Origin of the sequence: Amycolatopsis sp. NPDC051102, assembly GCF_040682815.1 — a bacterium.
GTDB lineage: Bacteria > Actinomycetota > Actinomycetes > Mycobacteriales > Pseudonocardiaceae > Amycolatopsis.
This window is the reverse complement of record NZ_JBFBBT010000003.1, coordinates 223,944-450,627: the sequence shown is the minus strand read 5'-3', so window position 1 is coordinate 450,627 and position 226,684 is coordinate 223,944. Positions and strand designations below refer to the sequence as shown.

At 69.9% G+C, this 226,684-nt stretch carries 233 protein-coding genes, 1 tRNA gene and 4 pseudogenes (2 of these 238 only partly in view); 123 read left to right on the top strand and 115 right to left on the bottom strand.

The features are described 5' to 3' along the window. Both AB0M93_RS12625 and AB0M93_RS12620 read left to right on the top strand, forming a co-directional pair. A protein-coding gene (locus AB0M93_RS12625; protein WP_364271898.1) for a GNAT family protein crosses the window boundary here: on the top strand, positions 1-498 show its 3' portion. The gene continues 63 nt to the left of window position 1, outside the view; the window shows 498 of its 561 coding nt (coding positions 64-561); the start codon falls outside the window, past its left edge; the stop codon is at positions 496-498. 66 nt (positions 499-564) lie between these two features. Further along, complete coding sequence (locus AB0M93_RS12620) at positions 565-1,602, top strand: quinone-dependent dihydroorotate dehydrogenase (RefSeq protein WP_364271895.1); 1,038 nt, start codon at positions 565-567, stop codon at positions 1,600-1,602. Here AB0M93_RS12620 and AB0M93_RS12615 read toward each other — a convergent pair. From AB0M93_RS12615 to rimO, 7 genes are all read right to left on the bottom strand, one after another. After that, positions 1,574-2,980, bottom strand: a complete 1,407-nt coding sequence (locus AB0M93_RS12615) for an amidase family protein (RefSeq protein WP_364271892.1) — start codon at positions 2,978-2,980, stop codon at positions 1,574-1,576. The two genes, AB0M93_RS12620 and AB0M93_RS12615, sit on opposite strands and share 29 nt — an antisense overlap. 520 nt (positions 2,981-3,500) lie before the next feature. Next, positions 3,501-4,481, bottom strand: coding sequence for a hypothetical protein (locus AB0M93_RS12610; RefSeq protein ID WP_364271889.1), 981 nt, complete (start codon positions 4,479-4,481; stop codon positions 3,501-3,503). Between the two features lie 29 nt (positions 4,482-4,510). Beyond that, on the bottom strand, positions 4,511-5,353 hold the full coding sequence (locus AB0M93_RS12605) for a PspA/IM30 family protein (RefSeq protein WP_364271886.1): 843 nt from the start codon (positions 5,351-5,353) through the stop codon (positions 4,511-4,513). Between the two features lie 233 nt (positions 5,354-5,586). Beyond that, a complete protein-coding gene (locus AB0M93_RS12600) occupies positions 5,587-6,045 on the bottom strand; it encodes a helix-turn-helix transcriptional regulator (RefSeq protein ID WP_364271883.1) in 459 nt (152 codons plus the stop codon). A gap of 99 nt (positions 6,046-6,144) precedes the next feature. Then, positions 6,145-6,615: a CinA family protein gene (locus tag AB0M93_RS12595; protein WP_364271880.1), complete on the bottom strand. Its 471-nt coding sequence runs from the start codon at positions 6,613-6,615 to the stop codon at positions 6,145-6,147. Positions 6,616-6,617: 2 nt separating this feature from the next. Beyond that, the gene (pgsA, locus tag AB0M93_RS12590; protein WP_364271877.1) at positions 6,618-7,259 is read right to left on the bottom strand and encodes a CDP-diacylglycerol--glycerol-3-phosphate 3-phosphatidyltransferase; all 642 of its coding nucleotides are present in this window, start codon (positions 7,257-7,259) and stop codon (positions 6,618-6,620) included. Beyond that, positions 7,256-8,692 carry a 30S ribosomal protein S12 methylthiotransferase RimO gene (gene rimO / locus AB0M93_RS12585; RefSeq protein ID WP_364271874.1) on the bottom strand — a complete coding sequence of 479 codons (1,437 nt, stop codon included), beginning with the start codon at positions 8,690-8,692 and terminating at the stop codon, positions 7,256-7,258. The genes pgsA and rimO overlap by 4 nt, the downstream gene beginning before the upstream one ends. A gap of 96 nt (positions 8,693-8,788) precedes the next feature. Between rimO and AB0M93_RS12580 the strand changes: the two genes are divergently transcribed. The 3 genes from AB0M93_RS12580 to AB0M93_RS12570 all read left to right on the top strand — a co-directional run bounded on the left by AB0M93_RS12580 (position 8,789) and on the right by AB0M93_RS12570 (position 10,487). Then, positions 8,789-9,298, top strand: a complete 510-nt coding sequence (locus tag AB0M93_RS12580) for an amino-acid N-acetyltransferase (protein WP_364271871.1) — start codon at positions 8,789-8,791, stop codon at positions 9,296-9,298. A gap of 91 nt (positions 9,299-9,389) precedes the next feature. After that, positions 9,390-9,824 (top strand): phospholipase, encoded by a 435-nt coding sequence (locus AB0M93_RS12575; protein WP_364271868.1) that lies wholly within the window; start codon positions 9,390-9,392, stop codon positions 9,822-9,824. Positions 9,825-9,875: 51 nt separating this feature from the next. After that, the gene (locus tag AB0M93_RS12570; RefSeq protein WP_364271865.1) at positions 9,876-10,487 is read left to right on the top strand and encodes a nitroreductase family protein; all 612 of its coding nucleotides are present in this window, start codon (positions 9,876-9,878) and stop codon (positions 10,485-10,487) included. Here AB0M93_RS12570 and AB0M93_RS12565 read toward each other — a convergent pair. Then, on the bottom strand, positions 10,480-10,917 hold the full coding sequence (locus tag AB0M93_RS12565; protein WP_364271863.1) for a hypothetical protein: 438 nt from the start codon (positions 10,915-10,917) through the stop codon (positions 10,480-10,482). The two genes, AB0M93_RS12570 and AB0M93_RS12565, sit on opposite strands and share 8 nt — an antisense overlap. A gap of 38 nt (positions 10,918-10,955) precedes the next feature. Beyond that, on the bottom strand, positions 10,956-13,454 hold the full coding sequence (locus tag AB0M93_RS12560; protein WP_364271860.1) for a DNA translocase FtsK: 2,499 nt from the start codon (positions 13,452-13,454) through the stop codon (positions 10,956-10,958). Positions 13,455-13,610: 156 nt separating this feature from the next. Here AB0M93_RS12560 and AB0M93_RS12555 point away from each other — a divergent pair, with 156 nt between their 5' ends. The 4 genes from AB0M93_RS12555 to AB0M93_RS12540 all read left to right on the top strand — a co-directional run bounded on the left by AB0M93_RS12555 (position 13,611) and on the right by AB0M93_RS12540 (position 17,519). After that, on the top strand, positions 13,611-14,426 hold the full coding sequence (locus tag AB0M93_RS12555) for a lysophospholipid acyltransferase family protein (RefSeq protein ID WP_364271858.1): 816 nt from the start codon (positions 13,611-13,613) through the stop codon (positions 14,424-14,426). A gap of 33 nt (positions 14,427-14,459) precedes the next feature. Next, complete coding sequence (gene wrbA, locus AB0M93_RS12550) at positions 14,460-15,071, top strand: NAD(P)H:quinone oxidoreductase (RefSeq protein WP_364271855.1); 612 nt, start codon at positions 14,460-14,462, stop codon at positions 15,069-15,071. Positions 15,072-15,124: 53 nt separating this feature from the next. Beyond that, on the top strand, positions 15,125-16,072 hold the full coding sequence (locus tag AB0M93_RS12545; RefSeq protein WP_364271853.1) for an EamA family transporter: 948 nt from the start codon (positions 15,125-15,127) through the stop codon (positions 16,070-16,072). A gap of 70 nt (positions 16,073-16,142) precedes the next feature. Next, the gene (locus AB0M93_RS12540; RefSeq protein WP_364271851.1) at positions 16,143-17,519 is read left to right on the top strand and encodes an amino acid permease; all 1,377 of its coding nucleotides are present in this window, start codon (positions 16,143-16,145) and stop codon (positions 17,517-17,519) included. Positions 17,520-17,630: 111 nt separating this feature from the next. Here AB0M93_RS12540 and AB0M93_RS12535 read toward each other — a convergent pair whose 3' ends face one another. The 8 genes from AB0M93_RS12535 to thyX form a co-directional block, all read right to left on the bottom strand. Next, positions 17,631-19,274: a substrate-binding domain-containing protein gene (locus AB0M93_RS12535; RefSeq protein ID WP_364271849.1), complete on the bottom strand. Its 1,644-nt coding sequence runs from the start codon at positions 19,272-19,274 to the stop codon at positions 17,631-17,633. Positions 19,275-19,602: 328 nt separating this feature from the next. After that, on the bottom strand, positions 19,603-21,300 hold the full coding sequence (locus AB0M93_RS12530; RefSeq protein WP_364271846.1) for a ribonuclease J: 1,698 nt from the start codon (positions 21,298-21,300) through the stop codon (positions 19,603-19,605). Continuing rightward, positions 21,297-22,334 carry a 4-hydroxy-tetrahydrodipicolinate synthase gene (gene dapA / locus AB0M93_RS12525; RefSeq protein WP_364272858.1) on the bottom strand — a complete coding sequence of 346 codons (1,038 nt, stop codon included), beginning with the start codon at positions 22,332-22,334 and terminating at the stop codon, positions 21,297-21,299. The genes AB0M93_RS12530 and dapA overlap by 4 nt, the downstream gene beginning before the upstream one ends. A 129-nt stretch (positions 22,335-22,463) precedes the next feature. Continuing rightward, positions 22,464-23,942, bottom strand: a complete 1,479-nt coding sequence (locus tag AB0M93_RS12520) for a serine/threonine-protein kinase (RefSeq protein ID WP_364271843.1) — start codon at positions 23,940-23,942, stop codon at positions 22,464-22,466. A 143-nt stretch (positions 23,943-24,085) separates the two neighbouring features. Continuing rightward, positions 24,086-24,520 carry a hypothetical protein gene (locus AB0M93_RS12515; RefSeq protein WP_364271840.1) on the bottom strand — a complete coding sequence of 145 codons (435 nt, stop codon included), beginning with the start codon at positions 24,518-24,520 and terminating at the stop codon, positions 24,086-24,088. Positions 24,521-24,524: 4 nt separating this feature from the next. After that, a complete protein-coding gene (locus tag AB0M93_RS12510) occupies positions 24,525-25,766 on the bottom strand; it encodes an Nramp family divalent metal transporter (RefSeq protein WP_364271837.1) in 1,242 nt (413 codons plus the stop codon). Between the two features lie 127 nt (positions 25,767-25,893). After that, the gene (locus AB0M93_RS12505) at positions 25,894-26,289 is read right to left on the bottom strand and encodes an ACT domain-containing protein (protein WP_364271834.1); all 396 of its coding nucleotides are present in this window, start codon (positions 26,287-26,289) and stop codon (positions 25,894-25,896) included. Next, positions 26,289-27,041: an FAD-dependent thymidylate synthase gene (gene thyX / locus AB0M93_RS12500; RefSeq protein ID WP_364271832.1), complete on the bottom strand. Its 753-nt coding sequence runs from the start codon at positions 27,039-27,041 to the stop codon at positions 26,289-26,291. Before thyX ends, AB0M93_RS12505 begins: the two co-directional genes overlap by 1 nt. A 120-nt stretch (positions 27,042-27,161) precedes the next feature. Between thyX and AB0M93_RS12495 the strand changes: the two genes are divergently transcribed. Then, on the top strand, positions 27,162-27,677 hold the full coding sequence (locus AB0M93_RS12495) for a toxin-antitoxin system HicB family antitoxin (RefSeq protein WP_364271829.1): 516 nt from the start codon (positions 27,162-27,164) through the stop codon (positions 27,675-27,677). 12 nt (positions 27,678-27,689) lie between these two features. Beyond that, on the top strand, positions 27,690-28,613 hold the full coding sequence (locus AB0M93_RS12490) for a DUF4097 family beta strand repeat-containing protein (protein ID WP_364271826.1): 924 nt from the start codon (positions 27,690-27,692) through the stop codon (positions 28,611-28,613). A gap of 171 nt (positions 28,614-28,784) precedes the next feature. Here the strand turns inward: AB0M93_RS12490 and AB0M93_RS12485 are convergent, their stop codons facing one another. Beyond that, positions 28,785-28,919 (bottom strand): hypothetical protein, encoded by a 135-nt coding sequence (locus AB0M93_RS12485; protein WP_364271823.1) that lies wholly within the window; start codon positions 28,917-28,919, stop codon positions 28,785-28,787. Between the two features lie 416 nt (positions 28,920-29,335). Between AB0M93_RS12485 and AB0M93_RS12480 the strand changes: the two genes are divergently transcribed. Together AB0M93_RS12480 and AB0M93_RS12475 are read left to right on the top strand one after the other, a co-directional pair. Beyond that, the gene (locus AB0M93_RS12480) at positions 29,336-29,728 is read left to right on the top strand and encodes a YciI family protein (protein ID WP_364257077.1); all 393 of its coding nucleotides are present in this window, start codon (positions 29,336-29,338) and stop codon (positions 29,726-29,728) included. Continuing rightward, positions 29,725-30,945: an RNA polymerase sigma factor gene (locus tag AB0M93_RS12475; RefSeq protein WP_364271820.1), complete on the top strand. Its 1,221-nt coding sequence runs from the start codon at positions 29,725-29,727 to the stop codon at positions 30,943-30,945. The genes AB0M93_RS12480 and AB0M93_RS12475 overlap by 4 nt, the downstream gene beginning before the upstream one ends. Positions 30,946-31,012: 67 nt before the next feature. Here AB0M93_RS12475 and AB0M93_RS12470 read toward each other — a convergent pair whose 3' ends face one another. Next, positions 31,013-32,227, bottom strand: a complete 1,215-nt coding sequence (locus tag AB0M93_RS12470; protein ID WP_364271817.1) for a crosslink repair DNA glycosylase YcaQ family protein — start codon at positions 32,225-32,227, stop codon at positions 31,013-31,015. Positions 32,228-32,342: 115 nt separating this feature from the next. Here AB0M93_RS12470 and AB0M93_RS12465 point away from each other — a divergent pair, with 115 nt between their 5' ends. Then, positions 32,343-32,900, top strand: coding sequence for a GNAT family N-acetyltransferase (locus tag AB0M93_RS12465; RefSeq protein ID WP_364271814.1), 558 nt, complete (start codon positions 32,343-32,345; stop codon positions 32,898-32,900). A 66-nt stretch (positions 32,901-32,966) separates the two neighbouring features. Here AB0M93_RS12465 and AB0M93_RS12460 read toward each other — a convergent pair. Beyond that, a pseudogene (locus AB0M93_RS12460) lies at positions 32,967-33,269 on the bottom strand (GtrA family protein); the annotation flags it as partial. A 246-nt stretch (positions 33,270-33,515) separates the two neighbouring features. On the opposite strand from AB0M93_RS12460, the gene AB0M93_RS12455 reads away from it, so the two are divergent. Next, the gene (locus AB0M93_RS12455) at positions 33,516-34,034 is read left to right on the top strand and encodes a hypothetical protein (protein WP_360179913.1); all 519 of its coding nucleotides are present in this window, start codon (positions 33,516-33,518) and stop codon (positions 34,032-34,034) included. Here AB0M93_RS12455 and AB0M93_RS12450 read toward each other — a convergent pair. The 3 genes from AB0M93_RS12450 to AB0M93_RS12440 are packed head-to-tail and all read right to left on the bottom strand — an operon-like array spanning position 33,999 to position 35,912. Continuing rightward, positions 33,999-34,175, bottom strand: a complete 177-nt coding sequence (locus AB0M93_RS12450) for a DUF397 domain-containing protein (RefSeq protein ID WP_364272856.1) — start codon at positions 34,173-34,175, stop codon at positions 33,999-34,001. The two genes, AB0M93_RS12455 and AB0M93_RS12450, sit on opposite strands and share 36 nt — an antisense overlap. 14 nt (positions 34,176-34,189) lie before the next feature. Next, positions 34,190-35,023, bottom strand: a complete 834-nt coding sequence (locus AB0M93_RS12445; protein ID WP_364271812.1) for a Scr1 family TA system antitoxin-like transcriptional regulator — start codon at positions 35,021-35,023, stop codon at positions 34,190-34,192. A gap of 10 nt (positions 35,024-35,033) precedes the next feature. Next, entirely contained in the window at positions 35,034-35,912 is an 879-nt protein-coding gene (locus AB0M93_RS12440; protein ID WP_364271809.1) for a LysR family transcriptional regulator, read from the bottom strand. Positions 35,913-35,982: 70 nt separating this feature from the next. Between AB0M93_RS12440 and AB0M93_RS12435 the strand changes: the two genes are divergently transcribed. Beyond that, positions 35,983-36,927 (top strand): 4,5-dihydroxyphthalate decarboxylase, encoded by a 945-nt coding sequence (locus AB0M93_RS12435; RefSeq protein ID WP_364271806.1) that lies wholly within the window; start codon positions 35,983-35,985, stop codon positions 36,925-36,927. Here the strand turns inward: AB0M93_RS12435 and AB0M93_RS12430 are convergent. From AB0M93_RS12430 to AB0M93_RS12375, 12 genes are all read right to left on the bottom strand, one after another. Continuing rightward, positions 36,913-37,371: a tetratricopeptide repeat protein gene (locus AB0M93_RS12430; protein ID WP_364271803.1), complete on the bottom strand. Its 459-nt coding sequence runs from the start codon at positions 37,369-37,371 to the stop codon at positions 36,913-36,915. The genes AB0M93_RS12435 and AB0M93_RS12430 overlap by 15 nt on opposite strands. Further along, positions 37,368-38,108 (bottom strand): 4-hydroxy-tetrahydrodipicolinate reductase, encoded by a 741-nt coding sequence (dapB, locus tag AB0M93_RS12425; RefSeq protein WP_364271801.1) that lies wholly within the window; start codon positions 38,106-38,108, stop codon positions 37,368-37,370. Before dapB ends, AB0M93_RS12430 begins: the two co-directional genes overlap by 4 nt. After that, on the bottom strand, positions 38,105-39,469 hold the full coding sequence (locus AB0M93_RS12420; RefSeq protein ID WP_364271798.1) for a pitrilysin family protein: 1,365 nt from the start codon (positions 39,467-39,469) through the stop codon (positions 38,105-38,107). The genes dapB and AB0M93_RS12420 overlap by 4 nt, the downstream gene beginning before the upstream one ends. Before the next feature lie 78 nt (positions 39,470-39,547). Further along, a complete protein-coding gene (locus tag AB0M93_RS12415) occupies positions 39,548-41,809 on the bottom strand; it encodes a polyribonucleotide nucleotidyltransferase (RefSeq protein WP_364271795.1) in 2,262 nt (753 codons plus the stop codon). A gap of 223 nt (positions 41,810-42,032) precedes the next feature. Further along, positions 42,033-42,302: a 30S ribosomal protein S15 gene (rpsO, locus tag AB0M93_RS12410; protein WP_003084034.1), complete on the bottom strand. Its 270-nt coding sequence runs from the start codon at positions 42,300-42,302 to the stop codon at positions 42,033-42,035. 132 nt (positions 42,303-42,434) lie between these two features. Then, positions 42,435-42,938: an RNA 2',3'-cyclic phosphodiesterase gene (gene thpR, locus AB0M93_RS12405; protein ID WP_364271792.1), complete on the bottom strand. Its 504-nt coding sequence runs from the start codon at positions 42,936-42,938 to the stop codon at positions 42,435-42,437. Next, on the bottom strand, positions 42,938-43,411 hold the full coding sequence (locus AB0M93_RS12400; RefSeq protein ID WP_091315600.1) for a helix-turn-helix transcriptional regulator: 474 nt from the start codon (positions 43,409-43,411) through the stop codon (positions 42,938-42,940). Before AB0M93_RS12400 ends, thpR begins: the two co-directional genes overlap by 1 nt. Before the next feature lie 85 nt (positions 43,412-43,496). Further along, positions 43,497-44,480 (bottom strand): bifunctional riboflavin kinase/FAD synthetase, encoded by a 984-nt coding sequence (locus AB0M93_RS12395; protein ID WP_364271788.1) that lies wholly within the window; start codon positions 44,478-44,480, stop codon positions 43,497-43,499. 28 nt (positions 44,481-44,508) lie between these two features. Continuing rightward, a complete protein-coding gene (gene truB / locus AB0M93_RS12390; protein ID WP_364271785.1) occupies positions 44,509-45,414 on the bottom strand; it encodes a tRNA pseudouridine(55) synthase TruB in 906 nt (301 codons plus the stop codon). Positions 45,415-45,635: 221 nt separating this feature from the next. Beyond that, positions 45,636-46,958 carry an MFS transporter gene (locus AB0M93_RS12385; RefSeq protein WP_364271782.1) on the bottom strand — a complete coding sequence of 441 codons (1,323 nt, stop codon included), beginning with the start codon at positions 46,956-46,958 and terminating at the stop codon, positions 45,636-45,638. A gap of 328 nt (positions 46,959-47,286) precedes the next feature. Further along, positions 47,287-48,600 (bottom strand): MATE family efflux transporter, encoded by a 1,314-nt coding sequence (locus tag AB0M93_RS12380; RefSeq protein ID WP_364272854.1) that lies wholly within the window; start codon positions 48,598-48,600, stop codon positions 47,287-47,289. A 152-nt stretch (positions 48,601-48,752) separates the two neighbouring features. Further along, positions 48,753-49,742, bottom strand: a complete 990-nt coding sequence (locus AB0M93_RS12375) for a bifunctional oligoribonuclease/PAP phosphatase NrnA (protein WP_364271779.1) — start codon at positions 49,740-49,742, stop codon at positions 48,753-48,755. Between the two features lie 25 nt (positions 49,743-49,767). On the opposite strand from AB0M93_RS12375, the gene AB0M93_RS12370 reads away from it, so the two are divergent. Continuing rightward, a complete protein-coding gene (locus tag AB0M93_RS12370) occupies positions 49,768-50,799 on the top strand; it encodes an SAM-dependent methyltransferase (RefSeq protein ID WP_364271777.1) in 1,032 nt (343 codons plus the stop codon). Positions 50,800-50,803: 4 nt separating this feature from the next. On the opposite strand, the gene AB0M93_RS12365 is transcribed toward AB0M93_RS12370, so the two are convergent. Beyond that, positions 50,804-51,961, bottom strand: a complete 1,158-nt coding sequence (locus tag AB0M93_RS12365; protein WP_364271774.1) for an SPFH domain-containing protein — start codon at positions 51,959-51,961, stop codon at positions 50,804-50,806. Positions 51,962-51,981: 20 nt separating this feature from the next. After that, on the bottom strand, positions 51,982-52,209 hold the full coding sequence (locus AB0M93_RS12360; protein ID WP_003084005.1) for a hypothetical protein: 228 nt from the start codon (positions 52,207-52,209) through the stop codon (positions 51,982-51,984). Positions 52,210-52,362: 153 nt separating this feature from the next. Between AB0M93_RS12360 and AB0M93_RS12355 the strand changes: the two genes are divergently transcribed. Both AB0M93_RS12355 and AB0M93_RS12350 read left to right on the top strand, forming a co-directional pair. Continuing rightward, on the top strand, positions 52,363-52,905 hold the full coding sequence (locus tag AB0M93_RS12355) for a helix-turn-helix domain-containing protein (protein WP_364271771.1): 543 nt from the start codon (positions 52,363-52,365) through the stop codon (positions 52,903-52,905). Next, positions 52,902-53,522 carry a class I SAM-dependent methyltransferase gene (locus AB0M93_RS12350; protein ID WP_364271768.1) on the top strand — a complete coding sequence of 207 codons (621 nt, stop codon included), beginning with the start codon at positions 52,902-52,904 and terminating at the stop codon, positions 53,520-53,522. Before AB0M93_RS12355 ends, AB0M93_RS12350 begins: the two co-directional genes overlap by 4 nt. Here AB0M93_RS12350 and AB0M93_RS12345 read toward each other — a convergent pair. From AB0M93_RS12345 to rimP, 8 genes are all read right to left on the bottom strand, one after another. Then, a complete protein-coding gene (locus AB0M93_RS12345) occupies positions 53,519-53,995 on the bottom strand; it encodes a hypothetical protein (RefSeq protein ID WP_364271765.1) in 477 nt (158 codons plus the stop codon). The genes AB0M93_RS12350 and AB0M93_RS12345 overlap by 4 nt on opposite strands. Beyond that, the gene (locus tag AB0M93_RS12340; RefSeq protein ID WP_364271762.1) at positions 53,992-54,810 is read right to left on the bottom strand and encodes an alpha/beta hydrolase-fold protein; all 819 of its coding nucleotides are present in this window, start codon (positions 54,808-54,810) and stop codon (positions 53,992-53,994) included. The genes AB0M93_RS12345 and AB0M93_RS12340 overlap by 4 nt, the downstream gene beginning before the upstream one ends. A 3-nt stretch (positions 54,811-54,813) precedes the next feature. Further along, a complete protein-coding gene (gene rbfA, locus AB0M93_RS12335; protein WP_364271759.1) occupies positions 54,814-55,299 on the bottom strand; it encodes a 30S ribosome-binding factor RbfA in 486 nt (161 codons plus the stop codon). A gap of 19 nt (positions 55,300-55,318) precedes the next feature. After that, positions 55,319-55,612: a DUF503 domain-containing protein gene (locus tag AB0M93_RS12330; protein ID WP_364271756.1), complete on the bottom strand. Its 294-nt coding sequence runs from the start codon at positions 55,610-55,612 to the stop codon at positions 55,319-55,321. A gap of 75 nt (positions 55,613-55,687) precedes the next feature. After that, positions 55,688-58,693: a translation initiation factor IF-2 gene (gene infB, locus AB0M93_RS12325; RefSeq protein WP_364272851.1), complete on the bottom strand. Its 3,006-nt coding sequence runs from the start codon at positions 58,691-58,693 to the stop codon at positions 55,688-55,690. 78 nt (positions 58,694-58,771) lie between these two features. After that, a complete protein-coding gene (locus tag AB0M93_RS12320) occupies positions 58,772-59,089 on the bottom strand; it encodes a YlxR family protein (protein ID WP_364271753.1) in 318 nt (105 codons plus the stop codon). 77 nt (positions 59,090-59,166) lie between these two features. After that, positions 59,167-60,213, bottom strand: coding sequence for a transcription termination factor NusA (gene nusA, locus AB0M93_RS12315; protein ID WP_364271750.1), 1,047 nt, complete (start codon positions 60,211-60,213; stop codon positions 59,167-59,169). After that, positions 60,210-60,743: a ribosome maturation factor RimP gene (gene rimP / locus AB0M93_RS12310; RefSeq protein WP_364271747.1), complete on the bottom strand. Its 534-nt coding sequence runs from the start codon at positions 60,741-60,743 to the stop codon at positions 60,210-60,212. Before rimP ends, nusA begins: the two co-directional genes overlap by 4 nt. 109 nt (positions 60,744-60,852) lie before the next feature. On the opposite strand from rimP, the gene AB0M93_RS12305 reads away from it, so the two are divergent. Then, positions 60,853-61,788 (top strand): ferritin-like domain-containing protein, encoded by a 936-nt coding sequence (locus AB0M93_RS12305; protein WP_364271744.1) that lies wholly within the window; start codon positions 60,853-60,855, stop codon positions 61,786-61,788. A gap of 67 nt (positions 61,789-61,855) precedes the next feature. Here the strand turns inward: AB0M93_RS12305 and AB0M93_RS12300 are convergent, their stop codons facing one another. The 5 genes from AB0M93_RS12300 to AB0M93_RS12280 form a co-directional block, all read right to left on the bottom strand. Continuing rightward, a complete protein-coding gene (locus AB0M93_RS12300) occupies positions 61,856-62,452 on the bottom strand; it encodes a hypothetical protein (protein WP_364272848.1) in 597 nt (198 codons plus the stop codon). A 180-nt stretch (positions 62,453-62,632) separates the two neighbouring features. Further along, positions 62,633-63,646, bottom strand: a complete 1,014-nt coding sequence (locus AB0M93_RS12295) for an aminotransferase class V-fold PLP-dependent enzyme (protein WP_364271741.1) — start codon at positions 63,644-63,646, stop codon at positions 62,633-62,635. Positions 63,647-63,686: 40 nt separating this feature from the next. Next, positions 63,687-64,451 (bottom strand): isocitrate lyase/phosphoenolpyruvate mutase family protein, encoded by a 765-nt coding sequence (locus AB0M93_RS12290; protein WP_364271738.1) that lies wholly within the window; start codon positions 64,449-64,451, stop codon positions 63,687-63,689. Positions 64,452-64,460: 9 nt separating this feature from the next. Beyond that, a complete protein-coding gene (locus tag AB0M93_RS12285; RefSeq protein ID WP_364271735.1) occupies positions 64,461-65,930 on the bottom strand; it encodes a PH domain-containing protein in 1,470 nt (489 codons plus the stop codon). Further along, complete coding sequence (locus AB0M93_RS12280; RefSeq protein ID WP_364271732.1) at positions 65,927-66,424, bottom strand: PH domain-containing protein; 498 nt, start codon at positions 66,422-66,424, stop codon at positions 65,927-65,929. Before AB0M93_RS12280 ends, AB0M93_RS12285 begins: the two co-directional genes overlap by 4 nt. A gap of 93 nt (positions 66,425-66,517) precedes the next feature. Here AB0M93_RS12280 and AB0M93_RS12275 point away from each other — a divergent pair, with 93 nt between their 5' ends. Further along, a complete protein-coding gene (locus AB0M93_RS12275) occupies positions 66,518-67,129 on the top strand; it encodes a TetR/AcrR family transcriptional regulator (protein ID WP_364271729.1) in 612 nt (203 codons plus the stop codon). Between the two features lie 5 nt (positions 67,130-67,134). Here the strand turns inward: AB0M93_RS12275 and AB0M93_RS12270 are convergent, their stop codons facing one another. Continuing rightward, complete coding sequence (locus AB0M93_RS12270; RefSeq protein ID WP_364271726.1) at positions 67,135-67,788, bottom strand: GPP34 family phosphoprotein; 654 nt, start codon at positions 67,786-67,788, stop codon at positions 67,135-67,137. Positions 67,789-68,019: 231 nt separating this feature from the next. Between AB0M93_RS12270 and AB0M93_RS12265 the strand changes: the two genes are divergently transcribed. Both AB0M93_RS12265 and AB0M93_RS12260 read left to right on the top strand, forming a co-directional pair. Next, on the top strand, positions 68,020-69,255 hold the full coding sequence (locus tag AB0M93_RS12265; protein WP_364271723.1) for a histidine kinase: 1,236 nt from the start codon (positions 68,020-68,022) through the stop codon (positions 69,253-69,255). After that, positions 69,230-69,880 (top strand): response regulator transcription factor, encoded by a 651-nt coding sequence (locus AB0M93_RS12260; RefSeq protein ID WP_364271720.1) that lies wholly within the window; start codon positions 69,230-69,232, stop codon positions 69,878-69,880. Before AB0M93_RS12265 ends, AB0M93_RS12260 begins: the two co-directional genes overlap by 26 nt. Here AB0M93_RS12260 and AB0M93_RS12255 read toward each other — a convergent pair. The 3 genes from AB0M93_RS12255 to AB0M93_RS12245 all read right to left on the bottom strand — a co-directional run bounded on the left by AB0M93_RS12255 (position 69,877) and on the right by AB0M93_RS12245 (position 71,498). After that, positions 69,877-70,584, bottom strand: a complete 708-nt coding sequence (locus tag AB0M93_RS12255; protein WP_364271717.1) for a M50 family metallopeptidase — start codon at positions 70,582-70,584, stop codon at positions 69,877-69,879. The genes AB0M93_RS12260 and AB0M93_RS12255 overlap by 4 nt on opposite strands. A gap of 79 nt (positions 70,585-70,663) precedes the next feature. Further along, positions 70,664-71,035 carry a helix-turn-helix domain-containing protein gene (locus AB0M93_RS12250; RefSeq protein WP_364271714.1) on the bottom strand — a complete coding sequence of 124 codons (372 nt, stop codon included), beginning with the start codon at positions 71,033-71,035 and terminating at the stop codon, positions 70,664-70,666. Between the two features lie 40 nt (positions 71,036-71,075). Next, complete coding sequence (locus AB0M93_RS12245; RefSeq protein ID WP_364271711.1) at positions 71,076-71,498, bottom strand: SRPBCC family protein; 423 nt, start codon at positions 71,496-71,498, stop codon at positions 71,076-71,078. Between the two features lie 23 nt (positions 71,499-71,521). Between AB0M93_RS12245 and AB0M93_RS12240 the strand changes: the two genes are divergently transcribed. The 12 genes from AB0M93_RS12240 (at position 71,522) to AB0M93_RS12185 (ending at position 82,688) form a co-directional block, all read left to right on the top strand. Next, positions 71,522-72,064: a TetR/AcrR family transcriptional regulator gene (locus tag AB0M93_RS12240; protein ID WP_364271708.1), complete on the top strand. Its 543-nt coding sequence runs from the start codon at positions 71,522-71,524 to the stop codon at positions 72,062-72,064. A 12-nt stretch (positions 72,065-72,076) separates the two neighbouring features. Beyond that, complete coding sequence (locus tag AB0M93_RS12235; protein ID WP_364271705.1) at positions 72,077-73,828, top strand: CocE/NonD family hydrolase; 1,752 nt, start codon at positions 72,077-72,079, stop codon at positions 73,826-73,828. A 69-nt stretch (positions 73,829-73,897) separates the two neighbouring features. Continuing rightward, a complete protein-coding gene (locus AB0M93_RS12230) occupies positions 73,898-74,302 on the top strand; it encodes a hypothetical protein (RefSeq protein ID WP_364271702.1) in 405 nt (134 codons plus the stop codon). Then, entirely contained in the window at positions 74,299-74,499 is a 201-nt protein-coding gene (locus AB0M93_RS12225; protein ID WP_364271699.1) for a hypothetical protein, read from the top strand. Before AB0M93_RS12230 ends, AB0M93_RS12225 begins: the two co-directional genes overlap by 4 nt. Before the next feature lie 46 nt (positions 74,500-74,545). Beyond that, positions 74,546-75,232, top strand: a complete 687-nt coding sequence (locus AB0M93_RS12220; RefSeq protein WP_364271696.1) for a response regulator transcription factor — start codon at positions 74,546-74,548, stop codon at positions 75,230-75,232. Beyond that, on the top strand, positions 75,229-76,611 hold the full coding sequence (locus AB0M93_RS12215) for a HAMP domain-containing sensor histidine kinase (protein ID WP_364271693.1): 1,383 nt from the start codon (positions 75,229-75,231) through the stop codon (positions 76,609-76,611). Before AB0M93_RS12220 ends, AB0M93_RS12215 begins: the two co-directional genes overlap by 4 nt. A 303-nt stretch (positions 76,612-76,914) precedes the next feature. Beyond that, complete coding sequence (locus AB0M93_RS12210; protein ID WP_364271690.1) at positions 76,915-77,820, top strand: LysR family transcriptional regulator; 906 nt, start codon at positions 76,915-76,917, stop codon at positions 77,818-77,820. Positions 77,821-77,938: 118 nt separating this feature from the next. Then, complete coding sequence (locus AB0M93_RS12205) at positions 77,939-79,078, top strand: CoA transferase (protein ID WP_364271687.1); 1,140 nt, start codon at positions 77,939-77,941, stop codon at positions 79,076-79,078. Between the two features lie 23 nt (positions 79,079-79,101). Continuing rightward, positions 79,102-79,845, top strand: a complete 744-nt coding sequence (locus AB0M93_RS12200; protein WP_364271684.1) for a crotonase/enoyl-CoA hydratase family protein — start codon at positions 79,102-79,104, stop codon at positions 79,843-79,845. Further along, a complete protein-coding gene (locus AB0M93_RS12195) occupies positions 79,842-80,588 on the top strand; it encodes an acetoacetate decarboxylase (RefSeq protein ID WP_364271681.1) in 747 nt (248 codons plus the stop codon). The genes AB0M93_RS12200 and AB0M93_RS12195 overlap by 4 nt, the downstream gene beginning before the upstream one ends. Then, positions 80,585-81,496 carry a 3-hydroxyacyl-CoA dehydrogenase NAD-binding domain-containing protein gene (locus tag AB0M93_RS12190; protein ID WP_364271678.1) on the top strand — a complete coding sequence of 304 codons (912 nt, stop codon included), beginning with the start codon at positions 80,585-80,587 and terminating at the stop codon, positions 81,494-81,496. Before AB0M93_RS12195 ends, AB0M93_RS12190 begins: the two co-directional genes overlap by 4 nt. Before the next feature lies 1 nt (position 81,497). Continuing rightward, complete coding sequence (locus AB0M93_RS12185) at positions 81,498-82,688, top strand: acyl-CoA dehydrogenase family protein (RefSeq protein WP_364271675.1); 1,191 nt, start codon at positions 81,498-81,500, stop codon at positions 82,686-82,688. Positions 82,689-82,691: 3 nt separating this feature from the next. On the opposite strand, the gene AB0M93_RS12180 is transcribed toward AB0M93_RS12185, so the two are convergent. After that, positions 82,692-83,903 (bottom strand): LCP family protein, encoded by a 1,212-nt coding sequence (locus tag AB0M93_RS12180; protein ID WP_364271672.1) that lies wholly within the window; start codon positions 83,901-83,903, stop codon positions 82,692-82,694. Between the two features lie 187 nt (positions 83,904-84,090). Next, complete coding sequence (locus tag AB0M93_RS12175) at positions 84,091-84,834, bottom strand: SDR family NAD(P)-dependent oxidoreductase (protein ID WP_364271669.1); 744 nt, start codon at positions 84,832-84,834, stop codon at positions 84,091-84,093. A gap of 39 nt (positions 84,835-84,873) precedes the next feature. On the opposite strand from AB0M93_RS12175, the gene AB0M93_RS12170 reads away from it, so the two are divergent. Further along, entirely contained in the window at positions 84,874-85,863 is a 990-nt protein-coding gene (locus AB0M93_RS12170) for an RNA polymerase subunit sigma-70 (protein ID WP_364271666.1), read from the top strand. Positions 85,864-86,032: 169 nt separating this feature from the next. Here the strand turns inward: AB0M93_RS12170 and AB0M93_RS12165 are convergent, their stop codons facing one another. After that, positions 86,033-86,296, bottom strand: a complete 264-nt coding sequence (locus AB0M93_RS12165) for a WhiB family transcriptional regulator (RefSeq protein ID WP_003056777.1) — start codon at positions 86,294-86,296, stop codon at positions 86,033-86,035. A gap of 498 nt (positions 86,297-86,794) precedes the next feature. Between AB0M93_RS12165 and AB0M93_RS12160 the strand changes: the two genes are divergently transcribed. Beyond that, positions 86,795-87,283: a sigma-70 family RNA polymerase sigma factor gene (locus AB0M93_RS12160; protein ID WP_364271663.1), complete on the top strand. Its 489-nt coding sequence runs from the start codon at positions 86,795-86,797 to the stop codon at positions 87,281-87,283. Positions 87,284-87,429: 146 nt separating this feature from the next. Beyond that, positions 87,430-88,026, top strand: a complete 597-nt coding sequence (shbA, locus tag AB0M93_RS12155) for an RNA polymerase sigma factor ShbA (protein WP_364272845.1) — start codon at positions 87,430-87,432, stop codon at positions 88,024-88,026. On the opposite strand, the gene AB0M93_RS12150 is transcribed toward shbA, so the two are convergent. Continuing rightward, positions 88,023-88,862 (bottom strand): LysR substrate-binding domain-containing protein, encoded by an 840-nt coding sequence (locus AB0M93_RS12150; protein WP_364271660.1) that lies wholly within the window; start codon positions 88,860-88,862, stop codon positions 88,023-88,025. The two genes, shbA and AB0M93_RS12150, sit on opposite strands and share 4 nt — an antisense overlap. Before the next feature lie 96 nt (positions 88,863-88,958). Between AB0M93_RS12150 and AB0M93_RS12145 the strand changes: the two genes are divergently transcribed. Next, positions 88,959-89,933, top strand: coding sequence for a bile acid:sodium symporter family protein (locus AB0M93_RS12145; RefSeq protein WP_364271657.1), 975 nt, complete (start codon positions 88,959-88,961; stop codon positions 89,931-89,933). A gap of 98 nt (positions 89,934-90,031) precedes the next feature. Then, positions 90,032-90,508, top strand: a complete 477-nt coding sequence (locus tag AB0M93_RS12140) for a hypothetical protein (protein ID WP_364271655.1) — start codon at positions 90,032-90,034, stop codon at positions 90,506-90,508. Positions 90,509-90,549: 41 nt separating this feature from the next. On the opposite strand, the gene AB0M93_RS12135 is transcribed toward AB0M93_RS12140, so the two are convergent. After that, positions 90,550-90,828, bottom strand: a complete 279-nt coding sequence (locus AB0M93_RS12135; RefSeq protein WP_364271652.1) for a hypothetical protein — start codon at positions 90,826-90,828, stop codon at positions 90,550-90,552. A gap of 185 nt (positions 90,829-91,013) precedes the next feature. On the opposite strand from AB0M93_RS12135, the gene AB0M93_RS12130 reads away from it, so the two are divergent. Next, positions 91,014-91,087: transfer RNA gene (locus AB0M93_RS12130), tRNA-Ile, on the top strand. A 258-nt stretch (positions 91,088-91,345) separates the two neighbouring features. Here AB0M93_RS12130 and AB0M93_RS12125 read toward each other — a convergent pair. Beyond that, a complete protein-coding gene (locus AB0M93_RS12125) occupies positions 91,346-92,323 on the bottom strand; it encodes a hypothetical protein (protein ID WP_364271649.1) in 978 nt (325 codons plus the stop codon). Positions 92,324-92,497: 174 nt separating this feature from the next. On the opposite strand from AB0M93_RS12125, the gene AB0M93_RS12120 reads away from it, so the two are divergent. Next, on the top strand, positions 92,498-93,466 hold the full coding sequence (locus AB0M93_RS12120) for a hypothetical protein (protein WP_364271646.1): 969 nt from the start codon (positions 92,498-92,500) through the stop codon (positions 93,464-93,466). A gap of 197 nt (positions 93,467-93,663) precedes the next feature. Here the strand turns inward: AB0M93_RS12120 and AB0M93_RS12115 are convergent, their stop codons facing one another. Both AB0M93_RS12115 and AB0M93_RS12110 read right to left on the bottom strand, forming a co-directional pair. Further along, positions 93,664-93,864: a hypothetical protein gene (locus AB0M93_RS12115; protein WP_364271643.1), complete on the bottom strand. Its 201-nt coding sequence runs from the start codon at positions 93,862-93,864 to the stop codon at positions 93,664-93,666. Between the two features lie 53 nt (positions 93,865-93,917). Next, complete coding sequence (locus AB0M93_RS12110) at positions 93,918-94,436, bottom strand: hypothetical protein (protein ID WP_364271640.1); 519 nt, start codon at positions 94,434-94,436, stop codon at positions 93,918-93,920. Between the two features lie 204 nt (positions 94,437-94,640). On the opposite strand from AB0M93_RS12110, the gene AB0M93_RS12105 reads away from it, so the two are divergent. Further along, positions 94,641-94,922, top strand: a complete 282-nt coding sequence (locus AB0M93_RS12105; protein WP_364271637.1) for an isoamylase — start codon at positions 94,641-94,643, stop codon at positions 94,920-94,922. A 4-nt stretch (positions 94,923-94,926) separates the two neighbouring features. On the opposite strand, the gene AB0M93_RS12100 is transcribed toward AB0M93_RS12105, so the two are convergent. Further along, positions 94,927-95,619 (bottom strand): LysR substrate-binding domain-containing protein, encoded by a 693-nt coding sequence (locus tag AB0M93_RS12100; RefSeq protein ID WP_364271634.1) that lies wholly within the window; start codon positions 95,617-95,619, stop codon positions 94,927-94,929. Between the two features lie 42 nt (positions 95,620-95,661). On the opposite strand from AB0M93_RS12100, the pseudogene AB0M93_RS12095 reads away from it, so the two are divergent. The 4 genes and pseudogenes from AB0M93_RS12095 to AB0M93_RS12080 all read left to right on the top strand — a co-directional run bounded on the left by AB0M93_RS12095 (position 95,662) and on the right by AB0M93_RS12080 (position 98,695). After that, positions 95,662-96,032 (top strand): annotated as a pseudogene (locus AB0M93_RS12095) (DUF5997 family protein). A 57-nt stretch (positions 96,033-96,089) separates the two neighbouring features. Next, positions 96,090-97,289 (top strand): aminotransferase class V-fold PLP-dependent enzyme, encoded by a 1,200-nt coding sequence (locus tag AB0M93_RS12090; protein ID WP_364271631.1) that lies wholly within the window; start codon positions 96,090-96,092, stop codon positions 97,287-97,289. Between the two features lie 132 nt (positions 97,290-97,421). Continuing rightward, positions 97,422-97,859: a MarR family transcriptional regulator gene (locus AB0M93_RS12085; protein WP_364271629.1), complete on the top strand. Its 438-nt coding sequence runs from the start codon at positions 97,422-97,424 to the stop codon at positions 97,857-97,859. A gap of 5 nt (positions 97,860-97,864) precedes the next feature. Further along, a complete protein-coding gene (locus AB0M93_RS12080) occupies positions 97,865-98,695 on the top strand; it encodes a haloalkane dehalogenase (protein WP_364271628.1) in 831 nt (276 codons plus the stop codon). Positions 98,696-98,699: 4 nt separating this feature from the next. Here AB0M93_RS12080 and AB0M93_RS12075 read toward each other — a convergent pair whose 3' ends face one another. The 3 genes from AB0M93_RS12075 to AB0M93_RS12065 all read right to left on the bottom strand — a co-directional run bounded on the left by AB0M93_RS12075 (position 98,700) and on the right by AB0M93_RS12065 (position 101,193). Further along, positions 98,700-99,317, bottom strand: coding sequence for a TetR family transcriptional regulator (locus AB0M93_RS12075; RefSeq protein ID WP_364271625.1), 618 nt, complete (start codon positions 99,315-99,317; stop codon positions 98,700-98,702). 11 nt (positions 99,318-99,328) lie between these two features. Next, positions 99,329-100,747 (bottom strand): fatty acid desaturase, encoded by a 1,419-nt coding sequence (locus AB0M93_RS12070; RefSeq protein ID WP_364271622.1) that lies wholly within the window; start codon positions 100,745-100,747, stop codon positions 99,329-99,331. Between the two features lie 80 nt (positions 100,748-100,827). Then, positions 100,828-101,193, bottom strand: coding sequence for a hypothetical protein (locus tag AB0M93_RS12065; protein WP_364271619.1), 366 nt, complete (start codon positions 101,191-101,193; stop codon positions 100,828-100,830). A 404-nt stretch (positions 101,194-101,597) separates the two neighbouring features. Between AB0M93_RS12065 and AB0M93_RS12060 the strand changes: the two genes are divergently transcribed. The 7 genes from AB0M93_RS12060 to AB0M93_RS12030 all read left to right on the top strand — a co-directional run bounded on the left by AB0M93_RS12060 (position 101,598) and on the right by AB0M93_RS12030 (position 108,169). Continuing rightward, positions 101,598-103,997, top strand: a complete 2,400-nt coding sequence (locus tag AB0M93_RS12060) for a nitrate- and nitrite sensing domain-containing protein (RefSeq protein WP_364271616.1) — start codon at positions 101,598-101,600, stop codon at positions 103,995-103,997. A gap of 54 nt (positions 103,998-104,051) precedes the next feature. Further along, entirely contained in the window at positions 104,052-104,477 is a 426-nt protein-coding gene (locus AB0M93_RS12055; protein WP_086851216.1) for a roadblock/LC7 domain-containing protein, read from the top strand. Further along, positions 104,474-104,842, top strand: coding sequence for a DUF742 domain-containing protein (locus AB0M93_RS12050; RefSeq protein WP_364271613.1), 369 nt, complete (start codon positions 104,474-104,476; stop codon positions 104,840-104,842). The genes AB0M93_RS12055 and AB0M93_RS12050 overlap by 4 nt, the downstream gene beginning before the upstream one ends. Before the next feature lie 16 nt (positions 104,843-104,858). After that, entirely contained in the window at positions 104,859-105,413 is a 555-nt protein-coding gene (locus tag AB0M93_RS12045; RefSeq protein WP_103348102.1) for an ATP/GTP-binding protein, read from the top strand. Positions 105,414-105,725: 312 nt separating this feature from the next. Then, a complete protein-coding gene (locus AB0M93_RS12040) occupies positions 105,726-106,676 on the top strand; it encodes a hypothetical protein (protein WP_364271610.1) in 951 nt (316 codons plus the stop codon). 21 nt (positions 106,677-106,697) lie between these two features. Beyond that, complete coding sequence (locus AB0M93_RS12035) at positions 106,698-107,351, top strand: hypothetical protein (protein ID WP_364271607.1); 654 nt, start codon at positions 106,698-106,700, stop codon at positions 107,349-107,351. Continuing rightward, positions 107,348-108,169, top strand: a complete 822-nt coding sequence (locus tag AB0M93_RS12030) for a hypothetical protein (protein ID WP_364271604.1) — start codon at positions 107,348-107,350, stop codon at positions 108,167-108,169. Before AB0M93_RS12035 ends, AB0M93_RS12030 begins: the two co-directional genes overlap by 4 nt. A gap of 151 nt (positions 108,170-108,320) precedes the next feature. Here the strand turns inward: AB0M93_RS12030 and AB0M93_RS12025 are convergent, their stop codons facing one another. Both AB0M93_RS12025 and AB0M93_RS12020 read right to left on the bottom strand, forming a co-directional pair. Continuing rightward, the gene (locus AB0M93_RS12025; protein ID WP_364271601.1) at positions 108,321-109,193 is read right to left on the bottom strand and encodes an RNA polymerase sigma-70 factor; all 873 of its coding nucleotides are present in this window, start codon (positions 109,191-109,193) and stop codon (positions 108,321-108,323) included. Positions 109,194-109,207: 14 nt separating this feature from the next. Next, positions 109,208-109,576 carry a DoxX family protein gene (locus tag AB0M93_RS12020; protein WP_364271598.1) on the bottom strand — a complete coding sequence of 123 codons (369 nt, stop codon included), beginning with the start codon at positions 109,574-109,576 and terminating at the stop codon, positions 109,208-109,210. Positions 109,577-109,672: 96 nt separating this feature from the next. On the opposite strand from AB0M93_RS12020, the gene AB0M93_RS12015 reads away from it, so the two are divergent. The 8 genes from AB0M93_RS12015 to AB0M93_RS11980 all read left to right on the top strand — a co-directional run bounded on the left by AB0M93_RS12015 (position 109,673) and on the right by AB0M93_RS11980 (position 119,843). Beyond that, a complete protein-coding gene (locus tag AB0M93_RS12015; protein WP_364271596.1) occupies positions 109,673-110,230 on the top strand; it encodes a TetR/AcrR family transcriptional regulator in 558 nt (185 codons plus the stop codon). Between the two features lie 17 nt (positions 110,231-110,247). Continuing rightward, entirely contained in the window at positions 110,248-110,976 is a 729-nt protein-coding gene (locus tag AB0M93_RS12010; protein WP_364271593.1) for a cupin domain-containing protein, read from the top strand. A 268-nt stretch (positions 110,977-111,244) separates the two neighbouring features. Continuing rightward, positions 111,245-113,008 carry a DUF1996 domain-containing protein gene (locus AB0M93_RS12005; protein WP_364271590.1) on the top strand — a complete coding sequence of 588 codons (1,764 nt, stop codon included), beginning with the start codon at positions 111,245-111,247 and terminating at the stop codon, positions 113,006-113,008. Between the two features lie 56 nt (positions 113,009-113,064). After that, complete coding sequence (locus tag AB0M93_RS12000; protein WP_364271588.1) at positions 113,065-114,498, top strand: family 43 glycosylhydrolase; 1,434 nt, start codon at positions 113,065-113,067, stop codon at positions 114,496-114,498. A gap of 182 nt (positions 114,499-114,680) precedes the next feature. Further along, positions 114,681-117,428, top strand: a complete 2,748-nt coding sequence (locus AB0M93_RS11995; RefSeq protein WP_364271585.1) for an AAA family ATPase — start codon at positions 114,681-114,683, stop codon at positions 117,426-117,428. Between the two features lie 79 nt (positions 117,429-117,507). Beyond that, positions 117,508-118,341 carry an alpha/beta hydrolase gene (locus AB0M93_RS11990; RefSeq protein WP_364271582.1) on the top strand — a complete coding sequence of 278 codons (834 nt, stop codon included), beginning with the start codon at positions 117,508-117,510 and terminating at the stop codon, positions 118,339-118,341. 9 nt (positions 118,342-118,350) lie between these two features. Beyond that, complete coding sequence (locus AB0M93_RS11985; protein ID WP_364271579.1) at positions 118,351-119,160, top strand: alpha/beta hydrolase; 810 nt, start codon at positions 118,351-118,353, stop codon at positions 119,158-119,160. A 65-nt stretch (positions 119,161-119,225) separates the two neighbouring features. Then, positions 119,226-119,843 carry a DUF1345 domain-containing protein gene (locus AB0M93_RS11980; RefSeq protein WP_364271576.1) on the top strand — a complete coding sequence of 206 codons (618 nt, stop codon included), beginning with the start codon at positions 119,226-119,228 and terminating at the stop codon, positions 119,841-119,843. A gap of 20 nt (positions 119,844-119,863) precedes the next feature. Here the strand turns inward: AB0M93_RS11980 and AB0M93_RS11975 are convergent, their stop codons facing one another. Beyond that, entirely contained in the window at positions 119,864-121,225 is a 1,362-nt protein-coding gene (locus AB0M93_RS11975; RefSeq protein WP_364271574.1) for a M14 family zinc carboxypeptidase, read from the bottom strand. A 680-nt stretch (positions 121,226-121,905) separates the two neighbouring features. Further along, positions 121,906-123,201: a hypothetical protein gene (locus AB0M93_RS11970; RefSeq protein WP_364271571.1), complete on the bottom strand. Its 1,296-nt coding sequence runs from the start codon at positions 123,199-123,201 to the stop codon at positions 121,906-121,908. Positions 123,202-123,303: 102 nt separating this feature from the next. Here AB0M93_RS11970 and AB0M93_RS11965 point away from each other — a divergent pair, with 102 nt between their 5' ends. Beyond that, positions 123,304-124,479: an EAL domain-containing protein gene (locus AB0M93_RS11965; protein ID WP_364271568.1), complete on the top strand. Its 1,176-nt coding sequence runs from the start codon at positions 123,304-123,306 to the stop codon at positions 124,477-124,479. Between the two features lie 311 nt (positions 124,480-124,790). Here AB0M93_RS11965 and AB0M93_RS11960 read toward each other — a convergent pair whose 3' ends face one another. From AB0M93_RS11960 to AB0M93_RS11950, 3 genes are all read right to left on the bottom strand, one after another. After that, positions 124,791-125,831 carry a pentapeptide repeat-containing protein gene (locus AB0M93_RS11960; protein WP_364271565.1) on the bottom strand — a complete coding sequence of 347 codons (1,041 nt, stop codon included), beginning with the start codon at positions 125,829-125,831 and terminating at the stop codon, positions 124,791-124,793. Positions 125,832-126,578: 747 nt separating this feature from the next. Next, positions 126,579-126,806 carry a hypothetical protein gene (locus AB0M93_RS11955; protein ID WP_364271562.1) on the bottom strand — a complete coding sequence of 76 codons (228 nt, stop codon included), beginning with the start codon at positions 126,804-126,806 and terminating at the stop codon, positions 126,579-126,581. Positions 126,807-126,874: 68 nt separating this feature from the next. Beyond that, on the bottom strand, positions 126,875-127,099 hold the full coding sequence (locus AB0M93_RS11950) for a hypothetical protein (protein WP_364271559.1): 225 nt from the start codon (positions 127,097-127,099) through the stop codon (positions 126,875-126,877). 254 nt (positions 127,100-127,353) lie between these two features. On the opposite strand from AB0M93_RS11950, the gene AB0M93_RS11945 reads away from it, so the two are divergent. From AB0M93_RS11945 to AB0M93_RS11930, 4 genes are all read left to right on the top strand, one after another. After that, positions 127,354-127,524, top strand: a complete 171-nt coding sequence (locus tag AB0M93_RS11945; RefSeq protein WP_364271556.1) for a hypothetical protein — start codon at positions 127,354-127,356, stop codon at positions 127,522-127,524. Positions 127,525-128,404: 880 nt separating this feature from the next. Further along, positions 128,405-129,388 (top strand): hypothetical protein, encoded by a 984-nt coding sequence (locus AB0M93_RS11940; protein WP_364271554.1) that lies wholly within the window; start codon positions 128,405-128,407, stop codon positions 129,386-129,388. Between the two features lie 449 nt (positions 129,389-129,837). Then, positions 129,838-131,274 (top strand): hypothetical protein, encoded by a 1,437-nt coding sequence (locus AB0M93_RS11935; RefSeq protein WP_364271552.1) that lies wholly within the window; start codon positions 129,838-129,840, stop codon positions 131,272-131,274. Positions 131,275-131,618: 344 nt separating this feature from the next. After that, positions 131,619-132,677 (top strand): nucleotide kinase domain-containing protein, encoded by a 1,059-nt coding sequence (locus AB0M93_RS11930; RefSeq protein ID WP_364271549.1) that lies wholly within the window; start codon positions 131,619-131,621, stop codon positions 132,675-132,677. Here the strand turns inward: AB0M93_RS11930 and AB0M93_RS11925 are convergent. From AB0M93_RS11925 to AB0M93_RS11910, 4 genes are all read right to left on the bottom strand, one after another. Then, positions 132,674-133,615 carry a hypothetical protein gene (locus AB0M93_RS11925; RefSeq protein WP_364271546.1) on the bottom strand — a complete coding sequence of 314 codons (942 nt, stop codon included), beginning with the start codon at positions 133,613-133,615 and terminating at the stop codon, positions 132,674-132,676. The genes AB0M93_RS11930 and AB0M93_RS11925 overlap by 4 nt on opposite strands. Beyond that, positions 133,606-134,619, bottom strand: coding sequence for an ImmA/IrrE family metallo-endopeptidase (locus tag AB0M93_RS11920; protein ID WP_364271543.1), 1,014 nt, complete (start codon positions 134,617-134,619; stop codon positions 133,606-133,608). Before AB0M93_RS11920 ends, AB0M93_RS11925 begins: the two co-directional genes overlap by 10 nt. After that, on the bottom strand, positions 134,616-135,116 hold the full coding sequence (locus AB0M93_RS11915) for a helix-turn-helix transcriptional regulator (RefSeq protein ID WP_364271540.1): 501 nt from the start codon (positions 135,114-135,116) through the stop codon (positions 134,616-134,618). Before AB0M93_RS11915 ends, AB0M93_RS11920 begins: the two co-directional genes overlap by 4 nt. Before the next feature lie 109 nt (positions 135,117-135,225). After that, the gene (locus AB0M93_RS11910) at positions 135,226-135,525 is read right to left on the bottom strand and encodes an acyl carrier protein (RefSeq protein WP_364271537.1); all 300 of its coding nucleotides are present in this window, start codon (positions 135,523-135,525) and stop codon (positions 135,226-135,228) included. 183 nt (positions 135,526-135,708) lie between these two features. On the opposite strand from AB0M93_RS11910, the gene AB0M93_RS11905 reads away from it, so the two are divergent. Further along, entirely contained in the window at positions 135,709-136,557 is an 849-nt protein-coding gene (locus AB0M93_RS11905; protein ID WP_364271535.1) for a hypothetical protein, read from the top strand. A gap of 257 nt (positions 136,558-136,814) precedes the next feature. After that, complete coding sequence (locus AB0M93_RS11900) at positions 136,815-137,747, top strand: ATP-dependent Clp protease proteolytic subunit (RefSeq protein WP_364271532.1); 933 nt, start codon at positions 136,815-136,817, stop codon at positions 137,745-137,747. A gap of 259 nt (positions 137,748-138,006) precedes the next feature. Here the strand turns inward: AB0M93_RS11900 and AB0M93_RS11895 are convergent, their stop codons facing one another. The 3 genes from AB0M93_RS11895 to AB0M93_RS11885 are packed head-to-tail and all read right to left on the bottom strand — an operon-like array spanning position 138,007 to position 140,126. Then, positions 138,007-138,765: a hypothetical protein gene (locus tag AB0M93_RS11895; RefSeq protein ID WP_364271529.1), complete on the bottom strand. Its 759-nt coding sequence runs from the start codon at positions 138,763-138,765 to the stop codon at positions 138,007-138,009. Beyond that, on the bottom strand, positions 138,743-139,366 hold the full coding sequence (locus AB0M93_RS11890; protein ID WP_364271526.1) for a GNAT family N-acetyltransferase: 624 nt from the start codon (positions 139,364-139,366) through the stop codon (positions 138,743-138,745). The genes AB0M93_RS11895 and AB0M93_RS11890 overlap by 23 nt, the downstream gene beginning before the upstream one ends. A gap of 55 nt (positions 139,367-139,421) precedes the next feature. Then, the gene (locus AB0M93_RS11885) at positions 139,422-140,126 is read right to left on the bottom strand and encodes a hypothetical protein (protein WP_364271523.1); all 705 of its coding nucleotides are present in this window, start codon (positions 140,124-140,126) and stop codon (positions 139,422-139,424) included. Between the two features lie 969 nt (positions 140,127-141,095). Between AB0M93_RS11885 and AB0M93_RS11880 the strand changes: the two genes are divergently transcribed. Then, positions 141,096-141,536: an Lsr2 family protein gene (locus AB0M93_RS11880; RefSeq protein WP_364271520.1), complete on the top strand. Its 441-nt coding sequence runs from the start codon at positions 141,096-141,098 to the stop codon at positions 141,534-141,536. Between the two features lie 227 nt (positions 141,537-141,763). Here AB0M93_RS11880 and AB0M93_RS11875 read toward each other — a convergent pair whose 3' ends face one another. Then, the gene (locus AB0M93_RS11875) at positions 141,764-142,000 is read right to left on the bottom strand and encodes a hypothetical protein (RefSeq protein WP_364271517.1); all 237 of its coding nucleotides are present in this window, start codon (positions 141,998-142,000) and stop codon (positions 141,764-141,766) included. A gap of 442 nt (positions 142,001-142,442) precedes the next feature. Here AB0M93_RS11875 and AB0M93_RS11870 point away from each other — a divergent pair, with 442 nt between their 5' ends. Continuing rightward, positions 142,443-143,264: a SigB/SigF/SigG family RNA polymerase sigma factor gene (locus tag AB0M93_RS11870; protein WP_364271513.1), complete on the top strand. Its 822-nt coding sequence runs from the start codon at positions 142,443-142,445 to the stop codon at positions 143,262-143,264. A 36-nt stretch (positions 143,265-143,300) separates the two neighbouring features. Here the strand turns inward: AB0M93_RS11870 and AB0M93_RS11865 are convergent, their stop codons facing one another. The 6 genes from AB0M93_RS11865 to AB0M93_RS11840 form a co-directional block, all read right to left on the bottom strand. Beyond that, the gene (locus AB0M93_RS11865; RefSeq protein WP_364271510.1) at positions 143,301-143,738 is read right to left on the bottom strand and encodes an ATP-binding protein; all 438 of its coding nucleotides are present in this window, start codon (positions 143,736-143,738) and stop codon (positions 143,301-143,303) included. Next, the gene (locus AB0M93_RS11860) at positions 143,735-144,124 is read right to left on the bottom strand and encodes an STAS domain-containing protein (protein ID WP_364271507.1); all 390 of its coding nucleotides are present in this window, start codon (positions 144,122-144,124) and stop codon (positions 143,735-143,737) included. Before AB0M93_RS11860 ends, AB0M93_RS11865 begins: the two co-directional genes overlap by 4 nt. 310 nt (positions 144,125-144,434) lie before the next feature. Beyond that, entirely contained in the window at positions 144,435-144,848 is a 414-nt protein-coding gene (locus tag AB0M93_RS11855; RefSeq protein ID WP_364271504.1) for an STAS domain-containing protein, read from the bottom strand. Positions 144,849-145,806: 958 nt separating this feature from the next. After that, complete coding sequence (locus AB0M93_RS11850) at positions 145,807-146,244, bottom strand: anti-sigma factor antagonist (protein WP_364271501.1); 438 nt, start codon at positions 146,242-146,244, stop codon at positions 145,807-145,809. A 7-nt stretch (positions 146,245-146,251) separates the two neighbouring features. Then, positions 146,252-146,701 carry an STAS domain-containing protein gene (locus AB0M93_RS11845; RefSeq protein WP_364271498.1) on the bottom strand — a complete coding sequence of 150 codons (450 nt, stop codon included), beginning with the start codon at positions 146,699-146,701 and terminating at the stop codon, positions 146,252-146,254. A 488-nt stretch (positions 146,702-147,189) separates the two neighbouring features. Next, positions 147,190-147,468, bottom strand: a complete 279-nt coding sequence (locus AB0M93_RS11840) for an ANTAR domain-containing protein (protein ID WP_364272842.1) — start codon at positions 147,466-147,468, stop codon at positions 147,190-147,192. 1,037 nt (positions 147,469-148,505) lie between these two features. Here AB0M93_RS11840 and AB0M93_RS11835 point away from each other — a divergent pair. Next, a complete protein-coding gene (locus AB0M93_RS11835; protein WP_364271495.1) occupies positions 148,506-148,796 on the top strand; it encodes a hypothetical protein in 291 nt (96 codons plus the stop codon). A gap of 680 nt (positions 148,797-149,476) precedes the next feature. Here the strand turns inward: AB0M93_RS11835 and AB0M93_RS11830 are convergent. Next, complete coding sequence (locus tag AB0M93_RS11830) at positions 149,477-149,740, bottom strand: helix-turn-helix transcriptional regulator (RefSeq protein WP_364271492.1); 264 nt, start codon at positions 149,738-149,740, stop codon at positions 149,477-149,479. A 354-nt stretch (positions 149,741-150,094) separates the two neighbouring features. On the opposite strand from AB0M93_RS11830, the gene AB0M93_RS11825 reads away from it, so the two are divergent. Continuing rightward, positions 150,095-151,282: an MFS transporter gene (locus tag AB0M93_RS11825; protein WP_364271489.1), complete on the top strand. Its 1,188-nt coding sequence runs from the start codon at positions 150,095-150,097 to the stop codon at positions 151,280-151,282. Further along, on the top strand, positions 151,279-151,608 hold the full coding sequence (locus AB0M93_RS11820) for a hypothetical protein (protein WP_364271486.1): 330 nt from the start codon (positions 151,279-151,281) through the stop codon (positions 151,606-151,608). The genes AB0M93_RS11825 and AB0M93_RS11820 overlap by 4 nt, the downstream gene beginning before the upstream one ends. A 102-nt stretch (positions 151,609-151,710) precedes the next feature. Here AB0M93_RS11820 and AB0M93_RS11815 read toward each other — a convergent pair whose 3' ends face one another. The 5 genes from AB0M93_RS11815 to AB0M93_RS11795 form a co-directional block, all read right to left on the bottom strand. Continuing rightward, on the bottom strand, positions 151,711-152,175 hold the full coding sequence (locus AB0M93_RS11815; RefSeq protein ID WP_364271483.1) for an NUDIX domain-containing protein: 465 nt from the start codon (positions 152,173-152,175) through the stop codon (positions 151,711-151,713). A 43-nt stretch (positions 152,176-152,218) separates the two neighbouring features. Continuing rightward, positions 152,219-152,827 (bottom strand): AAA family ATPase, encoded by a 609-nt coding sequence (locus AB0M93_RS11810; RefSeq protein ID WP_364271480.1) that lies wholly within the window; start codon positions 152,825-152,827, stop codon positions 152,219-152,221. A 7-nt stretch (positions 152,828-152,834) separates the two neighbouring features. Then, on the bottom strand, positions 152,835-153,605 hold the full coding sequence (locus tag AB0M93_RS11805) for a hypothetical protein (RefSeq protein ID WP_364271477.1): 771 nt from the start codon (positions 153,603-153,605) through the stop codon (positions 152,835-152,837). 68 nt (positions 153,606-153,673) lie between these two features. Next, entirely contained in the window at positions 153,674-154,414 is a 741-nt protein-coding gene (locus tag AB0M93_RS11800; protein WP_364271474.1) for a hypothetical protein, read from the bottom strand. Continuing rightward, a complete protein-coding gene (locus AB0M93_RS11795; RefSeq protein WP_364271471.1) occupies positions 154,395-155,375 on the bottom strand; it encodes a radical SAM protein in 981 nt (326 codons plus the stop codon). Before AB0M93_RS11795 ends, AB0M93_RS11800 begins: the two co-directional genes overlap by 20 nt. A gap of 674 nt (positions 155,376-156,049) precedes the next feature. On the opposite strand from AB0M93_RS11795, the gene AB0M93_RS11790 reads away from it, so the two are divergent. The 6 genes from AB0M93_RS11790 (at position 156,050) to AB0M93_RS11765 (ending at position 160,984) form a co-directional block, all read left to right on the top strand. Next, entirely contained in the window at positions 156,050-156,544 is a 495-nt protein-coding gene (locus AB0M93_RS11790; RefSeq protein WP_364271468.1) for a hypothetical protein, read from the top strand. Positions 156,545-157,357: 813 nt separating this feature from the next. Continuing rightward, complete coding sequence (locus AB0M93_RS11785) at positions 157,358-157,567, top strand: hypothetical protein (RefSeq protein ID WP_364271465.1); 210 nt, start codon at positions 157,358-157,360, stop codon at positions 157,565-157,567. Beyond that, on the top strand, positions 157,567-157,863 hold the full coding sequence (locus tag AB0M93_RS11780) for a helix-turn-helix transcriptional regulator (protein ID WP_364271462.1): 297 nt from the start codon (positions 157,567-157,569) through the stop codon (positions 157,861-157,863). Before AB0M93_RS11785 ends, AB0M93_RS11780 begins: the two co-directional genes overlap by 1 nt. Before the next feature lie 67 nt (positions 157,864-157,930). After that, a complete protein-coding gene (locus AB0M93_RS11775) occupies positions 157,931-158,179 on the top strand; it encodes a helix-turn-helix transcriptional regulator (protein ID WP_364271459.1) in 249 nt (82 codons plus the stop codon). Between the two features lie 504 nt (positions 158,180-158,683). After that, positions 158,684-159,691 (top strand): SAM-dependent methyltransferase, encoded by a 1,008-nt coding sequence (locus tag AB0M93_RS11770; protein ID WP_364271456.1) that lies wholly within the window; start codon positions 158,684-158,686, stop codon positions 159,689-159,691. A 342-nt stretch (positions 159,692-160,033) separates the two neighbouring features. Further along, positions 160,034-160,984 (top strand): trypsin-like serine protease, encoded by a 951-nt coding sequence (locus AB0M93_RS11765; protein ID WP_364271453.1) that lies wholly within the window; start codon positions 160,034-160,036, stop codon positions 160,982-160,984. Positions 160,985-161,352: 368 nt separating this feature from the next. Here the strand turns inward: AB0M93_RS11765 and AB0M93_RS11760 are convergent, their stop codons facing one another. Next, the gene (locus tag AB0M93_RS11760; protein ID WP_364271450.1) at positions 161,353-163,914 is read right to left on the bottom strand and encodes a tetratricopeptide repeat protein; all 2,562 of its coding nucleotides are present in this window, start codon (positions 163,912-163,914) and stop codon (positions 161,353-161,355) included. A 276-nt stretch (positions 163,915-164,190) separates the two neighbouring features. Continuing rightward, positions 164,191-165,033: an inositol monophosphatase family protein gene (locus AB0M93_RS11755; RefSeq protein ID WP_364271447.1), complete on the bottom strand. Its 843-nt coding sequence runs from the start codon at positions 165,031-165,033 to the stop codon at positions 164,191-164,193. Positions 165,034-165,386: 353 nt separating this feature from the next. Between AB0M93_RS11755 and AB0M93_RS11750 the strand changes: the two genes are divergently transcribed. Then, positions 165,387-166,088, top strand: a complete 702-nt coding sequence (locus AB0M93_RS11750; RefSeq protein ID WP_364271444.1) for an HAD-IIIA family hydrolase — start codon at positions 165,387-165,389, stop codon at positions 166,086-166,088. On the opposite strand, the gene AB0M93_RS11745 is transcribed toward AB0M93_RS11750, so the two are convergent. The 4 genes and pseudogenes from AB0M93_RS11745 to AB0M93_RS11730 all read right to left on the bottom strand — a co-directional run bounded on the left by AB0M93_RS11745 (position 166,089) and on the right by AB0M93_RS11730 (position 169,738). Beyond that, entirely contained in the window at positions 166,089-167,384 is a 1,296-nt protein-coding gene (locus AB0M93_RS11745; RefSeq protein WP_364271441.1) for a hypothetical protein, read from the bottom strand. 360 nt (positions 167,385-167,744) lie between these two features. After that, positions 167,745-167,984: a DUF397 domain-containing protein gene (locus tag AB0M93_RS11740; RefSeq protein WP_103349814.1), complete on the bottom strand. Its 240-nt coding sequence runs from the start codon at positions 167,982-167,984 to the stop codon at positions 167,745-167,747. Between the two features lie 40 nt (positions 167,985-168,024). After that, a pseudogene (locus AB0M93_RS11735) lies at positions 168,025-168,842 on the bottom strand (helix-turn-helix transcriptional regulator). A gap of 686 nt (positions 168,843-169,528) precedes the next feature. Then, positions 169,529-169,738 carry a hypothetical protein gene (locus AB0M93_RS11730; RefSeq protein ID WP_364271438.1) on the bottom strand — a complete coding sequence of 70 codons (210 nt, stop codon included), beginning with the start codon at positions 169,736-169,738 and terminating at the stop codon, positions 169,529-169,531. Between the two features lie 615 nt (positions 169,739-170,353). Between AB0M93_RS11730 and AB0M93_RS11725 the strand changes: the two genes are divergently transcribed. The 3 genes from AB0M93_RS11725 (at position 170,354) to AB0M93_RS11715 (ending at position 173,000) form a co-directional block, all read left to right on the top strand. Then, entirely contained in the window at positions 170,354-170,716 is a 363-nt protein-coding gene (locus AB0M93_RS11725) for a hypothetical protein (protein ID WP_364271435.1), read from the top strand. 266 nt (positions 170,717-170,982) lie between these two features. Further along, on the top strand, positions 170,983-171,804 hold the full coding sequence (locus tag AB0M93_RS11720) for an RNA polymerase sigma factor (protein ID WP_364271432.1): 822 nt from the start codon (positions 170,983-170,985) through the stop codon (positions 171,802-171,804). 416 nt (positions 171,805-172,220) lie between these two features. Continuing rightward, complete coding sequence (locus AB0M93_RS11715) at positions 172,221-173,000, top strand: transposase family protein (protein WP_364272840.1); 780 nt, start codon at positions 172,221-172,223, stop codon at positions 172,998-173,000. Positions 173,001-173,088: 88 nt separating this feature from the next. On the opposite strand, the gene AB0M93_RS11710 is transcribed toward AB0M93_RS11715, so the two are convergent. Beyond that, positions 173,089-173,625: a hypothetical protein gene (locus AB0M93_RS11710; protein ID WP_364271430.1), complete on the bottom strand. Its 537-nt coding sequence runs from the start codon at positions 173,623-173,625 to the stop codon at positions 173,089-173,091. A gap of 306 nt (positions 173,626-173,931) precedes the next feature. Between AB0M93_RS11710 and AB0M93_RS11705 the strand changes: the two genes are divergently transcribed. Then, positions 173,932-175,200: a sigma-70 family RNA polymerase sigma factor gene (locus tag AB0M93_RS11705; protein WP_364271427.1), complete on the top strand. Its 1,269-nt coding sequence runs from the start codon at positions 173,932-173,934 to the stop codon at positions 175,198-175,200. Positions 175,201-175,478: 278 nt separating this feature from the next. Here AB0M93_RS11705 and AB0M93_RS11700 read toward each other — a convergent pair whose 3' ends face one another. Both AB0M93_RS11700 and AB0M93_RS11695 read right to left on the bottom strand, forming a co-directional pair. Continuing rightward, on the bottom strand, positions 175,479-176,072 hold the full coding sequence (locus tag AB0M93_RS11700) for an A24 family peptidase (protein WP_364271424.1): 594 nt from the start codon (positions 176,070-176,072) through the stop codon (positions 175,479-175,481). A gap of 1,650 nt (positions 176,073-177,722) precedes the next feature. After that, on the bottom strand, positions 177,723-178,337 hold the full coding sequence (locus AB0M93_RS11695) for an A24 family peptidase (RefSeq protein WP_364271421.1): 615 nt from the start codon (positions 178,335-178,337) through the stop codon (positions 177,723-177,725). A gap of 326 nt (positions 178,338-178,663) precedes the next feature. On the opposite strand from AB0M93_RS11695, the gene AB0M93_RS11690 reads away from it, so the two are divergent. From AB0M93_RS11690 to AB0M93_RS11630, 13 genes are all read left to right on the top strand, one after another. After that, complete coding sequence (locus AB0M93_RS11690) at positions 178,664-179,197, top strand: hypothetical protein (RefSeq protein ID WP_364271418.1); 534 nt, start codon at positions 178,664-178,666, stop codon at positions 179,195-179,197. A 20-nt stretch (positions 179,198-179,217) separates the two neighbouring features. Continuing rightward, positions 179,218-180,228, top strand: a complete 1,011-nt coding sequence (locus tag AB0M93_RS11685; RefSeq protein WP_364271415.1) for a hypothetical protein — start codon at positions 179,218-179,220, stop codon at positions 180,226-180,228. A gap of 114 nt (positions 180,229-180,342) precedes the next feature. Next, positions 180,343-181,056, top strand: a complete 714-nt coding sequence (locus AB0M93_RS11680; RefSeq protein WP_364271412.1) for an SAF domain-containing protein — start codon at positions 180,343-180,345, stop codon at positions 181,054-181,056. Positions 181,057-181,094: 38 nt separating this feature from the next. Then, positions 181,095-181,958 carry a chromosome partitioning protein gene (locus tag AB0M93_RS11675; RefSeq protein ID WP_364271409.1) on the top strand — a complete coding sequence of 288 codons (864 nt, stop codon included), beginning with the start codon at positions 181,095-181,097 and terminating at the stop codon, positions 181,956-181,958. After that, positions 181,955-183,466 (top strand): ATPase, T2SS/T4P/T4SS family, encoded by a 1,512-nt coding sequence (locus AB0M93_RS11670; RefSeq protein WP_364271406.1) that lies wholly within the window; start codon positions 181,955-181,957, stop codon positions 183,464-183,466. Before AB0M93_RS11675 ends, AB0M93_RS11670 begins: the two co-directional genes overlap by 4 nt. Then, on the top strand, positions 183,454-184,386 hold the full coding sequence (locus AB0M93_RS11665) for a type II secretion system F family protein (RefSeq protein ID WP_364271403.1): 933 nt from the start codon (positions 183,454-183,456) through the stop codon (positions 184,384-184,386). The genes AB0M93_RS11670 and AB0M93_RS11665 overlap by 13 nt, the downstream gene beginning before the upstream one ends. A gap of 5 nt (positions 184,387-184,391) precedes the next feature. Next, a complete protein-coding gene (locus AB0M93_RS11660) occupies positions 184,392-185,285 on the top strand; it encodes a type II secretion system F family protein (RefSeq protein ID WP_364271400.1) in 894 nt (297 codons plus the stop codon). Positions 185,286-185,321: 36 nt separating this feature from the next. Beyond that, complete coding sequence (locus AB0M93_RS11655; protein ID WP_098513947.1) at positions 185,322-185,510, top strand: hypothetical protein; 189 nt, start codon at positions 185,322-185,324, stop codon at positions 185,508-185,510. Between the two features lie 5 nt (positions 185,511-185,515). Beyond that, complete coding sequence (locus AB0M93_RS11650; protein WP_364271396.1) at positions 185,516-186,019, top strand: TadE/TadG family type IV pilus assembly protein; 504 nt, start codon at positions 185,516-185,518, stop codon at positions 186,017-186,019. Positions 186,020-186,160: 141 nt separating this feature from the next. Beyond that, the gene (locus AB0M93_RS11645) at positions 186,161-186,574 is read left to right on the top strand and encodes a pilus assembly protein TadE (RefSeq protein WP_247763059.1); all 414 of its coding nucleotides are present in this window, start codon (positions 186,161-186,163) and stop codon (positions 186,572-186,574) included. Continuing rightward, the gene (locus AB0M93_RS11640) at positions 186,571-187,062 is read left to right on the top strand and encodes a pilus assembly protein TadG-related protein (RefSeq protein ID WP_364271392.1); all 492 of its coding nucleotides are present in this window, start codon (positions 186,571-186,573) and stop codon (positions 187,060-187,062) included. The genes AB0M93_RS11645 and AB0M93_RS11640 overlap by 4 nt, the downstream gene beginning before the upstream one ends. 47 nt (positions 187,063-187,109) lie before the next feature. Continuing rightward, positions 187,110-187,559 (top strand): hypothetical protein, encoded by a 450-nt coding sequence (locus AB0M93_RS11635; RefSeq protein ID WP_364271389.1) that lies wholly within the window; start codon positions 187,110-187,112, stop codon positions 187,557-187,559. A 104-nt stretch (positions 187,560-187,663) separates the two neighbouring features. Further along, entirely contained in the window at positions 187,664-190,849 is a 3,186-nt protein-coding gene (locus AB0M93_RS11630; protein ID WP_364271386.1) for a BTAD domain-containing putative transcriptional regulator, read from the top strand. A gap of 70 nt (positions 190,850-190,919) precedes the next feature. On the opposite strand, the gene AB0M93_RS11625 is transcribed toward AB0M93_RS11630, so the two are convergent. Beyond that, positions 190,920-191,357: a winged helix-turn-helix transcriptional regulator gene (locus tag AB0M93_RS11625; RefSeq protein WP_364271383.1), complete on the bottom strand. Its 438-nt coding sequence runs from the start codon at positions 191,355-191,357 to the stop codon at positions 190,920-190,922. 872 nt (positions 191,358-192,229) lie between these two features. On the opposite strand from AB0M93_RS11625, the gene AB0M93_RS11620 reads away from it, so the two are divergent. The 10 genes from AB0M93_RS11620 (at position 192,230) to AB0M93_RS11575 (ending at position 197,777) form a co-directional block, all read left to right on the top strand. Then, on the top strand, positions 192,230-192,406 hold the full coding sequence (locus AB0M93_RS11620) for a hypothetical protein (protein ID WP_364271380.1): 177 nt from the start codon (positions 192,230-192,232) through the stop codon (positions 192,404-192,406). A 46-nt stretch (positions 192,407-192,452) separates the two neighbouring features. Further along, positions 192,453-193,649: an AAA family ATPase gene (locus AB0M93_RS11615; protein WP_364271377.1), complete on the top strand. Its 1,197-nt coding sequence runs from the start codon at positions 192,453-192,455 to the stop codon at positions 193,647-193,649. A 45-nt stretch (positions 193,650-193,694) separates the two neighbouring features. Next, entirely contained in the window at positions 193,695-195,452 is a 1,758-nt protein-coding gene (locus AB0M93_RS11610) for a VWA domain-containing protein (protein WP_364271374.1), read from the top strand. Positions 195,453-195,496: 44 nt separating this feature from the next. Then, positions 195,497-195,754 (top strand): hypothetical protein, encoded by a 258-nt coding sequence (locus tag AB0M93_RS11605; protein WP_364271371.1) that lies wholly within the window; start codon positions 195,497-195,499, stop codon positions 195,752-195,754. 155 nt (positions 195,755-195,909) lie between these two features. After that, positions 195,910-196,143, top strand: coding sequence for a hypothetical protein (locus AB0M93_RS11600; protein WP_364271369.1), 234 nt, complete (start codon positions 195,910-195,912; stop codon positions 196,141-196,143). A gap of 35 nt (positions 196,144-196,178) precedes the next feature. After that, entirely contained in the window at positions 196,179-196,346 is a 168-nt protein-coding gene (locus AB0M93_RS11595; protein WP_364271366.1) for a hypothetical protein, read from the top strand. A gap of 27 nt (positions 196,347-196,373) precedes the next feature. After that, the gene (locus AB0M93_RS11590; protein WP_364271363.1) at positions 196,374-196,718 is read left to right on the top strand and encodes a hypothetical protein; all 345 of its coding nucleotides are present in this window, start codon (positions 196,374-196,376) and stop codon (positions 196,716-196,718) included. Positions 196,719-196,721: 3 nt separating this feature from the next. Continuing rightward, positions 196,722-197,072: a hypothetical protein gene (locus tag AB0M93_RS11585; RefSeq protein ID WP_364271360.1), complete on the top strand. Its 351-nt coding sequence runs from the start codon at positions 196,722-196,724 to the stop codon at positions 197,070-197,072. A 35-nt stretch (positions 197,073-197,107) separates the two neighbouring features. After that, positions 197,108-197,416: a hypothetical protein gene (locus tag AB0M93_RS11580; RefSeq protein ID WP_364271358.1), complete on the top strand. Its 309-nt coding sequence runs from the start codon at positions 197,108-197,110 to the stop codon at positions 197,414-197,416. A gap of 22 nt (positions 197,417-197,438) precedes the next feature. Next, positions 197,439-197,777 (top strand): hypothetical protein, encoded by a 339-nt coding sequence (locus AB0M93_RS11575; RefSeq protein WP_364271355.1) that lies wholly within the window; start codon positions 197,439-197,441, stop codon positions 197,775-197,777. Positions 197,778-198,792: 1,015 nt separating this feature from the next. On the opposite strand, the gene AB0M93_RS11570 is transcribed toward AB0M93_RS11575, so the two are convergent. Then, positions 198,793-199,014, bottom strand: a complete 222-nt coding sequence (locus AB0M93_RS11570; protein WP_364271352.1) for a hypothetical protein — start codon at positions 199,012-199,014, stop codon at positions 198,793-198,795. Positions 199,015-199,428: 414 nt separating this feature from the next. Then, positions 199,429-200,199: a MarR family transcriptional regulator gene (locus AB0M93_RS11565; protein WP_364271349.1), complete on the bottom strand. Its 771-nt coding sequence runs from the start codon at positions 200,197-200,199 to the stop codon at positions 199,429-199,431. A 22-nt stretch (positions 200,200-200,221) separates the two neighbouring features. Between AB0M93_RS11565 and AB0M93_RS11560 the strand changes: the two genes are divergently transcribed. Continuing rightward, entirely contained in the window at positions 200,222-200,362 is a 141-nt protein-coding gene (locus tag AB0M93_RS11560; protein ID WP_364271346.1) for a hypothetical protein, read from the top strand. Positions 200,363-200,865: 503 nt separating this feature from the next. After that, entirely contained in the window at positions 200,866-202,128 is a 1,263-nt protein-coding gene (locus AB0M93_RS11555; protein ID WP_364271343.1) for a hypothetical protein, read from the top strand. 242 nt (positions 202,129-202,370) lie between these two features. On the opposite strand, the gene AB0M93_RS11550 is transcribed toward AB0M93_RS11555, so the two are convergent. Next, on the bottom strand, positions 202,371-202,571 hold the full coding sequence (locus tag AB0M93_RS11550; protein ID WP_364271340.1) for a HEAT repeat domain-containing protein: 201 nt from the start codon (positions 202,569-202,571) through the stop codon (positions 202,371-202,373). A 104-nt stretch (positions 202,572-202,675) separates the two neighbouring features. Between AB0M93_RS11550 and AB0M93_RS11545 the strand changes: the two genes are divergently transcribed. Next, positions 202,676-203,455, top strand: a complete 780-nt coding sequence (locus tag AB0M93_RS11545; RefSeq protein WP_364272837.1) for a transposase family protein — start codon at positions 202,676-202,678, stop codon at positions 203,453-203,455. Between the two features lie 47 nt (positions 203,456-203,502). Here the strand turns inward: AB0M93_RS11545 and AB0M93_RS11540 are convergent, their stop codons facing one another. Further along, the gene (locus AB0M93_RS11540; RefSeq protein WP_364271337.1) at positions 203,503-204,252 is read right to left on the bottom strand and encodes a TnsA-like heteromeric transposase endonuclease subunit; all 750 of its coding nucleotides are present in this window, start codon (positions 204,250-204,252) and stop codon (positions 203,503-203,505) included. Between the two features lie 358 nt (positions 204,253-204,610). On the opposite strand from AB0M93_RS11540, the gene AB0M93_RS11535 reads away from it, so the two are divergent. From AB0M93_RS11535 to AB0M93_RS11525, 3 genes are all read left to right on the top strand, one after another. Further along, positions 204,611-204,847: a hypothetical protein gene (locus tag AB0M93_RS11535; protein WP_364271334.1), complete on the top strand. Its 237-nt coding sequence runs from the start codon at positions 204,611-204,613 to the stop codon at positions 204,845-204,847. After that, positions 204,838-205,494, top strand: a complete 657-nt coding sequence (locus tag AB0M93_RS11530) for a hypothetical protein (RefSeq protein WP_364271331.1) — start codon at positions 204,838-204,840, stop codon at positions 205,492-205,494. Before AB0M93_RS11535 ends, AB0M93_RS11530 begins: the two co-directional genes overlap by 10 nt. Before the next feature lie 102 nt (positions 205,495-205,596). Then, on the top strand, positions 205,597-206,034 hold the full coding sequence (locus AB0M93_RS11525) for a hypothetical protein (RefSeq protein WP_364271328.1): 438 nt from the start codon (positions 205,597-205,599) through the stop codon (positions 206,032-206,034). Here AB0M93_RS11525 and AB0M93_RS11520 read toward each other — a convergent pair. The 8 genes from AB0M93_RS11520 to AB0M93_RS11485 form a co-directional block, all read right to left on the bottom strand. Beyond that, positions 206,003-206,974 carry a bifunctional lytic transglycosylase/C40 family peptidase gene (locus tag AB0M93_RS11520; RefSeq protein ID WP_364271325.1) on the bottom strand — a complete coding sequence of 324 codons (972 nt, stop codon included), beginning with the start codon at positions 206,972-206,974 and terminating at the stop codon, positions 206,003-206,005. The genes AB0M93_RS11525 and AB0M93_RS11520 overlap by 32 nt on opposite strands. A 7-nt stretch (positions 206,975-206,981) precedes the next feature. Next, positions 206,982-208,055 (bottom strand): replication-relaxation family protein, encoded by a 1,074-nt coding sequence (locus tag AB0M93_RS11515; protein WP_364271322.1) that lies wholly within the window; start codon positions 208,053-208,055, stop codon positions 206,982-206,984. Positions 208,056-208,125: 70 nt separating this feature from the next. Next, the gene (locus AB0M93_RS11510; RefSeq protein ID WP_364271319.1) at positions 208,126-210,774 is read right to left on the bottom strand and encodes a DUF87 domain-containing protein; all 2,649 of its coding nucleotides are present in this window, start codon (positions 210,772-210,774) and stop codon (positions 208,126-208,128) included. Between the two features lie 51 nt (positions 210,775-210,825). Then, positions 210,826-212,781, bottom strand: coding sequence for a DUF87 domain-containing protein (locus tag AB0M93_RS11505; protein ID WP_364271316.1), 1,956 nt, complete (start codon positions 212,779-212,781; stop codon positions 210,826-210,828). Further along, complete coding sequence (locus tag AB0M93_RS11500; protein ID WP_364271313.1) at positions 212,781-214,040, bottom strand: PrgI family protein; 1,260 nt, start codon at positions 214,038-214,040, stop codon at positions 212,781-212,783. Before AB0M93_RS11500 ends, AB0M93_RS11505 begins: the two co-directional genes overlap by 1 nt. Further along, complete coding sequence (locus AB0M93_RS11495; protein ID WP_364271310.1) at positions 214,037-215,935, bottom strand: hypothetical protein; 1,899 nt, start codon at positions 215,933-215,935, stop codon at positions 214,037-214,039. The genes AB0M93_RS11500 and AB0M93_RS11495 overlap by 4 nt, the downstream gene beginning before the upstream one ends. A gap of 198 nt (positions 215,936-216,133) precedes the next feature. Beyond that, the gene (locus tag AB0M93_RS11490) at positions 216,134-216,499 is read right to left on the bottom strand and encodes a pilin (protein ID WP_364271307.1); all 366 of its coding nucleotides are present in this window, start codon (positions 216,497-216,499) and stop codon (positions 216,134-216,136) included. 155 nt (positions 216,500-216,654) lie between these two features. Continuing rightward, a complete protein-coding gene (locus AB0M93_RS11485) occupies positions 216,655-217,710 on the bottom strand; it encodes a hypothetical protein (RefSeq protein WP_364271304.1) in 1,056 nt (351 codons plus the stop codon). A 540-nt stretch (positions 217,711-218,250) separates the two neighbouring features. Here AB0M93_RS11485 and AB0M93_RS11480 point away from each other — a divergent pair. The 9 genes and pseudogenes from AB0M93_RS11480 to AB0M93_RS11440 all read left to right on the top strand — a co-directional run. Continuing rightward, the gene (locus tag AB0M93_RS11480) at positions 218,251-219,327 is read left to right on the top strand and encodes a hypothetical protein (RefSeq protein WP_364271301.1); all 1,077 of its coding nucleotides are present in this window, start codon (positions 218,251-218,253) and stop codon (positions 219,325-219,327) included. Beyond that, the gene (locus tag AB0M93_RS11475) at positions 219,324-220,520 is read left to right on the top strand and encodes a DNA methyltransferase (protein WP_364271298.1); all 1,197 of its coding nucleotides are present in this window, start codon (positions 219,324-219,326) and stop codon (positions 220,518-220,520) included. The genes AB0M93_RS11480 and AB0M93_RS11475 overlap by 4 nt, the downstream gene beginning before the upstream one ends. After that, positions 220,517-221,101, top strand: a pseudogene (locus AB0M93_RS11470) (DNA cytosine methyltransferase); the annotation flags it as partial. The gene AB0M93_RS11475 and the pseudogene AB0M93_RS11470, both read left to right, overlap by 4 nt. Before the next feature lie 97 nt (positions 221,102-221,198). After that, positions 221,199-221,621 carry a hypothetical protein gene (locus tag AB0M93_RS11465; RefSeq protein ID WP_364272925.1) on the top strand — a complete coding sequence of 141 codons (423 nt, stop codon included), beginning with the start codon at positions 221,199-221,201 and terminating at the stop codon, positions 221,619-221,621. 146 nt (positions 221,622-221,767) lie between these two features. Beyond that, on the top strand, positions 221,768-221,989 hold the full coding sequence (locus tag AB0M93_RS11460; RefSeq protein ID WP_364272922.1) for a hypothetical protein: 222 nt from the start codon (positions 221,768-221,770) through the stop codon (positions 221,987-221,989). Positions 221,990-222,090: 101 nt separating this feature from the next. Next, positions 222,091-222,645: a hypothetical protein gene (locus AB0M93_RS11455; protein ID WP_364271295.1), complete on the top strand. Its 555-nt coding sequence runs from the start codon at positions 222,091-222,093 to the stop codon at positions 222,643-222,645. A gap of 3 nt (positions 222,646-222,648) precedes the next feature. Then, the gene (locus tag AB0M93_RS11450; protein ID WP_364271292.1) at positions 222,649-224,148 is read left to right on the top strand and encodes a site-specific integrase; all 1,500 of its coding nucleotides are present in this window, start codon (positions 222,649-222,651) and stop codon (positions 224,146-224,148) included. Beyond that, positions 224,145-225,905 carry a hypothetical protein gene (locus AB0M93_RS11445; RefSeq protein WP_364271289.1) on the top strand — a complete coding sequence of 587 codons (1,761 nt, stop codon included), beginning with the start codon at positions 224,145-224,147 and terminating at the stop codon, positions 225,903-225,905. Before AB0M93_RS11450 ends, AB0M93_RS11445 begins: the two co-directional genes overlap by 4 nt. Continuing rightward, on the top strand, positions 225,902-226,684 hold the 5' portion of the coding sequence (locus AB0M93_RS11440) for an integrase (RefSeq protein ID WP_364271286.1). It continues 1,302 nt past the right edge of the window; the window shows 783 of its 2,085 coding nt (coding positions 1-783); the start codon lies at positions 225,902-225,904; the stop codon falls past the right edge of the window. Before AB0M93_RS11445 ends, AB0M93_RS11440 begins: the two co-directional genes overlap by 4 nt.

The following is a 226,684-nucleotide window of genomic DNA, read 5'->3' as shown; positions in this document are numbered from 1 at the left end:
GACCTCGACGCGCTGAACTCCTTCCAGTCCCGCGCCGACGTCGCCCGCTACCTGTACTGGGGGCCGCGCAGCCGCGCCGAATCGGCCGCGGCGCTCGCCAAACGGGTGCACAGCTCGACGTTGACCAAGGAAGGGCAGCTGCTGGCCGTGGCGGTCGAACTGGCCTCGACGGGCCAGCTGATCGGCGACCTGAACCTGGAGTGGCTCAGCAGCGAGCACCGGCAGGGCGAGATCGGTTTCGTCTTCCACCCCGACCACCACGGCAAGGGCCTGGCCGCGGAGGCAGCCACCGAACTGCTGCGGCTGGGCTTCGAAGACCTGGGGCTGCACCGCATCATCGGCCGCTGCGACGGCCGGAACACCGCGTCGGCCGCGCTGATGGAACGCCTCGGCATGCGCCAGGAAGCGCACCTGAAGGAGAACGAGATCGTCAAGGGCGAGTGGACCGACGAGCTCATCTACGCGATGCTCGAAGACGAGTGGAAGGACCGCGACTGAGTGGTGCCGTTCACGCGGACGTGACGCTCCGGTCGCGGGCCCCGGGTGATTTGGCAGCATGTGGGGGTGTTCTTCGACAAGATCGTCCGCCCGGCGCTGTACCGGCTGTCCTACCACGACCCCGAGCTGGTGCACGAGCGCACGGTCGGCGTGCTGGCCCGGCTCGGCAAGGCCGCGCCCGCGCTCGGCGGCGCCCTCCGCGTCGACGACCCGGTGACGGTGCTGGGCCTGCGTTTCCCCAACCGCATCGGCCTCGCCGCCGGGATGGACAAGAACGGCCGCGCGCTGCCCGCGTGGCCCGCGCTGGGCTTCGGGTTCGTCGAGGTCGGCACGGTGACGCGGCTGGCGCAGCCGGGCAACCCGAAACCCCGGCTGTTCAGCCTCCCCGCCAGCGACGCGGTGATCAACCGCATGGGCTTCAACAACGACGGCGCGGAAGCCCTCGCGGCGAAGCTCGCCCGCGACGGCAAACCCGGTGTCCCGCTCGGGATCAGCATCGGCAAGTCGAAGGTGACGCCGCTCGAGGACGCCGTCGAGGACTACCGGTTCTCCCTGCGCGCGCTGCACCCGTACGCCGACTACTTCGCGATCAACGTCAGCTCGCCGAACACGCCGGGGCTGCGGCAGCTGCAGGACCGCACCGCGCTCGCCGAACTACTCGGCGAGCTGCGTTCGACGTCGCTCGAGCTTGCCGGTCGCGGGCCGGCGACGCCGGTGCTGGTGAAGGTCGCGCCCGACCTGACCGACGAGGCGCTCGCCGAGCTGCTGGAGGTCGCGCTCGAACACGGCGTCGCCGGGATCATCGCCACGAACACGACACTGGCCCGCGACGGCATCGCCCCCGCGGAGAGCAGCCTGGCCGGACAGGCGGGAGGACTGTCCGGCCGGCCGCTGACCACCCGCGCGGCGGAGGTCGTGCGGTTCGTGCACGACCACACCGGCGGGAGCCTGCCGATCATCGGCGTCGGCGGGATCATGGGCCCGGACGACGCGGTCCGGCTCGTCGACGCCGGCGCGTCGCTCGTGCAGCTCTACACGGGCTTCGCGCTGCACGGGCCGGGTCTGGTGCGCCGGGTCAGCCGGGGTCTCGCAGCCCGGCGGTAGACGCGAAGCGCACGTAACCGCGCCAGGACTCGTAGCGCTCCAGGCCGGGCCCGTCCGCCGTCAGGCACCGGACGGCCAGCGGGGTGCTGCCGTCGTCCAGCTCGACGTGGTCGAGCACGAAGGGCTCCTTCAGGCCGGCGGCGAACCGCTCGAACGCGGCCGGGGACAGGCGCCAGCGCTCGCCGTCGAGGGCCGTGCCGCCGTCGAGGACGCCCGGCTGCGGCGGTTCGGTGGGCAGCAGGACCATCCGGTAGCCCTCGATGGTCCGGACCGGTCCGGAGAAGCGGGCGCCGAGCCCGGTGAGTTCGGCGTTGAGCGGCTGGCCGCGCAGGTGCGCGCCGAACACGACGATGTCTTCGCCGGGTTCCGGGTAGGGCGTCATCGGCTCGTCCGTGCAGACGGTCGCGAGGTCGAGGGCGATCTGGTCTTCGAACGCGCGCGTCAGGAAGGTGACGCCGAAGGGGCGGCGGTCGCCCGGCAGCACCGGGACGGTCACCGCGGCCACGTCGAGGAGGTTCGCGAAGGCGGTGCAGGCGGCCAGGCGGTGTCCCACGCCGGCCGGGTCGCCGAGCGCTTCGGCGACCCCCGGGTGCTCCGGCACGGCCGGCACGACGAGGGCGTCGAAACCGTCGAAACCCGGCTCGGCCACGGAGATCGGGGTGAGCACGGCCCCGGCCGCGGTGAGCCGGGCGACGACGGCCTTGAGTGCGAGGCTCGCTCCTTCGCCGAGGGGAAGGTCGTCGGGGTAGGCGATCCGCGGGTGCTCGCCGGCGCCGAGGCGGACGTCGGCGGGCCAGTCGCGGTCGCCGCCGGTCATCAGGACGAGGGCGCGGCGGGCCGCGACCAGGCCGTTCGCGTACACGGAGACGTCGTCGGCGGCGGGCAGCAGGCCGCGTGTCGGCTTCACCGCAGCGACGGCGTTCAGCGCCGCCGGGACCGCACCGCCGGTGCTCAGCGCCAGGTCGACGATGCCCAGTGCGACGGCGACCGCGGCGCCGTTGCCGCCGACCTTGGTGCGGTCCCAGGCGGCGGAGACCGTGGCGGCGCCGGTCTTGCCGAGCACGACGGCGCCGGCCGACGTCAGCCGCGCGACGACGGGAGCGCTGGTTTCCGCGACGCCGTGGGCGGACGGCTGTTTCGCGACGTCGATCCGGTCCTGGACGGCGATGACCGTGCCGGCCAGCGGCAGGTCCTCCCCCGCGGTGACGCGTTCGTCGACGGCCTTGGCGTCGACGAGGACGTCTTCGACGGCGCGGAGGGTGGTCCAGAGTTCGGGGCGGCCGGCCTCGGTGAGGCGTTCGAAGGCCGCGATGACGCGCTGGGAGGCGGTGGGCGGGGTGGTGGGCACGGGATCCGGGTCCGGCGGGAGCGTGTTCACGGGGCGTCCTTTCCTCGGCGGTCAAGAAAGTCCACTGTGTACGGTCGGCGCCGGCGAACCTCAGTCCACGGCGGGCCTCCCGGCGAGTGTCACCTCGGCATGCATGACAGAAACGTTAGGGCGCGGACGTTTCCGTAGCCATCAGATTCCGATTACGCGCGGGTTTCGGCACCAAGAGGTGAACAGGGCGCGACGCCGGGGTGAAACGCACGATCACGCACGCGCGGTGACGAACGCCCGGATCGGCCGGACGGCGGCACCCGAACGGCCGAGTTTGAAGTCCCAACGGCGGAGCGAACACCCAATCCGGGTAATCCGGCATCACTTCCACCCAAACCTGCGTACCGGACAGGTCGACACACGTGCCCAGAGGGTCGACACACGTGTCTGGAGGGTCAACACACGTGATTCGGGGGTCGACACGCCGGGACACCCGGCCGGTGGGCCGTGTCGACCTCTCAATCACGCGTGTCGACTCCGCAATCACGCGTGTCGACCTTCGGGACACGCGCGTACGGCGTTACGAGAGTTCGCGGAGGGCCATGGCCAGGCCGGCCAGGCGGTCTGTTGCGTCGGTGAGGGCTTGTTTGGACGTCACCAGGCCGTCGCTCGAGGCCGCGACCGTGTGGCCGGCCGCGGCGACCAGGCCCCGGTAGCCCTCGAGGCCGTCGTCGAGCTGCTCGCGGAGCTTGCCGACCGCCGCGTCCAGGGCCGCCTTCTCTCGGGCGGGTGCCGAGTCGCGGCCGCGTTCGATCGCCTGGATGCGGGCCGCCAGGCCGCGCAGGGCGGCCGCCGCCTCGGCCGCCGTCTGGCGGGCGTCCGCGACCGACACCTCCGAGACCGGGGTCGTCCCGATCGACGACGGCACCGAGAGCTGGCGCAGCAGCTCGGTCAGCGACGCTTCGCACTCGGCGAGCCGTTCCATCGGCTCGCGGGCCGCCGAGCGGGCGGGTGGCAACGGTGGCGGGCCGGCCGGCGCCGCGGGGATCGGGGTGCGCTTCAGGTCGCGCAGCTTGAGGCCGGATCGGACGCTGAAGGTGCCGAAGATGACCGCACCCGCGAACGCGGTGATCGCCTGCGGCATCATCGCGGCGCCGATCGGGCTGATCCAGCCCACCGCGGCGGCCACCGTCACGACGAGGCACAGGATCGTCAGGATGATCCACAGCGTCAGCGCTTTCGACGTCCGGCGCTTGCGGCGTTCCAGCTTCGCGGCCGGGTGGTTCCAGCGGTCCCACTTGGCGCGGGCCTCGGCGAACACCGGGACCTGGTTGGCCATCGACGACAGCGAGGCCGTCATGTCGGGCCGCCGCACCGGCGGGCGCTGCAGCGGGTTGGGCCGGGCAGTCTTCCCGCCGGCCTGCTCGGCCGGCGGGAAGTACTTCTGCACCTTTTGGAGCTTTTCCTGGGCGCGCACGGCGTAGTCGGGCAGCTTCTCGATGTGCTTCTCCAGCTTGGCGCTCAGCTCGCCGAAGTCACGCCGTCTGCCCTGCTGCCCCATTGCTCGCCCCCTCGGAACGGTTCGCCCGGTCAGGCCGGGTTCTTGCCCTGCTCGGCCTGCACGCGCGCCTGGATCTCACGCTGGATGTCGGCCGAGCTGCTCGCCGGCGCCTGGGCCGTCTTGCCGCCGTCGGTCACCTGCGCGACCGAGTCACCGTGCATCGACGCGCGGATCTGCTGCAGCCGCGACTGGCCGGCCAGCTGCGTGGTGGAAGCCTGGACCTCCATCATGCGCCCCTGGACCGAGTTCTGGGCGAGTTCCGCCGAGCCCAGCGCCGTGGTGTAGCGCTTCTCGATCTTGTCGCGGACCTCTTCCAGCGACGGCGTGTTGCCCGGCGCGGCCAGCTGGCTCATCTGGTTGAGCGAGGCGGAGACCTGCTCCTGCATCTTCGCCTGCTCCAGCTGCGAGAGCAGCTTGGTGCGCTCGGCGAGCTTCTGCTGCAGCATCTGCGAGTTGCGCTCCACGGCCTTCTTGGCCTGGGCCGCGGCCTGCAGCGACTGGTCGTGCAGCGTCTTCAGGTCTTCGATGTTCTGCTCGGCCGTGACGAGCTGCGTCGCGAAGCTCTCCGCGGCGTTTTCGAACTCGGTGGCCTTCTGCTCGTCGCCCTTGGCGCGCGCCTCGTCGGCGAGGACCAGCGCCTGCCGGGTCGAGGCCTGCAGCTTCTCGACCTCGCCGAGCTGCCGGTTGAGCTTCATCTCCAGCTGCCGCTGGTTGCCGATCACGGAGGCGGCCTGCTGCGTCAGCGCCTGGTGGTTGCGCTGCGCCTCCTCGATGGCCTGCTGGATCTGTACCTTCGGGTCGGCGTGCTCGTCGATCTTCGACGAGAACGCCGCCATCATGTACTTCCAGAACTTCACGAACGGGTTGGCCATCTCCTCCGCCTGCCTTCTTGCGTCCCACGGGCCTTGGTACTCGGGGTGGTGGGGCGTCGCTCCCCTGCACTAGCAACGCACCGACCCCGGCGTCGGGTTCCATCGTGTCAGGTCGGCCACGTCCGTTCCAGGCGACCCCGGGGGATTTCAGGGTTCGCCCCTGATCACCCCTGGTCTTGAACGCCGACGGCCCCGGGCGGGTTGCCCGGGGCCGTGGTGCCTGTGCGCTGGACCTACGCGGCGATGGTCGAGGCCAGCTTGGGCTGCCCGATCGTCGTGCGCAGGGTGGTGTTCATCCGCGGTGCCGGGGAAACCCGCAGGTCGGCGAGGTCGTTCCCGATCAGCTCGGACATCAGGCGGCCGCCCTCGATGCCGGCCGCCGATGCCTCGGCGCCGCGCTTCTCCCGGGGCGTGCCTTCCACGATCCGCTCGTCGACCGGTGTGACCTCGACGTTGTCGAGGGCCGAAACGTCCGCCGCCACGTTGTGCAGCAGTTCGCCGAGCGGAAGGTCGAGGGCCTGGCAGATGGACGCGAGCAGTTCGCTCGACGCCTCCTTCTGGCCCCGCTCCACCTCCGAGAGGTAGCCGAGGCTGACCCTGGCGGCGCGGGAGATGTCGCGCAGCGTACGACGCTGGTTGGTGCGGGCATGACGGAGCCGATCACCGATCGCCTCACGCAACAGCACGGTCATCACGCGCCTCCCTTCCGAACAAGTACCCCCTACGTTACCCAGAGCGGTGCCCCGGGCGCAGGAGTTGGTGTGCACGTACGCCAAGGGCGAACGCCCGTTTCACGCCAGATGTTCCCCGAGCAGGGCAAACGCCGCCAGGACCGATTGGGTCCTGATCAAGTCCCGGTCGCCGGTGAGGGCCAGTGTCCGGACTGTGCGTGTTCCCGGCCCGGCCAGCCCGACGTGCACGGTACCCGGTTCGACGCCGTCCTGGGCGGCGGGCCCGGCGACGCCGGTGAGGCCGAGGCCCCAGGTGGCGCCGCACCGGTCACGAGCACCCTCGGCCAGCTGCGCGGCGACCTCCGGGTGGACGGCACCGTGTTCGGCCAGGAGGGCGGCGTCGACACCGGCCAGGCGGTGCTTGAGTTCGGTGGCGTAGACGACCAGGCCACCGCGGAGGGCGGCGCTGGCCCCGGGCACGCGGGCGAGCGTGGCGCAGACGAGCCCAGCGGTGAGCGATTCGGCGGCGGCGACCGTTTCGGCCCGGGCGGTCAGGGTGGCGATGAGGACGGCGGCCTGCTCGTCGGCCACCCTCAGCTCCCGGTGGCCCGGCGTCCGGCCGCCCGCAGGCGCACGGCGCGGACCAGGTAGTCCACCCCGGTCACCACGGTCAGGACCAGCGCCAGCCCCATCAGCGCCCACCGCACCGGGTCCGCGCCGGCCGGCAGCGGCAGCAGGTACGCCACGATCGCCGCGATCTGGGCCATCGTCTTCGCCTTGCCGCCGCGGCTCGCCGGGATCACGCCGTGGCGGATCACCCAGAACCGCAGCAGCGTCACGCCGATCTCGCGGACCGCGATGACGATCGTCACCCACCAGCCGAGCTCGCCCAGCACGCTCAGCCCGACCAGCGCCGCGCCGGTCAGCGCCTTGTCCGCGATCGGGTCGGCGATCTTGCCGAAGTCGGTGATCAGGCCGTACTTGCGGGCCACCCAGCCGTCGAGCTGGTCGGTGGCCGAGGCGATGGCGAACAGCCCGGTCGCGAGCGCGCGCCAGGTCGTGTCGTGGCCGTCGCCGACGAACAGCGCGACCACGAACAGCGGCACCAGGACCAGCCGCGAGAGCGTCAGGAGGTTCGCGACGTTGAGCGTCGGGACCGGGGTCGGCTCCGGGACCTGGGCGGCGGTGTCGCGTGCCAGGCCCTCGTCCGCGGCGTCGCTGGGGAGCGCACTCACCGGTCGGCGTCCGGTACCGCGCGGACGATCAGGTCCACGCCCGCCGAGTCCACGACCTCGCAGCGGAGGAAGTCGCCGACCTGCGTCTTCTCCGGCGCGTCGAGGATGACGCACTCGCCGTCGACCTCCGGCGCCTGGTGCGCGGCGCGGCCGGTGAGCTCGCCGTCGTCGTCCAGCTCCACCAGGACGTCGACGAACGTGCCGATCCGGTCCTCGGCGCGCTGCGCGGTCAGCTCCTCGACCAGCGCCGAGATCCGCGTGACGCGCTTCGCCACCTCCTCGGCGTCGAGCTTGCCGTCGAAGGTCTCGGCCTCGGTGCCGTCCTCGTCCGAGTAGCCGAAGACGCCCACGGCGTCGAGCCGCGCCCCGGTCAGGAACCGCTCGAGCTCGGCCAGGTCGTGCTCGGTCTCACCGGGGAAGCCGACGATCACGTTGGTCCGGATGCCCGCCTCGGGCGCGTACTCGCGGATCTGCTCGGTCAGCGCCAGGAACGAGTCCGTGGAGCCGAACCGGCGCATCCGGCGCAGCACCTGCTCGCTCGAGTGCTGGAAGGACAGGTCGAAGTACTCGGCGACACCCGGCGTGGTCGCGATGGCCTTGACCAGCTGCGGGCGCGTCTCGGCCGGCTGCAGGTAGGAGACGCGGACGCGCTCGATGCCGTCGATCTCCGCCAGCCGCGGCAGCAGCCGCTCCAGCGCGGTGGCGCCGTCGCGGCCGAAGTCCTTGCCGTAGGACGTCGAGTTCTCGCTGACCAGGAACAGCTCCTTGACGCCGTGCTCGGCCAGCCACATCGCCTCGGCGACGATCTCGTCGGGCTGCCGCGAGACGAACGAGCCGCGGAACGACGGGATCGCGCAGAACGAGCAGCGCCGGTCGCAGCCGGAGGCGATCTTCAGCGCGGCCACCGGGGAGTCGTCGAGGCGCGTGCGCAGCACCCGCGGGCCCCAGCCGTGCTGCGCGTGCCCCGGGACCTCGACCGTCTCCGCGGCCGCGGGCCGCTGGACCGGGCTGATCGGCAGCAGCTTGCGCCGGTCGCCGGGGGTGTGCGACGCGATCTTGCGGCCCGCGACGACGTCGTCGAGCCGGTCGGACAGCTCGGCGTAGTGGTCGAAGCCCAGCACCGCGTCGGCTTCGGGGAGGCTGTCGGCGAGCTCGTGGCCGTAGCGCTCGGCCATGCAGCCGACCGCGACGACCTTCTTGCCCGTGTCGGACGCGGCGAGCAGCGTGTCGACGGAGTCCTTCTTGGCCGACTCGACGAAGCCGCAGGTGTTGACCACCACGACGTCGGAGTCGTCCGGATCGGCCGCCAGCTCCCAGCCGCCGGCCGCGAGCCGGCCCGCCAGCTCCTCCGAGTCGACCTCGTTGCGGGCGCAGCCCAGGGTCAGCAGGGAGACGCGTCGGGTGGCGGCTGGGTCCGTGGCAGGGGAAGGCACGACGTTCAGGGTAGCCGCCGGTCCCGGGCGGGCCGACGACGGCGTAGCCCGGTGGTGCCGCCGCGCGCGCCACGCGATGTGGCAGGGTGGACGATCGTGCCGTCCGACTCCCCCCGCCCGAGCGTCCGCCGCGCCCGGATCGCCGACGTCCGCAAGATCAAGGCCCTGGTCGACTCGGACGCGGGCCGCGTCCTGCTGGAGAAGGATCTGGTCACGCTGTACGAGGACGTCCAGGAGTTCTGGGTCGCCGAGGTGGGTGACGAGGTCGTCGGCGCGGCCGCGCTGCACGTGCTCTGGGAGGACATCGCCGAGCTGCGCACGGTCGTGGTCGACAAGGCCGTCCGCGGCCAGGGGGTCGGGCGCGTGCTGGTCGCCCGGCTGGTCGACGAGGCACGTGAGCTCGGTCTCAAGCGGCTGTTCGTGCTGACCTTCGAGACCGGCTTCTTCGCCGGGCACGGGTTCGTGGAGATCGACGGGACGCCGGTGTCGCACGAGGTCTACGAGGAGATGCGCCGCTCGCACGACACGGGTGTCGCCGAGTTCCTGGACCTGCCCTACGTCAAGCCGAACACTTTGGGCAATTCCCGCATGCTGCTCGAACTCTGAGTGAAAACCTTCTTTCGGGCGGTGACGGGCGCCACGGCGAGGCCCGAAGCTGATCGGGCACTTGTCCACCGATCGGCGAGGAAGACAACCGATGCGCACGACACTGCGGAACCTGGGGGCCACCGTGACGGTGGCCGTTTCTGTCGGCGCGGGTGCCCTGCTGGGTACCGGCACCGCCGCGGCCGTCGACATTCCGACGGTCACCGACCAGTACCTCTTCAGCACCTCGCTCTCGAACTTCGAGACGATCCGGAACCAGGCGCCCTACAACGGCCAGCTCGACTGGTCGTCCGACGGCTGCTCGTGGGCGCCGGACAACCCGTTCGGCTGGAAGTTCCTGCCGGGCTGCCACCGGCACGACTTCGGCTACCGCAACTACAAGAAGCAGGGCCGGTTCACCGAGGCGAACCGCCTGAAGATCGACGACAACCTCTACACCGACCTGAAGAGCGTCTGCGGGTCCAACATCGCCTGCAAGGGCGCGGCTTGGACGTACTACGAGGCGGTCCGCAAGTTCGGCGGCTGAGCCCGGCAGGCCCGGGCCGCGTGCTCGGCCCGGGCCCGCCAGGATGGGCGCATGGACATCGATCATCTGCTCAGCACGACCCGGGCGGTCCGCCGGAAGCTCGACCTCGACCGGCCGGTGGAATCCGAAGTCCTCGAGGAGTGCCTGAACCTGGCGCTGCAGGCGCCGACGCCCGGCAACGTCCAGGCCTGGCGCTGGCTCGTGGTGCGCGACCAGGACGTGAAGAACCGGCTCGGCGCGATCTTCCGCGAAGTCGGCGAGGCCTACCTGGCGGAACGGGCGAGTGCCGCGCCGTCGCGGGCGCTGGCCTCCGGGCGGCACTTGATCGACGTGATCGAGCGCGTCCCGGTGTTCGTGATCCCGGTCGTGGCCGGCCGCCCGGCCGGGGACAACGCGGTCGACGCGGCCTTCTACGGCGGCATCTTCCCGGCGGTGTGGAGCTTCCAGCTGGCGCTGCGCTCGCGCGGGCTGGGCTCGACGCTCACCACGTACCACCTGGCGCGGGAGGCCGAAGCCGCGGAGATCCTCGGCATCCCGGACGGCCACACACAGGTCGGGCTGCTGCCGGTGGCTTACACGACGGTGCCGGACTTCAAGCCGGCGCCGCGCACGCCGCTGTCCGAAGTGGCCTTCCTCGACCGCTGGGGCACGCCGCTCAGCTGATCCGGACGGTCGCCTCCCCGGCGTCCTCGCTCACCGACACCAGCTCGATCCGGCTGGCGGCGAACGACGTCGCCTGCGGGCCGGTGCGGGGGCCGCTGTGGAGCTCGGCCGTGGTGCTCTCGCCGCGGCCGGGCTCCTTCAGCAGGAACGCCAGGGTGGCCTCGCCCTGCCAGATGCACGTCATCCCGGGACGGCACCGCGAGTCGGCGACGACCCGGGTGTAGCGCACGGTCAGGTCCTTCCCCTGCACCGCGGCCTCCTGCCCGAGCCGCAGGGTGACGTCCTGCCCGGCGGGGGCGCTCACGGCCGGTGACGACGGCGGAGGCGCGGCGGGCCCGGCGGCGGGGTGCCCGGCGGCGACCGAGCTCCCGGCACCCACCGTGAGGACGGCGAAGGCGAACAGTCCGGCTACGAATCGCTGTAGGTCCACGTGCTCAGGACGGAACCGGCCGAGCACGGGTTGCACCGCTACTCCTCGTCATCGCCGGCGTCGGTGTCCACCGGGCCGCCGCCGCGGATCATGAACAGGACCGACTCCAGTTCCTCCGGCTTGATCAGCACGTCCCGGGCCTTCGAGCCCTCCGACGGGCCGACCACGCCACGGCTTTCCAGCAGGTCCATCAGCCGGCCCGCCTTGGCGAACCCGACGCGCAGCTTGCGCTGCAGCATCGACGTCGAGCCGAACTGGGACGTCACGATCAGCTCCGCCGCCTGCAGGAGGACGTCGAGGTCGTCGCCGATGTCCGGGTCGATCTCCTTCTTCTCGCCGGCCTTCTGCGCCGTGACGCCGTCCTGGTAGTCCGGCTGCGCCTGCTCCTTGGCGTAGTTGACGACCGCGGCGATCTCTTCGTCGCCGACGAACGCGCCCTGGATGCGGACCGGCTTGCCGGCGCCCATCGGCAGGTAGAGCGCGTCGCCCATGCCGATGAGCTTTTCCGCGCCCGGCTGGTCGAGGATGACCCGGGAGTCGGTCAGCGACGACGTCGCGAACGCCAGCCGCGAAGGCACGTTGGTCTTGATCAGGCCGGTGACGACGTCGACCGACGGCCGCTGCGTGGCCAGGACCAGGTGGATGCCGGCGGCGCGGGCCTTCTGGGTGATCCGGACGATCGCGTCCTCGACGTCGCGCGGGGCGGTCATCATCAGGTCGGCGAGCTCGTCGACGATCGCCATGATGTACGGGTACGGCCGGTACTCGCGCTCGGACCCCGGCGGCGCGGTGATCTCGCCCGACTTGACCTTCTTGTTGTAGTCGTCGATGTGCCGGACCTTGTTGACCTGCATGTCCTGGTAGCGCTGTTCCATCTCCTCCACCAGCCAGGCCAGCGCGGCGGCGGCCTTCTTCGGCTGGGTGATGATGGGCGTGATCAGGTGCGGGATGCCTTCGTAGGGCGTCAGCTCGACCATCTTCGGGTCGATCAGGATCATCCGGCACTCGTCCGGCGTCGCCCGCGCCAGCAGCGACACCAGCATCGAGTTGACGAAGCTCGACTTGCCGGAACCGGTCGAACCCGCGACCAGGAGGTGCGGCATCTTCGTCAGGTTCGCGGTGACGAAGTGGCCCTCGATGTCCTTGCCGAGGCCGATCACCATCGGGTGGTTGTCCTTGACCGTGGACGGCGCCCGCAGGACGTCACCCAGGCGGACCATCTCGCGGTCGGAGTTCGGCACCTCGATGCCCACGGCGGACTTGCCCGGGATCGGCGCCAGCAGCCGGACGTTGTCGGTGGCCACCGCGTAGGCGATGTTCTTGGTCAGCGCGGTGATCTTCTCGACCTTCACGCCCGGGCCGAGCTCGACCTCGTAGCGGGTGACCGTCGGGCCGCGGGTGAAGCCGGTGACCTGCGCGTCGACGTTGAACTGCTCCAGCACGCCGGTGATCGCCTCGATCATGGCGTCGTTGGCCTTGCTGCGGGACTTCGGCGCGTCGCCGAGCTTCAGCAGGTCAGGCGGCGGGAGCTGGTAGTCGCCCTCGACCGTCCGGGTGACCGCGAGCGGCGGCTCCGGAGCCTTCTTGGGCTTCTTCTCGGGCACCTCGGCCGGGGGCGGCTTGGGGAGGGCCTTCGGCGGCTTGATCGGCGTCGGCGCCTCGGCCAGCATCGCGTCGAGGTCCAGCTGCTCGGGCTCGGCTTCGCTGGCCTGGCGACGCCGGGACGGCTTGCGCAGCCGCGCGGTCTTCGGGTCGGCGTCGGTGACCTTCTCTTCGTCGGTGGCGAAGCCCGAGCGCTGGGCCTCGGCTTCGGCGAGTTCCTCTTCGTCGAGGCCCCAGTTCCGCAGCCGGTGCGGGATCTCGCGGACCGGCGTGCCGGTGAAGACGAGCACGCCGAAGAACAGCGCGAGGATCAGCAGCGGCACGGCGACCCAGGTGGTGACGCCCATGGTCAGCAGGCCGCCGGAGAAGGCGCCGACGATGCCGCCGGCGTACATCCGGCCGTCGTTGGTGTCCGGCAGCGCGGTGAAGATGTGCAGCATCCCGAGCACCGACAGGACGACCATGATCGTGCCGACCACCATCCGCGGCCGCGTCTCCGGGTGCGGCTCGGACCGCATCAGCGCGACGGCGACCACGACCAGCACCAGCGGCAGCGTGACCGCTCCGGCGCCGAGCACGGTCCGGGTGGCGATCTCCACCCCGGTGCCGATCGGCCCGGCCGCCCGCCACCAGACGCCGACGGCCGCGACGATGCCCAGGCCGATGAGGCCCAGCGCGAGCCCGTCGCGACGGTGCTCCGGCTCGAGTTCGCGGGTGCGGCCGACCGTGCGGGCCAGCGTGCCCAGGCCCTTGGCCAGCAGGTTCCACGTTCCGCGGACGCCCTTGCCGAAGATCCCGGGAGTCTTGCGCCGGGACCGTGGCGGCGGCTTGCGAGTGGACGACGTACGTGGCTTCGCGGGTGTACGCGGCTTACGCGCCGCTGCCCCCTTCGCGCCGCTTCCCGTGCTTCTCTTCCTCGTCGCCGACCCAGCCATACCGTCAACGGTAACTGGCATTGCCAGTTAGTCCCGTGCGCCACTCTCGGCCCAGGGTGAACTTCTGCCTCACAGCCCTCCTCGAGCGGCCATCCGGGTGATCGGATCCGGCCAGTGCGCAAACGGGTGAAATCGGCGTCTGCCATGCTCTGCCCCATGCTCGCGCTGCGCACCGACGAACCGCCCCGCCGTGCTCCCGCCATCTGGCGGACCATGCTGAACATCGACCGGGGGCTGGTGAACTTCGTCGGGCGGCTGACCGTCTCCGGCCGGGTGCCCGCCCAGCTGCGGGGGCGGCCGCTGCTGATGGCCGCGAACCACATCGGCGTGTTCGACGCGTTCGTGCTGATGGCCGCGTGCAAGCGGATCGGGATCAACCCGCGGTTCATGCTGGCCGGCGGCATCCTCGACGCGCCCGTGATCGGGCCGGCGCTGCGGGTCAGCGGGCACCTGCGGGTCGACCGCAAGCACGCCGGGACCGCCGTCGGACAGTTCGCCGAGGCCGTCGAAGCCATGAAGACCACGCGCGAGCCGATCATCGTCTACCCGGAGGGCCGGATCAGCCACGACCCGGGCCTGTGGCCGGAGCGCGGCAAGACCGGCGCGGCGCGGCTCGCGCTGGCCGCGGGCGTGCCGGTGATCCCGATCAGCCAGTGGGGCGCGCACGAGGCCGTCTACTGGGGTACCGAGACCGTCAACGGCCCGGCCGACCTGGTCCCGCTGGCCCGCTCCGGGCTCAGCGCGCCGCTGCGCCGGCCACGGTTCCGGGTGCACTTCGGCGATCCCGTCGACCTCTCGGACGTCGAGCCGGAGCGGCCGGGCGCCGGCGTGCGCGCGCACGCGAAGATCATGCAGGCGATCACCGACGGTCTCGTCCCGCTGCGCCGCGACGAGCTCGACCGGCCCCGCTTCCACGACCCCACGCGACCCACCGACACGGTCAGCCCCTGGAAGCCGCCGTCCGTACTGTGAGACACGCGGGGCCGCGCCCCTAGAGTCGGCGACGTGAGCACACGGATACTCGTCGTCTACTACAGCTCGACCGGGAACACCGCCGCCCTCGCCGGGTCGCTCGCCGACGGCGCGCGCGAGACCGGCGCGGAGGTGCGGGTGCGGACCGTGCCGGAAACCGTGCCCGCCGAAGCGATCGCGCGGAACCCGCGCTGGCAGGCCTGGGTCGACGCCGGTCCGCACCACGAGCTCGCCACGCTCGGCGACCTCGAGTGGGCCGACGGGCTCGCGGTCGGCAGCCCGACCCGGTTCGGCGGCCCGGCCGCCCAGCTCAAGTCCTATTTGGACAGCACGGGTGGCTTGTGGGCCCAGGGAAAGCTGGCGGACAAGGTGGCGACGTCGTTCACGACGGCGTCGACCGCGCACGGCGGCCTCGAGTCGACGCTGCTGGCGATCAACAACGTCTTCTACCACTGGGGCGCGATCGTCGTCCCGCTCGGCTACACCGACCCGCACCTGATGCAGTCCGGCAATCCCTACGGCGGCTCGTTCGTCTCGCGCAAGTCGGCCGCGCCGGACGAAGTCGCCCTCGAGGCGCTGCGGCTGCAGGGGCGCCGGCTGGCCACCGTCACCACGCACGTCGCCACCGGCTTCAAGCGGGCCTGATAACCGGATAAACCGGTTCGGCGGTGACGGCGGCAGCCCCTAGAGTCGCGACGGTGACCACCGAGCTCCCCGTCCTCGCGCCGCCCCGGGCCGCCCACCGCGGCCGCGGGACCACCTACGTCCTGCTCGCCGCCCTGTTCTTCAGCACGTCGGGCACGCTCGGCAAGTCCGTGATGACGGCCGGGATCACGCCGGAACAGGTGGCCGCGGTCCGGATCGGGCTGGCCGCGTTCGTGCTGCTCGCCGGGGTGGCGCTGGTGGCGCCGCGGAAGCTGCGGGTGCGCCGGGCGGAGCTGCCCGTCCTGGCCGGCTACGGCCTGCTCGGCGTGGCCGGGGTGCAGCTGCTCTACTTCGTCGCCGCGGGCCGGCTCCCGGTCGGCATCGCGATCCTGGTGGAGTTCGTCTCGCCGGTGCTGATCGCGCTGTGGGTGCGGTTCGTGCGGCGGCACCGGCTGCCGGGCCCGGTCTGGGCCGGCATCGGGCTGGCGATGGCGGGGCTCGCGCTGGTCGCCCAGGTCTGGGACGGCGTCACGCTGGACGGGCTCGGCCTGCTGGCCGGGCTCGGCGCGGCCCTCTGTTCGGCGGGGTACTTCCTGCTCGGCGAGCGCGCGGTGGCCGGCATCGACCCGCTGGGCCTGGTCACCTGGGGCATGGTGATCGGCGCGGTCGCGATCAGCTTCGTCGCGCCGCCGTGGACGTGGCCGGCCGGGCTGCTCGGCGCGCACGTCGAGTTCGGCGCGTGGCTGCCGCCGGTGTGGCTGCTGCTCACCCTGCTGGTGCTGGTGGCGACGGTGCTGGCGTACGTCTGCGGTATTTCGGCGCTGCGGCACCTGCCGGCGTCGGTGGCGAGCGTGCTCGGGCTGGTCGAGCCGGTGATCACGACGGTCGCGGCGTGGGTGCTGCTCGGCGAGGAGCTCGCGTGGCCGCAGCTGCTCGGTTCGGCGATCCTGCTCACCGGCGCGTACGTCGTGCAGCGGAAGTGGGACGTCCTCGTCGGCTGAGGTTGCGCAAATTCTGCACCGGATCGCGCCGGGGTGCGAAAATCCAGGCTCCACCCGGGGAGGTAGCACCTTGGCGACGAAGTCCGGGCTGCGGCCCGATCTGCGGCAGCGGCACGTCCGGATGATCGCCCTCGGCGGCATCATCGGCGCGAGCCTGTTCATCGGCAGCGGCGCGGTGATCCACACCGTGGGCCCGGCGGCCGTGCTGTCCTACGCGCTCGGCGGGCTGCTCGTCGTGCTCGTGATGCGGATGCTCGGCGAGATGGCGACGGCGGCGCCCGCACTGGGCTCGTTCATGGAGTACGCGCGCGACTCCCTCGGCGGCTGGGCGGGCTTCACGATCGGCTGGCTGTACTGGTACTTCTGGGTCGGCGTGGTCGCGTTCGAGGCGGTCGCCGGCGCGAAGATCCTGCAGGGCTGGCTGCCCGGGGCGCCGCAATGGGTGTTTTCGCTCGGGCTGATGCTGCTGCTGACGGCGACGAACCTGGCGTCGGCGCGGTCGTTCGGCGAGACGGAGTTCTGGCTGGCGTCGATCAAGGTCGCCACCATCGTCGTGTTCCTGCTGCTGGGCGTGCTGTTCGTGCTCGGCCTCTGGCCGGGCGCGCACTTTTCGGTGGGCAACATGGGCCTCGACGGCTTCGTCGCGAAGGGCCCGTTTTCGGTGGTGCACGGCGTGGTCATCGTGATCTTCTCGTACTTCGGCGCGGAGATCGTGACGATCGCGGCGGCCGAGTCCGACCAGCCGGAGACGGCGGTCCGCAAGGCGACGTCGACGATCGTCTGGCGGGTGATCGTGTTCTACGTCGGTTCGGTGGCGCTGCTGGTGATGATCACGCCGTGGCGCGAAATCCCGAGCGAGACGAGCCCGTTCGCGGCGGCGTTCGGCCGGTTCGGCGTCCCGGCGGCGTCGACCATCGTCTCGGCGGTGGTGCTGACGGCGGCGCTGTCGGTGCTGAATTCGGGGCTGTACACGGCATCCCGCATGCTGTTCGCGTTGCGGCGCCACGGCTGGGCCCCGAGCTGGATCGCGGACACGAACGCCCGCGGCGTGCCGTGGAAGGCGATCCTGGCGTCGACGTCGGTCGGCTACGTGGCGGTGGTGATGAGCTACGTGAGCCCGGACAAGATCTTCTACTTCATCATCAACTCGGCGGGCGCGGTGGCCCTGTTCGTGTACGCGATCATCTGCGGCTCCCAGATCCGGATGCGACGTGCTCTGGAAGCGTCGGCGCCCGAGAAGCTGAAGCTGCGGATGTGGGGCTACCCGTGGCTGAGCTGGGTGACGCTGGTGCTGACGCTGGTCGTGGTGGCGTCGATGCTGTTCGTCGACGAGGACGCGCGGGTCCAGCTGTACCTGAGTTTGATCAGCCTGGCGGTGATCCTGGGCGTCTACGCCCTCATCCGCCGCCGCTCGAACCGTGCCGGAACGGTCGACACGCGTGATTGAAGAGCCGACACGCGTGATTGAAGGGACGACACGGCGAAGCTGGGCCGTGTCGTCCTCCCAGTCACGCGTGTTGACTCCCTGATCACGCGTGTCGACCTTCGGATCACGGGCTCAGCCGCCGGCGATGCGGGACAGGGCCGCGAAGAAGACGTCTGTGATCTTGGCCGGGTCCGGGGCCACGAATGCCTGGCCTCCGGTGGCCGCGGTCAGCTGGTCCAGTTCCGTCTTGTCCGCGTCCGGGCCGATGCCCACGCCGATCAGGGGGATCGGGCGGCGGGGGTCCTGCAGGGTGCCCAGCTCCGTCAGCAGGTCCGCGCGGGAGATGCCGTGCGGGTCCTCGTTGCGGCCGTCCGTCATCACGATCACCAGGTTCAGCCGGCCCGGCTCCCACTCGCGGCGGGCCGTGCGGTAGGTGTCCAGGACGCTGTCGTACAGGCCCGTTCCGCCGTCCGGGGTCGCCTTCACCTGGGCCAGTTTCTCCAGCGCGCCGCTCGCCAGGTGCTGGGCCACCGGGGCCATCGGCAGCAGCTCGCGGTAGTCCTTGTCGCCGTCCAGGTGCGTCGAGAACGCCAGCATCCGCAGCTGGGTCGCCGGTTTGAACAGGCGCATCGCCTTCGCCGCCGCCTGCATCGTCACCTGCATGCGGTTCAGGCCCGTTCCCGGGACCTGGGCGTTCATCGACCCCGAGACGTCGATCAGCACCTGCACCCGCGCGCTGAGGTTGACCCCGGCCCACTGGTTGAGCAGCTCGTCGACGACCGGGGCGGGCGGCAGGCTCGCCGTCCGGATGCCCTCCGGCGCCACCCTGAGGTCGTCCGCGTGGTCGCGCAGCGCCTGGCCGCCCGCCGCGCGCAGGCCGGTCTTCGCGATCGCGTCCCCGCCCGGGTCGCCGAGCACCGCGTCCCGCAGCGCGTCGACGATCGCGCGCTGCTGCGGGGTGATGCCGCCCAGCTCCGCGAACGGGTAGTCCAAAGTGGGCACCGCGGTCGAGTAGACGGCGACGAGCGGGGAGCTCGGGTCCTCGACGTTGTGGCGCAGCAGGGAGTTCTCCGACGCCGGGAACGCCGTCACCGCGGCCGTGCCGCCGCCGTCGCTCGAGCCCGGCAGCCGGGCGATCAGCTCCCGGTCGCCGCCGAGCGTGTTGGCCGAGAACCGCCGCAGCAACGCGACGTACGCGGCCGACGGCTCGGGCGCCGCCTTGACCGTGTCCCGCAGGCCGAGCAACGCCGTCGCGCCGACCGGGTCGCGGGCCGGGTCCGGCATCCCTGGGACGACGCCGGGCGCGGCCAGCACGTCCGCCCAGGTGAGGACGCGGTCGGGCCAGCCGAGGCCCTTCGCGACGTCCGCGGCGACGGCCAGTACCACCGGCGAACTGGCCACCGAAGCCCCGCTCTCGGGGACGTCGGCGGCCCCGAGCTGGTGGGCGCGGCGCAGCGCGAGGGTCGAATCCGGCACCCAGACCTGCGGCCGCGGGCTGCCGTCGGCGAGGGCGAGCCGCTCGGCGGCCTGGGTCGCCTCCCTGGTCTGGACCTCGACGCTGCCGCACGGCAGGTCGAGACCTCTGGCGACGAGCGACAAGGCGGGCGCGATGTCCGCGGACGCCGTGACGAGGACGTTCGTGTGCTGCTCGCACGCCGGCCCGGCACGCATGGCCGACACCGTCACCCACGCCGCGGCGCCGAGGACGAGCACGAGGCTGGTCGCGAGGGCGGGCAGGAGCAGCCGGCGTCGTCTGCCGTCCGAGTGACGTCCCATCGGCGCGGCCTCTCTGCGCGAGGCGGGGTGGGATCAAGGTTATCCCGCAACAAGACGGCCGCACGTGCGCCGGACGGCCTAACAGGCGAGCGACTTCCACCCCGGGAGGGACCGATCCCCTCCCGCAGCGGGATGTCCACGGCGGCGCGCGGCGAAACACTGGACCGCATGAAGCCGACCCGAGGGGACCAACGCAGGGCGCGCCGCGCGCTGCTGCGCCAGGCCGTCACCGTCGCCATCGCGCTGCTGCTGGCCAGGGTGACGCACTGAAAAACGCGGAACGCCTTCGCCGCCGCAGGGGGAGGCGAAGGCGTTCCGCGCGAGAAACTCAGACCGGGATGACCGTCGGGACGATCATCGGGCGACGGCGGTAGGTGTCGGCCACCCAGCGGCCGACCACCCGGCGGACCGCCTGCGCGATCCGGTGCGTGTCCGTGATGCCTTCGGCCTCGGTGCGCGCCAGCTCCATCTCCACCAGCGGCACGACGGCGTCGAGTGCCTTCGGGTCGTCGGAGAAGCCGCGGCCGGACACCGTCGGGGCGCTGACCGGGCGGCCGGTGGCGGATTCGATCGCGACGCTGATCGAGATGAAGCCGCCCTCGCCGAGCACCAGCCGGTCGGACAGGGTCGACTCGCCGACGTCACCGACGGACAGGCCGTCGACGTAGACGTGCCCGACCTCGACGCGGCCGGTGCGGGACGCCTTGCCGTCGACCAGGTCGACGACGACGCCGTCCTCGGCGATCACCACGTTGTCCGCCGCGACGCCGGTGCGGATCGCCAGCTCGGCGTTGGCCTTCAGGTGCTTCCACTCGCCGTGGACCGGCATGACGTTGCTCGGGCGCACCGCGTTGTACAGGTACAGCAGCTCCCCCGCCGACGCGTGGCCCGACACGTGCACCTTGGCGTTGCCCTGGTGGACGACGTTCGCGCCGAGCCGGGTCAGGCCGTTGACCACGCCGAACACCGCGGTCTCGTTGCCCGGGATCATCGAGCTGGCCAGCACGACGGTGTCGCCGGCGCGGATCGAGATCTGCCGGTGCTCGCCGCGCGCCATCCGCGACAGCGCCGAGAGCGGCTCGCCCTGCGACCCCGTCGAGACGAACAGGACCTTGCTCTCCGGCAGCGTGCTCGCCTGGTCGAGGTCGACCAGCAGGCCGTCCGGCACGTTGAGCAGGCCCAGCTCGGCCGCGATGCCCATGTTCCGGACCATCGACCGGCCGACGAACGCGATCCGGCGGCCGTGCCGCTGGGCGGCGTCGAGCACCTGCTGGACGCGGTGGACGTGGCTGGCGAAGCAGGCCACGATCACGCGCTGGTCCACGCGGCGGATGACGTCGTCGAGGACCGGGCCGATGTCGCGCTCGGGCATGACGAACCCGGGCACCTCGGCGTTGGTCGAGTCCACGCAGAACAGGTCGACGCCCTCGTCGCCGAGCCGGGAGAAGCCGGCCAGGTCGGTGAGGCGCCCGTCCAGCGGCAGCTGGTCGAGCTTGATGTCGCCGGTGTGCAGGACCACGCCCGCCGGGGTGCGGATGGCCACCGCCAGCGCGTCCGGGATGGAGTGGTTGACCGCGAAGAACTCGAGGTTGAACACGCCGACGTCGCGGCGCTCGCCCTCGCGGACCTGGATCAGGTTCGGCCGCTGCCGGTGCTCCTTGGCCTTGGCCGCGAGCAGGGCGTTGGTGAACTTCGAGCCGTAGATCGGCAGGTCCGGCCGCAGGCGCAGGAGGAACGGGACGGCACCGATGTGGTCCTCGTGCCCGTGGGTGAGCACCAGGCCGTCGATGTCGTCGAGGCGGTCCTCGATCGCGCGGAAGTCGGGCAGGATCAGGTCGACGCCGGGCTGGTCGTCCTCGGGGAAGAGCACCCCGCAGTCGACGATCAGCAGCCGGCCGCCGTACTCGAAGACGGTCATGTTGCGCCCGACCTCGCCGATGCCGCCCAGCGCGACCACGCGCAGGGCTCCGGCGGGCAGTTCGGGCGGGGCGTTCGTGGGGCCTGGACCGGGGGGAAGTGAGCTCACCGAGGCAGGGTCCCAACGCTGGTGTGCGAGGTCGGCGCGATGTAGGCCGCTCGCGAATCTGCTTGTGCCACCCGCTCACCATGCCAGTCCTGAGCCGCCGTGTCGCCCAGCGGCACGCCGCCCTGGGCAAGATCGGCGGCGATCAGGGCCGTCTGCTCGGCGGTCGGGGCGACGATCGGCAGCCGCGGCTCGCCGATGTCGAAGCCGCGCAGCCGCAGCGCCGCCTTGCTGAAGGCGACCCCGCCGACCCGCGACATCGCGCGCAGCACCGGCAGCATGCCGCGGTGGTTGGTGCGCGCGGTGGACGTGTCGCCGTTCTCGTAGGCGTCGATCATCGCGCGGATCCGGCCCGCGACGACGTGACCGATCACACTCACCACGCCGACCCCGCCGACCGAGATCCACGGCAGGTTCAGGCCGTCGTCGCCGGAGTAGTAGGCGAGGTGGGTGTTGGCGATGACCTCGGAGCCGGCGATCAGGTCGCCCTTGGCGTCCTTGACCGCGACGATCCGGGGGTGCTCGGCCAGCCGCAGCAGCGTGTCGACCTCGATCGGGACGACCGAGCGCGGCGGGATGTCGTAGAGCAGCACCGGCAGGCCGGTGCTGTCGGCGACCGTGGTGAAGTGCGCGAACAGCCCCGCCTGGCTGGGCCGCGAGTAGTACGGGGTGACGACCAGCAGGCCGTGCGCGCCGGCCTCCTCGGCCTGCTTCGCCTGCTCGATGCTGTGCGCGGTGTTGTTGGTGCCCGCGCCGGCGACGACGGTCGCGCGGTCGCCGACGGCCTCGACCACCGCGCGGATCAGCTCCTGCTTCTCCGCGTCGCTCGTGGTCGGGCTCTCGCCGGTGGTGCCGTTGACCACGAGGCCGTCGTTCCCCAGCTCCACGAGGTGCTCGGCCAGCTCCTGCGCCCGCTTGAGGTCCAGCGCGCCGTCGGCGTCGAACGGGGTGGCCATCGCGGTGAGCACGCGCCCGAACGGCCGTCCGGGCGCTGCTGTAACAACCGGAGCTTCGCTCCGGGCCGGGGGCTCCGCCACCCGAGCCCCCGAACTGCCTGTGGTAGGTGGGTTGGACATGGGAAGACGGTACCCCGAGGGTCCGACGAAAACCGCGTCGACCTGGTCACCAGGAGGATTTCCCGGGGTCGGCCGTTCGTCGCGGAACTTCTACTTGACCTTGGTCACGATCGGAGCGGAGATCGGGCCGCCGTCGGCCTTGGCGAGGATGCAGTAGAACTCCCGCGTCGGGTACTCGCCGGACTTGTCGGGCACGCTCTGCCACTCGCCCTGGGTCGGGACGAGGGCGCGGTACTTGAGGCCGTCGCGCTGGGTGGCGGGGACGATCGACGAGCGGAAGGAAGCCGCGCAGCGGGCTTCGGCCACCGCCGTGACGGCCTCCACGCCCGGGTAGGCCGCGATCCCCGCGTCGCTGTCGGACCAGTTCGTGGTGCCGATGGCGTCCCCGCTGTCGTAGATCTCGACGGTGTGGCTCTCCTTGCAGTCGCCGTCGTTCTCGTCGCTGATCACCCCGCCGTCCTGGACCGGCGCGTTGTAGCACTGGTAGCTGGAGCTGGCGTCCACGCGCATCTGGCCGCCGAGGCCGAACGTCATCGTGGGCAGCTTCTGGGCGTCCGGCGCCGGCTTTTCGAAGGCTTTGCCCGCGAAGAAGCCGCCGATCAGGGCGGCCACGACCAGCACGGCCGCGGCTGCGAGCCACAGCGCGCGGTGGTTGTTCTTCGAAGGCGGCTGTGGTGCCGCGCCGCCGAGCATCGCCGTGCCGCGCGGCGGGGTGGGCCGCATGCCCTGCGCCGTGGTCAGCAAGTTCTGGGCCTGGGGCGCCGTCAGCCGCGCGTCCGGGTTGGTGACGAGGAGGCCGAGGATGGCCGCGGCGATCGGGCCCTGGCCGCGGGTCAGGTACGGGATCTCGGTCATGATCGCGTGCAGCGTCGCGGCGGTGGTCGCGCGCTCGAACGGGATCGAGCCTTCGACGGCGAAGAACAGCGTCGCGCCGAGGGACCAGAGGTCGGACGCGGGCAGCGCTTCCCGGCCCTCGACGCGCTCCGGCGCCATGAAGGCCGGCGAGCCGACGATCATGCCGCTGGTGGTCAGCCGCGGATCGTCGACGGCGTGGGCGATGCCGAAGTCGGTGAGCTTCACGCGGCCGTCCGGCGCGACGAGGATGTTCGCCGGCTTGACGTCCCGGTGCACGATCCCCGCGGCGTGCGCGGCCTGCAGCGCGGCGAGCACCCGCTCCCCCAGCTGCGCGGCCTGCGCGGCGGGCATCGGGCCGCGCTGCCGCACGAGATCGGCGAGGCTGGGGGCCTCGACGAGCTCCATGACGATGAACGTGGTGCCGCCGTCGGTGACGACGTCGTAGACGGTGACGATGGCGGGGTCGTTGAGCCGCCCGCCGGTGCGCACCTCACGCAGGGCGCGCTCGGAGAAGACGGCGGCGGACTCGGCGTCGGGCAGCCGCAGCTCCTTGACGGCGACCTGCCGTCCGATGACCTGGTCCTGCGCCCGCCACACGACGCCCATGCCGCCCCGGCCCAGTTCGCCCAGCAGGAGGTAGCGGCCCGCGACGACCCGCTGACCAGGCGTGTTGAGTGCCTGCGGCGGGTAGGGCCGGGTCTGTTCGTCGGTCACGGTGCTCCTTTTGGCGGCGGTCGCGCAGATGCTAGTCGGACCGCCGGCGGGCGCCGCGGGTTCCGCGGAATTCGCGCGTCGACCGCGTACCCGGACGGTCGGCTCGCGTACCTGGACCGTCGGCTCGCGTACCCGGCCGGTCGTCAGGGGTGGGTCTCGCCGCGGTAGGGGATCCACCGGTAGCCCGGGGCGAAGCCGCTGAACTCGGGGCGTTCGCCGGCGGCGGCCCAGATGTCTTCGCTGACCACGAGCCCGGGGAAGATCGTCAGGTCCTCTTCGGCCATCAGCTCCACGTAGGTGCGGAACTCGTCGGTCTCGACCCCGGCGAGCGCGTAGCGGTAGACCGGCGGGGCGGTCCGCAGCAGCCAGTAGAGCTGCCGGCCGGCCGCCGTCATGGCCGCCGCGTCTTCGCGCGAGCCGATCCCGGACCGGCTGAGACCTTCCGGCGCCACCCCGCACCACCAGCCGGTGCCGTCGGAAAACACCCGCACCGGCCAGCCGTCGAAGTGGCGCGCGAGGTCGTGGGCGTGGTTCTCCCGCTCGCCGCATTCGGCGTTGAGGGCGTAGGTCCAGGCCACCGGATCAGCCGGCGAACGTGAGGTAGATGAGGACCAGGTTGAGCGCGATGATGATCGCCGCGATCACCGAGGCCGCGACCGTCGTCAGGCGGCGGTTCGTCTCCTCGCCCATCAGGTCGCGGTCGGCCGTCAGGCGGATCAGGGGCACCAGCGCGAATGGGATGCCGAACGACAGCACCACCTGGGACACCACCAGCGCCGTGCTCGGGTCCGCACCCAGGGCGAGCACCACGATCGCCGGGGTCAGCGTGACCAGGCGGCGCGTGACCAGCGGGATCCGCTTGTGCAGCAGGCCCTGCATGATCATCGCGCCGGCGTACGCGCCGACCGACGTCGAGGCCAGGCCCGACGCCAGCAGGCCGATCGCGAACAGCAGCGCGACGCCCGGGCCGAGCGCCACCGACACCGCGCCGTGCGCGCCCTCGATGCTGTCCACGCCCTGCTGGCCCTGGAGGTTCGTCGCGGCCAGGAGCAGCATGCCGAGGTTGACCGCCCCCGCCAACAGCATCGCCAGGCCGACGTCCGCGCGCGTCGCCCGCAGCAGACGGCGGCGGCGGACCCCGTCCGGGCGGCCGTGGCGGTCGCGGACCAGGCCCGAGTGCAGGTAGACCGCGTGGGGCATGACCGTCGCGCCGAGCATCGCCGCGGCGATCAGGATGCTGCCCGCGCCGTCGAACCGAGGGACCAGGCCACCCACCGTCGAGGCCGCCGACGGCGGCTCGACGAACAGGCTCGCCAGGAAGCCGATCGCGATCACCGCCAGCAGGCCGGTGACGACCCGCTCGAACGTCCGCTGGCCGCCGCGGTCCTGGACCGCCAGCAGCGTCAGCGAGACCGCCCCGGTGATCAGGCCGCCGACGACGAGCGGCAGGTCGAACAGCAGGTTGAGGGCGATCGCACCGCCGACGACCTCGGCCAGGTCGGTGGCGATGGCGACGATCTCCGCCTGCGCCCAGTAGGCCAGCCGCGCGGGCCGGGACAGGCGGGCGCGCAGGGCTTCCGGCAGCGACATCCCGCTGACCAGGCCCAGTTTCGCCGACAGGTACTGCACGAGCACGGCCATCAGGTTCGCCACGACGATCACCCAGACCAGCAGGTAGCCGTAGCGGGCGCCGGCGCTGATGTTGGAGGCGACGTTGCCGGGGTCGACGTAGGCGATGGCGGCGACGAACGCGGGCCCCAGCAGGGCCGACCCGGTGCGCAGGCGGGACACCAGTCTCGGGCGGACCGCCTCGGTCACCGCCATGAAGCCACCTCTCGAGCACCGGGTATCGGAAACCCCAAACCGGAGTTTAGGCGTGCCGAACTTTGTTTTTCAAGGGTGACGGCTCCCACCCTCGTCCCCGGATACCCAGCAAACCGCGCCCGAAAAGTCAGGCGTGCGCGACCTCGTGCCCGGACTCGCGCAGGGCGGTGACCGCGTGGCCGAGGTCGGCACCCCGGACCAGGATGTGGTCGGTGTCGAACGTCGACATCGAGAACAGCGCGACCCCGGCCGCAGCCAGCTCGGAGGCCAGCGCGGCGATGATGCCGGTCAGCGTGAACTCCAGCGGGCCCCGGACCGACAGCAGCCGCCAGCCGTCCTCGGCCGCCGTGGCGCCGGCCGGCTCGCGGCCGGCCGGGCAGATCACCGACAGTTCTTCGGGCGTCCGGGTCACCGAGACGAACCCTTCGCCCGGCTCGAGCAGCCCGGCGGGCACCGCGGCGTCCGCGGGCAGCCGCACGACGGCGTACTCACCGGGCCGGACGTCGATCGCGAGTCGCTTCATCAGCCTTCCAGCACCTTCGGGCTCGTGGCGATCTCGGTGCCGTCCGGCAGCGTCGAGATGGTGAAGTCCGCGAACACGTTCGCGGCGGCCTTCTGCAGCTGCCGCAGGCATTCCACGGCCAGTTCGCGGATCTCGACGTCGGCGTGCTCGGTGGCCCGCATCGCGACGAAGTGCCGCCAGGCCCGGTAGTTGCCCGTGACGACGATGCGCGTTTCGGTCGCGTTCGGCAGCACCGAACGGGCGGCCTGGCGGGCCTGCTTGCGGCGCAGGGTCGCGGTGGGGACGTCGGCGAACTTCTCCTCGAGCCCGGCCAGCAGCTCGGTGTAGGCGTCGACGCTCGCCCGCGTCGCGGCGAGGAACTTCTCGTGCAGGACCGGGTCGTTGGCGATGATCTCGGGCTCGACGAACTCGGCGTCGCGCTCCGGGACGTACCGCTGCGAGAGCTGGGAGTAGGAGAAGTGGCGGTGCCGGATGAGCTCGTGGGTCAGCGACCGGGAGATGCCGCTGATGTAGAAGGTCACCGAGCCGTGCTCCAGCACCGAGAGGTGGCCGACGTCGATGATGTGCTCGAGGTAGCCGGCGTTGGTCGCGGTGGCCGGGTTCGGCTTCTTCCACGACTGGTAGCAGGCGCGGCCGGCGAACTCGGCGAGCGCTTCGCCGCCGTCCGCGTCGGTGGACCACGGCACGTCTTCGGGCGGGAAGAACTCGGTCTTCGCGATCAGCTGCACTCTGGGTGACACGGTTGCGGCCACGTCAGCACTCCTTCTCCCGGCTCCCGCGCAGCCTATCCGCGTGGGGCGGGCCACTCCCGGGGGACACGGTGACATCACGTCTTCCTTGACTGACGTCACCGATGACGTCATAGTGGTGTCATGGACCTGACCCCGTACATCGCCAACCTTCGCGAGGACCTCGCGAACACGGCTGCCGCCGGGGACGAGCACACCCGGCGGGCGGCCGCACTGCTGTCCTCCGCGCTCGAGCCCGCCGTCCGGCTGACCCTGATGAACGCCCTCGCCGACCTCGCCGCCGAGGTCACGGCCGCACTGCCGGGCCAGGTGGTGGACGTCCGGCTCGACGGCCGGGACGTCCGCGTGGTCGTCACCGGCACCGCCGAGGAGACGACGTCACGCGAGACACCACGTGACACCACACCGCCGCCACCGATCGACGGCGGTGACATCAGCCGGATCACGCTGCGGCTGTTCGACCAGGTCAAGGGCCAAGCCGAACGCGCGGCCGCCGCCCAAGGCGTCTCGCTGAACACGTTCGTGTCGCAGGCGGTGCAGGGCGCGCTCGGCCACGGCGCGCTCGGCGGCGGGAGCCACAAACACCACGGCAGGGGCGGCGCGGCCGGGTCGCACCTGCACGGCTGGGTCGAAGGCTGAGGGGACGAGACGATGAGTGAAGAACGAACCACACCGGCCGGAGAGCCGAACGACGAACTGGTCCGGATCGACGAGTTCGAGACCGACGGCCCGCTGGAGCTCGACGTCAGCGTCACGATCGGCCGCGTCGAGATCGTCCTGGAAGGAGAGTCCGGCGCCCGCGTGGAGCTGCGGCACGACCAGGGCGAGCAGCAGCCGTGGGTGGCGGGGGTGAACAGCCTGCTGTCCTGGGTCGGCGAGCGCTTCGGCGACCAGCTGGGCGTCGACCCGGCGACCTCGCCCGCCGAGGCGGTGCGGCAGAGCCGGATCGAAAAGCTGGGCAACCGCCTGGTGGTCCAGGCGCCGAAGGCGTGGCAGCTGCGCAACTCCGCCCTCGCGGTGAAGGTGCACGCGCCGGCGGGCTCGCACGTCGAGGTGCGGGCGGGCGCGGCCGACGTCACGGTGACCGGCTCGGCCGGCCGCGTCGACCTGCTGACCGGCTCCGGCGAGGTGAAGCTCGAGCGAGCCGACGGCTCGGCGACGATCCGCACCGGCAGCGGCGCGGTCAAGCTCGGCCCGACACTGGGCGGGCTGCAGCTGCGCAGCGGCAGCGGCCACGTGGAGGCGGCGTCGATCGCCGGCTCGGCGACCCTGGCCACCGGCACGGGCGACGTCTGGCTGGGCGCGGTTTCGGGCGAGGTGATGGCCCGCACCGGCAGCGGCGACCTTTCGGTGGCCGACGCGGGATCGGGCTCCCTCGACCTGATCACCGGCTCCGGCGAGGTCCGGATCGGCATCCGCGGCGGCACGTCCGCCGAGGTCGACCTGACCTCCAGCGCCGGACGCGTGTCCAGCGAACTGGACGTCGCCGACACCGCCCCCGAGGGCGGCGTGAAGCTCAAGGTCCGCGCCCGCACGGGCACGGGCAACGCCGTGGTGACGCGCGCGGCGGCCTGAGCAAGGGGGAGGAACGGGCCGTTCCCGGCGGGGGTGCCGGGGACGGCCCGTTCGCGCGGAGTGCCGGAGAAAGCGCTTCGCAGAAATCCGGCGAATCCGCTCCCGAGCGAATCGTGAACCGCCTCGATCGCCTCGGCGGTCGCGCGGTGCCGACGATTCGACACCGTTCATTTACGCCTCGAGGTACCACTGGAAGCTCGTCGACACACTGATGGCGCCGCTGTGATGACCGAACGGGAATCCGCCGGCCGCCTGGGTGAATACCTCGAAATCGACGGCGGTCTCGGTGATCTTGACGTTCTGCACGTACGCGAGACCACGAAACACCGCGTACCCCTGGGTGACCGTGCCCGGGATGATGCGCGCCCTGTCCGGAGCCCCGTAGGCGAGGTGGCTCGTCTCCGAAGCTGTGTCGACCTGCGCCGGGTGCCCGGTTGAAAATCAGACCTGATTTTTCCACGGTCAGCTAAAGTATCGGCTCCCTTTTTCGTGCGAAGCATCTCCGAATCAATAGTCAGAGATTGACCGTTACCTCGCAGGCTTGCAGATCAAAAAGCAGGCACGGACGGCACAACCGGCTCCCCGTCCTCAACCCCGGGCAGCGTGACCGGCTCGGTGATCGACAGTGGTCACCGTCACTAGACTTCGTGTCCGGACCGGCGGCTCGACTCCGACGTCTCCGCTGAAAGGTTCCCAGTGGAGAGGACACGAACGTGAAGTACATGATCATGTTGTCGTTGACCCAGCAGGACCTGGACATGATGGCCGGCTGGTCCCCGCAGGACGCGGCCGCGCTGCACCAGTTCATGGCGAAGTGGAACAACGATCTGGTCGAGTCCGGTGAGTTCGTCGACGCGCACGGCCTCACCCCGCCCGTTCACGCGCGGCGGGTCTCGCTCAAGGACGGCGTCCCGGTGGTCACCGACGGCCCCTACGCGGAGACCCAGGAAGTGCTCGGCGGATACACCATCGTCGACTGCGTCAGCTACGACCGGGCCACCGAGATCGCCGCCCGACTCGTCAACACACCCCACCCGGCAGGCGCCACGTTCGTGCATGACCTGCACGTGGACATCCGGCCGATCGCCGGGTCCGCGGCCGAGTCGCTGGAGTGAACGATCGTTTCGCCGAGGGCCTGCTGCGTGAGTTGGCGCCGCAGGTCCTCGGCGCGGTCGTCCGGCGCTACGGCCATTTCGACACCGCCGAGGACGCCGTGCAGGAGGCGTTGATCGCGGCCGCCCGGCAGTGGCCGGCCGAGGGGGTTCCGGACGACCCGAAGGCCTGGCTGATCACGGTCGCGTCGCGCCGGCTCACCGACCTGCTGCGGGCCGAGCAGGCCCGGCACCGCCGTGAACTGGACCAGCGGCCGGTCCCCACCGGACCCGTTGTGGACTTCGACGACACACTGATCCTGCTGTTCCTGTGCTGTCACCCGGCGTTGTCCCCGGCGTCCCAGATCGCGCTGACGCTCCGCGCGGTCGGCGGTCTCACCACGGCCGAGATCGCCCGCGCGTTCCTGGTACCGGAGTCGACGATGACCCGGCGGATCACCCGCGCCAAGCAGGCCGTCAAGGACAGCGGCATCCCGTTCGGCATGCCGGCCGACCGCGGCGAACGGCTCGGCGCCGTCCTGCACGTGCTGTACCTGATCTTCAACGAGGGCTACGCCACCACGGCCGGCCCGGACCTGCACCGCGCCGAGTTGTCCACCGAGGCGATCCGGCTGGCCCGGATCGTGCACCGCCTGCTGCCCGAGGACCCCGAGGTCACCGGGCTGCTGGCGCTCATGCTGCTGGTCGACGCCCGCCGGCCGGCCCGCACGGGCCCGGACGGCGGCGTGATCCCGATGGACGAACAAGACCGAAGCCGGTGGAACACCGGGTTCATCACCGAGGGCGTCGCGTTGATCAGCGGCGCGCTTCCCCACGGGCCGATCGGCCCGTACCAGTTGCAGGCCGCCATCGCCGCCGTCCACGACGAGGCACCCACGTCCGCGGACACCGACTGGCCGCAGATCAAAGCCCTCTACGAGGTACTGCTGCGAATCAACGACAACGCGGTGGTACGGCTCAACCACGTCGTCGCGGTCGCGATGGCCGACAGTCCCCAGGCCGGGCTGGACCTGCTCGGCCCACTGGAGACAACGCTGGCCAAGGACCACCGGCTGCACTCGGTCCGCGCGCACCTGCTCGAAATGTCCGGCAACCGTGAGGCGGCCCGGGTGTCCTACGAACACGCGGCCCGCCTCACGATGAGCCTGCCTCAGCAGCGTTATCTCCAGGCCCGCGCTACAAGGTGTGCGCGAGACGGTACGCCTTCCGCAGGCCGGTGACCAACGGGTGCGTCGGGTCAGCTCAAGGATCCGTTTGACCGGCGCCAGCCTCACCGCAGCAGCAACCTCAGCGGACCAGTTTTCCCAGCGGTGCCGCCAAATCACCCCGGGAACCGACCGTCACGCCCGACAGGCCCAGCCACTCCGCCATGTGCCGCAGCTCTGCCGCCAGCTCCGGGAGCACCCGGGCCACGTCCACCCCTTCCTCCGCGAACGCTCCCTGGACCCGCAACACCCCCGCCGCCCGGTCGGACTTCAGGTCCACCCTTGCGACCAGCGATCCGTCCAGGAGGAACGGGAACACGTAATACCCGTACACCCGCTTCGCCTCCGGGACGTAGATCTCGATGCGGTAGTGGAATCCGAACAACCGCTCCGTGCGGGCGCGCTCCCAGATCAGCGGGTCGAACGGGCACAGCAGCGCCCGGCCCGTCACGTTCCGCGGGGTCCGGGCCGACGCGTGCCGGTACGCCGGCTGCTTCCAGCCGTGGACCGCCACCGGCTCCAGCTCTCCCGACTCCACCAGCTCCGCCACCGCCTGGCGGGCCGGGGCCGGGCCCAGGCGGTAGTAGTCGCGCAGGTCCGTCTCCGTGGCCACGCCCAGTGCCCGGGCCGACCGGGAAATCAGGCCCCGGGCGCCCTCCTCCGGGGAGACCGATCGGGCGAGGATCTCCGGCGGGACCACCCGTTCCGTCAGGTCGTACAGGCGCTCGAACGACCGCCGCGTTCCCGTGGTCAGCTGGCCGATGCCGAACAGGTACTCGCACACCCGCTTGACCTCCGAGCGCTCCCACCACGAGCCCGGCCCCCGGCGCTGGGCGTCCGCCTCCACCGCCCGCTCGATGCCGCCCGCGCCGATCGGGCCCAGCTCCTTCACCACCGACAGGATCTCCTCCACCATGCCCGGTGACTTCTCGATCAACGGGCCGTAGTGCCGCCACCAGCCGTCGCGCTTCGCGCCCGAGCGGATCAGGGGCCAGTCCTCGATCGGCAGGAGGCTCGCCTCGTGCGCCCACGTCTCCACCAGCATCCGCGGGCGACGCGCCGAGTTCGCCCACGCCGCCGCGTCGAGCAACGCCGGGTCGTACGCGCCCAGCCGCGAGAACACCGGCATGTAGTGCGCCCGGACCGCCACGTTCACCGAGTCCAGCTGCAGCAGCTGGACCCGGGACAACACCCGTTTCAGGTGCTGCCGCGAAGGCACGCCGGACGGACGCGGGTCGGTGAAGCCCTGTGCGGCCAGGAACGTCTTCCGGGCCGTCGAGACACTGATCGTTTGCATGGTGAGCTCATGGTGCCACCCACCACCGACAAAATCCGCGACCGCTAATCCATCCATGCCCCCACCACCGCCCTCAACGGAGGCGCTTCACGCCGCTGTACTAATTTCAGCCACTATGAGCGACGCCGCCGTCCGTCCCGCCGATCTGTCCGACGCCGCGGAGATCGCCCGCATCCAGCGCGAAACCTGGCACGCCGCCTACGAGGACCTCCTCGGCAAGCAGGCCCTCGCCCAGCTGGACGCCGCCGACCTGGCCGGCACCTGGGCCGAGACCATCGACTACCCCGGCAGCCAGGTCTACGTCGCCACCGAAGGCGAGTTCGCCGTCGGATTCTGCGTCGCCGGGCGGGCACCCGAAGGAGAGGTCGCCCAGGCCGACGGGAGCCTGCCCGAGGACGCCGAGACGACCGGGCTGATCGCCACCCTGCTCGTCGAGCCGCGGTGGGGACGCCGCGGGCACGCCGGGCGGCTACTCGCGACGGCCGCCGCGGGCCTGCGGGCCGACGGTGCCTCCCGCGGCATCGCCTGGGTCGCCCAGGGCGACCACGCCTCCCTCGGGTTCTACCGGCGGGCCGGCTGGAACCCCGACGGCACCGTCCGCACCCTCGACACCGGCGAACGCACTGTCCGCGAGGTCCGGCTCACCGGCACCCTCGACCTCACCCTGACCTGAGTCCCGGAAGATCACCCACCGCATCACGGCGTACATGAACACGCCCTCACACGCGCCCGCGAGCACTCGCGAGACGTGGTATTCGACGCCCAGCGCCGTCAGCCCCGCGCCCACACCCAGCAGGAACGCGGCGTAATTGACGACGATTGCGACGATGTAAAGCGCCAGCTGAAAGCCGACGGCGGCGTGGGAATGGAAGTTGAACGTCCGGTTCAGCACGAAGCTCAGCCCGAACGCCACGGCGTACGCCAGCGTGATCGCCAGCCACACCGGCCAGCCGAGCAAGCCGTGGAAGACGGTCAGCAGCGCGAGGTCGACGCCGAACGTGAACCCGTTGATGAGGCAGAAGCCGAGAAACGTCGGCGCCACGATCCGCGACAACCCCAGTGGCAGGAAGCGCACGACGGTCCGGCAGAGGGCGCCGAAACGGTCAGCGGGCGTACGGGGTTGCTCGGCGGCCACCCCGTCAGTGTTCCGGCGGGAGGTGACCGGCAGCCGTCCGGCAGGTGATCTTCTGGTGCGGACCGCCCGCCGAAGAGGGGGGTTAACCCCCGTGCGCGGAGGTTTCGAACTGATAACTTGGAAGAACGCGAGAGCTTTTCAGGAGGTGACACGATGAGCTGGATCCTGCTGACGCTGGGCGTCGCGTTCGGTTCGGCCATCGTGCCGCTGATCAACGCCGAAGTGTTCTTGCTGGGACTGTGCGCGAGCCAGCCGGGGTTGCACTGGCTGTGGCTCGGGGCAGCGGTGGCGGTCGGGCAGATCGCCGGCAAGACGCTGTACTACCTGGCCGCCCGCGGGACGATCAAGCTGCCGAAGCCGCTGCACGACCGGTTGCACCGCGAGCGTCCGATGACGCCGAGACGCGTGCGCTGGCAGCTGCGGACCAAGCGGATCCGCGGGTGGGTCGACGGTCTGCGCGAGCGCTGCCACCGGCACCCGCACTGGATGGCCGGGACGTACGGGGTGAGTTCCCTGGTGGGCCTGCCCCCGTTCATGGCGACGAGCGTGCTGGCGGGCCTGGTGCGGATGCGGCTCGCGACCTTCCTGACCACGGGGCTCGCCGGAAGGTGGATCCGCTTCAGCCTGATCGCGGCTTCACCCGCGGTGTTCGCGGGCTGGCTCCACCACTGAGATCAACGCGGTCCAGGCGGCGCGCGAGACGGTGAGCTGACCGAGGTGCCGGGCCTTGGTGTCCCGCACGCCCACGGAATTCGCCAGGGAAACCTCGACACACTCGCCTTCGGTAGCGCTGTAGCTCGACTTGCGCCACATGACCATGCTGCTCCCTAACGCGCCGCCTCCCGAAGCAGGGCTTGGGAGGCGTCTTCGGCCAATGCTTTGTCCTGTAAGAGCTTTACCAGCTTCCGGTAGGCGGCGGTAGCGTCCAACTCGTTGACGAAAGCGCTGGCGTGGTGGTGTTCCAGGAACACGATCGCCGGATCGCTCGGGAAGTCGTACAGGGTGAACATGCCGATCTTGCCCGGATGATAGCCCGTATCGGCAGGTATCAAGCGAACTGAAATGTTAGATCTGATAGCTAAGCGAAGCAGGTGGTCGATCTGGTCGGACATGACGTCCGCATCGCCGACCACCTCGCGGATCGCCAGCTCGGAAATGATCACCTTGAGCTGCGCGGGATCGTATCCGGAGAGGATTCGCTGCCGGTTCAAGCGCGCTACCAGGCGGGCGTCGGCCTGCTCCGCTTTGATACCGGAGGCAGTCAGTTGCGCGCGGGCGTAGTCGGGGGTCTGCAACAAGCCCGGGATGATCAGCGGGGACCAGTTGGTGATCCGGCTCGCCGTCCGCTCGCACTGCATCACCCCCGTGAGCGCCGCCGGGAGATCCGACGGGTGGGAATCCAGCCAGTTGAGCTCCCTCGTGTGCTGCACCAGTTCCAGGATCCGGCCGGTCGTCACCCGATCCACCCGCAAGTACCCCAGGATCCGCGCCACTTCCTCGATCGGCGGCACCCGGATCCCCAGCTCCCACTGCGACAGGAGCCGCGGGTCCACCTCCAGCGCCCGGGCGAGCTCACGCAGCCCGAATTTCCGTGCCTCACGCACTTCACGCAAGGACGCGGACAACGCCCGGGAACCCGGAGAAGACGAAGTCGGTTTCATGCGGGCGATGCTACGAAACCCCGCCATTTCCCGAATGAACGACAACTGTCAGCGAAATGCCACACCGCACGAAACTGCGCACCAGCGGGCTGCTGCCCGCCTTCGGCCACGCCACCACGAGCTCGCTCGGCGGACGATCGGCCACCGGCACGATCCGCAGTCCCGGCGGCAACGGCTGGCCGACCGGGGCGAGGGCCGCGGTGCCGTTCCACAGCACCGCCTGCAGGCACTCCTGGACCGTCCGCATGACCGGGGCGTCGTCGCCGGGCGGGCCGCCCGTCCAGTAGGCCGTCCAGTGCGGGTCGGTGCCGTCCGGGAGGCGGACCCAGCGGCGGCCGGCGAGCTCCGCCGTCGCCAGCTCGGCCCGGCCGGCCAGGGGGTCGTCGTCGCGCAGCACCACGCCCACGGGGACCCGGCGCAGCACGTGGACGCCGATGCCCGCCGTCTCGAACGGTGTGCGGGTCAGTGCCACGTCGACCAGGCCGGTGCGCAGGCCGGCCGTCGGGTCGGCGAGGTCCGTTTCGTGGACGCGCACGTCGACGTGCGGGTGCTGCTCGCGGAACAGGGCCACCAACCGGGCGCCGACGTGCTCGGCGGCGTCCGCCAGGGTGCCGACCGTCAGGGTCGTCGTGCCCGCCGCCGTCACGCGGTCGCGGATGCGGCCGGCCTGGGCCAGGAGCGCGACAGCCTCGTCGTACAGGACGGCACCCGCCTCGGTGAGCGTGACGCCTTTGGGCGTGCGCTCGAACAGCGTCGCGCCCAGCTCGTCCTCCAGCCCGCGCACCGCGCGGCTCAGCGGCGGCTGCGCCATGTGCAGCCGGTCCGCCGCGCGGCCGATGTGCCGCTCCTCGGCCACCGCGACGAAGTACCGGAGCACGCGCAAGTCCATACCCCCACGGTATCGAGTTGCCGCAACCGGTCTTGGACGCCCCGGCCCGCGCGCGCCGATGATCGGAACCATGCGTATCGGCACCTTCACCTACGACACGACCCGGGACCTGTCGGGCGTGGAGACCGCCCCCACCCTGCCCGAGATCTTCGAACGGGCGGTCCGCGGCGAGTTCGACGTCGCCGAGCTCGGCCTGACGTTCTACCTGCGGCTCCTCGAAGAAGGCACCCCGTTCGTGGCGCTGCCGATCTTCCCCAACCGCGTCTTCCGGCACTCGTGCGTCTTCGTCAACACCCGGTCGGGGATCACCGGTCCCGGTGACCTCGCGGGGCGGACCATCGGCGAGTTCGGCACCTACGGCCAGGACTCGGGCGTCTGGGCCAAGGGCATCCTGATGGACGAGCACGGGTTCCGGCCCGAGACGAACCGCTGGGTGATCGGCGGCCTCGAACACCCCGCCGAACCCTTCGGTTTCATCCCGCACCCGCACCCCGTCGCCGTCGAGGTCACCACGGCGGGGCAGAAGACGTTGAACGACCTGCTCGCCACCGGCGAGATCGACGCGCTGTTCTCCGCGAACGTCCCGCAGTGCGTGCTCGACGGGCACCCGGACGTCGCCCGGCTGTTCCCGGACTTCGCCGCCCGGGAACGCGACTACCACCGGCGTACCGGGATCTTCCCGATCATGCACGCGATCGTCGTCCGGCGGGAGCTCCTCGCCGAGGATCCCGGTCTGGCCGGCCGCGTCTATTCGATGTTCGAAACCGCGAAGGACGCCGCCGCCGCGCGCTACCGCCGCGACCGGCGGCTCTTCCAGGTGCCGACCATGCTGCCGTGGGCGAACGCGCTGGTCGACGAAACCCTCGCCGAGTTCGGCGAGAACTGGTGGCCCTACGGCATTTCGGCCAACCGCACTACGCTGGAGGCGTACCTGCGGTACCACCACGAGCAGGGGCTGTCCTCGCGGCGGTGGCGGATCGACGAGATCTTCGCGCCGGAGCTACTCGGCACGTGAGCGGTCGGCGGCTTCGAGCTCGATCGCCTTCCGCATCGTCTCGCGCGCCCGGCGGCGGTCGCCCGCGATGTCGTAGGCGTACGCGAGCTTGTACCAGGCCCGCCAGTTCTCCTGGTCGGCCTCGACCTCCGCGCGGCGCTGCCCGAACCACGCGTCGGCCGCGTCGCGGTCCACGCGGCCCGAGGGGCGGCGCGGCAGGTCCGAGACGTCCGGGAGCTCGCCCTCGGCGTCCAGCCGCCGGGACAGGCGCTGGATCTGCAGGCCGTTGCGCCAGGTCACGACGACCACCCAGAGGCCGAGGAGCGGCAGCAGGAGCACGCCGGCACCCAGCGCGATGCCGACGGCCGTCCCCGTCTTGAACAGCGCGACCGCCCGGTCCGCCAGCAGGACCAGGTAGACGACCAGCGCCGCGGTCAGCAGCAGCGCGACATTGCGGGCTTTCACAGGTCGAGGACGTTTTCCAGGCCGACCGTCAGACCGGGCCGCGTCAGCACCTCACGGACGCCGAGCAGCACGCCCGGCATGAACGACGTCCGGTCGAGGGAGTCGTGGCGGATGGTCAGGGTCTCCCCCTCGCCGCCGAACAGGATCTCCTCGTGCGCGACCAGGCCCGGCAGGCGGACCGAGTGGACGCGGACTTCTTCGACCGTCGCGCCGCGGGCGCCGTCGAGCTCCGACGTCGTCGCGTCCGGGCCCGGCGTCACGCCCGCCTCCGCGCGCGCCGCGGCGATCATCCGGGCGGTGTGCGCGGCGGTGCCCGAAGGCGCGTCGGCCTTGCGGTTGTGGTGCAGCTCGATGATCTCCGCCGAGGCGTAGAACTTCGCCGCCTGGGCCGCGAACCGCATCGCCAGAACCGCGCCGAGGGCGAAGTTCGGCGCGATCAGCACCCCGAGTTCCGGCTTCGGCTCCAGGAGGGAACGCAGCGACGCCAGCCTGTCCTCGCTGAAGCCGGTGGTGCCGACGACCGCGTGGATGTCGTGCTCGACCAGGTACTCCAGGTTGCCCATGACGGTGTCGGGGTGGGTGAAGTCGACGACGACCTGGGCGTCGGCCAGCGCGGAGAAGTCGTCGCCGGCGTCCAGCGCGGCCACTAGCTTCATGTCCGAAGCGCCTTCGACGGCGTTCACCACCGTGGCACCCATCCGGCCGCGCGCACCGAGCACACCGACGTTGATGGTCATGAAGCGATCACCTCGTGCAGGTCGTCAGGAAGGTCGTCGGCGTGAGCGTACGGCCCGACGACCGCCGCCGCCGAGACCCCGCCCGGCCGCGCGAACAAAGTGCGAGCGAGCGCACACACGTCCTCGGTGGTGACGGCGTCGATGCGGGCGATCGTGTCGTCGACGCCCAGGTAACGGCCGTAGTTGAGCTCGTTCTTGCCGATCCGCGACATCCGCGACGACGTGTCCTCCAGGCCCAGCACCAGGCCGCCGCGCAGCTGGCCCTTGGCGCGGGCGACCTCGGCGTCGGTCAGGCCGTCGACGCCGACCTTGTCGAGCACCTCGCGGATGACGCCGGCGACGTCGCCGAGCTTCTCGGGCTGGCAGCCCGCGTACACCGCCATGTGCCCGGTGTCGGAGTAGCTCGCGACCGACGAGTACACCTGGTAGGCCAGCCCGCGCTGCTCGCGGATCTCCTGGAACAGCCGCGACGACATGCCGCCGCCGAGGGCCGCGTTGAGCACCGACAGCGCGAAGCGGCGGTCGTCGTGGCGCGACAGGGACCGCAGGCCCAGCATGACGTGCGCCTGCTCGGTGTCGTCGGTGTGCAGAGCCAGCTTCGGCACGGTCTTGATCCGGGCGCGGCCCTCGCGCGGCGCGACCGGCGTCGCGGTGCCGGTCAGTCGCTCGCCGAGCGCCTTGCGCACCAGGCGGAGCACCTGGTTGTGGTCGATGTTCCCGGCCACGGACAGCACCATCCGCGGCAGCGTGTAGCGGCGCTTGTAGAAGTTCCGCAGCGCCGACGGCGACATCTCGACGATCGACTTCTCGGTGCCGAGCACCGGGCGGCCGAGCGCGTGGTCGCCGAGGATCGCGGTCACGAACGTCTCGTGCAGCAGGTCCTCGGGGTCGTCGTCGCGCATCGAAATCTCTTCGAGGACGACGCTGCGCTCCATGTCCATGTCGCGGTCGGTGCACAGCGCGTCGAACACGACGTCGGTGACCAGGTCCACGGCCAGCGGGAGGTCGGCGTCGAGCACCTGCGCGTAGTAGCAGGTGTGTTCCTTCGCCGTGAAGGCGTTGAACTCGCCGCCGACCGCGTCGATCTCCTCGGCGATCTGCGTGGCGTCGCGGTGCTTCGTGCCCTTGAACAGCAGGTGCTCGAGGTAGTGCGCGGCGCCGGCGACGGCGGCCGGCTCGTCGCGGGAGCCGATGCCGACCCACAGCCCGACCGTGGCCGAGCGCGACGCCGGGACGTGCTCGGTGATCACGCGCAGCCCGCCGGGCAGGACACTGCGCTTGACGACCGCACCGTCCGAAGTGGACTCCAGCGTGCGGGTGGTGCCGACGGGCTGCTCGTGCCCGGAAACCTGCCGTGCCATGGGTTCCTTACTCACCTTGCCGTGAAGGCCACCCCGGGGTTGCCCCCGAGATGGCCTTCACGGTCGAACAAGCGGTGCTTACTTGGCGTCGGCCTTGTCGGCGTCGGCGTCGGCGGCGGGGGCCTCACCCTCGGCGGGCTTGGCTGCCTCGTCTTCCTTGACGACGATCAGGCTGATCTTGCCGCGGTTGTCGATGTCGGCGATCTCGACGCGGAGCTTGTCGCCCACGTTGACCACGTCCTCGACCTTGGCGATCCGCTTGCCGTTGCCCAGCTTCGAGATGTGCACCAGGCCGTCCTTGCCCGGCAGCAGCGAGACGAACGCGCCGAACGCGGCCGTCTTCACCACGGTGCCGAGGAAGCGCTCGCCGACCTTGGGCAGCTGCGGGTTGGCGATGGCGTTGATCAGGTCGATCGCCGCGTCCGCCGACGGGCCGTCCGAAGCGCCCACGTAGATCGTGCCGTCGTCCTCGATGGAGATGTCGGCACCGGTCTGCTCGGTGATCGAGTTGATCATCTTGCCCTTCGGGCCGATGACCTCGCCGATCTTGTCGACCGGGATCTTCACGGAGGTGACGCGCGGCGAGTACGGGCTCATCTCGTCCGGGCTGTCGATCGCCTCGGCGATGACCTCCAGGATCGTGATGCGAGCGTCCTTCGCCTGCTTCAGCGCGGCCGCGAGGACCTCCGACGGGATGCCGTCGAGCTTCGTGTCCAGCTGCAGCGCGGTGATGATGTCCTTGGTGCCGGCGACCTTGAAGTCCATGTCGCCCAGGGCGTCCTCGGCACCGAGGATGTCGGTCAGCGCCACGTAGCGGGTCTCGCCGTCGACCTCGTCGGAGACCAGGCCCATCGCGATGCCCGCGACCGGCGCCTTCAGCGGCACGCCGGCGTTGTACAGGCTCATCGTGGACGCGCAGACCGAGCCCATCGACGTCGAGCCGTTGGAGCCCAGCGCCTCGGAGACCTGGCGGATCGCGTACGGGAACTCGTCGCGCTTCGGCAGCACCGGCACCAGGGCGCGCTCGGCGAGCATGCCGTGGCCGATTTCGCGGCGCTTCGGCGAACCGACGCGGCCGGTCTCACCGGTGGAGAAGGGCGGGAAGTTGTAGTGGTGCATGTAGCGCTTGTGCGTCTCCGGGGACAGCGAGTCGATCTGCTGCTCCAGGCGAAGCATGTTCAGCGTGGTGACGCCCAGGATCTGGGTTTCGCCGCGCTCGAACAGCGCCGAGCCGTGCGCCCGCGGGATCACCGCGACCTCGGCCGCGAGCGACCGGATGTCGGTGAGGCCACGGCCGTCCATGCGGATCTTCTCCGTCAGGACGCGCTGGCGCATGATCTTCTTCGTCAGGGCCTTGAACGCCCCGCCGATCTCCTTGTCGCGGCCCTCGAAGGCTTCGCCCTCGCCGAGGCCGACCTTCTCCAGGACGGCGGCCTTGACCTCGTCGGTCGCGGCGTCGCGGTCCTGCTTGCCGGCGATCTGCAGCGCGCGGGCCAGGTCGTCGGTCGCGATGGCGGCGACGGCCTCGTAGACGTCCTGCTGGTAGGCCGGGTAGACCGGGAACTCGCCGGTCGGCTTCGCGGCGGCGTCGGCCAGGCGCTGCTGCGCCTCGCACAGGACCTTGATGAACGGCTTCGCGGCCTCGAGGCCCTCGGCGACCGCGACCTCGTCCGGCGCCTTGCCGCCGTCGGCGATCAGTTCGAGCGTGTTCTCGGTGCCCTCGGCCTCGACCATCATGATCGCGACGTCGTCACCGACGATGCGGCCGGCGACCACCATGTTGAAGGTGGCCTTCTCCAGCTGCGACCAGGTCGGGAACGCGACCCACTGGCCCTCGATCAGCGCGACGCGGACGCCGCCGACCGGGCCGGAGAACGGCAGGCCGGCGATCTGGGTCGACGCCGAAGCGGCGTTGATGGCCAGCACGTCGTACGGGTCGTCCGGGTTGAGGCTCTGGACGGTGATGACGACCTGGATCTCGTTGCGGAGACCGTCGGCGAACGACGGGCGCAGCGGCCGGTCGATCAGGCGGCAGGTCAGGATCGCGTCGGTCGACGGGCGGCCCTCGCGGCGGAAGAACGCGCCGGGGATGCGGCCCGCGGCGTACATGCGCTCTTCGACGTCCACGGTCAGCGGGAAGAAGTCGAAGTGCTCCTTCGGGTGCTTCGACGCGGTCGTCGCCGAGAGCAGCATGGTCTCTTCGTCGAGGTACGCGACGACGGCGCCGGCGGCCTGCTTGGCCAGGCGGCCCGTCTCGAAGCGGACGGTGCGGGAGCCGAACTTGCCGTTGTCGATGACGGCTTCGGTCTCGTGCACGGTGACTCCGGTGGAGTCGGTCATAGACAATTCTCCTCTTTGGTTCCTTCTACTGGCGCGAGTCTCCCATCCTGGGACCCGTTTCGCCTGAGGACGCTCGAGGAATGAGGCCGGTCTTCGATCGAAGCCCCCGGGACGCTTCCCGGGAACCACTACCGAGGACCGGCGGACGGACCCTCGTGCGCGCTCGCGCCGTGTACTTGTGGCGAGGGGGAGCGACCGCGTGGCCACTCCCCCTCGGGTAAAGCTATCGGCGCAGGCCGAGGCGCTGGATCAGCGCACGGTAACGCTCGATGTCCACCTTCATCACGTAGTTCAGCAGCCGGCGGCGACGGCCGACCAGCAGCAGGAGCCCGCGACGCGAGTGGTGGTCGTGCTTGTGAGCCTTGAGGTGCTCGGTGAGGCCGACGATGCGCTTGGTGAGCAGCGCCACCTGGGCCTCGGGGGATCCGGTGTCCGAGTCGTGCACGCCGTACTCGGCCAGGATCGACTTCTTCTCTTCGGTGGACAGCGCCACTTGTGTTGCTCCTCGAGATAATCAGTGCCGTGCGGCCCCGGACGCCGGATGCACGCCGGGAAGACGGTCACGGCCGCCACGGACTGCAGCCGGACCCGATCGTTGAGGTTACCAGCCCGCTGAACAGGCTCTTCAGCCGCCGTCCAGCCCGAAGGCGCGGACGACCCGGTAGCAGGGACCGCCCGGCTCGCGCTCGCTGGTCATCAGCGCGACCTCCGCGGCCCGCCAGCGCCGGCTCGTGAAGTTCGCGAGGTCCTTGGTCCAACGCGCGGCGGCCCCCGGTTCTTCCCGGGGGAACCGCGCGAGCGTCAGGTGGGCCCGGTAGGGCCTCGGTTCGGCACCGGCGCCCGCGGCGTGCGCGAGCGGCGTCAGCTCCGTTCCGGCGACAGTCAACCACAGCACCCCGGGGAACGTCGCGGCCTTTTCCAGCCGGACGTCGACGGCCGGCCGCCCGGCCAGCCGCTCGCCCAGCCAGGCGGCGCGCGTCTCGACGTCGTCGTGCCCGTAGTAGGCGAGGGTGACGTGCCAGCGCTCGGGCGGTTCCCAGCGGAGGCCGTCGTCCGGGGTCCCGACGGCCTCCGTGATCGCTTCGACGACGTCGGCCGGCGGGAGCAGCGCGCTGAACAGGACCGGCATCAGGCGCCGTTGCCCGCCCGGCGCAGCAGGTCGGCGATGGCCGGGAATTCGTCGTCGAGGCGCTTGGCGGCTTCGCCCAGGTCCTCGTCCTCGGCCAGGTCGCGCAGGTAGGCGAGAACCTTCTGGTCTTCGTTGACCACCGGGATGTTGTCGCGGCCGACGGTGGGGCGGGAGTCGCGGACGTCCTCCATCGCGGCCAGCATCGCCTCGCGGTTGCCCGCGGCGACCTCGGGCACGAGGATCTTGCGCTCGAGCATGATCATCCTGGCCAGCACGACGGGGTTGCCGATCTTCGCCCGCCGCCCGCTCATCACCTGGCTGAGCATGGGGGCGCTGATCCCGAGGACTTCGGCCAGGAACGCCTGCGAAACGTCGAACGCGACGACGAGCCGGCGCACGCGGTCGCCGAGCGGCTCCCCGTACCACTCGCGCTGCAACGCGATGTTCCGCTGGACGATCTTGTGGTCCTCCACCAGTTCCCGCTCCCCTATGCCCCGTGCGCGCACACCGTCCGTGAGCATCTTGCCATCGCCGCCAGCTGCATGAACGCGGAATCCCCTATTCGTCCCCGGTCAGGGCGTCCGGGGGCACCTCCAGTGCCTTTCTCGTCTCCACCACGTCGTCGTCGATCTGCGCGACGAGCCCCGCCGAGTCGGCGAACCGCACCTGGTCACGCAGCCGCGTCACGAAGTCGATGGCGACGTGCTGGCCGTAGAAGTCCTCGTCGACGTCGAGGACGAACGCCTCGACGGTCCGCTCGCGCCCGGAGAACGTCGGGTTGGTGCCCACCGAGACCGCCGCGCGCAGCCGGCGCGCCGGGTCGGCCGAACGGGTGAACCACGCGCTGTAGACGCCGTCGGCCGGGACGGCGGCGAACCGCGGCGTCGACAGGTTCGCCGTCGGGTAGCCGAGCTCGTGGCCCCGGCCGTCGCCGCGGACGACGATGCCTTCCAGGCGGTGCGGGCGGCCGAGCGCTTCGGCCGCGGCGACCACGTCACCGGCGTCGATGCACGACCGGACGTACGTGCTCGAGAAGGTGATGGCCGACTGGTCCTCTTCGGACAGTTCCTTGCCCTGCAGCTCGGCGCCGAACGCGGCGAAACCGAACCGGCGGCCGAGGGTGCGCAGCAGCTCGACGTTGCCGGCCGCCTTGGCGCCGAAGGTGAAGTTGTCGCCGACGATCACCGCGGCCGCGTGCAGCCGGTCGACCAGCACCTCGTGCACGAACTCCTCCGGCTGCAGCCGGGACAGCTCCAGGGTGAACGGCAGCACGCAGAAGACGTCGACGCCGAGGCTCTCGACGATCTCGGCCTTGCGCCGCAACGTCGTCAGCTGCGCCGGGTGGCTGCCCGGGCGCAGCACCTCCGACGGGTGCGGGTCGAACGTCAGCATGACGCTCGGCAGGCCGCGCTCGGCGGCCGCCGACACCGTCCGGCCGATCAGCTCCTGGTGCCCGCGGTGCACACCGTCGAACACGCCGATGGTGACCACGCACCGGCCCCAGCTGCCGGGGAGGTCCCCCAGTCCACGCCACCGCAGCACGTCAGACTCCCGTCTTCTCGGACCCACCCTAGGCGGGCAGCAACACGACCACTGCTCGGGACACGCCTTGTTCGTCGGCGGCCAGTGCGAGCACCCGGCCGTCGGGGCCGAAGAGCCCGTAGGTGCCTTCGACGCCCGCCGCCGGGATGCGCTGGCCGTGGCGGACCGCCTTCGCCGTCGCGGCGTCGAGGTCGCGCCGCGGGAAGGCGGCGGCGACGGCGGCGTCGAGGTCGAGGCTCAGCTCGGGCTGCTCTTCGAGCTGGTCCAGGGTTTTCGCCTTCGCGAGGGTGAACGGCCCGACCGTGGTGCGCCGCAGCGCCTTCAGGTGGCCGCCGACGCCCAGGTCCGCGCCGAGGTCGCGGGCCAGCGCGCGGACGTAGGTGCCGGACGAGCACTCGACGACGGCGTCGACTTCGACGTGGTCGTCCTCGTGCCGGACGGCGAGGACGTCGAAGCGGTAGACGGTGACCGGGCGGGCCGGGATGACGACGTCCTCGCCGGCGCGGACGCGGGCGTAGGCGCGCTTGCCGTCGATCTTGACCGCGCTGACCGCGCTGGGCACCTGCTGGATGTCGCCGGTGAGCTTCGCGACGCCGGTGGCGATGTCGTCGTCGTTCACGTTCGCGGTCTCGGCCGTGGTGAGGATTTCGCCCTCGGCGTCGTCGGTGGTGGTGCTGCTGCCGAGGCTCAGGGTGGCCAGGTAGGTCTTGCGGTCCAGGGCCAGGTGGCCGAGCAGCTTGGTGGCGCGCTCGATGCCGAGCACCAGCACCCCGGTCGCCATCGGGTCGAGCGTGCCGGCGTGCCCGACCTTGCGGGTGCCCATGATCCGCCGCGCGCGGGCGACGACGTCGTGCGACGTCATGCCGGCGGGCTTGTCGACGATGACCAGGCCGGGGGGCGGGGCGGGGCGACGGGGCGGTTTCGGGCTCGACACGCGGCAAACCCTAGCGGCCGCCGGTTGCGGATCGATCAGGCCGCTCGGACCCGCCCCGGGTGACATACCCCGATGCGTGTTCGATGCGTCTGACGCACCGCCGCGAGCCGTGCCCGCCTGCGAGCGGCGCGGGTTCGCCGTCGCGCCGCAGCTGCAGGCGCCGGGCGGCGATCGGCGCCGAGTGGGGTTTCTCGATGGCGTCCCGGCTGCTGCGGCGCCGGTCAGGCGGCCACGATCGGCGTCTCGGGCAGGGCGGCGTCCCAGCGGCGCCGGGTGATGCGGACCGGCAGCTCCTCGCCGCGGGCCTCGGCGAGGAACAGGTGGGCGCGGGTGCGGCGCCACCACACGAGCAGCCGGACCGTGCCCAGCGCCAGGATCGCGACGATGGCCAGCAGCGAGAGCCGGAAGCTGCCGCCGGTCCACTGCAGCAGCACGCCGACGAGCAGGGCGGCGATCGTCGTCGCCACGAAGCCGCCGACGTTGACCACGCCGGTCGCCGTGCCGACGCGGCTGAGCGGGTTGTAGTCGCGGGCGAGGGCGAAGCCGATCATCGACGCCGGGCCGCCGAGGGCGAGGAAGGCGAACGCGGGCACCAGCACCGGCACGGGCACCGTGCCCGGCCAGCCCAGCAGCACCGCCCAGACCAGCGCGGCCCCGCCGATGTAGCCGCCGACCAGCGGCATCCGCAGCGACGGGCGGCGGCCGATCAGGCCACCCAGCAGCGGGCCGCCCGCCATCGACCCGAAGACGAACACGGTGAGCAGTGCGCTCGCCGTCGCCTTCGACTGGCCTTGGCCCTGCACCAGCCACGGGACGCCCCAGAGCAGCGTCAGGGCGTTCGGGGCGAACATCGTGCTGAAGTGGACCCAGAAGCCCAGGCGCGTCCCCGGCGTCCGCCAGGCTTCGGCGACCTGCCCGGCGAGCTCGCGCGGGCGGACGCTTTCGCGGACGGGCTCGGGGGTGCCGGCCGGGACGTCGCGGACCCGGAGCGTCACGACCAGGGTGTAGAGGACGGTGATGGCCCCGACGGCGAGGAAGGTCGGGGTCCAGCCGGCGCTGTCGAGCACCAGGGCCAGCGGGACGGTGGCGGCGAGGTTGCCGATGTAGCCGACGGCGGCGGTGAACGACGTCAGCAGCGCGTACTGGCGGCCCGGGAAGTGGGCCGCGACCAGGCGCAGGACGCTGACGAAGGTGAGCGCGTCGCCGAGGCCGAGGACCCCGCGGGCGAGCAGGCCGAGGCCGTAGGAGTGGGCCACGCCGAGCAGCAGCTGGCCGGCGCCGAGCACCAGCACGGCGACGGTGAGGACGCGGCGGGGACCGTAGCGGTCGACCAGGACGCCGGTCGGGATCTGCATCGCGGCGTAGACGCCGACCTGCAGGACGGTGAAGGTGCCGAGCGCGGCCGCGCCGACGCCGAAGCGCTCGGCGGCCTGCAGCCCGGCGACACCGAACGACGTCCGGTGGAAGACGGCGAGGAGGTAGACGGTGACGGCGGCGAGCCAGATCAGCCAGGACCGGGCAGTGGCACGGTCGGTGGCGGGCACAAGTTCCTCCAGGGGTCTCGACGGACTTCCCGACTACTTGTATCCCCTAAGCAACCACGAACCATAGCCACGGCCCGGGTGGTTTTCCCCACAGGTAACGGGCATCACCCGTGCTCAGAGGGTCGACACGCGTGATTGGCAAGTCGACACGCGTGACTGGCGAGTCGACACGCGTGACTGGAAGGTCGACACGCGTGACTGGCGAGTCGACACGCGTGACTGGAGGGTCGACACGCGGCGGTGTGTGCGCCTCGGCGTGTCGACCTCTCAATCACGCGAGTTGACCCGCCAATCACGCGAGTTGACCTTCCGATCACGCGGGTGCGGGTCAGGTGGGGCGGGTCGCGCCGGTCACCGTCCAGTTTCCCGAGCGCCAGCGGGCCAGGACCGCGGCGAGGCGGAGGAGCATGAACAACGAGAGGCCGGTCCAGATGCCCGTCAGGCCCCAGCCGAAGCCGAGGGACGCCCAGATCAGCGGGAGGAAGCCGAGGGCCGCGCTGCCGAGCGTCGCGTTGCGGAGGAAGGCCGCGTCGCCCGCGCCGAGGAGGACGCCGTCCAGGGCGAAGACCACGCCGGCGATCGGCTGCAAGGCCACGAAGAACCACCACGCGTGCGGGATCTCCGCCAGCACGCCCGGGTCCGAGGTGAACGCGTGCGGCAGCACCCACGACAGCGCCGCGAACAGCACGCCCAGGAAGCAGCCCATCAGCAGGCCGTACCCGGTGATCTGCGACGCGACCCCGCGCGCCCGCCGCGCCGAGTTCGCCCCCAGCGCCGCCCCGACCAGGGACTGCGCCGCGATCGCCACCGAGTCCAGCACCAGCGCGAGGAACGTCCACAGCTGCAGCACCACCTGGTGCGCGCCGACCGCCTCGGTCGACGTCCGGGCCGCCACCGCCGCCGCCGAGACGAAGCACGCCTGGAACGCCATGCTGCGCAGCACCAGGTCGCGGCCGAGGCCGAGCTGGGCGCGCATCACCGTGAAGTCCGGCCGCAGCCCCGCCTTCTCGCGCACCAGCGCCATGACGAACAGCGACGCCGAGATCACCTGCGCGACGACGTTCGCGATCGCCGAACCCTCCAGGCCCAGCCCGGCCCAGTAGACGAGGACCGGGCACAGCACGGCCGAGATCCCGTTGCCCGCCAAGACGTACCGCAACGGCCTCGCGGCGTCCTGCACCCCGCGCATCCAGCCGTTGCCGGCCATGGTGACCAGGATCAGCGGCGCCCCGAACAGCGCGATCCGCAGCCACGACACGGCGGCGGAGGCGATCTCGTCACTGCCCGAGAGCACTCGCGCGATCGGCCAGGCCAGCAACTGCCCCGCGGCCAGCACCACGAGCCCGACGAACACCGCCAGCCACGTCGCCTGCACGCCTTCGCGGACCGCGTCGGCCCGGCGGCCGGCGCCGTGCAGCCGCGCGGTGCGGGACGTCGTGCCGTAGGACAGGAACGTCAGCTGGCTCGACACCTGGGCCAGCACGACGCCGCCGAGCGCGAGCCCGGCCAGCGACAGCGCGTCGAGGTGACCGACCACGGCCGTGTCCACCAGCACGTACAGCGGCTCGGCGGCCAGCACCCCCAGCGCGGGCACGGCCAGGCCCAGCACGCGCTTCGCCGGGACCCGCTCGGTCTCCTCCATGTTCACCACGAACCGGACTCTAACCGCCGCCACCGACATTCTTCGGGGGCCGCGGGTGGCGGAGCCCCCGCCCTGGGGGCGAAGCCCCGGATGCCACCGACCGTCCTGACCGGCGGGAACCCGGGAACTTTCCGCCCCCGCCGGCCGACGCGCTACAGCAGCGGCGCCCGCTCCAACGCCGCGCGCAGCCCCGCGACGACCTCCTCGGCCGAGCCCGCGACCGTGCAGCCCGCGGCCTGCCGGTGCCCGCCGCCGCCGAACTCCGCCGCCACCGCCGAGACGTCGATGCCGATGCTGCGCAGCGAAATCTGCCACTGCCCGGGCTGCGCCGGGTCCTGTTTGAGCACCGCCGCGACGGCCGCTTCGCGCACCGAGCGGATCACGTCGATGACCGACTCGACCTCTTCGGCGCGGACCGTGCGCGCCGCGTCGAGCCCGACCACCGCGTGCACGAAACCCCGGCCCTGCGCGGCTTCCGGCTCGAGCCGGGCCTCGCGCAGCACCGACGAGAGCATCGGCAGCCAGGCGAACGGGCGCTCGTCGACGATCCGCCGCACCACCGCCTCCGGGTCCACCCCCGCCTCCAGCAGCCGGGCCGCCATCCGGTGCGTCGCCGGGCTCGCCCGGCGGAACCCGCTCGTGTCGGTGACGATCCCCGCGTAGAGCCCGCGCGCGATCGGCTCGTCCAGCTCGGCGCCCAGCTCCTCCAGCACCCGGAACACCAGGACCGCGCTGGCCTCGGCGCGCTCGTCGACGACGTGGCAGGTGCCGTAGAACGTGTTGGTCGCGTGGTGGTCGATCACCAGCACCGCGCCGGCGAGCTCGACGCGCCCGGCCAGCCGGCCGAGCCGCTTCGGCGTCGGCGTGTCGACGCAGACGAGCAGCCCGTCGGCGTCCGGCAGGGCGTCCGGGTGGGTGAGCAGGCCGTCCTCGTCCAGCCACCGCAGCGTCTCCGGGGCCTCGTCCGGCTCGCCGAAGGAGACGCGCACCTTCGCGCCGCGCTGCCGCAGGGCCCGGCCGAGGGCGAGCGCGCTGCCCAGCGCGTCCGCGTCGGGCCGGACGTGCCCGAGCACCGTCACGTCGGTCGCCGACGCGAGCAGCGCGGCCGCGTCCCGGATGTCCTGCGCCGTAGTAGGGGTCACGGTGCGTCACGCTACGCTCTGCGGGATGCCTGAGTACGTGATGCTGGTCTACCCCTCGGCCAACCGGGTCTACGCCGCCTCCGCCCCCGCGCTGCTGCGCGCCGAGCTGGCGGTGTTCGGCGCGGGCCTGGCCGCCGAGCTGTCCGCGATCGAGGAGGTCGAGCTCGGCGGCGTCGGCTATGTCCGCTTCACCAGCTCGGCGCCGCTGGCCGAGCGCGACCTCGCGCTGCTGTCGAACCTCTCGTCGCTGTACGCGCTGTTCGAGCTGGGTGACGGCGTCCTCCGCCCGGTGCAGGTGACACCGCTGGCGAAGGCCGACTCGGACCTGCTGACCATCCAGAAGTACGCGGGCAAGACGAACGAGCTGTTCACCAAGCTGCTGGTGAACGTCACGCTGATGGCGACCGCGGACCCGTTCTCGGACCGGCCGAAGTACCTGCTCGACCCGCTGTGCGGCCGCGGCACCACGCTCAACCAGGCGATGATGTACGGCCTGCACGCGACCGGCCTGGACGTCGACGCCAAGGACTTCGAGGCGTACGAGGCGTTCATCAAGACGTGGCTGCGGAACAAGCGCGTGAAGCACACCGCCGAGTCCGGGCAGCTGCGGCGCAACAAGGTCCGGCTCGGCCGCCGCCTCGACATCGAGTACGCGCTGGACAAGGAAGCGTACAAAGCGGGCGACACGCGCAAGCTCACCTACTTCAACGCCGACACCCTGACCACGGACGAGGTGCTGCGGGCGAACTCGTGCGACGTGATCGTCACCGATGCGCCGTACGGCGTCCAGCACGGCAGCCATCGCGAAGCGGGTCTGCAGCGCAGCCCGCGCGACCTGCTCGCCGCGGCGGTTCCGGTGTGGACGCGGGTACTGAAGCCCGGTGGGGCGCTCGGCATTTCGTGGAACACGACCGTGCTGCCCCGGGAAGAGCTCGTCGAGGTGCTCCGCAAGGCCGGGCTGGACGTCCGCGAGGGCGGGCCGTGGGACGAGTTCGCCCACCGCGTCGACCAGGCCATCCTGCGCGACCTGGTCGTCGCGGCGAAACCCGCGTCCTGACGTCTCAGTTGGCGGTCAGCTCGCCCGGCTTGGGGACGACCTGCCCGTTCTCCTCCGGCACGGCCGCGGGCGCGGGCGACGGCGGCGTGGTCAGGCCGCGCTTCACCGAGTCCAGAATGGACAGTCCCTGGCCGACGAGGCCGGCGGCCATCTCCCCGAGACCGTCGGCGCCGTTGAGGATGTTGACGTTCGCCCCCGACAGCCCCCGCCCGGCTTCCTTGACGATCTGCGGCAGCTGGTCGATGAGCATCCGGTCGAGCGCGACCCGGTTGTGCGACGCGGCCGCCTCCGCCTGCACGCGCATCTTCTCCGCTTCGGCGAGCGCCAGGATGCGGATCCGCTCGGCCTCGGCGTCGGCCGGCTTGATGACCTCGGCCACCAGCTGCTGCTGCCGCAGCTCGGCTTCCCGCTGAGCCAGCTCGGTGCGCGCGTCGATGACCTCCTGCTGCGCCCGCGCCTGCGCGAGCGGCCCGGCCTGGGACGCCTGGGCCTGCGCCGCTTCGACTTCGGCCCGGTACTGCGCCTGCACGATCGAGGTCTGCCGGGCGTACTCCGCCTGCGTGCGCTGCGACTCCTGCTCGGCTTCGGCCGCGGTCTTGTTCGCCACGGCCTGGGCGATCTGCGCGTCCCGCTGGATGGCGGCGTTGTGCGGCGCGGCCATCGCGGCGATGTAGCCGAGCTTCATGTCGTCGATCGACTGGATCTGCAGCGCGTCGACGGTGAGCCCGATCTTCGCCATCTCCACCGCCGAGCCGTCCAGCACCTCGGTGGCGAGCTTCTGCCGCTCGGTGATGATCTCCTCGACGGTCATCGACCCGATGATGGACCGCAGGTGCCCGGCGAAGATCCGGCCGGTCAGCACGGACATCTGGTCCTGGTCGGAGAGGAAGCGCTGGCCGGCGTTGACGATGCTTTCGGTGTCGTTGCCGACCTTGAACGCGATCACCGCCCGGACCGTGAGGGCGATGGCCTGCTTCGTCACGCACACTTCGGTCACTTCCGCCTCGCACATGGCGAGCGTGAGGAACCGGACCTTCCGGAAAACCGGCATGACGAACGCACCGTGACCGGTGACGACCCGGAACGGCGACGCACCGCTGCTGTTCTTGCCCCCGGAGATCAGCATCGCCTCGTTGGGAGCCGGCACGCGATAACCGAACATCGACTGTCCTTCTGCAAGCACTAGGAAGCAGGATCCGAGGCGTCCCACGCCACGACGTCGACCGTGCGCCGTCCCCGGGTTTCCACGACCAGGACGGTCGTGCCCTTCGGCAGCTCCGTGTCGGACCAGGCCAGGAAGGTTTCCAAGCCACCCCTGATCCTGATCAGCACCTCCCCGGGCCCCCGCTGCCCGCGGGTGCCGACCAGGAGGACTCCGGTGCGGCCCGACGGGGAAAGGTCGGAGTGCATGGTGCCGACCTCCCTCGGTGGCCGCCTCGGTGCGGGTTCACCCCCGCTGATCCCATTGTGCTCCCGCCCGCCGCCCGGGGCGGGCACTGTGAGGTTCCGATCAGGAGGCAACCGGGCGGGCCGCTCAGGCGTACGCGGCTATAATCGCCGACTGTGACCGTCGAGCAACGTCCCCTGCGCGCGGACGCCCGGCGCAACCGGGAAGCGCTGGTCACGGCGGCCCGGGAAGTGTTTCGCGCCAAGGGCGTCGACGCCCCGCTCGACGAGATCGCCCGCCGCGCCGAGGTCGCGATCGGCACCCTCTACAACCGGTTCCCGACACGGGCGGACCTCGTCGAAGCCGCGTTCCTGCCGGTGCTCGAGGAAGCCGAAGCGGTCAGCGAAGAAGCCCTCGCGTGCGCGGACCCGTGGGAGGGATTCGTCCTGTTCGTCGAGCGGTCGGTCCGGATGCAGGTCGTCGACCGCGGCTTCACCCAGGTGTGCGCGCGGTCGTTCGATCCGGCGTCGGGACTGGAGAAAGCCAAGCACGCCAACGCCTCCCGGATGAACCGGATCATCGCCCGGGCGCAGGAGGCGGGCGCGCTGCGGCCGGACTTCCGCGGCGAGGACCTGGCGGTGGTGTTCGCCGCGGCGTCCGCGGCGGCGGACTGGCGGCGCGGGCTCGCCCTGGTCCTCGACGGCCTGCGCCCGCGATGACCTGGCTCGCGGACACGGCCACCTCGTACGACACGGTGGCGTCGAGCTACGCCGAGTTCGTGGCGGACGTGCTGGCGGAACAGCCCTACATGCGGGCGGCGCTGGCGTTGTTCGCCGCGGAGGTCGACGGGCCCGCGGTGGACGTCGGCTGCGGCCCGGGGCACTTCACCGCCCACCTGGCCTCGCTGGGGGTCGACGCGGCCGGCATCGACCTGTCCCCGGGCATGGTGGACCTGGCCCGGCGGACCCACCCGCAGCTGCGGTTCGAGGTGGGGTCGATGACGGACCTCCCGCTGCCGGCCGCATCCGTGGCGGGCGTGCTGGCGTTCTGGTCGCTGATCCACGTCCCGGACGAGTCGGTGCCGGCGGCCCTGGGGCACTTCCACCGCGTGCTGCGGCCGGGTGGCCTGCTGGTGATCGGCTACCACGTCGGCGTCGGGACCCGGTTGAAGACCGAAGGCTACGGCGGCCACCCGATGCGGGTCCACGTCCACCTGCGGCAGCCGTGGTGGCTGGCGCGGCGGGTGCGGCAGGCCGGGTTCACGGTCGAGGCGGAGTGGGCGCTCGACCCGGAAAAGCCGGTGTCGCAGGCGATCCTGTTCGCCCGGCGCGGCTAGGCGAACGCCTGCTCGGCGAAGCTGAGGCCGCCGCGTTCGGTCATGGTCAGGACCTGCCGGGGGACGTGCTGCGGTGGGGTGCGGATGTACTGCCGGAAGCCGCGGGCCCGGAACTTCAGGTCGAACTCGTGGCCATCCAGGTGCCACAGCGGGTACGGGCGGTCGTCCGGTGGGGCGAGGCGGTGGAGGTCGGCGAGCTCCAGGTGTCCGTATAGCGGGCCGAGTTCGCCGGTGATGTCCCATGCCTGGTCGAACACCAGGGTCGCCGGGGCGACCCAGAACGTGTAGTGCTTCTCGCGCCGGGCCGGCTCGACCCAGCGGACGATGTAGTCCAGGTCCAGCAGCAGCCGGCTCGGTGGCAGGTCGTCGTCCTCGAGGAGGCTGAGCGCGTGGACACGGCTGTCATGCCAGCCCATCTGCGGGAAGTCGGCGTCGGTCCAGACGGCCTTGGACAGGCCGGACGGGTCGGTCACGACAGGCGCTCCCCCACGAACTTCACGATCTCCGGCAACACGCCCCGCCAGTATCGGTCATCGTGGCCGCCCGGGGAAATCCGGGACACCGCGGGCGAAACCGCCTGCACCAGCCGGCGGTCCGCGCCCAGGAACGGGTCCGACTCGCCGCACCACACGCCGAGCGCGCCGGGGCGCAGGTCGGCCGCGTGCAGCAGGGGTTCCTCCGCCCGCCAGTTCGCCTCGTCCGCGAACACCTTGCGGCTGCGGGCGTCCGGCCAGCCGGCGAACAGGGCCGCGCTCGCCGTGGCCACCGCCTTCAGGTCCGGGTGGGCGCGGGCGAGCCGCAGCGCGCCGAAGCCGCCCATCGAGATGCCGAACACCGCCGACGGCGGACGCAGGTCGCGCCCGGCCAGCCAGCCCGGGACCTCGTCGGTGAGCATGCGCTGGGGGTCGTCGCCGGCCCCCGTTTCGACCCAGTAGTGGTCGCCGTCGACCGCTGCCACCGCGAACGGGGGTGTGCCCGCGCGAACCGCGGCCGTCAGCAGCGCGGGGACGCCGAGGGAGAGGAACGTCCGCGCCCGGGCGCCACGGCCGTGCAGCGCCAGGCACACGGGCAACCCCGCGGCCGGCACCCCGGACGGCGTGATGAGCACCAGGTCGACGTCGGTGCCGCGGGCGGCCGACGACATCCGCTGGACCGTCACCGGGTCGGGCGGTGCCGACGGCCGGGACGGTGCCGGCACCGGAGGCGGCCCGGGCGGGGGTTCGGACGGCGAGCAGCCCGCTAGCAGCGCCAGTGCGCTGCCGGCGAGCAGGCCGCGGCGGGAGAGCACGGGTCAGCCCCGGCTCTCCTCCTCCGCGAACTCGTCGTCTTCGGCGTCTTCGCTGTCTTCGCGAGGTGCCTTGTACGGGTCGGCATCGCCCGCGTGCTGGGCACCGGTCGCGCGCCGCGCGACCTCCGCGTCGGCCTCACGGGCCTTCGCGAGCAGGTCCTCGATCCGCTTGGACTCCTCGGGGATCGTGTCCGCGACGAACGTCAGCGTCGGCGTGTAGCGGACCCCGGTGCCCTGGCCGACCTTCGTGCGCAGCACGCCGCGCGCCGATTCGAGCGCGGCCGCCGCACCGGCGAAGTCCGGGACGGAGTCCAGCTTCTCGCCGAGGACCGTGTAGTACACCGTCGCGTCGTGCAGGTCGCCGGTGACCTTCGTGTCCGTGATGGTCACGTAGTCCAGCCGGGGGTCCTTGACCTCGTGTTCGATCGCCGACGCGACGATCTGCGAGATCCGCTTGGCGAGCTTGCGGGCCCGAGCAGGATCGGCCATGTCGTTCTCCTAGGGAAATCTAATCGTCCGGACCGAGCAGCCGGCGGCGGACGGAGAGCAGTTCGAAATCCGGCCGGCTCGCCACGTACCGCTCACACGAGTCGAGCACGTCACGGACGTGCTCGCCACCTTCGGCGACCACGGCCACCCCGATGAGGGTCCGGCGGTGCAGGTCGGTGTGCCCGGCTTCGGCCACCGACACGGCGAAGCGCTTGCGCACCTCGGCCAGCACCGGACGGACCACGGATCGCTTCTGCTTCAGCGAATGGACGTCGCCGAGCAGGATGTCGAGCTCGAGAGCTCCGACGAACATAGGCAGTTTTGGTGGTGTAGTAGGGATGAGCCGGGTGCGTGCGGAACTTCCCGCACGCACCCGGCCCCCGAGCGATTACGCCCGCGGCTTCTCGCGCTGCTCGTACGTCTCGATCTGGTCGTCGACCTTGATGTCGCCGTACGAACCGAGCGTCAGACCGCACTCGTAGCCCTCGCGGACCTCGACCACGTCGTCCTTGAACCGCCGCAGCGAGCTGATCGGCAGGTTCTCCGCCACGACGGTGCCGTCGCGGAGCAGACGGGCCCGGGCGTTGCGCCGGATCTCGCCGGACATGACCAGGCAACCCGCGATCGTGCCGATCTTGGAGGACTTGAAGACCTCGCGAACCTCCGCGCGGCCCAGCTCGACCTCTTCGTACTCCGGCTTGAGCATGCCCTTGAGGGCCTGCTCGATCTCGTCGATCGCCTGGTAGATGACCGTGTAGTACCGGACGTCGACGCCCTCGCGGGTGGCCCGCTCGGTCGCCTTGCCCTGGGCGCGGACGTTGAACCCGAGGACGATCGCGTCGGACGCGGTCGCCAGGTCGATGTCCGACTCGGTCACGCCACCGACACCGCGGTGGACCACGTTCAGCTCGACCTCGTCGCCGACGTCCAGCTGGAGCAGCGAGGCTTCGAGGGCCTCGACCGTACCCGAGTTGTCACCCTTGATGATCAGGTTGAGGCTGTTCGTCTCCTTCAAGGCGGAGTCGAGGTCCTCGAGGCTGACCCGCTTGCGGCGCGACGCGTTGAGCGCGTTCCGCGTACGAGCCGAGCGGCGCTCGGCGATCTGCCGGGCGACGCGGTCCTCGTCGACCACCAGGAAGGTGTCGCCCGCGCCCGGCACCGAGGTGAACCCGATGACCTGGACGGGACGCGACGGCAGCGCCTCGGTCACGTCGACGTTGTGCTCGTCGACCATCCGGCGGACGCGGCCGTAGGCGTCACCCGCCACGACCGAGTCACCGACGCGCAGCGTGCCGCGCTGGACCAGGACGGTGGCCACCGGACCGCGGCCGCGGTCGAGGTGCGCCTCGATCGCGACACCCTGGGCCTCCATGTCCGGGTTGGCCCGGAGGTCCAGAGCGGCGTCGGCGGTCAGCAGGATCGCCTCGAGCAGGCCGTCGATGTTGATGTTCTGCCGCGCGGAGATCTCGACGAACATCGTGTCGCCGCCGTACTCCTCGGCGACCAGGCCGTACTCGGTCAGCTGCTGCCGGATCTTGTCCGGGTTCGCGCCTTCCTTGTCGATCTTGTTGATCGCGACCACGATCGGGGCCTTGGCGGCCTGCGCGTGGTTGATCGCCTCGACCGTCTGCGGCATCACACCGTCGTCGGCCGCCACCACGATCACCGCGATGTCGGTCGAGTTCGCACCACGGGCACGCATGGCGGTGAACGCCTCGTGACCCGGGGTGTCGATGAAGGTGATCAGGCGCGGGTTGCCGTCGAGCTCGGTCTCGATCTGGTACGCACCGATGTGCTGCGTGATGCCGCCGGCCTCGCTCTCGCGGACCTTCGTCTTCCGGATCGTGTCGAGCAGGCGGGTCTTACCGTGGTCGACGTGACCCATGATGGTCACGACCGGCGGCCGGACCTGCAGATCCTCTTCGCCACCCGCGTCGTCGCCGTAGGTGATGTCGAAGGTCTCCAGCAGCTCGCGGTCCTCCTCCTCGGGGCTGACGACCTGAACGTTGTAGTTCATTTCGCCGCCGAGCAGCTCGAGGATGTCGTCCGACACGGACTGCGTCGCGGTGACCATCTCGCCGAGGTGGAAGAGCACCTGCACCAGCGAAGCCGGGTTGGCGTCGATCTTCTCGGCGAAGTCGGTCAGCGAGGCACCACGCGGCAGCCGGATCGTCTCGCCCTGGCCCTTGGGCAGGCGGACGCCGCCGACGCTGGGCGCCTGCATGTTGTCCATGTACTCCTGGCGCTTCTGCCGCTTCGACTTGCGGCCCTTGCGCGAGGGACCACCGGGACGCCCGAAGGCACCCGCGGTACCGCCACGGCCACCGGGGCCGCCACGACCGCCGCCGCCACCGCGGAAGCCGCCGCCACCGGCCGGGGCACCGCCGCCACCACCGGGACCGCCGCCACCCGGACGGAAGCCGCCGCCACCGCCGCCGCCACCGGGGCCGCCGCGGAAGCCACCGCCGCCGCCACCGCCACCGGGACCGCCGCGGAAACCGCCGCCACCGCCACCGGGACGACCGCCGCCGCCACCGCCGGGGCCGCCACGGGCGCCGCCACCGGGACCACCACGGGCGCCGCCACCGGGACCGGCGGGACGCTGCGTGCGGCCCGGCATCATGCCGGGGTTCGGCCGCGGGGGCATGTTGCCCGGGCTCGGCCGGTTGCCACCGGCGCCACCACCCGGCCGCGGGGCCGGACGGTCACCGCCGGCGCCACCGCCGGGACGCGGGGGCCGGTTGTCGCCGCCCTGGCCGCCACCGGGGCGCGGGGCCTGCGGACGCGGCGGGGCGCCGGAACCGACGCCGAACGGGTTGTTGCCGACGCGCGGGGTGCGCGGGCCGGGCTTGGGACCGCCGGGCTTGGGGCCCTGCGGCTTCGGCGGGACGACCGAACCGGTGCCGCCCGCTGCGGGCGTGGCCGGGGTGTCCTGCTTGGGAGCGGCCGGTGCCTCCGCTTTCGCGGCCGGGACCTGCTCCTGGGGTGTGGGTGCGGCGGGCTGCTGACGCGGGCCGGGCCGGGGGCCGGGGCGCTGCCCCGGGGTGGCCGGCTTCGACGCCGCGGGTGCCTGCTGCTGGGGTGCGGCCGGAGCCGACGCAGCCGGAGCGGGCGCCGCCTGGGCCGCCGGAGCCTGCTGGGCAGGCGCGGGGGGCTTCGGGGCGGCGGGCCCGGGCTTGGCGGCCGGCGGGCCGGGGCGCGCCGACGGGCCGGGGGTGGGCTTCTTCGCGCCCTTGGGCGCATACGCGTCGCGGAGACGGCGGGCGACGGGCGCCTCGACCGTGGATGACGCGGACTTGACGAACTCGCCCTGTTCCTTCAACTTCGCGAGAACGTCCTTGCTGGTGATGCCGAGCTCCTTCGCGAGCTCGTGTACGCGGGCCTTGCCTGGCACAACTCTCCTCATCTAGGGGAGGCCAGGCGGAAAACCCGCTGACCTCGTCCTTATTGTCTGACGCTCATGGCTTCAGCTTCACGGCTGACTCATGACGGGTCGACCTGCTTCCTTGATTCCTCGCGACCCCGGGGACGTCCCGGGTTCGTGGTGCGGGGTGGTGCGCCCGACGTGCTCGCGGACCTCGCGGGCGTCGAGCGCCCCGGGAGCCCGCAGGGCTCTCGGGAATGCTCGCCGCCGTTCGGCCTTGGCCAGGCAGTCCGGGTCGGGGTGCAGCCAAGCCCCCCGGCCCGGCAGCCGCCGACGCTCGTCGACGACCACCCGCCCGGCCACCGCGACCACGCGCAGCAGCTCACCGATCAACGCCCGCCGCTTGCAGCCGACACAAGTCCGCACCGGGCAATTCCGGTGGGGCTGGTGCTCGGCTACCCGCCGCGGGCCTCGAACCACTCCTGAGTCTAGCGCTTCGACCTTCACTCAGCCGAACCGGTTGTCGCGGCGGGCCGCGGCGGACGGGCGTGGTCTTGATCACCCTCGTCGTCCACCGGTGCGGCGTCACTGCGGATGTCGATCCGCCAGCCGGTCAGGCGGGCGGCCAGGCGGGCGTTCTGGCCCTCCTTGCCGATCGCCAGCGACAGCTGGAAGTCCGGCACCACGACGCGGGCGGTCTTCGCCCGCTCGTCCACGACTCGTACCGAAACAACCTTGGCGGGCGACAGCGCATTCCCGACGAAGCGGGCCGGATCCTCGGAGTAGTCGATGATGTCGATCTTCTCACCGGCCAGCTCGCTCATCACGTTGCGCACGCGCGCGCCGACCGGGCCGATGCAGGCGCCCTTGGCGTTGACGCCCGCCACGGTGGACTTCACCGCGATCTTCGTGCGGTGTCCCGGCTCACGCGCGACGGCGGCGATCTCGACCGTCCCGTCGGCGATCTCCGGCACCTCGAGCGCGAACAGCTTGCGCACCAGGTTCGGGTGCGAGCGCGAGAGCGTGATCTGCGGGCCGCGGTTGCCGCGCGAGACCGTCACCACGTACGCCTTGATCCGGCTGCCGTGTTCGTAGGACTCCCCGGCCACCTGCTCGGCGGACGGCAGCACGCCCTCGGTGTCACCCACCTGGACCACGACCATGCCGCGCGCGTTCGCGCGGGCGTCGCGCTGGATGACGCCGGCGACGATCTCGCCCTCCTTGGTGGAGAACTCGCCGAAGGTCTTCTCGTGCTCGGCGTCGCGCAGCCGCTGCAGGATGACCTGGCGCGCGGTGGTGGCGGCGATCCGGCCGAACCCCTCGGGTGTGTCGTCCCACTCCTCGTCGACCTGGCCGTCGTGGGTCAGCGTGTGCGCGAGCACGCGCACCAGGCCCGTCTTGCGGTCGATGTCGATGCGGGCGTGCGGCTGGTGGCCCTCGGTGTGCTTGTACGCGGTCAGCAAGGCCGTCTCGATGGCCTCGATCACCGTTTCGAAGGGGATGTCCTTGTCCCGTTCGATCGCCCGCAGCGCGGCGATGTCGACGTTCACTTCGACCCCTTCTCCGTCTCGGCTGCGATCGAGCCGGACGCGTCGTCTTCGAGCAGTTTCAGGTCCTCGGCGGGCGGCTGCTTGAACTCGATCTCCACGACCGCCTTCGCCACGTCGGCGTAGCGGACGTCGCGGAGCTTGCCGTCCACGAGGACGCGGGCGGAGTCTTCGCCCGCGTGACCGACCCGGCCGACGAAGGCCGCGCCGTCGGCCGGGGTGATCTTCACCAGCCGGTACCGCGCGCGGCGCCAGTGCCGGGCCTGGGTGAGCGGGCGGTCGAGCCCCGGCGAGGTGACCTCCAGCGTGTAGGCGCTCGCGAGGACGTGGTCGTTCTCGTCGAGCGCCGCCGAGACCTTGCGGCTGACCTCGGCGACCTCGTCCAGCCCGACCCCGTCGTCGGCGTCGACGACGACCTTGACCAGCTGCCGCCGGCCGGCCTGCTGCACCTCGAACGAATCGAGGTCGAAACCCGCGGCGGTGACGGCTTCGGCCACTATCGGCTGAAGCCGGCTGGCGAGTTCTCCTGGCACGTGGGGCTCTCCTCGGTTGCGCGGGTCGGTGGTGGACCAGCTTATCCGGTCGCCCGCTCGGCCCGCGCGAGCGGCGGGGCCGCCCCGGGGCCTGGCAGGATGGGGCGGCGTGACCGGAAGACCGACCGAGCTGACCCGCCGCGGCGCCCTCCGCGCGGGGGCGCTGGCCGCACTGGCCGTGCCCCTCGCCGCCTGCGGGCCCGGCTACGACGAAAGCCCCGACCCGCTGCAGCCCCTGCTGACCGCCGCCGAGGCGGACGCCACCGCCGCGCGGGCGCTGGCCAAGGGCGCCGACGCCGGCGCCGCCGGCCAGCTCGCCGACGCGCGCGCGGCGCACGCGGCCGCCCTCAAGTCCGAAGTGGACCGGCTGAACCGGCCCAAGCCGTCGCCGTCACCGGCGCCGCCGGCCCCCGCGGCGCTGGGCGACCTGAAGGACCGGCTGGCGGCCGCGCGCAAGCAGGCCGAGGACCTCGTGCCCGCGCTGCCGCGCTACCGCGCCGGGCTGGTCGCCGCGGTGGCGGCGGGCTGCGCGGCGCTGCAGCGCACCGCCCCGGCGCTGGGCCCCGGCGACGACGCCCCGAAGCCGCCGACCGCGGTCGCCGGTGCGGTGCCACCGGAGGCGGTGGACCCGCTGCAGGGCGCGCTGGCCGCCGAGCACGCCGCCGTCTGGGTGTACGGGCTGGTCAGCGCCTTCCTGCCGGGCGACTTCGGCGACGCCGAGAAGAGCGGCGCGGCGGAGCACGCCGTACGCCGTGACCTGCTGCAGTCGATGCTTTCGGCGGCCGGGGCGACCCCGGTCGCGCCGGAGGCGGCGTACGTGCCGAAGAACCCGGTGACGGACGCGAAGTCGGCGTCACAGGTGGTCGCGACGGCCGAGGCGGACTGCGCGTCGGCGTGGCTGGCGGTCATCACCCACACCGACGACGCCGGCCTGCGCACGACGGCCCTGCACGCGCTGGTCGCGGCCGCCCGCCGGGGCACGCCGTGGCGCTCCGAAGCGGGCGAGAAGCCGGCGGCGATCGCGTTGCCCGGCCAGAACAGCTGAGAGCCCTCGTGAGTGGTGAGGCGGGTTCTAACTCGCCTTACCACTCACGACGGCCGCGGCAGGGTGCTCAGGAGTGGAGGTCGGCCGAGAGGCGGAGCGCGTCGTCGGCGATCTTCTCGATCAGGTCCTTGTCCTTGTGCTTGGCGTAGAAGTCCGCCAGCACGATCGTCGTGTTCGTGCCCTCGACCTTCGACGCGTACGCCGCGTCCTTGCCGCTCACGCTCGGCGTGCCGGTGCCCGCGAACGTCTTGTCCTTCACCATGTCGGTGACGTTGCCGGTGCCGTCCTTCTCGGTCAGGGCCTTGAGCGCCCGCGCCTTCGACGAGTCCGGCATCCGGACCACGACCACGGACACCAGTGCCTTCGCGCCGCCCGACTCCGTCGTGTAGAGCGCGCGGACCAGCGACTGGCACGGGTTGTCCTGGAAGAAGTCCTGGGTCTTGTTGTAGGACTTCGCGACGCAGTCGTCGGACTTCTCCGGCCCGGCGACCAGCGTGAACTTGAACTGCCCGGTGTTCTGCGCCGGCGGCTGCGCGACCGGCTCGTCCGGCGTCGAGTCGTGCCGGATCAGGAACCAGAGCAGCCCGGAGACGACGGCGATCGCGACCAGCCCGGCGCCCTTGAGCAGCAGGGACCGGGTGTCACGCGCCGGCGGCCCCGGCACGGGCGGGCGGGGCTGCGGGGGAACCGCGCCCAGCGGGGCCGTGTCGGACGGGCCTGGGGTGAAATGCGCACCAACCACGAGGCCATACGGTAGTGCTTTTCCTGGGGGCCCTGCCCCCAGACCCCCGCCGGGGGCTCCGCCCCCAGGCCCCCAAGGGGTGGTTCACCCGCGTCCGGCGGTTCACTCGAACGCGTGTAAAACGCGTTCGACGTCGTCAGCGGTGTTGTAGAGGTGGAAACCGACCCGCACCCGGCCGCCGCGGACACTCGACACGATCCCCGCTTCGGCCACCCGCGCCGGGTCGGCGTCGAGCGCCACGATCGGGGTGCCGCGCGGGGGCAGCCCCAGCTTCTCCAGCAGCGTGTCGGCCAGCCGGGTGTTGTGCGCCTGGACCTGGGCGAGGTCGAGGCCGCCGAAGTACTCCAGGGCGGCCGCCGAGCCGACCTGGGCCAGCCAGACGGGCGAGAGGTCGAACGCGCGGGCGTCGCCGGCCAGGCGCAGCGGGAGGCCGTAGACGGTGGCCCACGGGTCCTCACCCGCGTACCAGCCGGCCGCGACCGCGCGGGTGCGCTCCTGCGCGTCCGGCCGCACGGCCAGCCACGCGCTGCCCCGCGGCGCGCAGAGCCACTTGTAGCCCGCGCCGACCACCCAGTCCGCCCAGGCGACGTCCAGCGGCAGCCAGCCGGCCGCCTGGGTCGCGTCGAGCAGCACCGCCGCCCCGGCGGCCCCGGCCGCGGCCCGGATCGCCGTCAGGTCCGCGATCCGGCCGTCGGCGGACTGGACGACGCTCACCGCGACGACGTCGTGGCCCTCGATCCGCGACGGCAGCACGTCCAGCGGCACCTCGGTGACCGTGACGCCGGGGTTCGCCGCGAAGGGGAACGTCACGCTGGTGAAGTCGCCCTCGGCGGCGAGCACGCGGGTGCCGGCGGGCAGCGCCGCGGCGACGTTGGCGACGAGCTGGGAGACCGACGCGCCGCTGGCGACGCGCCCGGGCTCGACGCCGAGCAGCCGGGCGAACCCGGCCCGCGCCCGCGTGACGTACTCGTCGAACTCCCCCGGCCGGGTCGCCCCGACCCGCCACCGCTCCACCGATTCGGCCACCGCCGCGGCCACCGGCGCGGGCGGGATGCCCACGCTGGGCGTGTTCAGGTATCCGGGCGGGACGGCGAAATCGGTTCCGAAGGCACGCATGCCTCCAGGCAAGCAGACCGGCCGGTCCGGTTCACCCGATTTACGGCAGCAGGGCCGTGACGTCGGCGTAGGCCGGCGGGCTCAGCGGCAGGTCACGGCCGTCTCGCACGGCCAGCGCGGTCCCGGCGGCGGCCGCGAGCGCCATCCGGTACGGCAGCGAGCCGAGGCTGACCCGCGCGACGCCCAGCTCCGCCAGCCCGGCCAGGGTGACCTTGCCCGGCAAGAACAGCAGGTTGAGCGGCACGCCGGCGGCGACGATCCGCTCGACGTCGCCCGGCTCGGCGAGGCCGGGCACGAAGACGCCGTCCGCGCCCGCCGCCGCATACGCCCGCACCCGCCGCTCGGCCTCGGCGAGCGAGCGGTCGCCCGCCCAGTGCGTGTCGGTCCGGGCGTTGACGAACAGGCTCGGCACCCGGTCCTTCACCGCCTTGACCAGCGCGCACTGGACGTCGGCCGCGGCGAGCGAGCCGTCGGCGCGGCCGTCCTCGAGGTTGACGCCGGCCGCGCCGGCGTCCGCCAGTTCCGCCGCGAGGTCGGCGACGGCGGCCGGGTCCGCGCTGAAGCCGTCGGCGATGTCGACGCTGACGAGCACGTCCAGCCGCGCCAGGCGGCGGGCGAGGGCGACGGTCGCGTCGCGCGTCGACGGCGCGCCGTCGGGCTCCCCCGCCGCCGCGGACACGCCGAGGCTGGTCGTGCCCAGGGCACGGAAGCCCTGCGCGGCGAGGAAGGCGCCGACGCCGAACTCCCACGCGTTGGGCAGCAGCAGCGGAGAGCCGGGGACGTGCAGGGCACGGAAATCTTCCATGCCCCGAATCTAGGTCCGCGACGCTTCGGCGGGCACCGAAGCGAACTGCGCCAGCACCCCCGGCACGGCCTCGGCCGCGAAGGCGAGCCCCTCGGCGGCATCGGCGTCGCGGATTGCGTAGGCACCGGCACCCGCCGCGGTGGTCGCGGTGAACGTCGCCAGCCCGCGACGGCGCTGGAACACCGACTGCCGCACGGTCCAGCCGATCACCCCGTCCCGCGTGAGCACGGCCGTGCTCCGCCGGACCGAACCCGCGCGCGTCACGAGGTAGCGGCCGCGGGTGCCGTGCCCGAGGCCGCGGTAGGCGTCCCGGGCCAGCAGGACCGCCACCGGCAGCGCGACGACGGCGAGGGCGCCGCCCGCCACCAGCAGGACGTCGGTGAGCAGCGCGCCGAGCAGCAGGAGGACGAGCACCGGCACGAGCGCGGCGGTGAGCGCCCACCGCAGCCGCCGTCCGCGGGCCGCCACCGGGTGCGGCACCAGCTCGACAGCTCCGATGCGCTCGCCCAGGACTTTTTCGGCCACGTCGTGCGCCACGAGCTTCGGGGCCACGGGCAGGAGCGTCTTGGCTTCGGTCTTGTCGTCGTCCTGCGGCCTGCCGGTGGCGATGGCGTCCACCCGCGCGGCGCCGGCGAGCCGGGCTCCGAGCGGCTCGACCAGCTCGACGCCGCGCAGGCGCCGCTCTTCGACGGTGCTCGACCGGGTGGTGAGCAGGCCGCGCCGGACGAGCAGGGTGCCCCCGGGCTCGCGATCCAGCCGGTAGTTCGCCCACATCTCGGCGAACAGGCCCACGGCACCGGCCACGCCGGCGACCATCGCCAGGGCCAGCAGGAGCAGGATGCTCACGGCGAGGGGCAGGTCGCCGAACAGCTTCAGCAGCCAGTTCAGCAAGCCACCGCCGGCCCCGAACCAGTCCGCGACCTTGAACAGCCCGCCGAACGCGGTCAGCCCGAGCGCCGGGGCGACGAAGGAGACCGGCGCGTAACGGATCCAGCGTGGGTCGAGTGTCGCGAGTGGACCGCCGGTGGCCGGTTCGGGGAGCCGGTGCAGCAGCTGGGTGCGCAGGGCTTCGGCGTCCGCTCTGGACAGCGGCGAGAGGGTGATGTTGTCGTGCTGTCCGGTGCCGATCGACAGCGCGGCGACGCCGAACGCGCGGTGCAGCGGGTTGGCGGTGAGGTCGACGCTGCGGATTCGCTCACGCGGCAGGGATTTCCGCGTGTGGACGGCGAAGCGGAACTCGATTTCGAGGCGTTCGGGCGTGCAGCGGAAGCGGGTGCAGCGCCAGCGGACGTACTCGGCGAGCACGCCCGCGCCGACGAGGAGCACGGCGGCCGGGACGAGCCACGGGGATCCGGTTCCGATGGCGGTCGGAACGCCCGCCGAGACGGCGAGGCCGGCCAGGAAGACCGCGGTGACGCCGAGAGTGCGCCGGTCCAGACGACGCCAGCCGTCCGGGCCGGAGGGCCGCTCGGCGCTCACGTCGCATCCCCGGGCGTGGCGTCGGTGCGTTCGGTCAGGCGCTCGGCGACGTCGGCCGCGAGCCGGGCGTCGAGGCCGCGGAGCTTCACCGCGCCGCGCGCCGAGGCCGTCGTCACCGTGACCGTCGCCAGCCCGAAGCGCTGCTGGAGGGGGCCGCGCAGCGTGTCGACCGTCTGGACCCGCGACAGCGGGGCCACGCGCCACTCCTGCCACAGGAAGCCCGATCGCGCGTAGACCGCCGTTTCCGTGATCTCCCAGCGGTGCAGGCCGAACCACCACCGCGGCAGCACCGCGCACCACGCCACGCCGATCACGGCCACGACGGCGGCCGGGCCCAGCAGCCAGGCCGCGGCCGGCGGGATCAGCAGCCCGAGGGCCGCGAGCACCAGCGCCACCGGCACGAAGACCAGCGCCCCCTGTGCGCGCCACCAGGCGATCGCTCGACGGTCGAGTGCGTGACGCGGCGGCCTCAGCCGCACTGTTCCGGTCCCCACCGGATACCCCCCCTGGTAGTTTGGCAATGCGATCGCATCGTAACAGCGGATGCCGGGCGTTCGCAATGCGATCGCATGACAACGGGAGCGAGCTTGCCCAAACAGGTGGACCACGAGCAGCGCCGGGTGCAGATAGCCGAGGCACTGCAACGGCTGACCACGCGCGCCGGGCTGGAAGGCGTCAGCCTGCGGCAGGTCGCGGCCGAGGCGGGCATGTCCATGGGGTCGGTGCAGCACTACTTCAAGTCGAAGGACGAAATGCTGCGGTTCGCCCTCGAACACCGCCACAAGCTCCGCACCGAGCGGATCTCGGCGAAGATCCTCGCCGAAGGACGTCCGACGCCGCGGTCGATCCTGCGCGCGTGCCTGGTGGAGATCCTGCCGCGCGATCCCGACAGCGAGGCCGACTTCCTCATCGGCGTCGCCTACTTCATCCGCGCGGCGGCGGACCCGGCAATGGCGAAGGCCTTCGGCGAAGGCATGCCGGAACTCCTGCAGTTCTTCGCCGATCAGGTCCGCCAGGCGCAGGAAGCGGGCGATGTCCCGGCGTCGGCCGACCCGGCGATCGAGGCGTCCCTGCTGTGGGCGATCGCGGACTCGCAGGGCTCGGAGATCCTGATGGGCCAGCGCACCCCGGCCGAAGCTGTGTCCACAGTGGACTACTACCTCGACCGCCTCTTCTCCGCGGGCGGCTCGCGCACCTGAACCGATCAGCCTCCGCCCCCACCCGAACTGGCCGCGAGGTAGGCCGTGCGAGCGGCCTGGAGTTCGCGGATCACCTTGCGCAGGGCCGGGACCGTCGCGCCCGCCTGGTCCGCCAGCCGGGCCAGGCGCTCGCGGCGACGGCGGCGCTCGCCGCGCGGGAGGACCGCGCTCAGCTCGGCCGCCGCGGCCAGCGACGTCAAAGCCGCCACCTCCGCCGGTACCGGTGAGTCGCTGCGCAACGCCGACACCACCTCGTCGCGCAGCGCCGCCGCCGTCGCCGCGTCGCGGACCACCGGACGGCGGCGCGGGAACAGCCCCAGCACGCGAGACGTCCGCAGCGTGAGCACGCCCGCCGCGTCGAGCTGGGCCTCCAGGGACTGCAGCGTCCCGCGGGCGCCGCGGCGCACCCACGCGCGCCACTTCCGGTGCGGGTCGGCGGCGAGCTCGGCGAGCAGGTCGTCGAGCACCAGGTGCCCCGTCCCGCCCGCGCCGCGGACCTCCGGCCGGCCGGCCGCGTCCCCGACCAGGCCGCGCAGCACCAGGTCCGTCAACGCCGCCGCGCGGACCAGCAGCGCGACGCGGTCCCGGTCCGGCAGCCGGTCGCGCCGGGTGTCGCACGCCAGCAGGTAGGCCCGGGCGGGCAACGACAGTTCACTCATCCCCATTCCCCTCTCGGCAACCGGGACCCGCCGGCGTCGGGCAGGGAAGCGACGCCGGCGGGCACCGTACGCACGGCGAATGCCGGGGACATCCGCCGTCTCCCTCTCACCGCGTGGCCCCAGTCCACCGGTTCCGGGGTCCCCGGCGATACCCGACGAGGAGGGTGATCACCGGCAACTTTCGTTGCACGCCCGGGGCGGCGGCGCCGGGGGGCGGTTACCGTGAGGCGCGTGACCATCGCCCGGCGGCCGTTGTGGCCGAGCCGCTCCGACGGCGGCTGGCTGATCTTCGCCGCCCTCGCGTTCGCCGGGATGAACACCCTCTTCTTCCTCCTCGGCGACCGGACCACCGGCGCGTGGGGCCCGGCGGCCGGGCTGGTCCTGCAGATCGGCTGCGACCTCACGCTCGTGCTGCTGTTCCGGTTCCCCGGGCCGGTGTGCGCAGTCGTCACCGCGGCGGCGGTCGCCATGCTCGCGTCCGACACCTTCGCGCCCGGCCTGCTGGTGCCGGTGCAGCCACTCGCCCTCACGACGGTCCCGACGATCGCGCCGGTGATCCTGTCCCAGGCGGCGCGGGTGCTGGACCGGCGGACCGTGCTGTGGGTGGCCGGCGTCCTGGCCGTGATCGCCGCGCGGCCGTGGACGCCGAGCTGGGCGACCACGCCGTTCGGCCTGCTCAGCACCGCGCTGCCGGCGCTGGCGTCGCTGTACTTCGAGGCGCGGCGCCAGCTTCTGCAGTCGCTGCGCGACCGGGCCGAACGCGCCGAACGCGAGCAGCACCTGCTCGCCGAGCAGGCCCGCGCGGCGGAGCGGCGCCGGCTCGCCGGCGAGATGCACGACGTCGTCACCCACCGGCTCAGCCTGATGGTGCTGCACGCGGGCGCGCTCGGCGTGACCTCACCCGACCCGGCGGTGCGGACGGCGGCCGAGGACATCCGCCGCGAAGGCGCGCTGGCGCTGGACGAACTGCGCGACCTCGTCGGCGTCCTGCGCAACGAGACCGAGCCCGGGCCGCGGACGCTCAGCCCGGCGGAGCCCGGCGATCCGGCCCGGCTGGTCGAGGAGTCCCGGTCGGTCGGGGTGACGACGGAACTCGTGGTGCACGGCGATCCGGCGGAGCTCTCGCCGACCGTCGCGCGCACGGCGTACCGGCTGGTGCAGGAGGCGCTGACGAACGTGCGCAAGCACGCACCGGGCGCGTCGGCGCGGGTCTCCCTGCGCTACCACCCGGGTGGTCTGGACGTCTCGGTGGACAGCACGGCGGCGGCCCGGCCGCCCGACCCGGCGCTGGCGGGCAGCGGTTCCGGGGCCGGGCTGACGGGGCTGCGGCAGCGCGTCGAACTGGTCGGCGGCCGCTTCGACGCGGGCCCGGTACCCGGCGGCGGGTTCCGGGTCGGTGCGATACTGCCCGCCTACGTCCCGACAGCGGAAGGCACGCACAGTGATCCCGGTGCTCGTGGTCGATGACGAGCCGATGGTGTGCGCGCACCTGCGCACGATCCTGGGCTCGGCCGGCGACATCGAGGTCGTCGCGCAGGCGGGCGACGGCGCCGAAGCCGTCGAGGCCGTGGTCCGGCACCGGCCGCGCGTGGTGCTGATGGACCTGCGGATGCCGGGCGTGGACGGGCTGACGGCGATCGCGCGGATCACGGCGCTGCCCGACCCGCCGGCGGTGGTCGCGCTGACGACGTTCGACGCGGACACCTACGTGATCCGGGCGCTGCGTGCGGGTGCGGCGGGGTTCTTGGTGAAGTCGACGCCCCCGGAGGACCTGATCGGCCTGGTCCGGGTGGCGGCGGACGGCCACACGGTGCTCTCCCCGTCGGCCGCCCGCCGGCTGGTGGCGTTGTCTTCGGACGGCCGCGAACGCGGCGAAGACGCGCGCCGGCGCATCGCCGATCTCACCGAGCGCGAGCGGGACGTGCTGGCGTGCCTCGGTTCCGGACTGTCCAATGCGGACATCGCGGCGAAGCTGCACCTGGCCGAGGCGACGGTGAAGAGCTACGTCTCGCGCATGCTGGTCAAGCTGGGCTGCACCAACCGGACCCAGGCGGGGCTGCTGGCCCACGAGGCGGGGTTGGCTGCCCGCTAAGAGAACAGCAGCGGGAAGGCGTGCCAGATCGCCCAGCCGTTCAGCAGGAACCACCCGCCGATCCACAGCGGCGACGGCATTTTGGTCTGCTTGGCCAGCATGGCGGCATCGTCGGTGTGACCGCGGAACCCCTTCAGGCGGCGGTTCGCGACGAGAACCTGCACGGCGCTGAGTCCACTGGTCAGCAACAGCCAGGCTTCGGTGTAGGCGATGGCGGTGCGAAGCCAGCCCGGGGCGTAGCGCAGAGCCGAGTACACGACCGCACCCACCACGACGATCATGATGAAGGTGCGCGGGTCCCGGGCGAGCAGCAGGAGGAACACCATCGCCGCGAGGGTCAGCACGAGCACGGCCGAGACGTGCCCGCGGTGGAGGAGAGCGGCGGCCCCCAGCCCGGCCAGTGGCGGCATCGCGTAGCCGGCGGCGGAGACCAGGACGCTGCCCAGGCCCGCATGGCCGTGTGAAACCGTCAAGCCGCTTTCGGCGCTGTCGATCTCGACTCGGCGGACACCCCCGCCCACCAGCAGCGCCACCACCGCGTGGCCGCCTTCGTGGAAGAGGGTGCCCAGCACGTTGGCGTTGCGCAGGAGGCTTCGCCGGCCGTTGGGTGGCGTGACGACCGAGATCAGCGTCACCGCGAAGGCGAACAACGCGGTGATCGCAACGACTCCCCAACCCGGAGGGGGCACCGTCTCGTTGAGCACCGCGACAGTGTCGCCGCGGACGGGGCGGCAGAACCCGTACTGCGACGGTTTGTCCAGGAGCTGTCCACTGGACGCCCGGCTACGCGGACGCGGGCGTGTGCTCCGCGTCGTAGGCGTCCCGGGCTTCCCGGACCGAGGCCATGTGCTGGCGGGCCCAGCGGTCGAGCATGTCCAGGGGCTCGGACAGGTTGCGGCCCAGGGACGTCAGCTCGTACTCGACCTTCGGCGGGATCGTCGGGTACGCCGTGCGGGCGAGGATGCCGTCGCGGACCAGGCTGCGCAGCGTCTGTGTCAGGACCTTCTGCGAGATGCCGTCGACTCGGCGGCCGATCTCGGTGAACCGGAGCGGGCCGTCCTTCAGCGCGCCGACGATCAGCACCGTCCACTGGTCGCCGATGCGGTCGAGCAGCTGGCGGGTCGGGCAGTTGCGGTCGTACGGATCGGGCTCCACGGCGCGCCTCCTCACTCTCCTGGGGAGAGTAACACGCCGTTCAGGCGGTGGCGGCCAGCCCGGCGGCGACGCGCTTGACGAAGGAGCCGAGGAACCACCGGTAGAACCAGCCGGTGCCGGGGATCTTCGGCGTGAACGTCGAGTGCCAGTGGATGTCGGTGCCGCCGTCCCGCGGGGCGAGGTCGACGTAGGCGACGTAGTCCCGCAGCGGCAGGCCGTGCTCCAGCGCGTAGCCGAACCGGCGGCCGGGCTCGAGCGCGACGATCTTCTCGTACGAGCGGACGCCGTTGGTCTTGAACAGCCGGATCGCGCCCAGGCCCTCCGGTTCGCCCTCCCCTTCGCGGACGAGCTCGAACGACCCCAGCGGCGACCACGTGGGCCAGCTCGCGCCGTCCCGCAGCAGGGCGTACACGGCGTCGGCCGAGGCAGCCGTCCTGGCGTGCACCGAAATACTTTGTACCATTTGGTACGTGTACCATCTGGTACATGATCGGCACAAGCCCGCGCGCCAAACTGCTCGACGCGGCGATCGACCACATCGCCCGCCACGGCGGCGCGGACCGGAGCCTGCGGGCGCTGGCCGCGGACCTCGGGACCAGCCACCGCATGCTGATCTACCACTTCGGTTCCAAGGAGGGCCTGCTCACGGCGGTGGCGACCGAGGTCGAAGCCCGGCAACGCGCCGCGCTGGCCGGCCTCGACCCGGCGGACGCGGGCCGCGAGTTCTGGCGGCGGCTCACCGACGAAAGCCTGCGCGCCAACGAAAAGCTCTTCTTCCAGCTCTACGGCCAGGCCCTCGGCGGCACCCCGGGCACGGCGGAGTTCCTCGACGGCGTCATCGAGGACTGGCTCGGCCCGATCGAGGCCCTGCTCGCCCGGTACGGCGTCCCGGAGGCCGACCGGCCCGCCGAAGCCCGGCTCGGGCTCGCCGTGGCGCGCGGGCTGCTGCTCGACCTGGTCACCACCGGCGACCGTGAAGCCGTCGACGCCGCCATGGAGAAGTTCTTGGCGCGGTACGAAAACCCGTGATGCACTGACGCGATGCGACTGCTACTGGGGTTCTCGGCCGCACTGCTCACGACGGCGGGGCTCGCGCCCGCGGCTTCCGCGTCACCACCGGAAAGCCGGCCGGTCCATTCCTACGCGGACGCGATCCGCGAGACGGCGTGGGTGGAGACCGGCACCGACAACGACCACGACGGACGGCCCGACCGCGTCGCCGCCGACGTCATCCGGCCCGCCGCGCGGGGGCGCGTCCCGGCGATCCTCGACGTCAGCCCGTACTACGCGTGCTGCGGCCGGGGCAACGAGACGCAGAAGAAGACCTACGCACCGGACGGCACCCCGCTGCAGTTCCCGCTGTTCCTGGACAACTACTTCGTGCCCCGCGGCTACGCGGTCGTGCTCGCCGACGTCGGCGGGACGAACCGGTCGTCGGGCTGCTTCGACGACGTCGGCTCCGGCAACGCGGTCGTCGACTGGCTCAACGGCCGGGCGAAGGCGTTCGACGCCCCCGACGGCGGCCGGCCGGTGACCGCGGACTGGGCCACCGGGGCCGTCGGCGCGATCGGCAAGTCGCAGGACGGCGCGACCGCGATCGGGATGGCCGCCTCGGGCATCGCCGGGCTCGAGACGATCGTGCCGATCGAAGGCGTCGCCGACAACTACGCCCAGGTCATCGGCAACGGCGCACCCTTCGCCACGCCGGAGAACACCGGGTCGTCCTTCACCTACAACGAGCGCGCCGCCGAGCTGTGCAAGCCGTTCGAGGCGGACCTCAAGGCGCGTGCGGGCACGAACGGCGACTACAACGCGTACTGGCAGAGCGTGAACCACGTCCCGCGCGTCGGACAGGCGAGCGTGCTGATCGCGCAGGGCTTCGGGGACTGGGTCGTCGCGCCGAACCAGTTCGCCCGCTACTGGGACGCACTCGGCCGGGCCGGCGTCCCGCGCAAGGCGTGGCTGAGCCAGGCCGGCCACACCGACCCCTTCGACCTGCAGCGGGCGCAGTGGGTCGAGACGCTGCACCGCTGGTTCGACCGCTGGCTGCTCGGCCTGCGCAACGGCGTCGAGCGCGAGCCCGCCGTGCACCTCGAAACCGCGCCGGACCGCTGGACCGACGTCCGGAACTGGCCGCCCGCGACGGCCCCGGCGACGTTCCGGCCGTCGGGTGACGGCACGCTGGGCCGGCACGGGTCGGGCACGGCGAGCGTCACCGACGATCCCGCCGTCACCCGCGAGCAGTGGGCGGCCGGGGTGTCGGCTGCGCGGTTCACCGGCGCTCCCCTGACCTCGGCGGTGCGGATCGCCGGGTCGCCGTCGGTGACGGTCACCGCGTCGTCGGACAAGACCGCCGCCCGGATCGGGGTCGCGCTCGTCGACTACGGGCCGGCCGAGCTGCGCAACACCGCCGAGTACGGCAGTGGCGTGCGCACCCTGGCGACGCGGTCGTGCTGGGGCGCCAGTACCGATACCGACAGCGCGTGCTTCCTCGACACGGCCGCCGACGTCGTGTCCGCCGACCACCGGATCGTCGCCGCCGGCTGGGCCGATCTCGGGCACCACGCGTCGCTGTGGCACGGCGAGCCGCTCGTCCCGGGCCGGGCGTACACGATGACGTTCAGCCTGACCGCGCTCGACCACGTCGTGCCGGCGGGGCACCGGCTCGGGCTGCTCCTCGGCGGCACCGACGGGCTGCTGTTCGACCCGGCGCTGCCGACCTTCGGCGACACGCTGACGTTCGACCTCGCGCGGACGTCGGTCACCGCCGGCCTTACAAAGCCCGAACACTAGGCGGACGCCCTCCGAACACCGCACGGCCAGAGTTTCCCTCGTACCCCCGAACGGATACGAGGAGAAACGATGCGAGGAACCACCTGGACGCGGCTCGCGCTGGCGGGCGGCGCGAGCGCGGCCTGCCTGCTGGTGGCGGCGCCGCTGGCCTCGGCCCAGACCACGTCGCCGGCGCCGGTCGCGCCGATCACGCTCAGCCCCGAGGAGTCGCAGCAGGTCTGCGGCGACTGGGTGCCCAAGCTGCAGAAGAAGGCCGACAACCTGGAGAAGCGGATCAACGGCGGTCCCGAGGTCAAGGGCTCGGTCGCCAACCTCAAGGCGCGGGCCCAGGACCAGCGCACCGCCGGGCACGAGGACCGCGCGAAGAAGCTCGACGACCGCGCCACCAAGCGGCAAGGCCGCATCGGCGAGCTGGACGCGGCCAAGCAGAAGCTCGACGCCTTCGCGTCCGCGCACTGCAAGCCGGCCAAGTGAGGGGCGCGAGGGTCGCGGCGGCGGTCGGGGCCGCCGCGCTCATCGCGCTCGGCTGCTCGGCCTGCCGCGACAACCTGATGGGGTCGCCGTCCGGCAGCGCGCCGGCGCCGGCGTCGGTGTCGTCTTCCGAGCTGAGCGGGATCGAGTCGACGCTCAACGGCATCGAGTCCGACATGAACAGCGATGGCTCGCCCTGACCGGCTAGCGTCTCCCCTCTGAACCACGGCGGAGACGGGAGCAGGCATGGGGTCACCGGGACGCGGCCTCGTCCTCGTGGTCGAGGACGAGGCCGCGATCGCCGAGCTGACGGCGCTCTACCTCAAGCGCGACGGCTTCGGCGTGCACGTCGAGGCCGACGGCGGCCGGGCGCTGGACGCCGTCCGGCGCCTCAAGCCGGTGGCGATCGTGCTCGACATCGGACTGTCCGGAATGGACGGGATCGAGATCTGCCGGGCGCTGCGCGCGGCCGGGGACTGGACGCCGGTGCTGTTCGTCACCGCCCGCGACGACGAACTCGACCGGCTGCTCGGCCTGGAGATCGGCGCGGACGACTACCTGACCAAGCCGTTCAGCCCGCGCGAGCTGGCCGCCCGGGTGCGGACGGTGCTGCGCCGGACCGCGGGGCCGACGCCGGCCGCGGAGACGTACGCCGTGGGCGGCGCGCGCGTCGACGTCTTGCGCCGCCGGGCGTGGGCGGGCGACGTCGAGATCTCGCTGACGTCGACCGAGTTCGACCTCCTGACGCACCTGCTCCGGCACCCGGGGCAGGTGCTTTCGCGCGACCAGCTGCTCAGCGCGGTGTGGGGCTACGCCGCGGCGGCGGGGACGCGCACGGTCGACGTCCACGTGGCACAGCTGCGGGCGAAACTGGGGCCGTCGAGCCCGATCCGGACGGTGCGGGGCATCGGCTACGCGGCGGACCCGGCATGAGGTTCCGGGGCACGCTGGCCGGGCGGATCACGCTGGTCTGCCTGGCCGTCGCGGGCGTGGCGGTGATCGTGGCGGGACTGGTCGCGTCCCGGCTGATCCGGACCACGGCGGACAACGCACTGCAGTCGTCGCTGGCCGCGCAGGCCGACGTCGTCGCGTCCCAGCTGGACGAAACGGGCATCGGCAACCGGCTGGGCGTCGGCAAGGTGGCCGACGTCGTGCGCGGGCAGGGCATCTCGGTGGTGGTCCGGCGCTCCGGCGGGCAGCCGCTCGGGGAGGGCGCCGCCGTGCAGGCCGCGGTCAAGGCCGGGCTCGGCGCCAACCAGTCCCAGCGCGTCACGGTGGCGGGGTCGCAGTACCTCGTCGAGACGCGGGTGGTCGGGCCGCGCGGAGCGGCGTTCGCGCTGGTCCTGCCGACGCGGAACGCCCAGGCGACGCAGCGGGCGCTGGTGCGCAACATCGCGCTGGCGCTGGGGATCGGGCTCGTCGTGGCGGCTGCGGCGGGGTTCGTCTCGGGGCGGCTGCTGGGCCGTCCGCTGCGCCGGGCCGCGCTCGCCGCGGGCTCGCTGCGGGCGGGACGGCGGGACGTGCGGGTGCCGGTGCAGGGGCCGCGCGAGGTGGCGGAGGTGGCCGGGTCGCTGAACTCGCTGGCCGACGCGCTGGCCGTCAGCGAGGCGCGGCAGCGGGAGTTCCTGCTGTCGGTGTCCCACGAGCTGCGGACGCCCCTGACGGCGGTGACGGGCTTCGCCGAGGCGATCGCGGACGGCGTCGCGACCGGGCCGGACGCGGTCCGGGCCGGGCAGACGATCCAGCGGGAGGCCGCACGGCTGGAGCGGCTCGTCACGGACCTGCTGGAGCTGGCCCGGCTGGGGGCCGACGAGTTCCGGCTGGACGTCGCATCGCTGGACCTGGCGGCGCTGGTGCGCGACTGCGCGGAGGTGTGGCGGCTGCGGTGCGAACGGGAGGACGTCGCGCTGTCGGTCTCGGCACTCGCGTCGCCGGTCCTGGTGCTCGCGGACGCGCGGCGGTTGCGCCAGGTCGTCGACGGGCTGGCGGAGAACGCCCTGCGCGTCACCCCCGCGGGGGCACCGATGGTGTTCGCGCTCACTTCCGACGGGACGTCGGCTTCCCTGGCGGTCCGCGACGGCGGCCCGGGCCTGGCGCCGGAGGACTACCCGGTGGCGTTCGAGCGCGGCGTCCTGAACGCGCGCTACCGCGACCGCCGCCCAGTCGGCTCCGGCATCGGCCTGGCCCTGGTCCACGGCCTCGTCACCCGCATGGGTGGAACGCTGACGGCCGGCCCGGCCCCCGAAGGCGGCGCCGCCTTCACCCTGACGTTCCCCCTCACCTCCACCACCGTCCCCCTCCCCCGCCCCTGACCGTGTCGTCCCTCCAATCACGCGTGTCGTCTCGCCAATCACGCGAGTCGTCCCGCCAATCACGCGAGATACCCTTCCAATCACGGGAGATACCCCGCTGATCACGGGCGATGCCCCTCCAGGTACGCCGGCGACCGTTCAGGTACGCGAGTTCGCAGGTCCGGGACGCGGGACTCACGTGATCGGGGCCGGGACTCGCGTGATCAGACGGGCATCTCGTGTGATTGGGGAGACATCACGCGTGATTGGGAGGTCATCTCGCGTGATTGGAGGGACGACACGGCCGGGCCTTAGGGTCGGGGGATGGAGATGCTGCACCTGCGCTACTTCGTCGCGGTCGCCGAGGAACTGAACTTCTCCGCTGCCGCGCGGAAGCTGCACATGGCCGCGTCGCCGCTCAGCCAGCGGATCAAGGACCTCGAACACGAGCTCGGGCAGCAGCTGTTCGACCGCAGCACCCACCACGTCACCCTCACCGACGCCGGGGCCGCGCTGCTGCCGCTGGCCCGGGACGTCCTGGAGCAGGTCAGCGCCATTCCGTGGAAGCTCCGGGAGGCGACCACGCCGCAGCGCAGCACCGTCTTCCTCGGCATGCCCGCCGGGGTGCACCCTGACCTGCGGGAACGCGTCAACGCCCTCGCCGGGCGCGTCCGGGACAGGTACGAGCTCAAGCGCTGGCCGGGCACCACCGCCGATCTCGTGCAGGGCGTGCACGACGGGAAGCTCGCGCTCACCCTCGCCCGGCTGCCCGTCACCGATCCCGCACTGGAACAGCTGCCCGTGATGACCGAACGGCTCGGGGCCGTCGTGCCTGCCGACCTGTTCGCCGGGCGGGACTCCGTTTCCCTGGCCGAGCTGACCGAATTCCCGTACGTGGCCTCACCAGGCGAAATCGTCCCCGCCTATTTCGACCAGCTCGATCACCAGCTGAGCGAACTCGGCGTCAAGAAACGCATCCGGCTGACCAACACCGGCTACGGCGGGACGTCCGAAATCATTTCCAGCGGCGAAGCCTTCTCCATTTCCATGCTCGACGAGAAGAGCCCGATGCACGGCTACCGGCTCGACAACGTCACCGTGCTGCCGTTCACGGATTTCCGCCCCCAGCTGGACACCGGCCTGCTCTGGCGGCGCGACCGCACCGACGGCGACCTGCGTGAGCTCGTCGAAGCCGCGAAAGAGATCTTCGCCGAACCGCTCAGCAGCTAGAACAATGGTATGACCACCAGAGTCATACCATTGTTCGCATCATGATCATTCCCTTTTACGCCGGACGCGCCTACGTTCGTAAGTAGAGCGAACAAGCAAGGCACGAAAGGACGAAAAGATGACGACCGGACCGCTGGACGGCGTGCGCGTGATCGACCTCTCCACCGTGGTGATGGGCCCGTACGCGGCCCAGATCCTCGGCGACCTGGGCGCCGACGTGATCAAGATCGAGTCCCCCGCGGACACCGTGCGGGTGGGCCAGTACCGCACCACGCCGGGCATGACCGCGCTGAACCTCAACGTCAACCGCAACAAGCGCAGCGTCGCCCTCAACCTCAAGGACGAGACCGAGCGCGCGCAGGCCCTCAAACTGATCGACACCGCCGACGTGCTGATCACCAACATGCGCCCCGGCGCGCTGAGCCGGCTCGGCCTGAACTACGCCGACGTCGCCGAGCGCAACCCGCGCCTGGTCTACGCCCACGCGCAGGGCTTCCGCAGCGATTCCCCGCAGGCCGGCAACGCCGCCTACGACGAGACCGTGCAGGCCTCCTCCGGCCTGGTCGACGTGGCCAACCGGGCGCTGGGCGAGCCGGTCTACCTGCCGACGATCATCGGCGACAAGGTTTCGTCGCTGACCATCGCCTACAGCGTGCTCGCCGCGCTGGTGCACCGCGACAAGACCGGGCAGGGCCAGCAGATCGAGATCCCGATGACCGACACGCTGCTCGCGTTCAACCTGGTCGAGCACCTCGCCGGACACACCTACGAGCCGGCCGAAGGCCCGACCGGGTTCGCGCTGTCGATGACGAAGGGCCACGCCGCGGTCCGCACCAAGGACGGCCTCGCCTGCGTCATCCCGTACAACCCGAAGAACTTCCGCGACTTCTTCGCGGCGGCCGAGCGCCCCGACCTCGCCGAGGACCCGCGCGTGAACGGCGACGCCATCGACCGCGCCGACAACGAGTGGCTGAGCGTGCGGATCGCCGAGTGCGCCCCGGCGCTGACCACCGAGGAGTGGGCCGAGGTCTGCGCGAAGCACAGCATCCCGATGGCCCCGGTGCTGGAGCTGGACAAGGCCCACGAGGACCCGTACGTCCGCGACGGCCACCTGCTGGACACCGTCGAGCACCCGAGTGAAGGCGCCATCCGCACGGTCGGCATCCCGGTGAAGTTCTCCGCGACGCCCGGCTCGATCCGCCGCCTGGCCCCGCTGGCCGGCCAGGACACCGCCGAAGTCCTCGCCGAACTGAACTGAGCCGAACCGGAAGAAGCAAGATCATGACCGAAGTACGCACCGAACGGATCGGCAGCACCCTGCTGATCACGATCGACCGGCCGCAGGCCCGCAACGCGGTCAACGCCGCCGTCGCGGCCCAGCTGGCCGCCGCCCTCGACGAACTCGAGAGCGACCCCACGCTCCGGGCGGGCGTCCTGACCGGAGCCGAGAACACCTTCAGCGCCGGGATGGACCTCAAGGCCGCGCTCAAGGGCGAGTCTCCGGACATCCCGGGCCGCGGGTTCGGCGGCCTGACGGAAGCCGAGCTGACCAAGCCGCTGATCGCCGCGGTCGAAGGGTTCGCCATGGGCGGCGGGTTCGAACTCGCGCTGGGCTGTGACCTGATCGTCGCCGCGGAAGACGCCACGTTCGGGCTCCCCGAAGTCAAGCGCGGCCTGATCGCCGCGGGTGGCGGGGTGATCCGGCTGCCCCAGCGGATCCCGCACCACCTGGCGATGGAGTTCCTGCTCACCGGCGAGCCGGTCACCGGCCGCCGCGCCGGGGAGCTGGGCCTGGTCAACCGCGTGACGCCGGCCGGCGACGCCGCCGCGGTCGCGGTGGGCCTCGCCGAGAAGCTGGCGGAGAACGCGCCGCTGGCCCTCGCCGCCGTCAAGAAGATCGTGCGTGCCGCGGATCCCAAGGCCGCGCAGCGCGAAGAAATCAAGAAGCTGATGCAGTCCAAGGACGTCCGCGAGGGCATGACCGCCTTCGCCGAGCGCCGCGCTCCGAAGTGGACAGGCGAATGAAGATCGAAGAAGTCCGGCAGCACGTGACGACCCCGCTGACCGCCCCGGCGTTCGCGCCCGTGGTCCCGAGGTTCACCGACCGCGAGTACCTGAACATCGTCTACCGCACCGACGCCGACGCCCTGCGCGCCGTCGTTCCCGAGCCGCTGCAGGTCGAAGAACCGTTGGTGCGCTTCGAAGTCATGAAGATGGGCGACGTCTCCGGCTACGGCCCGTACACCGAGTCCGGCCAGGCGATCGAGGTCAGCTTCGACGGCGAACGCGGCGAGTACCTGCACGCGATGTACCTGGACAACTTCCCGGCGACCGCGTCCGGGCGCGAGGTCAGCGCCTACCCCAAGACCGCCGGCAGCCCGAAGCTCTATGTCGACAACGGCGTCCTGGTGGGCACGTTGGACTACGGGACGCTCCGGGTGGCGACCGCGACCATGGGCTACAAGCACCACGAGCTGGACGCCCGCGAGGCCGAACGCCAGATCACCGTCCCGACGTTCATGCTCAAGACGATCCCCGGCTACGACGGCGCCCCGCGCGTCCAGGAGCTGGTCCGCACCGAGATCACCGACGTCGTGGTCAAGGAGGCCTACACCGGCCCGGCGCGGCTGCAGCTGTTCCAGCACGTCCTGGCCCCGCTGGCGGATCTCCCGGTGCTGGAGGTCGTCTCCGCGAGCCACATCCGCACCGACCTGACGCTCGCCCCGGTCAAGCCGGTCTTCGACTACCTGAAGGGAGCGCAGTCATGAAGTTCGCCAACGCCGCCGTCATCGGCGCCGGCACCATCGGCCTGTCCTGGACGGCCCTGTTCGCGAGCCACGGCCTGACCGTCCGGGTGACCGACCCCCGCCCCGACCTCGCCGACGCCGTCGAAGCAGCGCTGAAGACGTACGCTCCGCACCTCGGCACGACCGCCGAAGACCTGGCGAACCGCGTGCACATCGCCGCCGACGTCACCGAGGCCGTGCGGGACGCGGATGTCGTGCAGGAGAACGGTCCCGAGAACGTCGAGTTCAAAAAGGACCTGTTCGGCCGGCTCGTCGAGCAGGCTCCGAAGCACGCGCTGTTGCTGAGCTCGTCGAGCGCCATTCCGTCCACGGCCTTCACCGGCGAGATCGACGGCAGCCGCGTCCTCATCGGACACCCGTTCAACCCGCCGCACCTGATCCCGCTGGTCGAGGTGGTCCCCGGTACGCACACCAGCGACGAATCGGTGCAGGCAGCCGTGGACTTCTACACCTTCGTCGGCCGGACGCCGGTCGTGGAGCGCAAGGAGATCCCCGGGTTCGTCGGCAACCGCCTGCAGAACGCGCTGAGCCGCGAAGCGATCTACCTCGTCGAGCAGGGCGTCGTCACGCCCGAAGACCTCGACAAGGTGATCACCAACTCGCTCGGCATCCGCTGGGCCACGGTCGGGCCGTTCCTCGGCTCGCACCTGGGCGGCGGCCCCGGTGGCTACCGGCACATGGCCGAGCACATCGGCAAGTCCATGAAGAAGATGTGGGCCGGGCTGGGCACTCCCAGCCAGAGCCCCGAAGAGCAGGAACGGCTGATCGAAGCCGTCGAAAAGGCTTACGGCTCCTCCACGTATTCGGAACTCGCCGAGACGCGCGACCGCAAGCAGCTCGCCATCCTGTCCGCATTGGAGGAGAACTGAAATGGAACCGCTGAAGGACAAGCTCACCGCCGACTTCTACGACTTCGAGGCGCTGCTGCCGGACGACGAGCGCAAGCTGCTGGTCCAGGCGCGCGAGTTCATGCGCAACGACGTCAAGCCGCTGGTCAACGAGAACTGGGAAGCCGGCACGTTCCCGAAGGAACTGATCGGGATGTTCCGCGGCGCCGGCCTTGCGGGCCTGCCCTACGAGGGCTACGGCGAGCACAAGGAAGCGGTCAGCCACCTGCTCACCGGCATGATGGCGATGGAGATGAGCCGCACCGACGCGTCCGTGGCGACGTTCTTCGGTGTCCACAACGGACTCGCGATGTACTCCATCTACTCCGGCGGCAGCCAGGAGCAGCGCGACCGCTGGCTCCCCGAGATGGCCGCGATGGACAAGATCGGCGCGTTCGCGATGACCGAGCCGCTGGGCGGCTCCGACGTCGCCGGCGGCATGCGCACCACGGCCAAGCGTGACGGCGACAGCTGGGTCCTCAACGGCGCCAAGAAGTGGATCGGCAACGCCACCTTCGCCGACTACGTCGTGGTGTGGGCCCGGGACCTCGACGACAACCACGTCAAGGGTTTCGTCGTCGAGAAGGGCACGCCGGGCTTCGTGGCGGAAAAGATCCAGGGCAAGACCGCGTTCCGGATCGTCGAAAACGCCGAAATCACCCTGACCGACGTCCGCGTGCCGGAGGAGAACCGCCTGCAGGGCATCAACTCCTTCCGCGACGTCGCCGAGATCCTGCGCGCCACCCGCGGCGGCGTGGCCTGGCAGGCACTGGGCGTGATGATCGGCGCCTACGAGCTCGCACTGGGCTACGCCAAGCAGCGGCAGCAGTTCGGCCGGCCGATCGCCCGCTTCCAGCTGGTGCAGGACCTGCTCGTGAAGAGCCTCGGCAACATCACCGCCTCCTGGGGCATGCTGGTGCAGCTGGCCCGCCTGCAGGACGCGAGGATCTTCCAGGACGAGCACTCGTCGCTGGCGAAGGCGTTCGTCACCTCGCGGATGCGGGAGGTCGTCGCCTGGAGCCGGGAGATCTTCGGCGGCAACGGGATCGTGCTCGACTACGACGTCGCCCGGTTCTTCGCCGACGCCGAGGCGATCTACTCCTTCGAGGGCACGCGCGAGATGAACACCCTGATCGTCGGCAAGGCGATCACGGGACAGTCCGCCTTCGTGTGAGGCTCAGTTGACGCAGCCGGCGGCCGTGGTGGTCGCCGGCTGCTTCGTGTCCGAAGTGCCCGGCTGCGGTGTCTTCGTTCCGGTGGCCGCGACCGGCTTGACGCCGCCGGTCGTGTCGTCGCCTGAAGCCCGGACGGCCGGGGTGCTGACGGCCGTGCGGACGAACTGCTGGACCTGGGCCGGGTCGACCTTCACCGCGTCGCCGTCGTAGGGCGTCTGCAGTGACAGGCTCTGCACCGGGATCGTGACGAACGCGATCGCGCCCGAGGTCATCCCCCGCAGCTGCTGCGCGAAGCTCAGGATGTCCCAGCCCCGGTCGAGCACGACCGCCCCCTGCACCGCGCTGACCAGGCCGGACAGCTTCGCCGGGTCGGTGAACGTGCCGGTGTTCAGCACGGTCTTCGCCATTCCCGACAGGAACGCCTGCTGCCGCGCGATCCGGTCCAGGTCGCCGTTCGGCAGGCCGTGGCGCTGCCGGACGAAGGCGAGCGCCTGCGCCCCGGACAGCGTCTGCGTCCCGGCCGGGAAGTCCGCGCCGGAGTAGCTGTCGTGCACCGGCGCCTTGAGGCAGACCTCGACGCCGCCGACGGCCTGCGACAGCGCGTCGAAGCCGGCGAGGTTGATCGCCGCGTAGTGGTTGATCGTCAGGCCGGTGAACTTCTCCACGGTCTGGATCGCCGTCTTGGCGCCCACCGCGTTCGCCGCCACCTCCAGCTGCGCGCCGGACAGCCCCTGGGCGCGCAATCCGGACATCGAGGCGTTCTTGCCGCGGCTGTACGCCGAGTTGATCTTGTGCTTGCCGTATCCGCCCGCGATGTCCACATAGGAGTCGCGCGGGATCGAGATCGCGGTCGCCGCCGCCCCGCCCGCCGGGATGTGCACCACGATCATGGTGTCGGTGGTGTCGCCGCCGTCGTCGCCGCTTCCGGCGTGCAGCGCGTCGAGCACGTTCTGTGGCAACGGGTTGCCGTACGCGTCGGTTCGGGCGTCGATCCCGACGAGCAGGAGGTTCTGGGCGACCTTCAGCGGTTCGCCGGGCGGGGTGTCATCGTTGTCGACCTGCGCGGCGGGCGGGATCACGTCGGCGGTGACGATGCCGGCGTCCAGGCCGCTCAGCTGCGTCCACAGGTAGCCGGTGGCGCCGAGCACCACCGTGGAGACGACGCCGAGCGCGACCCGGCCGCCGATGCGGCGCCCCCGCGACGACAACAGCACGACACTTCCCCTTGCTTCCCGCTGACGGTTCCCCTCTCCCGAGGATCACCGCGTTAGCTGGGAATCAGCTGAGAAAGTTGTCGGAATGCTGTGACGCTGCCCGATCGGCCGAGCGCGGCGGCCGGTTTTGCCACGCACGGTACCGAAGTGCGCACGGGAAAGTGCTGTGGCACAAGCCACAACGGCCTCAGCGCGGCATCCGGCGCCAGATCGCGCGCGGCAGCAGACGCATCGCGAAGAAGACCGGACGGAGTACCCCGGGCACCCAGACGACCCCGCGGCCACGGCGCAGCGCCGCGACCGTCGCGTCGGCGACCTGGTCCGGGGTGCTGGAGAACGGCGCCGGCGACATGCCCTCGGTCATCCGGCCGATCACGAACCCGGGCCGGACGAGCAGGAGCTGCACCCCCGAACCGTGCAGCGCGTCGGCGAGGCCGCTCGCGAAGCCGTCGAGCCCGGCCTTGGCGGAGCCGTAGACGTAATTCGCGCGGCGCACCCGTATCCCGGCCACCGACGAGAACACGACGAGCCGGCCGTGCCCCTGCGCGCGCAGCAGGTTCGCGGCGTGAGTCAGCACGCTGACCTGGGCGACGTAGTCCGTGTGCACGATCGCGGCGGCGTGGGCGCTGTCCCGTTCGGCGCGGGCCTGGTCACCGAGGACGCCGAAGGCGAGCACGACGGTTTCGAGCGGCCCGTGCTCGGCCGCGACCTTGTCGAGGAAGGTGCCGTGCGCGGCCAGGTCGTCGGCGTCGAACTCGGCCGTGTCCACCGTTTCGGCACCGGCGGCACGCAGCGCGGCCACCTCCGCGGCCAGGTCCGCACCCGGCCGCGCGGCCAGGACGAACCGCCGCACATCCCCGCTGACCAGGCGTTTCGCCACGGCCAGCCCGATTTCACTGCGTCCGCCGAGCACCAGCACCGTTCCGCTCATGGACGCAGTCTTCCAGCCCGGATGCGCTAGCGTGCCGGCGTGGGTGAGGACTTCGAGACGCTCGTCGAACGGCACCGCCGGGAGATCCAGGTGCACTGCTACCGGATGCTCGGGTCACTGGCCGATGCGGAAGACCTCACGCAGGAGACGTTCCTGCGCGCGTGGAAGGCCCGGGACAGCTTCGAAGGCCGGGCGAGCGTGCGGACCTGGCTCTACCGGATCGCGACGAACGCGTGCCTCGACGTCCTCGCCCGCCGTCCGCGGCGCGTGCTGCCCGACCAGCTCGGCCCGGCGGGCGAGCCGGCGGGCCCGGTCACCGCCGTCGACCTGCCGTGGCTCGAGCCGTACCCGGACCGGCTGCTCGACGGCGCGGGCCCGGCCGACGCCGTGGTCGAGCGGGAGACCATCGAGCTGGCCTACCTCGCCGCCGTCCAGTACCTGCCGCCCCGCCAGCGGGCCGCGCTGATCCTGCGGGACGTCCTCGGCTGGTCCGCGAAGGAAACGGCGTCGCTGCTCGAGACGAGCGTCGCGTCGGCCAACAGTGCCCTCCAGCGGGCCCGTGCGACGTTGCGTGAGCGGTTGCCCGCGCGGCGTGCCGAGTGGACGGCGGGCGACCCGACGGCCGAGGAAACCGCGCTGCTCAAGCGGTTCATCGCGGCGTACCAGGACGGCGACCCGGCCGCGGTCGCCCGGCTGCTGCGCGCGGACGCCCAGGCGATCATGCCGCCGTACCCGCTCTGGTTCGGCAACCGCGCCTCGATCATCCACGCTCTGTCGCTGTCGATGGACCCCGCGTCGCCGCACTGCATCGGGCGGTTCCGGATGCGGCCGGTCCGCGCCAACCGCCAGCCCGCGGTGGCCGGCTACCTGCGTCGCCCGGGAGAGCGCGAATACCGCTGGTTCGGCGTCACCCTCCTCACGATCGAGGACGGGCTGATCACGGCGATGGCCGCGTTCGAGTCGGCCACGGCGGCGGCGTGGGACCTGCCGGCGACGTGGCCGGGCGACCGCGATGCCAGGTCCGCGTGAAAGATGCACCGAATCGCATGTTCACCCACTGATGGGGAACGGTGAAAAAAGCCCGGGTGGGTGATCCGCGAGGAATCACCCACCCGGGCGCGCACACGACCGGAATGAAATTTCTTCCGGATTCTGTGTTTATGCTCGAGGCCGCCGGGAAGAGGTCACCGGCAGCGCGTCAGGCCGCTCGGTGCCGCTGTGGCGCGGTACGCACCAGCCGGCGGCGTTCGTCCGCGGTGGTGCCACCGAAGACGCCGTGGTCCAGGCCGTTGTCGAGCGCGTAGCCGAGACATTCGGCGCGTACCGGGCAGCGCGCGCACACGGCCTTCGCCTGTGCGGTCTGCCGGGCGCCGGGCCCCACCTCGGAGATCGGGAAGAACAGTTCCGGGTCCTCGTCCTTGCAGGCCGCGAGTTCCGCCCAGCCCGTCATCGTGGCTTCCATTTCCTTCGTTCACCTCCTTCTCTACTACTACTGCTTCCCATTGTTGGGGCGCGTCAACCGACTTAACTCCGGCGGACGCGCGAGCGTATCCGCCTGGGTCAAGGGGGTTTTGGCTTCGGTCCCCGGCTCACCCTCCGGGCAACCAAGACTGCAACACATGAGAGTACGCCCTTCTTCCCGGGATCTCGATGTCGATCACGTCACCCGATCGGCGAAGCCCGCCCATGGCGCACCGCGGCCGAACGGTTGCGGACCGTCGGCTTTTGCGTTGTCCGGACGGGGTTTCCGGCTCCGGCATGATCGAAACACGGTGATCGCATCCGGCTGGGGGCCCGCCGCCCGCCCGTCCGGAACCCGCCGTTCGCGCACCGGTTGTCACGACGCGTCACCAACGCAACGCGGTGCATTACTCCTACCGAGCAGTCTTGATCGGATCGTTACACGTGGGCGGCACCTCAGCGCACCTGTCCTTGTGAGGCGAGGGGTGGTGAGGAGTCCGTGCACGGTCACGACGAGTTCGACGCGTTCTTCCGCGCCGACTTCCCGCAGCTCGTCGCCTTCCTCTGCAAGGCCGGGTTCGAGGTCGAGACGGCGCGTGACGTGGCCGCCGAGGCGATGCTGCACGCGCTGGAGGCGTGGCCGACCCTCGAGGACCCGCGGGCCTGGGTCCGCCGGGTCGCCGGGCGGCTGCTGGACGCGCCGGGCGGCGGCCGGGCGGACTGGACCCTGGCGGGCGACCCGCGGGACGACGAGGAACTCACCGGGCTGGTCGAGCAGCACGCGGGACTCATCGACCTGCTCGCCTCCCTCCCCGGCCGGCAGCGGATGGTCCTGGCGTGGTCACTCGACGGGTTCACGCCCGCCGAAATCGCGGAGGCGCTCCGGATCGCCCCCGCGACCGTCCGTTCCACCCTCCGCCACGTGCGGGAACGACTCCGGCGCCACCGGGCCGCACGGCACGGTGACCAGCGGGACAGGGAAAGGTGAGCGTTATGCCGGCAACCGAGTACGGGGATCGCGCGATCACCGAGCTGCTGCGCGCGTCCAACGCCGCGCTGCACGACTCGCTGCGCGCCGGCCTCGACGTCGAGGGCACCCTGCTGCGGGTGCGCAGCCGGGCGCTCGTCCGGGAGATCGCCGCGGCCCCGCCTCCCGAAGCGTTCCCGCCGCACTGGCGGCGGCACGACGAGCCGGTCGCCGCCGCGATCGCCGGTGACTACGCGGCCACCGCCCGCCTGCTGGCCACCATCCGGCCGCTGGTCGTCCGCTACTGCCGGGCCCGCGTCGGCCGCCACGAGCGGTCCTTCGCCTCGGCGGACGACGTCGCCCAGGAGGTCTGCCTGGCCGTGCTCACCGCGCTGCCGTCCTACCACGACCAGGGCCGCCCGTTCCTGGCGTTCGTCTACGGGATCGCCCAGCACAAGGTCGCCGACGCCCACCGCGCGGCGGCCCGCAACCGCGCCGACCCGGTGCCCGAGGTCCCCGACGGCGTCAGCGAATCCGCCGGCCCGGAACAGCAGGCCCTGCGGTTCGAGCTGAACGAGCGGCTGGCCCGGCTGCTGGACGTGCTGCCGGCGAAGCAGCGGGAGATCGTGGTGCTGCGGGTGGTGGTCGGCCTGTCGGCGGAGGAGACGGCGGCGGCCGTGGGCTCGACCCCGGGCGCGGTCCGCGTCGCCCAGCACCGCGCGCTGGGGCGCCTGCGCCGCCTGCTCACCGGCGAAGAGGGCTAGGAATCGCGCCGGACGCGCTCGAGGACGAACTCCGCCAGCGCCGCGGCCGGCCCTTCCACCGATTCGCGGGCGAGCAGCATGAACTCGATGTCGCCGGGGTCGGGCAGGCCGTCGAGCTGGATCAGGTCGGCCGGGACCAGGCTGCGCGCGTGCAGGGTGACGCCCAGCCCGGCCGCCGCCGCGGCCCGCAGGCCGGTGAGGCTGGAGGTCTGGCACGCCGCGCGCCACTCGAGGCCCGCCCGCTCGAGGCACTCCACCGCCAGCTGCCGCGTGATCGACGGCATCGGGTACTGCACCAGCGGCACCGGCTGCCCCGGTTCCAGCACCGTGGCGGCCGAGCCGATCCAGACCAGCGGCTCCCGCCAGAGCAGCCGGCCGTGGTGCGCGCCCGGCCGGCGCTTGCCCAGCACCAGGTCGAGCCGGCCGGCCCGCAGCCGCTGGGCCAGGACGTCCGACAGCTCGACGGTCAGCTCGACGTCGACCAGCGGGTGACTGCGGCGCAGCCGGTGCAGGATCTCCGGCAGCTCGCCGAGCGCGAAGTCCTCGGACACGCCGAACCGCACGCGGCCGCGCAGCTCGGCGCCGCGGAAGTGCCGCTGCGCGCGCTCTTCGGTGTCCACGATCGTCTGCGCGAACCCGAGCATCGCCTGTCCCCGCGCGGTGAGCTCGACGGTGTGGGTGTCGCGGGCGAACAGCAGCCCGCCCGCGTCGCGCTCGAGCCGCCGGACGTGCTGGCTGACGGTCGGCTGGCCGACCCCGAGCCGCCGCGCGGCCGCGGTGAAGCTGCGCGTCTCGGCGACGGCGAGGAACGAACGGCACAGGCGGGGATCCAGCACCCGGGCAGGTTATCGCGATTCGCGATGACAGTCAGTCCGGTCATCGGGGTTCACAATGAGCGCGGGGTGGCTGAGAATTGTTTCGGAAGGAGATCCATGCCCCGTCTCGACCCGTTCGTCATCGCCATCCTCGCCACCGTCGGCGTCGCCACCCTGCTCCCCGCGTCCGGCGCGGTGGCCGGCGGCTTCGGCGCCGCCACCACCATCGCCGTCGGCCTGCTGTTCTTCCTGTACGGCGCCCGGCTGTCCACTCAGGAGGCCCTGGACGGGCTGCGGCACTGGCGGCTGCACGCGGTGGTGCTCGGCGCGACGTTCGTCCTGTTCCCGCTGCTCGGCTTGGCACTGTTCCTGCTCCCCGCCTCGGTGCTGCCGCCGCAGCTGGCCGCGGGCGTGCTGTTCCTGGCCGTGCTGCCTTCGACGGTGCAGTCGTCGATCGCGTTCACGTCGATCGCCCGCGGCAACGTCGCGGCGGCGATCTGCAGCGCGTCCCTGTCCAACCTGGCCGGCATCGTGCTGACCCCGCTGCTGGTGGCGCTGCTGCTGGCCGGCGACGGCGCGGGCGTCGACGGCTCGGCCGTGCTCGGGATCGTGCTGCAGCTGCTGGCACCGTTCGTGGCCGGCCAGCTGGCACGGCGCTGGATCGGCGGCTGGATCAAGCGCCACTCGGCACCGCTGAAGCTGGTCGACCGCGGTTCGATCCTGCTGGTGGTCTACACGGCGTTCAGCGCGGGTATGACGGAAGGCATCTGGCACCGCCTCGACGTCGGGCACCTGCTGGTGCTGGTCGTGGTGTGCGGCGTGCTGCTCGCGGCGGTCCTGGCCGCGACCGGCTGGGGTGCCCGCCTGCTGGGCTTCGCCCGCGCGGACCGGATCACCATCGTGTTCTGCGGCTCGAAGAAGAGCCTGGCCAGCGGCCTGCCGATGGCGACCGTCCTGTTCGGACACGCGCAGGTCGGGCTGATCGTGCTGCCGCTGATGCTGTTCCACCAGATCCAGCTGATCGTCTGCGCGACGCTGGCTCGCCGCTACGCCGCCGCCTCGGAGGAGGCCGGGGAGCTCGTGGCCGCCTGAGCCGAAGTGCACGGATCAGTTCAATGTGGACAGTTTGCGGCCGGCGCGGAACAGCGGGCACCGGTAACAGCAGCGGCCGGGGGAACGACTGGGGATGCGTGAACGCACTGGGGAGAAACCACAGGGGAATCGGGACACGCACCGCGCTCGCCGCACTGGCCGGCGCCGCGGTGGTCACGGCGGGCGCGGTGGCGTTCGGCGGTGCGTCGGCCGCCGTCGGGCCGGCCCCGGCGCCGATCGTCCAGGCGGCGCAAGCCTCCTGCCTGACCGACGGCGCCGGACTGTGCACGGTCACCCACGGCCTCGGCCGGGTGCCGGAGGTGATCGTGGTGTCGGCGAACACGCCGGGCCAGTTCAACGGCTTCATGCTCAACACCGTGCAGGGTTCGTTCACCGCCACCACCTTCCAGGTGCGGGCGATGTTTTCGCAGACCACGCCGAAGACGTTCGGCCAGATCTGGTTCAGCTACGCGGCTTACGCCACGGCGACGGCTCCCACGACGCCGGCGACCACCACACCGACCACCCCGAGCATGACTCCGACCCCGGCAACCACGTCGCAGGCGGCGAGCTGAACGGATTCCGCAGCAATTGCCTTGCCCACCAAGGATTTCCGTCACCGCGGCCGGGGCGAAGGCTTCTTCCGCAGTTCCTCCGCGAAGATGGCGTCGACGCGCGAAGCCGCCCGGCGCAGGGCACGGACCGCGGAAGCGATCAGCAACGCGAGAGTGAGCGTGAACAACAGCACCAAGCCGACGGTCGCGGGGTTCGCCACGAGAACCTCCCGGTACTGGTGCGCGAGGTAGCCCAAGCCCGCCCCCGCGGTGAACGCGTCCAGCAACGCCAACCGGGCCGCCCGGTGCCGGGACGAGCTGACCCGCAGAACAGAGGCCATCGCTTCCTCCCGCCGTTCCGGTCAGCGGTGACGCCCTTGCAACCTAGACGAGCCTGCGCCGCTCGGCGGGCACTTCAACCTGTTTGGCCTACCGGATCTGCCCGGATGGCCGCTGTGATAACTTGGAGCGAACTGAGTGTTTTGTGCACATGCAAATCCTCGTGCCGCCTACGCGCCGAGGCCAGGGGGCGGTAGCTCAGTTGGTTAGAGCAGGGGACTCATAATCCCTTGGCCGCGGGTTCGAGCCCCGCCCGCCCCACGAGACGGATCGTCTTGTTCGCGATGCCTTCGGCCTCGCTCCCGGTGTCCGCAGTATCTTCCCGGGGGATAACCCCCGGACCCCCAGCGGCGCAACGCGGCTCGCCTTGCGCTGCGCGCGCCACGCGGCTCACCTTGGGCGCATCGGGCCTTCGTCAGTCGATGCGGTTTTTCTGCGTTCACCAGCCATTTGCGTAGTGCGGTCGCGGGGGTCGACGTCCCCCAGCGCGGCAGCGATCCGATCCACCCGGTCCAGTATTCACACGGGAGGAATGTCTTCGCTCGGTAGCCAGCGCAGGCCGTAGGCGTAGCCCAGCTGCGGTGCGCTGAACTCCTGCGCGACCTCGCACGCGCCGTCGAGCGGCAGCGCCGGGCCCGGCTGGGGCGGGTCGGCGAGCACCGACGGCGGCACCCGGTCCAGCCGCCACACCACCCGCGGCGGCCGCCGCGGGTCGAAGCGGACCCGCAGGGTGAACGACTCGCACGTCACCAGCGGCACGAACACGTACGACGGCCGGGTCGGCCGGCCGTCCTGGAGGCGGAACACCAGGGAGTACGTGTGGCTGTCGCCGCGGGACAGCGGCCGCGGCAGGTCGAGCAGCCAGCGGAAGTGCCGCTGGCCCTCCCGGTGGCCGGCGCTGATCCGGGCGCCGTGCCGCGCGTCCGCGGCGACGTGCCGCTCGCCGTCCCGGTCGTCGTAGGTGCGGGGCACGGTGAACTGAGCGGAAATCCGGCCGAGGTCGTCGGTGGTCGCCACGATCAGGCGTTCCTCGGTCACCTCGGGTTCGGGGGTGTCGAGCCGCACGAGCACCTTGAGCCGCTTGACGAACCAGCCCTTGTCCGGGTCGGGCACGCCGTCGCCCGGCCGCGTGCCGGCCTCGATCTCCGCGGCGAGCCGGGCGAACGAGCGGTCGATCCGCCGCCGGGCCGTGCGCTCGGAGACGCTCAGGCGTTCGGCGAGGATCCCGATCCGGTCGCTGAGCAGGGCGTGCTGCGCGCCGGGGGCGATGGCCAGCGCGACGTTCACCGCCAGCCGGTCGTCGGCCGGGAAGTCCGCGATCGCGGCGGAAATCGCTTCGCGCAGAACCCGCCGCGCGTCACGGTCGCTCGTCGTCCGGTGGATTTCGCACCAGCCGGAGACGAGCGGCCCGAGCCGGCTGCGCAACCGTTCGGCTTCCACTCCCCAGCCGCGCCGCAACGTGGTGAGTTCCCGGAGCAGCCCGTCCTTGTGTGCCATGGGATTTCCATTGTGGCACGCGGACTTCGCGGCGATCGGCGGCGCCGGCTGCGCCGATCAGGTGATTCGGGGGTGGCCTGCCGTTGGCCAGTTCACCGCCGATTCGACCCGGCCGTGGCCCTTTCCCATTCTCCGGTTGCCCGACCATTTTCTGGTCGACATCGGGGAGGAACGTTGCTCGGCACTGTGCACCAGGCCGATGTCGCCGGGGTCCGGCGGCTGGCCCGCGACGGCCTGCTGGCCGGCTCGGCCGCGACCGCCCCGCCTCGCGCGCTCGCCCGGTTGCGCGGCGGGGTCTACAGCGTCGCGTGGCCGCTGGTCTTCACGCGGATCACCCGGCCGCTGGAGCACCGGCGCCGGCACGCGGACTGCGCCCGCGGGCTCGAGTGGCTGCGGCCCGACTGCCTCGACCGCTTCCACGACGATGTCGAAGCGGTGGTGGACCACGCCCTGCGGCGCGCGACGGACCCGATCGAGAACCTGGAGGGCTGGCTCTCGACCCGCCTCAACCCGGCGACGGTCGACGCGCATCGGCGCCGGCGCGGCGAACTCGGGGCGCTGCAACGACCTCGCCTGCCGGCCTGGCTGGGCGACGCCCTCGGCGGCGACCCCTGGCTGTGCGACCTGGCGGTGCAGATCCTGGTCTGGGTGGGGGTGCCGGCCACGGCGGGCGCCGAGCTGTGGCCCCTGGACGGCTGGGCGGCGCGCCGCGCGGAGCTGACGGGCGAGCCGGTGGCGGACCGCGACACCCTCGACGGCGAGGTCCGGCGAGTTCTGGCGGCCATGCGGACGCGGGAGAAGTGGCACGCGGACCACGTGGAGCGCCCGCTGGGCCACAAGCAGGCCCCGGTGGCCCCGATGCCGGCGGAGCTCCCGGCCCTGGAGCTGGTCGGCCGCGACGAGCTGGCGGACGCCCGCCTGGCAGAGCTGGCGGAGGAGGCCCTGACGGCGATCGACGCCCGCTTGCACCGAGGCGAGGACCCGGCGTCGGCGGTCCCCACGGTGCTGCGGCTGGTGTTCGGCGGGATCGGCGAGGAAGCCGTCGGAGGATCGGCCCGCGACGACTGGCTGGTGGCAGCGCTGGCGGACCCGGCGAGGGTGGACGGGATCGTGGCGACGGCACTGGCGATCCTGGGCCGCTGACGGCGACCCGGCTCCCGGCGGCGCGGTTTCGGGGCGCGGCCCGCCGCGATCGCCGGTTGGCCGCAGGCCCCCTGCCAGCCGAGCTCCACCAGCCGCCGGCACTGAATCCGGCCCACACGCACGCAGCCGCCGACGAACCGCACCTGGCGGCCAAAGGCGCTGGGCCAAGCCCGATCCCTCCCACCGCCCGGCCGCGCTCACCGGTCCGAGGCCGCGCCCCGGCCGTCCTCGGCGACCCGGCGGCACCGGGCCTCCAAGGCCGCCACCAGGGTCTCGCCCGGGCACCCGGCCGCCCGGGCTCGTTCGGCCGCGGCCGTCAGCTCGGCCAGCAGGACCTCCCGGACCGCCAGCCGCGCCGGCTCCGGGAGTCTCGAGAACCGGGCCGCTGCTTCGGTCACCCTGGCCTCCTCTCCTCCCGCCCGAGCCCAGACTTCACCTGACGGACAGCATCTCAGCGCCACCACTGCGGGGGCGGGACCGGCAGCTGCAGCGGGCAGCTGCCCGCGTGGCGGCCCGTCCAGCAGTCCGCCAGCCAGCGGGCCAGCGCCACCGGGCCCAGGAGGCTGTCCTCCCACACCGGGGTCAGCTCGCCCGCCCGGCGCAGCACCGCTTCGGCCGTGCCGCAGAACGTCACCACCGCCGCGACCGCCGCGTCGGCGCGTTCGGCGGGCCAGGCGACCGCGGCTCGCGGCAGCCGGGCCGGGATGGCCAGGCCGGTGGCCACCGTGCAGTTGCGCGCCAGCAGCACGGCGAGGTCGAACTCGACCGCTTCCGCGTGACGCTGTCTGGCTCGCCAGCGCGGCGAAGCCGCGGCCGCGTACAGCCCGGCCAACCGGGCGGCGGCCAGCCCGTCCCACACCGTCAAGATCACCGCTCGCGTGTCGGCCGGATGGACCTCGGCGAGCTCGTGGGTGACAGCGCTGAGCCAGGCACAGGGGTCCTTGACTTGACGATCAGCGGCGACAGTCACGGCAGTCAGTTTCCCACCGCGGCGCGCTCCGAACACGAAATGATCATGGTTCAGCCCAGGACCACCCGGTCAGTGGCGAACCGTTGAGCGGCGCCGTAACCCACTCGGGTACGCGGCGTGACCAAATCGTCACTGGTGTGCCATCATGTCGGCGCTCAGTGCCGAGCACGCCCTCCCGACCGTTCCCGCGAAAGGCCCCCACGAGTGATCAAGATCAGCAAAAGCCGGGCCGGCACCCAGCGCGTCACCTTCAGCCTCCCGGCCGGCGCCCCGCCCGGACGGGTGAGCGTCGTCGGCTCGTTCAACGACTGGACCCCGGGCCGCCACCACCTCACCCCGCGGTCCAACGGCCGCCGCTCGGCGTCGGTCGACGTGACGCCGGGGACCGTGCTCCAGTTCCGCTACCTCGGGGAGAACGGCCACTGGTTCGACGACCCCGACCTGCCCGACCGCGCCGACGGCAACTGCGTCTGCACGACCCCCTGACGGCTCAGCCCCGCCGGCGCCGCTTCGCCGGGCCCCCGCCGCGCCGGACCGGCTTGGCCGCGGCGGGCTTGCGCTCCGGGCGCTTGCGTTCCGCCGTCACCTGCGGGCGGCCGCGCGTGCTGTTCACCGTCCGGCCGCGGACGATCCCGATGAACTGCTCCATCAGGTCCGTCGTCTCCTCCTCCAGCCACGACAGCGCGACGCTCGACTGCGGCGCGTCCGCGACCGTCCGGTAGGTGACGTCCCGGCGGTGGTGCAGCCGGGCGAGCGACTGCGGGACCACGAGCACGCCGACGCCGGCCGCGACCAGCTCGATCGCGTCCGCCGTCGTCTCGGGCCGCGAAACCGCCGGCCGGCCCGGCAGCGACTCCCACTCCAGCGTGTCGTCGAGGGCGTGCAGCACGACGTCGTCGGCCAAGTCCACGATGGACACTTCGTCGGCCGCCGCGACCAGGTGGTCCTTGGGCACCACGACCACCGTCGTCTCGGTGTAGAGCGGGATCGCGTGCAGGCCGTCGCGGTCGATCGGGGACCGCAGCAGCGCCGCGTCGGCGTCGCGGGCGCGCAGCAGGCCGGCCGCGTCGGCGGCGGCGACCGGAACCAGGGTCAGCGGCACCTCCGGCACCCGCTCGGCCCAGGTCCGCACCCACTTGGCGGGGGTCGCTCCCGGGACGTAGGCGAGCTTGAAAGAGGTCACCGGGTCAGGTTACCGGGAGTGACGCTGGCTACCCTGGACGGCATGACGTCGCACAAGACCGCCCAGACGATGAAGCCCGCGACCGCGGCGAAGAAGCTGGGCGTGTACCTCGAAGCCACCCCGCGGAGTTCCGGGAGGGCCTCGTCACGCGCGACGAACTGAACGCGCTGCAGGCCGACCCGCCGGAGTGGCTGCGCGAGCTGCGCCGCACCGGCCCGCACCCGCGTCCGGTGGTCGCGGCGAAGCTGGGCGTCTCCATCGGCGGCCTCACCCGCGGCGGGATCACCGAGCCGCTGACCACCGAGCAGATCGACGAGCTGAAGGCGCAGAGCCCGGACTGGCTGGTGCGGGAGCGCGCCACCCAGGCCGAGGTGCGGAAGGAAACCGAGCGGGTCAAGGAAAAGAACCGCTGAGCCGAGCGGCGAGCGCCGCCGGCGCGAAACCCGCGGGTGCCCGTCATGATGGCGGACATGACGACCGACATCTCGCCCGGGGAGGCGGACCGCCTCGACGCCGCGGACGAGCTCGCCGCGTTCCGTGACCGGTTCGTGCCGATCGACGATCCCGGCGTCGTGGCCTACCTCGACGGGAACTCCCTGGGCCGCCCGCTGCGCGCCACCGCGGACCGGCTGCAGGAGCTCGTCGCCCACGAGTGGGGCGGCCGGCTGATCCGGTCCTGGGAAGAGCGCTGGCTCACCCTGCCCGGGGAGATCGGGGACGAGCTCGGCCGCGTCGCGCTCGGGGCCGCGCCCGGGCAGACGATCGTCGCCGATTCGACGTCCGTGTGCCTCTACAAGGCGCTGCGGGCGGCCGTCGCGCTGCGGCCCGGGCGCGACGAGCTCGTCACCGACACCGCGAACTTCCCCACCGACCGGTTCCTGGTCGAGAGCGTCGCCGCCGAACTCGGCCTCACCATCCGCTGGGTCGAAGGCGACGACGTCGCGGCGGTCGTCGGGCCGCGGACCGCCGTCGTCACGCTGTCCCATGTGGACTACCGGTCGGCGGCGATCACCGACCTGGCCGCCGTGACGCGGCTGGTGCACGAGCGCGGCGGCCTCGTCGTCTGGGACCTCTGCCACAGCGTGGGCTCGATCCCGGTCGAGCTGGACGCCGCCGGCGCCGACTTCGCCGTCGGCTGCACGTACAAGTTCCTCAACGCCGGACCCGGCGCGCCCGCGTTCCTCTACGTCAACGCGCGCCACCACGAGGCGTTCGGCCAGCCCATCACCGGCTGGATGGGCGCGGCCGACACCTTCGGCATGGCCGCGGAGTACGTGCCCGCGCCCGGGATCCGGCGGGCGTTGTCGGGCACGCCGCCGGTGCTCGGCATGGTGGGCGTCCAGGAGGGCGTGGCGCTGCTGGCGGAGGTCGGCATCGACCGAGTGCGTGCCAAGGCCGTGGCGCTGGGGCGGTGGGTGCTCGCCCTCGCCGACGCGTGGCTCGTCCCGCTCGGCTTCACCGTCGCTTCCCCGCGCGACGACGAGCGCCGCGGCGGCCACGTCACCCTCCGGCACCCGGACGCCGAACGGCTTTCGCGCGTGCTCATCGATCACGGCGTGCTGATCGACTTCCGCCGCCCCGACGGCATCCGGATCGGGCTGAGCCCGCTCACCACCGGCTTCGCCGAAGTCCGGCGGGCCATGGAGCGCATCCGCGAACTGGCCGGCTGACCCGCACCGCAGTCGTGAGTGGTAAGGCGAGTTAGAACTCTCCTTACCACTCACGACCAGCCGCGGCAGACCACCGACGCGACCTCTGCCACATAGTAGCCATGTAATTAGTAGCCATGTACTGTATCTGGCATGAGCACTCCTGGTCACCTCGTCTGGCGCCTCTCCACGAAGTGGCGGGTGGCGGTGGACCGCGCCCTCGCGCCGATCGGGCTGACGCACGCGCAGTACGTCTTCCTCTCCTCACTCTTCGGCCTGGAACGCGCCGGGGAGAGCCCGAGCCAGCGCGAACTGGCCGACCACACCGGGCTCGAAGCGCTCTACGTCTCCAAGCTCGCCCGCACCCTCGACGCCGACGGCCTGGTCGAACGCACCCGCGATCCCGCCGACACCCGGACCGTCCGGCTGAAACTCACCCCGCGCGGACGCGAGGTGACCGAGCCGGCGATCGCCACCGTGGCCGCGCTCCTCGACCGGCTCCTCGCGCCCCTCGGAGGCCGGGACGGCGACCGCACCGCGGCGCTGGCCCGCGAGCTCACCATCCTCCTCGACACCCCACTGGAGTCCTGAAAGCCATGCTGCACCACGAAGAAACCGGTACCGGCACCCCGATCGTCTTCCTGCACGGCAACCCCGGCTCGTCCCACGGCTGGCGGCACGTCCTGCCGCACGTCGGCGGCGGCCGCCTGCTGGCCCCCGACCTCATCGGCATGGGCCGCTCGCCCAAGCCGGACATCCCCTACTCCTTCGCCGACCACGCAAGCCACCTCGACGCCTGGTTCGACGCGCTCGGCCTGGCCGACGTCGTCCTCGTCGGGCACGACTGGGGCGGCGCGCTCGCCTTCGACCTCGCCGCCCGGCATCCCGGCCGGGTCCGCGGGCTCGCCTTCTTCGAGACCATCGTCAAGCCCATGGCCTGGACCGACCTGTCCCCGCAGGCGGCCGAGCGGTCCCGCAAGATCCGGACGCCGGGTGTCGGCGAGGACATGGTGCTGACGCAGGACCTGTTCGTCCGCCAGGCGTTCACCGGCGGGGTCCGCACCCCGGTCGGCGCCGACGACCTGGCCGCCTACCTCGCCCCGTTCCCGACGCCCGAGAGCCGTCGCCCGGTCCTCGCCTGGGCGCGGCAGCTGCCGCTCGGCGGCGAACCGGCGGAGCTGGTCACGCGCATCGAGGCCTACGACGAGTGGCTGGCCACCAGCGACGGCACGCCGAAGCTGCTCATGACGTTCGAAGGCTCGCCGACGCTGCTCATCGGCGAAGAAATGGCGCGGTGGTGCCGGGACCACATCGCCGCGCTCGACGTCGTCGCGTGCGGGGAAGCCGGGCACCACGCGCAGGAGGACCGGCCCAAGGAGATCGCCGCCGAGATTTCGGCGTGGCTGGACCGGCACGGCCTCCGCTGAGGCGTCACGTGTGCCGCAGGGGCGTCGCCGCCTCGACGCCGAGGACGCGCGCCGCGACCCACGCCAGCGCGTCGGCGGTGCGGGCCGGCGTGTCCGACGGCTGCATGACGTGGCTGAGCACCGTGCGGACGACCAGGTCGATCACCACCGCGACCTGGTCGTCGCCCAGCGGGGGCCGGTAGGCCGCCACGCGGACGGCGAGCATCGCCTTCGCCTGGGTGAGCAGCGCGCCGGCGTCGGTGGTCAGCAGCGGGAGGAGCTCGGGCGCGGAACCGTGGGTCGCCGAGGCGATCGCGCGCAGCAGCGTGTTGTCGTCGGCGAGTTCGAGGACCGCGCGGACGGCGTCGTAGATCGCCTCGACGAGGTCGTCCGGGTGGCGGTCGAAGGCGGCGCCGACGACCGAAAGGAACCGGTCGAGTTCATGCGCGACCATCGCCTCGGCCAGCGCGGCCTTGGAGCCGATCTCGTTGTAGACGGTCTGGCGGCTGACGCCCACCAGCTCCGCCAGCCGGGCCATCGTGACGGCCGGCCACCCCGACTTCGCCGTCAGCTCGATCGCCGCGGCGATGATCGGCCGCCGGTGCTGGCCGCCCTCGGGCGGCGCCGGAAGTGCCCCGCTCATGACCGCCCATTCTAGGTGGTGCCGCTCCCGGCCGGGCTGACCCTCCCCGGCGCGACGAAGTCGACCTTCTCGCGCACGCCGCAGTCCGGGCAGCACCAGAAGTCGGGGATCGCCGCCCACGGTGTGCCCGCCGGGAAGCCCTCCCGCGGGTCGCCGCGCTCTTCGTCGTAGACGTACCCGCAGCCGGGGCACATGCCGCCTTCGGTGGCGTCACCGCGGGTGTCGGCGGCGACGTCGACGGCCGCCGTGACGCGGGTGCCGTAGCGGGCCAGGACCTTGGCGCGCTTGCCCGGCTGGATGTTGGCGCGCGAGATGTCGCCGTCGTAGTGCGCGAGCACCCGCGGGTCCATCACCCGGCGCCACAGCGGCGGCACGAGCGCCAGCACGATCATCCCGGCGTACCCCGTGGGCAGCACCGGCGACTCGGCGAAGTCGCGCAGCGTCTGGTACCGCCTCGTCGGGTTGGCGTGGTGGTCGCTGTGCCGCTGCAGGTGGTAGAGCAGGACGTTGGTGGCGATGTTGTTGGAGTTCCAGCTGTGGCTCGGGTTCACGCGCTCGTAGCGCCGCCGCCCGGGCGCGCCGACCCGTTGCCGCCGCATGCCGTAGTGCTCCATGTAGTTGACGACCTCCAGCAGCGAGAACCCGACCACGGCCTGGACGACCAGGTAGGGCAGCACCCCGGCACCGAGCCAAACGGTCATCGCCGCCCACAGCACCGCGGACATCAGCCAGGCGTTGAGCACGTCGTTGCCGAGCCGGAACGGGTGGCGATCGCGCCGGGCGTAGCGCTTGCGCTCCAGCCGCCACGCCGACTTCAGCGAGCCGAACACGGTCCGCGGCCAGAAGCGGTAGAAGCTTTCGCCGACGCGGCTGCTCGCCGGGTCCTCCGGAGTCGCGACGCGGACGTGGTGGCCGCGGTTGTGCTCGATGTAGAAGTGGCCGTAGAAGCTCTGCGCCAGCGCGATCTTGGACAGCCAGCGCTCGTGGCTCTCCTTCTTGTGGCCGAGTTCGTGCGCGGTGTTGATGCCGATCCCGCCGATGCACCCGATCGACACGGCCAGCCCGATCTTGTCCGCGACGCCGAGGCCGCCGTGGGCGATCAGCCAGAACGCGGCACCGAAGCCGAGGTACTGGACGGGCAGGAAGGCGAAGGTGATCCAGCGGTAGTAGCGGTCGTTCTCCAGCCGCGCGAGGACGTCGTCGGGCGGGTTGCTGCGGTCGAGCCCGGCGAGCAGGTCGATCACCGGCACGACCACGAGGATCACGACGGGCCCGATCCAGAACCACCCGCCCCACCCGGTGGCGGCGTGCAACCCGATGGCGAGGAACGCCAGGGACGGGACCACCAGCCCGATCAGCCACAGGTACCGCTTGCGGTCGCGCCACAGTTCGGTCGAGCCGGCGGGCACGGTCCCGGTCACTTCGGTCATCGCATCCTCCTCGACGGTGAGGTTGACAGGAGGATAGGTGATGTACAGCTCAGTTGACAATCATTCGACAGATGTAAAGGTCAGTCCGCAAGGTCGTGCGGATCGCGGGCGGCCAGCGCTTCGGTGTCGGGCACCCCCGCCCGCCGGGCCACTCGCTGCCGGGCCCGCACCTGCGCCGCGGTGCGCGGCCGGGGCTTCGGTTCCCGGCCGCACCCGCACGGCTGGAAACCCTCGTACTTCAAGCCCGCTTCGAGCACGGCCGCGACCGCCGCCCAGCCCGAGCCGTCACGCCGCGGCGGCGCCGCGAAGTCGTGCCCGGCGAACACCATCGGCCGGCGGCATCCGGGGCAGCGGTGCTCCGCACCGTCCCAGGCGTGCTTGTGGCTCTTGCGGCACGCCACGCAGACGTAGTGGACCTTGCAGGTCGTCTCCCCGTACCGGCACACGCGTCGAACGGTACCGGCGCTTCCGGGCAGCGGCATTGCCCTTCTTTCCGCCGCCGCGAACCACCGCACACCCCGGACCGGCGGAATCCACTTTCACCCGTTCGGCCCAGTGCGCAAGTCGTCGAAATGTGTCCCGGGCCTGCTACCAGAGCAAATGCCGGTAATCGTCTCCGGACAGAAAGTAAACACCGTTCGCCGCACGGCGGACGAGTGTCCGCAAGCCGGGTCGCACCGGACGAGGGTCCGGGGTTCATGGTAAAAAACGGACCCTGATCGATTCCGCGGCAACACGGAGGGTGAGGCGAAGACGGGTGACGGCGGCCGCTGTGTCCCATCGTCGTGTCCGCTTCCTCGTCCGGGTCCCCATTCCTCGCCGACCGTCACTCAGGAGTTCGTGAACCGCCGTGCTGAACAAAGACCCCCGAGACGAGTCGGACAAGCCGTACGACAAGTCGATCCGCAAAAGGCTGACCAGGACCGTTCTCATTCCCAGCGTGACGCTGCTGGTGCTGTGGATCGCGGTCTCCTCCTACTTCCTCTTCAACGGCGTTTACGTCCGGCTCGTCGCGGCATCCGTGCGGGAAGTGTCGATCCCCGCCGCCACCGCGCTGGCCGAGTTCCAGAAGGAACGCCAGACCGCGCTGCAGTACCTGGACGACCCGGGTCTGGGCCCGGCCCGGCTCCAGCAGCAGCAGAAGGCCACCGACGAAAAGCTGTCCGTGCTGAAGGACGCCTTCGCCGCGACGATCTCCAACGCCCCCGACGAGATCGCGTCCAAGGTCAACGCGCTGAAGGCGCAGTTCGACCAGCTGCCCGTGCTGCGCTCGCAGATCAGCTTCCGCAGCATCGACCGCGCCCAGGTCAACTCCTACTACAACGGCGTGATGGACACCGCGTCCAACCTCTTCGACACCCAGGCCCGGATCGTGCCCGACGCCGAAGCCGCGACCGGCGGCATCACGGCGACGTCGGTGTTCCGCGCCGGTGACATGATGTCGCGGGAGACGTCGCTGGCGTCGACCGCCTTCGCGGCCGGGACGTTCGCGCCCGACGACTTCGCCCAGTTCGCGCAGCTGTCCGGCCTCTACCGGACGCAGCTGGCGCAGATCGCGCCGTTCCTCGACCCCGGCGTCCGCACGAAGTACCAGGCGCTGACCACCAGCACGGCGTGGCGGCAGCTGGCCACCGCGGAAGAGGCGATCGTCAAGCACGGCCCGTGGTCGACCGGCGAGCAGAACACCGTGCCGGTGTCCGAAACGGACTGGGAGAACGCGACGACCCAGGTCGCCCAGGGCCTCAACGACCTGGCGATCACCCAGGCGGACAAGGTTTCCGCGGCCGCGATCGACGCCGGTGACGCGCAGCTGCGCAACGTGATCATCGGCAGCATCGTCGCCCTGCTGGCGTCACTCGCCGCGATCATCGTCGCGGTGCGGGTGTCCCGCTCGCTCGTCGACCGCGCGCTGATGACGCGCCTCGCGCGGCTGCGCAACGACTCGCTCGACCTCGCCCGCAACCGGCTGCCGAACATCGTGGAACGGCTGAAGAGCGGCGAATCCGTGGACCTCAAGGAAGAGCTGCCGCAGCTCGACCACGGCCGCGACGAGATCGGCCAGGTGGCCGAGGCGTTCAACGTCGCCCAGCTGACCGCCGTCAACGCCGCGGCCAGCGAGGCGAAGGCCCGCAGCGGTGTGCACAACGTGTTCCTCGGCATCGCGCACCGCAACCAGGTCCTCGTCCACCAGCAGCTGCAGATCCTCGACGAGATGGAAGCCCGCGAGGACGACTCGACGCAGCTGGCGTCGCTGTTCCAGCTCGACCACCTCGCCGCCCGCGCCCGCCGCACCACCGAGAACCTGATCATCCTCGGCGGCAAGCAGCCCGGCCGCCGCTGGCGCAAGCCGGTCGCGCTGATGGAGGTCCTGCGCGCGGCCGTCTCGGAAACCGAGCAGTACGCGCGGGTGCAGGTCGAGCAGGTGGCCGACGTCGCGATCGTCGGCGCCGCGGTGGCCGACACGATCCACCTCGTCGCCGAGCTGGTCGACAACGCGACGTCGTTCTCGCCGCCCGGCTCGCCGGTCGAGGTGACCAGCCGGATGGTCGCGCGCGGCGTCGTCGTCGACGTCTCGGACCAGGGCCTCGGCATGAAGGACGGCGTCCGCGAGTGGGCGAACGCGATGATGGCCGAAGCGCCCGAGTTCGACGCGATGGCGCTGCGGGCCGACTCCAGCCTCGGCCTGTTCGTGGTCGCGCGCCTGGCCGCCCGGCTCGGCATCACCGTCACCTTCGACCCGTCCCGCTACGGCGGCCTCCGCGCGACCGTCCTCATCCCCACCCAGCACCTGGCCGGCCAGGACGCCGACCAGGGCGGCACCCCCGGCACCACCCCGGCGGAGGACACCGCGGTCCTCGCCCCGGTGGGCGCCCCCGCGCCGCAGGCGGCAGAAAGCGCCCTCCGCACGATGGACACGCCCAGCTCGTTCAGCGGCCAGATCCCGATGAAGCGAGACACCAAGCCGAGGCCGTACCCGGCACGCGCGCTCGCCTCGCCGGACGATCTGCCGTCCGTCCCGGCGGCGGTGCCGGAGCCGGTCGCCGTGGCCGAGCCGGAACCGCAGCTCAAGCCGACCGACGACCGGCCCCGGCTGCCCCGGCGGGAACCGCAGCAGAACCTCGTCGCCCAGCTCGAGCACGAACCCGACGACAGCGACGACGTCGTGGCGCCCGGCGAAGGCACCGCACGCACGCTGGCGGCGTTCCACAAGGGCACCCGCCGCGGGCGCGGCGGCCCGGACGACGCGTAGTCCGCGACAGCACACAGGAAAGTCCACACACCGAAAGTCAGGGTCTGACGTCGAATGAACGAGTACGGGAACCCCAAACCCGATCTCAACTGGTTGCTCGATGACATGGTGAACCGCGTGGTCGGCGCGCAGAACGCCATCGTGCTGTCCGCCGACGGGCTGCTGATCGGCAAGTCGGCCGGGATGAGCAAGGACGACTCGGACCAGCTGTCGGCCATCGCCTCGAGCCTGCAGAGCCTCGCCAAGGGGGTGAGCAAGCAGTTCAACCGCGGCCCGGTGCTGCAGAACATGATCGAGATGGAGCGCGGCTACCTGTTCGTCTCGGCGGCGGGCCAGGGTGCCTGCCTGGCCGTGCTGGCCGCGGACAACGTCGACGTGGAAATGATCGCCTACGAAATGAGCCGGCTGGTGAAGCGGGTCGGCGACTACATGGCGTCCGCGCCGCGGGAAGCGGCGTCGGTCCTGCGGGAGGCCACATGAGCGACGACGGCTGGTACGACGAGGCCGCCGGGCCGCTGGTCCGGCCGTACACGATCACGAGCGGCCGCACGTCGGCCGGCACCGCGCGGCTCGATCTGTCCACGCAGGTCATGACCCTGCGCTCCGAGCAGGAGCCGGCCGGGCTCGGCCCGGAGCACGTGGCGATCGTGCAGCTGTGCCGCCACCCGGTGTCCGTCGCCGAGATCGCCGTCTACGTCAAGATCCCGCTCGGGGTCGTGCGGGTGCTCGTCGGCGACCTGATCGAACGCGGCCTCGTCATCACGCGCTCCCCTGCCCACAACCCGGCGCAGTCGCCGGACCTCGAAACACTCCAGGCGGTTCTCGATGGCCTCATCAAGTACTGACGGCACCGGGGTGGACATGGTCCCCACCCCGGTCAAGATCATCGTCGCCGGCGGGTTCGGCGCCGGGAAGACCACGATGGTCGGCTCGGTCAGCGAGATCCCGCCGCTGACCACCGAAGAGGTGCTCACCGAGGCCAGCGCCGGGGTGGACGACCTGTCCGGCGTCGAGCGGAAGACGACCACGACGGTCGCGCTGGACTTCGGCCGGATCACCATCTCGCCGCGGCACGTGCTGTACCTGTTCGGGACGCCGGGCCAGGCGCGGTTCTGGTTCATGTGGGACGACCTGGCGCGCGGCGCGATCGGCACGGTCGTGCTGGTGGACACCCGCCGGCTGGAGACCAGCTTCGCCGCCATCGACTTCTTCGAACGCCGGAAGATCCCGTTCGTCGTCGCGGTGAACTGCTTCGACAACGCGCCGCGGTACACCGCCGACGAGATCCGCGAGGCGCTCGTCGTCCCGGACCGTGTGCCGATCGTCATGTGTGACGCACGCGACCGCGACTCCAGCAAGCTCGCGTTGATCCGGTTGGTCAAGCACGCGATGACGGTCGTGCCCGCCCGGGTCTGAGACCTGCGCGTTGTCCGCTTTTGTCTCTTCAGGACACCGCCGGCGTCCGTTGTGGCCCTCCGTGGCCGCGGCGGGCACCGGCGTACCCACATGGCGCAATTGGTTGGACCACCCGGGTGCAGCCTTTTAGTTGAGCAAGCATCAAACTGATAGCATCCGCTCGTGACGAGTCGTGTGCCGGAGTTTCCTGAATATATAAGGGAAAACTATCCGGCACAGGGGCGTCTCTTCGGCGACTTTCTGTGTGGACTGTGGTCGGCCGCGTGCGAGGCGCTCGAAGTCCCGCTCGAGCAGTCTGTCCGCACGACTCGGATGCTGCGCGCCCTGCTGCCGCCGTGGGCGCACGAGCGGATCGGGGCGGTCCCCACCCAGCCGTCCTATGTGGCGGACGACGGCTTCCCGGCCGAGATGTCGGTGAACTGGTCGGGCGACCGACCGGAGCTGCGCGTGCTGTTCGACAGCCTCGGCCACGAGATCGTCTGGCCTGGTGAGAGCGGTTTCCGGGCCCGCCGCTTCGAGCACGTCCGTGAGACGTTCACCCCGCGCGCGGGCCGTCCGTCGCCGGCGCCGCTGTGGCATTCGATCGCCTGGCGCCCGCCGTCGGGGATCGTCCACAAGACCTACTTCGGGCTGTACTCGTGGCCGCACGCGCAGCGCGAAATCGCCGTGGCCGAAGCGATGGAGCGGCTCGGCATGGCCGCCGCCTGGGCCGACGCCCGCCGTCGTGTCGAAACTGTCGAAGGCGACCGCGAGATCGAGTTCCTCGCCGTCGATCTCGCCGACGAGGCGCACGCGAGGGTGAAGATCTACTACCGCAACCACGGCGCCGACCTCGCGGAGGTCGACCGCGTCGCTTCGGTCGCGCTGCACCACGACTCCCGCCAGGCGCGGGCCGCCTACCGGGTGCTGGCCGGCGACCGCGCCGACGCCGGCGAGGCGGCCCTGAGCTGCCTGGCGTTCCGGTCCGGTGTGGACCGCGCCGCCGAGTCCACCACGTACCTGCGGCTGCCCGACCTCGCGCCGGACGACCGGGAAGCCGTGGAACGCACCGCCGCCCTGCTGCACGACCAGGGCGTCGATCCCGGCCGGTTCCGGGCCCTCGCCGCCGCGCTGGCCCCCGGCCCGCTGGCGGACAGCCGGGGCGTCCTGGAACTGGTGAGCTTCCGCGCGGCGGCCCGCCGCGGCGACGTGACCACGTACTTCCGGCTCCCCGTCTACGACCGGCCCCCGCCGGCCCCCCTCTCGCCTGTTGATCTTGCCTAGCGGCCCCGGAAAGATGATCTCGTGCAGCACCACCGTGAGGAGCAGAGCGTGACCCAGGACGTCGAGCGCGTGGCCCGCCACAACGAGCAGCGGCAACGGGAGTACGAGTCGTCGGACCTGATCCGGCTGCTGACCGACGAGAACACCCCCGCCGGGACGAAGAAGGCGGTGCTCACGTACCTGCAGCCGTGGTCGAACGCGTTCCAGCGGATGATCAGCGCCCGGGTCACCTTCGAGAGCGACCCGGAACTGCGGGCGCTCGCGTGTGAGCACCAGCAGGAGGAGGTGGGCCACGACCGGATCCTGGCCCGCAGCCGCGCCGACGACCGGGACCTGGTCTGGGATCCGGTCATCGAGATGGGCGCGTCCTGGTTCGTCGACCAGTTCGCGATCCTGCCGGGCGTGCAGCGGGCGGTGCTGGCGCACCTGGCGCTCGAAGCCGGCAGCCTGGTGTTCAGCCAGGCGGGCACACGGGCGTTCCCGGACGACGAGTACTTCGAGCTCCACGACGAAGCCGACGTCGAGCACCTCGAGATGGGGTACGACATCCTGCGCCGGCGCGAAGACTGGTCCGTGGACGCGGTGATCGACGTGCTGGACCGGGCGTGGCAGGTGATCGGCGTGGTTTCCGACCGCATTGCGGAGTGCGCGCGCCGCGACACGGTGGCGGCGTGACGACGACCGATCCGGCCACCGCGGCCCGCACCGTCGCCGCCGAAGCCGCCGGCGCCTACCAGGAAGCCTTCGGCGACCGGCTGATCGGCGCGTACCTGCTGGGCAGCCTGTCGTACGGCGGCTACTCCCCCGCGGTGAGCGACATCGACCTGGCGATCGTCCTGACCGACGTCCGCGACGGCGACCGCGAGTCCGTCGCGGCCACGACGGAAGCCCTGCAGCAGCGAAGCCCGTTGCACCGCAAGCTTTCGGTGTTCTGGGCCTCTCTGCCCGCACTGCGCGCGGGCGAGGACGACGGCCGCTTCCCGGCCCTGGACCGCCTGCAGCTGGCCGAACACGGCCGCGTCCTCCTCGGCGACGACGTCACCCGGGAGGTGGCCCGCCCATCGGCGGCACAGCTGCTGCTGGAGAGCGCGCGGTTCGCGATCGCGATCCTGGCGACCGACGAGGTGACGGCGGAGTTCCACGAGCCACGCCGTCTCCTGTCGGACGAGGTGTGGTTCACGAAGGCGGTGTTCTTCCCGGTCCGCTTCCGGTGTTCGGCAACACTTCCGTCGGGCCGCGCGGCGACGAACGACGAGTCGCTCGAGTGGTACCTGGCCCAGCCGGACGCACCGGCGAAGTCCCTGGTCCGCTTGGGCGCCCGGGTCCGCCAGGGACACCCGCTGGACGCGGCGGAGGCCGAGCCGGAGCTGACGGCGGGCCTGGTCCCGTTGTACCGGTACTACATCGAGGCCGAGGTGCGGCGGTTGCGTGCCGCCGGCGGCCCGGAGGATCTCGTCGCCGCCTTCGAGGACTGGGACAAGCGGCTGGGCTGAGCAGCGGACGCCGGTCCGGCGCACGGGTCGCCGGACCGGCCTTGCGTCGGCGGTCGACTGCAACGCGTAGGCGCCGCAGTCGTCCGTGACGGTCGTCGCGACGACCGCCTCGTTGTCGGACAGGGCGATCGTCCACCGGAACCGGGCCCCCTCAACGCAGGGTCAGCGGCGTCTCCGAGTCCACCCGGCCCAGCTTCTCCGGGTTCCGCACGTAGTACAGGCCCGCGATCCGGCCGCCTTCGACGCGGACCGCCATGATGCCGTCGAACGAGCCGTCCACGTGCAGGGCCAGTGCCGGGTTGCCGTTCACCGTCATCGGTGTGCCGGTCAGGTCGACCGCCGCCTTGCCGATGCCGCCGATGATGAACCGGCCCACCTTGCCCGCTCCGGTCACCGGGCGCAGGGCCGCCTGCTTCACTCCGCCGCCGTCGCTCATCAGCACCACGTCCGGGGCCAGCAGGTCCAGCAGTCCCTGCAGGTCCTGGCCTTCCAGCGCCCGCTGGAACGACTCCAGCACCGCCCGGGTCTCCCGCGCCGAAACCACCTCGCGCGGCCGCCGCGCGTCGACGTGCCGGCGCGCCCGGTGGGCGATCTGGCGGACCGCGGCGGGCGTCTTCCCCACCGCGGCCGCGATTTCGTCGTACCCGACGTCGAACACCTCGCGCAGCACGAACACCGCGCGTTCGGTCGGCGCCAGCGTTTCGAGGACCAGCATCAACGCCATCGACACGCTTTCGGCGAGTTCGACGTCCTCGGCGACGTCCGGGGTGGTGAGCAACGGCTCCGGCAGCCACGGCCCGACGTACGCCTCCTTGCGGCGCTTCAGCGTGCGCAGCCGGTTGAGCGCGAGGCGGGTCGTGATCCGGACCAGGTACGCACGCTCGTCGCGCACCTGGTCGGGGTCGACCTCGGCCCAGCGCAGCCACGTCTCCTGGAGCACGTCCTCCGCGTCGGCCGCCGAGCCGAGCATCTCGTAAGCGACGGTGAACAGCAGGTTCCGGTGGGCGACGAATGCCTCGATCACGACGTCTCCCTCCCTCACGCGGTGAACCGGCCCCAGGCGACGAACGCCGCCACGGCCAGGTACGCCAGGTTCAGCACGGCGAACCCGGCGCTGCCGTGCCGGACGTGGGTGATCATCGCACCCACCATCAGCAGCACCCAGCAGACGGCCGTCACCGGCACCAGCACCGGCGCGATCCCGGTCACCGCGGGCAGGACCAAGCCGAGCGCGGCGAGCAGCTCGAGCACGCCGAGGCCCTTGACGAAGCCGGCACTGGCGTCGGCCGTCCATTCCCCGCCGTGTGCGGCGGCCAGCTTCTCCTTGGGCACGAACGCCTTGCTGACGCCTCCGGTCAGCGCCACCACGGCGAGCAGACCGGCGGCGATCCACAGTGCGAGGTCCATGGGGATCTCTCCTTTCCGTTCGGCCTCAAGACACCGGCGGGCGGAAAGGTGTGACAGCGTTGATTCTGTACCTACTAGTATGTACAGTTCGGGAGCATGGGGACCAGGGACCAGCTCATCGACAGCGCCCGCGCACTGCTGTGGGAACGCGGCTACGTCGGCACCAGCCCGAAGGCCATCCAGCAGCGGGCGGGCGCCGGCCAGGGCAGCATGTACCACCACTTCGCCGGCAAGAAGGACCTCGCGCTGGCCGCCGTGCGGCGCAGCGCCGACGAACTGCTGGCCGCCGCCGACGAGCAGCTGCGCACTCCCGGCACCGCCGTCGAGCGCGTCACCGCCTACCTGCGGCGCGAACGTGAAGTGCTCAAGGGCTGCCCGATCGGCAGGCTCACGCAGGATCCCGACATCGTGGCCGACCCGGCCCTGCGCGCCCCGGTGGACGAGACGCTGACCCGCGTGCGCGCCCGGCTCGCCGAGGTGCTCGACGAGGGCCGGGCCGCGGGGGAACTGCCCGCCACGCTGGACACCGCCGCACTCGCCGCCACGATCGTCGCCGTCCTGCAGGGCGGTTACGTGCTGGCGCGCGCCGCGGACGGCCCCGAACCCTTCGACCAGGCCGTCTCCGGCGTGCTCGCGCTGCTCGCCGCGCTCTGAACCCAGGGAGAACCGCAATGCACGTCCGCCACGTTCCGTCCACCAGCACGCCCGCGCCGGCCGAGGCGATCACCGGCAGCGCGTGGGTCACGTCGCTCGCCGTCCCCGAAGGCGCGTCGCGCACCCGGGTCGACCGCGTGCAGTTCGCCCCGGGGGCCCGCACCCGCTGGCACCGGCACCCGCTCGGCCAGGTCCTGGTCGTCACCGAAGGCACCGGGTACGTCCAGCGCCGCGGCGGCCCGGCGCAGCTGATCCGGCCGGGTGACACCGTCCGCGTCGACGCCGGCGAGTGGCACTGGCACGGCGCCACCGACACCACGCCGATGACCCACCTCGCGATCGAGGAGATCCCCGACGACGGCACCCCGACCGAGCTCGGCGACCCGGTGGGCGACGCCGAGGCCGCCGCCGTCCCGGCCGTCACCCGCACGCTGGTGCTGGAACAGCAGCTGCCGGAGCCGCGCGTGATCGACCATTTCGAAGGGCGTCGCATCACCATCGCCCCGCACCACAGCCCGGGGCTGCACGTCCACAACGGACCCGTTTTCGGCAGCATCGAAACGGGCTCCGCCGTTTACCGGATCGACGGCGAACCCGAATCGGTGCTCACCCCCGGCGACGTCTTCTACGAGCCCGAGTCGACGCGCATCGCCCGGTTCGACGCCCAGGAGGACGGCGTCACCTTCCTCGCCTGGTTCCCGGCCGGGCCTGGGGAAACGCCGCGCCTGATCCCGCTCGACAGCTGATCGCACTCCACGCCTCACCCGGGTACACGGCTCCCGGTTCACTTCGGTTCACCACATTTCCGAACTCTTTCCTCACGGGACAAAGCTCTGGACAACGGGACGCCCACGAGACACGATAACGCCGTGCCCGCACCGCATTGATCTCCCGAAAGAATCGGTGAACGTCTCACAAGACGGGCATTGTTATCGCTAACAGGGAACCGCCCACCGGTGTCGGGCCGGTGGATTCCCTGGAATCTCCTGTCCCTGAACCCCACGGAGTGACCCCATGCCCGGAAACACGGGAAAGCACCGCATCTCCCGACGAACGAAGATCGCGACCGCTGCCATCGCGCTCGCCGTGGCCGCCGGCGGGATCGCGGCGGCGACGACGTTCGGCGAGCCCGGCCAGGCCAGCGCCGACGAGGCCGACCCGGCGCTCTACATCGACATCCTCAAGGTCGCGCCGAACAACACCGCGCCCGCCAACGCCCGCGGCGCGTCCACCGGCACCTTCACCGTGGACTGCGGCCGCAACGAAAACGGCCACTTCAACCCGGACAACTTCGTCGCCCAGCCGGGGGTCCGCAACGGCGCCCAGCACCTGCACGACTACGTCGGCAACCTCTCCTCCAACGCCGACTCGAACAACAAGAGCCTCGACGCGGCCGGGACCACCTGCCGCAACGGCGACAAATCCGCCTACTTCTGGCCGGTCGTGCGCATCGACACCGGCGACAACGAAAAGAATGCGCCCGCGAAGTCCCCGCAAGGCGACCGCGACCAGGCCGCGCAAGACGCCGCCGGCCAGCAGATCACCTGCCCCGACGTCGCCAGCAAGCTGCCCGACGTCCCCGACTCGGCGATGGCCGAGGTCAACCGCAACCTCGACCTGCTCGACACGCAGATCGACGAGGCCAACAAGCGGCTGGTCAGCACGCGCGGCCAGGGCGGCCCGAACTTCGTCCAGAACGCCATCCTCGGCCCGCTCGAGGACAAGCGCGTCGCCACCATCGACCGCATGGCCATCGCCATCGGCCGCACCGCCGCCCGGCCCCAGGGCCTCGACGCCCTCGCGCCCTGCAAGCTGCGGGAGCAGGCCGGCAGCGGCGGCAGCGGCGTGAGCAACGGCGGCGGCGCGCCCGGCGGCGCGGCGCAGCAGATCACCTGCCCGGACGTCGCGAGCAAGCTCCCCGCCGTCCCGGCGTCGGCGAAGGCCGAAGTGGACCGCAATCTGCAGCTGCTGAACACGCAGCTCCAGGAGGCGAACCAGCGGCTCGTCAGCACGCAGGGCCAGGGCGGCCCGAACTTCGTCCAGAACGCCATCCTCGGCCCGCTCAAGGACAAGCGCGTCGCCACCATCGACCGCATGGCCATCGCCATCGGCCGCACCGCCGCCCGCCCGCAGGGTCTCGACGCTCTCGCGCCGTGCACGCTCGGCCAGGCGGCCGGCAACAACGGTGGTGCGACGGCCACGCCGCCGCTGCCCGGCCCGGACGCCAACAACGAGCTGCCCGAAAACGACGGGCAGATCCAGCGGCCGGCGAAGGTCGGCATCACCTTCCGCGGCAGCCCCACCGGCAAGGTGACGGCGATGCCGAAGTTCCTGCGCGCGCTCAGCGGCGACGCGAAGCCGTCCATCAACGGCACCAAGAACACCCGGGCCGCGTGGACCTGCACCGGCTTCGAGAACCGGCTGACCGACAAGTACCCGATCTGCCCCGAAGGCAGCAAGGTGGAGCGGATCCACGACTTCCCGAGCTGCTGGGACGGCCAGAACACCGACAGCGCCAACCACCGCACGCACATCGTGTTCCCGGACAGGGCCGGGCGCTGCGCCGCCGGGTTCACGGCGGTGCCGCAGCTGCGGACCACCCTCGTCTACGACATCCCGCACGACATCCAGGTGAAGAAGCAGTACAAAGTGGACTCGTTCCCGTCCGAAAAGCACAACCCGCTGTCCGACCACGACGACTTCGCCAACGTGATGTCGCAGAGCATCATGAACCAGGTCGTCAACTGCATCAACCGCAACAAGACCTGCAACGCCTGACCCGCGCCGGTGCCCGCCGCGCCATCCTCGCGGCGGGCACCCGGGAAGGAGAAAGCGTGACGGAACCGGTCGTCGGGGGCTTCCACCCCGACCCGTCGATCTGCCGCGTCGGCGGCACGTACTACCTGGCCAATTCGAGCTTCGAGTACGTGCCGGGCGTCCCGATCCGCCGCAGCACGGACCTCGTTTCCTGGGAACTGCTGGGCCACGCGCTGACCCGCCCGAGCCAGCTGCCGCCGTCCGACGGCGCGGCGAACACGGGTGTCTACGCCCCGACGCTGCGCCACCACGACGGCCGGTTCCACCTGGTGACCACGAACATCCTGCACCGCGGCCAGCTGATCGTGACGGCGGAGGACCCGGCGGGCCCGTGGTCGGACCCGGTCCACGTGACCGGCGCGGAGGGCATCGACCCGGACCTCTGCTGGGATGAGGCCGGCGTCTGCCACCTGACGTGGGCGTCGTTCTCGCCTGCGCTGCCGGGCATCGCTTGCGTGCCGATCGACCCGGCGACGGGGTCGATGCTGGCGGAGCCCCGCCTGCTGTGGAACGGCACGGGCCTGGCCGCCCCGGAAGGCCCGCACCTGTACCGCGTCGACGGCTGGTGGTACCTGCTGCTGGCCGAAGGCGGCACCGAACGCGGCCACGCGATCACGATCGCCCGCGCCCGCTCGATCGAGGGCCCGTACGAGCCGGCCCCGTCGAACCCGATCCTGACCCACCGGAGCACCACGCACCGGATCCAGAACACCGGCCACGGCGACCTGGTCGAGTGCGCGGACGGCAGCTGGGCGATGGTGTACCTGGGGGTGCGGCCGCGAGGCAAGACACCCCAGTTCCACGTCAACGGCCGCGAGACGTTCCTGGCGGGCATCGACTGGGTGGACGGCTGGCCGGTCGTGGCCGAAGACCGGTTCACGGTTCCCGTGGCGGACAACGGCTTCACCGACGATTTCGCGACTCCGGAACTGCACCCGCGCTGGGTGGCGCCGGGCGCCGCGCCCCGGGTCCGCTGGACCGGGCCGGGTGAATTGGTCCTCAGTGGATTCCTGCTGACCCGTGCCTTGGACGAGTATTGGACGGCGATGGCCCACGTGGACGTTTCCTCGGGAACCGCCACATTCCTGGTGCGCATCGACGACCGCCATTGGTACGGCTTGACGGCCGACGGCGAGACGGTCACGGCGACGCTCGCCATCGGCCCGGCGGTCCAGACGGTGTCCGCCGTCGCTGCGGGTTCCCGGGTTTCCCTGCGGATCCGCGCGCTCCGGCCGCCGGCTTCGGGTCCGTTCCGTGAGGTGACGGAGCCGGATCTGGTGGAGCTGTCGGTGCTCCGGGAGGACGGCTCGGCGGAGGTTCTGGGCGCGTTCGACGGACGGTATCTGTCCACGGAGGTCGCTGCGGGTTTCACCGGCCGCATGATCGGCGTGCGTGTGGTCGGGGGAAGCGTGTCGTTGCTCGGGTTCCGCTACCTGACCGGCGCGGACTGATCCGGCGCCGGGGCCGTCGCCCGTGAAGCCCGTGGACCGTCCGAGCCGGCCCTCGAATACGCTCGCAGGCCGTGGAACCCTCCTGTCCCGGGAAGCGGCTCGCATGTCATTGTGCGGATCGCCGGGCGAGGACGCGGTGCCTGGCGGACAGCAGGAGCCGCACGGAGGAGGTGGAGCGGGGCATGCAACGACCGGTGCTGCTGGGTCGCGAGACGGAGCGCCGGACACTGGCTGCCCTGGTCGAGCGGGCCGCCTCCGGGTCGGGCGGCGCCGTGGTCGTCCTCGGCGCTCCCGGGATCGGCAAGTCGACGCTCGTCGCCGAGGCGGCGGCGCGGGCCGCGGGTCACGGCGTCCGGGTGCTCACGGCGGTGGGCGTGGAGTCCGAGGAGGACGTCGCCTGCGCCGGCCTGCACCAGCTGGTCCACCAGCTGCGAGACGGGATCGACGACCTGCCCGGGCCGCAGCGAGCTGCGCTGCGCACCGCCGTCGGGCTCGCCGACGAGGCCGTGCCCGACCTCTACCTCGTCGGCCTGGCCGCGCTGACCCTCCTGTCGGACGCGGCGGTGAAGACACCGCTGCTGGTGGTCGTCGAGGACGCCCACTGGATGGACCGGGCCAGCCTCGACGTGCTCGGGTTCGTCGCGCGGCGGATCGAGTCCGACCCCCTCGCCCTGGTCGTCGTCACCCGTGGCCTGGACGACCGGCTCGGCGGCGCCGGGCTGCCCGTGCTGGCCCTGGACCCGCTGACGGACGCGGTGTCGGGTGAGCTGCTGGACGCGGTGGCCCCCGGCCTCGGGCAGCAGGTCAGACGGCGGCTGCTGGAGGAAGCGGCCGGGAACCCGCTGGCGTTGATCGAGCTGCCGGTCGCGCTGCAGTCGGTCGGTGGGGCGTACGCGCTCACGCCGGGTCCGCTGCCGTTGACCGAGCGGCTGGAGCGGACCTTCACCGCCCGCGTCTCCCGGCTTCCGGCCGCCACCCGGGCGGTGCTGCTCCTCGCGGCCCTCAACGGCGACGGGACGCTCGACGAGTGCCTCGCCGCCGCGGCCCGGATGCTCGGGACGGCGGTCGACGTCGCCGCCCTCGGGCCGGCGGTCGATGCGGGCCTGGTGGCGGGGTGGGGGATGGACTTCCGGCACCCGCTCGTCCGCTCGGCGCTGCACCACGCCGCAACCGCCGCGGAGCGACAGGCCGCGCACGCCGCGCTCGCCGCCGAGCTCCAGGGGCAGCCCGACCGGCAGGCGTGGCACCGCGCCGCCGCCACCTCCGGCCCCGACGAGCAGGCGGCGCGCGACCTGGACTCCACCGCCGGGCGGGCCCTGCGGCGAGGCGGGGTCGCCGCGGCCCTGGCCGCGCTGCGGCGAGCGGCGGAGCTGACCGCGGACCCGTCCGCTCGCGCGGACCGGCTGCTGCGCGCGGCCGAGCTCGCCCTGGAGTCGGGCCGGCCGGCCGTCGCGGCGAACCTGCTGGCCCAGGCGCGGTCGCTGGACCTCTCGGTCCGGGACCAGGGCCGGGCGGCCTGGGTCGGCATCGCCCTGGCCGAAGGATCGGCGCAGGGCGAAGGCACCGCGACCGCCGAACTGGCCGAGCTGGCCGTCGGGCTCGCCCCCGGCGAGCCCGTGCTGGGGCTGCGCATGCTGTGGAGCGCGGTCCTGCACTGCTTCTGGGGAGAGCCGGGGCCGGATGCCCGACGGCGGGTCGCCGCCGCCGTCGACCGGATGCCCGTGGACGCGGACAACGCCGACCTGGTGGCCCTGCGGGCGTACTGCGCGCCGGTCGAGCGCGGGCGAGCCGTCCTCGAGTCACTGGCCGGTCAGCTGGACCGTTCGTCCGAGGACGCCGAAGGAGACCAGCTCCTGGGCGGCGCCGCGGTGACGGTGGGTGCCCCCGCGCTGGCGAACCGGCTGACCGCGAGGTCGCTGGACGCCCTGCGGGCCCAGGGCCGGCTGTCGATGCTGGCCCGCGCCCTCTGCGTCCAGGCGGGCAGCGCCGCGCGGCTCGGGGACGTGCGCGCCGGCCAGCTCGCCGCCGAGGAGGCCGCCGAGCTGGCCCGCGAGACCGGGCAGCGTCTCGTGCACGCGATGGTGCACGCCATCCGCGCCCAGCTCGCCGCCGTCTGCGGCGACCCGCAGGCGGAGGCGTGGGCCGCGGAGGCGGAACGCACCGCCCTCCCCGGCGGCGCACGCCCGGCGCTGGCCATCGTCCAGACGGCCCGCGGGCAGGCGGCCCTCTGCCAGGGGCGCTACGGCGACGCCTTCGGGCACCTGCGCCGCGTCTTCGACCCGGCCGACCCGGCGTTCCACCCGTGGCTGCGCTTCTACGGGGTCGCCGAGCTGGTCGAGGCGGCCGTCCGCAGCGACTCCGCCGAGGTGGCGCGGGACATCCTGGCCGAGCTGACCCCGCTCGGCGAGCTGACGCCCTCCCCCGCCCTGCTCTGCGGGCTGCGCCTCGGCCACGCCCTGCTCAGCCCGCCGGCCGACGCCGAGCAGCGCTACCGGGCGGCCCTCGACGCCGTTCCCGTCGACTGGCCGTTCGAGCGGGCACGAGTCCACCTCGCCCTGGGCGAGTGGCTGCGGCGGCACCGGCGCCCCGCCGAGTCCCGCGTCGTCCTGCAGGCCGCGCGCGAGGTCTTCGACGCGCTCGGCGCGTCAGCCTGGGCGGAGCGGGCACGCCAAGAGCTGCGCGCCGCGGGCGCGTCCTCCCCTCGCCGGGACCTGGCCGCCGTCGACCGGCTCACCTCGACCGAGCTCCACGTCGCCCAGCTCGCCGCGCAGGGGCTGACGAACCGCGAGATCGGCGAGCGGCTCTACGTCTCGCCCAGGACGGTGAGCACGCACCTCCAGCGGATGTTCCCCAAACTGGGGGTGACCTCCCGCGGCGAGCTCGCCGCGGTGCTGGGCAGCACGGTTACGTACGCCGAAGACGTCGTCTGACGGACGCGGTCGACCCCGTCCGCTCCCTAGGTTCGTGCCATGCCCGGTCCGCACACGGCGGCCGGGAGGGAAGGCGAACATGGGAACCATCACCGTCGGCACCGAGGGCTCGACCGACGTCGAGCTCTCCTACGAGGACCACGGCTCCGGCCGGCCGGTCGTCCTGATCCACGGCTACCCGCTGGACGGGCGGTCGTGGGAGAAGCAGACCGAGGCGCTGGTCGAGGCCGGCCACCGCGTCATCACCTACGACCGCCGGGGCTTCGGCCGGTCGAGCCAGACCATGACGGGTTACGACTACGACACCTTCGCCGGTGACCTGGACCGGGTCCTGACCGAGCTCGACCTGCGTGACGTCGTCCTCGTCGGCTTCTCGATGGGCTCGGGCGAGGTCGCCCGCTACCTCGGCACCCACGGCTCGGAGCGGGTCGCGAAGGCGGCCTTCCTCAGCGGCCTCCCGCCGTTCCTGCTGCAGACCGAGGACAACCCCACGGGCGTGCCGCAGTCGGTGTTCGACGGCATCGCCGAGCAGGCCAAAGCCGACCGCTACGCCTGGTACGAGAACTTCTTCGTCGACTTCTTCAACACCGACGAGACGCTCGGCTCCCGGCTCAGCGAGGCCGCGCTCCGGGCGAACTGGGTCACCGCCATCGGCTCGGCGCCGGTGGCGGCGTACGCGTGCGTTCCGACGTGGCTGACGGACTTCCGGGCCGACCTGGAGCGCATCGACGTGCCGTCGCTGATCCTGCACGGCACCGCCGACCGGATCCTCCCGATCGACGCCACCGCGCGCGAGTTCCGCCGCCGCCTGCCCGGCGCGCGCTACGTCGAGATCGACGGTGCGCCGCACGGCCTGCTGCTCACCCACGCGGCCGAAGTCAACGCCGCCCTGATCGCCTTCATCGCAGACTGAGAGCCGGAAATGCCCAAGTTCACCCGCCGCGTCACCGTACGCATCACCGCTCTGCTGGCCGTGCTCGCCACGGTCGGCGGGTTCGGCACGGCGAACGCGGTAGCCGCCCACCCCGCAGGCGGCCCGAAGCCCACGATCGTCCTCGTCCACGGCGCTTTCGCCGACGGCGCCAGCTGGACCCCGGTCATCGAGCAGCTGCAGCAGCGCGGCTTCACCGCGATCGCCGTGGCCAACCCCCTGCGCGGAGTCCGCTCCGACGCCGAAGCCCTCGACGCGCGTCTCGCCGGCATCGACGGGCCCGTGGTGCTCGTCGGCCACTCCTACGGCGGTGCCGTCATCACCAACGTGCGGGCCCGTTCCCCGAAGGTGAAGGCGCTGGTGTACGTCGCCGCCTTCGCCCCCGCCAAGGGGGAAGCCGCGGCCGAGCTCGCCGCGAAGTACCCCGGCAGCACACTGGGCGAGACGTTGGCACCGGTCCCCCTGCCCGACGGCTCGCAGGACCTCTACATCAAGCCCTCGCTGTTCCGGCAGCAGTTCGCGGCCGACGTGCCGGCGCGCCAGGCCGCCGTCATGGCCAGCACCCAGCGCCCCATCTCCGACGCCGCCCTGGCGGAGGCGTCCGGGGAACCCGCCTGGGCGAGCATCCCCTCGTGGTTCGTGCTGGCCGGTGCCGACAAGAACATCCCCGTACGGGCGCAGAAGTTCATGGCCGACCGGGCCGGCGCACGCGCCACCGTGACCGTCGAGGGTGCCTCGCACTCCGTGGCGGTCTCCCGTCCGGACACGGTCGTCAGGCTGATCCTGCGCGCCGCGAGCTGACCTCCCGGCCCCCGCGGGCCGCAACCCGCGGGGGCCGTCCCCTCCCGCTCCGATCGAGGAAAGTCATGCGCATCGGTCCGTCCATCGTGCTGTCCCGGATCATGGAGAGCACACTCGTCCTGCTGGGCGTCCCCATCTTCTTGTCGGAAGACATCAGGTGGATCGCGTTGTGGGACCTCGTCGCCGTCGTCTACCTCGCGATCCGCGTCATCCGCCTCAGCCGCGGCAAGCGGGCCGGCGACGACCGGGGCGCGTGGGTCAAGAGCGCGCTGGGCCGCCGCAGCGGCACCCTGTTCACCCTGTGCACCAGCTTCATCGGAATCATGTCCGGCCTGACCATGGTGTTCGCCGAGGAGGGCACCGACGCGGCGCTGCACGGCAAGACAGCGGGGGTGCCTGCCGTGCTGCTGGCGTGGGCGATCCTGCACTTCGGTTACGCCGACCGCTACGCGCAGGCGTACTACAGCGCCCTGCCCGAGAAACTGTTGGTGTTCCCCGCCTCCGAGCACCCGACGTTCATCGACTTCACGTACTTCTCTTTCACCGTCGGCACTTCGTTCGCGGTCTCCGATGTCGAGTCACGCACTTCCGGCATCCGGCTGCGGATCCTCGCGCACGGAGTGCTGTCGTTCCTCTACAACACCGCGATGCTCGGCATCGCCATCGGCGTGATCAGCGGTTGACCACGCCGACGGCGACCCCCTTACTTGTACGGCGAAGGAGCCTTGCTCGCGAGGTAGTTGAACGTCTTGACCATGTACGGCCAGAAGGTGCCGTTCACGCACGAGTAGCTCGGCGTGAAGCCGTCGCACGCGCCGGGGCCTTCGAGTTCGATGGTGAACGACGCGATGCCGAGTTTGCCGTAGGCGTAGTCGTCCGAGCCACCGGCAGCGTTGTAGAGGAGGTCGCCGGCCTGGCCGTACGGGTAGCCGGAGAACGCCGACATCGCCTTGCCCATCGCGCGGAACTGGGTGTCGCTGGGGGTGTGGACGGTGTTCGAGTACTCCCACGGCAGGATGATGATGCCGGCGTAGCTGTGCAGCATCAGCGCCGTGCCGCGGGCGGTCGCGTCGGGCTGGTCGGACGCGCCGTCCGCGCGGTGGTCACCGAAGAGCTGGGTCCAGAGTTGTTCCAGCGCCTTGTTTTCCGGCTCCGAGTCGGCGGACCCGTTGGACGTCGACGTCGTCTGGTCGCACTTGCTGGTGTTGCTCTGCCAGTGGTAGCCGAAGTTCCGGTTGTTGTCGACGCCCGGCTGGCTGCCCGCCGAATCGCCGCAGCGCGAGAGGTCGGCACTGGTGAAGTCGGCGTTCTTCCGGTGCAGCACCGGGTTGTTGCCACCCTGCTGGACGATGTTGACGCCGTCCGGGTTGACGATCGGGACGATCCAGATTTCGGTGGTGTTCAACAGGTTCGTCACCGTGCTGTCGGTGCCGTAGCCGCTGACGAGGTAGTTGATGTACTTGTAGGCGAGCTCGCCCGTGGCGATCTCCCGCGCGTGGATCTGCGCCTGCAGCAGGAACCGCGGCTTCGCCGAGTTCGGGTTCAGCGCGCAGTCGCCACTGGCCTTCTTCGTGACGCAGATGGCTTTCAGGTCGTAGCCGCCCCGCCCCTGCTGCTTCAGCCACGACTGACCGTAGTTGACGACGGTGGCGAGATCGGGGTGCGCGGCCGCGGCGGCGGTCATGTTCGCGTAGTGCGCGTTGACCGTGTGGTAGCCGCCGTCGTAGGTCTCGTCCTGCGGCGCCGCACCGGGCGCCAGCCGCGGCGATGCCCAGGTGGCCGCGGCGTACCGCTTGCTCACCTCGGTGACGAAGCCGAGCTGGGACAGTTCGGCCCCGGTGGTCTCGTCGCCGACGACGAACAGGTCGTCGCCCTGTCGCTTGACGATGTCGAGGCCGACGGCGTCCAGCGTCCGAGCTCTGGCCAGCGCATCATGGACGCGGTACTCGACAGGGCCATGCCCGGACGGCGAGGTGTTCGCCTGGGCGCTGGTGCCGGTGGCCAGGCCCACCGCCGCGAGCAGCAGCGCGGCAGCGACCGTGGTCACGGCGCGGGAGTTCCGCATGGTGCCTCCTTGAAGTGGCCAGCTAGGCCCGAAGGGTAGACGCCCCGGAGTCACCCGGTCACCGACTGGAGTAGGGAATCGCCGCGCTTGTCGGCATAGGTCGTTCTCCGGACTGGCTTGACCAGCGCCTTTTGCCCCCTTGCGGGCTTTGTGCCACTCCACCTCGACCGTCATCTGTCGGTGCAGCGTGACTTTCCTCGCGAGCCTGAAGGAACACAGCCGCCGACCAGCTCGACTCCCCCGCGGTCGCGGAGCGCGACTATTGGAAGTGTTGATCACCGGATCCTCGCTCCAGGCGTCACGACCCCACAACGCAGAGAAGCCCAGGCCGATGGCCTGGGCTTTCTCGTCTGGAAGCTCCCCCGCTTGGACTCGAACCAAGAACCCTCCGGTTAACTGGAGGTTCTAGACCTGGGTCGACGTCAGTCGATCTAGCTGGGATGTTTGCATTCGCTCACGCTCTGATTCGGTGTCAATCGACGTCGATCGTCGCCGTTTATGGAGCATAAATGCTCCCTCGTTCGTGATCGCCTAGCGGAGAAGGCCTTCGCATGGCTTCCGCAACGTGCTGCGTTCGATTCCCTGACCGAGCGGTGCAAGGCTGAGAACAGAACCAACCAGCCGTTTCCCGTGGGCCAACTATCGATCGAAAGCAGCTACGACGTCTCACTGCCAAGAAGTTAGGTGATTGCGCGGGATCGCGGATGCGCCCATGGCGTCGTGACGTCGGGGGGTAGCGGGGTCGCTGGTGCTGCTGTGAGCGAAATGACCTCCTGGTAGCTGCCGACGCGGATGGTTTCGACGGGGCATTGCGAGCACCGTCCGCGGCGTGCGCAGCCAACGCCGGCGATGAGGTTGCGGACGTGGTGGTAGGCGTCGGTTGGGTGGTCAGCCTTGATGGCGTACCACTTGCCGCATTGGTCTGCATCCGGCAGGGACGCGGCCACCGAGGGCCGTACTGGCAGGTACAGGTCGGCGCCGTCGTGGCGGATGAGGAAGGTCCGGTCGAGGTAGTCACATTCGTCGGGTTCGGGCCGGTGCTCGGCATACCAGGCAGCGGCATCGGTGATTGACCCTGGCCCCCAGAGCAGGTCGGCTGGGTACTGGGTGACCTCGCATCGGGAGTCGAACTCGGACAGACCAGGGTCGGTAATGTGCTGGTCGGGCCGGAAGACGGCGCGCACGATGACGCACTGCCAGAGTTGGTCGCCCGGATCCACGGCAGCGGAGAGTTCGTCGGCGAGAGCCGTCTGCTGCTGTGTCCCGGCGGCATCCCATGCGAGGACGACGACTTCGCGCCGGATGAGAGTGGGATATAGGCGCCCGCCCGGGGTCGTCACGCCCCAGAGGTGGTTGATGATTTCGGCAAGGTCACTCAGGGTCCTGGCGGCGTCGACTGGCGTGGTCAAGTGGTAGCCGGCGGGGTGTGCAGCCGTGTTGCGCAGCCTTGTGATCGCCTGTTCGACGGCGTGGTTGCGCTGTCCTCGCAGGAGGCCGAGGTGCCGAGCCCAGGTGCGCAGGCCGCCAAGTGTGCCGTTGAAGTCGATCGTCTCTCCGTCATCGAACAGCAGCTTCCGGCGGGGGTTCTTGCGGACCACGCTGTACAGCTGTTGGTAGTTGGGCGCGGACACAGTGTGCTGACAACCGTCTAGGTCGACGAAGGCCACGGCGCCTTTGTGATGGTCGATGAACCGGTCGCGGAGGGCTTGCTCCAGTACCAGCAATCCGCGGTCATTGACCAGCGTGAAGATCTCGTAGCAGAACAGGCCGTAGGCGAAGACCTTCCGGAGGTCTTCGAAGCTGTTGCGCGTGCCCTCGGCGACCTCGGGAGCCAGTTCGAACTGGGCCACGACCTGCTGCTGGAACTCCGCCGCGTCTTCTGGACGCATCTGTACGCCGAGACCCAGGCCCATTGGCGTAAACCGCAGCGTACGGTCGTCGACCTGCCGCAGCTCATCCAACTTCTTGATGTTCACAACCGCCTCTTCTCCATGGCGAACCGGACAGGATACGTGCCAGGCGGTGCCGTGGTCGAGAAGTTGCGTATCGACGACGGCCTCGACTGCTCGAGTCGGCGAGTGCAGCCCTTCCGGATTGGGCTCGCCGCGCTGCTGACCATCCGCCTGTCTGGGCTGACCCATCTCGACCACGTCCTGCCCCAGGACCTGCGGGCCCGGCTGCTGGGCCAGCTGCACGCCCGCATCCGCGGCGCCCACGATCCCGCCCGCCACCGCCAGCTCGCCGGCCGCAGCGGTAATGACGTTCTCGTATTGCTCTACGACCTCACCGATTGGTCCACCGTGATCCACCTGGTCAAACAACTCTCCGACTGGCTACGCGACCCCGTCCACATCGACGCCCACCAGATCCAGCTGCGCCCCCGCATCGGCATCGCCGAAGCCCGTCCCACCGACACCCTCGACGACCTGCTGCGCCGCACCCGTCGCGCCCTGCACGACAGCGCCGACGTCCGCGCACCCTGGATCCACGCCGACCCCCACACGCTGTCATCCGGCGAGGACGACCATCACCGCGTCGAGCTGCTCGCCGAGCTGACCAGCGCGCTCGACACCGGCACGCTGCAGCTGGACTACCACCCCATCCGCACACCGACCGGGGTACTCGCCGCGGTCCGTCACCACCCCTACTGGATCAGCCCCACCGGCGCCCGCCGCGACCTCGACGCCATCACCGACCTCGCCGACCACACCGGCCTGCTCGCCGCCGCACTCCCGCACATCCTCACCACCGCCGCGCGCGACGCCACCACCTGGACCGCCGCCCACACTCCTGACCCGGCAATTCTGCTCAGCCTGCCCGGCAGCACCGTCCACGACGACGTCCTGCTGGACACCCTCACCGCACTCGCCGCCGACAGCGGCCTGGCCCCCGGCCAGCTGCAGCTGGCCATCCCCGCCCACGCCCTCACCGGCGAACCGGCCGTGCTGCGGAGGCTGCGGGAACTCCCGGCTGGGCACAGCGGCATCCACCTGGCCCTCACCGAAGTCCTCGACGACCACGTCCCGATCCAGGCGTTCACCACCGTGCCGTGGACGACGGTCACCCTCACCGCCGCCACTGTCACCGCGCTTACCAGCACCCCGGCCGGCAACACACCGTTGGTCGCCGCGCTCGCCACCATCCACGCCTTCGGCGCCAGCACCCTCACCGACGACACCCCACAACCCGCCACGGCTTCGATCTCTACCAAGGGCCTCAGGCAGTCTCCGCCGCCGACATCCACGCGCGGCTGATAACCCCGCAGACACGAGCATGACCAGCCACGAAAGGTGCTGCGGCGCGGTAGAGCGGGCGGCAGGTCGGTCAGCTGGATCGTCAGGGCTTCAAGCGGCGCGAGCGCTCGATCGTGACGAAGACGAGTAGCGTGTTCGCCGCGGGTTCGGTCATACCCTCCCCCTCGATGACCGGACCCGCTTTTTCCGGCCTGCAACGCCTTTCGGGTGTCGCGCCACGCATGACCAGATGCTCAAGCGGCGTCGCCGTTGCCTCCGTACAACATGGGGGGCGGCCCGCCGTCCCCTAACCCTGCCGAACGATTTCGTCTCTATCGGCGTGCTCCAGTAAGGTCGGCGCCGTCGAACAATGCACCAACAGTGATTGCGCCTCTCAGATCAGCACCGCGCAAGTTAGCGCCACTCAGATCAGTGCCGGTGAAGTCCACTGAGCGCAGGTCCAAGCCCTCTAGGTCAGCGCCGCGCAGCCCGGCGTGAACGAATTTGGTACCGGCCATTGTGGTCCTCCATGCACCTGTGCTGAATTGAGCGCCCGAGAGATCGGCAAACGAGAAATCTGTGCGAGTTAAATCGGCTTCAGAGAAATCAATCCCCTCCGCGTACCCGCCAAAGCGTGCATCCCGCAATGAAGCATGCAGAAAGACCGCGGCCGGTTCCGCAGGGGAGGCTGGAGAGAGTCCCTTGAGGAGACTTACTCTGGCGAAGTCGAGATTGGACAAAATGAATTCCGTATTGTGAAGACTCAAGGCGAGTTGAGCGTGCTGCAGGTTCGCGCCCACCGCGTGGACGTTGCGCCACACGCCTTCAATGGTAGCGCCTGCAAGGTTCGCATCCTCAAACTCGGTATCGGCCACGGACTCGGCATCGCCCACGGACCCCAGATGGCATCCACGCAGATCGGCACCAGTAAGGTCGAAGTTGGCAAACTTGTACCCTTTGAGGTCAGTCTGACTCAGGCACAGCTTTCTCAGATCCGTTCGGCCAGGCACAACCCGGCGCAACGTCGACAAGATACCCAGTCCTGCCGCGACGTCAGGAGGCGGCTGAGACGGTCTCTCCATGCACGTGCTATGCGTGCGGACGAACGCGCTGATTACCTGCGCAATCGTGCTTCGGTCCCTAGATGAGTCATCGGCCAGCCGTTCCAGCGCGTAAATTCCACCGAGTCGGACATCGAGTTTATCTGAGCCGATCTGTTCGACAGCCTTGCCAAACCGTTCGGTGTATTGGCTTTGCTCACTGAGTCCAATTTGTTGGCCGTTCTGAGCGATCTGTCGCTGCGTGGACTGAAGTGATTGGTTTGTGAAGTACAGTGCGCCTACCGCGGCCAGACCCGTTGCGACAGTGGCCAACGTGGCGACGCCTCTGCCCAATACGCCCCAGCCGTGCCAGCTGAAAATTCGACTGACGCGGTTCCAGTGCGGCCGCGAGACGGACAATTCCGGAGCGCGCGGCTGTAGCCGCGCGGCCCGGAGGCGTCGGGCCGAGACCGGGACCGACACACGAGAGGGGCGTGGACGACTCATCGGGTGGCCAGTTCGTTAAACTTCCACAAGGTCGTTGTCTGCGCCACGGTCTCCGCTGCCCATGAAACGCCAGAGGTGGGTGTAGCCAGTTCACTTATGGTCATGACAAGAAAGTCGCTAGAGCGAGTGAAATGTTGCAGTGGCAGCAACACCGGGCCGATTCCGGTCCGCTCAACGTAACGGGCTTGATGCATGTGCCGGTCACTCTGGGCGTTGCCTGCTGGCGAGGTTCCGCGCGCTCGGGCGACAATCAGGGGGTAGGTCGCTGGACTGGTCGCTCATGTCTCTCATCCGATACTGATCCAGCGGCGAAGCATGCTTCCGCGACCCCACCCAGCAGCTGATAGAAGGCCCGTGCTCACCAGCGTCTGGGTCCGGCTGGGCCACCTATTCCTCCGTCCGCCCGACGCTCCTCGACATGTCATCGCTACTCGCCTGGACCTGACCGGCCAGGTGCAAGCCCGACTCCGCGGACGCTTTCGAGTGTCGATGGCTGTGGACATGGGGCTGCACCGCTCAGTCGCCGGTCACGGCCCAGCCTCGCCAAGGCGTTAGCCTTCTGGCCATGGGTTCTCACCGGAGCACACTGCCGGATTGGCGCCTGTCTGAACTTGTCGCAGCCAGTTCATTCAAGAACTTGCTCGGCGTTGACTCGATTGTGACGAGCGGCCGGGCTTCCGGGCGATTACCGTGTCGGCAAACTGCCTTCGACGGCTCGTCCGGGTCGCGGGCGAGGGAGTCGAGGTAGTCGAGACGATTGAGCACCGCCGTCCGCAGGGGCGAGTTCAGCACCTCATCCACGATCGTCCTCGTTTCACTGGGCCGACGGACGCCGTCGCGTCGGGGCGGCGACGATCGGGCGAGCTGGGTTACGCGGGATGTGGTGTCGGGGTGGGGCAGAGCATCGCCAGCGTGTCGACGGCACATTCCGGGCAGATGCGCAGATTCGCCGGCCGGTGTGTGCTCAGGGATTCGAGCACGAGCTGACCTTGGCGGAGGTGGCGGGAGCAGACCGAGACGTCGGTTCCCGGTAGTGCGGTGTGGGCGCGTTCGCGGTGGTACGGGCTGATGCCCCAGTGCAGGGCGGTCGTCATGACGGGGCTCCTTCGACTGCGGCGGTGATCTCGTCGAAGCTGGCGTAGGCGGTGTCGAGGTCGGCGTCGGGAAGCGGGTCGAGTCCGACATCCGCCCAGGGCGGGCGCGCATCATCGGGCCGCCGCCACCCGTGATGCCTCCCTGGTTCGACTGGTCCCTCGTCGGCAGTGGGGAGTCCAGGTTCGCCAGCACCACTTGGTCGCCCTCCGTGATGTCCGCGCGGGTCGGGCCGACGGCGCCGACGGTCACGCGGGTGACCGTGGTCGTCCGGTCGGCGTTCAGCAGGGTCACCGTGTTCCGGTTCAACGCTGACGTGGGGACTGTCAGCGCATCATGGGCCGTGGCCACCACTATCGACGCGGTTGCCGAGCTGCCCGCCGCCATCGTGGCCGGGGGCTCGTCGACCGTGATCGTCACCGGGTAGGCAGTCGTGTCCGCGTTCGGGTCCGGCAGGGTGCTCAGTCGGGTGACCGAGCCCGTGACCTTCTCGGACGTGCCCACCGTCGCCTCCTGGCCCACCGCCAGCTTCGACAACTGGCGATCGAGCAGGCCACGGTGGTGTGGACGGGGCCGACCACGTGCCCCGAGTGGATGTGCACGTCGTGCCCCCTTGACCACGGGAATGGCCGATTACCACGCACGAGTACGCCCTGGTGCCTCGCGTATCGCCGCCGGCCGTGCCTCTCTGGTCGAGGTCGAGGCCGGGCTCCCCGATCTCGCGTCACACTCGACGCTCATAGTCTGGGGCGACGCTGACATCGCCTTCCGGGCCACAGAACGACTGCGATGGAGCAGACCTTCGCCGACCACCACACCGTGACCGTCGAAGGCGCGGGCCACTTCGTACAGTCCGACGCACCCGGGAAGTTCGCGGCAGCAATCCGCGACTGGCGGGCCACGTCCGGCTCGCGGGGACGTCCGTGGAAAACGCCAAGGGAGTAGCAGTGGCCTGCGACAGGGACCTGGCCGACCGGATCCGGGAATTGCTGGCTGGCAGCTCGCCGGTGGCCGAACAGAGGATGTTCGGCGGACGTGCCTTTACTGGTAACGGTGCGTATTCGAACGGCGCGTATCATGTACCTGGCTTCTTGCTCAGGCTGTCCAGTTGCTGGGGCCCAGCGGAGCAGTGCAATACGATGCTCGCCAGTGCGAGCCTGTAGACGCTGATCAGGTGCCGTATCGTTCGCTGTCAGCTTCGCCCTGTGGAGGAAGGTCCGCAGTGACCCATGCCTAACGACTGTAACAGGTAGAGACGTCGCACCGACGTAGCTTGGTCAGCCTGCCTTGCCGAGCGCGGAGGGTGAATGTCTGAGATCGTGGTGGATTCGGCTGCTTCGGCTCAGGAGCCGCCGGACGAGGTTGGCCAAGACAGCTCGTCTTCGTTCGATGGTCCGGGAGAATTTGAGATAATAAGAGCGCTCTTGTCGCCTGTTCGAGGATGGCTCATTGCTGCACGTTCATGGCCTGAAAATTCGTCACCAGGCGGGCTTGCAAAGTCACTCGTCCTTCTTTTTGGCTTCAAGCGCGTGATTACGACCATGCTTCTTCTAACTCGACCTGTAGGGAGCGAAGAAGTCCGCTATCTCGCATATATCGGTGTCGCCGAAGCGAACAGGAGGAGGCTGATACTTGCTTCGTTCAGGCAGTACCTTGCTGAATGCATAGCGATCTTGTCGCTGTTCGCCGGTGTGGTAGCGGTTCAAATGCAATTCGAGGCGACGACGAGAGGCTCGGAGGAGTCAAGGCTGATCGCCGGAGGTGCGTCGATCGCGGCAATAGTAGCGGCGATCCTCGCTTCTACGAGTCTTTCACCCCGAACCCGGCTGCTGGTTAATATTGTTCGATGTACTCGTTTGATGTTGCTCCTTGGCTCGCGCGAGCAAATGACCTCGTATGAACCTGAGCTCGTGGGGCATCTGGATCAGCCCGGATTCAGACGTCGCCGCGTCGCCGGGGTAGCGTGGGCGTTGACACGCGACACGGCTCGTCTTACCGGCATATCGCCGGCGTCTGGTGCGACGGTTGGTGAGCTGTTGTTGTGGTTCGCCGAGTGTCCGGCTGACCGGCGACGAAGGCCTATCCTGAGCGAGCACTTAGTTTGCCTCACAAACGCCGTTGCAGAAGATGCTGCGATTCCGTCCGCTCAGTTCGCGCCTGCGGCTCGCTTACGGAATCAGTCACCGCGCGCTCGAGTGTTGCGCCGACTTGGCTCACTGGGCAGCGGGGCGTTAGTGACCGGGATCGTTGTAGCGATTATTACCGCCATTTTGCGGCTCTGGGTCAAGTAGTCAGCCACCTTCATTACTTAGGGGTTCGTCGGTGTGTAGTGAAGCATCGCGGAGTTTGCCTTGGCGGGCACGCATCCTCGAAACGCTGACAAGCGACATCCTCCCGGTAGGGGCATCGACGGAGCCGTGGTCGAATAGTGCCTGGCCGGTGGCGTGTGCATGCCGTCGATCCAGGCTGCCAACGGGCATCTACTTCGCACTCCTTCGAGGACCGATGACGCGCAGGTCGGGCGCCGTACCAAGAGGTAACGGACGGGCAGCAGCGAGCGATTTCGCCCTGTATGCACTGTGACAGCGCAGATGCGCTGGCGGCAACGCCTCACGCCGCGGAGGCGGCGGCCAGCGTCCGTCACGATACTACGCGAGGTCGGCGCCGCACTGACCTCGACAGATACCAAGACTGCCGAGGAAACCAGGCGGAAGCACTTCAGGTTCACTACTATTCACACGTGAGTGACATCGTACCTGCTCAGACCACCTCCGGGGAGGTGGCAGCCACCGCAAACGTGCTGACCGACCTGCAGCGATTCGAAATGGTCGTCCGTGCTCAACTGTCCCAGGTCGGTCTGCCCGCCGAACAAGTGTTCGTCGATGTGAGTGAGCGGCACACGATGCTGTCCAACATGTCCGGGGTGCTGGTCGGACTCGATGCGGACATGCTCGCGCGGTCGCACTACATCAGCAAGATGATCGCCGCATCAGCCGTAGGACTGTTCGACGCCGCCCTGAACTATCTGTGGGACGAACTGGTCAATGAACTGCGCCGACGGGTAGCAGGCTTCGACCTTAAGTACTTCTACGATATCGCCGCCGGAAGCAGCGACCTGCGCAAGCACCTCAAGGACGAATCCGACCTCAGCAAGGTCGACGACGCGAACATGCTCCGAGCATCCCGTGAAATCGGCCTCCTCACCGATGTGGGCTTCCAGCGCCTCGATCACATCCGGTTCATGCGCAACCACGCCAGCGCAGCCCATCCGAACCAGGTCACGCTCACCGGCCTGGACCTGGCGAACTGGCTGCAGATCTGCATCCGGGAAGTGATCACCACCCCGCCGGACACGGTCACGGCAACCACTGGACGGCTGCTGGCCAACATCAAGAAAGACCGCCTCGACACCGACGCCGTTCGCGATGCCGCAGTCTTTTTCGACCAACTCCCCCGCGACCGGGCCGACACCCTCGCCAACGGACTGTTCGGCCTCTACACCGACCCGGATCGCTCACCCATAGTGGCTGACAACGTCCGGATGCTCTGGCCAAAGCTCTGGCCCTTTGTCTCCGAAGATACCCGGCGAAGCTACGGACTGCGCCATGCCCGCGCTCGCGCCAGCGCCGAAACCGACATCGCCACTGCAGCACGAGAACTGATCGACCTCGTCGATGCCGCTGCATACCTCACGGAGGAAGTGCGGGCTGTCGAGATCGCGGAGGCCCTCGAGGCCCTCGTATCAGCTCATGACGGCATGAACAACTTCTACAACGAGGCAGCCCCGGCCCGTCGTCTCGCCGAACTCGTAGGCGATCAGGGCACGGTCCCAGCACCAGTCGCAGCGCCGTACATCCGGACCGTCGCGAAGGTCTTCCTCGGGAACGGCTACGGCGTATCCTGGGCCGCACTCCCCATCTACCGCGACCTGCTCCAGCAGTTCGATGGTACTGCCGCCGGAATCGCGCTCAGGCTCTTCCTTGACCCTGTCTATGCATCGGTGCTCCGGACCGACAAGGCCCGCACTCAGTGGAGCGAACTCCTCGACATCTTGGAGCCCAAGCTGACCAGCAACACCGACCGCACCTTGTTGGCCGCGATTCGGGAATTCACCGGTACCCCAGATCAGCTGCACCTGGACACCCACATCAAGAAACTGGCGACGTCCGCGCCGTGATGCATCTGGCGCGCCACTGCGCGGTGTCGCCGGTGCACAGGAAGTCGATCGACCAACGGTACGCGGAGGCCGTTCCCGACTGTCAGACGCCAACGCCTGCGGGGCGTGCGAGACGTAGTCGGAGTCAGACGGCGATGGCCCCACCGCCGAACGACCGTGTGACCGGACGCCTGCCCGCGCCGTCCAGTGAGACACAACCGGGGTGACCTCAATGTCCGCATGAGTTACCGGCAGTCGAGCCGGAGCCCACGGACAGGCGATAGGTGCTTCTCGAACGGAGGAAGCGTCTGTGGCACGCCGACGAAGCGTCCCCATCCAGCCGGTACTCGCGATAGGTTCTACACATGACGAGTGATACTCCCGCCGCTGTGACCACAGTGAGTGAGTCCATTCCGGACGTAACGATCGCGGGAAGACGGCTACGTCCCACCGCGGTCTTCGATACCTACTGGCGGTTTGCCGCTGCCCGCCAGGCGACCTACTTCGCGAGGTTGAACGGCGATCAGGCACCTGTTGACGACCCGATCCTGGCCAGTCACCGCTTCACCAACTGCTACCGCGCTGCTGACCGAGTCAGTCAGTATGCGATCCACGACGTGGGTTACCAGGGCTCACAACATCCCGTTGATGTCGTGTTCCGGATACTACTGTTCAAGTTCTTCAACAAGATCGACACTTGGCGCCTGCTCGAGGATCAATTCGGGCCGATAGCCTGGGCCTCGTGGCAGCCTGGGCTCGCGCGGGCGGTGCTGGACGCCGCGTGGAAGGCAGGCCGCAAGTTGTATTCGCCGGCCTACGTCATCCCGCCGCCTCAGCTGGGCGGTCGTCGCAAGCACCACGATCACCTACTGCTGGCCGAGACCATGATCAGTGACGGTCTCCCACAGCGGTTGCGGCGCGCGAAAGGCCTCGCCGAGGTGTTCCAGCAGCTGCGGCAGTACCCGGGCATTGGGGACTTCTTGGCGTATCAGTTCACGATCGACCTCAACTACAGCTCCGTTCTAGACTTCTCGGAGAATCAGTTCGTGGTGGCCGGTCCCGGGGCCCGCGACGGCATTCGTAAGTGCTTCGGGGCCGGTGCCCGCGGCATCGAGGCAGCCGTCATCTCGTACATGACCGACACACAAGAAGAACATTTCGCGCGGCTCGGCCTCCGGTTCGACTACTTGGGCGGTCGTCGACTCCATCTGATCGACTGCCAGAACTTGTTCTGCGAAGTCGACAAGTACGCCCGAGTAGCCCACCCGGACGTTCCCGGGATCTCCGGTCGTACACGAATCAAGCAGCAGTACCGGCAATCCAGCGAGCCGATGCCGGCCCCGTGGTTTCCCCCGAAGTGGGGGATCACTGATGCCGTCAAGGCACAAGCCGCCGCGCTGAAAACTGCAACTACGCAGTCCTAGCTGGGGTCGGCCTCCAGCGACAGCTGGCCAGAGACGTTCGGCGGCCGCGACGACGAGCGTCGTCCGCGTGGGACGGTCGTTGCTGCTGCCGATGAAGAGAACAAGGGCAACTGCGTCACACTGGCCAGTGCGGCACGGAGGTCACCAGCAGCGCCTTCGGCCTCAGCCTGTCCCGTGATGACTGTCAGCGTTCCTGGACGGAAGCCAGCAGACTCGGCGATATAGCGCAGCAACATCCCCAGCGCGAGATAGTTGCCGTATCCACGCTGGACCATATACTGACTGCGGTAGAGCGCTACCGCGTTGAGCCGGTTCCCGGTGTGCTGGAAGGAGACGTGCGACAAGCACGGAAACCCCAACGGCATCGAATCAGTGTGGGCGTTGAAGATGCAAGCGCCAAGGTCGTCAGTGGCGTCCTCGATGGACGGTCCGTCGGAGGTGTCCGGCATCTCGGTTTCCTCGGTGCGAGGTTCGGGAACGTCGATCGCCCCCTCGTATGCGGTTGCGACGTGGTTGCCGTTGTGTCCGTACGTACGCAACCGGTTGATAATGCGGTTGAGCTGGTCGACCGGGCCCTTCTGCGTGGGATGTGCCACCAGCCGCCCGAAATAGGTACCGAAACGGTTGATCTTGCGCTCGGCCTTGATGCGGTCATACATCGACCGGTAACGCTGAGCCAGACGCTCCGGCGTGCACGAGGACGCCGCGAGCGCGGCCGGGAAGACGGTGTTGACCACCGTCTGTACCGGGTCGTGACCGCGGCGGGCCAGCAACTCCTCGACGACAGCGCGGAACGCGGGATCCTCCACCCCGGGCTCGGCGATCTCGACGATGAGATGCAGAAGTTTGCGGTCACGCTCGGCCAGGAGCAGGTCCGAGGCTTGCGCCCATACCTGCCCGCAGTGCTGTCCTCGCAGGACGGTTCCAGCTACACGCATGGGTCCTCCCCCATCGCCGAAGCGACACGTTGAGCCTGCTGCTGGGCCAGCAACAGGTCGAGATCGGCCTCACTGTTGACGTTGGCAACATTCGGGACAGCCCGTTGCGCTCGCGGCCGCACCGGGCCCGATTCGACCGAGACCTGCAGGCCGCCATCGTCGCCCGCCAGCGACAGCAGATGACGGCGCACCGCGCCATTACGGTCCGGCGGCGCGGTCGCCCTCAGCACAATCGAGGTGAAGCTCTGGTGCACGAACTGCGCCACATCGTCGGCAATGAGCCCCTCGGCCGCTGCGTCGGCCGTGGCCGGCAGTACCAACCGGTCACCATGGTGGAGAGTCACCTCGCCGCAGCCGACCAGATGCTGCAGCGGCCACACGTCGGCGTTGCCGCTGCGCGGCGGCGCGGTCGGGTCGTCAAAGCGGTTCTTGATCGCGGCAGGGGCCGTACGGGCCAAAGCTGTCGCCGCTCGCGGCTCGATGAGGCGGGCAACTCCAAAGTGCCGAGCCGTTCCGCGGTACGAGGTGCCGAGTATCAACCCGGTCAGATAGACGTGTTCGGGGCGAAGGTCCCCGGGCTTGATGTTCAGCCTGCGCAGAGTGCGGACCAGCGCTGCCCGGGGCATCAGCAACCAGGCCGCAAACGCCTCCGCGGTGGTTTCGGTCAATGTCGAGGTCGCGGGCGTCGCCGACAGTGACGCAAAGTCCGTATCGCAGGTGAGGCCGTGGTCGAACACATGGTGGCCAAGCTCGTGCGCGGCGCTGTGACGCTGTGTCGAGGGCGGCATCGCCGCGTTAATCCAGATCCCGCCCGGGTGGGTCTGTGTTGGCGGGATGTAGAGGCCGAACAACCGCTCGGCATCTGGATCAGCCAGCGCACGAAGGTTAGCAGCCGAGATCAGCGCAGCCACGTCCGTGCGCCGGTCAGCGGGTTGGCCCGCATCATCGAGCGTGCGCATCGCCGCCATGTGCGCGAGTCGGTGCGCGACCGACCACTTCGTCATCGGCGCTGCTCACCACCCGCGGTCGGTGGGCGATCGTCCGTGCTGTCCGCGCCGTCACTGACGCTGGCGCCCGCGTGCTCAGACGCGGATCGCCGCAGGTTTGGGCTGGCCTCATCGGCGCCCTCGAGAGGGTCTTGGGAAAACTGGAGGAACTGAGCAAAGGACAAGAGTTTCTCCCGGTCGCCGCTCGTCAGGCCGGCGTGGGCACGGGTGAGCAGCTTCAGTGATGGGTCATCGGCCCGTGAGGCGGCGTCTTCTCCAAGGAGGTATTCCAAGGTCTGGCCGTACACGATGGCCAACTTCTTCAGCTCAATGCTGTCGACACGGCGGTTACCTCGCTCGATCTCGGAGATCGCCGACCGTGGGATGCCGGTGTTATGGGCGACGGTTTGCTGGGACAGGCCGGCGTACTCCCTGCTGGTTCGCAGTCGCTCTGCCAACTCCTGCTGGGCGCGCTTGTCGGCTTGCGTCCCTGCAGCGTCGGGCTGCTCGCTCATCTGACTGCTCCTGACTGCGTGACGGGCAAATAGTTCGCTCTCCCCGCGCGGGATGTATCACGAGCCGCGCTGTGCCCGGCGAAGCGGGGGGCGCGGCCAGTGCTCCACGTCATCTCGCCGCCTCGGGTTCCGTCAGCGCGGCGTCGGTCAGCTGGTCGCAGACTCGCTCGGCGAAGCTGCGGATGGATCGCATATCCCGGGCCGTGGGCAGGTCCGTCGGGAGCTTGACCCCGAAGCGCGCCTCCACCCGCACCATCAGCTCGACCAGCAGCACGGAGTCGTAGGGCATATCTGCCCCCTGAGCTGTGAGTTCTTCGCGCAACTGCTCGACGTCACAGTCTTTCTCCTCGGCGATCAGCTCGAGGATGTACTGCTCGACTTCGGCGCGCCGTCCGAGGGCGGGATCCACCTGCACCACCCTTTCGTGTGAGGTAATCCAACAGGTGCTTGTGTCATCCTACGGCAACCCCCTGCGGAAAACCAGACAGACTGCTGTAGGCTCAGCCATCAACAGGGACAGCGGTGGCTCGCGGGCCCGGATCCACCGTCTCGTCCACACGCAAGTCCAGACTCCACCCAGTTTGGAGAACCGATGTATCACGCGCCCTCCCACGATCTCCCGTACGTGCGCCCCGGCGGCACCCTGCCGTTCACGGCGGCGCGCCTGATCAGGCACCACGCGCCCGAGCAGCGTGCGTCAACAACACGCCAGAGGGGAGGTCCGGCATCGGACGGCCTTGTGCCTGTCGCTCAGCCCGGCGCCCACCCGCTGCTGAGCCCGCATCCGATTGCCGAAGAACTACCTCAGCGGGTCTCCTACCAGTTCACCGCCGCCACGCGGCCGCGCGACGGCCGGGCCGTGACGATCGTCCTCGCCGACGGACGCAAGCTGGGCGACCCGCTGACCGACGCCGCCGGCAACGAGGACTTCTACCGCCTGCACGACGTCTTCCACCTCTCCTACGCCACACTGTTGGGCTGGTCACCGGTCACCAGGGCACTGCTGAACCGCAAGCGCCGCAGCAACCCCACGCTCGACGAGAACGAAGACGGCGGCCGCGCCGTAGTCGTGGAGGAGGGCATCGCAGCATTGGTGTTCGGCTACGCCAGCGACCGCGGGTTCCTGCGCGGGCACACCTACGTCGAAGCTCCCCTCCTCGACTACATCCGCTCGAGCGCAGCACCGTTCGAGGTCGCCTGGGCTACCGCGCAGGACTGGGAGGACACCATCCTCACTGGCATGCGGCTGTTCCGCCAATTGCGAGCCTGCGGCGGCGTCGGCACCGTTCACGCTGACCGAATCCGGCGCACAATGGTGTTCGCCGGTCCGACGCGGCAGCAGACCTCTCAGGCATCGATCATGACCAGGGTCCACCACGGCCCGGAGCGACCACTGACGCGACAGATGATCCGTCATCAAGCCGTGCCCCTCGCGAGCTGATCACCTCACGATGACGTTCGGTGGGCCACCCACCCCAAGGGCGGCCCACCTTCACCAAACTGTCACCTCGAACGCGCGTCTTCACTCGTTTGCAGCAATCAGCACTTTTCGGGGAGCATTACTGTCGGGTAGGGAAGATCGCTTACCTCGACAGGAGACCCGCCCATGTCGTCCGACGACACTGTGCTCCCCATTCCCCTAACCATCTCGCCGGCCGCCGCAGACTGGGCCCGGCGACGTCGAATGGCGATCGAAGCATGGAATCTGGGCAAGAGACTGCTAACGCCGGCACCGACGCGGCCCCTCCCACCAACCAGGCCCATCTCCACCCACCGAGCGGGGTCACCACCGGGCACGTCACGCCCCTCTACCGTGCCCGCCACGAACCCCGCTTTCGGCGCCAGCACCTGATCAAGGCCTACCAGAACAACCACGACTGCAACCTCGTTGTGGTTATCGACCAGATCGTGCCCGACACCATCACGCATTTCGCCGAGACGTTGATGGAACTCGATCCCACCAAGGACCTTCACCTGCTGCTGCACACCCCGGGCGGCGACGGCGAAGTCGCCGTCCGAATGGCCCGCATGGCACAGGAAGCCAGCGCGCGATTCGTCCTCCTGGTTCCCGACACCGCCAAAAGCGCCGGCACCGTTCTCGCCCTCGCCGCACACGAGATCGTCATGGCCGCCACCTCTGACCTGGGCCCCATCGACCCGCAGATATTCGTGGCCGACCGAGGCTTCGTCTCCGCCAAAGACCTCATCGTCGCAGTTGACGGCGCCATCGCAGCCGTCAACGCCCAACCGGACACCTTCGCCATCCAGGCCGCCATGCTCGCGGGCATCGACGCCACCACATTACAATTCGCCCGATCAGCCCTCGCCCGCACCGGTGACCTGGCCCGCCAAGCCATCTCCAGCCACTCCGACCGGACTCCAGCCGACATCGACGCCCTGTGCAAGACGATCGCACAGCCCTTCATCGAGTCGCCGCGCTCGCACCACGCCGTCATCGGCGCCCATGAAGCCGAAGCCGCCGGCCTCCCGATCACACGGCTCCCCATGCAAAGCCCACACTGGCTCGAGATCTGGGAAATCTGGAGCCACTATTTCGCCCTCGGCCCCCTGGCCACCTTGTCAGTCTATGAAGGAGCTCGCGCATCCCTCATCTTGAGCAACGACGCCTGAGCGTGCGTCGCTCGCGCGCTATTACTCGATGTGGATTCATTCTGGATACCTACGCCGATCGATTGCGCACCGGGAACATCCGTTTCAAAGTGAGCCCTGGTCGGTATCTGACATAGGAGCTCTTATCGGCGCACCCGCCCGCACATCGGTCTTGAGCCGGACGGCAAGTGGCTGCACGACGGGCCACTGCCCAACAGCGAACCGAAGCTGAGGCCCTGTTCACCAAGCTCGCCGCCCACGGACCGCTGCTGGTCAGCCCTCACCAGGCCCTGTCTGCTCGTTCGCGGCCGGTGACAGCTTCTTTGCCGGCAGCCCGGATGGTGTGGCGTCGGGGGTCCTGTTCGAGGACGGCCTCGAACAGGGCGAAGTAGGTGCTCGCAGCGAACGACCAGTCGGCGACCGGGGTGTCGAGTCCCGGACCCGGCAGCGGCTCGGTGATCAGCCGGTGGGCGGTCCAGATGCAGTCGACGGCAGACACGAACGGGTCGTGGGGACTGTTCCTGGCCACGGTCAAGCGCAGCAGCAGTGCCTGCAGCAATGCCCCGCTGGCCAGCGCCAGGTGTTTGAACCGATAGCCGGCACGCAGGCGCAACCCGAGAATGTCGGCCAGTTTCCGGTAGAAGTCGACCACGCCTCGTATCCGGGTCGCCTCGTATTCCTCCAGCGCCGCGGCGATCCTGGCACGAGCCTCGGGATCGCGGACGTAGTCGATCGTGCTCGCCAGCGCAAAGTAGAAGGTCCAGCCCTTGGCGGTGATCATTTCCTCGAAGTTGCACAGCACCGCCTGACGAGCCGTCTCGCGCAGGACGGCCGCCCGACCTTCCAGAGTGGCCAGCCGGTCCGCGTTAGCCCGCAGCACCGAGTCCACCACCTCGAGCGCCGCTGGTGGCCAGCCGCCGCGGTCTCGACCTGCCGCGACAAGCTTCTGCCTGCGCAGCTGCCCGACCTCCTGCGGGCACTCCTCGACGACCGCTTCCCACTTGTTCCCCTGGCCCTCACCGCGTGAGATCGACCGCACCGGCGTGGACGCAGCGCTGACCAGGGCGGCGCATGGCGATCCGGGCACGGAACGACTGCGCCACCGGGCCGTCCGGCAGCGGTGCCGTCCACTGGTAGGACGGAGCACGAGCCACGGCGGCCGCGACCAGCGTGCGGCCGAAGCCGAGGCGCCGGTAGTCGGCGGCAACGTGGACGTAGTCGAGGGTGGCCGTCCGGCAGCTCGCGCACAGGCCGGCGGTCACCGCGCCGACCTCGGTGCCGTCGAGATGGAGTTCGATCCGACCGGCCAGCGTTCCCGCGGTCGGCGGACGGGCGACCAGGATGAGCCCGTCACCCGGTTTCGTGCCGGGCGTGTGCTGGATCGTGACGTCGAGGTGGGCCCACTCGGCGAGGCGCCGGGCAGCCGGGTCGCAGCCTTCCTGCGCGCGGCAGACCTCGCAGAGCGTGCCGTGCAGCCGGTAGCGGTGGCTGTAGGGCTTGAGCTTGTCGTAGAGGTCCAGATCGAGCCGGTGGCCACGTAGGCAGACGACAAGCGTGCTGGTCGCCGGGCGGACCGGGATCAGCCCGCCGAACTCGCCGCGCGCACCGGACCGAACGGCGCCGTCGGCCTCGTCGATCATCGAGCACCCCGCGGGAGTCCCGACCGGTTCGAGTACGGCCGCTGAGACCTGCGGATCATCCGGCGACCTCGGCCAGCGCCCGGCCGGCGGATGCCTCGACGGCAGCGACTGCACCACCGGGGCCGGGAAGTCGCAGCTCGACGCTACGCGGGCGAACCGCGGCGCCGCGGCCGCGGCTGGTCGCCACGACGTCACAGGACTCCAGATGACCGAAGCCGTCGTCCGTCAGACCGCGCCACCGGCGTTTCGACACACGCAGTTCGAGGTCAGCGCCTGGCCAGGGACCGGCAGCCACCAGCACCGCGCCCCGGTTGCGGAGCCGGCCGGCGAGCCGACGCGCCAACTGCGGCTGTACCCCGCGGACGACAGCCGGACCAAGGACGACTAGGTCGAAACCGTCGATCAATGCCGACACGACGGCGACCAGCTCCGCCCCAGGGTTGGGCACGAGGGCGAGCCGGTCGAGGTCGACGCCCAGCTCGGCTGCCGCCACCACGCCGACCTCGGGCATGCCGGTGATCGCCGCCCACGATCCTTCGCACGTGGCTTCCGCCAGCAAGGCCAAGACCAGGGCGGTCGAGCCGCCGACCGACACAGCGCTGCCGCGCCGCAAGCCCCCCGGAAGCAGCCCGGCGAGGGCCGATGCCACCGGCAACGAACCAGCGGATGTCGACGTGTCCGCGGTCGGCTCGCCGAGCTGCGCGGCTGTGCGGACGCCAGGGATCGCCGCGAGCCCGGCCACTGCTTCCGGTACTGCCACCACGCACCTCCAGCACCACGAACACGCACCGGAGACACCCGCGTGGGGAAGCCGCGAGCGAACCCGAACAGTCATCGAACACCTGTTCGGATACTGCGAGACGCAGGGGACGTCTGTCAAGCCGAGCCGGTGAACCTCACCCTCGAATCGGGGAAGCGCTGCTCGACTGCGGTGGCGATCTGGGACGATGCGGCACCTCGAAACGCTGCCCCTCGTCGATTGCCCGGCCGAGGACCTCACGCCGTTGGCGACCCTGCCCCTCCGGCTGCTCAGGTTGAACCGAAAGAGGACCTACGGAGGGATGAAGTACATTTCCGCCGGCGTGAACATGGCGTACCACTGCTCAGCGGCTTGTCGGCGCCGTCTCGGGCGGAGGTCTGATTGCGTTGGCACCGGGTCGGTGGGACCGCGGCAAATTCCGACGTCGACGGACGGGCATGCGAGTCTGGATAAGGGGCCGGCGGCGATCACCCAGCCGTGACGGTGAGGCATAGGGCTCGGCGGCACATCGCGGGGCGGTGTGCCGCCGAGCCAGAACTGGCGATGATCGGGACGGTCGGGGGGCGTGCCGGACCGATCACCTCAGCACCAACAAGAGGGCGTCGGGCGTCGACAATGACGTCCGGCGCTGGAGATCACCGAGACGGGTGACGCTCTGGGTGATCGAGTCGCGGCGGCGTGCTGGTCCGGAAGCTGCCAAGCATCCGGCGTCACCCGCCATCGGTGAGCGAAGGCGCGTCGGCGGTCCGGAAGCCGAGTCTGTCCACGCGGACGAACCGTCGCCACGAGCCACGGGTGCAGAGGAATCCACCGTGAAGGCACCGCGTCGGCGTTCGGCGCAGCTCGTTCGGCGGCCATTTGTGGCGTGCTGGACAGACCGCTCAGTCGGTCCGAGCGTAACGTCTGCGCAGGCCCGGCCCCGGTGGACGGGGCGCGGGTTGATCGTGGAATCGGTGAAGGGGTTCGGTGATGGCGCAGAAGGTGCGTGTCGAGGTGCTCGACGATCTGGACGGCGGCGAGGCGGCGGAGACTGTCGCGTTCGGTCTGGATGGGGTGGCGTACGAGATCGACCTGTCGGCCGAGAATGCCGAGGCGCTGCGCGGCGAGTTCGAGCGTTTCGTCCAGGCTGCGCGGCGCGTCGGCGGCCGGCGGGTGAAGGTCGCGCTCGGCCAGTCCACTGGCGAGGCCACCAGGTCGTCAGGAACGGGGCAGGGCAACTCTCGTGAGTACAACCAGCAGGTCCGCGAGTGGGCCGCGGCGAACGGGTACGAAGTCGCCGACCGTGGTCGGTTGTCGAGCAAGGTGATCGAGGCGTACGAGACCGCTCGTACGGCACCTGCGGAGGTCGAGTCGCAACCGGCCGAGAAGCCGGCGCGGAAGAGGGCAGGGCGGAAGAGGGCGGCAGTCTAAGACGGTGCACGGAGCCGCGGTGAGGTCTCGCGCTGGCGGGGTACCGAATCGGGTGGCGCGCCGATGCCCGGAGCCTGGCAGGGCATCGGCCCCCCGAACCTGCCGGGCAGCCGGGCACCGACCTGGACCCTTGTATCCGTCCTGGACAGCCGAGACGACTTGCCAGGCGCAGGTGTCGCTCGTACGTGGCCCTGTTCCACGCGGCCAGGGGATCAGCCAGTTGGCGGTTAGCTGCCGTAGTGACGAGAGACGGCGACGTTCGGGCTGGGTGGGCCGGGTGTAGTAAGGTCCTCGCGGTGGTCGTCGAGAAGCTCTTTGATCTGCACGATGAGGCGATCGGCGTGGTCAAGTGCGGTCAGCTGCTCGGAGGTGTCCTCGTTGTAGCCGGCTTGGCGAAGTTCGGTCAGCAGCGTCCGGTCGAGGTCAGCGAGCGTGCCTTTGAGGTCGCGGAAGTCAAGCGTCACGATGTTGAGGATGCGTGAGCGGCGGTGCCGAGCAAAACGGCCCGCCGCGATCTGGTGACACGCATTTGGGCGACCTTCGAGGGTAGTAATCCGGTCCGCAAGGTTGTTGCAGAATCGCACCGAGGGTCCTGCCACTGCGGGTCGTTGGCTGGGCCGGTCCGTGGGTTTGCCGGGCATGCGCTTCCGAAGCCGCGGCCGGTCCCGGCATCTCGCCCGGATCCAGGTGATCTTGGAACTCGATACTGTCGACGACAGTGAGGTCACCTTGCTCTTGAAGACCGCCGTGGGCACCGAGTCCAGCTGGATTGTCGAAGGCATCTACGACTGACACCACTCTGGTGCAATCGTGGCGTTACCCCACCGACCGCCGGGGTGGACAGCCTATGCGCAGGCCGGGTGAGCCGATCGTGTGGTTTCGCCAGTGATTGGGTACCAGGTGCGCATGGTTGTCCAAGCGCCCGAACGAAACCCGTCCGCTGAGACACCCACCCTGCCGTCCCAGCGCCGCTTCGACGAGTACGCGCACTGCGTTCCGCTGTTCCTCGAACGGAGCGGGCTCGACGAGGAGGACGCCCGGCGCGGCGTGCTGCGGGCTCGGTTGATCACCGAGCATCTCCCAGTGGCCGAACACATCGCTCGGCGCTTCAGCGGCCGGGGCGAACCGTTCGACGACCTGCTGCAGGTCGCGCGGACCGGCCTGATCCGCGCCGTCGACCGCTACGACCCCGACCGCGGCGCCGACTTTCTGTCCTTCGCCGTGCCGACCATCATGGGCGAGGTTCGCCGGCACTTCCGCGACACCGGCTGGTCAATGCGTGTCCCCCGCTCCTTGAAGGATCTTCAGCAGAAGCTCAGCACGGCGATCGACACGCTTGCTCACGACCTCGGGCGGGCGCCCACACCCAGCGAGCTAGCGGCGCATCTGGGGATGAGCGTCGACTTCGTGCGCGAAGGGCTGTTGGCGGCGGAGGCTTACCGCCCGCACTCGATCGATGCACCGGTCCGCGGCGCCGAGGACACGGTCACCGTCGCCGATCAGTTCGCGGTCGAAGAATCCGGGTTCACCCGGTTCGACAACCATGACGCTTTGCAGGCCGCGATGGCCACGTTGCCCGCTCGCGAACGCGCCATCATCACGATGCGGTTCGTCGACGAACTCCCCCAACGGGAGATCGCGCGGCGGATCGGGGTGTCGCAAATGCACGTTTCCCGGCTGCTGGCCAGAACACTCGAACAACTCCGGGCGCACTTGGTCGCCGAATGATCCGACCCGGCCATGAACGCTGCGATTCCCGTGATGTCACGGAGGTTGCTGGTCGTCGTAGGTCCAGGTCATCGTGACGGTGGTGCCGGCGACGCTCGTCTCGACCAGTGCCTGATCGGCCAAGGTATGGATCAACGGCAATCCGCGCCCGCCCAGCAGTCCGGAGCGGGGAACCGGTTGCCACTGGCCGTGGTCGCGGATGGTGATAGTGACGGAGCCGCGGGTCCGGCAGGCGTGCAGGGTGAAGGTGCCGTCGCGGTCGGGGTAGGCGTGGACGACGACGTTGGCCATCGCCTCGTACACCGCCAGCAGCAGGTCCTGGACTCGCCGGGGCGGCAAGCCGATGCCGGCAGCCCATGCGGCGAGCTGGTCCCGCAGCTGCCCCAGCTGGGCCGCCTCGGCTGGCACGTCCTCGTGCTGCAGATCCGGGGCAAGGACGGTGTCGTCAGCAGGTGAGTCCACGGCGGAGGTCATCGCCGTCGGTCTGCAGCGAGCGCGTCCACCGTGCTCGTGTACACCGGCAGGAGCCGATGCATCCCGGTCAAGGTGATCGCACGGTGCGCCAGGCTCTCCTCGACCACGACGACCCGCACGATGGTGTCCCGGCCGCCGTCGGCGTGCGCTCGCGCCAGCACCGACAGGCCGGAGGAGTCGAGGAAGGTCACCGCGGTCAAATCGATCACGAGCACCGGCGGCTGCCTGGTGAGAGCGGCGGTGACCGCGTCGGTCAGCTGCTCGGCGGTGAGCAGATCGACTTCACCTGCCGCGGCCAGCACCAGTGCCGCCGAGGGCGCTTGTTCGCGCACGGACAGCTGTAGGGCGCCCTCGATCTGGGCCGGGTCGGCGACGTCGTCGGTCACCGGCCCGTATCCGCTCTGCCGACCATCAGCTCAGTCCCTTCTCCGCGCGCACGACGCAGCACAGCTGCCACAGAGGCCGTTCGCTCTTACCCGATCTTGAGCCGAGTCAAACCATAACTTCGACCGCTTGTCGTGCACGCTCGCGATCATGAGCCTCGGGCGCACGGATGCTGTCACCTGGTGCTGACGGCCGGTCTCCGCTGCGCATCTCGTGCGGGCGATTCGGGTGCTCGGATCAGGTCGAGCCCGCGGCTTTCAAGGCCGGGCTGCGGCAGCAGCGTCGGAGGTTGCCGAGCGGAGTTGCTGGGGCTCAGCGCAACCGCGCTACCAGCGACAGCCACTCGTCGGCGTCGGCGCGGTCGGCGTGAATCGGCAGGATGCGGTCGAGCAGGAGCAGTTTGATGGGGCGGACCACGGCGCGCTGGCGGGCGATGACCGCGCAGGCGATTCCCCGTGCGTGGGCGTTGGTGACCGCGTTTACCAGGACTGACAGGCCGCCCGAAGAACAGAACCCGACCCTGCTCAGGTCGATGATCAGCGCGGCGGGCCGCAACGCCTGTTCCTCGTCCAGCCGTTCCTGCAGCCGCGCCGTGCTCGACAGGTCCAGATCGCCGGCGACCGCGACGGTGGCCGCGTCGGCCGTGGTGGTCACCGTGAGGCGGGTGCGTGCGAGAGTGCCGACGTCGATGTCACGGTGGCTGCGGGGTGCGGCGGTGGCGGGCATGTCAGGGGCCTCCTCGTCGACGCGGGAAGGCCCGGCGCGCCGCGCCTCCCCGTGGTGCCGGGCTGCCAGGGGGGCAGGCCGAACAGGGTTCGGTGGCGGCTGCTGGTCTCAACCGCGGCGTCGCACCGCCCACGTCCCGTCCCGAGTCGGCAAGGGCGGTGAAGCGCCACGGCCCGGACGTTGCGCAGGGCACTGGCCGGGCCAGCCACATACTGCCCAGCCGGTCGCTCACTCAATCGGTTATCGCATCACATGCCGCGGGTGAAACTCTGCTCCGCCGGCTCGGCGGCTGCGTCGAAGGCTGATCCGAGGGAACACGCGACGGATAGGACGCGGCGGCCTGCCGAAATGACCCTTGTTGTCCGGCACCGCCCCGACGGTGCGGCGTGGTCATCCCGGCAGGCCGCCGCCTGTCCCCGAGTCCCCACCCGAGTACTGAGGACCTACCCACGCAACCGGGGCACTCAACCGTCCCGGCGCACATTCGTCGAGAACCCGTAGCGTGGTCACATATCCGGGACGCAGGTCCAGCTCATTTCGACGACCGTGCCGGCCGGGGCGGTGGTGAAGGCGCTCTCGTCGGCCAGGTGTGGATCAGCGGCAACCCGCGCCCGTGTAGCAGCCTCGGCACGGGGCAGGGTGCCAGTGACCTCGGTGGGTGACCGTGACGATGACCCGGCCGCCGTTCCGGCGGGCGTGCAGGTCGAGGGTGCCGGGCTCGCCGGGATCGGCGCGGCTCGACGACGTTGGCCAGCGCCTCGTAGACCGCGAGCGCCCGATTCTGGATTCGTCCCGCGAGCAGACCTGCGACCCGACCCACGCGGTGAGCTGGCGGCGACGCTGATTCAGCAACGGGGCGTCGTGCGCCCCCTACGCAGGCCAGGTCCGCGACCGCCGCAGGGGGAGCCGGATCCGGCGATACCTGGCCTCCCTCGTCAAGTCCCGTCGGACGCCGACATCACTGGCCGCTCCCGGAGGGACTCGCGTCGCCGAGCTCGGGCGGCGACTTGGCGGGGTGCTCAGGCAGGAGAGCGTCGGCGAGCGTGGCGAACACCGGCATGAGCCGGTCGGCGCCGGTGATGGCCATCGGCCGGGCGGCAACCGAGGTCGCCACCACGCGGACCGCGGTCGCGGACCCGGCTCTGCTCTGCAGGTCGAACAGGACAGCCAAACCGGCCGAAGAGAAGAAGGTCACCGCGGTCAAATCGACGATCAGCACAGCAGGTGCCTCGGCCAGCGCAGCGGTGACCGCGTCGTTCAGTTCGGGCGCAGTGACCAGGTCGACCTCACCGCCGACGCTGAGCACCAGCGCAGCCTCGACGTGCCGCAGCGACACCGACACGGCGGACGAGGACGCCGCGGGAAAGCCGCCGGCCTCCGACTCGCGGAAAGTCACCGACACATCATGCCCGTTTCCGCCCATCGGCCTGGCCGTAGCCCGTTCGGCTCCGCCCGATGAGGACCGACCCGTCGGGGTCGCGTCGGCTGCAGGAGCGGTGCGGGGTGACTGGGTGTCCGGGCAGCGGGGATAAGCCGGCGTGGAGGTCTATCAGCTGGGGCAGCAGCCCGAGCCATGCCACGGCTTCGGCCGCGCTGTGGTGAAGCGGCAAGACCTGCTCCAAGCCGAGGACGGTGATTGGCCGCAGCAACGTCTGCTGCCGGCCGACGACCGCGAACGGTACCCCGGCGATCTCAGCATCAGCGACAGCCTCAACCAGGACCGTCACCCCGCGTGCGGCGCAGAACCTGACCGCTGACGCGTCCACCACCAGCGCACGCGGCCGAAGACCAACCTCCCGCCCGAGCAGAGCAACCAGGTCGCCAGTGACCGTAAAGTCCAGTTCGCCGAGCACAGTGACCACGCTCGCCTCGGCCGTCCTGGTCACCCCGAACGACGCCGCCGGTGAGTACACCCATCGGCGCCGCGGCCGGGGGACGAACTCTGAGGACAAGGTCAGGGCCTCCTTGGACCAACCGTGAGGCCGAACCGCCGGTGCACGAGTCCAGCCCCCGCGCGCCTCCGCGGGGCAGGCGAGTTACGGGCGCGACGGTTCCAGGGCTGAACCGCAGCCCCATGGACGGTACAACCGACAACCAAACGCTGCAGCTCCCCCACAGACTTGTTCACGCTATGAACCGGACGAAATCGGCAGGACGAGGCGACCCCGCCGGCTTCGCCGCGGCAGCACATGCACTGCGCACCCGCTCATATCCCACCGGAAACTCCGCCTCGAAGCGGAGACAACCGATCGTGTCGACTTCCGCCACCGAATGGTGACTGACTGATCCATACGCACCGCGACGTGGGGAACCACGCTTTCGACGTGAAAAAGACTGCTGTTCAGCCGAACGTCGTGTTCAAGCCTCGCCGCCGAGCCTCCTCCAGCACCACCGCGATCGCCTGCTGGTCGAGACCGGCTAACTCGCCGGGCTGCTCGGCGTGGCTGCCGGCCGCGACGATGACTGCGGCCACGTCGTGCACCTTCACGTTGGCGTGCTGGGATATCTCCCGCAACGCGATGAACGCATCGTCAGAGGTGCAGGCCCGCACCAACATGATCATTCCCTTTGCCTGCTCGATCACCGGCTGCGTCGCCAGCGCTTCCTTCAACTGCTCCACCTCGACGGCCGGATCGCCCGGTTCCCTCCATGACGTCACGGCCAAATTTCACACCACTCGCGCGACTAGCTTCAACGCCGGGGACCGCAAGCGCGAAGGCGACGCGCTCGGCCGCCATCGCTGCCCGCGGCGTAGCTGCCGGAGCCAGAGACGTGCACGAGCGTCCAGGTGGTTGCCTCAGGGGCGGCTTCGCAACGAAGCGATGAGCAAGCGATACACGTCGCCGTAAGGGTGTAACAGCCTTAGGTGGGGGTAAACGCGGCGTCGCGGGTGGTTAAGCAGTCAGCCATCTGCACCCGCCGCGCTGCCCCGAGTGCAGCAACGTTGCTCGGCGCAGCGTGGTGCATCACGCCCGTCGGGTGGAGAGCCTTTCGACGGTGGTGCGTGGATGGCCACATCGACGGCCGGCCCGGTCGAGTAGGGGCACATTTCCAGGCATCGCGAAGCAGGATGTCGATGCCACCTTGCCTTGCGGAGGATAGCGACGACCACGCAGCTCGAGGCGGGTTGTCTTTCGCACTCGGCGGGGCGGGTTATGACAGCGGCTGCGCGACCCGATGATCAAGCCAGCGTTCAGTGAGACGGGCTGCCGGGCGCACAGTGTTGCCCGGCAGACCTGGCCGCCTGGCAGCAGGTCGGGGGGATACCCGCGTCGCCGGACGACGTGTACCGAGAATGGCGGTGACATGGGGTAACGACCAGAGTCGAACGGCTCTGGTCGCAGGGTGCGACAGCAGGGTCCGACGTCGAGCCCCGCGGACCGGTCCACGAGGACAGATCGGCGCCCACATCCGCATCACCTCCAACAGATGAATTCTGCGCCACCCAGGTGGCTGTCACGGCGAGTAGTGCAACTGCGTCATGCCTGATCTGCGGCCCGTCAATAGCGTTCTGGGACGCCGAAATCCCGGGAGGCGCACGTGCCTCAGCCGGGGCAGGCCGCCGCCCGATGAGCCTGGTCCCCGTCCTGCTCGTGGACCAGTCGCCGCTGGTGCGGGCCTCGCTGCGCGACGTGCTCGCTGCCGAGCCCGACATCGATGTTGTCGCCGACACCGGAGACGGCGCTGCGGCCATTCGGCTGGCCACTTGGCATCGGCCGTCGGTCGCGGTGTTCGACGCTCAGCTCGAGGGCCAACCGCTGCGCGCGGCGCCTGTTCCATCAACATCAATCCCGTGTCGGGATTGTCGCTTTCTCTGGCCGCGATCTGCAGCTCTCGGCAGAGCAGCTCAAGAGCATGGGGATCACCGAGCTGCTGATCAAAGGCGGCCACATCCAACTGGTCCTCGACGCGGTCCGCCGAGCTGCACGCAACGCCGACCTTCCCTAGCGCCAAACGGCCTCGCGTGAACAATCGACTCGGTGGCCGCGTCGGCGTGCGCCCAAGGACAGTCGTGACCGCGCCGACCGATGTGGCCGAGTGCGACGGGCGACGGATTCCGCCTCGGCACGAACGGGCAACCGGGCCTACTGCGGGAAAGTCAACCGGAAGGTTGAGCGGACAACGGCGCAGGTCGCCGCCAGTGTCTCGCAGAAGCCCTCGGCCCGGCCGTAACTAGCTCCGTCCGCGTGACGACCTACACAATGGGAAGGAGCACACCACTGTCAGCCGCCCACAGGAAGCGCACCCCGATGGCTGAACCGCCACGCCGGGTGATCCTACGAGCCCAGCGCCGCAGCGTTACCCTCGACGCCCCCTTGACTCCCCCAGCTCGCAACCAGAACACCAACCACGCCGCCGGCGAGCAACACGAGCAGCGCCAACTCACTTACACCGGAATCCTGCTGACCCGGCTACGCGGCGATGTGCCGGACACCGAAGTATGGCTGCCAATGGGAGACCATCCCACCTTCGCCGACGACGAGAAGCTGATAACGGCCTTACGCGAAGCTTGGCGCTGGGCCACCACAGCCCCCCGACCTCGTTGACGCCGACGACCGCGGCGGCGGATGGCTGATCGAGCCCTATTGACCCTGCAGAAGAGCGCAATCGGCTGCAGGCCAGCCAATCTAGTCGTCGCTACTCGGCCGATCATCTAGCAGGTCAGCGGCGTGCATGTTCAGCGCGCGAGCTAGACGCCACAACGTCAGCACGGTGACGTTGGTGGCCCCGTGCTCCGCGCGCGAGATGTAGCCGCGATCCACCCCGCTGAGGTCAGCGAGCTCTCCTTGAGTCAGATCCGCCCTTCGACGGGCAGCACGAAGACGCAGCCCCATCGCGGCGAGGTGCTGCTCTAGCTCGTGATCGGGCGACTCGTCCGTGCGCTGCGTCATTGGCCGGGAAGCCTACCGGGCCAGATACTCACCCTCACAATGTCGACTATCTTGCACAAATTGTCGAACATAACCTACATTCCGATGTGTGACACCTTCACCGCCTGTTGCCTCGATCGCGTTATCCGGTCACCGGATGAGCCTCAGCCTGCGCACCGAGTGGCGCTACCCGCTGGCCGTGACCAACTGCTCAACCCACGCCGACTTCTACCTACGGTCCGTCATCGGCGCCGTCCCCACCGCGTCGGACGCCAATTCGACGCGGAGGGCCTGGCCCTACGAGGGCGCTACCTGCGCCCGCTCCGCCTGGACACGGCTGGTAAATATCCTGGCCAGAGGCCCTGGCGGTGTCTCATGACCACCGCCCACGTCCCCCGCGCCGCGATCCTCAGCCCCGTCGCCACCGGCGTCACCGTCGCCGTCCTCGCGCTCAACCTCCGGCCCGCGGTCACGAGCATGGGAGCGTTGCTCACCCGCATCGAGACCGCGGCCGATCTGTCTCCCGTCCTCGCCGCCACACTGGTCTCGCTGCCGACCTGGTGCTTCGCGGTCGGCGGCTGGGCCGCGTGGCGGCTGCGGGCCCGGTTCGGCATCCGCGGCGTCATCACCGCCGCGCTCGCCGTCTTGACCCTCTCGCTGGTCGCCCGGACCCTGCCCGGCGACGTCGCGATCCTCGCCGGCACGACTGCTGCGTGCCTGGCGATCGCGGTCCTCGGAGCCCTCCTGCCCGTCATCGTTCGCACCGCGACCCCGAGCTCCGCTGCCTGCTACACCGCCTGCCTCGGAGCCGGATCAGCGCTCGGCGCGCTGCTCACTCCGACCGCTCTGGCCTGGCAGGTCGGGCTCGGCTGCTGGGCGATCCTCGCCGCGGTCGCACTCGTCATCTGGATCGGCAGCAGCCGCCACCTCACCGCACTGGCCGGATCGGCGCGAGCTGTTCGGGTCAGCCCGCGAACCCTCTTCCCCCGCGGCACCGTCGCCACCTTGACGGTCCATTTCGGACTGCTGTCGGCGGTGACTTTCGTGCTCATGGGTCGGCTCGCGGCGATCCTGCACGCCGCCGGGCTCACCCCGGCCGAATCCGAGCTCCACTTCGCCGCCGCCATGGTGCTCGGCGTCCCGGTCTCCCTCGCCGTCCCCTACCTCACCCGCCGCGTCCCCCACACCCCGCTCGCCATCTCGTTCGCTGGAGCCAGCATCACCGGACTCACCGGCCTGATGATCAGCCCTGCCAGCGTCACGTGGCTCTGGACCGGACTACTCGGCGTCGGCCTCGGCGCTCTCGGGCTCGCCCTGGTCGACCTGGGACGCCGCACCCGCGGCGACCCCGACACCACCGCCGCCCTGTCTTCGGTCGTCCAAGGCCTCGGCTACACCCTCGCCGGCGTTCTGGCCCTCGGCATCGGCCTGCTCGAAACCGCCACTGGCACTTGGACGTGGCCGCTGTTTGCCCTCGTCGTCGCACTTGTCGGCCAGGCCATGACCGGAACCACCATCGGCGACGTCCGCACCACCCCGACCTCCAAGGAGGTCCCCCGATGACCGTGATCAACCTCTACTGGGCCCTCCGAGCAGACGGCGATCGCAGAGCCGGGCTGATGATCGAAGCGGCCCGCAATACCGACCGCGACACCCTGGACATCATCCGCGGCTGGGTCGAACAGCTCGCCGCCCAGGCCGTCCTCCACGCCGGCACCACCATCACCGTCCACGGCGACACCGCGACGATCCGCCAACCCCGCCAGCCCGAGCCCGAGCTCACGCTGAACTTCCAGGACTGGATCATCCACGCCGCCGACCGCCTACTCGTCGTCGACGACGACGTCTTCCACGCGGACTACAGCGCCACGCCGCCCATCCACATCTGACCCACCCGCTTCCCCGTCATTCCACAACGGAGCATGAGCGTGCTCAATGTAAACACACGTTCGTCGCCGCGAGCCCGGGTCCCTTTTGCGCCGAATCAGCAGTCAGCGTCCAGTCAAAGCCGGCATGGCTGGGTACGGCCAGCCCTGGAGCCCGAACCGCTCGTCACGACGGTAGAGCTCCACACCGGCGTGGGTGTATGGGACGGTGCTGTCCGGCAGCGAATCTTTCGGGAACCATGCGATCTGCGAGCACTTGTGCGGCTCAGCGTTGCGCGGTTCTCCCCGCCATCGTCGAGCACGGAAGAAGAACCCGACCCTGGCCTGCCCTTCAGGGTTGAGGTAGTGAACGGACGTGACCATTTCCAGGTCATCGCGGTCTACTTCGACGTCGATCTCTTCCTTGGCTTCGCGGATGATGGCAGCGACCATGTCCTCACCATCTTCGAGCTTGCCCGAAGGCAAATTCCACTGGCCATCGGCGTATCCGGTACCAGCGCGCTGGGCGAGCAGGACCTGCTCGTCACGTTCCAGGATGATCAGGACGTCAACGAAGCTGGTGTAAGGCACGGCGAGTCTTCCTGGGCTATTCGGCGGCGTTGAAGGCCACAGGCTATCCCGCGAGGACGAGGCCAGTGTCGGCGGCTCGCCGGGCAATCCATGCGACCCGCTGCTCCGTCTCAAGTCCTACCGGAACGTCGATCACGGGAACTCCAAGCTGGTCGTACAGCGCGCGCAGAGTAGTGGCCGCGGTGTCCTGCATGCCGGCGACCTTGGCGCGGAAGGCGTCGCTGGGCTGGCTGTACTGGTCATGGGTGAAGAACACGACGTCGTAGGTCGGCGCCCATGCCCGGCAGAAGTGCTCCATGGCATCGAGGACCGTAGCGTCCAGGCTGCCGGGGGCGATGTCGAGCAACATCCTGGCGTAGGCGAGCACGTTGATGATCGTCTTGTCGGCGATGAGCAGCTGGTGGTTGCGCGCGGTGCGCAGCTGGAGTTGAAGGTGCGCGGCGAACACGTCGACTTCCGCGGCCAGGTCGAAGGCGCCGCGTCCGTGAATGACGATTTCTTCCATGAACGGGCTGGATCGCGCCGGCTCGTCCATCGTGGCAACGTTCACGCCTTGGCGGCGAAAATGGGCCATCAGGGCGTGGATCAAGGTTGTTTTGCCGGAGGCGTGGGTGCCGTCGACAGCTGCGACCCGACATTCGCGAATCGGCATGGTCCTCTCACAGCAGGTCGGTGAAGGTGCGGTGGCCGAGCCAGGAGAACGCCCCGTCAAGTCCGGTGGCGAGTATCTGGTTGACGTTGAGGGTGCCGTTCCAGCTGACGTGGCCGGTCGCGCGCAGGGCGACCAGGGCCGTGGAGAGGCTATGGCGGAGATTGAGGACGCTGACGCGCTCGCGAGCCTCGTCGGAGCGCTGTTCGAGGTAGGCGCGGTGCAGGGCGGTCATGGAGGTGCCGCGCAGTTCGGGTTGGGTGACGTCGAGGTTCAGCTCGGTGCAGACGTCGACGAGCCGGCGGGACGTGCAGGTCAGGACATGGTCGGTGTCGTAGCGGGTGTCGATGACTCGGCGGTCGTCGAGAGCACCAGAGCGGCGGTCGAGCCAGCGTGCACGGGCTGCGGCGATGTCCGGTAACGGGGCGACGCTGGCGTTGGTCAGGACACCCAGGTCACTGGTGAACTGGTGGCCGGTCACGCGGTCGGCGGATGCGAAGGCGGTACGGACCGCGGCGTTGGCCGAGGCCAGCAGTTCGGCCGTCTCTTCAGGGTCTTCGAGGTAGACACTGGTGAAGGAAAACGGGAGATCTACCAGATTCGTAGTGGTTGTGCCGCGGGGGATCGCGACATAGACGACCGAGTAGCAGAACGGCTTGTTCCCGTTCTTGATGCGGTAGTTCTTGGTCCACTCGACGTCGATGGATGCCCACAGCGTCGTCCCGGCGGGACGACGGGGTGCCCGGCCCTTCCTACCCGCGATGTTGGTGCTGACAAACACGTCCGCTCCTTCGCGGTGTCGAGGTGATGGCCCGGCCATTGTGCTGCCAGGCCACCACCACGAGCGAGTCAGGGGGCTGGGACGCTCGGAGGCGCGGTGGCCAGCTCGTCGAACTGGTCCCAGGCCGCACTCAGGACCAGCTCGTCGAGGTCGATCGGGCTGGTCCAGTCGTATCTACCGGCGGCCCGGGCCGCTATCAACGCGATCGCCAGCGTCCGCGTCAGCGCGCGCCGAGCCATGTCGGCAGGCGAGGCACGGCCGTCCGGGGCGGCGATCGACCCGGACTTCAGCGCGACACGATCGCAGGTAGCGATCAGATCGGTCTCCTGAGCCTGGCCGAGGTCGTGGGCAGTGTCCAGCATCCGAGCCGTGCCACGCCCCTTCACCGATCGGTTCGCCCAGTGCTGGCGCACCGTGTCGACGCCGGGCAACCGTCGTTGGTCGCTCGCGAAACTGGCCAGCCTCGCGAGGTCGGGATCGAGGTTGTGCCCGGCAAGCGTCTTGGCCTGCCGACGGCATGCCACGAGGATGTTGTCCAGCCGATGCACGATCTCGGTCTGTGAGTCCGGTTCTTGTCTGCTTAGCACCTCGAAGCCGAAGTTGAGGTGCCGGCCGTCCAAGCTGAGCGTGCGGGTGCTGACCGTAGTCAAGTAGACCGCGCACGCCCAGGCGGGAAGGTGGACGTCGCCGGTCCAGCCCATTGCGAGAGTCGCGAGAATAGGCCGGTCCTTCCCGAACGGGCGTTGCCCGGCACCGAACGGTGTCGTCTGTCGGGCGATGTTGCTGGTGCTACGCATCACTGCCGCCACGTAGCGTGGTGTGGATGCTGGTGCCGAGGTACTTCGAAACGTGGTTACGTTTGAACCGGTAGCGGTTCCAGATCTCGCTGACCGGTTCCTCCAGCACGTTTCCCAGCGGCTCGAACAGGTCGGGTGCATCGTAGACGGGCCACGCGTTGGCCTTGCCGGTCGGCTCGATGCAGATCATGTGCCCTTCGGTCTCCGGCGTCCATGCGGTCAGTCGCAGCGCCGGCCGCCACGCGAAGGTCGAAGCGAGCCCGACCAGCTCGTTGAACTTCGCTTCAGCCTCGGTATTGCTGATGAACTCGTGCTCGTCGAGGTCGAGGGCATTGCCCTTGCGCAGCGGCATGATGAGCTTGAGCTTGCCTGCGTCGAGGGTATCGGCGATCTGGTAGGTGAACGGTAGGCCGTGCAGATCCGAACGCAGCACGACGCACGAGAGCGAGAGGGGGAGCCCGTGCTCCTGGAATACGCGGATTCCCGCCATGACCTTGTCGTAGTCACCGCGGACTCGTTGAGTAATCGAACGTGGTCCTTCCAATCCAACGTTGACGTAGGCGACCTTGCCGGCGAGCCGCTTGGCGTGCTGCAAGGCTCGCGTGGCGTTCGTCGGGATGCCGAGGATGAAGTCGTCGGAGTACATGTCGACCACGTCGCCGAAGTCCCTGCGCATCAGGGGTTCTCCGCCAGACAGGAACACTCGCTTGACGCCGGCCAGGTTGGTGCGCATGGTGTCTAGCTGATCGAGTGTGGGGTCGGGCAACTGCAGGATCTCCGAGCAGAAATCGCAGTCGAAGTCGCAACGCTTGGTCACCTGCAGGATGACCGAGAGTGGAGCGTGAAGGCTCCCGACGAGATCATCGACGGAGGTACTACCGTTCAGTTGGAAATGATGCCCCCGCGTGAAGACTACCGGACCGGACGGCGCTGAAGAGCGCGACATCACAGTGGGCATTCCAAGTTCGGTCACGCTGACTCCTCTTGTATCCAAGTTAAGGCATCAGAGGCGCTTGCTCTGGTAGCCCCTCGTCGATCGAACCTTGAGCGTCAGCGGAGGGGCTACCGCCCAGAGACCGTCCACGGACCGTCCGTTTCAAGCGAACGTCGCGTCCGGCCGCTCAAGCTCCTACCTTCGGGTGAAGGCCAGCGGGCCGCTCGGAGGAGGACGTTGTGGAGACACGTCGATCGTCGAGGGCACAGCGCCGAACGGGTCTCGGGCTGACTGGCGGCGGCCCGTCGGAAAAAGTTTCGTACTCGCGGGTTTCGTTGACCAATACCTCGCCCCACGTCGAGGAAGACCGCTTCAACAATGGCCACGTGAAGAGCCGTCCTACTTACCCGTAGGTCGCTGTCTTGGCACCTGACGGGCAAATCCGATAACGCGTGCTGCTTCAAGGACGCCCAGTGGGCGGGTTGTGGACGGTACCTCGGGACGATCTTGACGAGTTGACTATGTGTCTCGGTTCACCACCTTCATAGAAAGTCTCCACATGCCGAACATACGGCGCTCGACCTTTCAATGGGCGAAAGTATTGCGTGACGCTGTACCGGAGATGGCTGGCGGAGTCCTTCGCGCTTGCACTCGGGACGCAGCCCTGAGTTTCCCCTTTGTCGACTAGCTGACCAAATCTCTGGACCATTTTGATGACTGGATCCGAACGATCGCCGGATCAGCCGGGCGCACCGCCGATCAAACTGCTCAGCCTGATCACCGATGCGTACACGGCTGCGTTGATTCGGCTTGCCTATGCCGAGCGTGACCAGCATGACTGGACGTCATACAGGCAGCTCGGCTACGACTTGGTCGGAACCGGAGCGCGGGTCCTCATCCACTCCTACGCGCGTCGCGACCAGTCGGCCGGTGACGCTCGAGAGGTTGCGGCGGAGGTGGCCGATGAGTTACGGACCACCCTTCGCCTGGCCGAACAGGTCGCGAGCAACCCGACGAGGGCCGATTCGATGGCGATGGAAATCGAGGCATTGGCCGAGGATTGCGCGCAGACCGCCGGGCGGCTGTACCGACTTTCGGCGGCGTTGTCCCCAGCGGTCATCGCTGAGGTCAACCCGCTCGGCGCGAACCACGACGACACCACCAACGACGAGGACGGCGGCGGACGTTCGGACGGTAACCCCACGTGAGGAACTGCACCGAGGTTCAGGCCGATCAGCGGCATGCGAATCCAAGAGCCAGCCGGAAGAAGACGGGAGCTGCTCTCACGGCCACGCCGAGTACGAGGAAGCGACCGGCACAACCGTCCGTCTCGGAGCGTAATCACCGCTGCGAGCGAGGGGCCTTGTCATGATCACGGCCTTAGCCAGTCGGCCGAGCGCGACCGTTCTGCGGTCGCCGTCCAGCAACTATCCGCGGATCCACCGCGTCCATGGCGCTACGTTCGACGTCACCGGTGTGCTGGCACCGGCGTGCGCGTCAGCGGAGTGCCGCCGTGACGTCATCAATGCCGCGCGGTCCCGCCGCCCTCGCTACCGCGACACCTCAGCCGCTGTGACTTGCGAGAAACTTCGATGCAGCGAGGGCAACGCCGGTGCCGAGCCGCCAGGCGATGCGACCGAGTCTGCGGCTACCGCGGAGCCGTCATGCCAGTGACCGACGGCGCGAGATCCGAGACCTACTGGTGGAGCACCGCACGCGCGCGCCCGCTGCACGACTATCTCGACTCGCGCACACCCACGGCCCGACTGCGGCATTGGCCAACTCGCGATCCCGACCCCCCGTACACCATCTACCCGCTCCAGGAAGCCTTGGATGATCCTTATGATCACGACCGTTACCGGCGAGCCAGCCCTCGCCGTGGGCTCGCCGCGTGGTCCGGAAACCAGGCGAAGGCGCGAGCACTGATCACACGGGAGAAGGCGACCCCATCGATTATCCCGCCTCCAGCTCGCCGACGCCGGCCTATTCGACCCAGTTGCGGTCCTCCGAGCGGCCGGTACGTGCTTGAACGCCGCATCGCCTGGGACGCGCGGATGTTCAAGTCGGTGGCGGAAACCGATCCGGATCACATGTTGGAGGCGCTGGCCAACCACGCGATTCAGCTGCTGTGTGTGGAGCGGCTGACGAAGCGTCTCGAGTGGAAAGAAGGATACAAGACCGACCCGGACGGGGCTAAGGCGGACGAGGCCGGGGAAGGGGAGGTGCGGTGATGGACGTGCGGATCGGTCCGGGGCCTCGGCCGCTGGCGGTGTGGCTGCCTGTCCTGCCGGAACTGCGGCTGGGAACGTGGCTGAACAGGGCGTGCGCGATTCACGGTTGGTCGCATCTGGAGCTTTCGCGGCGGTCCGGGGTGTCAGTGGGCACGATCTACGCGATTGCTTACGAGCATCGCCGATCGTGGTCGCTGGTGCATATGGCGGCGTTGGCCGATGCCTTCGGGGTGGACCGCGCGGTGCCTGCGGTGTTGGCGCTGCGGGAGTTCGAGAGGGGTCACGGTGGCTGGTAAGGCGACGTCGTCGGCTGTGCTGAGGGCGTGTGCGGACTGGGTGGTCCTCGGCGGGCCGGATGAGCCGGTGCCGGTGCCGGACACGCGGATGGTCGGTGGCTGGATCCGATGGCGCCGCAAACGCGCGTACCTCCCGCTGAGGGTTGCGGCCAGGCGGATCGGGTTGTCGGCGGGCACGCTCGGAGCCTTGGAGACTGGCCGGCAGGCGCTGACTCAGGTGGAGACCGCGGTGAAGATCGCGGATGGGTTGGGTGTGTCGCGCGAGGAGCTGGTGATCCGCGCGGTGTGGGACTTCCGCAGGCGGGAGGACCAATGAACGGAATGGCGGTGGGCGCTGGTTACGGGAGCAACGTCAGCAGCAGGGCGAGTGCGCGGACACGATAGCCCGGCGGCCGCGCATCTTTAAGTCACACCTGTGGGGCTTGGGAGAACGGGTACCGGGCCTGCGGGACGCACGGCAGATCCTGCGTCTGGCGGACGGGCTCGGGGTGTCGTCGTCGGCGGTGTGGCTACGCGTCGTCGCGGAGATCGAACGAGAGAACGGCAAAACCTACAGTCGCTGACCAATTCCGCTAGCTACACATCGACAAATTCGCACGTAGGGACGTGTGATGGAGAAACCCGAAACTCGCCGTGGACTTCGCCGCCACTCAGCTCGACGCGCTACGCCCCGCGGCCCGCTGGGCACGGAGACGAGCTGCGAGCTGGCGAAGCACCGACTTTCTCTCGGGGCCGTCGACCTCGCGAACCTCGCGGATCGATGCTGCCTGAGTATCGCGCACCCAACCATCCAGTTTTCCACCGAGGCACCAGTACACCAATGACATCAACAAAAACGACACCGCACACCACTAGCCATCAGCCCGCTGACCGTGCGCCGTGGTGGCGCCCCTGTGGAGTTGACCAGGACCGGATCAACCTCGCTTACCTTTTCGATGCCTTCCGCGAAGCCAAAGACAGCGATAATCGCTCCGTCGCGTCCGTCAAGTTCGCCCATATCAACGAACGTGACGCCGCCCGTCGAATGACCGCCCGTGTGCACGACGCAGGATTCGTGTTCCGCTCCGAGCGCGCGTTCCTCGACCGCGTCGCCGCCTACCTTGTCGCCCACCAGTCCGTCAGCTCCATCGTGGTCGCCGGCGCCGGGCTGCCCCACATCGCCGGTGACGATGACCTGCACTCCCACGTCCGCCGTGGCGAGGCGAACAACCGCAGCCGCACTCAAAACACCACCCGCGCCAGCGTGATCTACGTCGAACGCGACCCGCTGACCCTCGCCGAGCTACGCACGATCGCCGACGACGACAACGGCGTCTACGTCGTCGACGCCGATCCCTGGGACCCGACTGCAATGTGGGATGCTCTCTACAATACTGGCAGCGAAAACCCGGGACTGATCTCGTTCTGCTATGACCACGTGGCGTTGTTGCTAGGCGGGGTGATGTCCTTCCATGGCGGCAGCCGTGCCGACGTCGCGCACGTTGTGCAAGGCCATCTCGCACGGCTGCCTGTCGGCGGGTTCCTGGCCATGACACACCTGCTGCTGCCCGAACACCCCGACCTCGCTGCCCAGGCTCGTGAATTCGAAGAGGCGTTGCAGTTTCACGGTCCCGGCACAGGAAGTCTCGCCACCCGCCACGAAATCGAGACGATGATTGACGGCACGCTCGAGCTGCCACCCGGCATCGTCCCGGCGTTCACCTGGTATCCCGACGGGCCACTCACCGACCCGCCGGTCTGCGGCAGCTTCACCGCCGCGGTCCTCGCCCAGAAACCCGCACCAGACAGCGACTTACCGGAACCTCCCTGGCGGCCGACAGGTACTTAAAATTCCCGAACGTCCGTATCCCGATAAGGTGAATGATCAGAGGGCCAGAACCTCTGCCGTCACACGAATACCTATCCGACGGCATCGGCGGGACTCGACCAGCCACCCGGGGTTGGCCTTTCATCTCCCGTGTACCTGCGAAGTCAAGAAGTCGGCCTCCTTGGTTCACGGGAATCCGTGGTGCCTGGCTACGCACAAACCAGTCCTCGTGCGTGGCCAGGCATCCACGCCGCACCCGGCGCGTCGCATCTGCGCGACAGCACTTGTAAGTAGTACCGTGAAAGGATCTTTCTCCTCGTGCGCTTCAGAACGACACTCGCGACTGCCTTGGCGCTCCTTCCCATGCTGCTCGGGGTCTCCGCCGCGACCGCTGCAGACACCGCACCACCGCCGGCCGCCACGGCCTCCCCGCGAATCATCGGCGGCGACCCGGCACCGGTCGCCTACGCCGGTGCCGGGTCTCTGCAGCTGCTCGATCACGACGACCCGAACTGGCACTCCTGCGGCGTCACCCTGCTCGCTCAGGGCTACGACGAGGTCGGCGCACCGGCCTCGGTAGCGGTCTCAGCTGGTCATTGCCTCAGCAACGCGCCCAGCCCCGAAGTGCGAGCGCGAATGACCCCGGCCGTGAAGAAGATCTTCACCAGCTTCCGCACCGACCTGCGCGACCCGGCCATCGACCGGGGAAATCCCGCGATCTACCACGCCCGGTTCGGTTCCACGAACCGACTTCAAGGCGGTGTCGTACGCACCGGCGCAAAAATTGCGGTACCACCAGCCTGGGCCTGGGGCATGCCGGACAAGGACGGCAAGATCTGGGACCTCGCCCTCATCCGATTCAACGGTCACGTCAATGGTGTCCGGCCCGCCCGCATCGCCCCCGCGTGGCCGTGGCAACCCGCGCTGGTGATCGGCTGGGGGCTGACCACCGACCCGGCCGCCTGGACCGGTCCGGCACCGGCTCAGCTCAGCCAGCTCGACGTCCCGCTTCTACGCACCGCCAAGTGCAGCCCTGGCGCTATTGGTGCCGGCGAGCTGTGCGCCGGTGTCCCGCCCACCGGCGGCGGCGTCTGCAACGGTGACTCCGGCTCCGGGCTGCTTCAGCGTCACGGTGGCGACTGGTACTTGCTGGGGGACGCGTCCCGCACCATCGCCGAGTTCTGCGGCAGCGCCGCCATCTACACCAACCTCAACAACTACCAGTTGTGGATCAACGAGCAGATCCACCGGTTGCTTCCCGGCGTACCCACCGCCACCACACGCTCCGCGCTGGCTGCCCCGACCGTCAGCTGACACCACTGCCCCAGATCGGTGTGGCCGTGACGCACCTTGACGTCGCGGCCACACCGTACGATCCGCGTCGATTCGACGGAGTACAGGCAGAGCGCGACGAACTCGCGGGTGTAGCCAGCGACGTCGAGGTCGGGTGTGCCCAGCAACTGTACGATATGGCTGCCGAACAACCCCGACTCAGGGTTCGGGCCCCTCATGTGGAACCGGCGCGCGTCGGAATGGCCGTTCCACAGCAGTACCGGACGGTCGGCTACTCTGCTGGGATGCGCCGCGCGCTGTATGCGGCATGAGAGTACGTTGCGGGCTGCGCTAGCAAACACTCGGCTAGGTCGCGAACTTGAGGTGATATCGGCGATCGACTGAGCCGGTTAAAAGGGTGGCTCCCTGGAGGAGAGCTCTCGCATACGGGCGAGGTTGTTGCGGACGATCAGGGTGCGCGGGTGGTCGGGGCCCAGCACGCGCGAGCAGTCGACGAGCAGTTCCTCGAGCGCGTCTGCGGCACCAGCTGGATCGCCCGCCTCGCCACGTCGGCACGCGAGGTTGTGGCGGGTGATCAGAGTGTAAGGGTGGTCGGGTCCCAGTACCCGTAATTGGTCGGCGATCAGCTCTTGGAATGCGGTTGCGGCACCGGCCGGATCGCCCGCCTTGTTCCGCCAGTACGCCAGGTTGTTGCGCGACGTCAGAATGTCGGGGTGGTCGGGTCCCAGCACCCGCAACTGGTCGGCGATCAGCTCTTGGAGCGCGGTTGCGGCACCGACCGGATCGCCCGCCTCGCCCCGCCAGCGCGCCAGGTTGCCACGGGTAAACAGCGTGCGGGGGTGGTCGGGGCCCAGCACCCGCAACCGATCGGCCAACACCTCCTCAAGCGCGGTCGCGGCGCCGACCGGATCACCCGCCTCACCACGCCAGTAAGCGAGGTTGTGACGGGCGATCAGGGTGTCAGGGTGGTCGGGGCCCAGCACCCGCGAGTGGTCGGCGATCAGCTCTTGGAGTGCGGTTGCGGCACCGACGGGATCGCCTGCCTCGCCCCGCCAGCGGGCCAGGTTGCCGCGGACGATCAGGGTGTCGGGGTGGTCGGGGCCCAGCACCCGCAACCGATCGCCCAACACCTGCTCGAACACGACTGCGGCGCCAGCCGGGTCACCCGCCTCACCCCGCCAGTACGCCAGGTTGCTGCGGGCGATCAGGGTGTCGGGGTGGTCGGGGCCCAGCACCCGCAACCGATCGCCCAACACCTCCTCGAACGCGGTCGCAGCGCCAGCCGGATCACCCGCCCAACCCCGCCAGCGAGCCAGACTGTCGCGGGTGGTCAGGGTGTCGGGGTGGTCAGGACCCAGCACCCGCGTGTGGTCGTCGATCAGCTCTTGAAGGGCGGCCGCAGCACCGGCCGGATTGCCCGCCTCACCCTGCCAGTGAGCCAGACAGCGACGGGACCTCAAGGTGTCGGGATGGTCAGGGCCCAGCTGCTGGGTGGCAGTGGTGTGGATCTGGCGAAAGTAGTCCTTTGCCTCGGCGACCAGCCCAGTCCCGCCGAGGCTGTTCCCGGCTTGGAACAGCACTGGGTGCGCATGGGGTTCCCACAGTGGCTCGCCAGCGACGTCGGCGAGCGCGTCGGTGTTGGCGCGCAGCACCTGCTCCAATGCGGTGTTCCGCTCGATCCCTGGCCAGATGTGCTTGAGCGCGTCGGCTGCTGCGCGTGTCACTGCGGGGAGTTGTGGGACTTGCAGGGCGTCGCGGGTGGCGCGCTGCACTAGTGCGTGTACACGCACGGCCCTGGACACCGAATTCGCGTCCAGATTGATCAGGTTCAGCCGATGCAGACACCACAGCCCGTCGAATGCCTGCTCCGCATCGACTTCGCGTCCCGTAGCGGCTGTGAGCAGGTCGGTGACGGCCGGGGTTGTGAACAAGTTGGCGGGGATGCCGTTGGGGTCCAGCAGACTGGCGACCTCCAGCAGCATTCCCGCGATTCCAGAAGGTTCGAGCCGGTTGGCTTGCTCGACGGACAGTGACCAGGTGGTTGCGACGGTGGCTCGGTGCTCGTCGGGCAGCCCGTCGGGCTCGGGCAGCAACGACGCCAGGCTCCGCCGACGGTCTGTCCACCGGGCGCGGTAGTCGGTGCAGGACAGGCCTCGGTCCAGCATGTACGCGCCAGCCTGCGCCAACGCCAACGGCAAACATCCCAGCTCGGCCGCCAGTTCGGCCGCTCCCACGGCCAGGCGCGGCTGGTCGGCCAGGGCGGCGTGCAGGTAGGCCTCGGCTTCTGGCGGTGTGAACACGTCGACGTTAATCAGGCAACGGCCGTGTCCGCGCAGTGCGGCGTCACGGCGCCGGGTGGTCACCACCACCTGCCCGCCGGACGCTGCCGGTGGCCACAGGCCCCGCAGATCGGCCGGGTTCTGCACGTCGTCGAGCACGATCAGCCACCGCGTCGATGTGGCGGCGAGCCATTCCAGCAGCCGCCTCGCGCCTTGCTCGGGATCAGAGTCCTCGACGTCGGTCACGTCCATGGCCACCTGGGCGTAACTGGAGACGATCGCCTCCCGCGAGCCGGCCGTCACCCACACCCACAATCCCACTTCGCCCGAAGCCCACAACTGTTCGGCGTAATCCAGCGCGATCTGTGTCTTCCCGATCCCGCCCAAGCCCGACACCACACCGGTATGTACCCGAGGCTGGCCGGTCAGCACCGCGGTGTCGCCGCGCCCCAGCGCCCGCACGAGCAGGCGCGAAGCGCCTGGACGGTTTTGAAACGCCGCCGCGCGTTGCGGCGCTACACCTGCCCGGTGCGGCAGAACCACCGTGCGGCTTTGCTGGTGAAGGTGCACGTCACCGTGGATGGCGCCGGTTTGGACCAGACTCCCGGACACGCCGCCGGTGACGTCGTTGGCTACGTCGCCGTGCGACGGCTGGTCGAGGGGACGACTCATCGACCCAGTATCCCGAGGCCCCTCCCACAGCGAACGGGCGCCCATATCGATCCGAATGCCGGAAGACGGCTGCCACCTGGTCGCCCCCACCCTCGCAGTAGAGCGCGCCAAGCGGAGAAACGTCCGCTCATCGGCCATGAGAACGCGTTCGGGTCAACGCGATAACCGGTGGACCGGCACGGGCGAGCCCCTTAGCCTTCCGCCTAACCGTGTGGCCTTCCGTCAGAAGAGGTGCATTGCAGGAATGACCTGGTAGCCCGGTCGTGGACGGCCGGCTCAGGTCGAGGCTGTCTCGCCTTCGGTCGTTGATATCGGCCAGTATCGAGTACCTCGAAGGATGCGCAGAAGGTGGATCAGCGTGTCCGCCAAGCTCGGGGTCACCGCAACGGCACAACGCGAACTCGTGTTGTGCTGGCTACCGTCCGCGTCAACGACGAGTGCGCCGGCTTCGCGGGCGATGATCGCTCCGGCCGCCGTGTCCCAGCTGCGGTTGCCAAGCGTGAGACTGGCATCGAGAGTGCCATCTGCGACCCAGACCAGCTCGAGCGCCGATGACCCGAGTCGTCGAACTCGTTGTGCGCGTCGAGAAAGTGCCTGGTCCAACCTGGCGGATGCCCTCGTTCGCGCTACACCTCCCTCTCCTGATCCGTAATCACTAAGAGAAATCAGCGATTCCTCAAGGGTTTTTGTGCGTGAGACGGCTATCGGGTCGCCGTCTCGGAAGGCCCCGTGGCCGATCGTTGCCCAGTACCGGTGGTGGAGGAACGGCGTGTCAATGACGCCGAGAAGGGGTTGGTCCGCGTGGACGAGCCCGAGAGCCACCGCGCACAACGGGACCCCGTGGACGAAGTTGGCAGTCCCGTCAACGGGATCGAGGACCCAGTACACGTCCGGGTTGCCGGTCGCCCCGGTTTCCTCGCCGACGAAGCCGACGTCCGGTGTCTGATCCTGAAGGTGGTCTCGTACGAGGCGTTCGATGGTCAACTCGACGTCGGTCACCAGATCGCGATCACCCTTGGCCCGAACTTCGCCGGCTTGGTCGCGCATCAAGATGTTGATCGCCTTGTCCATAGCGCCGAGCGCAACGTCAAGCAGGTGTGCCGCGTCGAACGTACTCATCACGATCCCGATTGCCCTTCTGGCGACAGGTGGGCCCAGGTGGAATGCGGGGCGGCTTGCGTCGTCGTTGGAGTGGGCAACCGGCTGCGGCGAGGTCGAGGGGCGTCCCTCGCCGCAGCCGGTGCGTTCATGAGAGCGTGACCAGGGTCGATGCGCACGACTGCAGGTCACGACGGCCACGAAGGCCGAGGGCCCTGCGTGCCCGACACATCAAATACGCTTTATAACGTTGAGTGCATGAGCTGAGACGCATAGTCAACTCGCCAACGTCGGGACGAGGTACCGTCCACAACACGTCCGCTGGACGACCGCAGGGCAGCCTCCCGAGCATTGGCGCAACCACATCGGGCACCATGGCAGTGACCGTCATGCTGGGCAGGGAGGATCTTCACGTGGCAAGGATCGATGCGGTCTTCTTCGACGTGGGCGAGATACTGGTCGACGAAACCCGCGAGTACGGAACCTGGGCTGACTGGCTTGGAGTGCCTCGCCACACGTTCTCGGCTGTTTTTGGCGCCGTGATTGCTCAGGGAAAGGACTACCGGGAGACCTTCCAGGTCTTCAAGCCTGGTTTCGACCTCGCCGTGGAACGCGAGCGACGGGCCGCTGCGGGCCAGCCGGAGACCTTCGCCGAGGAGAACCTGTACAGCGATGTGCGGCCCTGCCTGCGGGAGCTCCAGGAGTCCGGCCTTCGGGTCGGTCTGGCCGGAAACCAAACCGCACGGGCGGAAGAGATCCTCAAAGCGCTAGAACTGCCGGTCGACGTCATCGGTACTTCCGACGGTTGGGGCGTTGAGAAGCCATCGCCCGGATTCTTCGATCGGGTCATCGAGGAGGCCGGGGTCCCAGCGAGTTCGGTGCTGTACGTCGGCGATCGGTTAGACAACGACGTCCGGCCGGCCCAGGAGGCCGGTATCTTGACTGCGCTCATCCGCCGCGGACCGTGGGGACACATCCTCCAAATGCCCGAGGTTGAGGAGCGCTGCCTGTTCCAGCTGACGAACCTCGCGGAACTACCTGCGCGCGTTGCTGCCCACAACGCCGAGTGCAGCTGATCAAGCCTTGGTGGTCAGCCCGGTCATTGCTCGGACTCGTTCATCCAGCTCGTCGACGTAGGGCGTAGCGCTCAGAGCCGCACGAACTTCAGGCACGCGTTGAAGTGCGGTGCTGTAAGGAGCCTTACTGACCAGGTCGCATGCTTGTCGGACGGTTGCAACGGCGTGTTCTGGATCGATCGGTGCATGCGCCGCAGCGAGGTCGAACAGCAGCACTGCCCTCTGTTTCATGGCGTTCTCGGAGAGATTGTCCAACGCGCTCTGGAGCCGGCCTGCTGCCTCGCGGGTTCGGCCCGCCAGCAGCAAGGCGTTGCCGGCGAAGCCGTCGAGTCGAGAGGTGTCGAAGAAGTCGAGCCAGGCGGGGTCGATTCCGGCGCTCACCAGCGCATCCTCGGCAGAGCGGACACGAGTAAGGCTTGTACTCGACTGGCCAACGCGGGCGGATACCTCGGCGTCGACGCAGTGCAGCCACGACCGCAGCAGCGGCCCCGCCCCGTACCGTGCGTGGGCATGAGCGGCCGCCAGGTAGTCGCGGGCCGGCTGTTCCTGTCCGGCGAAGCCGGGGACGAACGCCCGGTGCGCCAGTACCGCAGCCGCTAAGGGGTGATCCAGCGAGCTGGCAGACGCGTCCTCGGCAAGCTGGAAGAACGGTTCGGCCGCGTCTTCTTGACCCAGGTCGAAAAACAGTAGTCGGGAAGCGAGGAGCGCGGACTCGGCGACGGCCGAAGCTAGCCGGCGAGCATGCGGCGAGTCTGCTTCCGAAGTCGACTTGATCATGCTTTCGCCGAGGCGAGCATGAGCTGTAACCGAGGGCAGAAGTTCAACTGCAGCGCTCGTCCAGTACAAGTCACGATGAGAGGCGGTGATCGCAGCGAACGCGTCGACTGCTCGCGAATCCAACTGCGTCCGTTGCTTACGGGCAAGTGCTTCGACACCGTCGGGCATCGCGATGTCGTTCGAGAGCAGTGCTGCGAGGCTCGCCCCGAGCAGGCCCTTCAAGAACACCGGTCGGCTGAACTCAGCGTTGCCGCCCAGCAGCACCATTATCACCTTCTTCACGACAGCGTCGATGAATTGCTCGTTGACGAGCATGTTGGCCGTAGGCGCAGGCACGGCCGGATCTGCAGGGTACAGAGCCATCTCCGTGGCCGAGAGCAGGCCGAGCTCGCTGGCCGGTAGCCCGAAGACCAGCACGAGGTGCTTCTGGTAGCGCGGGTCGGGCTTGCGGTCGCCGGTTTCCCAACGTCGGACGGTGTCGGCGTTCAGACCGCACTCGCCTTCATCGGCCTGCTCCAAGCTCCGCTTGATCTGTTCGACGACTTCCTCTTGGCTCCAACCACGCTGAAGCCGTTGCCATCGCAGCCGCGTGTTTGGAGGGTGCTTCGGCGCCGATGTTCGACGTGTACCCACTGCATCAACCTCCGATCGACTTGGTGATCTCGCCTGCCCGAGGGTAGGAGCTGATGTAACCGAGCGCGACATTGGCGGGAACACGGGCGGGCAGCGGACGGGTTCTGGACGGTAGTCCTTCTCCCGTGGTGGGGGTTCGATCAATCGTGGACCGCTACCAGCGCAAACGCAGGGATACCGAAGACCGTGACTGAAGACAACCGGGTGCTGGCCTGCGGGCGACGATGGGATCGCCGCCCGGGCGCACTACTGGTTCTTCGGCAGGTTGAAGCTCCCGGCCGCCGCTCCGCCGAGGAACGCCTCCCACTCTCCGAAATCGAAGACCAGCACGTGGCCGTCCGGGTTCCGGCTGTCTCGCAACCCGACGGCGTTGCTGCTGAACGACACCTCGACGCATTGGTTGTCCGGAGGGTTGCTCAGGGGCGACTTCTGCCATTTGGTGAAGTTGGTGTCGAGGTGGCGCTTGTTTGCGTCCTGGATGTTCATCTGCTTCCTCGTGCCCTTTCGATCTCAAGTCGCAGGTCAGCTACAACGATGCGGCGATCTCCAGCAAGGTCCGTCGCGTCTGCTCGGGCCCGCTGGCCGCGGCCCGCTGGTGGTCCCAGAGAGTCAGGTACCGCGCCGTCCTCTTGCTGTTCTCGACGTACTCCCCGCCGTCATGCTGCTCCAGGTAGATGATGTCAACCGCCGGCTTCGTGTCATAGCCGAAGATCGTGTAGTCGTGGCCTTGCCCCATGTAGTAGCCGACGCTGAACGGCACGATCTGGAGTTCGACGTTCGACCTGTCGATGATCTCGACGAGCTTCATGATCTGGGCCTTCATGACCGGACCGCCCTCGGTCCGGCGCAGGGCCGCCTCGTCGATGATGAACCAGAACTGCTGGTCGACGTGGTCCAGTACGGGTTGCCGGGCGATGCGGTCGGCGACGTACTTGTCGATCTCCTCGGGCGACAGCGAGGGCCGCCAGGCCCGCGCGTTCTTCGCATGTAGTCCTCGGTCTGCAGCAGCCCTGGGACGACCAGGGCCTGGTACGCGAAGTACCGGTTGCAGCTCGGTTCCATGTCGACCAGCAAGCGCATGTACTGGCGAAACCTGGTGCTGAAGGCGCCACGCTTCGTGCGGTGCTTGCTCTCAGCTTGCAAGTCTCGCGTGTAGGCCCGGTCAGCTTCGTTCGCGGCGTACCGATCGAGCAGAGCATTCAGCTCGATCAACTGGATGCCGCTGCCGCCCTCGATGTGAGCGATCTTCTGCTGGGTGCATCCGAGGACACCGGCCGCGTCTTCCTGCGTGACGCCAGCTACCTCACGTAGACGGGCAAGCTGGTTGCCGAGGACGATCTTCATGACAGCCGGAGGCAGCTCCCGGCGCGGCTGGTTCACAGACTCCTCCACCTCCACAGGGTGTCTGGTTGCATAGCGTATCCGCAATTCACCCAATCGGTCGACTAGTTAATCTGAGTACACAAGTTACGGTCTAAGGGTCGAAACAACAGCACCCCCGGTCGAAAAGGAGCGCAGAGCGATGAGTACACAAGTTAACATCGCAGCTGCGACGGCCGTGGTCGCCCCCAGTGCCATACAAGCCCCCGCTGAGACGTTGTGGGGGTCTGGGCTGGCGATCGCAGCGGCGCTCCTTCTCATGGCGGGCTGCGTGGCCGGAGTCGGTGCCGGCTGGTGGTACGTAGGCGAGCGGCGTCGAGTCCGACGCTGCCGTGGACACATACCGCCGAGTCCGCGCTCCGAGGCACCGCTGACGACGGGCTCCACCACCATCGCCTCCCAGGGTGTTTATCAACCAGTCGCCCGGTCACGCAGCCCCCGGCACGCAATGCCGACAAGTCGCTCGACGGCTCGCCGCCGAGCGACCCCGCGTGGCACATCGCCGCAGCGCCGCTTGACTCGCGCTGCCTGACCCCCTGCTCTGTCGAAGGAGGTGGCTCGCCGTGACAACGTCGACCACTCGCACTCCAGTCGCACATTCGGACCTGACTTCCGAAGAACGCTGCAACTCCTATCGCAGCGAATACGGGCTAGCAGCGACCGTTGACCGCTCGTCGCAGCGCATCCTCATGCCCGTCGGTGGGCTCTTGGGTGCGATCACCATGCCGCTCGAACTCGGTCGGTGTGTCCAAGCCGGCCTCCAGATCCGGATGCTCGCCGGTCCCGTCATCGAACGCGCGCAGACCCAGCGATGGACGTTCATCACCGGCCCCGGCCACGCACTCGACGACGTGGTCCACGCGGACCTTCTTCGGCTGGGAGTGTCAGCTGTTCCCGAAGGCGACAACATCGTCTTGCCATCCCCAGACGACGAGCGATTCGGTCTCTGGTGTTGGGAATGCGCTCCGAACGCACTGAAGGACTTCCCGCCGCCGACGACAGTGATCGCTACCACGAGGGCCATGGCCTCCGTGGGACGGTGACCGGTCCACGCCGGCGACGTCGCGGCCAAAGCCCCCTCGATCGCCGAGTGTGCCGATCCGGCGCCGACCCGGATCCGGCACACCGGTTCCCGAAACCGACTCGGCCTGCGTCGAGCAAGCGACGAAAGGACATCGATGATGAGCCCAACGATCTTGCTCTCCCCGTCCCCGCTGGCCCTGTCAATGGTCACCCTGCGAGAGAACACTTTCGACACCGCAAGGTTGAGCATCCTTTCTCTTTCTGCCTCACGATGGTCCACAAGCGATCTTGCGCGCCGACGCGCGTTGTACGTTCGACAAATCGAGACCGGCCTGTCAAGGCGAGTTGCCCGTCAACAACCAGGTGGCGCCGATGGTGTTGTCGGCCAAGACAGGCTCCCGGCGGCCATTTCACGCTGCCGAGACTGTCCGACTAGGTCGGCCCGGTGAGTCATGGCCGAGCCACAGCAAGGACCTGAACCACTGCTGTACTGGGGAACCAACCAGCAGGGCGGAACAGCGGATCACTATGCCGGACGCGTGCACGTCGTCTGGCCCCACAACGAGTTCTACGGCCTGTGCAGCCTTCCAATCGAAGAGATTTGGGAGCAGCGGCCGCCGGTGCCGGACAACCTCTGTCCACTGTGCTGCGTCCGCGCAATGGTTGCCCTGTTCCCAGCCTTCTCCGAGTCTCTGCTGACTCTCCCGCCGGGAACGGGCAGACACGAGCTCGCCGCTCAAGATCAGCAGGCTCCGCCGGAACGCCCAGAAGAGCAGACCAAGTTGATCCCGGCGATCAAGTCCGCGGGCTCATGAAAGCTATCAGGAATTGGAGTGCGGTTATGGCCACCAGTCTCGTAGAGGGCCGCAGCGAACAGGTAGGTCAACTCGACTCCCTTGGCAGCCCGCGACGCCCCTGTGGGGGCCGTCGCACTCGTGCTTCCAAGCGAGGAGTGCGAGCACCCGAGTTACTCGTCCCAGCCCAGCAGCCACAACCATCCAAGCCACCAGCTTCCGGTCCGAGCGCTTCCCGCGGAGCTGTCCGGTCGACCTGTGACGTTCATGGTGGTGACGATGCTCGATTGATTCAAGCGGTACGTCGTGGAGACACTGCGGCGTACGGCGACCTCTACGCACGGCACGTGGACTCGGCTCGTAACCTTGCTCGCCAGCTTTCCCGGACAGCGACCGAAGCCGACGACCTCGTTTCGGAAGCGTTCATCAAGGTCCTCCAAATTCTCCGCGCCGGCGGTGGCCCTGACTCAGCGATCCGCGCATATCTCCTCACAGCGCTCCGGCACACGGCATACGACAGGACTCGCAAGGAACGCCGTGTCGAACTGTCCGACGACATCGTAGAAGCGGTGGATCCCGCGCTCGTCAGCGTCCCCTTCGATGACACCGTGATGACAAGCAGTGAAAGAGCTCTCGCGAAAAAGGCGTTTGTCGGACTGCCTGATCGCTGGCGAAAGGTGCTATGGCTCACCGAAGTTGAAGGGCACACGCCAGCGGAACTGGCGCCGAGCCTCGGACTCACGCCCAACGGGGTGTCGGCCTTGGCATACCGAGCTCGGGAAGCTCTCCGTCAGGGGTATCTGCAGGCTCATTTGGGTGCAGCTCAGACAAAGCAATGCGGACCGACGATCGATATGCTCGGATCTTGGACACGAGATGGCCTGCCGAAGCGGCAGACCGAAGAGGTTGAAACGCACCTGGTCGCCTGCTCTTCATGTCGAGCGCTATCCGCAGAACTTGCCGAAATCAACAGTTCCTTCCGTAACGGCGCAAAAGCGCCCGCGAAGCGTCATAACCGCGGCAAGAACTTTCGCCAATCCGGTGCTCGCCGACAGAGCCTCACGATCCAGACTGGGCACCGTCTCCTCATCATGAAGTTGGCGAGCTAGCTGGCAACAGGCCCCCCGCGGCTCCCCTGATCGGGTTACTTCACGTGCAGCCTTCAGTAGAGACCGGGCTCCGGCGTACTCTTGGGTTCTTCCGGAGGCGCCAACCTCCCCCTTGCAGCGCCGTCCGGAACCGCCGCCGACCGGCGCGATACCCCAGCCGCGGGCCGGTCGGCGGCCTTATTTAGTTCATCGGACTGGCCAGGATTGCTGCGAATGCTCCGGTGATCAAAGACGGCTCGAGTGGGATGTTGCGGCTTGCCGCAGATCCCGGTGGACAGCGCTCGATCACCGCGGGAAGTCAAGAAGCAGCAGGACGGTCCGTGGAGGGTCACCCGCTTCGCCGTAGAGGGGTGCTAAGGGATGTCTCGTAACCCGGTGTCGGGCTGGCTGGGCCGGTAGTTGATCATGTTGGTGTGGTGCAGGTGATCACAGCGTCGCGGCCGGAGTGGATTGCCCCCTTCACCGGCTTGGAGCCGGGCCAGTTCCGCAAGCTGGTGCGGCTGGTCGCGAAGCGAGGCGGGGACGAGATCGCGGACGGTCGCCCGGGTCGGCAGTGGGCGTTGCCGCTGGCCGACCGGGTGTTGCTGGTGGCAACGTATTGGCGGACGAACTTGACGATGCGCCAGATCGGCCCGTTGTTCGGGGTGTCGCACTCGGCGGCACATCGAGTGATCGACACGGTCGGCCCGCTGCTGGCTTTGGCGCCGGTCCGTAAACGCCGAGTGGATGCGGTGGCGATCGTGGACGGCACGCTGGTGCCCACCCGGGATCACCGGTTGGCGACACCGTCGAAGAACTACCGCTACTCGACCACCGTACAGGGCGCGATCGACGCCGAGACGCGGCTGGTCATCGCCACCGGCGATCCGCAACCGGGCAGCCGCAACGACTGCACCGTCTACCGCGACTCCGGCATCGCCGAACAGCTCGCCGGCCGGCCGGTGATGGCCGATGGCGGCTACCAAGGCAACCCCGAGGTCGTCATGCCCTACCGCAAACCCCGCGACGGCAACGACCTGCCCGAGTGGAAAGAAGACCTCAACGCCACCCACCGCACGATCCGCGCTCGCATCGAGCACGTCTTGGCGCGGATGAAGAACTTCAAGATTCTCCGCGACTACCGCCGCGCCGCGAGCACACTCGCCGACACAGTGTCCGGCATCGCGAACCTGCACAACATCCGCCTCGCCGACTGACCGCAACACCAACCCTACCAACCACAGCACGAGTTACGAGACATCACTTAGGAGCTCTGACCCCACTTCGGTTTCGTCCTGATGACGGTCACCTGTGGTCGCGGACCCTGTCCACCGACCAGCCGATGAATTCCGCGATCTCCTCGTCGGTCGTGCTCCGCATGGAGATCCAGTCATCCAGCGCCTCACTCAGGCTGTCGGGGATGCCTGCGGTCACAGGGCGAGGTCCAGGCTCCGACTCGAGCTGGTCGATGTGGATCCACGTGTCATCGGGATCGAGGCGGTCGGCCGTCGCGTCGTAACCTTCGAGGCCATCGTCGCCGTGAGCAAGTTGTTCACCGGTGCGCCAGTCGAGGATTTCCCATGAGTCCAGCCCGGTTTGCCCGCCATCAACAATGCGATGTCCTTCGGCCTCCAACGCCTGGATCTCAGCGTCTCGCTGCTGGGTGTCCTGGGCTTGCCCGGACAACAGCGCTCGAATGTGGGCACGGACCAAGTCGGTACGGTTCGGCACAAACTGCTGGCGAGGGTCGCCTACCTCACGAGCGGCACGCGCGTAGCTCGCGCCGGACTCGGACATACGCTGGCGCACTGCTCGGGTACGAGCTCTGCTGGATTTGCTCATTACGGACTCCCAAAGGGACCCCCACGCCGCCCCACGAGGTCAGCAGGCAATATCAGGTACACGCTGCGTCGGAGACGGCTTGTCCTCGGTTGCCGGCTGCGGCGTGGGCGCTCCGGCTCGGAGTCGGGCGGGCGTGACCGCCTTGCATGAGTATATCGGGAGACTCGACGATCATCTACTCGGCACCTCGCAGCCGTGCGTCCGTACCGCACGTGTCGGCCTATCATTGTCGGCCTCGCCGGGACGAGGAGCCCTCGGGTCGGGCGTGTCCGGAACGAATCCGGAGGAGACTGTCGTGATGGAGGTATGACTCAGATCGACGAGCGGAACAGTCACAGCGTGGAGCAGGAGATGGCGAACGGTGAGATGCGCGGTGAGCATGAGCCGACCCCGGCCAAGATGCTGGAGTGGCGCCGTGATGACGTGTTTCTCCCCGAGGCCGATGCCTGTCCGGAGGAATACCCGCACCTGCGGAACATCTCGGCCGGGTACATCTTCGGCGGCGTGGTCCGGCCGCTCGAACCGGCTCCGCCCGAGTACGTGACGCTCCCAGCGCCCCGCAGCTCGCCCGAAGAGTTCCTCGCGGTCGCGCAGTGGAACATGCTGTGGGAGGCAGCCCAGTTCCGACGGCGCTTCTTCGACCTCGACAACCTGCCCGAACCGATGGCCAGGATCGCCGACCTCGGCGACGTCAACGTCATTTTCGTACCGCGGACACGGACGCGGTACTTCGAGTACGCGCCGCTGTTCCACCTGCTGCCCAAGCGCGTCCTGGACATGTTCGGGCTGCCCTTGCTGCGAGGCGGCCAGTGGCCGTTCATGGCCGACTGGGCGGGCATCGACGACTTCCTGCCACCCGACTTCGAAGTGCAACTGGCCCGCGCCTGGGCGTGGACGGTGTGGCCGCACCTGATGTCGGGGTCGAAGATGAAGGCGTTCTCGCTCGACGACCCGATCCGGCTGCTGGCCCATAACCTGGACTTCTGGGTGCCTGCGGTCACCACCACCATCCAAGAGCGCCTGCGAGACTTCCCCGAGGTCGACAAGGGCAAGACTCCCGGACCGGTCGTCTTGGAGGACGGCAGCGTGCTCGCCGGAGCCATAGCAGGCAATCCGAGGACGGGCGGGCAAGTGTGGTTCGGCGAAGACGACGCGCGCGACGCCGTGGCCGAGACCGTGGCGGCGGCGGATCGGACCGGGCGGCTGCGCGGCATCCTGGACGCGGTCGGCTCCCACCGGGTCGAGGACGACTTCTCCAGCCACTGGTCGTACGCCCGCGAAGACTTCGAACGCAAGCTGCACGGAAAACGCCGCAAGGTAACGGTGAGGTTCGTCGAGCTGACCGACACCGTCCCAGTCCAGGGACCGGAAAGCGAGGTGCTGGGCAACCTGATCACCAACGACTTCCTCACAGTGCTGGACACCCGGAACCGGCAGATCGTCGTGTTGCTCAACAGCGGCTTCACCAGCAAAACCGAGATCGCCGAAGTACTCGGCTATGCCAACCACAGTGCCGTGTCGAAGCGACTCGCACAGATCCGCCACGCCGCCGAGGCGTACTTCGACGAGGACTAACCCGCCCAACTGGACCATCACCCGTGCGAGTGATCATGACCATCTCGGAAAGGCGCTCAGGCGGGATGCGCCTAAGGACCCCAGGTCGGTCGCGCTGTCCCGGATCTACGGCCACCTGCTCGGCGGCAGGCACAGTCTCGCCTCCGACCGTGCGGCGGCCGACGCGATCACGGCCCTGGCACCGCACTACGTGTCCGTTCGGCGGAGCCACGCCTTCGTGCGTCACGCTGTGCTGCTGCCCCGAAGGATCGCGACGGCGGCCAAACCTTCAGCGAACGTCACGTCGGAACGACCGTGATCGTGAGCAACGCCCCGAACAACAGGAACGGCCCCATCGGCACCAGCGAGCCCCGCGGTCTTCGGCGGGTTGCCCGAAGCAGCAGCCACACCAGGGCGGCTGCGAACCAGCCGAGGATCGTGGCCGTGACGAGTGCCGACCAGCCCAGCCAGCCGAGAGCGAGTCCGAGCAGACCGCCCAGCTTCACGTCGCCGGCTCCCAGCCCACCTCCGGATATCAGCGCGAGCGCGAGGTAGAACACGGTGATGACCGCCATCCCGACCAGCGCACGCAGAAAGTCTGGTCCTCTGGAGTGCAGGATGGCCGAGGTCGCGAGCAGTACGCCGACGAGGGCGACGCCTGAGTAGATGAGCACGCTAGGTAGCCGTTGCTCAAGGACATCGATCACGCCGAGTGCCACGCCGATGGCAGCGAGAACACTGTAAGGCAGCAAATCGAACTGGTGTCCGAAGCGCCAGGCGAGAGCACCGAAGGCGAGGGAAGTCAGAATCGCAGCCGTGAGCCGCGTCGCGCTGGAAGCCGGCGGAGCTACTGTGACCAGAGGACGAACGCCGAGCGCCAGCCCGATGCCCATAAGTATCCCCACTCCTGTCCACACCATGGCGAACGCGGCGGACATCAGCCACCACCGGGTTCAGTTACGTTTGGTAGCCGATCTGCCACTCTTCGCCCCGGACAACCGCTGTTCATATCCCCAGTGCTACCCGAAACAACCTCGGGCGGTGATGCCTATAGCCCGAAAGAGTGAAGATTCATTAGAAATGCCATAGCGACGCCAAAGTCAGTCACGTACACACTTTGCAGGCGGTGGAGGTAGGTCGTGCAGACGTTGTGTATCACGAAGAAGATTAACGATTGTCACTGATGCTAGGGGGTGAGGTGTAATAGTTTGCAAGGACTTGACCATTGGTGGACGCCGAGCCAGGTCGACCACGGTGCCGACACGCCGGTCTTGGTCGCCACACTGCCCGACGGTGCCCCACCGGGGATTCTTCTACGAACGTGAGCCCCTGGAACGGTGATCCACGCCACCACAACCTCGCCGCTGCGACCTACGGCATATCGCAGACCAATCGCAAGATCTTCTCCGCGGCGACCTTCGCCGTCGCCTCCCGCTACTACCGCAGGCCGAGCGCGATGAGGTAGACGTCGCACCGTCGGCGTACCATTCGCTGATGGACGAGGGCGATAAGGACAGGCCCAGGAGAGCATACGATCGTCAGTTAGCGGAGCGCGGAGCTTACCTCGCGACCCGGACCGACGAAGTTCCAGGTCCGGGCGAGTGCTGGATGTGCGGTCAGTCCGGACGTAAAATGAGTCGCGAGCATATCTTCTCACAGCATCTTCAGAGGATATTCGATGCCAAGAAGGAAAAATTCTTTCCTACTCACTATGATTCATTCGGCAACGTAATCAGTGCACGACAGATGCCAGCGTCATCATTCACTGCAGGCGAGATATGCGAGCCTTGCAACAACGGGTGGATGAGTCGGCTAGAAACTCAGTTTGGCAGATTGCTTGCAACTCGAAGCCTTCCGGCATCCATGGACCGAGCGACGCTTGAGCTTATCGCTCGATGGTTCTCCAAGACTGCTATTGTTCTCAACGTGAGCCAAAATTATCGGTCGTTAATTCCGGCAAACAGGCGACATCAGTGCGCCGAACGTGTACCTAGGGGATTTCGCGTGTACCTGGCGAGACTCGCTCAACCCGGCGAAGGGTGGTTCGATTTTCAGCAGGGCGCGACTGGCATGCTCAGCTTTCACCCCGTTGATGCCAATCCACATGACCTGGCCCAGCGTCGAAGAAACGAACGTTTCTATGCTTGCGGCATACGAGTAGCAGACTTGCTGGGGTACGTACTATTTGATCCGCCAGATCACAGGCATGTCCCCGTCTACCCCCTGGCACCTATTTGGCCTCGCCCGCCGAAATCATTACCACAGAAGTCCCTGCCCGAGCTCGAAGCTCTCACCCAAGGGCTTATCGTCCACATACCGACTTAGCGAACCTTTCTCGACCTGGCTGGATGCGTTGACCGCAGAGAATGTAGACCCACAACCGATGGCCGGATTTGGACTCGGACTAACGCCCCGGCCGAATATAGGCCAGTGCTTTTCTGTGCATAGTCGGCGTTATCGAGTAGCCCCTGACGATTCAATGGACCCTCGGGCCGACGGCCAATGCACGATCGAACGTCAGGTCGGGACGAACATGACCGCGATCAACGCTCCGAAGAGCAGGAACGGTCCCATGGGCACCAGAGCGCCGTGCGGCCTTCGCCGGGTCCTTCGAAGCAGCAGCCATACCAAGGCGGCTGCGAACCAGCCGAGGACGGTGGCTTGTGACGAGTGCCGGCCAGCCCAGCCAGCCGAGCGCCAGTCCGAGCATGCCACCCAAGCTTCACGTCGCCGGCTCCCAGTCCTCCTCCCGGATACAAGCGCGAGCGCGAGGTAAACACGGCGACGACCGCCATCCCGACCAGCGCACATAGAAAGTCCAGTCCCCTGGAGTGCAGGATCGCCGAGGTCGCGAACAGTACACCAACGAGGGCGACGCTCAAATAGACGAACACGCTGGGTAGTCGCCGCCCGAAGACGTCGATCACCCCGAGTGCCACGCCGAACGCAGCCAGAACACCGTACGGCAGTAAATCGAACTGGTGTCCGAAGCGCCAGGTCAGAGCGCCGAATGTGACGGCGGTCAGCAGCACAGCCGTGAGTCGCACCGCGTTAGCTGCGGGCGGAGCGACGCTGAGCAGGTGTCGAAGGCCGATCGCCAGGGCCAAACCGACGGAGACGCCCACGCCCGTCCAGGTCAAGGCGAACATGCTGGGCATAAGCCGACACCACCGTCAGTTACCTTCGGCAGCCGATTTGCCACCCTTCACCCCGGAAATCCGCTGGTCGCGGCCCTAGAGTTGCCGAGGCAACCTCGGATAGTGATCCCCATGACCTGAAAGAGTGAAGATCTCCAGGAAAACCCATACCGACTTCAAAGTCAGTCACATACACACTTTGCAGTCGGCGAGGGTCACTGGTGTAGATGTGGTGTGTATCACGAAAAACATTGACGATGTTCACTGATGTCAGGGGGCGTGAGGTGGCTCGCAAGGTTTTAGCCGCAGACGGGCACCGGGCCGGGCCGGTGCTGGGGTTTGGAGCGATGCTGATGATGCTCGCCGCCTGCGGTTCCGGTGCGACCACCCCGCCCCCGAGCGTGACCCAGCCGACGGGGCAGGAGCCGTCGACATCGGCTCCGCCGACTACGACGCTGTCCGCTGTCGACAAGGCCAAGCAGGACGGGCTCACGTCGTACCGGGGCATGTGGCAAGACTTCGTCACGGCCGGGACCACATCGGACTGGCAGTCGCCGAAGCTGGGGCGGTACGCGACCGGGATCGCGCTGACGAACATGTCACGGGCCTTGTACGCGGATCACTACAACGGCTTGGTGACCAAGGGCGAACCCACCTACGAGCCTTCGGTTTCCTCTGTCGCCCCTCCTGACAACCCGAACAAGATCGTGATCACGGACTGCTCCGATGATTCGCGCTGGTTGAAGTACAAGGCCGACACCGGGCAGCTCGCCAACGACACTCCGGGCGGTCGGCACCTCATCAACGCGATCGTCCAGAAGCAGGCGGATGGATCGTGGAAAGTCTCGGAGTACGGGGTGCATGAGGCGGGGACATGTTGAAACTACGACGCGTTTCAATCGTGACAGGGCTGGTGGTCGTCGGCGGCATATGCGGTGTGGCTCCAGCGCTCGCCGACGGCGGCTACGGCAGCACAACGTGCGACCAGACGCCGGCCCCGGTCTGTGACCTCGGTGCGGGCAAAGGCGGCGACAACAGCAAGCCGGGGAACCCAGGAAACGGCAACAAACCTGGACGTCCGGGCACCGGCAAGCCAGGCAAGGACAACAGCAACCCCGGCGACACGATCATCGGCGGGAACTCGAACTTGGCCAAGTGTTCCTATGTGAAGAGCGACTACCAGCCGCCGTCCGGTGGTGTGGTCACCGCCGCCTTTACCAAGCCACTGAACATCAGCGGCGCCACCGCGCAACCCGCTGTCTTCGCCCCTCCAGCAGCGGGTGGTTTGGTTTTGGCGCAGGCCGCCCAACCAGCGCAGGGCCAGCAGGGCTCCTGGTACGTATGGCGATGCTCGACCGCGGGCGTCACCGACGGGCTGTACCGGCCCCCTGTGTGGATCGCGGATGGACAGCAACCCGGTGCGGCGCAGTTGCCCTCGCCGGCCGAGTTGGCGCAGATGGCCCGCAAGCAGTTGCGGCTGCCCACGCCGACGATCGCGGCGAACCCTGTCGGCGATCAGCTGGTGAACTTGCCCACGTGGATGTGGCTCTCGAGCGGGTGGGGGCCGGTATCGGCGACAGCCTCCGTGCCGGGCGTCTCGGTGACGGCCACCGCGACGCCGACATCGGTGACGTGGTCCATGGGTGACGGCAGCACGGTGACGTGTACCGGGGCGGGCACGCCGTTCCGGGCCGGGACTGACCCAAAGGCGCCTTCGCCGGACTGTGGCCACACCTATAGCGCCTCGTCCGCGAAGCAAGCGGGGCAAGCGTTCCCGGTCGCCGCGACGGTGCACTGGACGGTCACCTGGGCGGGCGCGGGGCAAGGTGGAACGTTCCCAGACCTGACCACGTCCGGTAACACGGCCTTCCGTGTCGCGGAGTCCCAAGCCCTCAACAACGGCGGCGGCTGACCTTCCCAGGCAGCACCTCCTTTCACAGCAACACCAACAGCAACTCGTTCTCCCGCTCGCTGAAGAACCTTGGCGACGCGGCGCACTACCCCCATCCCTGGAGGAGGTACCGGCGTGACCACGAACATCACGACCCAGCCGGACACCGACCGACCCACGAAGTCGGCCAGCGGTCCCTGGGTGGCGGACGGCAAGAAGCCCGCCTCGCGGCTGCGCGGGACGAAACGACGTCGCAGCATCCCGCACCTGCTGCTGGGTGCGCTACTTGTGCTGGCGTGTGCGGCCGCGTTCCTGGTGGTTTCGCTGAACTCCGGGAATCGGGAATCGGTCTTGGCGTTGGCGCGGCCGGTTGCGGTCGGGCAGGTGCTGACCGCCCAGGATCTCAAGCAGGTCAACGTCGCCGTCGACCCCGGCGTGTCTGTTGTGGACGCGAACCAGGCGACCAGCGTGGTGGGTAGAACGATGTCCTCGAGCCTGCCCGCCGGTGCGCTGCTGACCCTGGACGCGGTGAGCGGTGCCGGTGTTCCCATGACAGGGCAGGCGATCGCGGCGTTGTCGTTGAAGGCGGGCCAGTTCCCGGTGGAGGTGTCGCCAGGCGCGCACGTGTCGGTGGTGTTCGTGCCGGGCCAATCGGGCGCCGCGCTGGGCAGCCCGCCGACGCCGGACTCCACGACGGTGTGGCCGGCCGTGGTCACCAGCGTGACCTCGCCGCCGAACCAGCAGGTCACGGTGGTGTCGGTGCAGCTGAGCCAGGCCGCCGCCCGCCAGATCGCCGCCGTGCCCGCGGGTCAGTTGTCGATCGTGATGCTTCCGGGAAGTGGTCAGTGATGTTGGTGGCGGTGCTGTCGGTGAAAGGGTCGCCTGGAGTGACCACGTTCTCGGTCGCGCTGGCCGCGCGCTGGCCATCGCCCTCGCGCGCGCTACTGGTGGAGGCCGACCCCTCCGGCGGGGACGTCGGAACGCGGTTCTCGCTGGAATCGGCGCCGGGGCTGGTGAGCTTGGCGGTCGCCGCCCGGCGTAGCGACGACCCGGCGCTGCTGTGGCAGCACGCGCAGGCCCTGCCGGGCGGGCTGCCGGTGGTGGCCGCGCCACCGGACGCCGACCGCGCGCGAGCAGCGTTGTGCGCGCTGGCCGATCCGACTACGGGCGCTGGCGTTCTGCGGGCAGCTGCGGGCGCACCGGAGTCCGTGGTGATCGTGGACTGCGGCCGGATCGACGCCGGGTCTCCGGCGATGCCGATCGTGCACTCGGCCGACGCGATGGTCTTGCTGACCCGTGCGCACGCCGACGACCTCGCGCACCTGGCCCGTCGCCTGCCGGCGATCGGCCGTTGGACCGCGCATCCGGCGATGTTGCTGGTCGGCGAGGGGTATTCCACCGCTGAAGTCGCCCGCGAACTCGGTGTTCTGCCGTTGGGCCGCGTTCCCGACGACCCGCACGGGGCCGCTGTGTTGTGTGGACGGCCCAGCACGCTGCGGTGGGGCCGCAGCGAACCGGCCCATTCCGCGCTGGGACAGGTCGCGCACAGGGTCGCGAAAGTGCTCATCGCCGAACAGGCACCGCCGCCCGCGTTGCCCCGACAGGCACCGGCCGACAACCAGCCGATGTCCATGCTGCGCGCGGTGCCCGGCGTGCCCACCCTCGCGGTCTCGGCCAACGGCCTGCGACTGGCACCTGCACCCCTGCCGCCGAACACTGAGACCACCTCGCGCGGAGGGCAAGCGTCATGACGTACCCGCCCAACAGTCCTCCGCCCAATGGCTATCCGGCTCCGGTGCCCCTGCGGCCCCACCAGCAGCAACAGCAGGGACAACCGTCAGGTTGGCAACAGGCCAACACTCCAGGACACCCCGACTGGGCGCAGGCGACCCCGCAACCAGCGCCGAACGGGCCGGAGCCGGTACAAGCAACCGAGGCTGTCGGGCGGCTTCGCCAACACCTGCGCGACACGCTCGGCACCGAGCTGCCCCTGCGGGTGGATGCCCAGCAGCGCCGCACCAGCGTCCCGGTCACCAGAGAGGCCCGTCGCGAGCTGGCGCGAGCGATCTTGGAGGACGCGGTCGCCGCGCACAGCGAGAACGAGCTGATGGACAACCGGTCGCTGGTCGGCCGGGATGTCGAGCAGCGGGTGATCACCGAGGTCATCAACGAACTGTTCGGCATGGCCGGCCTGCAGCCGCTGCTGGATGACCCATCGGTGGAGACGATCAACGCCAATCGCTACGACCGGGTCTTCGTGCAGTACAACGACGGCCGCCGCGCGCGGGTCGCCCCGATCGCGGGCTCGAACGAGGAGCTGACCGATTTGGTCCGGCTGCTCGCGGCCCGCGCGTCCAGCCAGGAACGTCGCTTCGATTACGGCTCCCCAGCGGTCAACCTCCAGTTGCCTGGCGGGGAGCGGTTGTTCGCGGTGATGGGCCTGACCGCAGGTGGAGTGACCTCGCTGTCGATCCGCCGGCACGGCTACCTCACCGTCACCCTGCCCGAGCTGCGTACTCGCGGCACCATCGACCCCGGCCTGGAGCAATTCCTGCGCGCGCTGGTGCGGGCACGCAAGAACATCCTGATCACCGGTGGCACGGGCGCGGGCAAGACCACCCTGCTGCGAGCGCTGGCCTCGGAGATGGACCCGATGGAACGCATCGTGACCATCGAGGACGCCTTCGAACTCGGCCTGGAATTCGACCCCGATATTCACGCCGACGTGACCGCCTTCCAGGCCCGTGAAGCCAACGTGGAGGGCGAGGGCGCGATATCCCAGGCCGAACTCGTCCGCTGGGGCCTGCGCATGAGCCCGGACCGAGTGATCGTCGGCGAGATCCGAGGACCGGAAGTCATCCCGATGTGCAACGCCATGAGCCAGGGCAACGACGGCTCGATGGCGACCCTGCACGCCTCCAGCTCACGGATCGCCTTCACCCGGCTGGCCTCCTACGCCGCGCAAGGCGTCGAACGCCTCCCGCTGGACGCGACGAACCTGCTGGTCGCCTCGGCGGTGCACTTTGTCGTGCACCTGGCCCGCGGCACCGACCGCACCACTCGCGTCGTGTCCTCGATCCGCGAGGTCGTCGGCGCCGACGGCCCGCAGGTGGTCTCCAACGAGGTCTATCGGCCCGGCGCGGACCGCCGCGCCCGTCCAGTGGCCGGGGCGCTGCGCACCGACACCCTCGACGACCTCGTCGACGCCGGGTTCGACCCCGGCCTGCTCGAGCAACCGGAAGGCTGGTGGCCGCGGTGAACATCACGATCAGCGCCACCACCGCCCTGTCGGCCCTGCTCGGCGTCGGTGTCGGTGTCGGGCTGCTGCTGGTCATCATCGGCCGGCGCGGCGTGGACGCGAACCGGCGCTCCGGACTGTTCCGCCGCGGGCAGTCGCGCCGCGCGCAAGCCGCGCCGCGAGACCAGCGCCAGGCGCTGCGGGTCGGACTGGCGGTCGCGGTGGGTGTGCTCACCGGGGTGGCCACCGGCTGGGTTGTCGGCGCCGTGCTGGCCGGGCTCGCGGTCTGGGCATTGCCTCGTGTCCTGGGCCGCGATCCCGAGCACGCCCGCCGGGTGGCACGGATCGAAGCGATCGCGACCTGGACGGAGATGCTGCGCGACACGCTCTCGGCCGCCGCCGGGCTGGAGCAGGCCATCCTCGCGACCGCGCCACTGGCACCGCCGGCCATCCGCGGCGAGATCACCGACCTCGCGGTGCGAATCGAGAACGGAGACCGGCTGGCGCCCTCCCTGCGCCACCTGGCCGACCAGCTCGCCGACCCCACCGGCGACCTCGTCATCGCCGCCCTGGTGCTCGCCGCAGAACAGCAAGCCCGCCAGCTCGGTGACCTGCTCGGCTCCCTCGCGCACACCGCCCGCGAGCAAGCCTCGATGCGGATGCGGGTCGAAGCCGGACGCGCCCGGACCCGAACCAGCGTGCGGGTGATCGTCGGCACCACCTTGTGCTTCGCCGTGGCCGTCGTGCTTCTCAACCGCCCGTACCTGTCCGCCTACGACTCCGCGACCGGGCAGATCGTCCTGCTGGGCATCGGCGTCCTGTTTGGACTGGGATTCGCGTGGCTGGTGCGGGTCGCCAGGGTCGCCGAGCCCGAACGGTTCTTGTCTCTGGCCGCCGATTCCGAGGACCAGCCCGCGTTCGTCGCCGAGAGGCAGGTGTGACCACCGTGATCACCGCACTGATTCTGGGAGCCGGGCTGGGCCTGGGCCTGTGGGCGCTGGCGGTGTGGGCGTTCCCGCCCCGGCCCGCTCTGGGCGCGGTGCTGGCACGTAGCACGGCGGCGCCCGCGCCGACGCCGATCCTGGCCACCGAGGGCACCGGGTGGGCGGCCCGGCTGGGCCGCCCGTTCATCGCGCCGCTGCGCGCGCTCGGTCTGCCCGGCGAGCGGCTGGCTCGCGATCTGACTGTCACCGGACGCCCGGCCGCGACCCATCTGGCGGAGAAGGCAACCCTAGCGATCGCCGGGCTGCTCGCGCCGGTCCTGCTGCAACTGCTGCTCACCCTGGCCGGGTTGTCGCTGGGGATCGAGTTTCCGATCATCGCCGGGCTCGTTCTGGCCGCTGCGGGATTCGTCCTGCCCGACCTGCAAGCGAAGTCCGACGCGGCGAAGCTGCGCACAGGGTTCCGCCACGCCTTGTCCGCCTACCTCGACCTGGTCTGGATCACTCTGGCCGGTGGCGCCGGGGTCGACAGCGCGCTGAACGACTCGGTCGCCATCGGCCGAGGATGGGCGTTCGAGCAGATCCGCCGAGCCCTGGACACCGCCCGGCTGACCCGCACGACACCGTGGGCGACGCTGCGCCAGCTCGGCGAAGAACTCGACGTCACCGAGCTGTCCGAGCTCGCCGCCTCGGTCAGCCTGGCCGGCACCGAGGGCGCGAAGGTGCGCACCTCGCTCGCGGCCAAGGCCGGTGCGCTGCGTACTCATCAGATCACCGACGCCGAAGGCGACGCCCAGGCCGCCACCGAACGCATGTCGCTGCCGGTGATGGCGTTGTTCCTGGGCTTCTTGGCGTTCATCGCCTACCCCGCACTCACGCAAGTCCTCAATGGACTCTGAGTGGTGGGGGCACGTGGAAATGGGAGGAGAAGCGCGATGCACCTCTACCTGGTGACATTGTGGACGACGGTAAAAGCACGGTGGGAAGTGCTGCGCCGGGAACCCGAGGCCGGGTACTCGACCGAAACCGTGCTGGTGACAGCGTTGCTGGTGGTGGCCGCGTTGGCGATCATCGCGATCATCATCGCGAAGGTCACCGCCAAGGCCAACGGCATCAACCTGTAACCGTGATGAGCCGGGAGCAGGCACAGCGGTGGCGTCACCGCCGCGCCGACAGAGGCTGCGGTGATGGCCGGCAGCGGCCTGCGCACGGGAGGACGGCCTCGCGAGGCCGTATCCGGCTGCTGCTGCGCGGTGACCGCGGCGCGGTCAGCGCGGAGCTGGTGATCGCGACGCCGCTGCTTCTGTTGATGCTGCTGGCGATCGTGCAGTTCGCGCTGTGGTCGCACGCCACGCACATCGCCCAGGCCGCCGCGTCTCAAGGGCTCGCCGCCGCGCGAGCCCAGAACGGAACCGCGGCCGCGGGCAGCGCGAGCGCGCAGCAGATGCTCGACCAGCTCGCACGCGGCCCCTTGACCGGCACAAGTGTCGGTGCCGACCGCACCGCCAACTCGGCGTCGATCCGGATCTCCGGGACCGCGACGTCGGTCGTCCCGTTCCTCAGTTTGCCGGTGCACGCCGAGGCGTCCGGCCCGGTCGAACGGTTCGTTCCCGATCTGGCCAGCGGTGGGTGATCGAACGCTATGACGACTACGAACTCGCCCGCCGCCCGGACACCCGCCATGCGCCCGTCCGGTGGCCCAGAAAGCCCGCTGGGGCGCTATCACCCCCGCCTGGATTGGTGGGTGGCCTGGTGGCGCGCGGACCGTGGCTCAGTGGCTGCGGAAGTCACCATAGCGGCACCGTTTCTGGTCATGCTGCTCGTGTTCGTCGCCGTGGTGATCCACCGAGGGGTGGATGCCCGGCTGCGGCTGGACGATGCCGCGCACCAAGCGGCCCGCGCGGCGAGCATCGAACGCACCTCGGCCACCGCCACCGCAGCGGCTCAGTCCACCGCCACCAACGCGCTGTCCTCAGCCGGAGTGACCTGTGCGTCGCTGAGCGTGGACACCGCCACCGGCGGGATGCGACCGGGCGGCACGGTCAGCGTGACGGTGTCGTGTGCGGTCGACTTCGGCGACGCGCTGATCCTCGGTGTTCCCGGTCAGAAACGCTTGTCCGCCACCGCTGTCGAACCAGTCGATACCTGGCGCTCGGTCTCGGGAAATGCCTCCGGAGGCGGCGCATGATCCGCCAGGCACACGATAAGTCGGAACTCTGCTGGGCACGGCGGAGCCACTGGTGGCGAACGCAGCGGCGGACCTGGTGGCGGGCCGACGACGGCCGGGCGACCGCGTTCGTCGTGGTACTCACCATCGGGATCCTCGCCTTGGCCGGGCTGACCCTGGATGGGGGCTTGGCCTTGTCCGCCAAGGTCAAGGCCAACGGGCAGGCGGAAGCCGCCGCTCGCGCCGGCGCTGAGGCCATCGACCTCTCCGCGTACCGCAGCACCGGCACCCTGCAACTGGTGCCTGTCCAGGCGGTCGCCGACGCACAAAGCTATCTCGCCACCGTCGGCGCCTCCGGAACTGTGACCGTCTCCGGCGACACCGTCACGGTCACCATCACCGCCTCCCAGAACACGCAACTGCTGGGCATGGTCGGGATCTCCAGCCTCACCGTTCACGGCAGCGGCAGCGCTCATCCCCAGCGCGGGGTGGTGACCATCGACCCATAGCCGCGCTCCAACGCTCACACCAGTACGCCAACACAGAGGAGATCAGGATGGCTACGACCGACGAGATCGCCACGGCCGAGGAGATCGACCGCCGAGTCGAGGCGGCCGACACGGCTCGGCGCCTGAAGCGATCCGCCGCGGCAAAGCAAGTCGGCGAACTCGCCAAAACCCGAACCGAGCTCGCCGCGCAACTCGACGAGGTCGAACGACAGCTCGGCGAAGTACTCGCTGACGCGAGCGACGTGCTGGACATCGACGAGCTGGCGCGGTTCACCAACATTCCGGCAGCCGACCTGACGGGATGGCTCACGACCCGGAAACCGAACCGCACCACGAAAAAGAAGAAGCCCGCTGTGACTGTGGCGAGCACCACAGCCCGAGGACCGTCCGCGGCGAAGGGACCGACAAACGGCCTTGCGTCCGTGCCACGCGAGCCCGCCGCACCTCGCACCGACACCGCGGACACGCCTGAACGCGTCACGGCGGGGGTGACCTGACAGGCGATTGTCACTAAGGCACACCCGGCGCGTGCATCCGTTGCCTCGTGGCGTGGTGAGCATCGATCCCTAAAGCCCTGTACTGCCAAGGAAACGAGTCAGCTGTGACCTCGACATCGCACAAGTCCGGCCGGGAGCCGACACGGCCACCGGGCGCGGGCCGCCGCGTGTGGTGGGCACTGACCAGCATGTTCCGGTTCGTCGGCCGGGTGCTCCGAGGGCTTATCGCCGCCGCGGGGCTGCTCGCGCTTGTGGTGGGCTTGCCCTGGACGTTGTGGCACTACGTCGGCTGGCCGTTGCCGAACCACGTCCCGACGTGGGCCGAGGTCCAAGGCGTGCTGCTCGGCCCGATGACGACCACGTTCCTGCTGAGCTTTCTCGCCTGCTTGTGCTGGATCACCTGGGCCGCGTTCACCATCGACGTCCTGCGGTGCACAGTCGACCTGGCACGCAGCGGGTTCGACGCGGCCCGGTTGCCGGACTTCTCCGCCGCCGGTCCGATGCACGCGCTGGCGGCCGTGCTGGTTGGCGCGGTCCTGCTGGCAGTGCTGGGCAACCGGCCCGCTCCGGCACCATCCACCTCCTTGTCCGCGGCGCTCGGGACCGGATCGCAAGTCGTGGCGACCGCCCCAGCCCGGCAACACCCAGGCCCCGCCGGTGAGACCCCGGTGGTGCGCAACGCGGTCTTCGCCACCCAGACCACCACCGGAGACAGCACCATCCTCGCCGCTCCCACATATCCGGAGTCGGTGGTCGTGCTGGCACCGCAGAACGGGGTGCACGACTCGTTGTGGCGCATCGCCGAACGCAGCCTCGGCGACGGCGCGCGGTGGCCGGAGATCTTCGACCTCAACAAGGGCAAGCCGCAACCGAACGGGCATACCTTCACCAAACCCAGCCTGATCTTCCCCGGCGAGGAACTCGCACTGCCGCACGACGCCAGCGCGCCCACGGTGCCACCCCAGCAGCCAGCCGACCCGGACCAGTCCACTCCCGCCCCGCCGACCGCGCCCGCCCCGCCGACCACCGCTGTGCCACCGACGAGCATCCAACCGTCCACACCAGCGCAACCAGCGCCGTCGACCCAGCAGGCACCACCGACCGCGACCGGCACCAACTCGGCTCCCACGACGAGCGAACCCGGCTTCCGCTGGGGAGCGGAGCTATTTGTCGGGCTCGGCCTGGCCGCCGCGATCAGCGCGGCCTTGCTCGTCGCCCGCCGCCGCCACAACAGCCGATACCGGCCCGGCAGCGGCGACCGCGACGACCTGCCCGTCGCACCGGTGGTCTACCAGCTGCGGCTGGCACACCTGCGCTCCGAGACCGACGACGAGATCGACCTCGACGAGGACTACCCGGACGACGAGGACCAGCAGCGTCCGCAGCGTGTCCCGCCCGCGCCGCCCCTTGTGGTGGGCGCACCCCAGACCGGCGCCGGCCGACCCCCCACCGTCGCGCCGGGTCTGGGTGTCCGCGACGGTCGCGAGGTCGCCCTCGACCTCGCGACCGCCCGCGGCCTCGGCCTGGTCGGCGCCGGTGCTCCCGCCGCGGCCCGCGCTCTGCTGATCACCGCGCTCACCAGCTCCCCAGACCACCTGGCGACGTCGGCCGGGGCGATCGTCATCGTCCCGGCCGACGACCTGGTCTCGGTGCTCGGCCGCGGGGCAACCCGGGAGCACCTGCCCTCGGCCGTGCGGGTCGTCGCCGACCTGGACAGTGCGCTGGACGCGGTGGAGGCCGAGACCCTGGTGCGAGCCACGGCCAGCCGGGAACCCGAGGCCGAGCCGGGGACGTGGCCGCCGCTGGTGTTGGTGGCACGACCACCAGCACACCACTCACGACTGCAGGCGGTCCTGGACAACGGAGCGCCGTTCGGCGTCACCGGTCTGCTGCTGGGCCAGTGGCAACCCGGCGTTACCGCCTACGTCCGCGACGATGGCTCGATCTCGGCTACCGGCCCTGGTCTGGGCGAGGCCCTGCGCGGCACCCGGATGTTCCGCCTGGGCGGCGGCGACGCCGCCGCGCTGCTGGCCCTGCTGCGTCAAGCCGAACCTGACCCGCCGGCCACCGACGACCTCGTCGCGCCGCCCGTGCCGCGTCCTCGCATCGTGGCGGCGCACCCCGCCGGCAACGACCAAGCGCCAGGCGAGGCCGACCCGCTCGAGACCGGCGGCTCGGGCGCGGACGAGATCGAGCTGGAAGTCACGGCCGCGGTCACGCAACCGGCGCTCCCGGACACCGATCTGGAGATCCTCGGCCCCGCTCAGGTTCAGCCGCCCGGCATCCGGCTGCGCCCACCGGCCTCCAGCGTCCGGCAGGTCCCGTCCCACCTGGCCGACGACGAGACCGAGCACCACGACGAGGGCGAAGCCGACGAACCGGCGTCCACCAGCGAACCCGCCAAACCCGTGGCCGAGACACCGCCGACCACCACCAGCGGCGGTGAACCGGACACCAGCCCCGCGCTGCTCACCGTGACCGTGCTCGGTGACCTGCGGGTGCACTGGCACCCTGAACCCGGCGCCACCGGCGATGCGCGCGAGATCACCGGCGCCTTGCAGCCCCGGACCAAGGAGTTGCTGGTACTGCTGGCGCTGCATCCGGACGGTGCCACCCGCGAGACGCTCGTCTCGGCCCTGTGGGGCCAGGACCCGCCGGCGCGGCCGACCAACGCCCTGCACACGGCGTTGTCGCGGATGCGCAGCACGCTGGCCGCCGCCACGAACGGCGCGGTGACCGACGTCGTCTCCGCCAGCAACGGCCGCTACCAGCTCGATCCCGCGAGCGTTCGCAGTGACTACTGGCGCTTCGCGCACGCCGTCGCCGTCCGCCGCGCCGCCGCCACCGACTCAGCGCGTGTCGATGCGTACCGCGAGGTGGTCAACAGCTACGGCGGGCCGCTGGCGGAGGGCATGTCGAACGAGTGGATCGAGCCCGCCCGCGAGGCGATCCGCCGCGACGCCATCGACGCTGTCGCGGCGCTGGCCCGCGCGCTGGTGGACTCCGATCCCCAGCAGACCCTGGATCTGCTGGAAGTCGCGCGGGCTTTCGATCCGCACAACGAGCTGCTCTACCGCGACATCATGCGACTGCAGGAACGTCTCGGGCAGCTGGACGCCATCCCGCGGACGCTGACCTTGCTGACCACCCGGCTCGCCGAGGTCGACGCGGCGCCGACTCCGCAGGCTCGTGGGCTGGCTGCCCGGCTGGGGCAGCGTCACGAGGACGGGTCAGCTGGCGCCGCGAGTGCACAGTCCCAGGGCGAACGTGGGCGCATCGCGGCCAGCTGAGGCGGTGGCGCCACGGCGGCGAGGGCCTGCCGTTGCCGGCCCGGAGCGTACGGATGTCTGCCAGCTCGGCCTATTCGTCGTCCTCGTCATCGGTGAGACCGATTTCGTCCAGCTCACCAATTTCGGTCAGCGGGCCCATCTCGTCACCGTTCCGGCGGCTGTATGCCTGAGCTTGCGCGATGAGTTCCTGATGCTCCTCGGCCCAGGCCACGAGCACCTCGGCCTGCGTCAAGAACTCCAAGACTTCCGGCTTCAACTCGTAAGTAACCGTGACCGGAAAAGTCTTTGTGCACCGGACGCGCGTCAAAAGACCTTCTTCGGTCATCTTTTTCAATGTGCGCGCCAGAATGCTATCGTGCAGGACGGCGTGTTTGTCCGACCATTCTTCACCAATGGAATACGAGCTGATCGTGGAAAGAATCTCTTTTCGCCGCATGGGGCCGCCCGAGAGCGTGACCAGGATGGCCGGTGCCCACTTGTCTCCGAAAAGGTACTTCAGGTCGTACAAACCCCGAAGGAACCTCTCGTCCCCCACTTTCATAGCGCCTCCCCGTGTGCAGTGACCCGGCCCTCGCGCCGCGCCCGTCGTCCCCTCGTCCGGCGACGCGCCCCCTGCGGCTGCCACCTGAACGGTCATGCCTGCTCAGCACGACCACAGAGCCGGTCTCGGCCTCCTCGTCTCGTAGCGATGGAGCCCTCCACGTTACGCCGAACGGCGGAACCAGCCCACCGTATTCCTACTCAATGCGGACCTTGACCGAATGTCACGCAGGGTAGTCGTTTCGACGATCATCGACACGCACAGTGGCTACCGTTGGGGGTTCATACGGGGGATCATGATGGGGTTCATACGGGGGATCAGGTTAGAGGACCACCCCCTGCGGCCTGCGAAGACGCTGGCCATGCGGGCCATCGGGGGATCCGCTGGTATCCCAGACTCGCTTGCCCACAAGCCGGTAGACACATCGGGGCGGGCTGCGTGGTCGTCGCTTCCATGCTGCTCCCTTGGTCACCCTTTCTATCCATCTTACGCTCACCCTTGCCTCCCTTTCCTATTTGTTTGTTTTATTTCTTGCTATTCACTGACCTCACTCCCTGTGCTCCGTCAAACCATTCCCGTCCGCGGTGGCCGGCGCACGGCCGGGTCTTTGACCTGCGGAAATCGGCGCAACGGCGGCCGGAATTGTGACCGTATGGACGACTTTCTATTCGCCGCGAATGGCGGCGGCGAACATCGCGAAAGGAGTCTTGAAAATGGGGGCCTATTTCTATTGCGCGCGGCGCGCGGCAGAGTCATAATTGAATTACCGCCGGGGGGGACCGGAAACCACACCGAATACCACACCCGGCGCGAGCCATGTCCGACGAATGGGGCCGATTATGTGTTACGCCGACACCACCACCGAAACCGACAACACGGTGACCGCGTTTTGTTACTGCGGGTGGAACGACACTGGACACGCCACCCAGGAATCGGCCGACGCCGCCGCCTACGCCCACCAGAACGCCCCCGACGTCATCGACGCCGCCGACGACTTCACCGCCGCCACGGTCTGACCCGTTCCCCCGCCGCCCCGCACTAGATCGAAAGGACCCACCCGCGATGACCACGCCAGCCACGCCGACAGCCGCCCCGGCGGCATCCGGCACGACGACCACCGCCCCGGCGGGCGGGCGGTTGCCCAACGGCGAACTCCGCCGACAGGTGGCGCAAGTCCTCACCGATCAGGCGGGCACCGAACTGACCCCGCGCAACATCGCCGCCACACTCGGCGGGAAGTCATCGGGCGCGATCGGCAACGCGCTCGCCGCGCTGACCGCCGGGGGCTACGCCGAACAAACCTCGACCAAACCGGTCCGCTACCGGTCGACCCCGACCACCGCCGACGCCGCCGCCGCGCCCGTGGCGGTCCCGTCGGGCACACCCCGCCGCTCCCGCACACCCCGCCCGACGACACCGCCCGCGACGACCACGCCCGCCGCCCCGGCAACGACTCCGGCCGTGACCGGTCCGGTAACGCGCCCGAACGGGCAGCTCTACCACCCGCGCAAGCTGTCCGGACTTCCGGACGTGACCGCGTTGCGCAAGTTGCGTGACGCCGGGGTCGCCGCCCTGATGTACGGGCCACCCGGAACCGGGAAGACCTCAGTCGTCGAGGCCGCTTTCGGTGACCTGGTCACGGTTCAGGGTGACGGGGACACCACGGTCGCCGACATCGTTGGCGAGTACACCCAGACCCCGGACGGGAAATTTGTGTTCGTGCACGGTCCGCTGGTCCGCGCGATGCGCGAAGGCCGGACCCTGTTCATCGACGACGCGACGCTCATTCCGCCGACCGTGCTCGCCGTGGTGTACCCCGCGATGGACGGCCGCCGCCAGATCATGATCAAGGCCAACGGCGGCGAGGTCATTGACGCCGCGCCCGGTTTCTATGTGGTGGCCGGACACAACCCCGGGGTGCACGGCGCGGTGCTGTCGGATGCGTTGGCGTCGCGGTTTTCCGTACAGATCCAGGTGTCGACCGACTACGACCTCGCCACGCAACTCAAGATCGACACGCGCGCCGTGTCCGTGGCGCGCAACCTGTCCACCCGACAGGCCAACGGCGAGATCCGGTGGGCACCGCAACTACGCGAACTGCTGGCATTCCAGAAGATCGCAGACGTGTTGGGCGATGACGCCGCCGCCGGGAACCTGATCGGCACCGCCCCGGAAGAGGACCGCGACATCGTGGCCACCGCCGTCAAGGCCGCCTTCGGCAAAACCGTTGCCCCGCTGGCACTCGGTGCCCGTATCTGACCAACCGCCACCCGCGCCCGAACCGTCCGGAAAGGACATACCGCGATGACCGCGCACATGATCGCCGACCCCGCCGCCACCGCCTCGGCCGTGTTCCCCGCCGCCCCCGGATGGGACGCGCTGTCGGCCGCGCTGACCGCCGAAGTTCCCGCGATCGCCGACCGGGACGACCTGCTGGTCACCATCGCGCCCGGCGCCGGACAGGGTGCCCCGGCGTGTTTCCTGCCCGCCACCGCCATGATCGAAGTCGACGGTACGCACCTGCACCCGGTCGACCCCGCCACCGCCAAACCGCACCGGATGAGCGACCGGAAACGCTACGCCCCCACCTGGGGCGCGCTGACCCACGAGTGCGCGCACAGCAAACACACCAAATGGCTCGCCGCCGTGCCCAACGACGCCGACCCCGGCGCGGTGGACGCCGCGCTGTTGCTGGAAGAGCCCCGGATCGAACGGGCACAGATTCGCCGCCGCCCCGACGACCGCCACTGGTTGCGCGCGTGCGTGAAAACCATCGTCACGGGCGGCATGAAACTCGACGACCCCGCCTTCGCCCCGAAAATGACCCCGCGCGACGCCTCCCACACCGCCGCCCTGTTCCTCGGGCGCACCGACGGCGGCATCCTCACCCGCGCCGAAACCGCGCCCGTCGCGCGCGCTGTGGAAGACGTGCTCGGCGCGGAGAAACTCGGGAAGCTGCGCGCGGTGTGGCGTCAGGCGTTCCGCACCGCCGACGACGACACCGCCGCCATGCTCGAACTCGGCCGCCAATGGTGCGAGATCATCGGACCCGACCCCGACACCACACCGCCGCACCTCGCCGACCCGTCGGTCACTCCCACCCCGGCCGGCACCCCGTCGCGGTCCCCGTTGGCGGACGCGATCGGCAAGGCACTGGGCAAGGTGGCGCGCGCGGTGGCGCGCGCGACGCTGCCCGAGGACCCCGCCGAGGTCGCCGCCCGCAAGAAGGCCGCCGCCGACGCCGCCGAGAGGAAGGCCGATGACGCCGCCCGCACTGTGTTCACGGTCGGTGGTCCCGGTGACGGGCACACCGAAACGATCAGCACCCGTCCGCCGACCACGGGCGAACGCACCGCCGCGCGGGTGCTCGGGCGCGCACTGACCACGGCCGGGGTTCGTGACCGGGTACCAACGAAAACGACCTCGACCATCCCGCCCGGCCGCCTTCGGATGCGCGGTGCGCTGGCACGCGAGGCGCAACTGGCCGCCGGAGCGATGCCGACCGCCGAACCGTTCACCCGCACGACCCGCACCACGGTTCCGACCCCGCCGCTCCGGCTCGGCATCGCGTGCGACGTGTCCGGGTCCATGGGCAGCTTCGCGGAACCGGTCGCCTCGACCGCGTGGATTCTGGCCAACGCCGCCGCGCAGAGTCCGGTGCCCGCCGACACCGCCACCGTGATCTTCGGGCACCACGTCCGCCCGATCACCCGCCCCGGCAAGGCCCCCGCCGTTGTGACCGACTTCGCCACCCGCGACAACTGGGAAGCCATCGACACCGCGATCGACGCCCTCGACGGCGCGCTCGGTCTGTCGCGCCCCGGTGCCGCGCGGTTGCTGGTCATCGTGTCCGACGGCAAGTTCCGCGACGCGCCTCGCCGCAACGGCCAGCAGCTTCTCGACCGGTTGCGCACCACCGGTTGCGCCGTGTTGTGGATCGCCCCGGACGTCCCTGGGCGCACGCCGATGACCGGGGCGACCGTGCACGTGATGACCGACCCCACGACCACCGCGCAGGCCATTGGTCGCGCCGCCACCGCCGCCCTGCGTGCCACCCACTGAACCGACCCGCACACCCGGAACCCCGGAATTGGAGATGACCTTCGATGATCGACACCGACATCGCGACCGTGGGTGACCTGATCGCCGCCCTTGGCCAGTACGACCCGACCGCCCCGGTACGGCTCGCCACGCAACCCGGCTACCCACTGGAGAACCTTGTCGCGCGGGTCGCGTGCACCCCGGACGACGCCGAGTACGAAGGCCCCACGCGCACCGACCCGCCCGTGGTGTGGCTCGGCGCGGGCGCGCAGGTCGGGTACCTGCCCGCGCTCGCCGCCAACGCCCTGGGGTGGTCGTTCTGACCACGACCGGACCAAGTGGGCGACGCTGGCCGGGCCGATCGCCGCCGCCTTGCCTCCAGGACTGCTTAACTGCGGGACTCGCCGGCGAGTCCCGGCCCCCGCCCCTCGGGCCGGCGCCTCGCGGCCCCCCACCGGATGGGGCCCTCGCCGAGCTGATGGAGGCCGGACTCGTCGAGGTGGGCGAGCGGCTGGTGTGGAACGGGCACACCGCCACCGTCCGGGAGGGCGGAGTTCTGCACGACGGCGGACCGCACGAGTTCGCCGTCTCCACCGTCACCGCGCCCGCCACCAGCCTCGCTGGCTACACGGTCAACGGCTGGAACCTCTGGCGGCGTGTCCGCGACGACCGCCCGCTGTCCGACCTGCGCACCGCACTCACCACTCGCTGAAACCTCGACAACCCACCACACGACGGGAGACCGCGATGACCACCGCCACCACCGAACGCGATCAGGACGCCGGAGCCACCTCGACCCGCTACCACTACACCCGCGTCGTCGAGATCGTTGGGCGCACCGTCCGCGCCCGCCTCGAGCGCGGCGTCTACCTCAACGACGACGAATGCTACTTCGACCTTCCGAGCCGGGTATAGAAACGCCCCACCCCACAGGAGATCACCATGACGCCCTACGAAGTTCCCGAGACCGTCATCCGTCGCTTCACGGAGAACGGCTGCGAGGTGACCGCGATCGTCGCCGACCCTGCCGACGCACAACAAACCTTGTACGGCACTGTCACCCGCAACGGCGCACTCGTCGGCAGCTACTACTGCGCCGACCGCGTCCGCCAGTCCGACTGGCACACCGTTACCGCCCTCGGCCTTCCCCTCACCCTCGACGGCCAATCCGTCAACCCGGTCTCCGAAGGCGCTGCTGTCCTCGTGCTGACCACCATCCTCACCGCCCGCGACAGCTACGAGGTCGAACAACGGCTCCGCGACGCGACGCAACCGCCACGGCGGTGACCGGTGACCACAACCGCCGACTTCTACGATGGGCGCGGACCGCACGCCGTCTGGCTCGGGTCACTCCAAGGCGACGCCGACCCCACCACGGTGCGCGCCGTCGCCTGTGGACGGCTGCTGCTGGACGCGACCGACCCGCTCACCTACGCCGACGCAGTGAGCGACTTACTCGACGTCTGGGCCGACGAGGGCCACGGACACGGTTACCAGCCGGACAGCCGCTGGCCGTGGTTGTGGCCGGACAGCCACGACACGAACTGGGTGTTCACGTTCGCCCACGGTCGGGTGTGGATCACGACCGGGTGCGCGTGGCTGCGTGTCCAACGGAAAGCGTTCGCAGTAAGACCGACGTAACCGATCCATCCTCACTAGCACAACAGGAGTTCACGATGTCGGAGGCCGTCACTACAACACCGTCCATCACGAGGCAGGCCATGTCCGCCGCCGATCATTGCGCCGCCGCCGAAGACGAGTTTGCGAACGCACAGCGACTCTTCGCTTCCGGCCCGGACGAGTATCGGCGAGCGATGGACTCCGCGTCGATGCACCTGCGGATCGCCGAGGTCATGACCCAAGGGTCGTCACTGGTCACCGAGCTCGCGATCGCCGAGACGAACCCGGCATGGAAGTCCATCCGGATGAACGCGTCGCATGAGGCCAAAGCATGGAACGAACTTCTGGGACGAGCCCGACGATGAACCGACGGACGCGGGAGGCGTGATGAACGACAACAACGAAGACGCTCAGGGCAAACAGTTCCGCCTCCTGGACTTCGAGGCGACCTGTCCGAACTGCGCCGTCGCCGTCGGCGAGCCACACGAATACGACGAGTACGACGGCGGGTGTGACGTCGCACGGTGCCTGGTGACCGGGCTGCAGCGGTGCGGCCGTGACCGCGACCACGACTGCGGCCGGGACGTGTGGACCGGGTGGTGGCCCGGCTTGGTCGACTGCGAGGAACTCGGCTGGATGATCGGCCCTGGTTTGCCCGACCTCAACCGCCTCTACACCGAGGCGACCTGGGATCCCGCGCGGTGCCTCTGGGTGAAAGCCGTCTGAGCCTCGGCCGCGCTACACCCGGAGGTATCCAGCATGACCCGTGATCACGCCGACTTCTACGTCGGCACCGGACCGAACGCCCGCTGGCTGGGCTCACTGGCCGACGTCGGCGAGCCGGTCGAGCTGGCCCGCCTCGGCGCGGCGGGCGACACCGAGACGACCGCCGTGCTCTCGGCCACCGAACGGAACGGCTACGAGGAGGCCGTCGCCACGCTGCTCGTCCGCCAGCGTGCCGCTGAGGCCGGTTTCGTCGCCGTACCCGGCCCGGACGGGAAGGCAGGCTTGGCCGTGGCTGCCCCACCAGCAGCGGCTGGTACGCCTACGCCTTCGCCGACGGGCAGGTGCGGGTATCCGCCCAGGGAGGTCCGTGGTTCCGGCCCGACCCGCACCGCCCCGACGGAGGTGCCGGGGTCGCATCCGGTCCGGACGCTGATCTGCCCGTGTTCGGTGACACCACGCCGAAGACCGCGACTTTCACCTGGACCGGCTTCCGGGGCCTGCCGATCCCGATCAGAGCCCACCTTGCCGCCGGGTGCCGCCGGCCTACCTCGCCGGCACCCGCGGCGAAGGTCGGCCTCGCCGTGGCCGGCGCCGCGGAAGTACGTGCTGGGCCGGCGTTGGCCTCTGGCCGACCTCGCCGCTCCGGCTATGCGCGAGGTCCTGCACAGGTTGCTGCGGCCCGGCCCGGCTCGTGGGCCTGCACGTGCTGCCTGTCGATGCGCCGTTCGCCTACGAGCGGGTGGTGACCGCGCTGCGGTTCGTGCTCGACGCCGACCGCTACGCCGAGGGCAACAACCCTGAAGTACGCACGTGAGCTGCTGGAGTCCGCCGGCGACGTCCGCCGCGCAGGCCGTCACCGCCCACTGCACCCACCCAACCGCACCCGTGGCCACCGTGCTGACCGCCCGAACGACAAGGTCACGATCATGGGCTTCACCGGTTCGCTCATCCTCGCCCGCACTCAGGTCGCGCTGACCGACATGCTGGCACCGCACGAGGCGGAGCTCGTCGGCCGTCACGACGACCACTGGCAGCTCGCCGCCGTCATGGGGGACTCCCCGGACATACCCGGCTGGGCCGCCGCACTCGTCGAGGCCACGGCCGCGCCCGTGCTGATCGCGGTTGTCGACGACAGCGACACTGCGCTGCTGCTGGCCGACAGCCCGAACGGGCACCGGTGGATCACGGTGCTCAACGCCCCGGCCGACAGCGCGGGCCGGGCAGCGGTCGCCGACACCAGGGCAATGGCAGCGATCGCCGAGACCGCTGTCGCCTGGGCAGCCGAAGCCGGGCACACCGTCGCCACCGATGCCGTCCTGACGGCGTTGTGCGAGGGCGACCGCGACAACCGCGCCGCCGACCAAAGCGTTCAGCGACGCCCTCGACGCAGGCGATGTCGCGGCAACGCACGAGGTTGGGCGCAACCAGATCTCGTTCATCCAGGTCTACATACTGCGGGTGCTGACCGCGCTCGGAGTTGCCTTGTCAGCCCAGGAAACCGGCTCCTGGTGGGCACATCTAGCCAACCAGGCACACACGCCGTCCCCATACCCCGGAGATCTGCCGACCGGATAGCGAGCGGACGCGAATGTGGTTGTGTCCGAACGGGATTCCGTTGGGACACAACCACATTCGCCATGCCGTCGGGGCGTTAGTTACTCGGCGCGGGGGCAGCCTGCTCTGCCGGGGCGAGCGCAAACCGCCTCGGCTTGTCCTGCGTCTTCGCCGCCACGCCGCTCTCGACCAGCTTGTCCAGCGCGTTGCTCACCGCGCCCGACGACTTCCCGCCCAACGCGTTCGCGATCGCGGTAGGGCCGAACTCCTCGCCGGGGTGGTCGCGCAAGTAGTCCTCGACCATCCCCCGCAACCCACCGGGTGCCAACCGTGCCTTCTTCTCGCCCGTCGCGTCCGCGCCATCCTCGGTCGGCTTGTCGACGTCGGTCGCCGCGCCGTCGGCGGCGGGCTCGCTCACCTCGGCGACGACAGGCTCAGCCTTCACGATGTCGGCCGCTTCGATCCCGACCGGGTGCTGCGCGTCGGCTGCGGTGTCGGTCGGTGTGGTGTCGGTCGGCTCGCCGGGGTCACCCTCGTCGTGGATGACGTCGTCGGTAACGTCGTCGGTGGCGGGCGCGTCCGGGACGACCGGAACGACGACAGGAACCTCCGGCTCGGTGGGCGTGGTGTCGGTCGCGTCGGTGTCGTCCGCCGCAGCGGTGTCCACCGGAGCTGGGTCGACCTGGGTGGCGTCGACTTCGGTGATTGCCCACAAGTCGGCGGCGCGCCGCCCGCCCTCGGCGATCCCGGCGGTGCGGGTGACGCTGCCGTCCGCGACCCATTTCACGAGGATCTTCTGCGCGGTCGACTTCCCAATCTTCGCCGCCGTGGACAGGTCGGCGGCGGTGCTGTTCGGGGCGGCGTGCAACGCCTCCCACAGCTTGTCTTCGGTGTCCGTGCGGACCTTCGCGGCGACGGTCTGCTCGGGAACCGACCGCAGCGTCGGAGCGGATCCGGTCGTGCTGGTGGTGGTGCGGGTTTTGCGGGTGCGGGTCTTGCTGGACAGGACATCCCTCGATTCGGGTTCGTGATCGGTGGTGGGTGGTCATGCCCCGGCCGGAGCGGGTGTGGCCCCCGGTGCGCTGCCGGTGTGTTCGGGCTACACGACTATGGACGCTTCCTTCGGCCCATGAAGTCAAGCGGGTTCGGCAAACAAGACGTCTGTCTCGTGTAGACGGTGGTGTGGCTACAGGCCATAGTTGTCACTTGCATGCGGTAGTTGTCACCAAGATCGTCGTCCGGGCGCCTTCGGCGGTTGGACCACTGGACCGGTGGCCAATCCGACCCCGATGTCGACATTGGGGTGGTCCAGCCGGCCTCCCGCAGGTTCAGGGTGATCCGAGGGCTGCCGTAGGTTCCGCCCGAGGTGGTGAACAGCCTTCCGATCTCCTCGTCCAGGCCGTGCGCGCCGCCGGCAAACACCTCGCTCCTCCTGCCCGAACGGGCAGCGATTCCCACCCGCGTGGCCGGTTGGCCGCCGGGGCCGCGAGGCTTATTTTCGATGCACCTTGCACGTCGGACACCGGGAGCGAGGATGCGTGGTCATGAGCACGAGTCCGAGACGCCCGTCCGCACGCCGGGAACCCGTGATCCGGGCCGGAACGCGCTCCACGACGTGCTCCGGCTCCAGCGCACGGCGGGCAACCGGACCACCGCGCTGGCGCTGATCGCCCTCCAACGGCAGCAGGGCCGGCCGCGACGGCAGCAGGCCGCCCCGGTCGGCTTGCTGACCGTGCGCGGCGAGGGCGCGGGCACGCGGACGCTCTACGCCCAGGAGGAGATCCACGCGACCGGGTTCGCCGCCGCCGCCGACGCGCGCGCGGCTGTGCCGTCGTCGCTGCGCACGGTGGTGGCGATCGTGCGGCAGGGCACGCGGTTCCACGTCTACGACACGCACGTGGTCTGCCCGCGCCCCCGCGAGGATGCGGGCGTGGCCGCGGTGAGCTTCACCCCGCTGGGCCGACCGGACTTCGATCCGGTGGACTTCGTCAACGTCGACGTCACGCCGGACCGCGCCGCCATGGCAGGCGAGCACCCGGAGCAGTCCGGCACGGTGCGCGCCGGCGGCTCGGATGCCGCCCGCGATTTCGAATCGGCGGTGAGCGGCACGCTGGGCCTGACCGCGGACCAGGCGATGCGCTGCCGCATCGCCATCGAGAGCGTGACCGGCCCCGAGGTCGAGCTGCGCGACGAGTTCGTCTTCCCCTTCTACAGCGACCACAAGCTCGTCATCGCCGCCGGTCACGACCTCGACGAGATGAACCGCAAGGACGAGGATGCCGAGTTCCCCGAGTTCGGCAGGCGCGTCCGGCTGCACCCGCGGGTGTTGGACTTCCCGCCGCACCAGCTCGGCGCGCTGCTGTTCCACGAGGCGTTGCACGGCCGCGAGCACCGCCCGTCGGCCGGCTTCGGGATCGGCACGCCCACCCAGACGGCGTTCGAGGCCGAGTCGTACGCGTTGCAGCACGTGATGCTGAACCGCGGCGAGGCCGACGTGGCGCTGCGGGACCTCAGGTCGGTGTTCGCCACCGGCGGCGGCGAGATCGAACGCCCCTTCCTGCCGCGGTTCCAGGAGCAGTGGCGGCAGTGGTACTCGGTGCTGGCGGTCCTCTACGCGGTGGTCGACCGGCGCGTGCCCGGCGACGCGGCGCCGGTGGTCGACGGACGGCGGCTGACCCCCGCCACCGCCCGCGACCTGATCCTCGCCTTCGCCCGCGACTTCTCGCACGGCGCGACGTTCGACCCGATCGTCGCGTGGCCGGGACGGCAGGCCCGGGAGTACCGCTGCCCGTGGTGAACGTTCGGGCAAACGGGTTACCGTGGAGGCTGGCGCCACGGGGCGGTCAGCACGCGCTGCGCACCACCGGCGGCTGGGCGTAGGCGCGCAGCAGGGAATCGGGGCGCAGCCGGTACAGCGCCTCCAGGCTGCGCCGCGAGTAGGCGTGCAACGCATGATCAGCTTGACTGCAACCGAGACGGCCTCAGCGCGTCACGATGCACCGCGGCGCCAGCTGTCCGTATGTGCCAGCAGAGACGAGCTCAACTGTCGATACGCTTCAATGCCTTCTTTGCCTGATCCCTGACATTCTTATCGGAATTTTCGAGGAGCGCCACCACCTGATCTCTGGCCTCTGTGAATCTCATCTTTCCAAGGGCCTCAACTGCGAAGGCGGTGACTGTTGGATCGTCCAGCAGGCTCAGTAATACTTCGCCAACTCTTTCATCCTTGACCTTTGGCAATGAAAGTACTATTTGCGTTCTAGCCTGCCCGTAAACTCTGTCTAAGGGATGTCTCGTAACCCGGTGTCGGGCTGGCTGGGCCGGTAGTTGATCATGTTGGTGTGGTGCAGGTGATCACAGCGTCGCGGCCGGAGTGGATTGCCCCCTTCACCGGCTTGGAGCCGGGCCAGTTCCGCAAGCTGGTGCGGCTGGTCGCGAAGCGAGGCGGGGACGAGATCGCGGACGGTCGCCCGGGTCGGCAGTGGGCGTTGCCGCTGGCCGACCGGGTGTTGCTGGTGGCAACGTATTGGCGGACGAACTTGACGATGCGCCAGATCGGCCCGTTGTTCGGGGTGTCGCACTCGGCGGCACATCGAGTGATCGACACGGTCGGCCCGCTGCTGGCTTTGGCGCCGGTCCGTAAACGCCGAGTGGATGCGGTGGCGATCGTGGACGGCACGCTGGTGCCCACCCGGGATCACCGGTTGGCGACACCGTCGAAGAACTACCGCTACTCGACCAACGTACAGGTCGCGATCGACGCCGAGACGCGGCTGGTCATCGCCACCGGCGATCCGCAACCGGGCAGCCGCAACGACTGCACCGTCTACCGCGACTCCGGCATCGCCGAACAGCTCGCCGGCCGGCCGGTGATGGCCGATGGCGGCTACCAAGGCAACCCCGAGGTCGTCATGCCCTACCGCAAACCCCGCGACGGCAACGACCTGCCCGAGTGGAAAGAAGACCTCAACGCCACCCACCGCACGATCCGCGCTCGCATCGAGCACGTCTTGGCGCGGATGAAGAACTTCAAGATTCTCCGCGACTACCGCCGCGCCGCGAGCACACTCGCCGACACAGTGTCCGGCATCGCGAACCTGCACAACATCCGCCTCGCCGACTGACCGCAACACCAACCCTACCAACCACAGCACGAGTTACGAGACATCACTTAGGGGGCCCGCGCGACCGCCGGCGCGACGGTGAGCTCCGCCAGCTCACCGAACGACCTCGGGCGCTCGCTCGCCGCGGCGAGCAGGACCTCCACCAGACCCAGCCGGTCGGTCAGCGGACGACGCTGCGCCGACAGAGTGTCCACCGTGGCCAGAACATGCGGCTTCCACCCGGTCACCACCACGTACCGCCAGCCGTGCAGCAACGCCACCTCCGCCGAGGCGGCGAACGCCACCCGATCCCGCTCACCAACCCGCGCGGCCGGACGCACATCGATCAACCATCGGCCGGTCCGGGTGTAGGCCAGGAAGTCCGGCACATGCCCCCGCTCCCCGTCGCCGGTCCAGAACCGCAGCCGAAAAGGCTGCGAGATCACCTCGACCAACTCGGCCGCGAAGTCCAGGGCCAGCAGCAGCCGAGCCTCCTCCAACGACTCGTAGGCGTGCAGCCGTCCCGTGCTCACGAGAAACTGCAGCCCCGGCCGGTGCCGCTGAGCCCGGCTCCAGGAGAAGGGCCGAACCGGCTCACAACCAGCCGCCGGCATCGAACCGAGATCCCGCACCGGTGAACTGACCTCGTCGCCCGCATACCGCCACGTCGCCGACCAACGAGATGTCCAATCCGGACGCAAACTCAGGACGTCACGGAACGCAGCGAAGCCGGTATCGCGCTCGATCAGGTCATCCCAAGCACAGTGGTGCGACCACAACTCCGAACCCAACAGGTCGACCCCGCTGGGTCCGCTCACGTACACCGACCCATCCAAGCCAGTCGCGCACTCCGCCCTACGCCGCGACGCGCGACGGTCATCCGAAGTCACTCGATCTTGTCACAACTACGTCGGTACCTGCGCCAGGTGACAAGAAGGTCCTGCAATCGGTGCCAACTATCCCTGGCACTTCCGCGGAGAACCCGATGTCGTAACGGCTTGTTGGTGACAACTGTCGCTTGTGGTCACAGGTGGCGCGGACCTGGGAATCGTTGCGCCACACGGGTCCACTTCGCGCCCATGGCACACATGCCCGTTGACAACCACGCGATCACGAAGCGTCCATACACGTCGGCCACCCGGCCAATCACACGGAAACCAAAGGAGTGTATAGACAATGGCGACCGACCGCGACATTCACGAACCACCCGAACTGGCCGCCGACGTGGCCGTGGACGCGCCGCGACCGGACCCCCAGCCCGATGACACCACCGCAACCGCCGGGGCGTCACAGCCGCCCGACGAGGCGGCGATGCGGGCGTGGGAGGGACTGCCGCCCGACACGGTGATCCTCGCCCCGGAGTTCGTCCCGCCGCCGATGCGATCCCCGACGATGTGTGGGCGATGCTCGTGACGGCGGTGGACATCATCGGCGACGCCGACCCCGACCGCGCGGGCGAGGTGGCGTTGTTCGCGGGCAACTGGGTCGCCGACCAGCCCCCGGCCGACAGCTTGTACGACGGCGACCTCGTGGTGCGCCTGACCCACCCGACCGACCCGACGTACCCGCTGCCCCGCGACCACGCCACGGATGTCGAGATGCTGCTGGCGTACCAGCGACGTTGGCAGCGGGTCGGCCAGTGGCGCGGGCTCGACGACGGCTGGCCGAGCCTCGTCGCGCCGACCGCCGCCGCCGTGATGGGGCTGCACGGCGACGCCACCGAGGCCGCCATCTGGTCGGAGACCCCGCCGCCGTCGACTTCGCCACCTCTGATCAAGTGGGCGCGCGGTGGCATCGCCGAACTGCTGGACGCCGGACTGGTCACGGCGGGCGAGGAACTGGTCTGGAACCGCGGCAACCTCGGAGTCCGGCACACCGCACGCATCCGGGTCGACGGAACCCTGATCCTCGCCGATGGCCGTGTCTTCGCCAACCCGTGCGGTACGACCACCGCACTGGGTGGCAACCACCAGAACGGCTGGAACGCGTTTCGGCGGGTGTCCGACGGCCGCACGTTGGGTGACCTCCGCGCGGAACTCCGCGCACGGCGCGGGAAATAGCCCACCCCCTTCCAATCCGATGCCGGTCCGCGCCGGATCCGCTGTGTGGTGAAAAATTTCGACTGCCGCACAGCGGATCCGGCTGACCGTAGGAGTATCACCGTGACACGCTTCGAGTCCACTGTGGATTGCCTTGTGATGTGGGGCGCACGTGCCGGGGTCGGCCTCGGCTACACCTTGGAGGCCGCCGCCGTACGGCTGGCCGAGGACATCGCCGAGTTGCGTATCGACGGCGGACTCCCGGCGCACGTGTGCACCGTGATCACCGTGCTGCCGCAGCAGCGGGTGCTGGAGATCCGGGTCGAGGGCCTGTCGATCGAGGCGGACCCCGATCGCACGATCATCCGCGAGGTGACCCACGCGCTCTTCGAACTGGCCAGCTACCACAACATCGTCGCGCTCGACGCCACCACGCCGCCGCTGTTCACCCAACGCATCCTGCTCGTCGACAGCGACGGCCGACCGTTCTCTGCTATGATCGGCGCAGCCGTTGGCGACGTGGACGCCGTTACGCCGCAACAGAACCGGCGGGACGTGTAGCACCTGCGTAGTCATCTCCCTTGTACCGGTAGGGTTCGACTTTCACAACCTGGCCGAAGTCTGGCGCGTCCACCATAGAACCTCCACCTATGTAGAGGCCAACGTGGTGGATGTTGTTGGGTGTGCCATAGAAGACGAGGTCGCCCGGCAATAGCGGCTGTCCGGCCGGGACGTGGGGACCGGCGTTGAACTGGGTCTGGGCGGTGCGTGGCAAGGTCACTCCGGCGGCGGCGTAGGCGGCCCTGGTCAAGCCCGAACAGTCGAAGCCCGCGTGCCCGCCGTCGGGTCCGTTTCCACCCCAGACGTAGGGAAGCCCTCTCTGCCCGCAGGCGTAGTTGATCGCGGCAACCGCAACCGCGTTGGTGGCCTGAATGGCGTTGCAGTCGCCCGTACCGACAGTGGCGGCAGCGTCGGCATACTGCTTGGCCTGGTCGATTACTTGTTTCACGTACCAGTCTGCGTGGTTGTAGGCGAAGATCGCCGCCCGCAGATCACCCCGCCGCACTCCGTCGTCGCAGAGCATGAAGGCGGCGGCGTAGATGGCGTCGTGTGGGTTGTAACGCGAGGGTGGGCTGGCACCGCCGGGAGGGATCTGGTGGCGGGCAGGCACTCCGGCGAAGGTGGCGGACTTGAACTGCATCGGCCCGCCCGCTCCATAACCGTTTTCGCCGCTGTGGACGCCGGGCAGGGGCGAGCGGCCGTGATCACTTTCGATTTTGCCAATGGCGGCGAGGATCGACCAGTCCAGCCCTGGACACTCCCCGGCCGCCGCGCGGTATAGCGCGAGGTAGTCGGCGGGGATGTCGGCCAGCGCTGTCGCGCTGGGCTGGCTGTCTCCACCACCGAACAGGGCGGAGATCGCGGCTGACACTCCGTTCCCGATCAACGTCGGGATAAAAAGAATCAGGCCGATCACAATGGCGCCGACTTTCAGAATCATCGAGTACTCACCGCCTGCCTGTGCTCGGCCCGCGTGAGATGGCGGCCGGCGGCATCGGCGCGGGGGCCGGGGCCATTAGCGCGAGCGTCGAGTCCGGCGCGAGAGCCGACTCGCCGTCCGTGCTGCTGGTGCTGGGGGGCGCGACGTGCGGCCAGGCGTCGAGCAACCGGTGCAACTCGCGCCGGGTGTTCACCGCATTTCCGCTGGTGGTGTCCAGGGGCAACCAGACCTCGTCGGCAGGACTCGGGTGCGCCGCCTCGGGGTTGAGCAGCTCGGCCGCGGCGGTGGCGACCGGGACCGAGCGCGGATCGTCGAGCTCGCGCCAGGCCCGCGCCAGCAGCCGGCGGGCGGTGGCCTCACGTCGCGAGGTCGGCAGCCACACCAGCAGCGGCGTGGTGATCCCGGTGGCCTCGGCAAGGGCGGCGTAGCCGGCCAGTTTCCCGGCGAGTTTGGCCAGGACTTCGGTGCCGAAGTCGTACTCGAGGAAGAACTCGATCTCCCCACCGGCGCTGGCCCACCGGCCGTAGGCATCGGGCTTGATCAGGTCCCCGAAGTGCCGCGCGCAGCGGGCTTCCGACCACCACGCGCCGAGCGTGCTGTGCTCGTCGGCGTCGCTGTGGCGGGCGCGGTCGACCAGGGCGGTGAACCACTCGGCGACACCGACAGTGTGCGCGAGCCGCAGCGAATGGGCTACCCCGAAGGCGCGGTCGTGGCGGTAGCCGAGTTCCTTGACGTCCAAGCCGTCCTCGGCGGCCAGCACCGCAGCCCCGGCGGGCGCGAGGACGTAGTGCATCGGCGCGGTGCCGACGGTGATGAACGGCTGGAACCGGTCCACCACGCCCCACTGGAACAGCTCTCGCAACCGCATCCGGCCCGAGCGGAACGACGGGAAGGCGAGCGCGGTGATCTGGTGGGCGGTGAGCACGCGGTGCTCGTGCAGCATCCGGATGATCCACCGATCGCGCGGCGTCAGCCGCCACGCCAGCACCGCCTGGTGATCGGCGTTGTTCGCCGCGCGCGGGGTGGGCCGGGTTGCCTTGTGGCCTCGAAGAGTGCGCTGCCTGGTGGGATTGGTGATCATGACGCGAACCTCCGGAAAGTGTTGTGCGAAATGGACTTCCACCCGTCTTTGTGGGTGTGGCCGAGTCGGGTCAGGACTGCTGGCGGCGTGGATCGGCGCTCCGCGCCCGGACGCCGGACTGGCCTCGGCGATCGCCGCTATTCGGCCGCGTCGGCCCCGAGGTCCCGGCGGGCCGCTGCGGTGGCCGGGTTGGGGTCTGCGAACTGGGCGCAGACGCAGTGGCACCAGGAACTCGGCTGCGCAAGACCCGGCGAGCGATGCCGCGGATCTCCCGTGCTCGGCCAGGAATCGCGCGAGGAAGCGGCTGGGTGCGCATGGTGAACGGCTGCGCCTCTTCCCCGTTGAGCACGAGCCGCACGGCGGCGTGGTAGACGCCCAGGTGCGCCAGGTCGTGATCGGACAGCCGGGGCGCGGTGTGCCGGGACAGCTCGCGAGAGTCCTCCGGCGAGGCGTTGAAGAAGATCTTGCTGCGAGCGTTGGTGGACATGCCCTCCCGCAACTCACGGGGAAGCTGACCAAGATGCTGATGCGCCAACGTCATCGCGACACGGAAACCCCGCGCCTCGGCCAGCATGTCCTCGATCGGATAGGGCAAGTTCAAGAAGTTGTGACACTCGTCGATCACCATCGACGCGTCCCGCCGCTGGCGTTGCGGCGTGCGGGCACGGGCGGTCGTGGCCTGCCAGGTCCGTGCGACCACCAGCGACCCGACCAGCCGGGTGGTTTCCTCGCCGAGCGAGCCTTTCGGGATGCGCACCAGGCAGATCCCGCCGTCGAGCACCTCACCCATGTCCACCGTGGAATGTCCGCCCGCGATGGCGTCGCGCACGAACGGCCGCAGCAGGAACGCCCGCAGCTTGTTCATCAGCGGGCTGATCACCTGGCTGCGGGAGGAGTCGGTGAGTTCCTCGTACCAGGACCAGAACCCCCGCAGCACCGGGTCGGTGATCCCGGCGGTGACCCGTGATCGGAAGGCGGGATCTGCCAGCAGCTTGGGCAGATCAGCGAGTGTGGCGACGCCTTCCTGGGTGCGAAGGGTCAGACAGGCGGCCCGCATCACGTCGTCGGTGCGCGGCCCCCAAAACGCGCTGTAGACCCGCCGGAACACCGAGACGAGGTTGTCGACGGTCAGGTCGGTTTCCCCGCCGTCCAACGGGTTCAGACACGGCGGCCGAGACTTCGAGTCAGCGTCGAAGATCACGACACGATCCGCCACTGAGCGAGGCAGGCGGGAGAGCATGTCGGTGACGAGGTCGCCCTTGGGGTCGATCAGCACAATCCCGCGCCCGGCCTCGGCGTCGGCCAGGATCATGTTGCCCAGCAAGGTGGATTTACCGGAGCCGGTCGCGCCGATGACGTGCAGGTGGTGCCGCGCGTCGGGGACGCGCAGCGCCACGGGGCGTTCGTGTCCGGTGTCGGTGACCCCGATCGGCTTGGCCTGCGGGTCGGGCGTGGCGATGCCCGGTGGCGGGGAGATCGCGCGGGCGCCGGCACGCTGCACGCCGGGGATCGCCTCGTCGGTCGGCAAGTGCGCCAGCGCCGCCAGTTCGGCCACGGACAGCAGGTCGCCCTTGCCGAGGCGCCGGTCGGCCAGCACAGGGCCGGGGTGGCGGACGCGGTGGCGGGTGTAGTGGTTGTGCTCGGTGTAGGAGGCGAAGCTCGCGGCTAGCGCGTGTGCCCGTCCGCGGGCGACGTCCCGCGCTTGGCGGACCTCGCTCTCGGTCGCGTCGGCGGGCAGGAGGGTGGCGACGGCGTAGCGGATGACGGTCTCGTACTGCGAGCCGCGTTGTTTGGCGACGATGGCGCGGTTCTGCGCCGCGTACTCGAGCGAGGTCTGCGGATCACTGTGCAGCGCCCCTGACTTCGTGGTGTTCCGCGTGGACCTGGATTTCACGCCGGGAGTGACCAGGTCGAGCAGGCGGCCGACGACGCGGGTGGAGCCGCCGGTGTGGACTCGCCGCGCGGAGCGTCGGGCTTTGGCGACCCGGCGGCCGGTGACCGGGCGGGCGAGGATTTGCACGCAGGCGTACTCGTCGCGGCCGAGCCCGACCGGGGCGCCGATCAGGGCGCGGAGCGGGTCGGCGTCGAAGTCGGTGCGGATCGGCAGCGCCTCGGAGCGGGCGAGACGGAGTTCGCCGCCGACGACCAGCCGTCGCTGTTCGGAGTTTGGCGGTGGCAAGGGCGGGTCGGCGGTGCCGACCCGCGTGTGTGAGCCGGGCCAGGCGGCCTCGATGGCACGCTCGACCAGACCGGGTGGGATCACGCCGGGCACCCACAGCCGGATGCCGACCCCGGCCTCGGAAAAGGTGTACTCGCAGGCCACGTGTGGCTGGCCGGTGAACCACCGGCGCCAGGCCGGGCGCAGCAGCCCGACGAGGTTGGACCACAAGGCCGCGCCGCCCGCGGGGTCGACGGTGGGCGGGGCGAGCACGGTGACCTGGCGGGCGTCGGCGATCAGCCTCGCGTGACAGCTCCGCGCCCACCGGCGCCGGCCGATCACGAAGCCCGCAATGCCGACCGCGAGCACCGGGGCGACGGTCGGCCCCCAGGTGATCGCCCAGTCCCGCAGGTGACCCAGCAGCCGCAGCAGCGCACCGCCGGGGTTGCGCAGGTAGTCCCCGAGCCACCCATTCGTCAGGCCAGTCCGCACGATTCCGTGAGCAGCAAGCGCAGTGGGCAGCTCGGGGTGGTTGAGGGCAGCCGGTATCCAGGAAAGCATTACGGGTCCTTCCAAGAAAGAAATGCTCAATCGGAAAAGGGACGGCCGACGTCAGGCGGCGTCGAGTTCGATGTCGTCATCAGCACCGAACGAACCGAACTCATCGCCTTCAGTCGCGTACGCCTGCTCGCTGGCAAAGCCCAGGTCCACGAAGGACTGCTCCTCGGCTTCGGTGTCGCCGGGGTCGACGTCCGCGGCGTATCCGGCGAGTTCGGCCGGATTACTCGTGACGAGGTAGTGCTCGGTGGGCGAGGCAATACTTTGGAACGCGACGCGCTGGGTGCCCGCTGACAGCAATCCCTGACCTCGGTCCGCCGACAGCACGAATTGTCGCTCCCCGGCCGACAGGTCGAAGGTCTGGGTGATCTCGTCGATGGCTTGGGACGCCTGCCGCAGCAGCACTTGGGTCGCTGCGTTGGCCACCACGGCTTTGCCGAGATCGTTACCGAGAACGTCGGCGGTGTCCTGGGTGGCGACGGTCAAGCCTGCCCAGTGTTTCCGGGAGGCTTTGGCCATGCGGAACAGGAACTCCGCGCCGGACTTTTCTTTCATCAGCAGCCACGCCTCGTCTACGACCACCAGGCGCGGGCGGCGGATCGCGGGATTGGATACCCGCCGCCACACCGCGTCGAGGGTGAGCAGCGTGCCGATGGCTTTCAGCTCGTCGGGCAGGTCGCGCAGGCTGAATACCACCAGGTGGCCTTCGGGGTTGGTGGTGGTCGGGCCGTCGAACAGCTGCTTGAACGCGCCCTCGACGAATGGGTGCAGCCTCGCGGCGAGTTCGGCGGCGGCCCGGTCGCCGGCCTGGCCCGCGGTGGCCAGCTGGTCGCGCATGGTCCGCAAGGTCGGTGAGGGCCGGGTCCAGGTGCGGGCGTCGGCGGTGATCCCCACCGATTGGTACGTCGCGGCGATGCCCCGGTCCAGCGCGGCCCGCTCGGCGGCTTCCAGCTCATTGCCGACGAGCACCGAGATGACGGTGTGCAGGAAAAGCGACCGCCGTACGAGGGCGTCTTTTGGTGCGGTGCGGCGGCCGTCGGCGCGGGTGTGGATGGGCAGGTCGAACGGGTTGAGGCGGACGTCGCGGGCACCGAGGTGGACGTAGGTGCCGCCGACGGCGGCGGCCAGGCGGGCGTACTCGTCCTCCGGGTCGACGACCGCGATCTCGATCCCTCGGTACAGCGACCGGAGCAGTTCGAGCTTGACCAGGTAGGACTTGCCCGCGCCGCTGCGCCCGAGGATCACGCTGTTGTGGTTGTGCATCCCCTCGCCGAAACGATCCCAATGCACCAACCCCTGCGATCCGACGTTGTAGCCGTACAGCACGCCGGACGGCGCGGCCACCGAGGTCGGGTCGGCCGCGGGCAGGTCGGGCGAGGTGAACGGGAACGCCGCCGACAACGCGCTCGTGTCGAAAGTGCGCCTCATTCCGATCAGGTCCAGGCCCATCGGCAGGGTCGACACCCAGCCCTGCAGTGACCGGTAGGTGGTGTGCTTGGCATCGAGCAACAGGCTCGCCGCCAGCGAGCGCAGCGCCGCTACTTCGTCGGCCAGCGCCCGCTCGGACGGGGCATGGATCGTGAGATAGAGCCCGACGCGGAACAGCTTGCCTTCGCCGCGCGCCACCCGGGAGGACAGGTCGTAGGCGTCCTCGGTGGCGGCTTCGACCTGCGGGTCGTAGAGGCGGCCGTGCTCGGCGGTGTGCCGCCGGCCGCTCTCGAGTTTGGCGAGCTGTTTCTTCAGCCGTGCGGCGGCGGTGGCCGGGTCGATCGGCTCGACATGCAGCGCGACGTCGAGGCGGCCGGGATAGGTCAGCAAGGGTGCGAGCCAGCCGGGGTGCACCTCACGCGGGAACCCGGTCACGGCGAAGCTGGACACCCACTCGTTGCCGACTTCGAGATGTCGTGCGCCGACGGACAGGGCGTCCGGCGTGAACGCGGCTGCCGGGTGGTGGGCGGCGGCGGGCCGGGTGTTGGGACGGCGCTGGCCGCGCCGCGTTCGGGTGGTCATCACAACCGGCCCCTCTCCAGGTAGTCGTCGTCTTCGTCCTCGTAGTCCCAGTCGTCGACCTCGCCGTCGTCCGGGCCGTACTCGTCCTCCTCGACCGCGGCACGGCCGTCCTCCGGCCAGAAGCCGGTGTCCGCGAGGTCGTCGTCCAGGTCGGTGCCGCCGGCGGTGGTGATGACCTCGTCGGCACCGGCCAGGCCAGCGGAGGGCGGCAGCAGGGTGTCGGGGTTGCACGCCGAGGCGAGCACGGCGGTGGCCTGCCCGGCGTCCAGCGGGGTGACCACGATCCCGGCGGGCGAGAGCAGTTCGATCGCTTCGCTGAGGCGGCGCACCAGCCGTGACTCCGCCGCCCGTCGCGCCCCGGCGCTCGCCTGGGTGGTCTCGGCATTCACGCGGCGTTTGCCGCGGGTCAGCGAGGACAGCACGGATAGGGGGCCGGGGCCGCCGAGCCCGTCGGTCGGCCCGGCGGCGCCCATGGGCTCGCGCAGGATCAACAGCACCTGACGGCGCAGCAGGTCGGTCTGCTCGCCGAGCTGCACCAGGTAGTCGGCGTGCTCGATGGCGGCTGCTTCCAACGCCGGGTGCGGTAGCCCGCCCGCGCGTTCCCGCAGCTCGGCGATCTGGCCGGACAGGTCGAGTCGTTCGGTGCGCACCAGCACCTGCACGGGCGCGGTCAGGCTGTGCAGGTAGCGGCCGAAACTGGCGACCAGGGACTCCTGCTCGGACGGTGTCCGCAGCGCGAAGTTCACCGTGGAAGCGACCGCGACGACGGCCAGGCCGTCGGTGCCCAGGTCGACCACGCCGGTGTCGGCGACCGCCTCGGCGGGCAGCCGCAACGCTGACGGCGAGATCTGCTCGGGCACCGCCGCCTTGCTCTTGGCCTTGGCCGGCTTGCCCTTGCCAGTGGTCCGGCTCGCACTCGTGGCGGCGGTCTGGCTGGTCAGCCATTCCGGCGCGGGGCGAACGCCTTCGGGGGCGGCGACCCGGTGGCGCGGTCCCATGCGTTGCTGGATCGCGGCGACCAGCAGCCGGTCCATCGAGATCCCATCGCGCTGACCAAGCGCAATGACGGCCGCGCTCACCCCGATCGGGATAGCCAGCGCGAGGAACACCGGTAGCGGCATAACCGCGCGAGTGGTGGTCCACCCGGCGTAGAGCACCAGGCCGGTCACCGCGAGGATCGCTAGTTGGCGGGCGGTCAACGGGCCGATCACTTTGTCAGCCATGTCGACGTCGGCGGGAATGCGAACAGGCGAAGTCACGACTTACCTCCGGGCTTGAGTGGTGGCGGCGAGGGACGCCGCGGCGGTTTCGGCAGATCCAGCGGGAGCCGGAACTGCTGCCCGGCGGGCGAGGCCGGTCGCGGCGGTGGCGTCGCCGGTGTCGGGATCGACGGGCGCGGTGTGCGGCGCACGCCGTCCAGTGGCAGCGGGTACTGCCCGGAGCGGGTGGCCCGGTTGCCCTTGTACGGATCGAACGGCAGCTCCATCTGCTGCCCGCTCCGACGCCGACTGCCCGGCTGGTTGGGCGATGCCGGAGGCGGTGTCGGCTTGACGCGCTCGGCGTCCAGCGGCAACCGGTACTGGCCGTCGCGCCCGAGGACCGGCTTGTTCTCCGGCCAGTCGTCTCCGAGTGGCAGCGCCAGCTGCCGGCCCTCCCCGGCCTTCGGTTTCGGCGCGGGAGCGGGCTTGGGCTTCGCGACTGGACGGCTGCGGCGAACACCGGCCAGCGGCAGCACGTACTGGCCGTCAGCGGTGGTGCGGGCGTGGGCGTAGGGGTCCGCAGGTCCCCGACCGCCACCGTCGCTTCCGCGACCGCCGCCGGAGGAGCGAGACTTGCGGCCACCGCCGCCCCGGCCGCCGAGCAGGCCGAAGGTCTTGTACGCGATGAAGCCGCGCACGATCGAGCCGAGGATCGAACGACCACCACTGCCCTTTACCGAGGACAGCACCCAGAACGGGATCTTGAACAGGATGTACATCAGCGCGAGCGCGACGAGCAGGTTGACCAACCCGCTGACGGTCGGGCCGAACAAGGTGAAGCCGCCGGGCGCGAGGAACACCTTCATCGCGGTGATCAACGCCAGCGACTGTCCGACCTGGATGGCCAGGCAGCCGCCCCCGGCTTTCCACCACCAGAAGGCGATGCCTTCGGTCTGTGGAGTGGCGTGGCACATGAGCGCGATCGGTGCCCCGGCGATCAGGATCACCGTCAGCGCAACCCTCACGATGTAGGTGACCAGCAGAACGACCAGCATCCCCACGATGAAAATGCCGAGGAAGATGGTGAAGATCCCGCCGTTGAGAGATCCGAGGACGAGGTTCTTCAACGTGTCGCCGGCCGCGCTGGCGTCCACGCCGTCGCCCATGATCGCTTGGGCCAGTCCGTTGGCGAGCTCGATGGCTTTGGTCGCCACCCACAGCGACAGGGCTCCGGCGAGGAACCCGACCACGATCCGGGGAGCGAGCTCCTTGATCGAGTGCCGGGTCTGCAGGGTCTGGTAACTCATCACCAGGACGCCGGCGATGAGGATCAACAGCCCGTAGCAGGCGAGCAGGATTTGCCAGGAGTTGCTCCACAGCTCCCCGATCCGCGGCAGCGAGTCGGGCGTCGGTGTGGTCAGCAGCGTCTTGGACAGCAAGTCCAAAAGCGGGTTCAACGCGGCAGTGACGATGCCCCGGAAGAAGGCGTTGATCGCGTTGGTGATGCAGCCGCCGATGTCGGTGATCCCGCAGTCGGCCTCGCCGTTGTCACCGTTGCCGGGCTGGCCGGTGCCGGGGTTGGTGGGCGGTGCCGAAGTCGGCGGCTGCGGGATGCAGCCCTCCCCCGTGCACGGAGGAGCCGGAGCGGTGGACGGGTGCGTGCACTCGTACTGCAGCGAACCGGGGAAGCACGTCACCGGCGTGCTCGGCCCGGTCGGGATCGGCAGCGGGACGCCGGTGAGCGGCGGAGTGGTCGTCGGCGCCGGCAGATGGCAGACCGGCAACGGTGAGTCCGGTGTGCATGGATCGCCGGTCGGCAGCGGCAACGGTGGTGCGGGCGCGGGCTGTGCGGCGGCCGGACCGCCGGGCGTTGCGGCGGCGCTGACGGCGAGGGTGCCGCCGAGCAGGACGACCAGGCTCAGCGCCAGCATCACCAGCGCTCGGCTTCGCGTCATGCGCAGCCGCCGAACCCATCGTCCGGGCCGGGTGCGCCGGCCACCGGCACGCCGCGCGCTCGCGGCCGGGAGCGCGAGCAGTTCCCGGCTGGCGCCGGTGGCCTCAGCGCGAGCCTGAGTGGGCTCGGCGGGGCGCAGGCTGTGGACGGTCGGGGTGGCTGATGTCCGACGACGGGTGGGCCTGGTCGTGGACATGGCTCAGGCCCCCACGATGCCCTGGAGCACGGTGACGACCAGGGGTGCAAGGGCGGCCAGGCCGTAGCCGATCGCGGCGGCCTTGAAGCACTCCTTGGCCTTCTCCTGCTCGCCGGGATCGCCGCCGCCCATGACTCGGCGGACTCCGCCGATGGACAGGAAGACGGTCGCCAAACCGGCGAGCACGCCCATCACCCAGTTGCGGATGTTGGTCAGGACCTGATCAACAGATCCGGCCAGGGCGACCACGACGGTGTCCGCGTGCGCGGCCGTGGCGGGCACGAACAGCGCGACCACAAGCACGCCGATCAGCACGACGAGCTTGCGGCGGAGGGTGGCCCGGCGGCAGCCCGCTGACGCGGAAGACATCGGAGGGGTGGCCGTGGTGCCAGTGGAGGGGTGAGAGGTGCAGGAGCTGGTCCGCCGGGCTCGGCGAGCCGCCCCGCGAGGCAGGGGGACGGGTCCGCGGCGAGGCCGACGGTCGCGCGAGCGGCGGTCGGGCCGGCGACGGATGGGCGAATGGGTCAGGCGCATCGCGGCACCTCCGGAGTCGTGCTCGACAGCCGCCGGGGTGTCCCGGCAAAGCGGTCGAGCGAGGCGGTGTGCGCGGGAGCGGCTGGGGTCCTCCCGCAGCCCTCGACTCCGGATTCGAGGGCCTTTTTCCAGGCGCGTGACCGAACCGTGACCAACGACTTTCCGCCGATCCTGGTCACCGTGCGTGACTTTCGGGCCGGTCGTCGTGGGGTACGGCAGGCACCACTCGCGGCGGTGGTGATGGCCGTCGCGTTCACCGCTCGGATCTCCACGTCGCGCTCGCGGCGGTCGGCGGGGTCGTCGTGCGGGGCTTGGTCGGTGAGCCAGGCGAGCAGACGTGCTTCGGCTTGGCTGCGGACCCAGTGCAGGGCCGTGACCTTGACGCCGCGGTCGACCGCGGCAGCAGTGAGCGTGTAGTCCTCGAGACGGGTCGAGCCGATCAGTTCGGCCTCGTCGCCGGTGATCGCTCCGTCGGCGACGGCGCGGGCGAGGACGAAGTCCGGGTGCCCCCACGGCGGGGCTGGTTCGCTGGAGTGGAAGTCCTCGTCCGTAGGCATCGGGCGGTCGAGCGCCTCGCGGATGAACAGGTGTCCCGCGCGCAATCCGGCGCAGCGCAGCCGCCACATGACCCACGGCCTGGCGAGGTCGATGCTCGCCAGCTCGGACAGGAAGCCGGTCAGGATCGCGGCGTGGATGTCGCGGTGGTCGTCGGCGTACGGCGCGGACAACTCGGCGGCGATGGCGAACAGCGCGGGCAGCGCGACGCCGACGCACGCCACGGTCCAGGTGCCACCCTCGTCGCGGGAGCGGGTGACCAGGTGGATCCAGATCGGGTCCACGGTCGACATGGGAAGGGTGGCGTCGAGCAGCAGGTCCCGCAGCTCGTCGAGGGGCACCCGCCGCCGTGGCAGGCCGGGGAAGCGCCAGCCGTCGATCGAGACCGGGTTCGGCCCGCTGACCAACCACTCGAACGCTGTACGCGCGGAATCCAGCGGCAGTGAGTCACGCTCGAAAGGCGTGCGGCGGAATATGCGATTCGGGGCCATGTCGGCTCCTTTGCGTGGTCGGATAAACAGCGACCATGCAAGTAAGCAGAATCAGGTCCACCAAAACGCCACGAAACCGCCACCAAATGGCCTCCAAAATGCCACCGATGATCTTGATCGGCCGCTTCAGGCCGCCGCCAAGATCATCTAAGGTCGCCGCGCACACCCTTGCGGAAGGCCGGGCAAGATCATTTTATGGTGAGCGGTAATAGCTTACGAGCTGCGACAACAGTGTTTTGGTGGCGTTTTGGTGGCGTTCCGGTAGTAGGTTGCCGGGCATCGGGCAGGCCAGGACGCAAGCCTCAACCGTGCTCGCGCCTCAACGTTGCCGGAAAAATCTGGAGCCTTCGCGACGCTCGACTCAACCAGGGGCTCCACGCGCGCGAGCCTCATGCGCGTTCTTTGTTTCCAAATGACAGCGAAGTTTGACGATAAAGATTAGATAACAGCCCTGGAAAAGTGGGTCGTTTTTCGGAGTCGGGGGGTGTCACAGGGCGCCACGTATCGCGGCGCACACCCCAGAGGTTCTGCGAGGATTCCATGACCCAGTCCGACCACTCCACGAGCCGCGGACCGAAGCGGCGCGGTGACACGACCCGCCCGGCGAGCACCCGATCTGGGACCCGCCGAGGCGGGGATCGCCGCCCCTATCCGACCGCGTCGACCACCACGAGGGTCAGTCCCGCCAAGCCCGGTTCCGCGAGCACCCGCTCCCGTTCGCGCGGGTCGACGTCGACGCCCACCCCGGCGACGGTCTGGACGGCCGGCCCGGCTCCGATCGACCTCGACACGGCCTGGCCGGAACCGATCGTCAGCAAGATCGTCAGCTCGTTCAGCGAGTCCGGCGCGCGGGTCGCACTGCTGCCCTGGCCGACCTCCGACGGCCGTGCGCCGCTTGCACTGGTCGGCGCGGACGGGGTGATCGACCACGCCCCGGCGACCGAGCCGGACCAAGCGCTGGCCGACGCGCTCGCCACCGTCGAGGAGCTCAACCGGACCGGCCGCGTGGTGCGCGTCGCGGCGGACCCGACCGCCACCGGTCCGGGTGCGCGTCCGTTCTGGGCCGACCTTGTCGGCGACTCCGATCGCTCGGCCGTGACCGCCTTCCCCTCGGCGCGATCGGACTTCGGCGACGAGGTCTTCGACGGTGCCGAGGACGCGCCGGCGGACACCGACCTGATCATCACGAGCCTGCGCCCCGAGCACGGCGGCGATCAATCCAGCGACCTCGTGGCGTTGGTCGCGGCACGGCTGCTGCGGGTCGGCGGCATCCTCGTCGTGCTCACCCACTGTGACTGGCCCGCCGGTGAGCTGATCGACCCGACCGGCGCGGTCGTGGCATCGGCGCAGAACGCCGACCTGCTCTACCTCCAGCACATCGTGGCCCTGCACGCGCCGGTGCGCGGCGGCCGGTTCGCCACCGAATCCCTCACCGAACTCGACAGCGCGGCGGCCGAGAACGAGGTGCGAGCTCGACACCGCGCGTCTGTGCGCGGGCTGTCCGACCCGCATCGGCGCATCCACTCCGACGTCCTCGTCTTCGCCCAGCCGCACGACTACGAGCCGCCTCGCCACAGCCCGGCCGACGCGACGCTCGAGAGCGGAGTCATCCGATGAAAAGCGCCCAGGTGCCCAACCCCGCCCAGCCCGGAGACCCCCGCCAGGAAGGCACAACTGTGGCCGACGACCGCTTCCCGCGCGCTCTGTCCGACACCGACACCAACCCGGTCCCGGCCAGCACGGAGAACCCGCTGGGCGGACCGACCCAGCGCGTCCCGCGCGCGCTCATCGACGACCTCGATGGCACCACGGGTACGCAGCCGGAGCGGGTCGCCGACGATTCGGCGGGAGACGTGGCGGTGTCGGTGTGGACGACCGCGCAGACCTCCCCGGCCGCCCAGCGCAAGGGCCGCTACACGCCCGAGTCGACCGCGCACCCGGCGAAGATGCTCCCGGCTGTGGCCGCGCACGCGATCGCCCACTACACCGAGCCGGGCGACCTCGTGCTCGACCCGATGTGCGGGATCGGCACCACCCTCGTCGAAGCCCTGCACGCCGGGCGCCGCGCGGTTGGCATCGAGTACGAGCCGCACTGGGTCGACGTCGCCCGCGCCAACCTCGCGCTCGCCCACGACGCTGGGGTGGAGCACGAGGGCCGGGTGTTCCACGGCGACGCCCGCCAGATCGCGTCGCTGCTCCCGCCGGAGTATGCCGGGCAGGCCGCGCTCGTTGTCACGTCTCCGCCGTACGGGCCGTCCACGCACGGGCAGGTGTCGGTCGCGCCGGGCGCGGGGGTGCAGAAGTACCACCACCTCTACGGCAACACCCTCGACCGCGGGAACCTCGCCAACATCGGGCACCACCGGCTGCTGGTCGGGTTCACCCGCATCCTCGCCGGACTCACCACCTACCTGCGGCCGGGCGGGCACATCGCCATCACCATCCGGCCCTGGCGAGAGCACGCCGAGCTGATCGACCTGCCCTCACAGATCCTCGCCTGCGGCCTGCACGCCGGCCTGATCCCGGTCGAACGGTCCGTCGCGCTGCTGGCGCGCGCCGCAGAGCACGACCTCGTCGCGCGCGGGTCCTTCTTCCAGCGCGACTTCATCCGCAAACAGCGCGAAGCCGGGCTGCCGCTGCACCTCATCAGCCACGAGGATGTGCTGATTTTCCGCACGGCACTGCGGCGCTTGGCGGGTTCAGCAATCTCGACGGACCGTCAGGGTTCACGACGGTTCCTCACCGGCCGAGCACGACACACCGAGAACACGAGCGGCGAGTCGGGTGTGTCGGAGAGCTGGGCGGCATGACCACCCGACCACCCCGCACCCAAGCCCGGTCAGGGCGCGACTCCGCCCCCGCCCTCGTCGCCGTCACCACGCCGGCGGCGGGGGCGGTGCGGGCGGCCACTTCGCCAACCGTGCCGGACGACGCGCGGCAGAACGTGTCGGTCGGCGCGAGCCCTGGACCGGCCGTCGGGTCGGTGTGTACCGGCTATCTCGGACTAGACCTCGGCGTGCTGGCCGCGTTCGGCGGTGGACGCGTTGCCTGGGTCGCCGACCCCGACCCGCACATCGCCCAAATCCTCGCCGCCCGGCTGCCAGGCGTGCCCAACCTCGGCGACGTCCGCGCTATCGACTGGACCGCAGTGGAGCCAGTCGACGTGCTCACCGCCGGATTCCCCTGCCAAGACATCACCGCCGCCGGGCGGCGCGCGGGCATCGAGAACGGAGCGCGCAGTGGCCTGTGGACCGACATCGTGGCGGGCGTTCGCCTACTACGACCCGCGCTGCTCGTCCTGGAGAACGTCGCCGCGCTTCGCTGGAAAGGCGGAGGTCTCCACCGTGTACTCGGCGACCTGGCCGAAACAGGGTATGACGCGCTCTGGCGTAGCGTCCGCGCCGCCGACGTCGGCGCGGCACATCGCCGCGAGCGAGTGTTCCTGCTCGCCTGGCCTCGTACCGGTGCCCCCGACCACGGAGGCCGAGATGCTGCCGACACCAACCGCGCACGACGGTTCCTCCAACGGCATCTCGGCGGCCAGCAGACAGGGCGGCCCGTCGCTGCTGGACCGGTTGCGGCTACTGCCGACACCGACCGCCTCGGACGCGAAGAACTGCACGCACAAGACGCAGGGTGGCGGCCCGGCGCTACCCGACCAGGCGCGGCTGCTGCCGATGCCGAGGGAGTCGGACTCCGGCACGGCGGGACGCCTGGCCGGGGTCGGGGTTCGGCCGCCGTTGTCGCAGCAGGTACTTCCGTTGGTCGACCCCGAGGCGTTCCTGCCAACGCCTCGGGCAACCGACGGGACGAAGGGTTGCCCGGCGCAGCGGGGATCGAAGGGCGACTTGATGCTGCCCCCAGCGGTGATGTGCCTGCTCGTCCCGGACGTGGGCGGCGGCATCTCGTAGCCGTCGCCGACCCGGATCTCGCCTCGCCAGCATCGGTGCATCCCGAGGTGGACTGGGACGACTATGCGCCGGCCGTGCGGCGCTGGGAACAGATGCTCGGGCGACCAGCGCCGTTCCCCACACAACCGGGCGTCCATGGGCGTTCCGTGCTGTCCCCGGCCTTCGTCGAGTGGCTCCAAGGGCTCGAGTCGGGCTGGGTGACGGAACTCCCGCTGCCGCGCACCGCGCAACTTCGCGCGCTGGGCAACGGCGTCGTTCCACAGCAGGCCACGTACGCCGTCGGGTTGCTGCTCGCCGACCTCGCCGAACTCGTCTGCGTCGATTCCACCGAGCCCTCCGGACACGCGGAGGAGGCGAACGCAGCATGACCACACCAGCCTCCACTCACGACACCGGTCCGGTCTTGCGATGCCTCTCGCTAGGCGCCGGGGTCCAGAGCAGCGCCGTACTACTGCTGGCCTGCGAGGGTGTGATTCCTCGCTTCGATGTCGCGCTGTTCGCCGACACCGGCTGGGAACCACGCGCGGTGTACGCGAACCTCGCCCGGCTCCGTCTGCACGCGGAGAAGTTCGGTATCCCGGTCCGGACGGTGTCGGCGGGCAACATCCGCGACGACGCGCTCGACCCGGCCCACCGGTTCGTGTCGATGCCACTGCACGTGCTCAACCCCGACGGCAGCCGAGGCTTGGCACGGAGGCAATGTACTAGCGAGTACAAAATTTCGCCGCTGAAGAAGGCAGCGCGCGACCTGCTCGGCTACCCGCATCCACGACGGCTGCCGCGCGGCGTGTACGTCGAGCAGGCCATCGGCATCAGCACCGACGAGTTCACCCGCGCCAAGGACTCCGGCGTCAAGTACCTGCGCAACGTGTTCCCGCTGATCGACCTCGGCTGGAACCGCACGCGGTGCGCCGAATATCTCGCCGAGCGCGGGTTCGGCGAGACGGTGAAAAGCGCCTGCGGGTTCTTCCCTATCAGGTACACCTGTTGCGTGATCTTGTGTTGCACGCCGGTGGTGGCGTAGACGATGGCTGGTTGGCAGGTTTTCTGGGTTCCTCAGCAGGGCAGCACGCCGCGTGGCGAGCACCCAGTGCTGAAGCGGTGGACGGAACTGGAGGAGCGGGAGGAAGCGGCGCGGATCGATCCGGGGGATCCGTTCATGCTGGATCCGGACTGGCGGGCTGATGCCCGGCTGACGCGCTACTTCACCCGGTCGCGGTTCGCTCGGCTGTCGCCGGAGACGAAGCGCAACTACGTGACCGACTACCGCGTGTTCTTCGATTTCCTCTGGCAGCGCGGAAAGTGTTGGTCGGATGCCACGGCCGAGGACCTGCTGGATTGGGAGGACTGGCGACGCTGGTCCCCGCGCAACGAACGCCGGATCGGGCCGGACAAGTGGAACCGCGAGCTGGCCGCGTTGACCAAGCTCTACGGCTGGGCGGTCGATGCCTGCTGCATCCCCAGCAGCCCGGTGACGACGCGCGAGGCGATCTCCCGCAACGGCGATAGGGTTCAGGTTCCGGCGGCGCGGGCGAGGAACGCGCGTGGCAGCAACGTGAAGTGGCTGACGCCGGCGGCGTTCCGGCTCTGGCGGGATGTCGGGCTGCGCGGCTACGGCGCCGACGGGCGCCGTGATCGCAGCTGGCGGGGACGCCACGACGACCGCAACGCGGCGTTCGCGGACTTGCTGTTCTCCTCCGGGCTGCGACGCTCGGAGGCGGGCACGCTGCTGACGTTCGAGCTGCCGTCCGTTGAGGACACACCGCGCCGCTACTACGCCGGACGCCTCGGCGCCGAGGCGACGAAGAGCAGGCGGGTGCGCACCTTCTACGTCGCGGCGGATGCGTTGCTGGCGATCGACGCCTACTGCACAACGACGCGCCGCGCCGCGATCCGGCGAGCGCAGCGTCATCGTCGCTACGACCGCGTCGAGGGCATGCTGGTGCTGACCGGCCGGTCGGGGTTCAAGCAGTCCGTGCTGCACTGGCACGACCAGCGAGGCCGGGAGCACCGGCGCGGGCTGGCGACACTGTCGCATCAGGAAAGGCTCCGCCTGTTCGTCGACGGCGACGAGGGTCTGGAGCCGCTGGCGCTGTGGTTGTCCGAGGACGGCACGCCGTTTGCCCCGCACTCCTGGGAAGCCGTCTTCCACGCCGCGTCGGTCCGCTGCCAGTCCATTTTGGCTGATCACGTCGCCGAGCCGCCGTTCATGACCCCGCACATGGCCCGGCACTCGTTCGCGCTGCACATGCTGGTCGCGCTGCATCATGCGATGGATCGCCGGTTCGGCCTGGACCCGGAGGAACGGCGCGACCACCGGCTGCTCTACGGCGACGTCTGGCAGATGGTCAAGGACCTGCTCGGGCACAGCAGTGTCGAGACGACCCGGTCGATCTATCTGGCCCCGGTGTCGGACCTGCAGGTCCGCTCGCTGCTGATGGAGGACGTCGACACCGACACCGGCGAGCTGCTGCGCCTGATCGCCGCGGCCTCCGACCGCGTCCTGGACGCCGAGGAGTGCGCATGAACCCGCGATCGGGGCGTCGCGCCGTCCTCCCGGAGAGCGTCCACCATCGGCCTGCTGTCCTGGAGCCCGGGACGCTGGTGGTCCGCCACATCGCTGAGCAGAGCCGGAAGGAAGCCGTCTACGACTTCGGCGCGCTGCCGCTGGCGCCGCAGCTGCAGCGCGAACTGGCCGAACTGTTCGCCGGCCAGCTCGGGCCCGCCGGCAGCTGGCGGGCCTTACCGACCAGCAGCGAAATCTGGCAGAAGGTGGTCACCTTCGCCGGCTGGCTGGCCGCCCGCGAGCCTGGTCCGCAGCAGTTCTCGGAGCTGACTGTCGGGATCTGGAACGCGTGGCGGCTCAGCCGCGCCGACAGCACGGTCGGGCGACGCGAGGTCAGCAAGCTGGGCCCGCTACTGGCCAAGCACCCGGCGCTGCCGGCGCCGGTCCGCGAGCTGATGACCAGGCGGATGCCGACCGAGACCCGCCGCGAGGTCGCCTACCAGCCCCACGAGTTCGACCGGATCAAGAAGCTCGCCACCCAGAAGGTCCGAGCAGCGCTGCGCCGGATCCGCGAGCACGTCGAGCTGGTCGAGCAGTGGAGGACCGGGCAGCTGCCCGAGGGAACGGAGCAGTGGCTGGCCGGCGAGGCGTTGGATCACATCGCGCGCACCGGCGACCTGCCCAACCACGTCAGTATCAGCCGGACAGACCAGTCACGCCGCGTCCGGCCGCCGCTGCGGCACCTCGACATTCTGGGAGCAAGTCCGTGGCGCCGGCTGTTCCTGACCGGTGAGGAGGCATCGTCGCTGGCGGTGCTGCTGGTCGCTACCTACGGCTGGAACGCGACCCCGGTCTCGGAGCTGACCGTCCCCGACACCACCCCGAACGCCGGTCCGGACGGCCACACCATCTACCGGGTCGAGCTGCACAAACGACGCCGCGGCGGGGCCGGCACGGTCGAGACCCGGAACCTGACCGACTGGGGCGCGGACTCGCCGGGACGGCTGATCGCGCAGGCCATCGAGATGACCGCACCGGCCCGCGCCGTTCTCGCCGCCGACGGCGCACCGACCGACCGGCTGCTGGTCTGGCGGCTCAACCGCGTCCGCGACCCCCAACGCCCCAACCCGGCGCCGGAGCTGTTCCGGTCCGGAGTGGACGACCACACCTTCCGCAACATGCTCAAGATCTGGAAGACCGAGCACGGGATGTCGGTCAGCCTCCGCCGCCTGCGCAAAACCGTGATCGTCCTGCACAACCGGACGCCGACCCAGCACACGCAAGACACCCACGACCAGATCTATGTCTTACCGGATCCGCAGACCTGGCAACGATCCTCACCGATCATCGCCGAGGGCATCGAGTCGGCGCTGGTCCACGCCCGGACCACGTTCACCGCGCGCACCAGCCGCACCGACCTGCCCGGCGCCCAGGACACGGTGACAGCCGGATGCACCGGCTACACCCACAGCCCCTTCGGCGAAGACGGAGCGCCCTGCCGCGCGTCGTTCCTGCTCTGCACGGCCTGCTCCAACGCCGTCATCATGCCTCGTCATCTGCCGCGGCTGGCTTACCTGCAGCACGCGCTCGACGAGCTGCGCGGCGTGATCGGCGCCCGGATCTGGGACCAGGAATGGCGACATCATCATGCCCGCCTCGCCGACCTGCGGACCCGCCCGGACTTCACCGCGGCCGAGTGGCGTGACGCCCTGGCCGAGGTCACCGAGCACGACCGCACGATGATCGACCACCTCTTGCGAAACAGGTTCGACGCATGACCCACGCCCTCGCCACATCCACCACCCGGCCGGCAGCGGACCAGGTTCTCGTCGACCCGGAGACCGTCCCGCCCGAACGTCGGGCGTTGCTGCCCCGCTACGGCGACCCCACCTGGTTCTTCCACCACCTCTCGCAGAACCCGTCGTCGTCCAACGACCTGATCCGCTGGAGCCGCTACCCGGAGGTGTTCCGCGAACCGCTGCGGCACGCGGCCTGGGCGATGCTGAACTACGCCCTCTCCGACGCCGACCTGGCCCGCCACGGCGCCGCGATGCGAGCCCGGCTCAGTCCCGGACGCCTCTATCGCACCACCCGGGACTGGCTGACCTTCGCCCGCTGGCTGACCGAGCGCGGCATCACCGAACTCGGGCAGGTCAGCGCCGAGGACCTCGCCGAGTTCAGCCTGCACCTGGCCCGGCGCGGGCTGAGCCGCAACACCGTGGTCAACTACCTGGTCGGACTGTCCCGGCTGCACTCCTACGCGCGGCTCTACCTGCCCGAGTCTGACCGGCTGGTTGAGCCGCCCTGGCTTGGCCGCGGCATCGACGACTACCTGCCCGCGGCCTCGGCCCGAGGCGAGAACGTCACTGAACCGATCACCCCGGACACCCTGGGCCCGCTGCTGGTCTGGGCGCTGCGGATGGTCGAAGACTGCGCCGGGGACATCATCGCCGCCCATGACGAGCGCACCCGGCTGCTGGCACGGGCGAAGAACGCGATCGCCGAGCCGCTGGTCACTTTGCTGCACCGGCTGCGCGCGGGAAACGAGCCGATTCCC

Bases quoted from the DNA above. Each gene is read 5' to 3' on its own strand.
- AB0M93_RS12610 (WP_364271889.1), bottom strand. From the start codon at position 4,481: ATGGGGCAGCAGGGCAGACGGCGTGACTTCGGCGAGCTGAGCGCCAAG.
- AB0M93_RS12605 (WP_364271886.1), bottom strand. From the start codon at position 5,353: ATGGCCAACCCGTTCGTGAAGTTCTGGAAGTACATGATGGCGGCGTTC.
- AB0M93_RS12600 (WP_364271883.1), bottom strand. From the start codon at position 6,045: ATGACCGTGCTGTTGCGTGAGGCGATCGGTGATCGGCTCCGTCATGCC.
- AB0M93_RS12575 (WP_364271868.1), top strand. From the start codon at position 9,390: ATGCGCACGACACTGCGGAACCTGGGGGCCACCGTGACGGTGGCCGTT.
- AB0M93_RS12570 (WP_364271865.1), top strand. From the start codon at position 9,876: ATGGACATCGATCATCTGCTCAGCACGACCCGGGCGGTCCGCCGGAAG.
- AB0M93_RS12560 (WP_364271860.1), bottom strand. From the start codon at position 13,454: ATGGCTGGGTCGGCGACGAGGAAGAGAAGCACGGGAAGCGGCGCGAAG.
- AB0M93_RS12555 (WP_364271858.1), top strand. From the start codon at position 13,611: ATGCTCGCGCTGCGCACCGACGAACCGCCCCGCCGTGCTCCCGCCATC.
- AB0M93_RS12535 (WP_364271849.1), bottom strand. From the start codon at position 19,274: ATGGGACGTCACTCGGACGGCAGACGACGCCGGCTGCTCCTGCCCGCC.
- AB0M93_RS12510 (WP_364271837.1), bottom strand. From the start codon at position 25,766: ATGGCGGTGACCGAGGCGGTCCGCCCGAGACTGGTGTCCCGCCTGCGC.
- AB0M93_RS12505 (WP_364271834.1), bottom strand. From the start codon at position 26,289: ATGAAGCGACTCGCGATCGACGTCCGGCCCGGTGAGTACGCCGTCGTG.
- AB0M93_RS12495 (WP_364271829.1), top strand. From the start codon at position 27,162: ATGGACCTGACCCCGTACATCGCCAACCTTCGCGAGGACCTCGCGAAC.
- AB0M93_RS12490 (WP_364271826.1), top strand. From the start codon at position 27,690: ATGAGTGAAGAACGAACCACACCGGCCGGAGAGCCGAACGACGAACTG.
- AB0M93_RS12480 (WP_364257077.1), top strand. From the start codon at position 29,336: ATGATCATGTTGTCGTTGACCCAGCAGGACCTGGACATGATGGCCGGC.
- AB0M93_RS12470 (WP_364271817.1), bottom strand. From the start codon at position 32,227: ATGCAAACGATCAGTGTCTCGACGGCCCGGAAGACGTTCCTGGCCGCA.
- AB0M93_RS12465 (WP_364271814.1), top strand. From the start codon at position 32,343: ATGAGCGACGCCGCCGTCCGTCCCGCCGATCTGTCCGACGCCGCGGAG.
- AB0M93_RS12455 (WP_360179913.1), top strand. From the start codon at position 33,516: ATGAGCTGGATCCTGCTGACGCTGGGCGTCGCGTTCGGTTCGGCCATC.
- AB0M93_RS12450 (WP_364272856.1), bottom strand. From the start codon at position 34,175: ATGTGGCGCAAGTCGAGCTACAGCGCTACCGAAGGCGAGTGTGTCGAG.
- AB0M93_RS12445 (WP_364271812.1), bottom strand. From the start codon at position 35,023: ATGAAACCGACTTCGTCTTCTCCGGGTTCCCGGGCGTTGTCCGCGTCC.
- AB0M93_RS12440 (WP_364271809.1), bottom strand. From the start codon at position 35,912: ATGGACTTGCGCGTGCTCCGGTACTTCGTCGCGGTGGCCGAGGAGCGG.
- AB0M93_RS12435 (WP_364271806.1), top strand. From the start codon at position 35,983: ATGCGTATCGGCACCTTCACCTACGACACGACCCGGGACCTGTCGGGC.
- dapB (WP_364271801.1), bottom strand. From the start codon at position 38,108: ATGACCATCAACGTCGGTGTGCTCGGTGCGCGCGGCCGGATGGGTGCC.
- AB0M93_RS12420 (WP_364271798.1), bottom strand. From the start codon at position 39,469: ATGGCACGGCAGGTTTCCGGGCACGAGCAGCCCGTCGGCACCACCCGC.
- AB0M93_RS12415 (WP_364271795.1), bottom strand. From the start codon at position 41,809: ATGACCGACTCCACCGGAGTCACCGTGCACGAGACCGAAGCCGTCATC.
- thpR (WP_364271792.1), bottom strand. From the start codon at position 42,938: ATGCCGGTCCTGTTCAGCGCGCTGCTCCCGCCGGCCGACGTCGTCGAA.
- AB0M93_RS12380 (WP_364272854.1), bottom strand. From the start codon at position 48,600: ATGGAGGAGACCGAGCGGGTCCCGGCGAAGCGCGTGCTGGGCCTGGCC.
- AB0M93_RS12370 (WP_364271777.1), top strand. From the start codon at position 49,768: ATGCCTGAGTACGTGATGCTGGTCTACCCCTCGGCCAACCGGGTCTAC.
- AB0M93_RS12365 (WP_364271774.1), bottom strand. From the start codon at position 51,961: ATGTTCGGTTATCGCGTGCCGGCTCCCAACGAGGCGATGCTGATCTCC.
- AB0M93_RS12360 (WP_003084005.1), bottom strand. From the start codon at position 52,209: ATGCACTCCGACCTTTCCCCGTCGGGCCGCACCGGAGTCCTCCTGGTC.
- AB0M93_RS12350 (WP_364271768.1), top strand. From the start codon at position 52,902: ATGACCTGGCTCGCGGACACGGCCACCTCGTACGACACGGTGGCGTCG.
- rbfA (WP_364271759.1), bottom strand. From the start codon at position 55,299: ATGGCCGATCCTGCTCGGGCCCGCAAGCTCGCCAAGCGGATCTCGCAG.
- AB0M93_RS12330 (WP_364271756.1), bottom strand. From the start codon at position 55,612: ATGTTCGTCGGAGCTCTCGAGCTCGACATCCTGCTCGGCGACGTCCAT.
- AB0M93_RS12295 (WP_364271741.1), bottom strand. From the start codon at position 63,646: ATGCGTGCCTTCGGAACCGATTTCGCCGTCCCGCCCGGATACCTGAAC.
- AB0M93_RS12290 (WP_364271738.1), bottom strand. From the start codon at position 64,451: ATGGAAGATTTCCGTGCCCTGCACGTCCCCGGCTCTCCGCTGCTGCTG.
- AB0M93_RS12270 (WP_364271726.1), bottom strand. From the start codon at position 67,788: ATGAGTGAACTGTCGTTGCCCGCCCGGGCCTACCTGCTGGCGTGCGAC.
- AB0M93_RS12245 (WP_364271711.1), bottom strand. From the start codon at position 71,498: ATGGTACAAAGTATTTCGGTGCACGCCAGGACGGCTGCCTCGGCCGAC.
- AB0M93_RS12240 (WP_364271708.1), top strand. From the start codon at position 71,522: ATGATCGGCACAAGCCCGCGCGCCAAACTGCTCGACGCGGCGATCGAC.
- AB0M93_RS12235 (WP_364271705.1), top strand. From the start codon at position 72,077: ATGCGACTGCTACTGGGGTTCTCGGCCGCACTGCTCACGACGGCGGGG.
- AB0M93_RS12230 (WP_364271702.1), top strand. From the start codon at position 73,898: ATGCGAGGAACCACCTGGACGCGGCTCGCGCTGGCGGGCGGCGCGAGC.
- AB0M93_RS12220 (WP_364271696.1), top strand. From the start codon at position 74,546: ATGGGGTCACCGGGACGCGGCCTCGTCCTCGTGGTCGAGGACGAGGCC.
- AB0M93_RS12215 (WP_364271693.1), top strand. From the start codon at position 75,229: ATGAGGTTCCGGGGCACGCTGGCCGGGCGGATCACGCTGGTCTGCCTG.
- AB0M93_RS12210 (WP_364271690.1), top strand. From the start codon at position 76,915: ATGGAGATGCTGCACCTGCGCTACTTCGTCGCGGTCGCCGAGGAACTG.
- AB0M93_RS12205 (WP_364271687.1), top strand. From the start codon at position 77,939: ATGACGACCGGACCGCTGGACGGCGTGCGCGTGATCGACCTCTCCACC.
- AB0M93_RS12200 (WP_364271684.1), top strand. From the start codon at position 79,102: ATGACCGAAGTACGCACCGAACGGATCGGCAGCACCCTGCTGATCACG.
- AB0M93_RS12195 (WP_364271681.1), top strand. From the start codon at position 79,842: ATGAAGATCGAAGAAGTCCGGCAGCACGTGACGACCCCGCTGACCGCC.
- AB0M93_RS12190 (WP_364271678.1), top strand. From the start codon at position 80,585: ATGAAGTTCGCCAACGCCGCCGTCATCGGCGCCGGCACCATCGGCCTG.
- AB0M93_RS12185 (WP_364271675.1), top strand. From the start codon at position 81,498: ATGGAACCGCTGAAGGACAAGCTCACCGCCGACTTCTACGACTTCGAG.
- AB0M93_RS12175 (WP_364271669.1), bottom strand. From the start codon at position 84,834: ATGAGCGGAACGGTGCTGGTGCTCGGCGGACGCAGTGAAATCGGGCTG.
- AB0M93_RS12165 (WP_003056777.1), bottom strand. From the start codon at position 86,296: ATGGAAGCCACGATGACGGGCTGGGCGGAACTCGCGGCCTGCAAGGAC.
- AB0M93_RS12145 (WP_364271657.1), top strand. From the start codon at position 88,959: ATGCCCCGTCTCGACCCGTTCGTCATCGCCATCCTCGCCACCGTCGGC.
- AB0M93_RS12135 (WP_364271652.1), bottom strand. From the start codon at position 90,828: ATGGCCTCTGTTCTGCGGGTCAGCTCGTCCCGGCACCGGGCGGCCCGG.
- AB0M93_RS12125 (WP_364271649.1), bottom strand. From the start codon at position 92,323: ATGGCACACAAGGACGGGCTGCTCCGGGAACTCACCACGTTGCGGCGC.
- AB0M93_RS12090 (WP_364271631.1), top strand. From the start codon at position 96,090: ATGACGACCGACATCTCGCCCGGGGAGGCGGACCGCCTCGACGCCGCG.
- AB0M93_RS12085 (WP_364271629.1), top strand. From the start codon at position 97,422: ATGAGCACTCCTGGTCACCTCGTCTGGCGCCTCTCCACGAAGTGGCGG.
- AB0M93_RS12080 (WP_364271628.1), top strand. From the start codon at position 97,865: ATGCTGCACCACGAAGAAACCGGTACCGGCACCCCGATCGTCTTCCTG.
- AB0M93_RS12075 (WP_364271625.1), bottom strand. From the start codon at position 99,317: ATGAGCGGGGCACTTCCGGCGCCGCCCGAGGGCGGCCAGCACCGGCGG.
- AB0M93_RS12070 (WP_364271622.1), bottom strand. From the start codon at position 100,747: ATGACCGAAGTGACCGGGACCGTGCCCGCCGGCTCGACCGAACTGTGG.
- AB0M93_RS12055 (WP_086851216.1), top strand. From the start codon at position 104,052: ATGAACGAGTACGGGAACCCCAAACCCGATCTCAACTGGTTGCTCGAT.
- AB0M93_RS12050 (WP_364271613.1), top strand. From the start codon at position 104,474: ATGAGCGACGACGGCTGGTACGACGAGGCCGCCGGGCCGCTGGTCCGG.
- AB0M93_RS12045 (WP_103348102.1), top strand. From the start codon at position 104,859: ATGGTCCCCACCCCGGTCAAGATCATCGTCGCCGGCGGGTTCGGCGCC.
- AB0M93_RS12040 (WP_364271610.1), top strand. From the start codon at position 105,726: ATGCTGCGCGCCCTGCTGCCGCCGTGGGCGCACGAGCGGATCGGGGCG.
- AB0M93_RS12020 (WP_364271598.1), bottom strand. From the start codon at position 109,576: ATGGACCTCGCACTGTGGATCGCCGCCGGTCTGCTCGCCGTGGTGGCG.
- AB0M93_RS12015 (WP_364271596.1), top strand. From the start codon at position 109,673: ATGGGGACCAGGGACCAGCTCATCGACAGCGCCCGCGCACTGCTGTGG.
- AB0M93_RS12010 (WP_364271593.1), top strand. From the start codon at position 110,248: ATGCACGTCCGCCACGTTCCGTCCACCAGCACGCCCGCGCCGGCCGAG.
- AB0M93_RS12005 (WP_364271590.1), top strand. From the start codon at position 111,245: ATGCCCGGAAACACGGGAAAGCACCGCATCTCCCGACGAACGAAGATC.
- AB0M93_RS11995 (WP_364271585.1), top strand. From the start codon at position 114,681: ATGCAACGACCGGTGCTGCTGGGTCGCGAGACGGAGCGCCGGACACTG.
- AB0M93_RS11990 (WP_364271582.1), top strand. From the start codon at position 117,508: ATGGGAACCATCACCGTCGGCACCGAGGGCTCGACCGACGTCGAGCTC.
- AB0M93_RS11985 (WP_364271579.1), top strand. From the start codon at position 118,351: ATGCCCAAGTTCACCCGCCGCGTCACCGTACGCATCACCGCTCTGCTG.
- AB0M93_RS11980 (WP_364271576.1), top strand. From the start codon at position 119,226: ATGCGCATCGGTCCGTCCATCGTGCTGTCCCGGATCATGGAGAGCACA.
- AB0M93_RS11975 (WP_364271574.1), bottom strand. From the start codon at position 121,225: ATGCGGAACTCCCGCGCCGTGACCACGGTCGCTGCCGCGCTGCTGCTC.
- AB0M93_RS11950 (WP_364271559.1), bottom strand. From the start codon at position 127,099: ATGACGACCGCCCTGCACTGGGGCATCAGCCCGTACCACCGCGAACGC.
- AB0M93_RS11940 (WP_364271554.1), top strand. From the start codon at position 128,405: ATGTCTGAGATCGTGGTGGATTCGGCTGCTTCGGCTCAGGAGCCGCCG.
- AB0M93_RS11930 (WP_364271549.1), top strand. From the start codon at position 131,619: ATGACGAGTGATACTCCCGCCGCTGTGACCACAGTGAGTGAGTCCATT.
- AB0M93_RS11925 (WP_364271546.1), bottom strand. From the start codon at position 133,615: ATGCGTGTAGCTGGAACCGTCCTGCGAGGACAGCACTGCGGGCAGGTA.
- AB0M93_RS11920 (WP_364271543.1), bottom strand. From the start codon at position 134,619: ATGACGAAGTGGTCGGTCGCGCACCGACTCGCGCACATGGCGGCGATG.
- AB0M93_RS11915 (WP_364271540.1), bottom strand. From the start codon at position 135,116: ATGAGCGAGCAGCCCGACGCTGCAGGGACGCAAGCCGACAAGCGCGCC.
- AB0M93_RS11905 (WP_364271535.1), top strand. From the start codon at position 135,709: ATGTATCACGCGCCCTCCCACGATCTCCCGTACGTGCGCCCCGGCGGC.
- AB0M93_RS11900 (WP_364271532.1), top strand. From the start codon at position 136,815: ATGGAATCTGGGCAAGAGACTGCTAACGCCGGCACCGACGCGGCCCCT.
- AB0M93_RS11890 (WP_364271526.1), bottom strand. From the start codon at position 139,366: ATGATCGACGAGGCCGACGGCGCCGTTCGGTCCGGTGCGCGCGGCGAG.
- AB0M93_RS11880 (WP_364271520.1), top strand. From the start codon at position 141,096: ATGGCGCAGAAGGTGCGTGTCGAGGTGCTCGACGATCTGGACGGCGGC.
- AB0M93_RS11870 (WP_364271513.1), top strand. From the start codon at position 142,443: ATGGTTGTCCAAGCGCCCGAACGAAACCCGTCCGCTGAGACACCCACC.
- AB0M93_RS11865 (WP_364271510.1), bottom strand. From the start codon at position 143,738: ATGACCTCCGCCGTGGACTCACCTGCTGACGACACCGTCCTTGCCCCG.
- AB0M93_RS11855 (WP_364271504.1), bottom strand. From the start codon at position 144,848: ATGCCCGCCACCGCCGCACCCCGCAGCCACCGTGACATCGACGTCGGC.
- AB0M93_RS11835 (WP_364271495.1), top strand. From the start codon at position 148,506: ATGTTGTCGCCGACACCGGAGACGGCGCTGCGGCCATTCGGCTGGCCA.
- AB0M93_RS11830 (WP_364271492.1), bottom strand. From the start codon at position 149,740: ATGACGCAGCGCACGGACGAGTCGCCCGATCACGAGCTAGAGCAGCAC.
- AB0M93_RS11825 (WP_364271489.1), top strand. From the start codon at position 150,095: ATGACCACCGCCCACGTCCCCCGCGCCGCGATCCTCAGCCCCGTCGCC.
- AB0M93_RS11820 (WP_364271486.1), top strand. From the start codon at position 151,279: ATGACCGTGATCAACCTCTACTGGGCCCTCCGAGCAGACGGCGATCGC.
- AB0M93_RS11810 (WP_364271480.1), bottom strand. From the start codon at position 152,827: ATGCCGATTCGCGAATGTCGGGTCGCAGCTGTCGACGGCACCCACGCC.
- AB0M93_RS11790 (WP_364271468.1), top strand. From the start codon at position 156,050: ATGACTGGATCCGAACGATCGCCGGATCAGCCGGGCGCACCGCCGATC.
- AB0M93_RS11780 (WP_364271462.1), top strand. From the start codon at position 157,567: ATGGACGTGCGGATCGGTCCGGGGCCTCGGCCGCTGGCGGTGTGGCTG.
- AB0M93_RS11770 (WP_364271456.1), top strand. From the start codon at position 158,684: ATGACATCAACAAAAACGACACCGCACACCACTAGCCATCAGCCCGCT.
- AB0M93_RS11765 (WP_364271453.1), top strand. From the start codon at position 160,034: ATGCTGCTCGGGGTCTCCGCCGCGACCGCTGCAGACACCGCACCACCG.
- AB0M93_RS11760 (WP_364271450.1), bottom strand. From the start codon at position 163,914: ATGAGTCGTCCCCTCGACCAGCCGTCGCACGGCGACGTAGCCAACGAC.
- AB0M93_RS11755 (WP_364271447.1), bottom strand. From the start codon at position 165,033: ATGAGTACGTTCGACGCGGCACACCTGCTTGACGTTGCGCTCGGCGCT.
- AB0M93_RS11750 (WP_364271444.1), top strand. From the start codon at position 165,387: ATGGCAGTGACCGTCATGCTGGGCAGGGAGGATCTTCACGTGGCAAGG.
- AB0M93_RS11740 (WP_103349814.1), bottom strand. From the start codon at position 167,984: ATGAACATCCAGGACGCAAACAAGCGCCACCTCGACACCAACTTCACC.
- AB0M93_RS11725 (WP_364271435.1), top strand. From the start codon at position 170,354: ATGGCCGAGCCACAGCAAGGACCTGAACCACTGCTGTACTGGGGAACC.
- AB0M93_RS11710 (WP_364271430.1), bottom strand. From the start codon at position 173,625: ATGAGCAAATCCAGCAGAGCTCGTACCCGAGCAGTGCGCCAGCGTATG.
- AB0M93_RS11705 (WP_364271427.1), top strand. From the start codon at position 173,932: ATGACTCAGATCGACGAGCGGAACAGTCACAGCGTGGAGCAGGAGATG.
- AB0M93_RS11700 (WP_364271424.1), bottom strand. From the start codon at position 176,072: ATGGGCATCGGGCTGGCGCTCGGCGTTCGTCCTCTGGTCACAGTAGCT.
- AB0M93_RS11695 (WP_364271421.1), bottom strand. From the start codon at position 178,337: ATGCCCAGCATGTTCGCCTTGACCTGGACGGGCGTGGGCGTCTCCGTC.
- AB0M93_RS11690 (WP_364271418.1), top strand. From the start codon at position 178,664: ATGCTGATGATGCTCGCCGCCTGCGGTTCCGGTGCGACCACCCCGCCC.
- AB0M93_RS11670 (WP_364271406.1), top strand. From the start codon at position 181,955: ATGACGTACCCGCCCAACAGTCCTCCGCCCAATGGCTATCCGGCTCCG.
- AB0M93_RS11655 (WP_098513947.1), top strand. From the start codon at position 185,322: ATGCACCTCTACCTGGTGACATTGTGGACGACGGTAAAAGCACGGTGG.
- AB0M93_RS11650 (WP_364271396.1), top strand. From the start codon at position 185,516: ATGAGCCGGGAGCAGGCACAGCGGTGGCGTCACCGCCGCGCCGACAGA.
- AB0M93_RS11640 (WP_364271392.1), top strand. From the start codon at position 186,571: ATGATCCGCCAGGCACACGATAAGTCGGAACTCTGCTGGGCACGGCGG.
- AB0M93_RS11635 (WP_364271389.1), top strand. From the start codon at position 187,110: ATGGCTACGACCGACGAGATCGCCACGGCCGAGGAGATCGACCGCCGA.
- AB0M93_RS11620 (WP_364271380.1), top strand. From the start codon at position 192,230: ATGTGTTACGCCGACACCACCACCGAAACCGACAACACGGTGACCGCG.
- AB0M93_RS11615 (WP_364271377.1), top strand. From the start codon at position 192,453: ATGACCACGCCAGCCACGCCGACAGCCGCCCCGGCGGCATCCGGCACG.
- AB0M93_RS11610 (WP_364271374.1), top strand. From the start codon at position 193,695: ATGACCGCGCACATGATCGCCGACCCCGCCGCCACCGCCTCGGCCGTG.
- AB0M93_RS11605 (WP_364271371.1), top strand. From the start codon at position 195,497: ATGATCGACACCGACATCGCGACCGTGGGTGACCTGATCGCCGCCCTT.
- AB0M93_RS11600 (WP_364271369.1), top strand. From the start codon at position 195,910: ATGGAGGCCGGACTCGTCGAGGTGGGCGAGCGGCTGGTGTGGAACGGG.
- AB0M93_RS11595 (WP_364271366.1), top strand. From the start codon at position 196,179: ATGACCACCGCCACCACCGAACGCGATCAGGACGCCGGAGCCACCTCG.
- AB0M93_RS11590 (WP_364271363.1), top strand. From the start codon at position 196,374: ATGACGCCCTACGAAGTTCCCGAGACCGTCATCCGTCGCTTCACGGAG.
- AB0M93_RS11580 (WP_364271358.1), top strand. From the start codon at position 197,108: ATGTCGGAGGCCGTCACTACAACACCGTCCATCACGAGGCAGGCCATG.
- AB0M93_RS11575 (WP_364271355.1), top strand. From the start codon at position 197,439: ATGAACGACAACAACGAAGACGCTCAGGGCAAACAGTTCCGCCTCCTG.
- AB0M93_RS11555 (WP_364271343.1), top strand. From the start codon at position 200,866: ATGCGTGGTCATGAGCACGAGTCCGAGACGCCCGTCCGCACGCCGGGA.
- AB0M93_RS11535 (WP_364271334.1), top strand. From the start codon at position 204,611: ATGGCGACCGACCGCGACATTCACGAACCACCCGAACTGGCCGCCGAC.
- AB0M93_RS11530 (WP_364271331.1), top strand. From the start codon at position 204,838: ATGCTCGTGACGGCGGTGGACATCATCGGCGACGCCGACCCCGACCGC.
- AB0M93_RS11520 (WP_364271325.1), bottom strand. From the start codon at position 206,974: ATGATTCTGAAAGTCGGCGCCATTGTGATCGGCCTGATTCTTTTTATC.
- AB0M93_RS11515 (WP_364271322.1), bottom strand. From the start codon at position 208,055: ATGATCACCAATCCCACCAGGCAGCGCACTCTTCGAGGCCACAAGGCA.
- AB0M93_RS11510 (WP_364271319.1), bottom strand. From the start codon at position 210,774: ATGCTTTCCTGGATACCGGCTGCCCTCAACCACCCCGAGCTGCCCACT.
- AB0M93_RS11505 (WP_364271316.1), bottom strand. From the start codon at position 212,781: ATGACCACCCGAACGCGGCGCGGCCAGCGCCGTCCCAACACCCGGCCC.
- AB0M93_RS11495 (WP_364271310.1), bottom strand. From the start codon at position 215,935: ATGACGCGAAGCCGAGCGCTGGTGATGCTGGCGCTGAGCCTGGTCGTC.
- AB0M93_RS11490 (WP_364271307.1), bottom strand. From the start codon at position 216,499: ATGTCTTCCGCGTCAGCGGGCTGCCGCCGGGCCACCCTCCGCCGCAAG.
- AB0M93_RS11485 (WP_364271304.1), bottom strand. From the start codon at position 217,710: ATGGCCCCGAATCGCATATTCCGCCGCACGCCTTTCGAGCGTGACTCA.
- AB0M93_RS11480 (WP_364271301.1), top strand. From the start codon at position 218,251: ATGACCCAGTCCGACCACTCCACGAGCCGCGGACCGAAGCGGCGCGGT.
- AB0M93_RS11475 (WP_364271298.1), top strand. From the start codon at position 219,324: ATGAAAAGCGCCCAGGTGCCCAACCCCGCCCAGCCCGGAGACCCCCGC.
- AB0M93_RS11465 (WP_364272925.1), top strand. From the start codon at position 221,199: ATGCTGCCGACACCAACCGCGCACGACGGTTCCTCCAACGGCATCTCG.
- AB0M93_RS11450 (WP_364271292.1), top strand. From the start codon at position 222,649: ATGGCTGGTTGGCAGGTTTTCTGGGTTCCTCAGCAGGGCAGCACGCCG.
- AB0M93_RS11445 (WP_364271289.1), top strand. From the start codon at position 224,145: ATGAACCCGCGATCGGGGCGTCGCGCCGTCCTCCCGGAGAGCGTCCAC.